Annotated in this window: 210 protein-coding genes, 5 tRNA genes, 1 other RNA gene, 2 pseudogenes and 2 other annotated features (1 of these 220 cut by a window edge); of the genes and pseudogenes, 51 read left to right on the plus strand and 167 right to left on the minus strand. The window is 39.4% G+C overall.

Translation table 11 applies throughout. The features are described 5' to 3' along the window. On the plus strand, positions 1-363 hold a 363-nt coding region (locus BUB71_RS19490), incomplete at its 5' end, for a hypothetical protein (RefSeq protein WP_175552307.1). A gap of 611 nt (positions 364-974) precedes the next feature. Here BUB71_RS19490 and BUB71_RS06880 read toward each other — a convergent pair. After that, the gene (locus BUB71_RS06880) at positions 975-1,649 is read right to left on the minus strand and encodes a cytidylate kinase family protein (protein WP_073154116.1); all 675 of its coding nucleotides are present in this window, start codon (positions 1,647-1,649) and stop codon (positions 975-977) included. 93 nt (positions 1,650-1,742) lie between these two features. Between BUB71_RS06880 and BUB71_RS20300 the strand changes: the two are divergent. Continuing rightward, positions 1,743-1,868: pseudogene (locus BUB71_RS20300) on the plus strand (site-specific integrase); the annotation flags it as partial. A 237-nt stretch (positions 1,869-2,105) separates the two neighbouring features. Here the strand turns inward: BUB71_RS20300 and BUB71_RS06890 are convergent. From BUB71_RS06890 to BUB71_RS06965, 16 genes are all read right to left on the minus strand, one after another. Next, a tRNA-Leu gene (locus BUB71_RS06890) sits at positions 2,106-2,194 on the minus strand. Positions 2,195-2,204: 10 nt separating this feature from the next. After that, positions 2,205-2,279: transfer RNA gene (locus tag BUB71_RS06895), tRNA-Gly, on the minus strand. 10 nt (positions 2,280-2,289) lie between these two features. Further along, positions 2,290-2,365, minus strand: a tRNA-Phe gene (locus BUB71_RS06900). A 71-nt stretch (positions 2,366-2,436) separates the two neighbouring features. Next, positions 2,437-3,858, minus strand: a complete 1,422-nt coding sequence (locus BUB71_RS06905) for a DnaD domain protein (RefSeq protein ID WP_073154117.1) — start codon at positions 3,856-3,858, stop codon at positions 2,437-2,439. 110 nt (positions 3,859-3,968) lie between these two features. Further along, positions 3,969-4,448: a transcriptional regulator NrdR gene (gene nrdR / locus BUB71_RS06910; protein WP_073154118.1), complete on the minus strand. Its 480-nt coding sequence runs from the start codon at positions 4,446-4,448 to the stop codon at positions 3,969-3,971. 416 nt (positions 4,449-4,864) lie between these two features. Continuing rightward, the gene (locus BUB71_RS06915; RefSeq protein WP_073154119.1) at positions 4,865-5,899 is read right to left on the minus strand and encodes a glyceraldehyde-3-phosphate dehydrogenase; all 1,035 of its coding nucleotides are present in this window, start codon (positions 5,897-5,899) and stop codon (positions 4,865-4,867) included. A gap of 109 nt (positions 5,900-6,008) precedes the next feature. Continuing rightward, positions 6,009-6,626 (minus strand): lytic transglycosylase domain-containing protein, encoded by a 618-nt coding sequence (locus tag BUB71_RS06920; protein ID WP_073154120.1) that lies wholly within the window; start codon positions 6,624-6,626, stop codon positions 6,009-6,011. Then, positions 6,596-7,198, minus strand: coding sequence for a dephospho-CoA kinase (gene coaE / locus BUB71_RS06925; RefSeq protein WP_073154121.1), 603 nt, complete (start codon positions 7,196-7,198; stop codon positions 6,596-6,598). Before coaE ends, BUB71_RS06920 begins: the two co-directional genes overlap by 31 nt. A gap of 34 nt (positions 7,199-7,232) precedes the next feature. Then, entirely contained in the window at positions 7,233-7,838 is a 606-nt protein-coding gene (ytaF, locus tag BUB71_RS06930) for a sporulation membrane protein YtaF (protein ID WP_073154122.1), read from the minus strand. Positions 7,839-7,959: 121 nt separating this feature from the next. Continuing rightward, entirely contained in the window at positions 7,960-8,802 is an 843-nt protein-coding gene (mutM, locus tag BUB71_RS06935; protein ID WP_073154123.1) for a DNA-formamidopyrimidine glycosylase, read from the minus strand. A gap of 36 nt (positions 8,803-8,838) precedes the next feature. Then, a complete protein-coding gene (gene polA, locus BUB71_RS06940) occupies positions 8,839-11,502 on the minus strand; it encodes a DNA polymerase I (RefSeq protein ID WP_073154124.1) in 2,664 nt (887 codons plus the stop codon). A 64-nt stretch (positions 11,503-11,566) separates the two neighbouring features. Further along, positions 11,567-13,249 (minus strand): two-component system histidine kinase PnpS, encoded by a 1,683-nt coding sequence (pnpS, locus tag BUB71_RS06945; RefSeq protein ID WP_073154125.1) that lies wholly within the window; start codon positions 13,247-13,249, stop codon positions 11,567-11,569. Next, complete coding sequence (locus BUB71_RS06950; protein ID WP_073154126.1) at positions 13,246-13,968, minus strand: winged helix-turn-helix domain-containing protein; 723 nt, start codon at positions 13,966-13,968, stop codon at positions 13,246-13,248. The genes pnpS and BUB71_RS06950 overlap by 4 nt, the downstream gene beginning before the upstream one ends. A 552-nt stretch (positions 13,969-14,520) precedes the next feature. Next, positions 14,521-15,462, minus strand: a complete 942-nt coding sequence (gene mdh, locus BUB71_RS06955) for a malate dehydrogenase (RefSeq protein WP_073154127.1) — start codon at positions 15,460-15,462, stop codon at positions 14,521-14,523. 53 nt (positions 15,463-15,515) lie between these two features. Beyond that, positions 15,516-16,814 carry an NADP-dependent isocitrate dehydrogenase gene (gene icd / locus BUB71_RS06960; protein ID WP_175552308.1) on the minus strand — a complete coding sequence of 433 codons (1,299 nt, stop codon included), beginning with the start codon at positions 16,812-16,814 and terminating at the stop codon, positions 15,516-15,518. Between the two features lie 25 nt (positions 16,815-16,839). After that, entirely contained in the window at positions 16,840-17,955 is a 1,116-nt protein-coding gene (locus BUB71_RS06965; protein WP_073154128.1) for a citrate synthase, read from the minus strand. Positions 17,956-18,288: 333 nt separating this feature from the next. Between BUB71_RS06965 and ytvI the strand changes: the two genes are divergently transcribed. Continuing rightward, the gene (gene ytvI / locus BUB71_RS06970; protein WP_084731227.1) at positions 18,289-19,431 is read left to right on the plus strand and encodes a sporulation integral membrane protein YtvI; all 1,143 of its coding nucleotides are present in this window, start codon (positions 18,289-18,291) and stop codon (positions 19,429-19,431) included. Positions 19,432-19,533: 102 nt separating this feature from the next. Here the strand turns inward: ytvI and BUB71_RS06975 are convergent, their stop codons facing one another. From BUB71_RS06975 to BUB71_RS07010, 8 genes are all read right to left on the minus strand, one after another. Then, positions 19,534-19,950 (minus strand): acyl-CoA thioesterase, encoded by a 417-nt coding sequence (locus BUB71_RS06975; protein WP_073154129.1) that lies wholly within the window; start codon positions 19,948-19,950, stop codon positions 19,534-19,536. A 146-nt stretch (positions 19,951-20,096) separates the two neighbouring features. Beyond that, positions 20,097-21,200 carry an IS200/IS605 family element RNA-guided endonuclease TnpB gene (gene tnpB, locus BUB71_RS06980; RefSeq protein WP_073154130.1) on the minus strand — a complete coding sequence of 368 codons (1,104 nt, stop codon included), beginning with the start codon at positions 21,198-21,200 and terminating at the stop codon, positions 20,097-20,099. 507 nt (positions 21,201-21,707) lie between these two features. Then, positions 21,708-23,462 carry a pyruvate kinase gene (gene pyk / locus BUB71_RS06985; protein WP_073154131.1) on the minus strand — a complete coding sequence of 585 codons (1,755 nt, stop codon included), beginning with the start codon at positions 23,460-23,462 and terminating at the stop codon, positions 21,708-21,710. A gap of 24 nt (positions 23,463-23,486) precedes the next feature. Next, the gene (gene pfkA, locus BUB71_RS06990; protein WP_073154388.1) at positions 23,487-24,446 is read right to left on the minus strand and encodes a 6-phosphofructokinase; all 960 of its coding nucleotides are present in this window, start codon (positions 24,444-24,446) and stop codon (positions 23,487-23,489) included. A gap of 177 nt (positions 24,447-24,623) precedes the next feature. Next, positions 24,624-25,574, minus strand: a complete 951-nt coding sequence (locus tag BUB71_RS06995) for an acetyl-CoA carboxylase carboxyltransferase subunit alpha (protein ID WP_073154132.1) — start codon at positions 25,572-25,574, stop codon at positions 24,624-24,626. Further along, the gene (gene accD / locus BUB71_RS07000; protein ID WP_073154133.1) at positions 25,571-26,431 is read right to left on the minus strand and encodes an acetyl-CoA carboxylase, carboxyltransferase subunit beta; all 861 of its coding nucleotides are present in this window, start codon (positions 26,429-26,431) and stop codon (positions 25,571-25,573) included. Before accD ends, BUB71_RS06995 begins: the two co-directional genes overlap by 4 nt. 79 nt (positions 26,432-26,510) lie before the next feature. After that, positions 26,511-27,737 (minus strand): NADP-dependent malic enzyme, encoded by a 1,227-nt coding sequence (ystJ, locus tag BUB71_RS07005; RefSeq protein ID WP_073154389.1) that lies wholly within the window; start codon positions 27,735-27,737, stop codon positions 26,511-26,513. A 235-nt stretch (positions 27,738-27,972) separates the two neighbouring features. Further along, positions 27,973-31,326, minus strand: a complete 3,354-nt coding sequence (locus BUB71_RS07010) for a DNA polymerase III subunit alpha (protein ID WP_073154134.1) — start codon at positions 31,324-31,326, stop codon at positions 27,973-27,975. A 124-nt stretch (positions 31,327-31,450) separates the two neighbouring features. Between BUB71_RS07010 and BUB71_RS07015 the strand changes: the two genes are divergently transcribed. Both BUB71_RS07015 and BUB71_RS07020 read left to right on the plus strand, forming a co-directional pair. Next, positions 31,451-31,642, plus strand: coding sequence for a YtzJ family protein (locus BUB71_RS07015; RefSeq protein ID WP_073154135.1), 192 nt, complete (start codon positions 31,451-31,453; stop codon positions 31,640-31,642). A 59-nt stretch (positions 31,643-31,701) separates the two neighbouring features. After that, the gene (locus BUB71_RS07020) at positions 31,702-32,004 is read left to right on the plus strand and encodes a hypothetical protein (RefSeq protein WP_073154136.1); all 303 of its coding nucleotides are present in this window, start codon (positions 31,702-31,704) and stop codon (positions 32,002-32,004) included. A 146-nt stretch (positions 32,005-32,150) separates the two neighbouring features. Here BUB71_RS07020 and BUB71_RS07025 read toward each other — a convergent pair whose 3' ends face one another. The 3 genes from BUB71_RS07025 to BUB71_RS07035 form a co-directional block, all read right to left on the minus strand. Beyond that, complete coding sequence (locus tag BUB71_RS07025) at positions 32,151-33,464, minus strand: DRTGG domain-containing protein (protein WP_073154137.1); 1,314 nt, start codon at positions 33,462-33,464, stop codon at positions 32,151-32,153. Positions 33,465-33,643: 179 nt separating this feature from the next. Beyond that, positions 33,644-34,345 (minus strand): metal-dependent hydrolase, encoded by a 702-nt coding sequence (locus tag BUB71_RS07030; RefSeq protein ID WP_073154138.1) that lies wholly within the window; start codon positions 34,343-34,345, stop codon positions 33,644-33,646. 20 nt (positions 34,346-34,365) lie between these two features. After that, entirely contained in the window at positions 34,366-34,761 is a 396-nt protein-coding gene (locus tag BUB71_RS07035) for a YlbF family regulator (RefSeq protein ID WP_073154139.1), read from the minus strand. Positions 34,762-34,955: 194 nt separating this feature from the next. Here BUB71_RS07035 and BUB71_RS07040 point away from each other — a divergent pair, with 194 nt between their 5' ends. Genes BUB71_RS07040 through BUB71_RS07060 form a run of 5 tightly spaced genes read left to right on the plus strand, consistent with a single transcriptional unit; the run spans position 34,956 to position 40,413 of the window. Then, positions 34,956-36,362 (plus strand): YheC/YheD family endospore coat-associated protein, encoded by a 1,407-nt coding sequence (locus tag BUB71_RS07040; protein WP_073154140.1) that lies wholly within the window; start codon positions 34,956-34,958, stop codon positions 36,360-36,362. Continuing rightward, positions 36,355-37,476 carry a YheC/YheD family endospore coat-associated protein gene (locus BUB71_RS07045; RefSeq protein ID WP_073154141.1) on the plus strand — a complete coding sequence of 374 codons (1,122 nt, stop codon included), beginning with the start codon at positions 36,355-36,357 and terminating at the stop codon, positions 37,474-37,476. Before BUB71_RS07040 ends, BUB71_RS07045 begins: the two co-directional genes overlap by 8 nt. After that, positions 37,473-38,837 carry a YheC/YheD family endospore coat-associated protein gene (locus tag BUB71_RS07050; protein WP_073154142.1) on the plus strand — a complete coding sequence of 455 codons (1,365 nt, stop codon included), beginning with the start codon at positions 37,473-37,475 and terminating at the stop codon, positions 38,835-38,837. The genes BUB71_RS07045 and BUB71_RS07050 overlap by 4 nt, the downstream gene beginning before the upstream one ends. Before the next feature lie 15 nt (positions 38,838-38,852). After that, entirely contained in the window at positions 38,853-39,965 is a 1,113-nt protein-coding gene (locus BUB71_RS07055; RefSeq protein ID WP_073154143.1) for a YheC/YheD family endospore coat-associated protein, read from the plus strand. After that, positions 39,946-40,413, plus strand: coding sequence for a GNAT family N-acetyltransferase (locus tag BUB71_RS07060; protein ID WP_073154144.1), 468 nt, complete (start codon positions 39,946-39,948; stop codon positions 40,411-40,413). Before BUB71_RS07055 ends, BUB71_RS07060 begins: the two co-directional genes overlap by 20 nt. A gap of 56 nt (positions 40,414-40,469) precedes the next feature. On the opposite strand, the gene BUB71_RS07065 is transcribed toward BUB71_RS07060, so the two are convergent. Next, the gene (locus BUB71_RS07065) at positions 40,470-41,021 is read right to left on the minus strand and encodes a C40 family peptidase (RefSeq protein ID WP_073154145.1); all 552 of its coding nucleotides are present in this window, start codon (positions 41,019-41,021) and stop codon (positions 40,470-40,472) included. Positions 41,022-41,601: 580 nt separating this feature from the next. Continuing rightward, complete coding sequence (locus tag BUB71_RS07070) at positions 41,602-42,993, minus strand: SpoVR family protein (protein ID WP_073154146.1); 1,392 nt, start codon at positions 42,991-42,993, stop codon at positions 41,602-41,604. A gap of 700 nt (positions 42,994-43,693) precedes the next feature. Here BUB71_RS07070 and mgtE point away from each other — a divergent pair. The 3 genes from mgtE to BUB71_RS07085 all read left to right on the plus strand — a co-directional run bounded on the left by mgtE (position 43,694) and on the right by BUB71_RS07085 (position 48,363). Continuing rightward, positions 43,694-45,043 (plus strand): magnesium transporter, encoded by a 1,350-nt coding sequence (mgtE, locus tag BUB71_RS07075; protein WP_245815544.1) that lies wholly within the window; start codon positions 43,694-43,696, stop codon positions 45,041-45,043. A gap of 30 nt (positions 45,044-45,073) precedes the next feature. Further along, positions 45,074-46,081 (plus strand): zinc-dependent alcohol dehydrogenase family protein, encoded by a 1,008-nt coding sequence (locus BUB71_RS07080; RefSeq protein ID WP_073154147.1) that lies wholly within the window; start codon positions 45,074-45,076, stop codon positions 46,079-46,081. Positions 46,082-46,431: 350 nt separating this feature from the next. Continuing rightward, positions 46,432-48,363: a transglycosylase domain-containing protein gene (locus BUB71_RS07085; protein WP_073154148.1), complete on the plus strand. Its 1,932-nt coding sequence runs from the start codon at positions 46,432-46,434 to the stop codon at positions 48,361-48,363. Between the two features lie 501 nt (positions 48,364-48,864). Here the strand turns inward: BUB71_RS07085 and sat are convergent. Both sat and BUB71_RS07095 read right to left on the minus strand, forming a co-directional pair. Beyond that, positions 48,865-50,028 carry a sulfate adenylyltransferase gene (sat, locus tag BUB71_RS07090; protein WP_245815545.1) on the minus strand — a complete coding sequence of 388 codons (1,164 nt, stop codon included), beginning with the start codon at positions 50,026-50,028 and terminating at the stop codon, positions 48,865-48,867. Further along, entirely contained in the window at positions 50,025-50,756 is a 732-nt protein-coding gene (locus BUB71_RS07095; protein WP_073154149.1) for a phosphoadenylyl-sulfate reductase, read from the minus strand. The genes sat and BUB71_RS07095 overlap by 4 nt, the downstream gene beginning before the upstream one ends. Positions 50,757-50,930: 174 nt before the next feature. Here BUB71_RS07095 and BUB71_RS07100 point away from each other — a divergent pair, with 174 nt between their 5' ends. After that, positions 50,931-52,514, plus strand: a complete 1,584-nt coding sequence (locus BUB71_RS07100; protein ID WP_073154150.1) for a M4 family metallopeptidase — start codon at positions 50,931-50,933, stop codon at positions 52,512-52,514. 40 nt (positions 52,515-52,554) lie between these two features. Here BUB71_RS07100 and BUB71_RS07105 read toward each other — a convergent pair whose 3' ends face one another. The 5 genes and pseudogenes from BUB71_RS07105 to BUB71_RS07125 form a co-directional block, all read right to left on the minus strand. Then, positions 52,555-54,450 (minus strand): ABC transporter permease, encoded by a 1,896-nt coding sequence (locus BUB71_RS07105; RefSeq protein WP_073154151.1) that lies wholly within the window; start codon positions 54,448-54,450, stop codon positions 52,555-52,557. Beyond that, positions 54,422-55,191: pseudogene (locus BUB71_RS07110) on the minus strand (ABC transporter ATP-binding protein). The gene BUB71_RS07105 and the pseudogene BUB71_RS07110 overlap by 29 nt, the downstream one beginning before the upstream one ends. A gap of 220 nt (positions 55,192-55,411) precedes the next feature. Continuing rightward, on the minus strand, positions 55,412-56,410 hold the full coding sequence (locus BUB71_RS07115) for a sensor histidine kinase (RefSeq protein WP_073154152.1): 999 nt from the start codon (positions 56,408-56,410) through the stop codon (positions 55,412-55,414). Beyond that, positions 56,407-57,105 (minus strand): response regulator transcription factor, encoded by a 699-nt coding sequence (locus BUB71_RS07120; protein ID WP_073154153.1) that lies wholly within the window; start codon positions 57,103-57,105, stop codon positions 56,407-56,409. The genes BUB71_RS07115 and BUB71_RS07120 overlap by 4 nt, the downstream gene beginning before the upstream one ends. 45 nt (positions 57,106-57,150) lie before the next feature. Then, positions 57,151-57,747 (minus strand): hypothetical protein, encoded by a 597-nt coding sequence (locus tag BUB71_RS07125; protein ID WP_084731234.1) that lies wholly within the window; start codon positions 57,745-57,747, stop codon positions 57,151-57,153. Positions 57,748-57,866: 119 nt separating this feature from the next. Here BUB71_RS07125 and BUB71_RS07130 point away from each other — a divergent pair, with 119 nt between their 5' ends. Together BUB71_RS07130 and BUB71_RS07135 are read left to right on the plus strand one after the other, a co-directional pair. Beyond that, on the plus strand, positions 57,867-59,462 hold the full coding sequence (locus BUB71_RS07130) for an FMN-binding glutamate synthase family protein (RefSeq protein ID WP_073154154.1): 1,596 nt from the start codon (positions 57,867-57,869) through the stop codon (positions 59,460-59,462). A gap of 157 nt (positions 59,463-59,619) precedes the next feature. Continuing rightward, complete coding sequence (locus BUB71_RS07135; RefSeq protein ID WP_073154155.1) at positions 59,620-60,492, plus strand: EamA family transporter; 873 nt, start codon at positions 59,620-59,622, stop codon at positions 60,490-60,492. Positions 60,493-60,714: 222 nt separating this feature from the next. Here the strand turns inward: BUB71_RS07135 and BUB71_RS07140 are convergent, their stop codons facing one another. Both BUB71_RS07140 and BUB71_RS19495 read right to left on the minus strand, forming a co-directional pair. Then, complete coding sequence (locus BUB71_RS07140; RefSeq protein WP_073154156.1) at positions 60,715-61,275, minus strand: FAD-dependent oxidoreductase; 561 nt, start codon at positions 61,273-61,275, stop codon at positions 60,715-60,717. Positions 61,276-61,961: 686 nt separating this feature from the next. Next, on the minus strand, positions 61,962-62,126 hold the full coding sequence (locus BUB71_RS19495) for a hypothetical protein (protein WP_175552309.1): 165 nt from the start codon (positions 62,124-62,126) through the stop codon (positions 61,962-61,964). 274 nt (positions 62,127-62,400) lie between these two features. Here BUB71_RS19495 and BUB71_RS20195 point away from each other — a divergent pair, with 274 nt between their 5' ends. Beyond that, entirely contained in the window at positions 62,401-62,523 is a 123-nt protein-coding gene (locus tag BUB71_RS20195; RefSeq protein ID WP_281248182.1) for a hypothetical protein, read from the plus strand. Between the two features lie 313 nt (positions 62,524-62,836). Here the strand turns inward: BUB71_RS20195 and BUB71_RS07150 are convergent, their stop codons facing one another. Together BUB71_RS07150 and BUB71_RS07155 are read right to left on the minus strand one after the other, a co-directional pair. Next, on the minus strand, positions 62,837-63,229 hold the full coding sequence (locus tag BUB71_RS07150; RefSeq protein WP_073154158.1) for a hypothetical protein: 393 nt from the start codon (positions 63,227-63,229) through the stop codon (positions 62,837-62,839). A 396-nt stretch (positions 63,230-63,625) separates the two neighbouring features. After that, a complete protein-coding gene (locus BUB71_RS07155) occupies positions 63,626-63,868 on the minus strand; it encodes a hypothetical protein (protein ID WP_073154159.1) in 243 nt (80 codons plus the stop codon). Positions 63,869-64,540: 672 nt separating this feature from the next. Between BUB71_RS07155 and BUB71_RS07160 the strand changes: the two genes are divergently transcribed. Then, positions 64,541-64,924 carry a hypothetical protein gene (locus BUB71_RS07160; RefSeq protein WP_073154160.1) on the plus strand — a complete coding sequence of 128 codons (384 nt, stop codon included), beginning with the start codon at positions 64,541-64,543 and terminating at the stop codon, positions 64,922-64,924. Positions 64,925-65,185: 261 nt separating this feature from the next. Here the strand turns inward: BUB71_RS07160 and BUB71_RS19045 are convergent, their stop codons facing one another. The 5 genes from BUB71_RS19045 to BUB71_RS07185 form a co-directional block, all read right to left on the minus strand. Continuing rightward, positions 65,186-65,488 carry a hypothetical protein gene (locus BUB71_RS19045; RefSeq protein WP_139279019.1) on the minus strand — a complete coding sequence of 101 codons (303 nt, stop codon included), beginning with the start codon at positions 65,486-65,488 and terminating at the stop codon, positions 65,186-65,188. Positions 65,489-65,654: 166 nt separating this feature from the next. Continuing rightward, entirely contained in the window at positions 65,655-66,236 is a 582-nt protein-coding gene (gene pdxT, locus BUB71_RS07170) for a pyridoxal 5'-phosphate synthase glutaminase subunit PdxT (protein ID WP_073154162.1), read from the minus strand. Between the two features lie 2 nt (positions 66,237-66,238). Further along, entirely contained in the window at positions 66,239-67,129 is an 891-nt protein-coding gene (pdxS, locus tag BUB71_RS07175) for a pyridoxal 5'-phosphate synthase lyase subunit PdxS (protein WP_073154163.1), read from the minus strand. A gap of 150 nt (positions 67,130-67,279) precedes the next feature. Beyond that, positions 67,280-69,184 carry a S9 family peptidase gene (locus BUB71_RS07180; RefSeq protein WP_073154164.1) on the minus strand — a complete coding sequence of 635 codons (1,905 nt, stop codon included), beginning with the start codon at positions 69,182-69,184 and terminating at the stop codon, positions 67,280-67,282. 15 nt (positions 69,185-69,199) lie between these two features. Continuing rightward, positions 69,200-69,856, minus strand: a complete 657-nt coding sequence (locus tag BUB71_RS07185; protein ID WP_073154165.1) for a TetR/AcrR family transcriptional regulator — start codon at positions 69,854-69,856, stop codon at positions 69,200-69,202. A 156-nt stretch (positions 69,857-70,012) separates the two neighbouring features. On the opposite strand from BUB71_RS07185, the gene BUB71_RS07190 reads away from it, so the two are divergent. From BUB71_RS07190 to BUB71_RS07210, 5 genes are all read left to right on the plus strand, one after another. Continuing rightward, positions 70,013-70,657, plus strand: a complete 645-nt coding sequence (locus tag BUB71_RS07190; protein ID WP_073154166.1) for a spore coat protein — start codon at positions 70,013-70,015, stop codon at positions 70,655-70,657. A gap of 104 nt (positions 70,658-70,761) precedes the next feature. After that, positions 70,762-70,968, plus strand: a complete 207-nt coding sequence (locus tag BUB71_RS07195) for a YwbE family protein (protein ID WP_073154167.1) — start codon at positions 70,762-70,764, stop codon at positions 70,966-70,968. A gap of 113 nt (positions 70,969-71,081) precedes the next feature. Next, positions 71,082-71,315, plus strand: coding sequence for a hypothetical protein (locus tag BUB71_RS07200; RefSeq protein WP_073154168.1), 234 nt, complete (start codon positions 71,082-71,084; stop codon positions 71,313-71,315). A 54-nt stretch (positions 71,316-71,369) separates the two neighbouring features. After that, positions 71,370-72,467 carry a M1 family metallopeptidase gene (locus tag BUB71_RS07205; protein WP_073154169.1) on the plus strand — a complete coding sequence of 366 codons (1,098 nt, stop codon included), beginning with the start codon at positions 71,370-71,372 and terminating at the stop codon, positions 72,465-72,467. Between the two features lie 174 nt (positions 72,468-72,641). Next, positions 72,642-73,841 carry an ornithine--oxo-acid transaminase gene (locus BUB71_RS07210; RefSeq protein ID WP_073154170.1) on the plus strand — a complete coding sequence of 400 codons (1,200 nt, stop codon included), beginning with the start codon at positions 72,642-72,644 and terminating at the stop codon, positions 73,839-73,841. Positions 73,842-73,889: 48 nt separating this feature from the next. On the opposite strand, the gene BUB71_RS07215 is transcribed toward BUB71_RS07210, so the two are convergent. The 9 genes from BUB71_RS07215 to BUB71_RS07250 all read right to left on the minus strand — a co-directional run bounded on the left by BUB71_RS07215 (position 73,890) and on the right by BUB71_RS07250 (position 79,940). Then, positions 73,890-74,492: a helix-hairpin-helix domain-containing protein gene (locus BUB71_RS07215; RefSeq protein ID WP_073154171.1), complete on the minus strand. Its 603-nt coding sequence runs from the start codon at positions 74,490-74,492 to the stop codon at positions 73,890-73,892. Between the two features lie 168 nt (positions 74,493-74,660). After that, positions 74,661-74,813 (minus strand): hypothetical protein, encoded by a 153-nt coding sequence (locus BUB71_RS19500; RefSeq protein WP_175552310.1) that lies wholly within the window; start codon positions 74,811-74,813, stop codon positions 74,661-74,663. Positions 74,814-74,882: 69 nt separating this feature from the next. Continuing rightward, positions 74,883-75,812, minus strand: a complete 930-nt coding sequence (gene dnaI, locus BUB71_RS07220) for a primosomal protein DnaI (RefSeq protein ID WP_073154172.1) — start codon at positions 75,810-75,812, stop codon at positions 74,883-74,885. A gap of 146 nt (positions 75,813-75,958) precedes the next feature. Further along, entirely contained in the window at positions 75,959-76,300 is a 342-nt protein-coding gene (gene rsfS, locus BUB71_RS07225; RefSeq protein WP_073154173.1) for a ribosome silencing factor, read from the minus strand. A gap of 3 nt (positions 76,301-76,303) precedes the next feature. Further along, the gene (gene yqeK, locus BUB71_RS07230) at positions 76,304-76,888 is read right to left on the minus strand and encodes a bis(5'-nucleosyl)-tetraphosphatase (symmetrical) YqeK (RefSeq protein ID WP_073154174.1); all 585 of its coding nucleotides are present in this window, start codon (positions 76,886-76,888) and stop codon (positions 76,304-76,306) included. Continuing rightward, a complete protein-coding gene (gene nadD / locus BUB71_RS07235) occupies positions 76,878-77,465 on the minus strand; it encodes a nicotinate-nucleotide adenylyltransferase (RefSeq protein WP_073154175.1) in 588 nt (195 codons plus the stop codon). The genes yqeK and nadD overlap by 11 nt, the downstream gene beginning before the upstream one ends. Positions 77,466-77,472: 7 nt before the next feature. Beyond that, positions 77,473-78,315 (minus strand): shikimate dehydrogenase, encoded by an 843-nt coding sequence (gene aroE / locus BUB71_RS07240; protein ID WP_073154176.1) that lies wholly within the window; start codon positions 78,313-78,315, stop codon positions 77,473-77,475. 18 nt (positions 78,316-78,333) lie between these two features. After that, complete coding sequence (gene yqeH / locus BUB71_RS07245) at positions 78,334-79,422, minus strand: ribosome biogenesis GTPase YqeH (protein WP_073154177.1); 1,089 nt, start codon at positions 79,420-79,422, stop codon at positions 78,334-78,336. Then, the gene (locus BUB71_RS07250; RefSeq protein WP_073154178.1) at positions 79,419-79,940 is read right to left on the minus strand and encodes a YqeG family HAD IIIA-type phosphatase; all 522 of its coding nucleotides are present in this window, start codon (positions 79,938-79,940) and stop codon (positions 79,419-79,421) included. The genes yqeH and BUB71_RS07250 overlap by 4 nt, the downstream gene beginning before the upstream one ends. A gap of 146 nt (positions 79,941-80,086) precedes the next feature. Here BUB71_RS07250 and BUB71_RS07255 point away from each other — a divergent pair, with 146 nt between their 5' ends. Next, positions 80,087-80,596: a hypothetical protein gene (locus tag BUB71_RS07255; protein ID WP_073154179.1), complete on the plus strand. Its 510-nt coding sequence runs from the start codon at positions 80,087-80,089 to the stop codon at positions 80,594-80,596. 28 nt (positions 80,597-80,624) lie between these two features. Here the strand turns inward: BUB71_RS07255 and BUB71_RS07260 are convergent, their stop codons facing one another. Beyond that, positions 80,625-81,212, minus strand: coding sequence for a DedA family protein (locus BUB71_RS07260; protein WP_073154180.1), 588 nt, complete (start codon positions 81,210-81,212; stop codon positions 80,625-80,627). 173 nt (positions 81,213-81,385) lie between these two features. Here BUB71_RS07260 and BUB71_RS19505 point away from each other — a divergent pair, with 173 nt between their 5' ends. Beyond that, positions 81,386-81,556, plus strand: a complete 171-nt coding sequence (locus BUB71_RS19505; protein ID WP_175552311.1) for a hypothetical protein — start codon at positions 81,386-81,388, stop codon at positions 81,554-81,556. A gap of 27 nt (positions 81,557-81,583) precedes the next feature. Here BUB71_RS19505 and BUB71_RS07265 read toward each other — a convergent pair whose 3' ends face one another. The 23 genes from BUB71_RS07265 to BUB71_RS07375 form a co-directional block, all read right to left on the minus strand. Then, positions 81,584-83,065 carry an amidase domain-containing protein gene (locus BUB71_RS07265; protein ID WP_073154181.1) on the minus strand — a complete coding sequence of 494 codons (1,482 nt, stop codon included), beginning with the start codon at positions 83,063-83,065 and terminating at the stop codon, positions 81,584-81,586. A 229-nt stretch (positions 83,066-83,294) separates the two neighbouring features. Then, entirely contained in the window at positions 83,295-84,215 is a 921-nt protein-coding gene (locus BUB71_RS07270) for an AEC family transporter (protein ID WP_175552312.1), read from the minus strand. A gap of 118 nt (positions 84,216-84,333) precedes the next feature. Further along, complete coding sequence (locus BUB71_RS07275; RefSeq protein WP_073154182.1) at positions 84,334-85,593, minus strand: PTS ascorbate transporter subunit IIC; 1,260 nt, start codon at positions 85,591-85,593, stop codon at positions 84,334-84,336. A gap of 4 nt (positions 85,594-85,597) precedes the next feature. Continuing rightward, on the minus strand, positions 85,598-85,885 hold the full coding sequence (locus BUB71_RS07280) for a PTS sugar transporter subunit IIB (RefSeq protein ID WP_073154183.1): 288 nt from the start codon (positions 85,883-85,885) through the stop codon (positions 85,598-85,600). A 30-nt stretch (positions 85,886-85,915) separates the two neighbouring features. Next, on the minus strand, positions 85,916-87,913 hold the full coding sequence (locus BUB71_RS07285; RefSeq protein WP_073154184.1) for a BglG family transcription antiterminator: 1,998 nt from the start codon (positions 87,911-87,913) through the stop codon (positions 85,916-85,918). A gap of 428 nt (positions 87,914-88,341) precedes the next feature. Next, positions 88,342-88,692 (minus strand): PqqD family protein, encoded by a 351-nt coding sequence (locus tag BUB71_RS07290; protein WP_073154185.1) that lies wholly within the window; start codon positions 88,690-88,692, stop codon positions 88,342-88,344. Next, positions 88,682-90,565: an OPT family oligopeptide transporter gene (locus BUB71_RS07295; protein WP_422785136.1), complete on the minus strand. Its 1,884-nt coding sequence runs from the start codon at positions 90,563-90,565 to the stop codon at positions 88,682-88,684. Before BUB71_RS07295 ends, BUB71_RS07290 begins: the two co-directional genes overlap by 11 nt. Before the next feature lie 147 nt (positions 90,566-90,712). After that, positions 90,713-91,684, minus strand: a complete 972-nt coding sequence (locus BUB71_RS07300) for an agmatinase family protein (RefSeq protein ID WP_073154187.1) — start codon at positions 91,682-91,684, stop codon at positions 90,713-90,715. A 75-nt stretch (positions 91,685-91,759) separates the two neighbouring features. Beyond that, positions 91,760-93,040, minus strand: a complete 1,281-nt coding sequence (gene hutI / locus BUB71_RS07305) for an imidazolonepropionase (RefSeq protein ID WP_073154188.1) — start codon at positions 93,038-93,040, stop codon at positions 91,760-91,762. Between the two features lie 5 nt (positions 93,041-93,045). Further along, complete coding sequence (hutU, locus tag BUB71_RS07310) at positions 93,046-94,737, minus strand: urocanate hydratase (RefSeq protein WP_073154189.1); 1,692 nt, start codon at positions 94,735-94,737, stop codon at positions 93,046-93,048. A 3-nt stretch (positions 94,738-94,740) separates the two neighbouring features. Further along, a complete protein-coding gene (locus BUB71_RS07315) occupies positions 94,741-95,445 on the minus strand; it encodes an ABC transporter ATP-binding protein (protein WP_073154190.1) in 705 nt (234 codons plus the stop codon). Further along, positions 95,432-96,217, minus strand: a complete 786-nt coding sequence (locus BUB71_RS07320) for an ABC transporter ATP-binding protein (RefSeq protein WP_073154191.1) — start codon at positions 96,215-96,217, stop codon at positions 95,432-95,434. The genes BUB71_RS07315 and BUB71_RS07320 overlap by 14 nt, the downstream gene beginning before the upstream one ends. Continuing rightward, the gene (locus BUB71_RS07325) at positions 96,217-97,125 is read right to left on the minus strand and encodes a branched-chain amino acid ABC transporter permease (protein WP_073154192.1); all 909 of its coding nucleotides are present in this window, start codon (positions 97,123-97,125) and stop codon (positions 96,217-96,219) included. The genes BUB71_RS07320 and BUB71_RS07325 overlap by 1 nt, the downstream gene beginning before the upstream one ends. 9 nt (positions 97,126-97,134) lie before the next feature. Then, the gene (locus BUB71_RS07330; RefSeq protein ID WP_073154193.1) at positions 97,135-98,016 is read right to left on the minus strand and encodes a branched-chain amino acid ABC transporter permease; all 882 of its coding nucleotides are present in this window, start codon (positions 98,014-98,016) and stop codon (positions 97,135-97,137) included. Positions 98,017-98,079: 63 nt separating this feature from the next. Further along, positions 98,080-99,219 carry an ABC transporter substrate-binding protein gene (locus tag BUB71_RS07335; protein ID WP_073154194.1) on the minus strand — a complete coding sequence of 380 codons (1,140 nt, stop codon included), beginning with the start codon at positions 99,217-99,219 and terminating at the stop codon, positions 98,080-98,082. 91 nt (positions 99,220-99,310) lie between these two features. Continuing rightward, entirely contained in the window at positions 99,311-100,507 is a 1,197-nt protein-coding gene (locus BUB71_RS07340; RefSeq protein ID WP_073154195.1) for a helix-turn-helix domain-containing protein, read from the minus strand. 112 nt (positions 100,508-100,619) lie between these two features. Beyond that, positions 100,620-102,122 carry a histidine ammonia-lyase gene (gene hutH, locus BUB71_RS07345; protein ID WP_073154196.1) on the minus strand — a complete coding sequence of 501 codons (1,503 nt, stop codon included), beginning with the start codon at positions 102,120-102,122 and terminating at the stop codon, positions 100,620-100,622. A gap of 158 nt (positions 102,123-102,280) precedes the next feature. Beyond that, positions 102,281-102,901 (minus strand): YhcN/YlaJ family sporulation lipoprotein, encoded by a 621-nt coding sequence (locus BUB71_RS07350; protein WP_073154197.1) that lies wholly within the window; start codon positions 102,899-102,901, stop codon positions 102,281-102,283. A gap of 489 nt (positions 102,902-103,390) precedes the next feature. Further along, complete coding sequence (locus BUB71_RS07355; RefSeq protein ID WP_073154198.1) at positions 103,391-105,283, minus strand: ATP-binding cassette domain-containing protein; 1,893 nt, start codon at positions 105,281-105,283, stop codon at positions 103,391-103,393. A gap of 177 nt (positions 105,284-105,460) precedes the next feature. Further along, positions 105,461-106,159 carry an RNA polymerase sporulation sigma factor SigK gene (gene sigK, locus BUB71_RS07360; RefSeq protein WP_073154199.1) on the minus strand — a complete coding sequence of 233 codons (699 nt, stop codon included), beginning with the start codon at positions 106,157-106,159 and terminating at the stop codon, positions 105,461-105,463. A 100-nt stretch (positions 106,160-106,259) separates the two neighbouring features. After that, entirely contained in the window at positions 106,260-106,727 is a 468-nt protein-coding gene (locus BUB71_RS07365) for a cysteine dioxygenase (protein WP_073154200.1), read from the minus strand. 197 nt (positions 106,728-106,924) lie between these two features. Continuing rightward, on the minus strand, positions 106,925-107,479 hold the full coding sequence (locus tag BUB71_RS07370; protein ID WP_073154201.1) for a flavodoxin family protein: 555 nt from the start codon (positions 107,477-107,479) through the stop codon (positions 106,925-106,927). Positions 107,480-107,584: 105 nt separating this feature from the next. After that, positions 107,585-107,869, minus strand: a complete 285-nt coding sequence (locus BUB71_RS07375) for a hypothetical protein (protein ID WP_073154202.1) — start codon at positions 107,867-107,869, stop codon at positions 107,585-107,587. A 205-nt stretch (positions 107,870-108,074) separates the two neighbouring features. Here BUB71_RS07375 and BUB71_RS07380 point away from each other — a divergent pair, with 205 nt between their 5' ends. Further along, positions 108,075-108,830, plus strand: a complete 756-nt coding sequence (locus BUB71_RS07380) for a sporulation protein (RefSeq protein ID WP_073154203.1) — start codon at positions 108,075-108,077, stop codon at positions 108,828-108,830. Between the two features lie 56 nt (positions 108,831-108,886). Here BUB71_RS07380 and BUB71_RS07385 read toward each other — a convergent pair whose 3' ends face one another. From BUB71_RS07385 to BUB71_RS07470, 19 genes are all read right to left on the minus strand, one after another. Then, complete coding sequence (locus BUB71_RS07385) at positions 108,887-109,144, minus strand: hypothetical protein (protein ID WP_073154204.1); 258 nt, start codon at positions 109,142-109,144, stop codon at positions 108,887-108,889. A gap of 71 nt (positions 109,145-109,215) precedes the next feature. After that, a complete protein-coding gene (locus BUB71_RS07390) occupies positions 109,216-111,012 on the minus strand; it encodes a peptidoglycan D,D-transpeptidase FtsI family protein (RefSeq protein ID WP_073154205.1) in 1,797 nt (598 codons plus the stop codon). 101 nt (positions 111,013-111,113) lie between these two features. After that, positions 111,114-112,145 (minus strand): endolytic transglycosylase MltG, encoded by a 1,032-nt coding sequence (mltG, locus tag BUB71_RS07395; RefSeq protein ID WP_073154206.1) that lies wholly within the window; start codon positions 112,143-112,145, stop codon positions 111,114-111,116. 121 nt (positions 112,146-112,266) lie between these two features. Continuing rightward, positions 112,267-112,485, minus strand: a complete 219-nt coding sequence (locus BUB71_RS07400) for a DUF1292 domain-containing protein (RefSeq protein WP_073154207.1) — start codon at positions 112,483-112,485, stop codon at positions 112,267-112,269. Continuing rightward, positions 112,466-112,780, minus strand: coding sequence for a DUF1292 domain-containing protein (locus BUB71_RS07405; protein ID WP_073154208.1), 315 nt, complete (start codon positions 112,778-112,780; stop codon positions 112,466-112,468). The genes BUB71_RS07400 and BUB71_RS07405 overlap by 20 nt, the downstream gene beginning before the upstream one ends. Before the next feature lie 2 nt (positions 112,781-112,782). Next, positions 112,783-113,208, minus strand: a complete 426-nt coding sequence (ruvX, locus tag BUB71_RS07410) for a Holliday junction resolvase RuvX (protein WP_073154209.1) — start codon at positions 113,206-113,208, stop codon at positions 112,783-112,785. An 11-nt stretch (positions 113,209-113,219) separates the two neighbouring features. Then, complete coding sequence (locus tag BUB71_RS07415) at positions 113,220-113,489, minus strand: IreB family regulatory phosphoprotein (RefSeq protein ID WP_073154210.1); 270 nt, start codon at positions 113,487-113,489, stop codon at positions 113,220-113,222. A gap of 77 nt (positions 113,490-113,566) precedes the next feature. Further along, on the minus strand, positions 113,567-116,200 hold the full coding sequence (alaS, locus tag BUB71_RS07420; protein WP_073154211.1) for an alanine--tRNA ligase: 2,634 nt from the start codon (positions 116,198-116,200) through the stop codon (positions 113,567-113,569). A gap of 296 nt (positions 116,201-116,496) precedes the next feature. Continuing rightward, positions 116,497-117,561 (minus strand): AI-2E family transporter, encoded by a 1,065-nt coding sequence (locus BUB71_RS07425; RefSeq protein WP_073154212.1) that lies wholly within the window; start codon positions 117,559-117,561, stop codon positions 116,497-116,499. Positions 117,562-117,632: 71 nt separating this feature from the next. Then, the gene (locus tag BUB71_RS07430) at positions 117,633-118,019 is read right to left on the minus strand and encodes a beta/gamma crystallin-related protein (protein ID WP_139279021.1); all 387 of its coding nucleotides are present in this window, start codon (positions 118,017-118,019) and stop codon (positions 117,633-117,635) included. Between the two features lie 25 nt (positions 118,020-118,044). Next, positions 118,045-118,464 (minus strand): peptide-methionine (R)-S-oxide reductase MsrB, encoded by a 420-nt coding sequence (gene msrB, locus BUB71_RS07435; protein ID WP_073154214.1) that lies wholly within the window; start codon positions 118,462-118,464, stop codon positions 118,045-118,047. Positions 118,465-118,548: 84 nt separating this feature from the next. After that, on the minus strand, positions 118,549-118,716 hold the full coding sequence (locus BUB71_RS19510; RefSeq protein ID WP_175552313.1) for a hypothetical protein: 168 nt from the start codon (positions 118,714-118,716) through the stop codon (positions 118,549-118,551). Between the two features lie 22 nt (positions 118,717-118,738). Next, on the minus strand, positions 118,739-118,936 hold the full coding sequence (locus BUB71_RS19980) for a hypothetical protein (protein WP_073154215.1): 198 nt from the start codon (positions 118,934-118,936) through the stop codon (positions 118,739-118,741). 26 nt (positions 118,937-118,962) lie between these two features. After that, a complete protein-coding gene (locus BUB71_RS07445; protein ID WP_073154216.1) occupies positions 118,963-119,451 on the minus strand; it encodes a PRC-barrel domain-containing protein in 489 nt (162 codons plus the stop codon). A gap of 67 nt (positions 119,452-119,518) precedes the next feature. Continuing rightward, positions 119,519-121,777 (minus strand): SF1B family DNA helicase RecD2, encoded by a 2,259-nt coding sequence (recD2, locus tag BUB71_RS07450; RefSeq protein WP_073154217.1) that lies wholly within the window; start codon positions 121,775-121,777, stop codon positions 119,519-119,521. Positions 121,778-121,794: 17 nt separating this feature from the next. After that, complete coding sequence (locus BUB71_RS07455; RefSeq protein WP_073154218.1) at positions 121,795-122,286, minus strand: hypothetical protein; 492 nt, start codon at positions 122,284-122,286, stop codon at positions 121,795-121,797. A 162-nt stretch (positions 122,287-122,448) separates the two neighbouring features. Then, on the minus strand, positions 122,449-123,588 hold the full coding sequence (locus BUB71_RS07460; protein WP_073154219.1) for a cysteine desulfurase family protein: 1,140 nt from the start codon (positions 123,586-123,588) through the stop codon (positions 122,449-122,451). 52 nt (positions 123,589-123,640) lie between these two features. Continuing rightward, on the minus strand, positions 123,641-124,063 hold the full coding sequence (cymR, locus tag BUB71_RS07465; protein WP_073154220.1) for a cysteine metabolism transcriptional regulator CymR: 423 nt from the start codon (positions 124,061-124,063) through the stop codon (positions 123,641-123,643). A 142-nt stretch (positions 124,064-124,205) separates the two neighbouring features. Then, a complete protein-coding gene (locus BUB71_RS07470; protein ID WP_084731252.1) occupies positions 124,206-124,838 on the minus strand; it encodes a YczE/YyaS/YitT family protein in 633 nt (210 codons plus the stop codon). 119 nt (positions 124,839-124,957) lie between these two features. On the opposite strand from BUB71_RS07470, the gene BUB71_RS07475 reads away from it, so the two are divergent. After that, positions 124,958-126,274, plus strand: a complete 1,317-nt coding sequence (locus BUB71_RS07475; protein ID WP_073154221.1) for a replication-associated recombination protein A — start codon at positions 124,958-124,960, stop codon at positions 126,272-126,274. Between the two features lie 418 nt (positions 126,275-126,692). Here the strand turns inward: BUB71_RS07475 and hemC are convergent, their stop codons facing one another. The 5 genes from hemC to hisS all read right to left on the minus strand — a co-directional run bounded on the left by hemC (position 126,693) and on the right by hisS (position 131,914). Continuing rightward, entirely contained in the window at positions 126,693-127,640 is a 948-nt protein-coding gene (gene hemC / locus BUB71_RS07480; protein ID WP_073154222.1) for a hydroxymethylbilane synthase, read from the minus strand. Between the two features lie 93 nt (positions 127,641-127,733). Further along, positions 127,734-128,309 (minus strand): 5' nucleotidase, NT5C type, encoded by a 576-nt coding sequence (locus BUB71_RS07485; protein ID WP_073154223.1) that lies wholly within the window; start codon positions 128,307-128,309, stop codon positions 127,734-127,736. A 264-nt stretch (positions 128,310-128,573) separates the two neighbouring features. After that, positions 128,574-128,752: non-coding RNA, 6S RNA (gene ssrS, locus BUB71_RS07490), on the minus strand. 126 nt (positions 128,753-128,878) lie between these two features. After that, entirely contained in the window at positions 128,879-130,645 is a 1,767-nt protein-coding gene (gene aspS, locus BUB71_RS07495; RefSeq protein ID WP_073154224.1) for an aspartate--tRNA ligase, read from the minus strand. Further along, positions 130,646-131,914 (minus strand): histidine--tRNA ligase, encoded by a 1,269-nt coding sequence (gene hisS, locus BUB71_RS07500; protein ID WP_073154225.1) that lies wholly within the window; start codon positions 131,912-131,914, stop codon positions 130,646-130,648. Between the two features lie 39 nt (positions 131,915-131,953). Then, positions 131,954-132,187 (minus strand) — a binding site (T-box leader). 150 nt (positions 132,188-132,337) lie between these two features. Between hisS and BUB71_RS07505 the strand changes: the two genes are divergently transcribed. Next, positions 132,338-132,715: a DUF423 domain-containing protein gene (locus BUB71_RS07505; protein WP_073154226.1), complete on the plus strand. Its 378-nt coding sequence runs from the start codon at positions 132,338-132,340 to the stop codon at positions 132,713-132,715. Between the two features lie 49 nt (positions 132,716-132,764). Here BUB71_RS07505 and BUB71_RS07510 read toward each other — a convergent pair whose 3' ends face one another. From BUB71_RS07510 to BUB71_RS07520, 3 genes are all read right to left on the minus strand, one after another. After that, a complete protein-coding gene (locus BUB71_RS07510; RefSeq protein ID WP_073154227.1) occupies positions 132,765-135,326 on the minus strand; it encodes a DUF1294 domain-containing protein in 2,562 nt (853 codons plus the stop codon). A gap of 104 nt (positions 135,327-135,430) precedes the next feature. Further along, positions 135,431-137,791 carry a type IV secretory system conjugative DNA transfer family protein gene (locus tag BUB71_RS07515; RefSeq protein ID WP_073154228.1) on the minus strand — a complete coding sequence of 787 codons (2,361 nt, stop codon included), beginning with the start codon at positions 137,789-137,791 and terminating at the stop codon, positions 135,431-135,433. A gap of 227 nt (positions 137,792-138,018) precedes the next feature. After that, on the minus strand, positions 138,019-138,351 hold the full coding sequence (locus BUB71_RS07520; protein ID WP_073154229.1) for a winged helix-turn-helix transcriptional regulator: 333 nt from the start codon (positions 138,349-138,351) through the stop codon (positions 138,019-138,021). A gap of 137 nt (positions 138,352-138,488) precedes the next feature. Here BUB71_RS07520 and BUB71_RS07525 point away from each other — a divergent pair, with 137 nt between their 5' ends. Then, complete coding sequence (locus BUB71_RS07525) at positions 138,489-139,493, plus strand: NADP-dependent oxidoreductase (RefSeq protein ID WP_073154230.1); 1,005 nt, start codon at positions 138,489-138,491, stop codon at positions 139,491-139,493. A gap of 132 nt (positions 139,494-139,625) precedes the next feature. Further along, positions 139,626-140,144 (plus strand): DUF4309 domain-containing protein, encoded by a 519-nt coding sequence (locus tag BUB71_RS07530; protein WP_073154231.1) that lies wholly within the window; start codon positions 139,626-139,628, stop codon positions 140,142-140,144. Positions 140,145-140,228: 84 nt separating this feature from the next. Here BUB71_RS07530 and tkt read toward each other — a convergent pair whose 3' ends face one another. From tkt to greA, 10 genes are all read right to left on the minus strand, one after another. After that, positions 140,229-142,226, minus strand: a complete 1,998-nt coding sequence (gene tkt / locus BUB71_RS07535) for a transketolase (RefSeq protein ID WP_073154232.1) — start codon at positions 142,224-142,226, stop codon at positions 140,229-140,231. A 58-nt stretch (positions 142,227-142,284) separates the two neighbouring features. Next, complete coding sequence (gene dtd, locus BUB71_RS07540) at positions 142,285-142,740, minus strand: D-aminoacyl-tRNA deacylase (protein ID WP_073154233.1); 456 nt, start codon at positions 142,738-142,740, stop codon at positions 142,285-142,287. A 33-nt stretch (positions 142,741-142,773) separates the two neighbouring features. Next, the gene (locus BUB71_RS07545) at positions 142,774-144,960 is read right to left on the minus strand and encodes a RelA/SpoT family protein (protein WP_073154234.1); all 2,187 of its coding nucleotides are present in this window, start codon (positions 144,958-144,960) and stop codon (positions 142,774-142,776) included. A 110-nt stretch (positions 144,961-145,070) separates the two neighbouring features. Next, positions 145,071-145,490: a hypothetical protein gene (locus BUB71_RS07550; RefSeq protein ID WP_073154235.1), complete on the minus strand. Its 420-nt coding sequence runs from the start codon at positions 145,488-145,490 to the stop codon at positions 145,071-145,073. Positions 145,491-145,689: 199 nt separating this feature from the next. Then, positions 145,690-148,368, minus strand: a complete 2,679-nt coding sequence (locus tag BUB71_RS07555) for an ATP-binding protein (RefSeq protein ID WP_073154236.1) — start codon at positions 148,366-148,368, stop codon at positions 145,690-145,692. Continuing rightward, positions 148,365-149,501: a metallophosphoesterase family protein gene (locus tag BUB71_RS07560; protein ID WP_073154237.1), complete on the minus strand. Its 1,137-nt coding sequence runs from the start codon at positions 149,499-149,501 to the stop codon at positions 148,365-148,367. Before BUB71_RS07560 ends, BUB71_RS07555 begins: the two co-directional genes overlap by 4 nt. Before the next feature lie 145 nt (positions 149,502-149,646). Then, the gene (trxA, locus tag BUB71_RS07565; RefSeq protein ID WP_073154238.1) at positions 149,647-149,955 is read right to left on the minus strand and encodes a thioredoxin; all 309 of its coding nucleotides are present in this window, start codon (positions 149,953-149,955) and stop codon (positions 149,647-149,649) included. Then, on the minus strand, positions 149,956-150,300 hold the full coding sequence (locus BUB71_RS07570; protein WP_073154239.1) for an IDEAL domain-containing protein: 345 nt from the start codon (positions 150,298-150,300) through the stop codon (positions 149,956-149,958). It lies immediately after the preceding gene. A gap of 76 nt (positions 150,301-150,376) precedes the next feature. Continuing rightward, positions 150,377-150,793 carry an RrF2 family transcriptional regulator gene (locus tag BUB71_RS07575; protein WP_073154240.1) on the minus strand — a complete coding sequence of 139 codons (417 nt, stop codon included), beginning with the start codon at positions 150,791-150,793 and terminating at the stop codon, positions 150,377-150,379. 115 nt (positions 150,794-150,908) lie between these two features. Beyond that, a complete protein-coding gene (gene greA / locus BUB71_RS07580; protein WP_073154241.1) occupies positions 150,909-151,391 on the minus strand; it encodes a transcription elongation factor GreA in 483 nt (160 codons plus the stop codon). A gap of 527 nt (positions 151,392-151,918) precedes the next feature. Here greA and BUB71_RS07585 point away from each other — a divergent pair. After that, a complete protein-coding gene (locus BUB71_RS07585) occupies positions 151,919-152,755 on the plus strand; it encodes a sulfurtransferase (protein WP_073154242.1) in 837 nt (278 codons plus the stop codon). Here BUB71_RS07585 and BUB71_RS07590 read toward each other — a convergent pair whose 3' ends face one another. The 5 genes from BUB71_RS07590 to BUB71_RS07610 all read right to left on the minus strand — a co-directional run bounded on the left by BUB71_RS07590 (position 152,756) and on the right by BUB71_RS07610 (position 157,002). Further along, entirely contained in the window at positions 152,756-153,502 is a 747-nt protein-coding gene (locus BUB71_RS07590; protein ID WP_073154243.1) for an NUDIX hydrolase, read from the minus strand. A 25-nt stretch (positions 153,503-153,527) separates the two neighbouring features. Beyond that, positions 153,528-154,745 (minus strand): MFS transporter, encoded by a 1,218-nt coding sequence (locus BUB71_RS07595; RefSeq protein ID WP_073154244.1) that lies wholly within the window; start codon positions 154,743-154,745, stop codon positions 153,528-153,530. A gap of 69 nt (positions 154,746-154,814) precedes the next feature. Further along, positions 154,815-155,447, minus strand: coding sequence for a rhomboid family intramembrane serine protease (locus tag BUB71_RS07600; protein ID WP_073154245.1), 633 nt, complete (start codon positions 155,445-155,447; stop codon positions 154,815-154,817). Between the two features lie 58 nt (positions 155,448-155,505). Then, the gene (gene asd / locus BUB71_RS07605; protein WP_073154246.1) at positions 155,506-156,336 is read right to left on the minus strand and encodes an archaetidylserine decarboxylase; all 831 of its coding nucleotides are present in this window, start codon (positions 156,334-156,336) and stop codon (positions 155,506-155,508) included. Between the two features lie 78 nt (positions 156,337-156,414). Then, positions 156,415-157,002 (minus strand): DUF502 domain-containing protein, encoded by a 588-nt coding sequence (locus BUB71_RS07610; protein WP_084731256.1) that lies wholly within the window; start codon positions 157,000-157,002, stop codon positions 156,415-156,417. 122 nt (positions 157,003-157,124) lie between these two features. On the opposite strand from BUB71_RS07610, the gene BUB71_RS07615 reads away from it, so the two are divergent. After that, a complete protein-coding gene (locus BUB71_RS07615) occupies positions 157,125-158,411 on the plus strand; it encodes a S8 family peptidase (RefSeq protein ID WP_073154247.1) in 1,287 nt (428 codons plus the stop codon). Between the two features lie 45 nt (positions 158,412-158,456). Here the strand turns inward: BUB71_RS07615 and BUB71_RS07620 are convergent, their stop codons facing one another. The 14 genes from BUB71_RS07620 to BUB71_RS07685 all read right to left on the minus strand — a co-directional run bounded on the left by BUB71_RS07620 (position 158,457) and on the right by BUB71_RS07685 (position 169,620). Further along, on the minus strand, positions 158,457-159,587 hold the full coding sequence (locus BUB71_RS07620) for a S8 family peptidase (protein ID WP_073154248.1): 1,131 nt from the start codon (positions 159,585-159,587) through the stop codon (positions 158,457-158,459). Positions 159,588-159,635: 48 nt separating this feature from the next. Then, the gene (locus BUB71_RS07625; protein ID WP_073154249.1) at positions 159,636-159,905 is read right to left on the minus strand and encodes a hypothetical protein; all 270 of its coding nucleotides are present in this window, start codon (positions 159,903-159,905) and stop codon (positions 159,636-159,638) included. 162 nt (positions 159,906-160,067) lie between these two features. Then, positions 160,068-160,607, minus strand: a complete 540-nt coding sequence (locus BUB71_RS07630; RefSeq protein WP_073154250.1) for a hypothetical protein — start codon at positions 160,605-160,607, stop codon at positions 160,068-160,070. 133 nt (positions 160,608-160,740) lie between these two features. Then, positions 160,741-160,962, minus strand: coding sequence for an alpha/beta-type small acid-soluble spore protein (locus tag BUB71_RS07635; protein WP_073154251.1), 222 nt, complete (start codon positions 160,960-160,962; stop codon positions 160,741-160,743). Positions 160,963-161,070: 108 nt separating this feature from the next. Beyond that, positions 161,071-161,409 carry a bh protein gene (locus tag BUB71_RS07640; RefSeq protein ID WP_073154252.1) on the minus strand — a complete coding sequence of 113 codons (339 nt, stop codon included), beginning with the start codon at positions 161,407-161,409 and terminating at the stop codon, positions 161,071-161,073. Between the two features lie 71 nt (positions 161,410-161,480). Further along, on the minus strand, positions 161,481-162,761 hold the full coding sequence (locus BUB71_RS07645; protein WP_073154253.1) for an NAD(P)H-dependent oxidoreductase: 1,281 nt from the start codon (positions 162,759-162,761) through the stop codon (positions 161,481-161,483). A gap of 25 nt (positions 162,762-162,786) precedes the next feature. Beyond that, entirely contained in the window at positions 162,787-163,161 is a 375-nt protein-coding gene (locus tag BUB71_RS07650; protein WP_073154254.1) for a PTS glucitol/sorbitol transporter subunit IIA, read from the minus strand. Positions 163,162-163,179: 18 nt separating this feature from the next. Next, positions 163,180-164,178: a PTS glucitol/sorbitol transporter subunit IIB gene (srlE, locus tag BUB71_RS07655; RefSeq protein ID WP_073154255.1), complete on the minus strand. Its 999-nt coding sequence runs from the start codon at positions 164,176-164,178 to the stop codon at positions 163,180-163,182. Positions 164,179-164,196: 18 nt separating this feature from the next. After that, positions 164,197-164,733, minus strand: a complete 537-nt coding sequence (gene srlA / locus BUB71_RS07660) for a PTS glucitol/sorbitol transporter subunit IIC (RefSeq protein WP_073154256.1) — start codon at positions 164,731-164,733, stop codon at positions 164,197-164,199. Positions 164,734-164,840: 107 nt separating this feature from the next. Beyond that, positions 164,841-165,242, minus strand: coding sequence for a transcriptional regulator GutM (locus BUB71_RS07665; RefSeq protein WP_073154257.1), 402 nt, complete (start codon positions 165,240-165,242; stop codon positions 164,841-164,843). Between the two features lie 75 nt (positions 165,243-165,317). After that, entirely contained in the window at positions 165,318-166,265 is a 948-nt protein-coding gene (locus tag BUB71_RS07670; RefSeq protein ID WP_073154258.1) for a sugar-binding transcriptional regulator, read from the minus strand. A gap of 116 nt (positions 166,266-166,381) precedes the next feature. Next, positions 166,382-167,608, minus strand: a complete 1,227-nt coding sequence (locus BUB71_RS07675) for a dihydrolipoamide acetyltransferase family protein (RefSeq protein WP_073154259.1) — start codon at positions 167,606-167,608, stop codon at positions 166,382-166,384. A gap of 6 nt (positions 167,609-167,614) precedes the next feature. Further along, positions 167,615-168,604: an alpha-ketoacid dehydrogenase subunit beta gene (locus BUB71_RS07680; RefSeq protein WP_073154260.1), complete on the minus strand. Its 990-nt coding sequence runs from the start codon at positions 168,602-168,604 to the stop codon at positions 167,615-167,617. A gap of 29 nt (positions 168,605-168,633) precedes the next feature. After that, entirely contained in the window at positions 168,634-169,620 is a 987-nt protein-coding gene (locus tag BUB71_RS07685; RefSeq protein WP_073154261.1) for a thiamine pyrophosphate-dependent dehydrogenase E1 component subunit alpha, read from the minus strand. A gap of 381 nt (positions 169,621-170,001) precedes the next feature. Here BUB71_RS07685 and BUB71_RS19050 point away from each other — a divergent pair, with 381 nt between their 5' ends. Beyond that, the gene (locus BUB71_RS19050; RefSeq protein ID WP_139279023.1) at positions 170,002-170,472 is read left to right on the plus strand and encodes a hypothetical protein; all 471 of its coding nucleotides are present in this window, start codon (positions 170,002-170,004) and stop codon (positions 170,470-170,472) included. Between the two features lie 227 nt (positions 170,473-170,699). Beyond that, complete coding sequence (locus BUB71_RS07695) at positions 170,700-171,746, plus strand: hypothetical protein (RefSeq protein WP_073154263.1); 1,047 nt, start codon at positions 170,700-170,702, stop codon at positions 171,744-171,746. A gap of 155 nt (positions 171,747-171,901) precedes the next feature. Here BUB71_RS07695 and BUB71_RS07700 read toward each other — a convergent pair whose 3' ends face one another. The 5 genes from BUB71_RS07700 to BUB71_RS07720 form a co-directional block, all read right to left on the minus strand. Further along, positions 171,902-172,951, minus strand: a complete 1,050-nt coding sequence (locus BUB71_RS07700) for a D-alanyl-D-alanine carboxypeptidase family protein (RefSeq protein ID WP_073154264.1) — start codon at positions 172,949-172,951, stop codon at positions 171,902-171,904. Positions 172,952-173,018: 67 nt separating this feature from the next. After that, positions 173,019-173,210 (minus strand): hypothetical protein, encoded by a 192-nt coding sequence (locus BUB71_RS07705; RefSeq protein ID WP_073154265.1) that lies wholly within the window; start codon positions 173,208-173,210, stop codon positions 173,019-173,021. 106 nt (positions 173,211-173,316) lie between these two features. Further along, positions 173,317-175,977, minus strand: coding sequence for a valine--tRNA ligase (locus BUB71_RS07710; RefSeq protein WP_073154266.1), 2,661 nt, complete (start codon positions 175,975-175,977; stop codon positions 173,317-173,319). 38 nt (positions 175,978-176,015) lie between these two features. Continuing rightward, positions 176,016-176,263, minus strand: a binding site (T-box leader). Between the two features lie 175 nt (positions 176,264-176,438). After that, on the minus strand, positions 176,439-178,265 hold the full coding sequence (locus BUB71_RS07715; protein ID WP_073154267.1) for a HEAT repeat domain-containing protein: 1,827 nt from the start codon (positions 178,263-178,265) through the stop codon (positions 176,439-176,441). 9 nt (positions 178,266-178,274) lie between these two features. Next, positions 178,275-179,114: a class I SAM-dependent methyltransferase gene (locus tag BUB71_RS07720; RefSeq protein ID WP_073154268.1), complete on the minus strand. Its 840-nt coding sequence runs from the start codon at positions 179,112-179,114 to the stop codon at positions 178,275-178,277. 201 nt (positions 179,115-179,315) lie between these two features. Here BUB71_RS07720 and BUB71_RS07725 point away from each other — a divergent pair, with 201 nt between their 5' ends. Beyond that, positions 179,316-180,239, plus strand: coding sequence for an ABC transporter ATP-binding protein (locus BUB71_RS07725; protein WP_073154269.1), 924 nt, complete (start codon positions 179,316-179,318; stop codon positions 180,237-180,239). Continuing rightward, complete coding sequence (locus tag BUB71_RS07730; protein WP_073154270.1) at positions 180,236-180,970, plus strand: ABC transporter permease; 735 nt, start codon at positions 180,236-180,238, stop codon at positions 180,968-180,970. The genes BUB71_RS07725 and BUB71_RS07730 overlap by 4 nt, the downstream gene beginning before the upstream one ends. A 107-nt stretch (positions 180,971-181,077) precedes the next feature. Here BUB71_RS07730 and BUB71_RS07735 read toward each other — a convergent pair whose 3' ends face one another. The 10 genes from BUB71_RS07735 to BUB71_RS07775 all read right to left on the minus strand — a co-directional run bounded on the left by BUB71_RS07735 (position 181,078) and on the right by BUB71_RS07775 (position 200,293). Continuing rightward, positions 181,078-182,154: a HAMP domain-containing sensor histidine kinase gene (locus BUB71_RS07735; protein ID WP_175552314.1), complete on the minus strand. Its 1,077-nt coding sequence runs from the start codon at positions 182,152-182,154 to the stop codon at positions 181,078-181,080. A gap of 12 nt (positions 182,155-182,166) precedes the next feature. After that, entirely contained in the window at positions 182,167-182,862 is a 696-nt protein-coding gene (locus BUB71_RS07740; protein WP_084731263.1) for a response regulator transcription factor, read from the minus strand. 220 nt (positions 182,863-183,082) lie between these two features. Continuing rightward, positions 183,083-184,519, minus strand: coding sequence for a proline--tRNA ligase (gene proS, locus BUB71_RS07745; protein WP_073154397.1), 1,437 nt, complete (start codon positions 184,517-184,519; stop codon positions 183,083-183,085). A 136-nt stretch (positions 184,520-184,655) separates the two neighbouring features. After that, a complete protein-coding gene (gene speG / locus BUB71_RS07750) occupies positions 184,656-185,168 on the minus strand; it encodes a spermidine N1-acetyltransferase (RefSeq protein WP_073154272.1) in 513 nt (170 codons plus the stop codon). A gap of 67 nt (positions 185,169-185,235) precedes the next feature. Beyond that, the gene (locus BUB71_RS07755; RefSeq protein WP_175552315.1) at positions 185,236-186,018 is read right to left on the minus strand and encodes a class I SAM-dependent methyltransferase; all 783 of its coding nucleotides are present in this window, start codon (positions 186,016-186,018) and stop codon (positions 185,236-185,238) included. 14 nt (positions 186,019-186,032) lie between these two features. Continuing rightward, complete coding sequence (locus tag BUB71_RS07760) at positions 186,033-195,878, minus strand: non-ribosomal peptide synthetase (protein WP_073154274.1); 9,846 nt, start codon at positions 195,876-195,878, stop codon at positions 186,033-186,035. Positions 195,879-196,131: 253 nt separating this feature from the next. After that, a complete protein-coding gene (locus tag BUB71_RS19515; protein ID WP_175552316.1) occupies positions 196,132-196,305 on the minus strand; it encodes a hypothetical protein in 174 nt (57 codons plus the stop codon). Between the two features lie 135 nt (positions 196,306-196,440). Then, positions 196,441-197,889, minus strand: coding sequence for an N-acetylglucosamine-specific PTS transporter subunit IIBC (gene nagE / locus BUB71_RS07765; protein WP_073154275.1), 1,449 nt, complete (start codon positions 197,887-197,889; stop codon positions 196,441-196,443). A 608-nt stretch (positions 197,890-198,497) separates the two neighbouring features. After that, entirely contained in the window at positions 198,498-199,436 is a 939-nt protein-coding gene (locus BUB71_RS07770) for a class I SAM-dependent methyltransferase (RefSeq protein WP_073154276.1), read from the minus strand. 281 nt (positions 199,437-199,717) lie between these two features. Beyond that, positions 199,718-200,293: a hypothetical protein gene (locus tag BUB71_RS07775; RefSeq protein WP_073154277.1), complete on the minus strand. Its 576-nt coding sequence runs from the start codon at positions 200,291-200,293 to the stop codon at positions 199,718-199,720. Positions 200,294-200,635: 342 nt separating this feature from the next. On the opposite strand from BUB71_RS07775, the gene BUB71_RS07780 reads away from it, so the two are divergent. The 5 genes from BUB71_RS07780 (at position 200,636) to BUB71_RS07805 (ending at position 206,670) form a co-directional block, all read left to right on the plus strand. Continuing rightward, on the plus strand, positions 200,636-201,364 hold the full coding sequence (locus BUB71_RS07780) for a hypothetical protein (RefSeq protein WP_073154278.1): 729 nt from the start codon (positions 200,636-200,638) through the stop codon (positions 201,362-201,364). A gap of 254 nt (positions 201,365-201,618) precedes the next feature. Beyond that, positions 201,619-201,695 (plus strand) — tRNA-Pro (locus tag BUB71_RS07785). Between the two features lie 958 nt (positions 201,696-202,653). After that, positions 202,654-203,139, plus strand: coding sequence for a hypothetical protein (locus BUB71_RS07795; RefSeq protein ID WP_073154280.1), 486 nt, complete (start codon positions 202,654-202,656; stop codon positions 203,137-203,139). A gap of 1,479 nt (positions 203,140-204,618) precedes the next feature. Beyond that, complete coding sequence (locus BUB71_RS07800) at positions 204,619-205,032, plus strand: VOC family protein (protein ID WP_073154281.1); 414 nt, start codon at positions 204,619-204,621, stop codon at positions 205,030-205,032. Between the two features lie 639 nt (positions 205,033-205,671). Then, entirely contained in the window at positions 205,672-206,670 is a 999-nt protein-coding gene (locus BUB71_RS07805) for a hypothetical protein (RefSeq protein WP_073154282.1), read from the plus strand. Positions 206,671-206,976: 306 nt separating this feature from the next. Here BUB71_RS07805 and BUB71_RS07810 read toward each other — a convergent pair whose 3' ends face one another. The 5 genes from BUB71_RS07810 to BUB71_RS07825 form a co-directional block, all read right to left on the minus strand. Next, on the minus strand, positions 206,977-207,558 hold the full coding sequence (locus tag BUB71_RS07810) for a hypothetical protein (protein ID WP_073154283.1): 582 nt from the start codon (positions 207,556-207,558) through the stop codon (positions 206,977-206,979). A gap of 58 nt (positions 207,559-207,616) precedes the next feature. After that, complete coding sequence (locus BUB71_RS19055) at positions 207,617-207,751, minus strand: lasso RiPP family leader peptide-containing protein (protein WP_139279025.1); 135 nt, start codon at positions 207,749-207,751, stop codon at positions 207,617-207,619. 32 nt (positions 207,752-207,783) lie between these two features. Continuing rightward, on the minus strand, positions 207,784-208,782 hold the full coding sequence (locus tag BUB71_RS07815) for a protein-L-isoaspartate O-methyltransferase family protein (RefSeq protein WP_073154284.1): 999 nt from the start codon (positions 208,780-208,782) through the stop codon (positions 207,784-207,786). A gap of 447 nt (positions 208,783-209,229) precedes the next feature. Next, the gene (locus BUB71_RS07820) at positions 209,230-209,568 is read right to left on the minus strand and encodes a hypothetical protein (protein ID WP_139279026.1); all 339 of its coding nucleotides are present in this window, start codon (positions 209,566-209,568) and stop codon (positions 209,230-209,232) included. A 205-nt stretch (positions 209,569-209,773) separates the two neighbouring features. Beyond that, on the minus strand, positions 209,774-210,409 hold the full coding sequence (locus BUB71_RS07825) for a hypothetical protein (RefSeq protein WP_073154286.1): 636 nt from the start codon (positions 210,407-210,409) through the stop codon (positions 209,774-209,776). A gap of 444 nt (positions 210,410-210,853) precedes the next feature. On the opposite strand from BUB71_RS07825, the gene BUB71_RS07830 reads away from it, so the two are divergent. After that, complete coding sequence (locus BUB71_RS07830; RefSeq protein WP_073154287.1) at positions 210,854-211,513, plus strand: FMN-dependent NADH-azoreductase; 660 nt, start codon at positions 210,854-210,856, stop codon at positions 211,511-211,513. Positions 211,514-211,821: 308 nt separating this feature from the next. Here the strand turns inward: BUB71_RS07830 and BUB71_RS07835 are convergent, their stop codons facing one another. Beyond that, positions 211,822-212,553: a glucose 1-dehydrogenase gene (locus tag BUB71_RS07835; protein ID WP_073154288.1), complete on the minus strand. Its 732-nt coding sequence runs from the start codon at positions 212,551-212,553 to the stop codon at positions 211,822-211,824. 330 nt (positions 212,554-212,883) lie between these two features. Here BUB71_RS07835 and BUB71_RS07840 point away from each other — a divergent pair, with 330 nt between their 5' ends. Then, on the plus strand, positions 212,884-213,387 hold the full coding sequence (locus BUB71_RS07840) for a hypothetical protein (protein ID WP_073154289.1): 504 nt from the start codon (positions 212,884-212,886) through the stop codon (positions 213,385-213,387). Between the two features lie 94 nt (positions 213,388-213,481). Here the strand turns inward: BUB71_RS07840 and BUB71_RS07845 are convergent, their stop codons facing one another. Next, entirely contained in the window at positions 213,482-214,423 is a 942-nt protein-coding gene (locus tag BUB71_RS07845; RefSeq protein WP_073154398.1) for a WYL domain-containing protein, read from the minus strand. Between the two features lie 87 nt (positions 214,424-214,510). Between BUB71_RS07845 and BUB71_RS07850 the strand changes: the two genes are divergently transcribed. Next, a complete protein-coding gene (locus BUB71_RS07850) occupies positions 214,511-214,954 on the plus strand; it encodes a VOC family protein (protein WP_073154290.1) in 444 nt (147 codons plus the stop codon). 72 nt (positions 214,955-215,026) lie between these two features. Here the strand turns inward: BUB71_RS07850 and aroA are convergent, their stop codons facing one another. The 3 genes from aroA to BUB71_RS07865 all read right to left on the minus strand — a co-directional run bounded on the left by aroA (position 215,027) and on the right by BUB71_RS07865 (position 217,362). Next, positions 215,027-216,319: a 3-phosphoshikimate 1-carboxyvinyltransferase gene (gene aroA, locus BUB71_RS07855; protein ID WP_073154291.1), complete on the minus strand. Its 1,293-nt coding sequence runs from the start codon at positions 216,317-216,319 to the stop codon at positions 215,027-215,029. A 114-nt stretch (positions 216,320-216,433) separates the two neighbouring features. Further along, positions 216,434-216,634, minus strand: coding sequence for a phage holin (locus tag BUB71_RS07860; RefSeq protein WP_073154292.1), 201 nt, complete (start codon positions 216,632-216,634; stop codon positions 216,434-216,436). A 110-nt stretch (positions 216,635-216,744) separates the two neighbouring features. Beyond that, positions 216,745-217,362, minus strand: coding sequence for a superoxide dismutase (locus BUB71_RS07865; protein ID WP_073154293.1), 618 nt, complete (start codon positions 217,360-217,362; stop codon positions 216,745-216,747). 182 nt (positions 217,363-217,544) lie between these two features. On the opposite strand from BUB71_RS07865, the gene BUB71_RS07870 reads away from it, so the two are divergent. After that, positions 217,545-218,189, plus strand: a complete 645-nt coding sequence (locus BUB71_RS07870) for a helix-turn-helix transcriptional regulator (protein WP_073154294.1) — start codon at positions 217,545-217,547, stop codon at positions 218,187-218,189. Between the two features lie 41 nt (positions 218,190-218,230). Here the strand turns inward: BUB71_RS07870 and BUB71_RS07875 are convergent, their stop codons facing one another. Beyond that, complete coding sequence (locus BUB71_RS07875) at positions 218,231-218,821, minus strand: ankyrin repeat domain-containing protein (protein ID WP_073154295.1); 591 nt, start codon at positions 218,819-218,821, stop codon at positions 218,231-218,233. A gap of 127 nt (positions 218,822-218,948) precedes the next feature. Next, positions 218,949-219,701: a hypothetical protein gene (locus BUB71_RS07880; protein WP_073154296.1), complete on the minus strand. Its 753-nt coding sequence runs from the start codon at positions 219,699-219,701 to the stop codon at positions 218,949-218,951. 188 nt (positions 219,702-219,889) lie between these two features. Here BUB71_RS07880 and BUB71_RS07885 point away from each other — a divergent pair, with 188 nt between their 5' ends. From BUB71_RS07885 to BUB71_RS07895, 3 genes are all read left to right on the plus strand, one after another. Continuing rightward, positions 219,890-220,519: a PadR family transcriptional regulator gene (locus BUB71_RS07885; protein WP_073154297.1), complete on the plus strand. Its 630-nt coding sequence runs from the start codon at positions 219,890-219,892 to the stop codon at positions 220,517-220,519. A 152-nt stretch (positions 220,520-220,671) separates the two neighbouring features. Further along, positions 220,672-221,310 carry a thermonuclease family protein gene (locus BUB71_RS07890; protein WP_073154298.1) on the plus strand — a complete coding sequence of 213 codons (639 nt, stop codon included), beginning with the start codon at positions 220,672-220,674 and terminating at the stop codon, positions 221,308-221,310. Positions 221,311-221,320: 10 nt separating this feature from the next. After that, positions 221,321-221,593 carry a hypothetical protein gene (locus BUB71_RS07895; protein WP_073154299.1) on the plus strand — a complete coding sequence of 91 codons (273 nt, stop codon included), beginning with the start codon at positions 221,321-221,323 and terminating at the stop codon, positions 221,591-221,593. Between the two features lie 259 nt (positions 221,594-221,852). Here the strand turns inward: BUB71_RS07895 and BUB71_RS07900 are convergent, their stop codons facing one another. From BUB71_RS07900 to BUB71_RS07910, 3 genes are all read right to left on the minus strand, one after another. Next, on the minus strand, positions 221,853-222,569 hold the full coding sequence (locus BUB71_RS07900; protein WP_084731276.1) for an ABC transporter permease: 717 nt from the start codon (positions 222,567-222,569) through the stop codon (positions 221,853-221,855). Then, entirely contained in the window at positions 222,566-223,405 is an 840-nt protein-coding gene (locus BUB71_RS07905; RefSeq protein WP_073154301.1) for an ABC transporter ATP-binding protein, read from the minus strand. The genes BUB71_RS07900 and BUB71_RS07905 overlap by 4 nt, the downstream gene beginning before the upstream one ends. Before the next feature lie 179 nt (positions 223,406-223,584). Then, positions 223,585-224,613 carry a LytTR family transcriptional regulator DNA-binding domain-containing protein gene (locus BUB71_RS07910; RefSeq protein ID WP_073154302.1) on the minus strand — a complete coding sequence of 343 codons (1,029 nt, stop codon included), beginning with the start codon at positions 224,611-224,613 and terminating at the stop codon, positions 223,585-223,587. A 310-nt stretch (positions 224,614-224,923) separates the two neighbouring features. On the opposite strand from BUB71_RS07910, the gene BUB71_RS07915 reads away from it, so the two are divergent. Both BUB71_RS07915 and BUB71_RS07925 read left to right on the plus strand, forming a co-directional pair. Beyond that, entirely contained in the window at positions 224,924-225,502 is a 579-nt protein-coding gene (locus BUB71_RS07915; protein WP_073154303.1) for a hypothetical protein, read from the plus strand. Between the two features lie 461 nt (positions 225,503-225,963). Beyond that, positions 225,964-226,593: an NAD(P)-dependent oxidoreductase gene (locus tag BUB71_RS07925; protein WP_073154305.1), complete on the plus strand. Its 630-nt coding sequence runs from the start codon at positions 225,964-225,966 to the stop codon at positions 226,591-226,593. A 332-nt stretch (positions 226,594-226,925) separates the two neighbouring features. On the opposite strand, the gene BUB71_RS19520 is transcribed toward BUB71_RS07925, so the two are convergent. Then, the gene (locus tag BUB71_RS19520) at positions 226,926-227,360 is read right to left on the minus strand and encodes a hypothetical protein (protein WP_175552317.1); all 435 of its coding nucleotides are present in this window, start codon (positions 227,358-227,360) and stop codon (positions 226,926-226,928) included. A 194-nt stretch (positions 227,361-227,554) separates the two neighbouring features. After that, positions 227,555-227,639: transfer RNA gene (locus BUB71_RS07935), tRNA-Leu, on the minus strand. 456 nt (positions 227,640-228,095) lie between these two features. On the opposite strand from BUB71_RS07935, the gene BUB71_RS07940 reads away from it, so the two are divergent. Beyond that, positions 228,096-230,686: the 5' portion of a glutamate synthase-related protein gene (locus tag BUB71_RS07940; RefSeq protein WP_073154306.1), read on the plus strand. The gene runs 1,918 nt beyond the window's last position; only the first 2,591 of its 4,509 coding nucleotides appear in the window; its start codon is at positions 228,096-228,098; its stop codon lies beyond the right edge, outside the window.

A 230,686-nucleotide genomic window follows, 5' to 3' on the forward strand; every position in this document is an offset into this window, starting at 1 on the left:
AAAGTCAATCAACTAGAAACAGAAATCCCCGCAGGGACGTTCATTCGTATCCCCCTTGCTCAACGTCAACCTGGTCAATCCAAGTTATCTATTCCGGGAGAAGATGGGTATATGATGCACCAAGATTTACAATTATCGAAAATTGGATTACCCTTTGATCCACGCACTTTTCATCAATTTAATGTAGAGCAGAGAGACCGCCAAATGAGGACATCACCAATTGCATCAGGAAATAGCAAGAGTGAAACCCATCAAATGAGGACACCGCCAACTCCAACAGGAATGATTAAAAAAATAAAGAATATGGCGTATCGTTTTCGTAAGGACTCATGGACATTTGGTAAAGGTCGAGATCGCAGCTGAAAAATCAATTATCTAACCATATTAACAAAGAATATTTTCTATTATTCACTCCCGACAACTGTAGTGATCCCATATTGATCTTTCACTTGCCCAATCTTAATCCGGATGCAACGGCACGCAATATCAACCTATATGGTTTCCGGGTTGAGAAGCCCTAAATCGCGAACCCCATTTTTCATCAGTTAATGCCTCCAAACATTTCCTCAATAATCGCTAAAACCCTTGATATATCTAGAGCGCGAACCTCTCGGAGTTTGGCCGGAGCAAGAGGTTCGCGTTTTTTACAAATTGATCCAACCATTCTGATTATAGAAATCTTTCTTGACCCTTATTCTATCTTATCCACTCTCCACTGAAAAGCCATCAAACACCTTTCCATCAAAAGGTTTTCAGACCTGATCCACAAAAACAATTAAGGGTTGTTTATTCCCTTACTGGTAAAACTGCTGAGTCGAAATCACACGGTGATCATACAACGATTACAGGAATTGATCATGGATATCCATTTCTGAGTCTAGCAACCACTTGAATATCAAGTACATTTCTCCTCTTATCTCATTAATAAACAGGAGGTTTCGGACGATCTTTTGGCTCTTTTTGCTGTGGATCTGTCAAATGAGCAATGGTCTAAAATAAGCTTCGAGCTTTGTCACCATTTCATCCACCGATTGTGTCCCATCTGTTTCTATAAATGGAAGATATCTGTCGCAAGCTGTTTGCTTATAATAACCAGAGATTAACAAATCGCGTTCTATATGTTTCTGTTGCGCAATTCCAAAATCATCTAAAAAGTCAGCGTAAAAATCGCCTTTTTTACGGCGTTTATGAGACTCTCGTTTAAAGTTCTCACTTGGCGCCATCCAGATGGCTTGATGAGGCGATTGAATAAGTGGCAAAATAACCTCTGGAAAAAAACCGGGTCCTTCAGCGATAATCATTCTGTTTTTGGGTAATTTCAATAAGTCTTCAACAACGAACTCAATACGTTCTGTCCAACTAGCGATCGCACTTTTGGTCATCTCAGCAGGGGTACGTTGAACCCAAAGCCATTCCAATTGCTCTCGTTCGTCGCTGGTTGCAAGAATTTTTTTCAGTTCGAACAATGCAGGTTGAAGGGTTGGATCAGCTCGTCGAATATGATCCATTTCGTATTGATCAAAATGATAGACCTGTATCCCATATTTTTTTGCAAGTAGCCCAGCAATTGTAGTTTTACCACAATCCGGCGATCCTCCAATCCAGAGAACATGCGCCAAGGCTTTCTTTAACCTATCATCCGTTTTCATCTGGTTCCTCCTTCGTTTTAGCACTGCTTATCAAAATCAAATCTTGTATTTTGCAATGAAGATGGAACGCCGTTCGATCCTGATGGAGTTTCGAAAAGTTTTAAGGGGATCGTAGATCAACTAGACATCCCAAAAGTCCGCTTTCACGATTTAAGACATACGCTGCGACTCTCTTATTTCAACAAGGGGAGCATGCAAAAATTATCTCTGAACGGTTAGGTCATTCCACCATCAACATTACCATGGACACTTATTCTCATGTACTTCCAAATATGCAACGAGATATTGCTAGAAAATTCTATCATCTATTATTTGGAAAACAAAATGCAAACGAAGTTGCACTTTAACAAGCTAAAGGTTTGCAATCTCGTTTGCATCTGCCAAAACTATGAATTCCTCTGACCAGCAAAATAAAAAAACGTCCATCTCTCATTTAGAGAAATCAACGTTTGGGTTTGGTGCCGAGGGCCGGGCTCGAACCGGCACGGTAGTCACCTACCGCAGGATTTTAAGTCCTGTGCGTCTGCCTATTCCGCCACCCCGGCATAATAGAAGTGGAGCGAACGAAGGGATTCGAACCCTCGACCCTCGCCTTGGCAAGGCGATGCTCTACCCCTGAGCCACGTTCGCTAATGGCATATGGTGGTTCGGGACGGAATCGAACCGCCGACACGAGGATTTTCAGTCCTCTGCTCTACCGACTGAGCTACCGAACCTCTATGATTACCGACAAGGAGCATTATATCATGTCCTATAAATCATGACAAGCTATTTTTTATATTTATTTTTATCGTAAGCCTGTTCTTTTTTGTTTCTGTTTTTCCCATAATGCGAGTTGTTGATTTATCTGCATCCAATCATCATCTGGTGTAGGATCTGTTTGGATCGTGGCAGCGGTATGTTGTTCAACCTGGTAGCTCAGTGCTTGTGGAACCTTCTCTTTCTTTCCTTTTGGTGCTGCTCTCTTTGTTTTTTGCTTGACCTCCCAATCCTCTTTTCGAGCTTGTTCCAACGCTTGAGCTACTGTCTGAATGCGTAATCGCTTCCAATGACCCGCTATTTTTACAACTAACGCCTTGGGTAACCGATAATCATATTTTAATAAAACATACTCCAATAATACATTGACAACACCTGGAGCCAGTCCATAGTCTCGTAAAAGTGACTCGACAAGTGAAACATCGCTATCTGGAATACGCGAACCTTCTTGATAGTGGGAAAGAAGTTCTAACGGTGTCATTTCTGCTAACTGTTGAAAATGACGTTCTTCTTCACTAATGGTTGATTCAGATGGTAGTGACCGAGGTTTTTCGAGTTCAGTTGAATTGGACAGTGAAGGTAAGGATTGCTGATGCTTGCGAACAACTGGTGACCCACCATAACGCAATTGATATTCATCGCGAACATACTTTTGCAGCCGATCAAAGTGTATCTCACCAAATCTTGTTACTTCTGGATTCTGCAAGGCTTTATACAGCCCCCAATCATCCAATCGATAGAGAAATTGAATCTCTTTTAACTGTTCTACAACGGCAGGTGTCCATTGATCACTGCTAATTCGACCAGATAGCCGTTGTCGAATAAAGGATAAATCGCCCTCTTGCTCAATTTTTGGTTCTTTCCCTTCTAGATATGGCAAATTCTCCTCTTTCATCATCCAAGACATTTCTTGATCAACCTCAGTCACCTTTGCTAACTCGATGGGGGAAAAGCTTCCAAAAACCTCTTGAAATGACTTTGTCACATCTTCCCCCTCAAAAGAAGCGGAAATCACTGTCTCCTTACCAGGTAATAAGGTTTGTTTTAATTGGGTAAAGCGTTCTTTACCTAAAGCGTGGCAGAGTGCCAAGCTTAATACATCGCTTTGGAAAAATTTAATCGCCGTGAGCGGTGCCAGGATCTCATAATCATAATAAATCTGGCTCTGTTCCTTTATTTCATATGTATTGAGTAGCCCAACTGCTTCTAAGTAGTAACGAGCCTCCATCAGCTCCTCATAACGTAAAGCAGTTAACTGCATCAGATATGAATGTGCATACCGCTCTGAGACATGAGCACAACATAGTAAAAGTTGATTATAAAGCGTGATATATAATGAAATTGCTGATGTCCCTACCAGGGGTTGATAAAGGTGCGTTAACCCATGAAGGTCTAATTGACCCAGTGGTTTTACTGAACGGCATCGCCAGCCACTATCCTTCCAAATCATTATCTTTTTGGGCCTCCTCAAAATCGAAATCAGCATATGGTTTGTCCATGTTACACGATCTATAGTCAATATGACAAATCGATTCTATCATCATTAAGATCGTTTTTTCTTCATTTTGATCCGTCTTCCTCTTCTCTGGGACGATTTAATAACTCTTCAAGTTCTTTGATAAAAACATTGATATCCTTGAACTGACGATACACTGAAGCAAAGCGAACATAGGCTACTTCATCAATATCGACCAATCGCTTGATCACCATTTCGCCTATTTCAACAGTAGGTACTTCTGTACGTCCATGTTCCCGTATCTCCCGTTCAATATCATGGACTAGATTTTCTAGACGTTCCAAGGGTACATGACGTTTTTCACAGGCGCGCAAGACTCCGCGTAATAGCTTATCCTGATCAAATTCTTCTCGGCTGTTATCTCTCTTCACCACAATAATTGGTTTCTCTTCCACCATTTCAAAAGTGGTAAATCGTTCCGTACATTCTTCACACTCCCGCCGCCTACGAATCACTCGTCCATCGTGCGCAGGGCGAGAGTCGAGAACACGGCTACCATTGAATCCGCAATATGGGCATTTCATTGTGTGACCTCCTGTACCCTTCGATGATTGTACTAGCTATTATATACATCTTATGCAAAGGACTAAAGCATTATTTTTACACATTATAAAAAGCATGGAAAGTTCCATGCTCCAGCTTAGAGACAAAGTTATGTGATCGGCTCGTGATCGTGGTTCGCGGCGACGCTCCGACCCGGGCTTGCAAAGATGTAGGTCTGTCCGCGTTCTATCAGCTTTCGCGGACGGGCAAAACTCGCCTCCTCCGGCATCCGCCTGCGGAGACTCGAACAGTTTGCCCGAAAGGAAAATGCCGCTTCAGCTGCTATTCCGCTAAGTTGCGCCCGAAATGGAACTTTGCCGATCACACTTCACTCGCTCATTAGGTTTTTAATCAGTTTGAAGCAAAGAAAATTCCACGCTCCCATTCAAAAGTAAAATCAGATGGATAATGTTTCGGGTTGTTTTGAGGTCATACTTTGTTTCATATAGTGCAATAGGTCTACCACACGGCAAGAATATCCCCATTCATTATCGTACCAGATAATTAATTTCAACTGTCTTTTGCCGCTCATCATGGTAGAAGCGAGATCAATAATACTGGAATGACTGTTCCCATTAAAATCACTTGATACAAGCGGCTCATCGCATAATTGTAAAATTCCTTTGAGAGACCCTTTAGCAGCTTTGGCTATTTTTTGATGTACCTCTTCAACTGTCGTATCTTGTTTCAGGTCAACGACTAAATCAACGACTGAAACATTAGGTGTGGGAACGCGTAATGCTAATCCATTCACTCGACCTGCTAAATCGGGAATTACCTTCCCAAGAGCTTTAGCAGCACCTGTCTTTGTTGGAATGATCGATTGACCACACGCACGCGCTCTACGCAAATCACGATGTGGGTTATCTAAATTTAGTTGGTCATTGGTATAAGCATGTACGGTTGTCATTAATCCTTGCTCAATCCCAAAAGCTTTATGTAGCACCTGAACAACTGGCGCTAAGCAGTTTGTCGTACATGAAGCGTTAGATATAATATGATGTTCATCAGAATTGTAATCGCTTTCATTCACACCCATCACGACAGTAATATCTTCATTTTTACCTGGAGCTGTAATTAACACTTTTTTTGCACCTGCAATTAAATGTTTAGAAGCTCCATCACGATCACAGAATTTGCCGGTAGCTTCCACCACTACATCAATTTCATATCTTAACCAAGGAAGATTTAACGGATCACGTTCTGCGATCAATTGTATCTCTTTTCCATTTACAATCAATGAATGGTTAGTTGTTGTAATTTCAGCATCAAATAATCCATGGATGGTATCATATTTTAATAAATGGGCTAATGTTTCAGCAGGATAACTTGCATTAATCGCAACCAATTCAAGTGAAGGATCATTCATTGCTCTACGAAAAACCATCCTTCCAATCCGTCCAAAACCATTAATTGCGATACGGAGTGACATAATAAACCCTCTCCCTTATATTGTTACATACTATTATCAATATAAGAATAACACATTTAACCCTTTTGTACCACAAAAAAAACCTACCGCAAGGGTAGGCGATTCATAATTAGTTCACTTCTTTTTCCAAATCTTCATACAAATCCCGATACTTCTGATATAAATATGTTACACGTTTTACATAATGCCTTGTTTCCCCATATGGAATTTGATTTGAATTTTTGCTTGTCCCATCCCATACGCCTTCCCTTAACCATTGACTCACGGCGGTTGGACCTGCATTATAAGCAGCTATTACAGCTACCTTGTTCCCTTTGAATTTTTTTGTTAAATCAGCTAAGTACCAACTACCTAGCCGAATATTTACAGCTGGATCATTGACATAGTCACGAAAAGCTGGTGAAAAATTTCCTTGTTGAATGATCTCATCCACCGTATAAGGCATTAATTGCATCAATCCTTGCGCCCCAACTCGTGAATTGCGATTGGGATCAAACTTTGTTTCTGTACGAATGATGGCAATGATGAGATAAGGATCAACATGTGTTGACTTCGCGCTATCAATGACATACTCTTCATACTCTAACGGGTAAATCAACCGGTTAAATAAGGGCATTGCTACGAAAATAAAAATTAAGCATAAAATTCCTGTAATCAGCAATGCTTTCTTAGATGGAAGTGCAACTATGGCTGGTTTCACCCATTTCTTAAACTTAGAGACTTCCATAGTTGTTCAACCTGTCTTTCTGTATTTTGATATGAACCTTGATTGTCGATAACAAAATCTGCACGCATTCGTTTCGTCTCAATAGAAAGTTGTGCATCAATTCGACGCTCCGCTTCTTCACGTGATAGTTGATCACGCTCCATCAATCGAAATAGTTGTACTTCTCTTGGTACATATACCACAATAACCTTTTCTACTAAGTGCGTCAAACTCGATTCGAAAAGTAATGGGACATCCCAAATAATCAGCCCATGTTGATCCTTTTTTTGATATTGCGCTGTCTGCCTTTTCATCTCAGCACGAATTAATGGATGCAAGATTTGCTCTAATTTTTTACGAAGAATTTGATCTTGAAAGATTTTTTGCCCCATCGCTTTTCGATTGAGTGATCCATCATCAAAGAAAAATGCTTTACCAAACTGTTCTTGAACGCGTTGATTCCCTGGCCTTCCGGGCTCAACCACTTCACGAGCTATCAGATCTGCATCGACGATATAAGCGCCATATTGTTTAAATAAGTTTGAAACAGTTGTTTTACCAGTTGCGATTCCACCTGTTAATCCAACGACCAATGCAAACCCTCCAAATCTGATCACATCTCCATTATTACCAGAGTCGACTGAGTCCAAGTAAAATAAGTAATACACCTGGTATACATGAAAGGTAGCGTCCCCACCTGCCCTGGGTCATCAACCGAAAACCTAATATCATTCCTAGATGCAAAAATAGCCCTGCGGTTATGGTAATACAAAATGATAACCATAAAACAGGGAAATCAAGCATCGCTGCCCCTAACCCTACACCAAACGCGTCAAGAGCGAGAGCAAAGCCAAGTAGAATGGCTTCCCAACTAGATATCGAGCCTGAACGGTCTACATCTGCTATCGTCGGCTTTCGAAGGATTGTAAACGGATTCCATGTCTCTTCCTTTTCTGTATTTTCTTGATCACCTGTATTACAGATCCCCTGATAGATCGCTATACATCCAAGGCTGATCAAAATAACCATTCCAATTACTTGCATCATAACAATCGGAAACAACTGTTTCAATTGGTTACCGATTGACATTGCTAAAAAGATGACACATCCAGAACAAAAGGCAATGATCAATTTAGATAAGAATGGAATCCGAATGTTTCTCATCCCATAACTACATCCCGCACTTAAACTGTCTAGACTGACGGCAATTGCTAACAACAAGCTATGCATCATGCGAGTACACTCCCCCATAGAAGATATATCATCCTATGAAAGAGGTAGTGAAAATGACATTGATCAGAATTGCCATCATGCAAAAGAATAGTTAGCGATAAAAGACATATGATAAAATTCGCTATTTAACAGAAGGAGCAAGGATCTGCTGACATTTAGGGCAAATATGTGTGCCTCTGCCAGCCACAACCTTGCGCTCAATCGAATGACCACAGCGTTTGCAGGGCTCTCCTTTTCGTCCATAAACTTGCAAATTTACTTGGAAGTGACCCATTTCACCTGCACCGTTTACATAGGAACGAACAGAGGAGCCACCTGCCTCTAATGCGCTTGATAATGTTTGGATGATCGATTGATACAATCTCTTTAACTCATCGAGAGTTAGCGATGCAGCTTGACGCTCTGGATGAATCCCTGCGGAGAATAATGCTTCGTCCACATAAATATTGCCAAGCCCTACGATAAATTCCTGATTTAATAATAAAGATTTACAACGCGTTCTTTTTTGACTCATCTGCTTCGCAAACCAATCAAGAGTAAAACCTGGATCAAATGGCTCGATTCCCAATTTATCTAAAGGAGCGAGTTGATTTTCTTGTCCAGCAGGTATTAAATCCATTGTCCCAAATTGACGCACATCATAATAGCGAAGTTCTTCACCATCGTCAAAATGAAAAAGAATATGAGCATGGCGATCTAATGGTTCTCCCTGTTTGACAACTCGATATTTCCCTTCCATCCGCAAATGAGAAATCAAAACCCAAGGCTCACAAAACAATTTAAGGAATTTCCCTCTCCGATCTACACGGCTGATCGTTTTGCCCATTAAATTTTTGGCAAATAAATCAATAGATGGCTGACGTACGATTCGTGGTAAACGAACTGTTACATCAGAGATTGTTCGTCCAACAATCAGCTTTTCTAATGTACGACGAACAGTTTCTACCTCAGGTAACTCAGGCATTTATTCACCTCCCATCTATTAAGTGATCCAAAAGGATTACTTCGCCTCATACCAATTGGCGCCATCGGAGATATCAACATGTAATCGAATGGAAAAGTCCTCCATTCCAAACGTTTCAAATGGCTTTTCCATTTTTTCACAGAGCAATTCTTTCATCCGTGATAGTTCTTGCTCAGGTACTTCAAAGATTAACTCATCATGAACTTGCAGCAGCATCCGACTCGAAAGCTTCTCTTTTTGCATTTGTTGATGCACAGCGAGCATAGCCGCTTTGATCACATCGGCAGCAGTTCCTTGGATTGGGGTGTTCATAGCAGTCCGTTCCGCAAAGCTACGCAGATTATAATTGCGTGCATGAATATCCGGCAAATAACGACGTCGACCTAAATGAGTGGTAACATAGCCATCCTTGCGCGCCTGTTCAATGATATTATCCATATATTCCTTTACCTGTGGATAAGTTTCAAAGTATCGATCAATGATTTGTTGAGCCTCTTTACGAGAAATGTTTAAATTCTGAGACAAACCATAATCGCTAATTCCATAGATAATACCAAAATTGACTGCCTTTGCTTGTCTACGCATTAATGAAGTGACTTGATCTTCTGTTACAGAAAAGATATCCATTGCTGTCTGTGTATGAATATCTCGATTTTCTTGAAATGCGCGGAGCAAGGTTGGATCTTTTGACAACTGTGCCAATACCCGCAACTCTACCTGTGAATAGTCGGCTGCTAAAATTCGTTGATCGGAAGAGGAAGGTACAAAAATTTTGCGAATTCGTCGACCTTCTTCTAAACGAATGGGGATGTTTTGTAAATTTGGCTCAGAGCTACTTAAACGACCAGTTGCAGCAATGGTTTGATGGAACTGTGTATGAATACGATCATCATCTCCAAGCTCTTTGCGCAATCCTTCAATATAGGTTGAATAGAGTTTTACTACTTGTCGATAGAGCAATATTTTCTCTACAATTTCATGTTGAGGTGCCAACTTTTCTAAAACATCAGCACTTGTTGAATACCCTGTCTTCGTGCGTTTGATAACGGGTAATCCCAATTTATCAAAAAGAATTTCTCCTAGTTGCTTTGGCGAATTCAAGTTAAATGTAGTGCCTGCAATTTCCATTACTTCACTGTACAGTTGATCTACACGTTCTTTTATCTCTGTTCCTAATAGCTCAAGCGCCCCGCGATCCACCTTCACCCCTACAAATTCCATTTCCGCTAACACGCGAGCTAACTTTAATTCTAATTGGTATAGTTCGCTCAAGTCTTTCTCTGCTAATTCAGTCTGAAGTGTCTCAACTAATGCATATTGGGCAGCAGTTTTTCGAGCTAGATGAGCTGCTAACTGATCGCCCTCAAGCTGCTTTCGCTTCGCACCCTTCCCATAAACAGCTTCATCCTGAGGTAATGAAAGATCAGGCCGGTAGTGACTGACCACATCGCTCAGATTCTGTGTTCCTTCAGACGGATTGAGCAAATAAGCAGCTAATAAAATATCTTCTTGAATCCCATTCAATTGGATATCTACTCTCATAAGAGCAATTTCAATCTGTTTGCTATCAAAGAGAATTTTTGGAGAATGGTCATCTGCGATCCACTGTTTTAATACTTGATTATAGTTGATTGCATCCACAGGGAAATAATATTGATGTTCTCCATCAGAAATAGCAATCCCTAGTAAGGTTGCATGGTGCGGGTTTTCGGCCGTTAGCTCTGCATGTAGCGCCCAGGTCTTCTGCTGCTGCAATTGATCTTCCAAAGAATGGTCAAGTTGTGTGACAATTTGATAAGGAATATTTTGCATCTCGATATGCTGATCCTCTTCAATAGAATTGGGTGCCAATTTTTCCAAAAGAGTCTTAAATCCAAGTTGTTGAAAAATCTGACGCAATTTTTCATAGTTGGGCTCTAAGCACTTCAGCTCATCTATGGAACGAGAAAGCGGAACTTGTCGGTAGATGGTGGCCAGTTCTTTGCTCAGTCTCGCTAAATCTTGATGTTCGGTTACTCGTTCTTGTAGTTTTTTCCCTGGCAATTCATCTACATGAGCGATTACTTCTTCGACAGAAGGATATTGTTTCAATAATTTCAATGCTGTTTTCTCACCGACACCTGGGATACCAGGGATATGATCAGAGCTATCACCCATTAGCCCTTTTAAATCAATAATCTGCTCTGGGCGTAATCCATAACGTTCTGCTAGCTTTTCTTCATCATAGCGTTCTACTTCGGTTACCCCACGTTTTGTTAATAATACTTGTGTGTAGGGGCTTACTAATTGGAGTAAATCTTTATCACCAGAGATAACGACAGATTTCATTTGCTGTTTTTCAGCCTCTTTCACAAAAGTACCAATAATGTCATCCGCTTCATATTGATCCACTTCTACATAACAAACTTGGAACGCATCTAAGACTTGTTGCAGATAGGGAATCTGTTCAGATAACTCAGACGGTGTTTTATCACGTTTCCCTTTATAATCTGCATAAGTTTCATGACGAAACGTCATTTTTCCTTTATCCATTGCCACTACAATATGTGAAGGCTGTTCTTCTTCCAAGATTCTGAGTAACATCATCGTAAACCCATAGACAGCATTTGTATGTATTCCTTGTTGATTCGTCAAGGGTGGTAACGCAAAAAAAGCTCGAAACAAAATACTATTTCCATCTATACAGACTAATTTCCCCATAATCGAACCACACCTTTTCTATCGATCCTTTCAGTTTACTTGAATCTATAACGGGTCTCAACTACTACCGATCACTAGATTCTTCCATCGGAAACACGATCCGAAACTTACTGCCTTCGCTGACTTTACTATCTACATAGATATCACCACGATGCAATTCAACTAAATGCTTCACAATGGCAAGGCCAAGTCCCGTTCCTCCAGATTCACGAGATCGATCTTTGTTCACTCGGTAAAAACGTTCAAATATCCGATCCAAGTCTTTTTTGGGAATTCCAATTCCAGAATCAGCAACACATAATTCCCAACCATCATTTATTGGTTTGGCAGTAACGGTAATCGTCCCGCCATCTGGCGTATAAGCTACAGCATTCGACAGCAGGTTAATTAAAATCTGTCTAAACCCATCGACATCAACCTTCGCTGAAAAAGAGTCCACCTGTACCGACAATTTTTGTTTCCTATTTTTCGCTTGCTCCTCCATCGTCTTTACAACTGAGTCGATTAAAGGTTTCATCTGTGTCCATTCTGGATGGATGCTCATCTGTTTTGACTCCAGTTGGGAAAGGTCTAATAAATCCGCTACCAATCGTTGTAAACGGATGCTTTCATCATGAATGATTTGTAAAAACTCGCGAGATGTTGCTTGATCCGACATCGCCCCATCAAGTAAGGTCTCCGAAAAACCTCTAATGGAGGTAATCGGAGTCTTTAATTCATGGGATACATTTGCTACAAAGTCTTTTCTCATTTGCTCCAGTCGTCTGACAGCGGTCATGTTATGAATCATGACCACAACACTAACCCCTTGTGGATCTTCCCACATAGGTGTTACCACTACCTCATAGATTTGCTCTTGGGGTAAATAAAGAGTTACTTCATCGTGAATTTTCTGTTCCCGATTGATACACTGTTCGATTAAATTGAATAGCCCAAAAGGCTGATCCAACACCTGATAGGACTGACCGATCAATGAGCCGGTTGAATACGATAAACTTCTTTCAAAAGACTGGTTTACAAAGCGAATCATCCCAGCCCCATCCACTAATAATAATCCGCTTTCCATTGTCTCCATCACGCTGATCAAACGCTGTTCCGACTGTCTCAACGCATTCATCTGCTTTTGCAAATGATGCGCAACACGATTGATTGCATGTCCCAACCGACCTACTTCATCATTGCCACGACCATGTACACGCCGATAAAATCGTTTCTTTGTTAAATCGATGGCTACTTGGGCCATTTCTTCTATAGGACGAACTACTTGGATCGCAACCCTTGAACTTGCCAAAGCTGCTAAGACAGAGATCAGGATCATTCCACCAATCAATGAATTCCGTAATCGATCCATTTCTACTTCTGCCTGCTCACGATTTAACTCCAAACTCAAAAAGCCAACGATCTGACCTGATCGATGGATCGGAAAAGTTCCTGTCAGCTTTTCATCATAACTTTTAACAATAGGTTTCTTTGCCTGAAAGCTCTTTGCATCTGTTAATTCTGCTTGAAACTTAAACATCTTTTTATATTGATTTCTTTGCTCACGCCAAATGTTGGGATCTTGCCTCATTTGTTCCCAGTCTATATTTTGAGCGATCCATTCACCTTCTCTAAGCAATCGATCGGACAAGAAATCATCATAAACCTCCTGGATTAATAACCAGAAGAAAAGACCCGAAACGAGTACTGTCGAGCCTATTAATACCCAGAGCATTTGGATAATCCGTGATTTCAGCGTATGACTCATAATTCTGGTCCTTCAAATTTATAACCAATCCCGCGAACCGTCTTGATATATTCAGGGTTACGTGAATCGCGTTCAATCTTATCTCGCAAATGACTAACATGAACATCAACAATTCGAGAATCTCCGACAAAATCATAATTCCATACTGTATTCAATAACTGATCACGTGAAAGCACTTTACCACGATGAGTAGCCATGTAGTAAAGGAGTTCAAATTCTTTTGGGGTTAATTCTAGCTTTTTTCCTTCTCTACGAACTTCATAACCTTCCACATCGATTGCTAGTTCACCAATCTGGATTGGAGCGGAATCAGTCTCGTTTTGATTTTGCTTGAGGGCATCAATCCGGCGAAAAATTGCTTTGGCTCTTGCAGTTAATTCACGAGGGCTAAATGGCTTAGTCATGTAATCATCTGCTCCCAATTCAAGACCTAATACTTTATCAAATTCATCTGTTTTTGCTGTTAAGATCAGTATTGGAACATGAATCTTCTCTTGGCGCAGACGACGACAAATCTCAAGGCCATCTACTTTTGGTAACATTAGATCGAGGATTAATAAGTCTGGCAATGATTTTGAAATCGCTTCTAAACCCATCTGACCATCATAGGCTATTTCAACTAAATATCCTGCCTTTTCCAAGTTAAATTGAACCAACTTCACAATCGATGGTTCATCTTCCACTACCAGAATCCGTTTCTGCACAGTCTTAGCCTCCATGCATAGAGTTTAGCTATATTTTATTCCATCATAGCATATTTCAATTATCGAAAACGACTATGATCAATGAGAGATACATTGACGAATCACTATGTCACTCCTTGACAGACCGATTGTTTCAATCCATGATCCGAAACATGCGATTTCATCAAAAAGTAATAATATATATGATAATAGTATATTACAGACTGAAGAAAAACCTAGCGAGCGAGTGGAGAGGTGAACGGCAAAGCTCCATTTAGGGCGCCACTTAGCGGAATGGCAGCTGGAGCGGTATTTTCTATGCGGGCAAACTGTTCGAGTCTCCGCAGGCGGATGCCGAAGGAGGCGAGTTTTGCCCGACCGCGAAAGCTGACAGGAAGCAGGCAGTCACACATCTTTGCAAGCCCGGGTCGGAGCGTGCCGGGAACCACGATCACGAGCCGATCAAGAGACTTTGTCTACAATCTGTAATATATATGATAATAGTATATGATTCGTTTACATGTTTGAAAAAATAAAATGCGAGAGGGCGACTGATCGCCCTCTCGCATTTCTTGCGTTGTTTATCGTTTACTGAGCCAAAACTTTCATCACATTTCTGACAGCATTCGCGGAACGATCTAGGGCTTCCTTCTCATCAGTGGTTAAATCGAGCTCGATCACTCGTTCAATACCGCTACCACCTAAGACGGTTGGAACACCTAGGTATAAGCCCTGATATCCATATTCCCCTTCTAAATAGGCAATCGAAGGAAGGATACGCTTCTTATCTTTTAGAATGGCTTCTGCCATTTGAACCAACGATGCTGCGGGCGCATAGTATGCACTACCATTTCCGAGCAAGTTCACAATCTCTCCGCCACCCTTACGAGTCCGTTCAACAATTGCTGTTAGACGATCCGCATCGATCAATTTTTCCAGTGGAATCCCACCAGCATATGAATAACGAACCAACGGCACCATATCGTCACCATGCCCACCAAGGACAAACCCAGAAACATCTTCTACTGAAATATTAAGCTCTTCAGCTACAAAAGAACGGAAGCGAGCTGTATCTAAGACACCCGATTGTCCGATAACACGCTCTTTTGGAAAGCCTGAAGTCCGAAAAACTTCATATGTCATTGCATCCACTGGATTAGTTAAGACAACGATAATAGTATTTGGTGAGTATTTCACAATCTGCTCTGTTACGGAGCGCATAATCTTAGCATTGGTGCTAACTAAGTCATCGCGGCTCATGCCTGGTTTACGAGGTAAACCTGCTGTAATAATCACAAGATCAGAATTAGCCGTATCTGCATAATCGCTCGTACCCACTACTTTAGCATCAAACCCTTGCACAGGACTTGCTTCATACATATCAAGTGCTTTTCCTTTTGTAGGATTTTCAGCTTGTGGGATGTCAACCAGTACAACATCGCCTAATTCTTTCTGGGCTAGCAGAAATGCTGTGGTCGCTCCTGTAAACCCGCCACCGATGACTGAAATTTTTCTGCGTTGAATCGCCATATTGAAACTTCCTTTCTTTTCTTAAAGATTCAATTCATTTCTCGTTTTCTCTACTATTCCAGGTTATGGATCAATTGATTAGCAAATGCTGAACATTTGACTTCTTTTGCGCCTTCCATTAAGCGAGCAAAATCATAGGTCACTACTTTTTGACTGATTGCTTTTTCCAATGCAGCGTAAATTCGATCTGCTGCTTCTTGCCAACCTAGATATTCTAGCATCAGAACGCCTGATAAGATGACAGAACCAGGGTTAACCTTATCTAATCCAGCATATTTTGGTGCTGTTCCATGGGTTGCCTCAAAGATAGCATGTCCTGTTAAATAGTTAATGTTAGCGCCAGGAGCGATTCCGATCCCGCCTACTTGGGCAGCTAATGCATCTGAGATATAGTCACCGTTTAGATTTAATGTTGCGATGACATCATATTCAGCAGGTCTTGTGAGAATCTGCTGTAAAAATGCATCGGCAATCACATCTTTTACAATGATTTTACCTGCTGCAACAGCCTCATTTTGCGCTTGATTGGCTGCCTCTGTACCTTTTTCTGCCTTGATTCGATCAAATTCAGCCCAAGTAAAGACTTGATCTGCATATTCCCGATCTGCTACTTCGTAACCCCAGTTTTTAAATGAGCCTTCGGTAAATTTCATGATATTGCCTTTATGTACCAGTGTTACACTTTTCCGTTTATGCTCCAAAGCATAGTCGATCGCTGATCTGACTAAACGCTCTGTACCTTCTCTTGAAACAGGTTTCACACCAATACCTGAAGTATCAGGGAAACGAATTTTCTTGACTCCCATCTCGTTTTGGAAGAATTGAATCACCTTTTGCGCCTCAACTGATCCTGATTCCCATTCGATTCCAGCATAGATATCCTCAGAGTTTTCACGGAAAATCACCATATCCACATCTTCCGGACGTTTTACAGGAGAAGGAACACCAGCAAAATGACGAACAGGGCGGAGACAGACATATAAATCTAATTCTTGGCGTAATGCAACATTGAGCGAACGAATTCCTCCGCCAATCGGTGTTGTCAAGGGGCCTTTGATCGCGACAAGATATTCACGAATCAATTCCAAAGTTTCATTAGGTAGCCATTCTCCTTGTTGATTATATGCTTTTTCACCAGCAAAGACTTCAAACCAAGCGATCTTTTTCTCACCAGCATATGCTTTTTCCACTGCGGCATCTAGTACCCGTTTGGCTGCTGCCCAAATATCAGGGCCAATCCCATCTCCTTCAATAAATGGAATTAATGGTTGATTGGGTACTTGTAACTTCCCATCTTGAATTGTAATTTTCTCTCCAGTAGATGGTATCGTTACATGCGAAGTTTTTGTCACAAATCATCCCTCATTTCTCTTTTCCTTATCGGCGATGTTCAATCGCTTCATATCTACGCCCCATTGGGCCAATATATTCAGCGCGTGGTCGGATTAAACGATTGTGCTCTAGTTGTTCTAAGACATGTGCTGTCCATCCAACAACACGACTCATTGCAAAGATTGGTGTAAATAAATCTCCAGATATACCCAGGTAATTATATACAGATGCTGAATAGAAATCTACATTCGGCTTTAAGCCTTTCTTTTGAGTAACCAACTCTTCAATTCTTGTCGACATATCGTAATATAAGGTATCCCCTATTTGGGCTGCTAACTGTCTGGACATTTCGCGAAGATGTTTTGCACGTGGATCGCCATTCTTATATACACGATGACCAAAGCCCATAATTTTTTCTTTATTAGCTAACTTATTTTCAATATAAGCATCGATTTTATCTAAATTTCCAATTTCTCGTAATGTCGCCATCACTTGTTCATTTGCACCACCGTGCAACGGTCCTTTTAAAGTACCAATGGCCGTCGTAATCGCTGAGTACATATCGGAGAGTGTACCAGTCGTTACCCGAGCAGCAAAAGTAGAGGCATTTAACTCATGATCGGCGTGGAGAATCAACGCTTTATCTAAAGCATGAGCAGCAACAAACGTTGGCTCTTCCCCATTTAACATATAGAGAAAATTAGCTGCAAATCCTAATCCTGCTTTTGGAGCAACGGGTTCTTTTCCTGCTCGCAAACGGGCCAACGCAGTGATGATCGTAGGAATCTGCGCAGTCAGTTTAATCGCTGTTTCACGGTTATGTGCTAACGTCTGCTGTTCGGCATCTGGATCATACATCGATAATGCAGAAACAATGGTGCGTAATACTGCCATCGGATGAGCATCTTTTGGATATTCTTCTAATTGCTTCAATAATGTAGGCGTAATCGGAGCATGTTGATCCAATAATTCTTTTAGCTCTGCCAATTGCGACTCATTAGGCAGCTTTCCATTCCAAAGTAGATAGGCCACTTCCTCGAAAGTAGACTGCTCTGCAAGTTCATCAATTTGGTAGCCACGATAGGTCAACACTCCATCAATAATAGAGCTGATCTCAGACTCAACCGCTACAATACCTTCCAAACCTTTTCCCGTGGACATACTGTTCGCTTCCTTTCATTGCTGATAATGTGGGCATTTTGACTAATCATGTATGAAAATCGATACCTTTACCCTATTCTATTTTTAACAGGAGGAGGCAATAACTTGCATCATTTTTGTTTGTTCGATCATGCACAAAATTTAAATTGTTACTATCTTATGTCTTTAGTTGCTATGCATAGTCCAACGATCATAACAATGTTCGGTTAGTCATGCCCAATTGCCTATCTTTTATCATATTATCACAATTTCTCAGAGGTGACATCTCAACTTCTTTTAACAAAGAAGTGTTATAATAATTTTGTTCCATCAAGTTGAAGGAGGACTTTCGATTTGACTTTTAAAAGTAACTGGATGGGAGTAACCGTTCGTGCGCTAATTGTTGTTGCAATTCTCTATCTGGCATATTATTTGATTGGCTTTGCCCTGCCACTGATCTATCCATTTGTAATTGGTTTAATGATTTCAATGTTGATTGAACCCATTATCAAATTTCTAGAGAAAAAAGCAAGAATTCCTCGTGGACTTAGTGTAGCAATCATTCTAATCTTACTACTGGCACTTATTTTTAGCCTGTTAATTTTTGTTATTGCAGAAATTGTGATCGAGTTAACCAATTTAGCTGAATTTCTTCCAAATGCATTTAAAAATGTACAAAATTTCTTCATTGATGCTTTTACAAAAGATGATACACAGATCAAGCGGATTATAGACACACTGCAAAATTACCTAAAGAAAAACCCACAACATCAACAAAAAATTGCAGATAGTTTAAGTGAAAATATCGGCGTAATTGCAAACAAAGGGACACAGCTCATTACCGATTTTCTCGCCTGGCTAGGCAATTTATTAAGCGATTTACCTTTCTTCTTAACAGTACTCGTTTTCATCGTTTTAGCGACACTATTTATTTCGCTTGATTTCCCTCAACTGAAACGGGGATTAATCTCACTCATTCCAAAACGTGTCCATACAACAGGTGGCATCGTTTTAACAGATATCAAAAAGGCATTGGTTGGCTTTATTCGGGCGCAGATGATACTGATTACGATTACAGCCCTGATCGTGCTTATCGGTTTACTCGTGATGAAAGTCCCATATGCTTTAACGATTGCCCTGTTAATCGGATTGGTTGACCTGCTTCCCTATCTGGGCGTCGGGGCTGTCCTAATCCCTTGGTTGATCTATTCCTTTATCACAGGTGACATTCACTTGGGGATTGGACTTAGTATCATCTATGGAATTACACTCGTCGTAAGACAAGTGTTAGAGCCTCGTTTACTCGCTAGCACAGTTGGCTTAAACCCATTGTTAACGCTAATTGCAATCTTTATTGGGCTGCAACTGATTGGTTTCCTAGGCATCATTGTCGGTCCAATCGTTGTCGTGATTCTACTCGCTTTACATCGGGCACACATATTTCGTGACACTTGGCTTTTTATTAAAGGAGATCCGATTAAAGAAAGAGTTGAGTGAGTAGAGATGAAGGAGCAATGATTCGCAGATAAGCGAAAAAGCTTCTTCATCTGCTTCTTTATGGCTCAATTTGACTCCACTGTCCCTTCTTCTATTCCAATGCTACGACTTCTCTTTATAAGACTGAAGAAGTTGGAACACCTCAGGAAATTGCCGCGCTAGATTGATTCTCTTTAAGTTTTGATCTGTCCAAAGATGTTTACTGCGACCTTTCACTAACAGTTTTTCTGTCTCTTTGTGTTTTACTTGATATGTAAAAACAATTTTACTCCCCAAAAGTTCTTCTAGTCCTGTCACAATGACGACTTCATCATCATAACGTGCGGGTGCCAAATATCTTGCTTCGACCTCAACAACAGGTAACAATACTCCCTTATGTTCTAAACGCTGATAAGTAAACCCTCGTTGGCGGATATAGTCTGTTCGTCCAATTTCAAACCAAGTAAGATAGTTGGCATGGTATACAACACCCATTTGATCTGTTTCTTGATAGCGTACTCGAATAATTGATTCTGACATCAAATTTCCTTCCTTCTTCCGTTTAACATATAGATTGAACCTCTCATGGCTAAAGCCACGAGATTCTTGGGTAGTCCGCTCTACTGAGCAGAATTCGTACAGGATATACGACCAAGCTATCCCCGCAGTCCCTGCGGTTCCTGCGATTATGCAGATCGTAGTCTTTTGCCTTCAGCAAGAATATTCAAACTTGCGTTTACATCCCGATCCCATTCACTATGGCAAGAAGGACACTTCCATTGTCGCAAGTTCAGGTTTTTGACATCCTTGTTTTGATATCCACAACACGAACAAAGCTGAGAAGAAGCAAAGGTTTTGCCTACGGCAACAACAGTACGCCCATACCACTTTGCTTTATATTCAAGCATCGTTCTGAATTGATACCATGACACTTCACTAATCGCTTTGGCAAGTTTGTGATTCTTCATCATGTTAGACACTTGCAAGTCTTCAATTGCAATCATGTCGTGGTTATTGACAAGATGCGTTGAAATTTTTTGCAAGTAGTCTGTTCGGGCATTTGTCATACGTTCATGGATTCGTGCAACCTTCATTCGTTGTTTATTCCAGTTTGCAGAACCTTTGACACGTCTGGAAAGAATGCGTTGTTCACGAATGAGTTTTTGTTCCATATTCCGTAGGAATTTCGGATTCTCGAACACTTCTCCATTCGAGAGAATCGCAAAATCTTTCAGTCCAAGGTCAATGCCGACTTCTTTGTTTGTTTCTGGCAATGGTTGTACGTTTGTCTCTATTAACAACGAAACAAAGTATTTGCCAGAAGGATTGCGCCTAATGGTCGCAGACAGAATGCGACCTTCTACTTCTCTTGATTTCGCAAAACGAATCAGCCCAAGTTTAGGAAGTTTGATTTTGTTTCCGTCAATCGCTATATTTCCGTTTGTATGTTTTGTTGTATAGGATTGCACTTTGTTCCTTTTTGACTTGAAGCGTGGTGCATCGTTTTGTTTCTTGAAAAATCGTGCGTACGCATCAGCAAGGTTTTTTACTGACGACTGAATGGCAATGCTGTCTACTTCTTTAAGCCATGGTAATTCTTTTTTTAGATTCGGCAGTTCGGCAGAACATACTCCGTATGATAATCCTTTACCTGTTTCTTTGTATGTTTCATCCCACTTCGCTAAGAAGTGGTTAAATACAAATCGACTGCATCCAATCGTTTTAGCGATGAGGATTTCCTGTTCTTTGCTTGGGTAGATACGGAATTTGTACGCTTTATTTACGAACATTGCTTTTCACCTCACTATGGTATTGGATATAGCGTACACATATCCTCTACCGTGTTTGACTTCTGCCATGTGATCCACCTCAATTAATAGGATAACCGGACAATTGACGTGTCAAAAGACACGCCTTGTCCGAAGTCGATTCATCTCATGATTAAAATCACGAGTGTTCTCGGCTAATTCATAAAACAGAGCTTGACTTCAGAGGATACATATATTTGGGCGATCTCTCACATAATGAGAATAGCCAAATGAGCCAAAACGGGATACAATGTTAGTAATAATCATGAAACGACTTGGTAAATGTTGCTTTGTGAAACCAATTTCACCAGCCAATTAGCGAAAGGGGGGCTTATGATGAGTCGTCGAAAACGCAAACAACGCCGCAAAAAGCTGCGTTGGTGGATTTACCCACCACGCTTAAAATTACGTTTACCCTTGACTGGATAAAAGCTCGTGAAGCATCACGAGCTTTTTTATCTTTTAAAGGCTTATAAGTGTACAGACATGCTAGATCACATTCGCTCTACCTGAATAAACATGTCCTCTTTTGGTATCGACTGTTATTTCCATCTGATCAGTAATTAACTCTGTGGCTCTCTTCACTCCTACAACAACCGGAATACCAAGACTTACACCTACCACAGCAGCATGCGATGTAAGCCCACCTTCTTCTGTAATGACCGCGGAAGCGCGAGAAATGGATGAGATCATCTCTTTATCAGTGCCTCTAGTGACGATGATCGCTCCATCAAACATTTTTTGGTTGATTTCTTCAGCCGTTAACCCGTAGACGACTGTTCCCGTAATGATCTGTTTACCAACCCCTTGACCATGCGCCAATACTCCTCCAATAACATGTACTTTCATAAGATTTGTATTCCCTGGTTTTCCTACTGGTACCCCAGCCGTTAAAATGACCAGTTCACCTTGCGCAACCATACCAGATGCTAAAACGCTATTAATTGCTTGCTGAAACATTTCATCAGTTGAGCTCGCAAATTCACTTACAACTGGATAGACTCCCCAGATCAAGTTTAGTTTACGCAAAATGGATGGCTCTGTTGTTGTTGCAATGATTGGAGCCCGAGGGCGATATTTTGAGACTCGACTTGCCGTTCGGCCACTTACAGTTGGGGTGATAATAGCTGAACAGTCAAGCCCTTGTGCAGTCGACACCACAGCTTGAGAAATTGAATCAGTAATCCCCAAATCAATCTCACGAGCGCGCACTCGAAATAATTCGTCATAATCAAGTTCAGTTTCTGTTCGACGAGCGATTGAAGCCATTGTACTTACTGTTTCGAGTGGATATCTGCCAGCTGCTGTTTCGCCAGAGAGCATAATGGCATCTGTTCCATCAAATATAGCATTTGCCACATCGCTTGCTTCTGCCCGAGTTGGGCGAGGGTTTCGCTGCATTGAGTCAAGCATCTGGGTCGCTGTAATGACAGGTTTCCCAACTTGATTGCATTTGCGTATGATCTCTTTTTGAACAATGGGAACCTCTTCCACAGGAATTTCAACGCCCATATCTCCACGAGCAACCATAATTCCATCTGCCACCTGCAAAATGGAATCTATATTTTCAATCCCTTCCTGGTTCTCGATTTTGGCGATAATCTGCGCATCAGAACCTTGTTCCTCTAAAATCCTGCGAATTTCTAATACATCTTCTGCTTTTCGCACAAAAGAAGCGGCAATAAAATCAACATTCTGTTTGATTCCAAATCGAATGTCAGCCTCATCTTTCTCAGTAATTCCGGGTAACTGAATGCGTACACCAGGGACGTTGACCCCCTTTCGACTCTTTAAAAGACCTCCATTTTGCACACGACAATAAATATCTGTCTCTGTTTTCTTTTCCACAGTAAGCCCGATCAATCCATCGTCAATTAAGATCGTTCCACCTATTTTTACTTCTTTTGGAAGTTGTGAATAGCTGATAGAAACTCGCTCTTGATCTCCAGCCACCGGTTTTGTTGTCAATATAAAAGATGCCCCCACTTCTAGGGAGACCTCAGGCAAAGATAATTCCCCAGTTCTAATCTCTGGGCCTTTTGTATCTAATAAAATAGCGACAACACTTCCTGCATCATCGGCTGCCTGTCGAATCCTTTGAATGCGTAATGCGTGTTCATCATGAGAACCATGCGAAAAATTAAGCCTAGCAACATTCATGCCCCGTGAAATCATTTCCTGTAATACATCAACACTCTCACTTGCTGGCCCAATCGTACATACAATTTTTGTTTTGCGTAACATCCCCATCTTCCCTTCAACTTGTGACTAAATCGACAAAATACCTGCTAACTCATACATAGAAAGATCAGGTTGATGGTCTTGCTCAAATGCTTGGTCAAAATCGATTCCTATCAGCTCATTATTACGGATTGCTACCATTTTATCATGTTCGCCGGCAATCAGTAACTCAACAGCTTTAGCGCCCATTCGACTTGCTAAAACTCGATCTAAAGCTGTTGGTTTTCCACCACGTTGAACATGCCCTAAGACTGTTACTCGTGTTTCAAAACCAGTCTCTTCCTTAATTCGATCTCCAATCTCCATACCTCGTCCGACACCTTCTGCAACAAGAATGATACTATGTTTTTTGCCTCTTTCATAACCCCGTTTTAAACGAGCAATCATTTCCTCCATCCGAAACGAAACTTCTGGAATCAAGATCGATTCTGCACCATCTGCTAATCCAGACCATAGAGCAATATCACCAGCATCTCGCCCCATCACTTCAACAACATAAGTTCGTTCATGAGAAGATGCTGTGTCACGAATACGGTCAATTGCTTCAATCACTGTATTGATTGCTGTATCAAAACCAATTGTAAAATCTGTCCCAGGAATATCATTATCAATTGTCCCTGGAATCCCAATCGTAGGGAAGCCTAGATCCGTTAAACGTTGAGCACCCCGAAACGTTCCGTCTCCTCCTATTACCACAAGGCCATCAATCTGATGTTTCCGTAGCTCTGTTACTGCTTTTCGTTGTCCTGCTTCTTCTAAAAACTCTGGACAACGCGCACTATAAAGAAATGTTCCTCCTCGATGGATAATATCGCCGACTGCCCCTTCATTTAATGGTGTTATATCACCTTGAATTAAACCAGCGTATCCTCGATAAACACCAAATACTTCTAAATTATAATAGATTCCACTGCGGACAACGGCTCTAATTGCTGCATTCATTCCTGGAGCGTCTCCACCACTCGTTAAAACTGCAATTCGTTTCAACATTTCTAGCTCCCCTTTCTTAACAGAATTGGTCATCCAACAGGGACAAAATACGTCCAATAGGGACAAAAGACCGTCCCGGCACTCAAGGACATTTGCATGATAAACATTTATGTTTCATTCAATGTGATTTGAAATTACATCAACATCTATGCTTGAGCGCCGGGAAATAAAATACTAACTCCCAAACTGCCCGATTTGGGCATATTTCTGATAACGATCTTCCAATAACGCCTCTGGCGTCATTTTTTGTAGTTCAGAAAGATGTCGCAGAATAGATTCCTTAATGAGGTTTGCTTGTTCTTCTGGGTTCTTCTGCGCTCCTCCTTTTGGCTCGGCCACAATCTCATCAGCAATGCCAAATCGATATAAATCTTGTGCAGTAATTTTTAAGGCTTCTGCAGCTTCTTGAGCCTTTCCTGCATCACGCCATAAAATAGCGGCTGCACCTTCAGGAGAAATGACAGAATAATAAGCATGCTCTAACATAAGAAGTCGATTACCGATACTAATCGCTAAAGCACCTCCGCTCCCTCCTTCACCCGTATTGATACAGATGATCGGAACGGAAAATCCTGCCATTTCACGTAAGTTACGGGCAATTGCTTCACTTTGTCCCCGTTCTTCTGCTTCGATCCCGGGATGCGCACCCTGGGTGTCAATAAAACAGATGATTGGACGGCGAAACTTATCAGCTTGTTGCATCAACCGCAGAGCTTTCCTATATCCCTCCGGGTGAGGTAAGCCAAAATTACGAGCAATCTTATCTTTCGTATCCGTTCCCCGCTCATGACCGATGACCGTAACTGGAAGACCATCCAATTTGGCGATTCCGCCTACAATCGCGGGGTCATCTCCATACAAACGGTCGCCATGCAACTCAAGAAAATCGGTAAAAATAGAACGTATATAGAATAAAGTAGTAGGGCGACTTTGATCACGCGCTATCTGCACTTTTTGCCATGGTGTTAATTGACCATAAATCTCCTGTTCTAATCGTTCTGCTTTTTTTTCAAGTGTTGCAATCTCTTCGCTTAGATCAATCGATTTTTCTTTTGTAAAAGATTTTAATTCAGCTATCTTTTCTCGAAGTTCAATAAGTGGTTTTTCAAATGGCAACTGACTCAATCTTCGTTCCCCCTATATGCGTGAAATTCAAGCAGTTGCAATAATCGATCACGCAATTCATGACGTGGAACGACTTGATCTAGCTGCCCATGCTTCAGGAGAAATTCGGCTGTTTGAAAATCATCTGGCAGTTTCTGTCGAACTGTTTGTTCGATCACACGTCTTCCAGCAAAGCCAATCAATGCGCCTGGCTCTGCAAGGTTAATATCTCCCAATGAAGAAAAACTAGCCGAAACTCCACCTGTTGTCGGATGAGTAAGTACAGAAATGAAAAGAATTCTCTCCTGATTTAAACGCTCTAATACAGTGCTAGTCTTAGCCATTTGCATCAATGAGAAAACACCTTCTTGCATCCTCGCACCACCGGAAGCTGAAAAAAGCACAAATGGATATTTTTTCTCTAATGCCTGCTTTGCCGCTCTCGCAATCATCTCTCCTACAACAGAACCCATACTACCCATGCGAAAACGTGCATCCATGACTCCTAAAATCAGAGGATATCCGCCAAGTCGTCCTTCACCCGTCACAATCGCTTCATTTAAACCAGTCTTTTTTCGGTCACCTGCGATTTTTTGTAGATAATCAGGAAATTCTAATGGGTCTTCCGTTTGTAATTCAGTATTAAATTTAATAAAAGTCCCTTGATCAATCAATGATTCAACTCGCTCAGGCGCAGACATACGAAAATGATACTGACAGGATTTACATATTTTTAAATTTTTTTCTAATTCTTTTGATATAATAATTGTTCCACACTGTGGACACTTTTCCATGATTCCCTCAGGAACTTCTTTTTTTGCTTGCGTTGAGGGAATGGTGGCATACTTTCGTTTTTTGCGAAACAGATCCTTTAACACAGGTCACACCTCATCCAAGGATACTAGAATTCAATAACGTCCATTTTATTGTTTATATGATGGACAAGTTATACATTAATCATGACGTCAACTGTACGGTTTTCTCTAAAATCGAAGCTGGATCTGTCTGAATTTGAGCGACTCCAGTCTCCATAGCTGCTCTTGCTACTTCACTTGCAACTTTGGGAGCTACCCTCGGATCAAATGGCGCAGGAATCACATAATCGGGCGCAAGTTGATCTTCAGAAATTAAACCAGCTATTGCATATGCTGCTGCAACCTTCATCTCTTCATTAATACAACTTGCCCGTACATCTAATGCACCACGGAAAATACCTGGAAAAGCAAGCACATTATTCACTTGATTTGGAAAATCAGACCGACCGGTGCCAACTACTTTTGCTCCAGCTTGAAATGCAAGCTCTGGCATAATCTCTGGAACAGGATTTGCCATAGCAAAAATAATCGGATCGCGATTCATGGAACGAACCATCTCTTCCGATACAGCATTTGCTACTGAGACACCAATAAAGACGTCTGCTCCCTTTATTACTTCTGCTAAATCACCCGACTTTTTGGAGCGATTGGTTACTTGGGCAATTTTTTCTTTTACTGCATTCATTCCCACAGGGCGACCTTCATAAATAGCTCCTTTACTGTCACACATAATGACATCACGGACGCCCATCTGCTGTAATAATTTTATGATTGCAATACCGGCAGCACCTGCACCATTCGCCACTACTCGGATCTCTTCCATACGCTTCCCAACGACGCGAAGTGCATTGATTAGCCCGGCAAGGGTTACAATGGCTGTTCCATGCTGATCATCATGAAAGACAGGGATATTTAATTCCTTCTGTAACCTTTCTTCAATAATAAAGCAGTTTGGGGCTGCAATATCTTCTAAATTAATCCCCCCAAAAGTAGGAGCAAGCAGCTTTACAGTCTCAACCACTTTATCGATTTCTGTTGAATCAATACATAGCGGAAATGCATCAACACCTGCAAAGGATTTGAATAAAACTGCTTTACCTTCCATCACTGGCATTGCCGCTTGAGGGCCGATATTCCCTAAGCCAAGCACAGCAGTCCCATCAGTAACTACTGCGACCAAATTCCCTTTCATCGTGTAATCATAAGCAGTATCTGGATTCTTATGAATCTCAATACATGGTTCAGCAACTCCAGGAGAGTAGGCTAAACTCAAATCGTCAGAGTTTGTCACGGGAACTTTGGATTGGACTGATAATTTCCCTTTATTTTCTCGATGCATTTGCAATGATCTTTCTCGCAAACTTGCCATTTGGATCGCCCTTTCTACGGCATCTTCCTCATCAGTAGATAACATTCATTATACCAAAAACAGAGAGCGAATTGTATGAAGATACTCCCGTCCCATTAATATCATGAAGTCTAATCGATAGCAATTCATTTTTACAAAAATCAAATGTTGCACAAAATCGTAGTAGAGTCTGTAGATAAAGTCTACGATTCTGATTAGATTTCGTTACACATTCAACCCACTGTTTGCATTCGCCTTACATTCGAAGACTTCCCTCACCTACCAAACGCTCCATCAGTTCCATACATTCAGCGGATAAATCAAGACCATATTTGTCAACAGGGAGCGAGCGGAATTGTTTACTTCGTTCATAATAGAGTGTAACAGGAATTTTCCTTCGAAATTTCTTCAAGTAACCTTTTAATTCTTCCAATTTTTCGGGTTGCTGTTCAAATGCTGGGTGTATTCGAATAAAGATCTTAGTTGGTTTTTCAAATGAACCCATTCGGTCAATAATCAGGCGAACTTGGTCTTCATCCTGTTGAACTGTGCCGCTGATATAGCATGGTTTTCCTTTAAGCGAACGAAGGAGCGAATCAAATTTTCGAAATGCCTTAGGAAAGAGAATCGCTTCGATTTGTCCTGATTGATCTTCGATTTGCACAAATGCCATATTCTCTTTCTTCCTTGTGGTCACCATCTTTATTTCCCGCATCATCACCAGCATGGATACTCGTGTTCTTTCAGCTTGCTTTGTTAGTTGAGCCAATGAATGGAGTCCGAATGGATTCTTGAGATAATCATATGCATCTAGCGGATGTCCTGTAAGATAAAAACCTAAGGCATGATACTCTAATTGGAGTAATTCTTGCTGACTATATGGCTTCATTTGCTCATAACGACCACGAACACGCTCTTCATCTGTAAAAAGGCTTAGTTGATTTTTAGCAATATTTGATGTTTGGGGTTCTGTTAATTCGCCAAGCATTGCTAATTGTTTTGCCCGATGATCTGGTAAACTCTCCATTGCTCCGGCCAATATTAAAGCTTCAATTGCTCTTCGATTACAGAATCTCAAATCAATTCTACGACAAAAATCGGATAAGTCCTGAAAAGTTCCATTTTCTCGTTCTTGCTCAATCACTTCAATTGATTGACGTCCAAGATGTTTAATTGCACCTAACCCAAAGCGAATTTTCCCCTGCTCTATAGTGAAATGATATTGACTTCGATTGATATCTGGTGGTAAGAGAAGAATTCCTGTTCGCCGAACTTCTTCTATATATTCCATCAGCTTATCCTGATTCCCTAATACCGATGATAGTAATGCAGTGAAATAAGCTAGCGGGTAATAGGCTTTCAAATAAGCGGTTTGATAAGACAGTATGGAATAAGCTACTGAATGACTCCGATTAAAACCATAATTTGCGAAGCGAACAATCAAATCATATACTTTTTCCCCAGTCTGTCGATCATATCCACGTGCAAGACAACCTTGAATAAAAATAGATCTTTGTTCTTCCAAAACATCACGTTTCTTCTTTGAGACTGCACGGCGAAGTAGATCAGCTTGTCCTAAACGAAAGCCTGCCATTTTTGCAGCGATTTGCATGATCTGCTCTTGGTAAACAATAATGCCATACGTATTACGTAAAATGGGCTCTAGATCAGGATGTGGATATTGAACCGTTTCCTGACCTTTTTTTGCGGCGATATAATGTGGGATTTGTTCCATTGGACCTGGGCGATAAAGAGCGATAATTGCGACTAAATCTTCAAATGATGAAGGTTGACATTCTCGTAATACTTTCCGCATACCACTCGACTCTAATTGAAATACGCCTGTGGTCTCTCCTCTGCCCAACATCTTTAGTATCTTCTCATCATGATAGTTAAGCTTGCTTAGGTCGATCAGCTTATCCAATAAAGATAAAGTGCGTTCAATTACTGTTAGGTTGCGAAGACCGAGCAGATCAATTTTGATCAAACCCAACGATTCAAGCGATTCCATTGTATATTGTGTCATATAAACATCATCGATCCCCGGTTGCAGGGGAACATGCTCAACTAGAGGAACAGGTGAAATCACAACACCAGCTGCATGCGTGGAAGCATGACGAGGCATTCCTTCAATTTTACAAGCTGTCTGCAAAAGTTCACCCAATTCAGGTTGCCTGTTCCACTTTGCAAATTGTTGATCTTGACGGATCAATTGTTGCAAATGTACTCCTGGGGATGATGGAATCGCTTTCGCAACTTGATCAACCACTCCATAAGGTAAGCCGAGTACTCTCCCAACATCACGCACAGCAGCACGTGGGGCCATAGAACCAAAAGTAATAATATGTGCTACATATTCTTCACCATATCGTTCATGTACATATTGAAGCACTTCACTTCGTCGTTCATCATCAAAATCAAGATCAATATCTGGCCATGTGACACGTTCAGGGTTTAGAAATCTTTCAAATAGTAAACCATATTTTAAAGGATTGATATTGGTAATGCCTAATAAATAAGCAATGAGACTCCCTGCCACAGAGCCCCGTCCAGGGCCTACTGCAATACCCTGTTTTTTGGCAAATTGTACAATGTCCCAGACTACAAGAAAATAATCAGCATAACCTAATTTGTGAATCAGTGAATACTCTTTATTTAATCGTTTCTCCACTTCAACAGTACGCTCTATCTGGCGCTTTGATAATCCTCTTTCACAAAGGCTCCACAAATAAGCTGATGCATTTTGTGACGGTGGGATTGGATAACGAGGCATCATTAGTTGATCAAAAGAAAGCGTAAGATTACATCGGTCTGAAATAGCCAGTGTATTCTCTAACGCCTCTGGTATATCTTGAAACTGCTGTGCCATTTCTTGGGGTGATTTTAAATAATATTGATCAGATGGGAAGCGCATTCGCTCTGGATCATCCAGCTTTTTCCCAGTATGTATACAGAGAAGACAATCGTGCATTTGAGCATCTGCTTGCTCAATATAGTGGACATCATTTGTAGCAACTAAAGAAATCCCCCATTGATTCGCCCATTTGATTAATTGTTGATTGATTTGGCTTTGCGGTTTCATATATTCTCCTTGGATCTCAAAGAAGAAATGTTCTTTGTCAAACATTCCTAAGAAGGTCGAAATCAGATCCTCAGCTCGTTTTAGATCCTGTGACAAGATAGCTTGTGGGATGATTCCACCCATACAAGAACTTGTTGCAATAAGACCTGTTCGATAACGAGCCAACAATTGTAAATCGATACACGGTCGACCTCGAATCATATGTTGATGAGCAATGGTGACAAGTTTCATCAAATTACGATATCCTTGATTCGTTTCAGCCAAAAGTAATTGATGGTAACGAGGCTGTTTTTTTCTATTCTTCAATGAATCGACTAGATACATTTCACATCCAATAATTGGTTTGATTCCATGTTTTCGACATGCTTGATAAAATGGAATTGCACCATACATAACACCATGATCTGTAAGAGCTAAGGCATTCATGCCATGTTTCTTGGCTGCCAACACCAAGTCTTCAATCCGTGCAGCTCCATCTAAAAGGCTATAGACTGAGTGAACATGAAGATGAACAAAATTCTGGCTCATTTACGCTCCCTTCTTTCCAAACAACATAATTTCTGACGATGATGTGGCAATTCAACTTTAGAACTCGTAACAAATTTAATAATAGGATATGATAATAACTAGATCGATAAAAGGGGGCCCAAATATGATTATTAGTCGTCGGAAATTGGCGCAATCGAAAGTCGAAGAGATTAAAAATGGGTACTCTGCCTTTGCTGAAACAGAAGAGGTCGCCCAATTGATCGAAAATGAGTTAAAAACACTTAATATTAAGGTTCATATTGACCGTACAGAAAAGGGATCTTGGTTTATTCCCGAAAAACCTGCAAAAAAATAATGATAATCTCTCACCCATGAACCTTTTCATGGGTGGTTATTATTTAAAGGAGTTATTTTATGATCACGATTCAGTTTTTCTCAGTCGTCCTCATCATCATTACCTTTTTTAGTGTCATCTATCACAGTTGGTTGATGCGATCTCGACGTAAGCATCAACAGGCTTTTCAACAACCTCTTGCCATCATGAATATGAGTATGGGTTTGCTCTTTTTAGCAATTTCAATCTTTTTGATCACCTTTCCAGGCGCTTGGTATCGCTATCTATTGATTGCTTTAATCGCTGGAATCGGCATGATTAATCTCTATTATGGTGTACAACGTTACAGATGGCAAAAACGAACATCACAATCAGAAAAATAATGGTTATGAGTTATTCATGGCCTCAGCTTTGGCGTGATCTGTTCGTGATCGTGGTTCTCGGTGATGCATCTGATCCGGGTTTGCCAGGATGTGGGGCTGTCGCGGTCTGTCAGCCTCCACGGCTGGGCAATGAATCGTCATAACCTTCAATGTTCAATAATATGTGCCGTCAGCAAAGCCTTTGCCATGACTTGATGCTCTTTTAGCACTTCGATCTCTAATTTCCCCTGTTTTCGTCCAGCATCAAGAATATGAGGGATGATGCTAATCTTGCTTTCTAATTGAATCGGCTTTAATAAATAAAGGCTAAAGCTCTGTACAGATGATTCTCCTAACTGCTTTCGTCGCAAAAGCCGAATCCCTGCTTCTGTCATTAGTGAAGTCAGGATACCCACACTTAAATTGCCTAAATGATCAACCATCTGAGGGGTTACACTACCTTGAAAAAGCAGTTTTTGACGGTTTAAGCTAATCTCTTCAAATCCTTCAAAACAGGCTTCTTGAATTGTCTCTTCAATTTGTGGCTGTTTTTGCATATGCTGCAACGATTTGATGACGTCCTGTCTACTTAACACGCCTAATAGATGTTTATGATCATCTACTACAGGCAATAACTCTATCCCTTCCCATGCCATTTCATGGGCTGCTGAAGCAAGTGTACTCATAGGAGAAATGGTGATCGGCTGACGAGTCATGACCTTTTCAATCAGCGTATCACTCTGTATATCGATAACATCCTTTGCAGTAATAATGCCAACTACTTTCTTATGTTTATCAAGCACAGGGTAACGAGCATGTCCTGTTGTACGGACTTTTTCATGAAAATCTGAGATTGTATGATCTATTTCTAAGGAAATTGGTTCTTGATTACGTGCATAAATATCTTCTACCAACAGAATCTCCTTCTTAATCATACGATCATATATTGCACGATTAATCAGAGAGGCGACAGTAAAAGTGTCATAGCTTGTAGAAATAACGGGTAAAGCAAAACGATCTGCTAGCTCTTTTACTTCCTTCGTTGTATCAAAGCCACCCGTTACTAAGACTGCTGCACCATGTTTTAAGGACATGAGATGAGCCTGATCCCGATTTCCCACAATGAGCAAGCTATTCGATTCAACATATCGCATCATCGCCTCTAACTTCATTGCCCCAATCACAAATCTCTGTAATGTTTTATGAAGGCCTGCACTTCCACCCAATACATGTCCATCAACAATATTGACAACCTCAGCAAAAGTTAGCTGTTCAATATTAGAGCGGTTCGTTTGCTGCACACGAACGGTGCCGACTCTTTCAATTGATTGAACCAAACCTTGTGCCTCAGCCTCTTTAATAGCACGATATGCTGTACCTTCACTCACCTTCATGAATCGTGCAACTTGACGAACCGAAATTTTATTGCCTATTTCTAACTTTTTTATATATTGTAGGATCTGCTCATGTTTTGTCGGCACTCAACATGCACTCCTCAAACATTATTTTGCTCAATTATATCACTGTAATTGAGCAAATCCCTAGCTTTAGCTATGCACAAAAAAAAGAGACGGTATGATACCGTCTCGCCGAAGGGGGTTTTCATCTTAACCATATAATAGAAGATATAGGTTACAATTTGATTACACCCATTTTACAACTATTTATCTAAAGGAAAATGTAATCTTTCTTCTGGTTGTAAAGCAATTCCTTTAATATCCTTTTTTTGCAATTGATTGATGAATTGCTTTGCATCTTGCTCAATTGCTGGAAAGGTATCGTAGTGGATTGGGATTACTCGATCAGCATTTAACCACTCAGCGGCAATCACTGCTTCTTCTGGCCCCATCGTAAAATGATCTCCAATCGGGACAAATGCCAAATCAATTGCGTACCGATTACCAATCAATTGCAAATCGGAGAAGAGGGCAGTATCTCCTGCATGAAACAATGTCCATTGATCCATGGTTAATAGAAGCCCTGCTGCCATACCCATATAGATTATTTCTTGTCGCTCATGATCAATATATCCATTTCCATGTAGCGCTGGCGTCATCTTGACCTGACCAAAAGGAAAAGAACAGGTTCCCCCAATCGACATACCTGTTGCCTCGATATCTTGCCAAGTAAGCCAATGAGCAAGCTCATGAGAACCGATTACATGGGCATGATTCTGTTTGGCGATAGAAACGGTATCTCCTAAATGATCATTATGTCCATGTGTTAATAAGATAAAGTCAGGATTTAAATCTTCAGCTTGAATCTTTGCTTGAGGATTTCCTGTTATAAATGGATCAATCAATAGATGATAACCATCTTTTTTTATACTAACACAAGCATGTCCGTGAAAAACAACCTCCATTTACACTAACTCTCCTTAACTCAATCTTGCTCCAGATCACGATACAATTCTAACACAGGTTGCATCACAATTTGTTGGATATCTTGGAATATTTCACCAAATTTCTGTTCTGCTTCTAAATATTGGTTCAATAAAGGGATTCCTTCTATGATTTTAGTTAATTGTGTAACTTTTTTCTCAATATCTTCCCCTGGTTCTCTCCCCTGTAAGTTAAGTGTCTGAATTTCAACTTGAATCGAACGATATGAATTTAACATCTTATATAACGTTTCATTTTTCTCAATCTGATCTTGGATTTGTCGCAATTGCTGATATTCCGGACTTGATTGTAGTGCCTCAACTAATTGTTTTGCTTGCTCATATGGATTGGCCATAAAAAAACCTGTCTGCATTGATTGAATATTTATATTATACAAGCAGACAGTATTCACCTCCTATTCGTTAATATTCTTATACCACAAAAAAACTTACTATCCTGCTATATATTTATAAATTGACCAAGCCTTTTTTTAGCACTTAGGCATACATGCCTACATACCATATTGAAGACTCAAGACATGAACCGTGCAGTTTTGCTCAAGCTCACAACCCACGTGAAGGAGGGGTCAAGATGGGGCAGGCACGAATCCAAATCCAAGTAATGCCAGAAAACCAATTTCCGATTGGTAGCGAGATCGTAATCAGTAGCCATCTAGCAAAACGCCTCGGCATCGGAAGTCAAACCATCAATATCCAGCACGGCTCAGCCAATGTAAGTGCAATGCTCTCTCTCTCTGCCAATCCCAGTTCCCTCGTTCGAATCTGTTCATCTTTAGCAACTGCACTAAAACTGACAGATGCGATTCAATTAAATGTACAGTATCATCCACAACAACTTACACTGTCATTTGGTCCACTTGTCGGAATTATGATCAACTTAGAGAATAACCAACAACATAAACCGGTCTTTGGAGAAATGGCGCGTTTTTTCGATGAATGTTTTAAGGCAGCTCAGCAAGCTGGTATTCGCTTGTTTATCTTTACGCCTGAACAGCTTTCAATGGAACGTAAAACAATTCGAGGATGGTCAAAGTTCCGAGGTCGATGGATTGAAACCAATCATCCTCTACCACATGTTATCTATAATCGCATCACATCACGTCGTATCGAAGAGGACTCTTCTCTTCAAAAACAGCTTGATCAGTTGCGTAAGAAGCATCAAGTTCAAATCTTTAACGAACAATTTTTAAATAAATGGGAGGTTCATCAACTTTTTTCCCAAGACTCCTATATTTCAGAAATTCTTCCAGAAACAAAACCATATGATTGGCGAACTTTGCTTGATATGGCTAAAAGCCATCCCATTCTCTACTTGAAACCTGTAAATGGAAGTTTGGGGCAAGGAATTATTCGTTTGATCCATACTCCCATTCAAATTCGCTATCAATCCGAAACAGCTCAAGGAAATCAAACATTTTACGCACATTCTTGGAAAAAGGTAATCCAGCGACTAAACAGAAGAATCGGCAAACAATCTTATCTTATTCAACAAGGATTACTACTCATTAAGCACCTAGGACGGCCAATTGATTTTCGAATATTATGTCAAAAAAATCATCAAGGAAAGTGGTCTGTTACTTCTGCAGTCGGACGAATTGGAAAAACAGAGCACTTTGTATCAAACTTGGCTCGTGGTGGTATGATCCTAGCAGCATCTAATGTACTCGATAACTTTATTCACTCCTCAAAACCAACAATACAACAGCTGCATGAAATTGCACTCAACATTGCGAATCGATTTGATCAGCTCACCTCAGGGCACTTTGCAGAGCTAGGAATAGATCTAGGGCTTGATCGAAAAGGAAAAGTATGGTTAATCGAAATCAATTCAAAACCGTCAAAAACAGATGATTCGGTTGTTCAAATCACTTCAGGAATTCGCCCTTCTGTTCGGAAATTAACCAGTTATATCTGTTTTTTGACAGGAATCAAACAGACTCGAAGCTTTGCACAGAAAAGGAGGAAAAAAGGTGACTAAGCTGGCCTACATCCTTGGAATTACTGTTTGTTCTGTACCACGTCTTCAAAGACCACATTTTTATGAGCGTCATTATTTTTATCAGTTGACACAAGCAGGAAGAAAAGTTGGGCTTGCTGTGGTCATCTTTGACCCTCGTGATATCAACTGGTTAGAACGCACCGTACATGCTTGGAGTGTAACTTCCTCTAAACAATGGATCAAGCAGAAATTCCGCCTACCATCACTCATTTATGATCGTTGTTACTATGGAAGTGCGCAAGAATATTTACGTTATAAACCTTATGTACAGCGGTTGGCAAAAGACCCACAAATTCGTCTTCTAGGAAAACCACTACAAGGAAAATACCAAACTTATCAAATACTGGCAGCAAATAAAGAGATTGCTGCTTTTTTACCAGAAACAAGGGAATATCAAACAGGTTCTACCTTAGTAGAAATGCTCCAGACATACAAAGCGGTTTGCCTAAAACCAAATGGGGGTAGTCATGGACGTGGAGTGATTGCGATTGAATCAAAGAACCATATTTGGAGAATTCGAGGTAGAACCCTTCAAAATATACCATTTCAAAAACAGTTTTCCGATCTCAATCAAGTACGACTTTTTATCCAACGGCTAATCGGACGCACTCGTTATGTGATTCAACCTTATTTATCACTGACAACATCTGATGGTAGTCCTTTTGATCTACGTGTATTACTTCAAAAAAATGCGCACAAAGAGTGGCAAAAAACTGGCGTAGCCATTCGAATAGGCAATCCCATTTCGATCACATCCAATTTACATGGCGGAGGACGGGCAAAATGTTGGGAAAAGTTTCTTCAAGAGCATCTTCCTTCCTCACTCCATGAATCGATTGTAAATCAACTTCACCAATGTACCACTCTTGTCCCCAAACATTTAGAAGAATATCATGGCTCACTGGTTGAACTAGGTCTTGATCTTGGAATTGATCAACAAGGAAATGTTTGGATATTAGAAGCCAATTCAAAACCAGGACGTTCTGTATTTGTTCGTACTCAACAATTGAAAACACACCAGGACGCAATCAACCAACCGATTTATTATGCAAGAGCCCTTTTACGAGAAACAAAGGAGGTACATGTGGGATGAACTCGCCGATCTGCCAACTGCTTATCTCATTTCAGCTTCCCAATCGAGCGATCTTGTTATCACCTCGATTAATGAATAAATGGGGGCTGCAAAATGATCAACAAATATCACTTACATTTGGTAACAAATCCGTGATTGTAAAAGTAAGAAAACAAAGGCATCCAGGTTTGCGCATCACACTCTCACCAGCTCTTCGACAACAGTTAGCAATTCCTTATGTTAAAAGCACCAGAGCCATTTTTGAAGATAGCTCTCTTAGATTGGGGCCAGTTATTGGCATCTTAACAACAGGTTTCACTGGAAATAGTCAACAGCCTTTTGGAAGTCGTTCTCATTTATTTCGACATTTTATTAAAGAAGGAGCTAGTGAACGACCGTTTATCTATGTTTTTACCCCAGAGATGATCGACTGGAAATCCGAGACCGTACAAGGGTGGTATTATTACAAGAATAATTGGATCTCAAGATCGTCGCCATTACCTGATGTGATTTATGAACGAGTCCCCAATCGAAAAGTAGAATCTCATACCCATGTACAAAATTGTCTTCAACGCCTTCGTACTCGTTCCAATTGTCAAATTTTTAACCAAGGCTTCTTTAATAAATGGTCGATTCATCAACTGCTCGGAAATCATCCCCAAACCTATACATTTTTTCCTGAAACACACCTCTCTCCTTCCATTGAAACAATTGAAAAAATGATTCAAAAGCATCGAGCAGTCTATCTAAAGCCAAGCGGTGGCAGCTTAGGTTTAGGAATTTTCCGTATCACGCACATACCTGGAAAAGGCTACTTTTGTCGGTATCACCAAGGATCGCGAAATGTTTTGAGGCGTTTCAAGTCAATTCGTCGCTTAATATCTTATTACTTCGGCGATCAATCCCGTCGCTTTCATACCTACATTGTTCAACAAGGAATCCAATTAATCAAATATCATGGTAGACCTGTCGATTTTCGACTTCATCTTCACAAAGATGCTACAGGTGATTGGCAAGTAGTAGCGATCGGTTGCAAAATGGCGGGATCAGGCTGTGTTACTACACATGTAAGAACAGGGGGTTCAATCGTTCCAACATCAAAACTACTTCAAGAAATATGTGGTGAGCGCTCTTCATGGGTGGAAAACCAACTAAAATCGGCCGCTGTGGAAATTGCATCCGTTCTGGAGCAACAGGTCGAAGGACCATTAGGTGAACTTGGACTCGATATTGGACTTGATACTGACATGCAAATTTGGCTATTTGAAATCAATGCGAAACCAGGCAGACATATATTTGACCATCCAACCTTACGAGAAGCAGGTCGTCAGTCTGCCAAGTTCATTACAGATTATAGCCTGAAACTAGCTAATTTCGTCTAAAAAGGAGGTTGACTCTTGAAACCATTGATTGGAATCCTAACCGCAGACGGAGGAAACCTTTTTCGAGGGAATCACGCTAACTTTATCGATTTGATTCGAACGGGTAGGAAACGTAAACACAGGATCATTGTGGTTACTCCACGTTCTTTCTCCGCAGATTTTCGTAGCGTAGATGGCTTTCAGTTAAGCGAAAAAACAGGTATACCAACATGGCGACGCATTCATTGTGCTATACCAAGTGTCATTTATAACCGTCTTCCCAATCGCTCAATCGAAAATCAGTCAGCAGTTAAGTATTTGTTAACAAAGCTTAATCAATTACCAGATGTACAACTATTTAACCCTCACTTTTTCAATAAATGGGACTTATTTCAATTCCTAAAACAAGCACCAAGTCTTGCCCATTTATTGCCTGAAACAGTACCCTATACCAACCCAAAATCACTTCAAACGATGCTTCAGAAATATCCGATTCTATTTGCTAAACCTGTAAATGGTAAAGCTGGAGTCGGGATGATCCGAATTCAACGCAATCGGAACAATTTTTTATGTATTCATCAAACAAAGCAGCAGAAGCGACGATACCATGCAACACATCAAGCTACCATTGAAAGGATTGTTCAACGCCTGATCGGAAATCAATCTTACATTTTGCAACAAGCCATTCCACTATCCAAGTATAAAGGTAGGCCCTATGATTTGCGAATATTAGCGCAAAAACAGCTAGATGGCAATTGGGGAATTAGTGGAATCGGTATACGAATAGCTGGAAAGAATGCAATCTCGACCCATGTACCGATGGGCGGGAAATTGGGAAACCGCAAACAGATTATAAACCACTGTTTTGGCAACCGTTCTTCCATTATTGAAAATCGAATCAAGGAAACGGCACTCTCCATAGCAAATGCAATTGAACAAGCATCAGGAGAGACGCTTGGAGAGATGTCTTTAGATTTAGGGATTGAGCAAAATGGTAGGCTTTGGTTCTTCGAGGCAAATGCAAAACCAATGAAATTTGATGAACCTGAGATTCGAAAAAGATCATTAAATCGAATCATCGATTATGCGGAATATTTGAGAGAGGATGCTTTACGAAAGGATGTCGCATATGGAAATATTGAAATGTGATCGGATTCACTTGAAGAAATGGCGTCCTACACTCATTCGATTTATATGGAAGCATGGGGATCAACGTATTACACATCAAGCTATTCGTTGGTTCCGGCGTCTAAACAATGTAGAGCAAGAAGGAACGCTTGTTGCATTAGCGATGGAGGAAAAACGACTCATTGGCTTAACGGCTCTTAGTAATTATGGGTTAGGTGAAGCATTTATCGTTGTTCATCCGCGCTTTCGAAAATCAGGAGTAGGGGAGAAATTGCTGCAATTTACATTGCAAGAACTTCCTAAGGTATACACCCGCGTTGCTTGTGATAATATTGCTAGTTTAAAACTATGCTTCTCATGTGGGCTGATTGCCTACAAATTAATTTCTGGACCCACTGGAAAACCAACACTTTGTTTAACGAATCGGATGGCTGATCATCAACCTCAATCAGCTATGAAGTATTTATGAAAATAATGCGAATAGAAAAGGATGGACTCAAAAGAGTGATCCATCCTTTTCGATCATTACTGGATGACACGCTTGGCAGTTACATAACTCCTCTCTAACCATTTAGTAGAGAGACTATCGTAGCGTACACCCCCCGATCCATAGGTATGTAATATCTTATTATTTCCCGCATAGATTCCTACATGTCCGATTTTCCCACCTGACGAACTGCTGGTGAAAAAGAGTAAATCTCCTTTTTTCAGTTGACTCTTAGAAACAGTTTTACCAATCGTAGCTTGTTGTCGAGATGAGCGAGGAAGCGTAATCCCATTCTGTTTAAATACATATTGAGTAAAGGATGAACAATCAAACGTTCTTGTTTGACCAGCCTTTGCTCCATATTGATAAGGGGTTCCCATATATTTCTCCCCTGTCTGAATGATTCGATCCGCTAATGTGCTTGATGTTTGTGTTGTCGATTGATTTGCCGTCTGATTCGTAGATGGTTGGTTATAATCATTATACCAATTGTAATATGCAGCATCACTAATCTGAGGTAGTAGAATAGCTGTCGAGGCAAGTGAAAAGGTCAACGTCAGGACAAATTTAGTAATCTTCTTGGGTATCATCAAATCCTCCTAAAATGTGTCTAATATTTGTCCAAGGCCTTGGTATAAGTATCCTAACATAAATAAAATCTAGCGAATGAGGTAAAAACTACCATATAAAAATAGATGATATAGACACTAAAATAAAACTTTCCTCCGAATGCAGAAAAATAGCTGTTTTTGGCGGCCTACATGAAAACGCTTTCTTGCAGAATTTAACATATTATGTAATAAAATAGATTGTTAGATTGTGGAAAATCACCTTTTCACTCGATATGAACACAAAAAAACCCACATTGTTTTTGTGGGTTTGCTTGTAGACAAAGTCGCATGATCGGCGACTCGTGCTCGCGGGTCTCGGCGTCGCTCCGACCCGGGCTTGCAAGGAAGTAGGTCTTTCCGTGTTCTGTCAGCTTTCGCGGCCAAGCAAAACTCGCCTCCTCAGGCATACGCCTGCGGAGACTCGAACAGTTTGCCCGGAGAGAAAATGCCGCTTCAGCTGCCATTCCGCTAAGTTGTACCCGAAATGGAGCTTTGCCGATCACCTCTACACTCGCTTATTAGGTTTTTCTTCAGTCTGGAACCTCTCAAGAGGGGGTTTTTATAAAAACTTACGTATGCATTTTTGACCATTATAAGTAAAGAGAACAGGGCGATTTTCTACGATTGTCTGCAAATGAACATTTCGGCCCCATAATGCATAGATATGCGGCATTGTCTTCTCTAAATATTTTATATCTAATTCAATCCCCTCATATCGATGCTCTATATAGAGTTCACCATTCTGCTGATAGTCTCCATCACGCACAATGATATATGGGTGTCCACCATTAATACGGCTTGAGACTAACTGATCACGCACGATTTCCCAACTCTTATCCGTTACTTTCCATTCATTTCCTTTTAATTGAAACAGATATAAATCTAGTTCCTCTACCAATTCCTTGGTGAGATAACTACGTAAGAAAGAAACATCAGAATCAAGCTCGCGCACTTCATAGAGTTTTTCTCTTCCTGTAATACCCCCACCTTGCTCAAATGATTGATCCCATCGTCGTTCTATGTCCTCAAATAACTTTAATCCGAGATAATAGGGATTAATAGATGTGGTCGAAGGTTGAATCACATTCGCATTTAGCTTTGCAAATTCAATCGCTTCTTCTTCGTTTAAATCAAGTTCACGCATAATCCGAATATGCCAGTAAGATGCCCAACCTTCGTTCATAATTTTCGTTTCCAATTGAGGCCAAAAGTAAAGCATCTCATCACGTAGAATGGTCATAATATCCTGTTGCCACTCTTCTAACACACGACTATGATTCATGAGAAACAGTAATAGATCTTTTTCTGATTGTTGGATACCCTTGTTTACAGGCTCTTTTGAAGATGCAAGACGATCTTTATCATCCAAAGACCAAAGATCATCGTAGGGGGTACGTCGTTTAGGAGCTGGTCCCTCTTCTTTTTGAGACCTTTGTCGACGATGGGGATCGAGTAAACTTGGATCAATATGCTCTTGAATGGAAAGAACATGGTCTAGAAATTCTTCCACTCGTTCTTTCCCAAATTGAATTTCATACAACCGGATGCGTTCTGCACTTGCAGCCATACTCTCAACCATATCACGAGAGGTATTCATAAAACGTACGTTATTTTTAAAAAAGTCACTATGTGCTAACACATGGGCAACAATTAATTTATTTTGAATCAATGTATTCCCTTTTAATAAAAAAGCATAGCAAGGATCGGAATTGATGACTAACTCATAGATTTTACTTAAATTCAAATCATACTGTAACTTCATCTTATGAAAAGTCTTCCCAAAACTCCAATGCGAAAAGCGGGTAGGCATGCCATATGCACCAAATGTATAAATCATATCGGCTGGACATATTTCATAACGCATCGAAAAAAAATCAAGCCCAAAACCTGATGCAATCTCAGTAATCTCAGCGATTGCTCGTTCCAACGCTTGCCGTTCATCAGCTGCCACAGCCGCATCATCCCCTTCCTTCTAAGCGATCAAACTCTTAGGATCTTATACATCTACCAACATCATATGAAAATCAATAGAAAAGGATGCAGCAATTGGTGTTATACCTATTATTTTATCAAAAGAACTCAATGGTTTCTAGTAAGTGACATTTGGCTTCAAAGCAAACCATCTATATGAACATTCCTTAGAAAAGGAAGTCTAGAATTGAATAATGAAAGGCATTGCAAAAAGCGGATAGCCCTTGACGGTTGACATTCAGTGTAGAATCGAATATCTTGACGTAAGCATCAAGCGAATTTCCCAATAAAAAAGGGGGGTTTTTTTATGGGTTTTGATGATGACCCGAGGCGAAGCGAACATGTGATAAATCCGATCTGAACATGATGATTGACCATAATTGAAATAAATAATCATTCCTTTCATTGAGCAACCTTTAATTTGAACGACAGTAACGGTCAATCCGTTCAAGATCTGATTGAACTAGAAGCTATTTCAAAAACGTAGTTGCTTTTGCAATAGTTTCTAGGAATAGTCGCGTTCGCTACCCACATGTATCTTGTAGCTGGCGATTTACGTTAATGCCGTTCACTGCAACGTATCAATGAGGGATAGATGACCATGTCATCTTATTCGGCATACCCTCTCGTTCCTTACAGAGCGGGTTTTTTTACATCATATGTAACAAGGAGGGGTGAGCATGCAATATGAAGGAGTTCGTCAACAGATTGTGGCAGCCATGACTGATACTACTCATCCACATCATTTGTATGAACTGATTCAACCTCTGCAACCCTATGATATGTCAGAAGTAATTCGTGAAATGGAACATGATCAAGTACTCACACTCATTATGAAACTTCCCATTGCTTTTGCGGCCGAAAGTCTTGAACATCTGGAGCCGGATTTGCAATATAAAATTATCCACCACTTAGAACAAAAAATGGCACCTGCATTACTCAAGCAGCTTTCGAGTGATACAATTGTTGATATGTTACTAGCAATCCATCCATTACAAGCCGAAAAAGTACTCACTTTGCTTCCAGCAGATTATCGAAAAAAAATTGATGATCTGATGACTTATCCTGAAGAGACTGCAGGTAGTTTGACCACTGTTGACTATATTTCTGCTCGTGCCCATTGGACAGGTGAACAAGCGCTCCGTCATATTCGTAAAGTAGGTCATGAAGCGGAGATTGTCTCCTATATATATGTGACCAATATAAGAGGCGAATTGGTTGGGATTGTCTCCCTTAAAGAAATTATTCTTGCAAGTCCTGATACATCATTAAGCAATCTTACGACAACTGATATTATCTCTGTACCTGCTGAGATGGGACAAGAAGAAGTAGCTCAAATTTTTTCTAATTATGATCTTTACGCACTACCTGTCGTGAATCAACAAAAGCGTCTAATCGGAATTATCACGATTGATGATGTGGTTGATGTGATTCAAGAGGAAGCAACTGAAGATGTTCAAAAATTAGGGGGAAGTCAACCACTTACAGAACCTTATTTTCGCACTTCTGTGTGGAAACTTTATTCAAGCCGAATTATCTGGTTACTTGTCCTATTTGTTGGTGGAGCTTATACTGCTAACGTCTTATCCAGTTATCAAGGGGAAATTCAAAAAGTTATTATCCTATCGGTCTTTATTCCTTTGTTAATCGGTACAGGTGGAAATACTGGTTCACAAATTGTTAGCACCTTGGTTCGGGCAGTAGGGATAGGAGAAGTAGCCTTTGGTGATATGTTGCGTGTTGTAAAAAAAGAATTAATGACTGGATTACTGCTTGGTTTATCATTAGGAATTATCGCTTATTTTCGCGCAATGACGATGAAAGTATCGATTCAAGTGGGTTGTGTTGTCAGCCTATCCGCTATGCTGATTGTGCTTTGGGCAACATTTGTTGCGGCAATTTTACCTCTAATCCTACATCGACTTCGAATCGATCCAGCAGTTGTCTCAGGCCCTTTAATTACAACGCTTGTCGATGGAACTGGGCTCGTGATCTATTTTTCAATTGCAAAAATGATCTTGCATATTTAATCAGGTTAATGAATAAATAGGAGTGATCAAATGCGTACCTTCCTTATCAAAGAATATGGGAAGCCAGAACAATTTTATGAAGCTCAAATCCAAAAGCCTACAGTAGGAAAAGGTCAAGTATTAATCAAGGTAGCTGCTACGAGCGTAAATCCAATTGACTCTAAAATTAGACAAGGGCGAGTTCCAAACGTCACCCCCTCACTCCCTGCTACGTTACATGGTGACGTAGCAGGAATCATTGCAGAAGTCGGCGAAGAAGTCCAGCAATTCCAAACAGGTGATGCAGTTTATGGATGTTTTGGAGGTGTTAAAGGTACATTTGGAGGTGCACTCTCAGATTACTTACTCGTTGATGCAGATGTTATCGCACATAAACCGACTAATCTCTCTTTTGCTGAAGCAGCAGCATTACCACTCGTCTCGATTACAGCATGGGAAGCACTCGTTGATCGGGTGAAACTTTCTTCGGGTCAAAAGATTTTGATCCACGGAGGAACAGGTGGTGTTGGTCATATTGCGATTCAAATCGCAAAGGCACTCGGTGCTATTGTTTACACAACTTGCTCAACAGATGAAAAAGCAGAGATTGCTTCTTCATTAGGCGCTGACCATGTAATCAACTATCGACAGCAAAGTGTGGATGAATATGTTAACAGCTATACGAATGGTCAAGGATTTGACATCGTCTTTGACACTGTAGGCGGTGAAAATATTGATCAATCTTTTGCAGCAGTAAAATTAGGTGGACAAGTCGTAACAATTGCGGCTCGCTCCACACATGACCTATCACCCATGCATAATAAAGCGATCTCCCTTCACGCTGTTTTTATGATTCTTCCGATATTATCGGGTACCATCCCACTACAACATGCCTTTATCTTAGATCAAGTTAGAAAACTGGTAGAACAAGAACAGCTTCGACCTATTATTGGACAAACTTTTTTATTTCATGAGGTTGCACAAGCCCATCAAATGCTAGAAGATGGTGACAAGATAGGTAAGATTGCTTTAATCCACGAAGATTTTTCTTCTATCTAATAATGAATGAAGGTTTCATAGTTCAAGTATCGAGTCGCGTCTGTTTTTACAAAGCGAATTCAATAACCGTGATTAGCTTAATACAGGCGCGGTCTCTAAATACTTTGCATAAAGCTTATGAAAGTCCCATCCCGACCTTTATCAGCATATGAGATATAGACCATTTTAAAAATGCCAATGATTCGTCAAACTTTTCTTAGTCGATTTTTTAGCCATACATCGAATAATGGGATAAGGTATTTTACATAATCGATTGGAATTATCAGCTAGAAAGCGAGGTGAATACCTGCTCACTGACATCAACCATTGTAAACCTTTCTCATCATTGTCATGCAGCAGGTCAATCGTTGATGTATCGAGATAATAGAACCTCTCCAACGCTCAATCAAAAGCTTCCGCCACGATCCCGAACACGCAAACATCAACCACGAATGTTTGATCAAAATAAAATTTGGATATGGACTGGAAGCGCAATGATCCTTTTTTTTCTTACTATTACACTCTCTATTACCTTTATCTCTGCGCAAACCATCCCTTTGGATAAAGTCGGCAAAGTTGACTTTTCATCTGTAATCTATGATCAACAAAACAATGTAATCAGTAAAATCGGGGCGCAGCGTAATGAATACATAAGTATGAAGCAGATCATGAAGCTAAATCCCATGCTACCTAAAGCTTTTGTAAAAGTAGAGGATGAGCGTTTCTACGAGCATTCTGGTGTTGATTACTGGGGATTTTTACGAGCAATTTGGAAAAATATCCTCGCCTTCGGTAAATCCGAGGGTGCTAGTACGATTACGATGCAGGTAGCTCGTAACGTTGTTTTAGAAGATCGACAAAAATCGTATTTTCGTAAACTGAAAGAAATCAAAGTTGCTTCCTCGCTCGAAGAGGAATTTGGTAAAGATAAAATATTAGAAACGTATCTTAACTACATCAGCTTTGGCAATCAAGTAAAAGGAATTCAAATGGCAGCCAAGATATATTTTGGTAAAGACCTTACTAAGAATCGACTTGACCCTCAAGAAATTGCTCTGTTAGCTGGTTTGCCAAAAGCACCATATGGTTATGATCCATATGGAACAGACGAACAGAAACATAAATCTCTTCTTCGTCGAAATGTAGTGCTTGCAAAAATGGCAGAAGATTCAACACTGCCACCTCTGATCTCACAACAAGAGAAAGAACGCTTACAAAAAACATCTTTGGGCGTTAATCCTAAATTTCTAAAGCAATATACACGTACAAGTTCGTTTTCAGCTTATCAAAATCTTGTCCGTAAAGAGATCACAGAAAGATATGATTTAACAGAAACAGAACTAGAAAACGAAGGATATCGGATTATTACTGGAATTAATGCGCCATTACAGTTGAATATAGAGAATACAATGAAAAATAAATCCCTATTCACAACTCCTGAACAGACTGTCATGTTAAATGGCGGAATTATACTCATTCATCCACAATCAGGTTTAATTCGTGCCATTGTAGGGGGCAAAGAATATAAAACAGGTGATATCAATTGGGCTTTAAAAAAAATGCAACCAGGTACCTCACTACGACCATTAACGCTTTATGCACCCACAATTGCATATCGAGGTATGAATGAAAAAACCATACTTTCAAATAAAAAAATGCTTGGAGATGCCATTGTCAATCAAGAAATCGATCCGATCAAAACGCTCATGCTTACAAGTGATCGCCTCTATGATCGAGTCAATCTAACAAATAAAAAACTGGGAATTATATTCCCCAGCGACTCGGAGAAACGAGAATTATGGCTAGGAAATAATATTGTGATGAATGCAAAACAGCTAGCAGAAGCCTATACCGTATTCCCAAATTACGGTAAACGAAGCTCTGTACATGCCGTAATCGCTGTTTATGATAAGGCGGGTAATATCATTCATCCCAAGAAAAATCAGTCTATTAATGCTTCTGGCAATCAGGAAACTGTTTTTAATCCACAAACTTCCATGAATACAACACGTATTCTGCAAAGAACTGCTCAAAAATCGGTACCTTCATTATCTAAAAAACAATGGCTTGCTGGAGTCGCCGGCAAAACATTAGGTGAAGACCCTGGTTGGTTTATTGGTTTTACTCCCAATCTGATTGCAGCAGTTGTGGTTGTAAATGATAGTGACCGTTCCAATCATAGTAAAGTTGAAATCGATGAAAAACTATCTAGTCAACTATTCAAACAGATTATCCAAACATCAATCAAACATATTCGTCCCCCTCGAACCTTTACACCGCCACAAGGGATCTTTATAAAATAAAAATAGTACCTTCCCATTGAGGTACTATTTTTAAATTGTAGACAAAGCATTAGTTCCGTCAATATTTCACACTTCGACTCCATTTCAGGCAACGTAGATGTTTTCAAGACACCGCATCTGCTTGCTCAGAGCAGTATCAACTCGGCTATCGCGTCATAGTCAGACTTGCAGCGTTAGCTGCTTAGCGAAACTTGTGCACGGCGTGTACAGATAGTACTACCGCCTATTTTTCGCTACGCAGATACAGCTTTGTAGCGCCTAGTAAAATGCGGATGAAGGATATTTTTCCGTCCACAACGAGATATTGACTTCACAATTTTTCCTTCTTCTATCCAATTGTACAACCTCTTCTTTGTTCAATTGGGATTTCTTCATTCTGAGTAGTACCTTTATGGGAAGGTACTACTTTCCATTTAACCTCATTTCAAAGTAGGTAAGCTTTATATGAATGATTATACCCAAAAATTTGAAGCCAAGTTGATCATTGAATTCGCGCTGGGCTTAACTACGGTTTCTTTCTTCTTTTAAACCTTCTATCAACACTTTTACAACTTCCGGACGTGAAAATTCTGGTGGTGGTAACTCTCCATTGGAGAGCATTTCGCGGACTTTTGATCCGGAAAGAATCAAATGATCTGCTTTATCATGAGGACAAGTCTTATAAGATGCCATTCCATCACAACGACGGCAGTAGAAACTATGTTCAAAAAAAAGCGGCATAATACCAATTTCTTCACTGGTAAAGTGAGAAAAAATCTTCTGCGCATCATACGTACCGTAAAAATTCCCCACTCCTGCATGATCACGCCCTACAATAAAATGGGTACAACCATAATTTTTACGAGCTAAAGCATGAACAATCGCCTCCCTCGGCCCTGCATAACGCATTGATGCAGGAAAAACAGCCATCAGTACCCGATCTAATGGGTAATAATTTTGTAAAATCGCTTGGTAACTCTTCATCCTAATCTCTGCCGATAGATCATCTGTTTTGGTCGTTCCTACCAATGGATTGATAAAAAGAGCATCAACCATTTCCAGTGCTGCTTTTTGAATATATTCATGGGCACGATGAATTGGGTTTCGCGTTTGAAAACCAACAATACTTTTCCAACCACAATGTTGAAAATAGACCCTCGTCTCAGCCGGATATAAATGATAATCTGCGAAGGAATGTAGAGTTGGTTTTTGTAAGCACCAAATATCCCCACCTAAGTATAGTGATGATTGTTGACTTAGACGCATTACCCCCGGATGTGATGGATCATCTGTCCCAAAGATCGCTATTGCTTCTGCGCGTTGATCGACTCGATAAATCTCTTCTACTTCTACAACTGCTACTCTTTCACCCATTTCAGAGAGTAAAACGATATATTGAGCATGTGCAAATGAACGCTCATATTCTTCAGGGATCGGCAACGAAATCGGTATACTCCAAACCAATCCATTTGCTAACCGCATCTGTTCACAAATCGATTGATAATCTTTTTGCCTCACAAAACCAGTTAGGGGTGAGTAAATTCCTGAGGCAATGCAATCTAAGTCGCTTTGAGTCATCTGTGAAATCATGAAAGTTGGAGCATGACGTGTACGTGCTAACCAATCTGCCCTCTCTTCCATGGATACATACCGATTAATCAATTGTCCACCATGTGCTGCAATCAAGTTCCCACCTCCTCATCAGGATTTGAAGATGAAGTGTGCAAACCGCATTCTGTCTTATTAAAGCCTGACCAACGCCCAGACCGTGGGTCTTCACCTGGCTTTACTTTCCTGGTACATGGCCAGCAACCAATGCTCGGATATCCCTGATCATGTAGAGGGTTATAAGGGATGTCATGTTGGCGGATGTACGCCCATACTTGATCATCAGTCCAATATGTAAGAGGGTTTAGTTTTAATAGCTGAAAAGATTCATCCCACTCTACTACATCTGTTTGAGACCGTGTTGTGGACTGCTGTCGGCGAACGCCTGTAATCCAGCCTTCATAGGGCTCTAAATGCTGACGTAAGGGCTCTACTTTACGAAGCTGACAGCAAAGATTTGGATCAGATGCCCATAATTTCTCACCATACTGTTTAGCCTGTTGGTTCAGTGTAAGAAGCGTTGTCACCCGGTGAAACTTGATTTGGTATTTATCGGAAAGCCTTTGTTGTACCTCTTCAACCTCCTTAAATAATAAACTCGTATCTAAATAAAATATCGGAATAGAAGGGTCAACTTGCTGAACCATTCCAACTAATGCTACATCTTCATATCCAAAACTACACGCTAATGTTAATCTTTGTCGTTCCGTCACTTCGTTTCCCCACCGGATAATCTCGATTGGATGAGCTTTTGATAAACTTTGATTTGCCTGTTTTATCTTTTCTTGATCCCAATGTGATCTCATGATTTTATCCTCCTTATAAATTACAAATAATGTAAATTGTTATGAAATTATATATCTAAAAATTCGTTGAATTTTCATCTCATTTATGTTTCACTATTAAAGGGCAAGGTATTTTTGCCCAACATTTCGCATAGATTAGCAATATTGTAAAAGATTATCCTGAGGAGGAACAAAATGACGGAACGAAGAAATTGGATTCTTTTATTCGTCCTAACGCTTGTTTTTTCAGCAAGTGTTTCGTTTGCACAGCCACTGAAGACCAAAGCCCAACCCACTCATCCAGTGATCGAACGACATAAACAGTACAAAACGCCCATCTATATAAAAGATCAATGGAACAAAGTAGCCACGAAACGCAACCAATCCCAACAGCTTTGGATCTATCTCAACCAGAAAAAAGCAGAATTCAAAATCAAAGATGCACGGCTTCATTTTGCTGTAAAGAAAACGAGTACTGATCGTTTAAAGCAAACGCATTATCGGGTGCAACAAATCTACAATGGCGTAAAGGTCTATGGTGCTGAGCAAACGTTTCATTTTAAACCCTCGGGTGAACTGACTTATCTAGGTCTCTTTATTCCACCAGATCAGTTGAAATCGGTTAATACAAAACCAAAGCTAACAAAACTGCTAGCGACAGAAGTCCTAAAAAATGATCTCAAACTTAGTAAATTAGTAGAACTCCCAAAAGTTGATATGGTTCTCTATCCTGATAAGAAAGATTATCGACTCGCCTATTTTGCGAAGATAACCATTCATCATAATCAACCTGCTTATTGGTACTATTTTATCGATGCACATACAGGAAAGATCCTTGCAAAATACAACGCATTACAACATGTAACAGGACATGGAAAAGGCGTCCTCGGGGATGATAAAAACTTTGATGTCCGCTGTGAGACAAGTGGCTCTCCCTGTTACCTTGACGATGTAAACCGTAAAATCCAGACTTACGATGCAGAAAAGCAAGATCAAAATTTGCCTGGCAAACTGATTAAAAGCTCTAGCACCACGTTTAACGAACCTGCTGGCGTTGACGCACATACATACGCCGAAAAAACTTTTGATTTTTATAAAAAGAAATTTGGTCGGAATAGCTTTGATGACAAAGGCGGAAAGTTGATCTCCTCTGTACATGTCGGTGATAAATGGAACAATGCAGCATGGGATGGTAAGCAGATGCTTTATGGTGATGGTGATGGAAAAGTGTTTACCATGCTATCCGGTTCACTTGATGTTGTTGCCCATGAACTTACACATGCTGTAACAGAAAATACCGCTAACCTACAATACTGGGGTGAATCAGGCGCACTAAATGAATCCATTTCTGACATTATGGGAGCGACTATTGATTCAAAGAATTGGTTACTGGGAGAAGATATATATACACCTGATAAATCAGGCGATGCACTTCGCTCTTTAGCTGATCCTCCAAAGTATAAACAACCTGATCATTACAAAGATCGCTATATTGGGTTTCAAGATAATGGAGGTGTGCACACCAATAGTGGGATTAACAACAAAGCTGCTTATCTGATCGCTGCTGGTGGAACTCATCATCAAGTAAAAGTCCAAGGTATTGGACGTGATAAAATGTCCGCAATCTACTATCGTGCATTAACTCTTTATCTGACTCCTAATGCTGATTTTGCTGAGATGCGCAAAGCTGCCATTGAATCAGCTACCGATCTTTATGGTGCGAATTCTGCTGAAGTAACAGCTGTCAAAAAGGCCTATGACTCCATTGGTGTAAATTAAATCTCCAAAACCCTCGATAACATCGAGGGTTTTGACATGTTCACACCATTACTTTTTGAATATGTTGCAAATAACGCCAACGAATAATCAAAAAATAAATGAATTGTGCAAGAGCAAAGCCACCTATTGCAGTAAAAGCTGATATCATTATACTTCCTACTAAAAAAGACTCCTTTAATGCTTGTAAACCAACAATTGTTTGAATGGCTGCAATAACAATTGGAACAAAAAAGAGAGCAAGCAATTGAATTGTAGCCGCACGTTTCATTTCTTGGATACTTAGACCCATTTTTGATAGCCCTCGATAATATTCTTGATCTTGGGTTAATTCTGAATCGAGTTTGAAATATAAGAAACTGGCAGTAAAAATGGAGAAAATAAACGCAATAAATAACCCAATAAAAATAATGACATCAGTGGATTGCTTTAAATCTATATATTCACCAGCTCTTGAGATTAAGTATCCATCCGATTTCTTGCTTAATGCTTCGCGATTCCAGTGCATGAGTTCGACACCGATCTTTGCTTCAAGCGAATGTGGTGATGGAACGCCTGAGTGCTTCCATGCTGGCACATCATAGATCGCCCACTGAAAATGATCTTTACGATCAGGGTATTGATTTTTGAGCTGTTGGTACATCTGATTTGAAACCACTACTAAATCATTTTTCCCTAGTAAAGTATTATTAAATTGGCTAGTTACATGTAATGAAATCTTCCCTTTTTCAGTAACCAATTGATCCTTTTTCTTTCCAGAGCGTGCCTGAACAAACACAGCTTTCTTATCCTGTAAATTACTTTTTGCTAATCCAGCCAATGAAGCAATTTTTCCAAACTCCTGTTCAGAAGTTACAGCAATATTAGAATCTCCTTGAAAATCCACCAATAATCCATTTACCATGATTTGCTGATATTTTATATTTTGTTTGTCTAATTTCGATTCGATATACTTGAGTCCTGGATGTTGAGACTGCCCAACATCTAAATCATAAGTGAGTGCAAATTTTTCATTTTGATACATTTGCTTGTTTACTTGTTGAACCGATAGGATGGTTCCAGCAGCAGAACAAGCCATTACCGTTACCATCGTAATCATAAAAAACATTCTTGCATTATCTTTAATCTTATAAGCCATTTCTGCAACCCAGAGCAGTCGTGTTCTTTGCCAAAAAAAAGATCGATTTCGTTTTAAAAGACGTATGACAAAGATACTTAACTGAGTAAACAATAAATAAGTTCCAATTAAATCTAAACCAATCATGAGTAAAAAGTTCGTTTGTGCCAACTTCTGATTGACTAGAAAGAAAGCTCCACCTAAACAACAGACTGCGACCAGAACGAGCCATATGGAGTAAGCAGGTTCTGATTTTGGTTTTTTTGCTCCTTGTAACAGTTCAAATGCACGGCGTTGGCGAACAAATATTTGTGTCAAGAGGGAAATGAGTAAAAATAAGATTAAAAATGCTCCAATCGTAATCCCAATTGCTTCCCAAGGAAAATACATCCCTAATTCTTTGATCTCAATGATTCGACTACCAATCATTAAAAATAATTTAGCAAGCACCAATCCACCTAACAATCCTGTCGCAGTAGCTGCCCCACCGATTATCATATTTTCTAATAATATTAACCAATTCAATTGTCGACCTGTAGCACCAAGCAATGTTAAAATGCCAAACTCCTTTAATCGTGCCTTTAGAAATGCGGCAATCGAGTAGAAAATAAATAAAAAAGAAAAGAAATAGGTCACATATGAAGCGCCTTTCATTGCTGAGCGCGTCATCATCCCCATGTCGGATTTGGAAAGATCAGGATGAAAAATAAAGATACAATACGTAAAAAAGACCATGATGGCAAAAGAGCTACTCAAATAATAAGTAAAATATGCTCGTATATTTCGCTTCACATTATGAAAAGCGAACTGTTGAAAGCTCATGTGAATCACCACCTAAATAGGACAGCATATCAATAATTTCTTGGAAAAATGTCTGTCGATTTTCGCCTCGATGTATTTCATTTGTTAATTTACCATCACGAATAAAAATGACGCGATGACAATAACTCGCTGCTAGTGGATCATGGGTTACTAAAAGCGTTGTAGTATGATCGATCTGATTAATTTTTTCAATTATTTCCATCACATTTTTCGACGACTTTGAATCCAATGCACCTGTAGGTTCATCTGCAAGCAATAATGATGGATGGTTGCCCTAGCAATTGCAGCCCTTTGCCTTTGTCCGCCGGATACTTCATAAGTTCTCTTATTTAGCAGGCTGACTATATCTAACGCCTCAGCTACCTGCTGAAGACGGTTTTCCATTTCAGATAAACGAATTTTATCCAAGGTAAGTGGTAATACAATGTTTTCAGCAATCGTTAAAGTATCTAAAAGATTAAAGTCCTGGAAAATAAAACCTAACTCCCGACGACGAAAATAAGCTAATTGATTTCTTTTTAGGGTATGTGGGTTTTTTTGATTAATTAAAATCTCACCAGCAGTTGGTACATCAATGGTGGCGATCAAATTGAGTAAGGTTGTTTTTCCGCTTCCTGAAGACCCCATTACACCAATAAATTCACCTTGTTGAACGGTTAAATCAATATCTGACAAGGCTTGTGTCTGCACACGGCCTGGATAGATTTTACTAACCTTACGAACTTCTAAGGTATTCTTCATCAACAATTCTCCCCTTCATTTAATAGCTTTTCACTTACTCAAATTTAATATGAATGTTCTTCTCTTCCCATTGATTCAACTTAAATCTGAATTACTAAATTGTAAGGAGGACAAGAAAAAAACAGCCCTCATTTAAAAGGACTGAGACAATTGAAATGCAGAGAATTTGATGTACAACTAGAGTATGACATATGTAATGACTGACAACCATTTATTAAACTTACGATCCCCTTACATATGTGTAAGATTGGAATATAATCAAAAAAACAGAACCAATTCCTTCCTCAGACTCCATTTCTACTTGATGACCCAGTTTTTCACAAATTTGCTTGACAAGAAATAAGCCCATTCCGGTTGATTCCCGATGCGTACGACCATGTTTACCTGTAAAAAAAGGTTGGAACACTCTTCGTTGATCTTTTTTTGGAATACCAACCCCTTGATCTTTTACTTCTAAATATAGCTTCCCCCGCTTTGCCTTTACGCAAATATGCACCTTCTCTCCTTTCCCAGTTGAATAACGAACAGCATTTGTTATGAGTTGACTTAAAATAAAGGTCAACCATTTTTCATCAGAGTAAACATGCCAAGACGGTTCGATGTTGATCTCAGGATATATATGACTTCTGATAAATAGACGTTTATTCTCCGAAACTACTTTCGTAACAAGTTGATGTAATGGAATCGACTCAACATGAAAATCATGTTCAAATGATTCCAATCGAGTTGCATATAAGACCATTTCTAATCCTTTTTGAAGCCGTTCGAGCTCTTCTTGAATGCTTTCATTTTCATCATGAACCATATCTTGAGTAATCAAGTGGATCACAGCTAATGGTGTCTTCATTTGATGCACCCACTGCGTAATGAAAAAAAGATGGTTCTTTAATTTTTGGCGATACTGAATCAGCTCACTCTGGTAAACCTGATAGTAACTTGCTAAGAGATGTTGAAGTGCTTCACCCACTGCTGTTGTGTCTGGTTGTTCAACACCTTCGTTCAATTGTTTGATAGGTGTATCGAGTCTCCGATAATACTGATCAAGCCGCATTAGTCGGTAGAGGAGCAATCCTATGAGTGATATTGAGCTTAGTAAAAATCCATAGCCATGAACAGCAAAATTTTCATAGCCATCCAGCCAATATATAAATGGGATCATGACAGTTTGAATGGTAAAAATAAGAATGATTGAAAAATGATCACGCCAAAAGAGCTTCATTCTGTCTCTCTCCAAGTCACACTTAATCGGTACCCAGCTCCACGTACTGTTTCGATCACATCTTTCAACGAGAGCTCCAGTAACTTTTTTCGTACACGAGTAACATAGACATTTAATGTATTATCATCAATGAAATGTTGGTCATCCCATAATTTTTCTAATAAACGGTCACGTCTTACCACTCTTGGATAGAATTCCATTAAAGTTTGTAAAAGAATGGACTCTTTATGGCTTAATTCGACGATTTTTTCTGCTAAAGTGAGTTGCATCCGTTCAGGATAAAGAATCAATCCTGCTACTTCAATTGTTCTTTCACCTTTTTGCGCATATTGACCATATGAGCGTCGGAGATGGCTTTTTATTTTTGCCATTACAATTTCATAATCAAATGGCTTGGTTATGTAATCATCAGCACCATTTTCTAATGCCATTACTTGATCCATCTTACCCTCGCGAGCTGTGATAAATAAAATCGGGCAAATCGATGTCTTACGAATTTGACGACACCAGTAGTAGCCATCAAAATAAGGTAAATTAATATCTAGTAACACAAGATCAGGTAGAAGCGAGTGAAATTCATCAAGTATTTTAGAAAAGTCTTGGACTGGCATCGCACGATATCCATATTTTTCTATATGCGAACAAAGTAGTTGTTCTATTTTAGGATCATCTTCTATAATCATAATCTGAAACATTCAAATCTTTCTGCTCCTTTCATGATCTTGTTATCATTATCACCATTACACTTGTTTTCTAGGCTTTTTTGGAAAGATAAAATAAGATAGTGACCAAATTGTATCGATTATAAATATTTTCATCCAAACTGCATTTATTTGATTATAACTTTCATTTTTATATAGGAATCCTGGTTCACTTAAACCAGAGCTAAAATAGAAAAAAAGTTGTATACAAATAAAAAGTAAAAGATGAATCAACCAACTTTTAAATTGTTTCTTTGCATATGCGATTCCATATAAACGTTTTTGATCATATTCTTTCACAGCTTGAGGAACTTCTTCATTTCGCCATTTTGCTACCAACCGCTGAATATAAATATCTAGTTTCTTCGCGTCATGACGACCCCATGTAAATGTATAGACTAAAATGGCAATCATAACTATGGAGAAAGTAGACAGCTTACCAGTATAACTGTAGTTTATCAAAGCCAAACAGGCTACCCATAATTCATTTAGAACCAGCATCACAAGTGCAACAAAACTGCCCAAGCGGAAGTGCAAAACATAGCGTAAAACAAAAAAGGCAATCAAAGTCACCCAAAATATAATTTCCGATATGATAAAAAAAAGCCATTGATGCTCAATTATAGACAAAACCATCTTGAACCTACTCCCCTTTTATGACCCCATAATAAGTTCAGCTTGCAATATAATATCCAGACCTTCAAAATGATGTTATACATCATAAAAATGCACACAATAATATTGGAGGTTACAACATGAAGACACTGATTTGGGTTACGATCATCTTAGTAGCCCTGATCCTGCTTGCTTTTTTTCTAACTATGTATTATTTCTCTCGAAAAACGAATCAACACTCTATTATTCGATCACATCCATATTTAGGCTGGATGCGTTATCTGTTAGAAAAATTAGGACCAGAATTCCGTCAATATTGGTTTGACGACGATAACGCAGGAAAACCGTTCTCCCGCTATGAGTTTATTGGTTTGGTTTTTGCAGCAAAATATCGAACTGACTTGATCGGATTTGGTTCAAAAAAGGATTTCTCATTGCCTGATTATTATATCGCAAACTCTGTTTTTCCTCTGCTTGAAGATGAATTAAAAGTAGATAATCAACAAGCATCAGCTAAAAAATATGTAATCAAAGAAGAAGGTATTTTTAGTAGGAAAGAAAAAATGATTGACGATCAAACTTCTAAATGGCTTTATTCTGATGAGGATGCCATTATTATCGGCCCAGATCGTCAACATCCGTGGGAAGTTAAGGGAATGTTTGGAGCATCCGCTACTTCATATGGATCAATCGGTGAAAATTATATCCTTTCTACAGGACATGGTGCTGCTATGGCTGGAGGCTCTTGGATTAATACTGGTGAGGGAGGCGTTATCACTGAACACCTTCAGACAGGTGCTGATGTGGTTGCACAAATCGGACCTGGATTGTTTGGCTATCGCACTGAAGCAGGTGACTTCTCGTGGGAAGCATTTGTAGAAAAAGCAAGCGAACCCCATATCCGTGCATTTGAACTAAAGTTTGCTCAAGGGGCAAAAATTCGTGGTGGTCACCTTGAGGGAAACAAAGTAAATGCCAAGATTGCCAAAGTTCGCAATGTTCCCGTTGGTAAAACAATTAATTCACCAAATCGATTTCCATTTTTACGACAACCAGAAGAAGCCCTTCGTTTTATTCAACGCTTACAACAAAGAGGCGGAAAACCTGTAGGGATCAAAATTGTAATCGGTCAACAAAAAAGTTTAGAAGAACTGCTGCAAGCTATGATTCGTCTTAATATATTCCCTGACTTTATTACAGTAGACGGTAGTGAGGGTGGTTCAGGAGCAACGTATAAAGCAATGGCTGATGCGATGGGCATGCCACTGATTCCCGCACTCATCACATTTATTGATACTGTTCATCGATATGGAATCCGTGAGCGCTTCCGTGTCTTTGCATCAGGCAAACTCATCTCCCCAGATAAAGTTGCCATCGCTTTAGCTATTGGTGCTGATGCTGTTAATTCTGCACGTGGATTTATGATGGCAAATGGTTGTATTATGGCACTACAATGCCATACAGGACGCTGTCCGGCTGGGGTCGCTACTACTGATCCAAAATATCAAGATGCACTTGTTCCTGAGGAGAAAAAATGGCGAGTGATGAACTATATTATTAGCATGCGTTATAGCTTATTTGCATTAGCTGCTGCAGCTGGTCTAGAAAGCCCACGCCACTTTACCCGTGAACACATTGTTTATAGCAATCCGAATGGTCAATCCGTTAAATTGAGTGAACTGTTCCCTTTACCATCTAAAGAAGAAAGTGATTTTTCTGGAGAGCATGCCTCATAAAACAACGTCCCATAATAGGGGCGTTGCTTTTTATTTTAAAAACTTGCTTACGCTTAACCTAGGGATTGATTATTCTTACCATTGGTATTTTTATGGAATATTTCTTATTTCGAATGGGAATATTCAATCAAACAAAATCAATCCTTAGGAGAAACGAATGACACAGCTGAGAGCAGGATATTATGTTTTTTTAGGAGCTTGTTGCTATGGTAACCTCTCAACAATTACAAAGTTAGGGTTTGCACAGGGATATTCACCAGCAGATCTATTGAGTAGTTCAACATTGTTAGGATGTCTGTTATTATGGTTATATACTTTACCGAAGATACAAAAAATAAAAGTAATTCCAGCAAGAACTATTGTCTTTCTGATCATAGTTGGCTCTATCTGGGGCCTAACCGACATTTTTTATAGTATCACCATAAAGAATTTACCCGCGTCTTTAGCAGTGATATTACTTTTTCAATTCACTTGGATAAGCCAAATCGTCTATATGATTCAAAAGAGAACGTGGCTTACTATATACCAGTGGATCGCACTAGCCAGTGTTTTATTTGGCACTTTTTTAGCTGCGGATTATCATACAAATCAACTTGCATACATAAATTGGCTTGGTTTCGCCTTTGGAGTTTGTAGTGCAATTTCATATACTGCATCTATTTTTATCAGCGACACAGTTGGGCTAAAAATTCATTCCAGCATCCGAAGTACATTGATCGTAACAGGTCAACTGATGTTGATTTGGATTATATTTCCGCCTACTTTTTTGTTTACTTCAGCATTTGCAAATGGATTATGGATATGGGCAGGACTGCTAGGACTTGTTGGGATTTTTGTCACAACCATCACATACACAAAAGGAATTCCCCATATCGGAACCAGTTTAGCTGGGATACTCGGCTCAATTGAACTTCCAATGGTCTTATTACTCGCTTCTTGGATTTTGCATGAACAAGTCGGAATTTCGCAATGGGTTGGCGTCTTTTTCATCTTAGTGGGTATTTATATCTCTAGTCGCTCTAGTTATTAGCCTCTTAACATAACTTACAAATATGACCTACTTTATTATAGTCCTCTAATTATTGAGACTGTGAAGTTCCTATTTACAAAAATTGATATCATTAAAATATCCAATATAACTTCTGTTGGTATGAGCAATCTCTTACTATTTAAGATGACTAGGTCGAGCAGATCTCAGCACCTATTTCTATAGAACCTAGGATGGGAGGGGTAAACCCATCCTAGGTTCGCTCTATTTCAGCACATCATGATCCACATAGCGAGTACCATTTAATTCACTTACCAAATTAATCGCTACTTTTGCTCCATCTCCGGCTGTAATGATGGTATGAACACTTACACCAGCAGCCGTTCCTGCTGCCCATATTCCAGGAACATTGGTTTTTCCTTGCTCATCAGTAGCAAAAACCGTTTTAATCCTTGGCTCAGTACCTTCCTTGGTTTCAAGACCTAATGATTCAGCTAAATTGGTCAATGCGCCTGTTGCGATAATCACATTTTTGGCTGTTACTTCTCCTTCTTCTAGCACAACGCGAAATCCGTCCTCTTGTTTCTCAATCGAGGTCACTCTTCCATCCACCAAAGTAGTTCCAAATTTTTCAGCTTGTTTCTTTCCGATTTCGACCATCTCGGGACCGGTAATCTCCATCACTCCATAATGATTTTCAATCCAAGCTCTCTTGGTCATACTTTTATCGTTATCAATCAATGCAGTTGTCTTCCCTGCTTTTGCTGTAAACAATGCAGCACTTGCCCCAGCAGGGCCTGCCCCAATAATCGCTACTTCATACATATTGATATCACTCCTTATCTCATCATCCTTTTCATTTTACCCTTTCTCAACATCAAAAACATAAACAAAATAAAAAGTGACTATTAGAGTTCTGTATAGGGGGTATTAACACAAACCTTTTTTGAAGCAGCTAAGCCTGGTGATCCACATAGACTTGATAAAGATAAAGATGGTAAAGCATATGAAAGTAATTAACCCTGGTAATACCCAAGGATTTTAATATGATAAAAAGGCGATAACGCACATTGAAAGAATAGATCACTATGGATTATAAAGAAATATTAAATCAGATCATTGGAGTAGAGGAAGCAGCCTATCTTGTCCCAGTCATTACCCACCCATAATACATGTCTCGTTCTTCCGATCTTCCTTTACATCTAGATAAACACTTATGCTATCAACCACCTCACTAGCGACGTAGAGCCATGATCTACGCAGCCTAAACGCTGGTTTACTACTTGATAACTCAAGCACTCTCAAGATAGTGTTAGCTCTTTGCCAAAGTTGGTAAAAGATGTTTGCTATTCTGATGCCCTATTATTTCCTAAACAAATCTTTCATTCTCGAGCCTTATATTCAAAAAGCATTTGAATTTAAGCCCAATCCAGCACCTTCAATACACTTTATTAGTTCATTAAGTTTTTTAGGGTCATTGTGCTCAATCATTAGAATCGGATATTCTCGTTTTAATTCCCATCCTCTCCCTGTTCATTTCTTTGAGGTGTCTGTGGATCATTATTCTTCTTTTCATTTACATTATCAGGTTCTATTAGTAAGTTTGACTTTTTCTGTCTCTCTTCGAATTCTTTCTTGCCTTTCAAAAAAGATTCTCTAATTGCTTTCAAGTCCATGAAGATTACCCCTTTACCAAAAAGATATTGCTAAATCATTCTATCCTTATATTTGATTCAATATTGCTCTTTGTTAAACAAATTATAAAATTATACACAAAATACAACAAATCTCCAATTTCCAAGCTCAATTGGTTGTAATTGTGGAATATTTGGTTTGAATGATTTTTTCGAAAAAAAACCAGTGGAATTACTCTTATTTGATGTCATTACAGGAAAAAAGCAAAATATTAGATTTAATTTGGGAAAAAATTTTTTTGGAGGTTTTTTATCTATGATATTCTCCCCAAAAAAACCAAAGGAAATTGGTAACTATTTTATTTTAATTGCCTCGACCTTTGTTGGATCATTTAGTGTATTGAAGTCGGCTGGAATTGGTTGGACGTTATTTTTTTGATACCACTCCATATATAGATTCCAATCGGTTCGATATGCTTTTTGTGTGTTGGTTTCCCTAGACGCCTACATATATTTATCTACCTTTTTAGTAGAATCGACTTCGTGTGATTTGCGAATGATAATATCCTTTCTGACATGTTCAACCCACTTTCTAAGTTCCGATAATGTAAGTTATCGGATATAAACGAAACTAAATACAGCTCTTAATATCCGATAAGACAGTAAGCATGGGCTAAAATTCATGTCCGGTAAGGTTTATTCCAGTTTGCTCCCTAAACCCTATCTCAATTTGAAATTTCTTTTGAAATTCACTATTTACTCGTTGATTTCCATGCTCTATATCCTTTCGTTAAAAGATAAGAAATAAAAAGGATCACTGCAACGATTCCATCAGTAAGAAATACAGTTTGAATATCTGGTGTGATTTTATTTATCAACAAAGGAACCGTAACAGCAACTGCTGCTTTGTGAAAAATGGTCAATTCCCAAATCCCAGCATAACGACGGGGAAAAAATGCTAAAAGAAGAAAAAGTCCAGTAAATACAAGGAAACCATAAAGACGCCAGATTTCTCCTACTTTTCTAATCGGTTCGGCTTCTGTCACAGTTGTTAAATTTAAAAAAAACGACGCAAACGCACCAACTGCACATAGCAGCAGCAATACCATAGATAACAAATCTTTCCATTTAGATACAGTTGACATCTAATCCCTTCTTTCAAAAGACATTATAATTATGCTACAAATAAATATAATAATACCTTACCATTTCATTATCTAAGCGTTGTCGAATAAAAATAACCGATAATAACTTTTTTTACCAATTTATGTGTTCATTTACTCTGCTCAATACTTCATCTGGTTCTAAGTCATTTTTATGATGACTTTATCTTTCTTGATTGATGCATTTGTCACTTTCTTACACCACTTAACCATGTTAGTTATAGAATAGGAGCAAGAACGAAACACTGGTAGACTTCCCTCAGGTTCTCCCAGGTCGATCCTGCTCCTATTCTACAATGTTATAAACCGCCTTCTCGATCAACGAAGCACAACAACAAGTCATGTCTATGAAAGTGGCGGTTTTGCAAACATATGCACTCATTTCTTTCGATCCTCTAAATTTTTCGCTTTAGAAACGATTGCATCGACATCAATCTCAGTTCCCGTTTCGATTGCACGCCTTGCAATACTTCTAATTGACATTCCTTTGCTATTCGATTGGCTCCAATCCACTCCCAATTTGTTCCCCGCTTCTCTGATCCTGTTCTCTATTTCCAATTGTGCCCTTTTTTTTGATGAATGTCTTTTTTTCCTTTTAGGTGGTTTTTTATCTTCATCCATGCCCATTCACCTTCTGATTTTAAATTCTTTCATTTTATTATAGATAAAATTTAAATAAATGCTAATATCATTTTGATAATCCTAAATATTTTATTTACCTGCATATGATCGAATCATGTGACATTCATTTATAACATAAAATGAGAAGACATCATAAAGCTTGTTTAACCATTACACGCGATGAAAGATTAAGGTTCATCCATATAGCAAAATTCAAATAAAAATCCCCATTTATGCCTAAACATAAGCGGGGAAATATAAAGACTTATGACTAAATACGATGTCTTCTTCTTCTACGTCTTCTATTAATTTTTATATCAATATCGATTTTAATGTTATTCCTATTTCTCAATGTATTTCTATTTTTGTTTATATTCCTAGTTGATCGTCTCCTTCTCCTTGACATTTATTCCCCTCCTTTTAAAAGCATACTAGATAGATATTCATAAATCTAATATCTATATACAGAGTATTCAGTTTTATAGATAGATGTGCTGGATGCTCACACAGATTATAAAATATAGGGTTCTATCATGTTCATGATATTTTCAGCTAGTATTGAACCTCTCATATGATAGTGAATCAGCAGTCACATTTCCATTTATAGGGATTCATTAAGTTAAAATACGTAGCAAATACTAAAAAACAACCTAAATAAAGGAGTACAAATATATGAATGAACGCAATATATTTGCTTATTTCCATGAATTAGACGAAGCAGAACGCGCAGCATATGAATTACGTAATAGTGGTTTTAAAAAAGTTCAAGTTGATCGTTTTTCAGCAGCACCTGGTGGTGGTAAAGATACTGATTTAGATTCCGAGATTAATGGAATTCTTCGACAACAAAATGAATCCCTTACCACTACAACGCTAGGTATTCCCAATACAAATCCAGATTTAAGAGTGATTGCCGCTACGCATCCTGATGCAAGTGGAATGTCAGATGGAGATGGCTTTCACCATCCTGCTGATATTTGTTTAACAGTGCTTACAACAAATGATCAATACCCAAAAGCAGAAGCCATCTTAAAAAAATATAAGACTCTGTTTTGATAGAGAACAGCAATGTTTGATAATCGGTGCAACAGATCGACTAGATCATCAATAAGACTCTCTATTTGGTCTATAAACCATATATATTTAAATATTCTGTTTATTTAGATTGCAGGTAACCGCCCTTTGGGGTTGCGGTTACTGCGGTCAAAGACCTCAGGAGCTTACGCTCCTGCGAAGATGGGCTTACCCATCTCGATGTTTGCTCTGGCCGTTGTCTGTTTTACTAGAGCGAGTGAACCTCCTTTGGATCAGTTGGATTCAGGCGGAGAGCTTGCAGTTGCGGATCTTGGCGCCGAGCTCGCGGATCTTGTCGCTGAGCTTGCGGTTGCGGATCTTGGCGCCGAGCTCGCGGATCTTGTCGCTGAGCTTGCGGTTGCGGATCTTCTCGCCGAGCATGTCGTACAGAGTGACCGCCTCGTCCGTGGTGAGAACAGCCACACCATCACACTCGGTGGAGGTGATCCTGCCGCTCCCGTCCTCCACCTTCAACGCGGGGCAAGTGTTAGTGGGACCGCAGTACACCTCGAAACCCTGCTCCAACAGCTCTTCCTTGCGGGACATGATCCAACTCCTCTCCGGTTATCCAGACTCTGCGTTCTTTTACGTAGAACAAATCACAGAAACCTTATTACACTCATACCCAGCAGCACAATTGTTAAACATAACACATCTATCCTATTCAATAATACGAATAATGCAATAAATGATGGATAGCTATTATAAAATATTAGATATTCTTATTCACCGATCTGCAATTTTCTACAAACAGTTGATGAAAACGCACATCTGAAGTTAATTCAGGATGAAAAGACAAGCCTATGAGCTGTCCTTGTTTCACTGCCACGATTTGATGATCAACAGTTGCTAATACCTCTACATCTTCTCCAATATCCTCAACTAAGGGAGCGCGAATAAAAACAGCTGGAAATGCTTCTTCCAATCCTTTTACTGTGATCAACTGTTCAAAGCTATCCCGCTGACGACCAAAAGCATTGCGGCTGACTGTCACATTAAGTATCCCCAAATGAACATCAGACTGCTCGTGAATGTGTTGAGCTAAAATAATTAATCCGGCACATGTTCCCATCATTGGCAAGCCTTGTTTCGCTCTTAGTTTTATTGGTTCCATTAGTTGATTCAGATGCATTAATCGAGCAATGGTTGTCGATTCCCCGCCAGGTATGATCAATCCATTTAAACCAGTTAAATCAGACTCATTTTTGACAAGTACTGGATCAACATCCAATTGGTTTAACATTGTAAGATGTTCTGAAACAGCCCCTTGTAAGGCGAGTATTCCGATTTTCATTATTACCAGCCTCTTTCTTGCATCCGATCGTCAGGTTCAATTTGTGAAATTTCAATGCCAGTCATCGGCTGTCCAATTCCTTTAGATAGTTCTACAAGTTTTCCATAATCCTGATAATGGGTCGTAGCTAATACAATTGCGCGAGCAAATTTTTCTGGTTGCTCTGATTTAAAGATACCTGAACCGACAAATACACCATCCGCACCTAAATGCATCATCAAAGCAGCATCGGCAGGTGTTGCCACTCCACCAGCTGCAAAGTTGACGACAGGTAGGTTACCATGTGTATGAACTTCACGAAGTAGCTCATAAGGGGCATTCCATTCCTTGGCTTGGTGCATTAATTCATCACTAGATAGATTCGCAATCTGTCGGATTTGCCGTTGCATCGTTCGCATATGGCGGACTGCCTCTACAATATTACCTGTCCCTGGTTCTCCTTTGGTTCGGATCATGGAGGCACCTTCCCCAATCCTTCGCAAAGCCTCTCCTATATTTCGCGCACCGCAGACAAATGGAACTGTAAAATCTCCTTTTGCGATGTGAAAAGTCTCATCTGCGGGAGTCAAGACCTCACTCTCATCGATATAATCGACCCCCATCGCTTCTAATATCCGCGCTTCTACAACATGTCCTATGCGCGCTTTTGCCATTACCGGAATCGAAACAGCTTGCATCACTTCTTCAACGATTTTAGGGTCTGCCATCCGTGCAACTCCACCATCGGCACGAATATCGGCAGGTACACGCTCTAAAGCCATTACTGCAACGGCTCCTGCAGCTTCAGCAATTTTCGCTTCTTCTGCATTTACTACATCCATAATCACGCCGCCTTTTTGCATCTCTGCCATTCCGCGTTTCACTCGCTGTGTTCCCAAAGCTTTATTATTCATGAGTAAATCCCTCCAAGTGATATTTGAACCTACCCATTCTTTATAACCTGAAATCAGAAAAATGTAACGATAACAGTGTAACGGTTATATCCTTTATGCGAATATGGATCATTCATTACACAAAAAGACCTCCTATATGGAGGTCTTTTATTAGTGAATCTCTACAGGCATAAGTGGTTCAGCCGGTTGAAATTGAAAGATTTTAGAGTAGAAGTAAAGCTCACCCTCCATCGCCTGTTTTAGATGTTCTGCTTTTACAAAGCCATGTCCTTCTCCTGGAAAAACGACGCACGCAACTGGACAATGCCTTTTTCTCAATTTATCGGCCATTTGTTCAGCTTGATTAGGAGGAACGATTCGGTCTAGTTCCCCTTGAAAAAAGATAGTGGGTGTAAAATGTTCTTCAGCATAAATCGGAGAACGTTGATGAAAGAGTTGACGATGCTCAGGATAAGAGCCGATTAATTTTTCTAAGTACCGAGATTCAAACTTATGTGTCTCTAAGTGCAATCTTTCTAAATCACTAACGCCAAAATAACTAGCACCTGCTTGAAAGAAATTATGAAAGGATAGTGCTGCTAATGTTGTATAACCACCTGCGCTACGCCCTCTTATGATCGTTTGTTTTGAATCAACGGCACCTTGCTGAATCAAATATTTTGCTCCGTTGATACTATCTGCAACATCATAAATGCCCCAATTCCCATAAAGCGCCTGCTGGAACGCACGACCATACCCAGTACTTCCACGATAATTCAAATCTAAATAAGCAAAACCACGACTGGTCCAGTACTGGATATCTAAATTAAACAAAGTTGTAGCTGCTGCCGTTGGTCCCCCATGACAATTGACAATTAACGGTGGATATTCTGAATCGATCCCCTTATATTCGCGATGATGTGGCGGATAATAGAAACCATGTGCTACCATTTGATTCGTGGTGGGAAAGGTGATTTCTTGAGGCAAGGATAAATCATCGATTGAAAATGATTGTGCTGTAGATGTATGTAAAACTTCAACAGATTCTGTCTCTAAATCAATTTTCACAATGGAGGAGGGAATGGTAGGTGATCCAGCTATACAGACTATTTCGGTGGTGGTCAATTGGAGATGACTGATATAGGTATAGGGTGTATCAATTGTCTTCCATTGTCCAGTTTCAAGCTGAAGCAAACCAATTCCCCATCGCCCATGTCGATTATATGTACAAACTAGGGATTGATCTGTCAATAACTGATATGATGGAAGCCCCAGTTGAAAGGCTGGACCTGCAAATTCTGCCTCCATCGGACATAAAGGAACAATTTTTCCCTCATTTAATCGATACAAATTCCACCAACCCGATCGATCTGAAATAAAATAAAGCTCATGATTGACAGACCATTCAGGCTGTCGAACTGATTCATTTTCTCCTCCTGCTATGCATCTCTTTTGAGAGATACGCCCATCTTGATTACAAGTTGCTAACCAAAGCTGACTAGAATCCCAAGGCATATGAGGATGATCCCATGTAATCCAAGCGATCTTAGAACCATCTGCACTTAGACTTGGCGATGCATAGAAGTCATGTCCATCATCGATTACCTGTACTTCACCCTGCTTCAGATCAATACTAACCAACTGATTCACCGGTTCTAAACCTTCCTGATGAAGTTCTCTTACAGCTAGCAATCGATTTCTCACCGAATCAAAGACTAACTCCGCATATCGACTTCCATCATCTGGAGTGATCGCAGTTGGTGAGCCTTTTCTTTTGACTGCATAAATTCGCTGATCTTGGAAATTGGTAAAATAAATGACTCCATGGTGAACCACATATGAACCACCACCATATTCATGTACACGATTATGGCTATTCCAAGGTGTTGCAAGCTTTTCTTCACGTTTTCCGGTCGAAGTATGATGTACAATCACAAAGCGACCTGATTCATAAGGACGCTGTTCAATCCAATAAATATCATCACCATCGGTCTGAACTTCAGTAAATGATATACTCTTAGCAACAATTAAGTCAGACGAAATTGGAGAACGCCATGAACCATAAGTAGCTTCCATCTGATTTCATCCTTTCTATCTGTTGTCACTGTTCATTGAATCGAGTAGATGTTTTAAATGATTGACAAAAGAGCTCTCTTGGTCCTTTTTCCCTAACAGATATTGAAAAAGATATGGAAATGAATTTAATTCCTCAGTCGTCTGTAGATAAGCTTGTACCGCTTTTGCGCCCAAAATCCCTTGATGTTTTTTTTGCTTTTTCGTAGCTACTTCCATAATAGATGAACCAATCACATAGTGAAAAATAATCTGCAAGTATTCAACTGCTTTCTGTTCATGAAAACCACCTTCCTGTAATGCACAATAAAGCTGATCTAGATAACACAAGGAATGTGGGCCAATCGGGGAAAAACTACCAAATAGCTGTACAATCCAAGGGTGACGCAAAATCACCTGATGATACTCTAAGCATAGAGAGACGATCTTATCTAACCAATCTTGCGCCTCTCCTGAATAGGTGATCTCCCCCAAAATCTCATCAGCAGCATGTTCTAATACCTCATCCTTACTAGAAATATACCAGTATAGTGTAGTTGTTCCCACTCCTAAGTGTCCCGATAACCTGCGCATCGTAAAACCTTGGTACCCAGCTTGATCTAATAAATAGATAGCAGCTTGTACAATCTGTTCCCGGCTCAATGTCTCTTGTGGAGTTTGTTGTTTCTTTCTCATCTTGTACAATCCTCCTGTTGAATACATTTTACCATATTCGGTTATTTTCCAATATTCCCAACGTAATCCTTGAGACGAGAATGACTCTTTTCGTTTGCATGAAAAGAGTAACTAATGGACATCCTACGAAGGAAACTATTCGGGAGGCGATCATTCATGCAAATAGAATCAACTGGACAACAAACAGGTATGCAAAGTGGTTCAATTAATATGAACCATGGTGGTCATGAACTAAACGATGTGCAAGAAGTCTTAAAAAGCACGATTGGTTTACTTGAACAATATGTGCTTTTTCGCGATCATATCCAAGATCAAGAATTGTCCCAAATACTCGACCGTCAATATCAATTTATCTTAGATGAGTATAATATGTTGGTACAATCGTTTTCCACTGGACAAGACCCGACACATGGCACGAAAAAATATGAAATGATTGAAAACAATGATACGATTACGTATGGATTAACACCTGGACAGCCAAAAACGCCAAAAATGTCTACGAATGAAATTAACTGCGCATGTATTTCAGGATTTATGTTAGGACTCTTGAAAACTATGGCTAGCGCAAAAACAATGGCATCTTTAGAAGTAACAAATCCAGTTGTTCGTCGTGTATTGCAAGATAGTATCCCAAATTGCATTGAAATGGCTTATGAGCTATCACTCTGGCAAAATCGCAAAGGTCACTATCAAATCGCTCAGTATAGCCCTTCTGATATGCAAACCATCTTACATGGGTTTGCTACAGCACAAGGCAGCCCTCAGTCTTCTACTACTTATGGTAGCCCAACTAGTCATTAATTTTCACAATCAACTCTAAAGAAAGCCTCTGTTATCTTAATAGAGGCTTTTTTCTTTTAACAAATGATATACTATGATTGTGACAACCAGAAGGAGGGCATAGCATGGATGGTCGGCAAAGAAATGATCTTCGTCCTGGAATGATGGTGCAAATTGTATTGAAAAAAGATCAACCAACAGGTAAGCGCACAACTGGGATCATCAAAGATATTCTCACCAAATCTCCTACGCATCCACGAGGAATTAAGGTACGATTAACAGATGGTCAAATAGGACGTGTACAAGAAATTGTCAATCCTGGAGTCAACTAATTTCAGTTGGCTCTTTTATTGACAGGTATAAGGAAATGAACTTATAATTTTAAATATTTATATTTTCTCAGGAGTCTGATTTTTCTGCTCACTCCTGATTTAAGGAGGCTTCAATGAAACAAATTAAAATTAATTATCTTCTCCTTTTGACACTAGTGATTGGGATGATCGTAAGTCCAACAAGTCTCTATGCCGAACCGAAAAATGATATCAGAGGTCCTAATAATCCTTTTTATCAAATAAAAGCTGAATACGATGAAAAACATCATCGAGTCAGTGGTAAGATCAATCTCTCATTTACACAGAATTTGTCCTATGAGTTAAAACAGTTGGCATTCCATTTATGACCAAATGCAAAAGAATATCAACAAAAAGGTGGGAAATTAACCATCCATCATGTAATGGTAGATGGCAAATCGGTTACACCTACTATAAAAACAACCGCAATGGTGATCCCGAATCTGCAACTTCGCCCTCACTCAAATCATCGTGTTACTATGAATTTTGAACTCTCCATCCCAAATGTAGAAGATCGACTCGGCTGGTCGAAAACGACTGTATCGTTAGGAAACTGGTTCCCCATCCTTGCCGTATACGATCAAGAAGGTTGGAACTTAGATCCCTATGTCTCGATGGGTGAGAGTTTTTATTCCCTTACTGGTCGTTTTCTAGTAACCTTCACAACTTCTCCAAAGCAAGTAATTGCAACTACTGGTACAGAAGTAGGTCAACCGATAATCCGACAAGGTAAAGCGATTCATACTTATCAAGCCAATCAGGTGCGTGATTTTGCAATGGAACTCGACTCAACTTACCGCAAAATCAGCCAAAAAGTTGGATCGATTAACGTTCAAACTTTTTATCAACCGGCTTATAGCAAGTTCGCAACCGATATGCAACGTGCTGCAATCCAAAGCCTACAACTATTCCAACAAAAAATTGGTCCCTACCCTTGGCCAGAATTAGATGTAGTCACCATGAAAGGGTCATTTGGGGGAATGGAATATCCTCAGCTTGTCATGATCTCAATGCGTAAAAAAAGTACAGTAGCTCGAATTAGGACTGTTGTCGCCCATGAAGTTGCCCACCAATGGTTTTACGGACAGATTGGCAATAATCAATATGATGATCCTTGGTTAGATGAATCGTTTGCTTCTTACTATGAAAGTATGTTTGATCAAAAATTAAACGAACTGAATGCCAAACCTGTTGCTGACTCTCGCTTTCATCTTTCTTCTCCAATGTCAGTCTTTACCCAGAACGGAAAGCAATTAGATCGCATCTATGTACAGATGATCTATAAGTATGGTCCACGAACATTACACGATCTAGAGAAAAAAATTGGTTCGGAGACCTTTGAAAAAGGGATCAAAACCTATTTTCAACAAAAACAATTTGACATCACAACAACTTCTGATTTCATTCAGATAATGGAACAAATCAGCCATCAAAACTTAGACACTTTTTTTAGACAACATCGTGTTTTTATCGAATCGTAACCTTTTATTTATCAGCCCCACACTATTTGTCCAGTGTGGGGTTATTGAAATGTCTGCTTAAAGTACAGAATATGCACAGATAAAGTCTCTCACTTCTGTGTATAATGGAAACAAAGACAATGATTAAAACAAATCTAAAGATGACCATAGAAAACTGAAAAGGAAGGTTTCTATATGTCTAACTCACCATCAAATAGGTCGATTATTGAACAAACTGATCAATATGGGGCAAACAATTATCATCCTTTGCCGATTGTGATCTCACATGCTGAGGGTGTTTGGGTAACAGATACAGATGGCAATCGATACTTGGACATGCTGAGTGCTTACTCTGCTCTCAATCATGGACATCGTCATCCCCGAATTCTCGATGCTCTGTTACATCAATTAAATCAAGTTACGCTAACATCTCGCGCCTTCTATAATGATCAATTAGGCCGATTCTATCAAAAGCTAGTAAACTTAACAGATAAACAAATGGTTCTACCAATGAATACAGGAGCAGAAGCTGTTGAAACAGCGATCAAAGCAGCGCGCCGTTGGGCATATGATAAAAAAGAAGTGCCAGCGGGACAAGCCGAAATCATTGTCTGCGAAAATAACTTTCATGGGCGAACTGTAACTGCAATTTCACTTTCTTCAAATCCAGAGTACCAACGTGGATTCGAACCCCTAACACCCGGCTTTCGTGTGATACCTTTCGGTGATTTAGAGGCATTGAAACAAGCCATTACACCCAATACTGCTGCCTTCTTAGTCGAACCAATACAAGGAGAAGCAGGCGTGATTGTGCCACCTGAACATTATTTACATTCTGCCTACCAGCTATGTAAAGAGAACAACGTTCTTATGATAGCCGACGAAATTCAAACAGGATTGGGTCGAACAGGACAAATGTTTGCTTGCGACTGGGAAGAGTTCCGTCCTGATGTCTATCTATTAGGAAAAGCGTTAGGCGGAGGTATGTTGCCTGTATCGGCAGTAGTGGCTGATGCTGAAGTTTTAGAAGTGTTTGAGCCAGGCTCACATGGTTCGACATTTGGCGGAAACCCGCTTGCTTGTGCTGTGGCGATTGCAGCGATTGATACATTGATCGACGAACAATTAGCTGAGCGTTCCCGCAAGTTAGGAGAACAGTTTAAAACTGCTTTGAAAGAGTTAGAAAATCCCGATATCAAAGAAGTACGAGGAAAAGGACTTTTTATTGGTGTAGAGTTGTCAAAGCCAGCACGACCATATTGCGAAGAGCTGATGAAGCATGGATTACTCTGTAAAGAAACTCACACTCATACTATTCGTTTTGCTCCTCCACTTACAATTAGTGAAAATGAGTTGGCACTAGCGTTAGAAAAAGTACGTAGTGTTCTAGGTTAATTGGTTTATGTAGAAACAAGCGGATGAATGCATATTCGCTTGTTTCTTTTAATTAACTGTCAATTGATCTGCAAACTTCGCTAAAGTTTTTTCCCCAATCCCTGGAATCTCTTTTAACTGATCTACTGACTGAAAAATTCCATGTTCCTCTCGATAACGAACGATTGCTTTTGCCTTAGCTGGACCTAAACCATCTAGTTGATCCAGTTCTTCCTCTGTGGCTTGATTTAAATTCAGTTTTTCATTTCCTGATAAAGTTCCAGCTAACATCGCTTGTTGTTCACCTATCCTGGGAATATAGATCATCATCCCATCTTGTATCTTTGCAGCTAAATTTACCTGTCTCGCATCTGCGGTTGTTTTCAAACCGCCTGCTTGTTCAATTACTTGATAAAGTCGCGCATCTTTTGATACTTGAAAAACACCTGGTCGATTTACTTCACCTTTCACATCAACCATGATTGCAGATATTTTTTGACCTATTTTAGCTTCTGGCTTTACTGCCCGTTTTTCAATTTCATCAGCTGAAAAAGAAGCTTGCTTCGATTCTGGCTCAGCTTTATGAAAGAATAAATAACATAAAAAAACAGCTAGTACAATCAATAACAGAATGATCAGTATTTTCTCTCGACGACCCCATGTATAGATCATTATGAAACACCCCCATCTCTATCCAACGGGCTAAACATGCTATACTTTGACGAATCAGTAATGTCTCAATCAAAAGAAAGATTTTGTCATACATTTCCCAAAACTTCTTCATTTCAATATACCAATTTTTGGTGAAATCGACAATATTGGTTCTTTTTCGATTTCCGTCTAAGTTGCAGGGCGATTTTCTCCACTTCGTTTGTTTTGTCTATTCTCGTCTACCGCTTCCCCAAGAGGTTTCCCTTCTTTAGCAAGCTGTTGATCACGTTCTTTTGCTTCTTTTCTCCACCTGGTCACATTGTCATCATGTTGTTTATTCACTGCTCCACGCCTCCTTTTGATTAGTATGCTAAAAAATAAGAAGAACCATACAATCATGGTTCTCTCATTTTATGAATAACGTCTATTTTTTCCTTTTAGATAAATTGGGGTCACAAAAGGGCGAATCCGTTCCATAATTCTAGCACCCTTCACTGATTCTGTGCCGCCTTTCTGCGTATAGGAAAAGTAATCATGCAATTCATCAAGAGAAAGGTTTGAGGTATAAATGGTGGGGAGCTGGTTCGTCATTCTTTGGTGAAAGATTATACTTAAAATATCATCACGTAACCAAGGAGAAATATTTTCCGAACCAATATCATCTAACACCAATACTGGCACTTCACTTAACGCCGTAATTTTGCTACTCACATTCTGTTCTGAAATCGATTCCTTCATCTCAACCGACAGAGCCGACATATGCATCATTACAGAAGAAATCCCATTTTCGGCTAATTCGTTTACAATAGCACCTGCAATATAGCTCTTCCCAACCCCAAAAGAGCCATAAAAATAAAGTCCTTTTGGCTTCTCCCCGTTTGTAATTTGCATGCAAAATGCTAAAGCGGCACGAATTGCTTGCCCTCTGGTCTGACTCTGTTCGATCGAACGAAATGTAGCTTGCTGAATGTCTGGTGGAATCTGATGACAGCGGATCAGCATTGCCCTTTGCCTTGCTTCACGCTCTTGCCTGCGATAATCACATTCTGTCATTTGAAGTGAGAAGTAACTTCCGTAAAACTGTATTTGTGGATAATGTCCTTTTACTAAATTCGGGCATTTCTCTAATCCTGGGCATTGCTGACAATTGGTTCGTTCCTCTATATACTGAGTTAATTGTGAATATGAAGCATGAATTTGTTTTCTATGTAAAGAAGGGTGTTTTCGTTTTATATCTGCAATCAAGGGATGATTCTCAAGTTGATCAATCTGTTGATGAATCTTTTGTTGGTCTATTCGCTCTTTCCATTTTGGTGATACGACTTGGGCTATCTTTTTCATCTTTCACCCTCTCCTAGACCGTTCATAAAGATATAAAACCCCCCACCCTCAGCATTCATTTGCTAGGGATGAGAGGTCGGTAAACTAGCTAACTTGCTTTCGATTATATGAACTTTATTCTTCGTTGTCAACTTTTTTCTTGCTGCTTACTGGACATGGAGGCTTTCTGCATCTCCCCAGAGTCGTTCCAAATCATAATAATCCCGTTCCTCTTTGTGGAAAACATGCACAACCACATCACCAAGGTCGATTAGAACCCATCTTGCTTCACGGATTCCTTCGATTCCTAGACAAGGAATATTTGCCTCCTGAATTTTCCCCCTGATATTCTTCACAATCGCTTGTACTTGCCGCTCTGTCGTCCCATGACAAATCACAAAATAATCAGCGATGGTCGAGATGCCTCGAATATCCAAGATTGTTACATTATGTGCCTTTTTCTCCTCGGCAGCGGTGGCTGCTAAATAAGCGATTTCCACTAAGCTCAAACATTATTCCTCCTTTTTGTCCTTTACAAGAGTATCCAACAAAGCATTTCTTGTTTCCAAAGTTAATGGATAAATCTTTTTCCCTTTATCAAGCAAAAAGCGAATGGTATGATTCAAAGAAGTTAGGATCGCCTGATTCAGATTTGAATTTGCTAAACTTCTCAGTTCATCTACCCCAGGAAAACTACGCCCAGGTTCAACGACATCGGCAATAAAGATAACTTTCTCTAAAATTGACATATTAGGACGACCTGTTGTGTGAAAGCGAATCGCATTTAAAATATCTTCATCTTCAACCCCAAACCTAGATCGTACTACTTCTGCGCCAACAGGCGCATGCCACAACTCTTTGTCATAAAGAAGTAAATCTAAATTGTTGAGTTCATGTTCTATCCATTGTGAGAGCTTGATCGTCGGCCAGCATTTGCAAAAATCATGTAAAACAGCAGCTACAGCAACTTTTTCAGTCTCTAATCCATTGATCTGCTTAGCCAATTGAATTGCAGTTTCCATTACACGCAATGTATGCTCATATCTAGCGGGAAAAAGTTCTTCCTTAGTAGCTTGTAATAAATCATCAATCTTCATACAGGGAATACTCCTTCATATATTGGTAAACCCGCTCTGAGACGACATAGCGTAAAACCCTTGAATTATGAATATGTTTACGAATAAAGCTAGATGATATATTGATCTCAATCCCCTGCTCAACCCAACGAATAGCTGGTGCTACAGAAGGGGAAATTTTGCTAAGATCTACACCAGGGCGATGGATTCCAATTACTTGCGTCATCTGAAGGATTTTCTCTATTTTATACCAATTTGGCAAATCTATCACTGTATCTGCCCCGATTATTAGAAAAAAATCATTTTCTGAATAGATACTATGTAAATTTTCTATGGTTTCCACGGTATAAGAAGGGCCTGGACGATGGTACTCAAGCTCATTCACCCGAAATTGAGGATGCTCAAGAACCGCCAGACGAACCATTTCCAATCGATGATGCGCGGCTGTAATCGACCTCCCGATTTTATGTGGAGGAGTAGCGGCTGGAATAAACCAAACTTCATTGAGTTGATAGGCTTGAAGTGCTTGCTCCGCCATTAACAAATGCCCAATATGAATGGGGTCAAAAGTACCTCCAAGAATTCCAATACGCATCATTTTCCACTCACTTTTGTAATGTTTGACGCATAATCTCAATGGGCGCTATCTGATTTGTCCATTGTTCATATGCAATTGCAGCCTGAAACAATAACATTCCTAAGCCATTTTGTATTCTTGCACCTTTCGCTTTTGCAGCTTTCAATAAAGCTGTTTTAACCGGCGCATAAATCAAATCACTTACAATACAATGACTTGGAATCCAATCCGCTTCTATTGGCATTTCATGAATGCGGGGATGCATACCAACAGATGTTGTATTAATAATACATGTTGCATTTTCTAAGATTTTCTTGCCATCTTTAAGCGTACCCACCTGGATCGATGGCAGCCATTGACTTAAATGAGTCGCTAAATACTCTGCTTTTTCATTTGTTCGATTTAAGATTGTTAACTGTTTTACACCATGGCTCACTAAAGCATGACCAACCGCGCGAGCTGCTCCTCCAGCTCCGATCATCACTACCGATTCTTGATCGACAGATATTCCCATCTCCACTTCTAATGAGCGAAGATATCCCTTACCATCTGTATTGGTTCCAATCAACCTTCCATTTCGCTCGATTACTGTATTAACAGCACCAATTGCATCTGCAACTGAATCAATTTCATCCAAATAATCCATGATGGAGATCTTGTGTGGAATGGTTACATTAAATCCTTGGAAACGAAGCAATTTTATTCCTGCAACTGCCTCCTTTAATTGATCTGGAGCAATATCGAATGCAAGGTAAACATATGGTAGTCGATGATAGCTAAAAGCAGCATTCAACATCTGTGGTGACTTTGAATGAGATACAGGATGACCTAATAATCCCAATGCTTTCGTCTCCGACGTCAGTTGTATCATTGATTTCCCCCTAGCTAATTAGATAATCGAAGGTCGTAGATTTAATTGCACTTGTTCAGGAACAGTAATCGCCACTTCTGCTTTTTTCTTTCCGCTTGATATAAAACCAAATCCAGATATCGCAATATCTACTTTATCCGAAGGTAAATATAGATGCTCTTTTCGCCATTTGATACCATGCTCAGAATTCATCGGCGGTTTTAATAACCCACCAATATGTTTTTTGGCAAATTGATCTGCATGAGCCAATTTCGTTCGGTGAATCAGTAGGCGATTAGACGTATAACATACAAAGGATTGAGGATCTCCTGCAATAAAGTCAAAGCGAACGAGTCCACCTAAAAATAAAGTTTGTTTTGCCTGTAATTGATAGACCTTTGGTTTAATGCGTGATGATGGGACAACCAATTTTAATTCTGCTGGATTTAACCATTCAGTCATTCGATCCTTTCTTAACAATCCAGGTGTATCGACTAAATATCTTCCATCATCAAGTGGAATTTGAATAAAATCTAACGTTGTACCAGGATATGGAGAAGTGGTTAAATCGCTTCCATCCACTGAAGCAGCCTGTAACATACGGTTGATTAAGGTTGATTTACCGACATTGGCGGTTCCTACCATGTAGACATCTCGGCCTTGACGATAATATTCAATCGCTTCCATCGTCTCACGTACTTGAAAACCTTTTTCTGCACTTGTTAGTAATATCGCTTCCGGAAATAGCTGTTCTTGACGATAAGCATCCCGAATCCAATCTGTAACTCGCTGCCAATTTGTAGAACGTGGAAATAGATCGATCTTATTTACAATCAGGATGAGCCGATTTTTACCGATATATCGATGCAATTCAGGAATGAAGCTTCCCCCAAAATCAAACAAATCAACAATCTGCACAACGAGAGCTTCCTGGTTCCTGATCATAGATAATTTTACTTGATATGTTTCAGCATCTTGCACGATTTCTGTCATATCATTATAATGTCGAATTCGAAAGCAACGTTGACACCAAATCATATTATGATTATCAGGTATATAGCCGATTTGCGTTTCATCATCACTTTGTAAGCGAACACCACAACCCATACATACTTTCTCATCTTTCATCGTCGTTCCCCCCATTTCAGATAACCGCGTCTTCGTAACCACCAGAAAATCATTCTCTCTAATTTTCTGTTGACACGTGTCATCCAACCTTCATGTTCAGAGACTGGAACGACTAATATCGTATAAATACCTAATCGGTTTCCTCCTAGAACATCTGTTAATAACTGATCTCCAACTACAACTGTTTGATTCAATTCTGACTCCATGATTCGCATAGCTTTATGAAAAGCGATGGCAAGTGGCTTTCTCGCTGCATAAATATAAGGTATATCAAGCGAGCGTGCAAATTGTGATACGCGATCCTTTGAGTTGTTTGATACAATTGTAATCTTAAATTGGTTTTCTTGTAATGCTTTTAACCAATTACGTAATTGTGGTGGCACATGCATTTGACTAGATTCAACTAGTGTATTATCCAAATCAATAATTATAGAGTTAATGCTTTTTTGTTTCAATTGCTCAAAGTTAATCTGGTAGATTGATGGAACATACATACTTGGGATAAACAACTTCAGCAAATTTGTGTTCACCTCTATCTCTTACTCAAGCGAAATAGATTTCGTCAAAACTAATATACATTGTAACCAAAAACTTACGACTTTTGCCTTGTCTTATCAATTATTCAATCCTAAAATAAGAATATCTGCACAAAGGAGGCACACTGTTGGAAAGCTTTTTTGAAATAGACCAAACAGATAATACCTCTGGTCAAGGTTCCGGAGCCTATGTTCCGCCTGAAGCAAAAAAATGGAACTGGGGCGCTTTTTTATTGACTTGGATTTGGGGCATCGGAAATCGTGTCTGGATTTCACTATTCTGGTTTGTACCTATTATAGGTTGGTTTGGGATGCCTTTTGTGCTTGGTTATAAGGGAAGTTCTTGGGCTTGGCAACATAAACGTTGGAAACATATATATCATTTCCAAAAAGCACAAAATACATGGGCTGCTGTTGGGTTACTCGCTTGGCTACTGGCGATTGTCCTTGGAATTGTCCTCTTGGTCGTAACGATATTATGGCTAACCCCTCTTGTCATTAACTTTTTATCAAACTTGGCACAAACATTTACAGGTTTGGGACCGTTGCTCCAATACATTTTATATTTTCTGGGATTCAATACAAATATCATAAATACTCCCCAACCTCAAATGCAATTTGATCCTTATTCTTTTTAAAAAAGAGCTGCTCACAAACAGCTCTTTTTTAACCTTTCTCAGATCTCTGCTTTTGTTTATTTCGGTAAATAAAATACCAAACTGCCAGTCCAACAACGACTAAGCTCATAATCACATAACCAAATTTGGTCATAAAGTCTAGCACATGTTGAATACTACTTAACGATCCTGAGTGCCCGAGAAAAAGCAACAAGGTATTCCAAGGGAAAGTTCCAAGAAAAGTAAATAATAAAAAACGCCAAGGTTTTATTTTACTGATTCCAGACATATATGAAATATAGTTCCCTATACTTAATGGTCTAGAAAGTGCAATACTCCATTCACCATATTTTCGGAACCATCGTTGTGCTTTTTCAATTTTATCCGCGTCAAACTTCTTCTTAGAAAACTTCTCAAGGCGATAACCAATTCCATATGGGATTAATGTGAAAACCGTATAAACGATACCATTAGCGGCTCCTAATAATACGAGTTGCCATCCCTCATAATGCATGAGGTAACCGTACACCAACACAAATAAAGCTCCCGGAAAAGGTAGCGAGGAAGCCTCTATTGCAGTTGCTATAAACAACCCATATATACCACACAATTCTAAAAAATCCAATGCAAGTCGCATGAAGCCACTCCTTGAACTAGTATATATATATTATAAAGCATACAAAAAAGCATTTCATTGCATTTTTATCCCAAGGATAAATTATTCCATTCATAAAAAAATGTTTAGTTTGTGAATACACGTGGAAAAGTATGAAAACTAGTCAAACGTCTAAAAAAAGAGGGCGAATCAAGATGAATGCAAAACATGGCTATCGATGTGAAAACTGTGGACGTTTTGATGCCAAGTATGAAGCGCGAATCGCTTTTGAAGGAAGAAACCTCTTACTTTGCTTTACCTGCTTAAAAAAAATCAAACAATCCATACAAAGAGAAAATAATACTGACAAAGCGAGCCTTGGGTAGCTCGCTTGTCAGTATCAATGATTTGAATTAATGACCAATGTTTGCTGTTTTCATTTTCCAGCCATAAATATCATATCCTGCATTAAACCAGTTAATGAGTGGAGAGTCCTTTTTATCTGTGGTATGTTGGGTCACATATACACCAGAATGATCCACACGGGTTACGATTGCAGAATGATCAATATCTCCATCATGGTCAAAGTCGGCATTGATCACATCGCCAATTTCTAACATGCCATACTGCCGAGTTTGTTGTGCCCGCCCTTTAAAATAATTAAAGAAGCTGTTTGCAACACTCCATGAATAGGAAGGTTTCTTATCTGAGTAGTACCAGTATGATCCACCAGTGCGTTGTTCTTTGATGCCACCGACTTGAATCGCTTGAGATACAAAGTTGGTGCAGTCATACCAGCAGTCATAACAGCCACCACTTACCTTACTGAAGTAACCATACTTCTCATTATTGCGCTTATTCCACCATTGGTATGCATAATCTTTGGCTTTATTTGCATCATAGCCATTGACAACTGTTCCTGTTGATGGATTATCCTCTCCACCTTCATTTTGGTTTCCACCATTGCTTTGGTTACCTGGTGTTTGGTTTCCGTTATCGTTTCCACCATTGCTTTGGTTGCCTGGTGTTTGGTGTCCACCATTATTTTGGTTACCTGGTGTTTGATGACCGTCATTGTTTCCACCATTATTTTGGTTGCCTGGTGTTTGATGACCACCATTGTTCCCACCATTATTTTGGTTGCCTGGTGTTTGATGACCACCATTGTTTCCACCATTACTTTGGTTGCCCGGTTGGTTATTTTGATCTCCATTTCCACCGAAGGCTGCTCCTCCGACAATCACTTCACCAGGTTTCTTTGGATTTGGAGATTTTTCAGAGGATTGCTCTTTTCCTTTTTCATCTTTTTTTGAGGATTCCTCTTTTTTATTTGGCATCTTTGTCAACTCTAGTTTTGCGGCACCCATTGCAGCCGGGAGAAGGCTTTGCAATTCAGCTCGTTCAGCAGGTGATAACTTTTTACCAGACTTCATTTTTGCAACTAATTTCGTAATCAACTTGTTTTTCTCATCATTTTCAAAGCTATCTACATATTTGGCGTAATCACCAACAGCTTTCATTTCCTCTTTGGTCAAACCGTCCAGATTGGTAGCTAACCCAAGCACGATTTCCCGTTGATGCTTGTCCTTTAAATTTATCTTCGATACTTTTATTTTGTTTTTCTTAGCAATTTTGATAATCAATTGCTCGCCTTTTTTCTCATTTGCTGGCTTTGGTTTTCCTGTTTTATAATATGAAACTTTTTCTAGTACTTTCTCATTTGATTCTGTTTTTACTGAATCAACAGCCACTTCCTCTGTTGAATTTGATTTTTGTACAAGCTCAGGAGTCTCATCGGTTTTATTCTTTTGACTTGTAGCATCTGTTTGGATACCCGCACATCCTGAAAAAACCAAGGCTGTAGAAGCCAACAGCAATAACGCAATTCTCTTCAACCCTCATCCACTCTTTCTTTTTAAAATAAATAATATGTAGCAACCGAAAAAGACAACAATGACACGAATAAATATAAGTGATTTCATTTTCTTTCCTCATCACTTATACCCTATGATTCGTACAAGTAAAAAATTTTCGTGTCAAAATGGGGGGAAATTTTTAAATGAGCAAAAGATTATTCACATTATATCCTGTTTGACAAGTGGTGCAATTATCCTCTATTCATAGTCAACCACTCAAGAGGAATAATACAGGAATTGTAAATAATGATAATAATGTAGCAAAGACGGTTGCTGAAGCGCCGAATTCAACGTTACGTCGAAATTGCGCAAATACAATTGGTACCATTGATCCTGTGGGCATAGCCGATAACATTAGAATGATTAATTTCATTTGTGGGTCCATTTGAAAAAAAGATAGAAGTAATGCAGTAATGAGTGGCAATAGAACAAGTTTAACACTGATTGCTGTACTTAAATAGTATAAAGAGATGAATCTCCATGTTTGCAACAGCTTGGGAATCATCAATCCGATAAAAATTAGCGCCAACGGTGTTGCTAATGATCCTAAATTTGTAAATATTTGTATCATCGGCTCTGGTAATGAGATATGTAAAACTGAGATGATCATACCCACGACAAAAGTAATGATTGGAAAATTCAAGAGCGGCTTTAAATTCAACTTTGCGACCATCGAATTTGGTTGTAGTAAAAAGACGCCCACAGTCCAAAGAGAGACACCCAAACCTATATCGAATGCTGCTGCTAACAATGTTCCTTTTGTGCCAAATAATGCCGTACAAAGCGGAATCCCAATAAAGCCCGTATTTCCATTTGCCCCAATTACCGCCATCTCACGAACTTGATTTGTTTGAGCGCCGCTCCATTTTGCAATGAAGTAACCAATCATAATAGCAATCATATATAAAACTAACGAAAAAATAAATACAATAAATAGTTGAAAATAAAATTGATTATCTTTTGGGAAATGTAAGAAACTGACGAAAATCATAGCTGGCATAGCCACATTTACAATTAAAGTAATCATCAATTTTCGTTGTTCTTGTTGGAAAGAACTTCGATAACTAATTATAGCACCAATTCCAATCATACAAATCATCATCAATATGGTTTCAATAATCTTAAACAATTTACAAAACTTCCTTCGCATAAAAATAGAGGCGAATGTTCGAGTGATCCTCGTCACACTGCCTCTACATATTCTAAATAATTTTATACTGAGATTCTACTCCATAAAAATTGGAAACTTAAAACTGATGCAGGAGCCATCCAATAATAGGTCCATAAAAGGTATAATCGGGTTCACTTAACACACGCATAACAGTCTCATAATTTCCGACAAACGGCAAAAGAAATGCTTGACCAAAAATAAGAATAAAACCATTTAACGTGGCACCCATTACCGCTCCCCTACGTCCTCCAGTAGCATTCCCAAAAATCGCTGCCGCTGCACCTGTAAAAAAGGTAGGGATCAATGCTGGAAAAACAACAACAGGATACTGTATGATTCCCAGTACGATCATGCCAATAACACTTGCGACTAAACTACAGAAAAATCCCACAATAACAGATGTCGGATGTTGAGGAAATAACAGAGGTAAGTCAAACCCTGGAGTCGAATTGGGAACGACTTTCTCAGCAATTCCATGAAAAGCAGGGATTACTTCTGTTAAAAGCATTCGAACACCTGTTGTCAAAATTGTGATTCCTACACCAAACTTTAATCCTTGCAGCAGGGCATAAAGCAACCAATCTTTATGGGCACTGACCTGTAACTCTACAAAATCCTTTCCTGCAAACAACGTTACCATGATAAAAAATAACATCATGATGAGTGTTAATGCTGGGATTGTTTCACGTAAAAAGCCTAATCGAGCTGGCAACTCGATTTTTTCCAAATCCTTCTCTTTATTGCCGACTAATTTGCCGAGTAATCCTGAAACAACACAAATGATCGAACTTGAATGTCCGAGTGTAAATGAATGGTCACCGGGAATATACTTCATAAAAGGAGCAACCATCGCTGAAGATAAAGTTAAATAAATACCCAACATTAGTGAACCAATCCAAATAATATGCGTTGTTGAAAGGTCTGTTCCGACAGTCAGCAATGCAGCGATCAATCCAGCATAAAAAAATGATACATGTGCTGATAAGTGTATATATTTAAAAGGGGTAAAGCGGGCCAATAATACATTGACCAGAAAACCGAAAGCAAAGATTAAGGTAGCTGAAGTACCATAAGCTAATAAACTCGCGTTGACCAATTGATCAACTGAATGAACCGTTATGGTCTGCATACCAAATATCTTTCGAAGCATGGTTTCTAAAGGAAGCAAGCTATCTGCCAAAAACTCAACTCCCGCTAAAACCAATAAAAAGCCGACAACGGCTTTAATCGTACCAGATATCATTTGATTGATTGTTTTTCGTTGAACCAATAAACCAATCATTACGACACAGCCCATTAAGATTGCCGGCTCACTAAGAAATTGCCAAAGATTCAATCACTCACTCCCCTTCTCTTATCTCTTTTATTACCTCCAAAAGTTTATTTTGTAACGTGGTTTTATCTGTCAAATTAACCAATTCTATCAATTTCGCATCTGTATTTCGAATTAATTTTGATAAATCAGGAGTTGTGATGATGATATCGACATTTGTCGTTCCCATAGACCCAATGTCGACAGATTGAACTTCGGCATGAATTCCTTCAGCTTGTAATATTTGCTCTGTATATACTTTTAATAAAATACTACTTCCTACTCCCGCGCCGCAAACAGTTAATATTTGTAACATAAGTAATCTCTAGCTCCTTTTTCAGCATCGTTATTGATTTGAATAGTGTGCAATGATTTGTAATATCTGTGGTAAATTGCCTGTCATTAAACAATCAACTGCTGTTGGATCATCAAGAATCTGGACAAGTTGTGATATGATCTTTAAGTGTGATTCATGATCAATTCCACCTAATGCGAAAATCAGTTTAACTGGATCATTATCCGGATTACCAAACTCAACGGCTTTTTTCAAGCGCACTAAGCTCATACAGACTCGATGAACTCCTTCTTCAGGTCTTGCATGTGGCAAGGCAACACCTGGAGCAATCACTACATAAGGCCCAAGTTGTTCAATATTCCGGACCATCTCTGTTACATAGCGCTCTTCTACCGCTTCGTTTTGTACTAGAATTTCACCCGCAATTCTTGTCGCTTCTCTCCAATCCTTAGCTTCTAGATCGAGACGAATCGTCGATGAATATAACACATCCTGTAACACGGGCAGTTTCCCTCCATCTACTCCTAAGGCCGAGTCAGCATATATTTTCTCTATGTATAGCAATTGTTTTTCAATTGCATCTAGTTCATCCTTTGTTAGGATTGGAGAAACTTTTAAAGTTGGTTTTTGTACATTTGGTAGATGGATCGTTGTAATAATAAAATCGATTCTATCTAATTCTTGTTGATTTAAGGAAGAGCTGGTATAGACATTTACAATCTCCAACTGCGGAAAGTGGGATTGGAGAGTCGCCATGAGTAATCCTGACGTTCCAATCCCACTTCCACAAACAATTGCAACCCGTTTCCACTCTCTTCGACGCTGTTTTTTTCTCTCTATAGCCGCCCCAACATGAATGGTTAAGAAACCAACTTCCTCTTCAGGAATGTGTTTCCGCAATATTTGCTCTAGATATTGACTTGCATTTCTAGTAACATCATATATATGTGGATATTGTTTTTTAATATCAGATAATAAGGGGTTACGCAAGACCATCTCATATTTCAATCGATAGAGAGATGACTTCATATGGAGTACGAGTGAGGAGAGCAATTCTTCATCCTCTAATTTCATTCCGAGCCGCGCTTCAACATAGAGGATGAATTCGGAGGCGATTTGCATGGCGAGTTCCCAATCATCCCCACTCGGTACACCCATATTTGCAAAGTGCCGAAACTTTGCACCCAATAGTTGTACAGTCAAATAAACCCATTCCGCATCTGGTAATGTAATCTCAAAGGTATTGTTTATATACTCTCGCAACTCTTGCATAGAAGCGTAGTATCGATGTTCTCGAATTGGTTCTAATTCTCGAGATATAGTTTCCATCACATTACCTTCCCTACAACGATAGAGCATGATTCCAATATAGATGAGCAAATGATTTAATGCATGTTCATATAGGTAGATATGATGCTTTTGCCCTATTCTCATCAGTATGCGAGCAATTGGTTCAAATTGCTGAAGTACATTTTCTGTGAAAAACTGATAGAGAATCGTGTATGGAAAGTCTTCTTGTGAATGGACAAAGTACGTTAGCGTTCCGACTCGATTGATAAATCGAGTAAACATCTCTACAGAAGCATTCCGTTTCTTGGCCTCTTCTCCCTCAATCCAGTATCCAATCCCACGCTTGGAACACAAACTTAGCTGATAAACAGTTGCTTCTTTCTGTACGGAACGCAGATCTTCAAACAACGTAGATTCGCTTACATCAAGTGTATTTGATAGTTCAGGTATTGTAAGAGGATGATCATGATTAAGTAATAGAAACAAAATTATCTCTTTTCTCTCTTGCTGCGAATAAACATATTCTTGTGCGGTAACTGGTAGTAAATCGGTTTCGATTCTTTCGACCCATATTCCTACACCTGGTCTTTTTTGTAGTAGATATCCTTCTTGTTTGAGTGCATCTTCTACGAACTGAAGATCATAACGTACGACTCGTTCATTTGTACCTAGTTTCTCGGAAAGTTGACTAGCTGTTAGGGGTTCGCCTTGACTTAACAACAATTCTTTGAGGCGAACTCTTCTCTCTGTCAATGCCATAGCTTATAACCCCTTGCTATTAGAATAGATTGAATCGTTATGAATATCAATTTGAAACATTGTCATTATCTTATGAGAAAAACTACAATAAGTCCATAAGTCGATCTAAACATGATAAGAAGACCCCTTAGTTATGCTGAGGGGTCAGTTAGTAGACAAATGGTTCCGTCAATATTTCACGCATCGACTCCATTTCAGGCTACGAAGATGTCTTCAAGGCGCCATGACTGCTCGCTCAGGGCGGTATCAACTCGGCTATCGCCTCAGACAGCACTACCGCCTATTCTTCGCTCCACAGTCGTGGCTTTGTAGCTCCTGAAAGTCGCTCCGCCGCGAAATATTGACTCCACAATTTCTCCTTCTTCTATCCAATTGTACAACCCCTTCTCTTAATCAATTAGGTTTTTTCTTCAATCTACACACTTCAGTTATACTGAGAGGTTTAAATCAATCCATCCATATGCTTCAAGTTGTTGTAAAAATGTTAGGAGACGAGGAATTGTAGGTTTGACTTGTTCACCAAATCTATTCTCTAGCTCTGTGGCAATCTGTTCAACTGTTTTTTGTCCATCACAGTGTTCCACAACAAAACTTCCTAGCTCATCTAGCTCTATTATTCGGACCGCTGGTTGCTTGAGCCAACGAATCAAAAATCGTTCTAGTAAGTTGGTTCTAGGAATGACTAGATACTTTTGCATCGCTATCCCATCGATGGATTCCAATCGAAATCGATGGTTTAAGACTGGTGATAAATGCAAAAAATTAACCCTATCCTTCATGTTTGACTCTCTTGGTCGCTCGAACAGCAACCCACCAAAGTAATCCAGCTAGACCCATAAACAATAGGAAAGGAATCCATGTTTGAGACCATCGTACAGGAGCATCTGGATGAAGGATACCACTCACGATAAACAGAGCAATAATGACACTGACCAATGCTTCACCAGCTATTAACCCAGAGGCAAAAAGCGTTCCTGTTTCCTCTCGTTCCCTTTTCACCTGTTTATTGGCACGAAGTTCTGACAACCAACGAATTGCTCCACCTACCATAATCGGTGCACTCACAGCTAGTGGAAGATAAAATCCGACAGCAACTGTAAGTGAATTTAGTCCAAGAAATTCAAAGGTGATCGCTAGGGCGACTCCGATTAATACCAAGTCCCAAGGCAAGTTAGCAGACATAATGCCTTCCACAACAATTTTCATCAAAGCTGCTTTCGGTGCTGGTAATAGCTGACTGCCCAGTCCATAGGCTCGATTAAATAAAACCAATACAAAACCGATAATCAGGCTGCTCGCCACTACTCCTATCATCATCGCGATTTGCTGCTTCCAAGGTGTACTTCCAACTAAATAACCCGTTTTTAAGTCTTGTGAAATATCTCCCGCAACAGCAATGGCAACACATACAATGGCGGCCACCATCAAAGAGATGATCATGCCTGGCATTCCTGCCATACCCGTCCCTTTAAAAATAAATGTAACAATTAATAATGTAGCAATGGTCATCCCCGAAACAGGCATCGAAGTACTCCCTACAATTCCAACAATTCTCGAAGCAACAGTTACGAATAAAAATCCAAACAATGCAATCGCAATTGCACCTATCATCCCAATATCGGTAAATGGCGTAAAACCTATTACTAAAATTAAAAGAAAGATTCCACCTATAATCCATCCTGTTGAGATATCATGATCTGTACGTTCAATTGTCATCACTCTCTTTTTGCGTCTCTTAAAACTTGAAATTGTATCTACCATTGAGCGAACAAGAAGAGGTAATGTTTTGCAAAGTGTGATCAGCCCCCCAGCAGCAACTGCCCCTGCACCCATATAGCGAATATAATTCGTATAAATTTCTAACGCTGAAAGATGGCTAAGCGAGATCGAGGAGGGAAAAATCACCTGATTGCTTCCAGTGCCAAAAAAACTAATCGCAGGGACAAAGACAATCGAGGCGAGCAATCCCCCTGCAATCATCTGCCCACCGATTCTAGGGCCTATGATATAGCCAACACCAAGTAATGCTGGCATCGTATCCATTCCTAGCATTGCATTCTTAAAATTCCAAAGTTTTGCCTCAATCGTAGTTTGAAACCATCTCAATCCATCACCCAACGCTTTAAATAGCCCACCAACAGCAAATCCATAGAAAATCAAACGTGCGCTACGTCCACCTGTTTCACCTGATTTTAATACCTCTGCACAAGCAGTTCCTTCTGGATATGGGAGAATCTCATGTTCATTTACAATTAACAATCTTCTTAAAGGTACCATCATGAGAACGCCAAGTAATCCACCTGTTAATACAATAAAGATAATAACTAGTTGACTCGGTGTTGCTTTCCACATATAGAGCGCTGGAATCGTAAAGATTGTCCCCGCCGCAATCGCCTGTCCAGCCGTAGTCATCGTCTGAACAATATTATTTTCTAAAATCGATTGGCGACGCATGATTCCCCGCAAGATCGCCATTGAAATGACAGCCGCTGGAATGGAGGCTGACACAGTTAAACCTGTTTTTAATCCAAGATAAGCATTTGCTGCACCAAATACAATGGCTAATACAACCCCTAAGATGAGTGCAAAAAAAGTGAGTTCTGGTAATGTCCGTGAAGCAGGAACATAGGGAACAAAATCTTTACTCTTCAAAATTGATTCCCCCTATTCAGAATAATATAGTTATATTATAGCATAATATATACCTATTCATGTCACATTTAGGAAAAAGGTTGAAGATAAAGGATCAAACTTACTATATAAAATAAAAAGCCCTACTCGTATGAGTAGAGCTTTTTTCTACATTTTTCTTCTGTAAAATCCTGATAAAAAGTGTAAAAAGATATGCAATGATACTCTAGTGGAAGCATCTCGAAAGTCAACCGATGGATCAACACAAACAAAATCGATTGCTTGTACTTTTTCCCACTTGCCCAAGATATAGGCGCTTTCGAACAATTCGACAGGTAGTAATCCCTGGGGACCGATTGCGGGAACACCTGGAACAACTGACTGATCTAATACATCGATATCAAAAGTTACATAAATTTGATCACATTTTTGATCAAGTATTGCCATTGCTTGAGCAATGATCGTTTCAATCCCAGCTTGTTGCACTTCCCGCTGTGAAACCAAGTTCATTCCATGCTGCTCTGCGTAATCGCGGTATTGACGTGAATTGGCGAAATTTCGCAGTCCAATCGTCACGATATCTTCACCACGAATCGTATTTGATTCAATTAAGTTGCGCATGGGCGTACCGTTGGAAGCTCCACCATAACTTAAATCACGCACATCAAGATGTGCATCAAATTGAATAATCCCAATCCGAGCTCCTGTTGCCTCCACTATCGCTTTCACAAGTGGTGCTGTAATGGAATGATCGCCACCTACTGCAATTGATACGGCTTCTGGATAGGCTCGCTGTACGGAAAGATTTGCTTCATAAATATTTTGATGACATTGTGCAATATCAGTAATATGCATTTCAATGTCACCTAAGTCAGCAATGCGTAGTGGTTTTAGATCGATATCTTGTTCCCAATTATAAGTTGTAAATGATGTCCAACATTTGCGGAATTGTTGAGGATGTAAATGCGCTCCTGAGAAGCTGATCGAACTCTTCGATAACGGAACACCCATCAGACAAAGATCGTATTCTTGATCCTGTTTAACAGGTCGAATCCATTCCGCTAAATTCGTAGAAAAAGGATCAGCCGATCCGCCAGACAGACGGATCGATGGCGCATGTAATTTCGATAATTTGAGCATTGACTGATACCTGCCTTCTTCAATCATTAACAAACAGTGCAGTATTCATACGAAAATTTTGCATGTATGATTGCTTCATCTATTTCCTAATAATTGACCTCGTTGAACGACAATATCACCTTTTTTCAATACCGTATCCACATGGTTAATGCCAAAATGATAAGGAATATAGGCTAAATTCGTTGTATCAAAAATTACTAGATCAGCCTGTTTGCCAATTTCAATACTCCCTACTTGTTTACCGCGATTAATAGCATAGGCAGCATTGATCGTCATTGCTGTTAATACTTCCTCAGGTGTCATTTTGAGTTGTAAGCAACCAAGCGTCATAACCATTTGTGGCGATTCTGTTGGTGAACTACCTGGGTTATAATCGGTTGATAAAGCAACGGCCAAATTAAGTTCAATCATGCGTCTGACGCGTGCAGGTGATACTCCTAGATTAAACGATGTAGCTGGTAAGCAGACTGCGATGACACCATGATCCGCCATTGCCTGCAAGCCTTTATCACTAGCTGCCAGTAGATGCTCTGCTGAAATACAATTTAATTCTCCTGCTAATTCAGCTCCACCTAGCGATTCGATCTCGTCTGCATGAATTTTCAATCCAAAACCAAGCTTCTGTGCAGCGGTTAAAATCCGCCTAGATTCCTCAACGGTAAAAACGCCTTTTTCACAGAAAACATCACAAAACTCTGCCAATCCTCGTGCTTTGACCTCTGGTAGCATTTCCTCTATCACTATTTGTACAAAAGCTTCCGAATCCCCTTTATACTCTTCAGGAATCGCATGCGCTCCCATAAAAGTCGAAACAAGTTCAATCGGATGTCTTTCATTTAGCATTTTCGCTACGCGCAGTTGTTTTAACTCATTTGTTAATGTGAGTCCATAACCACTTTTTGCCTCCACTGTAGTAGCCCCCAAAATAAGCATCCGATCTAAACTTTTCTTCGCTTGTCTATATAATTCTTCTTCTGTAGCTTGGCGAGTTGATCGCACGGTGCTTAAAATCCCACCGCCTTGAGCTAAAATATCCAGATAAGATACGCCTTGTAACTTTAAGCTAAGTTCATGTTCACGGGAGCCACCATGTACTAAGTGTGTATGAGGATCGACAAAGCCTGGGGTCACGATCCGCCCCTTTGCATTTAACTCCTCGACAATTGTTGTATCTTTTAGTTGTTGACGTACCTCTTCTTCTTTACCTACAGCAACAATCTGTCCTTGGGCAATGGCAATGGCAGCATTTTCAATCACAGAAACCTCTTGCATCTCTGACCCACTGCGCGGTCTTGCTGGACCGCGCAGTGTATATAATTTTCCAATCTCATAAATTAAACGATCAATCGTTTTCAATTCCGTCACTTCCTATTTTTTGCATCTAACATAGGGACATGAATTCCATGTTTCTTTGCTGTCTCGATGGCAATCTCATACCCAGCATCCGCGTGTCGAATCACACCCATTCCTGGATCAGTAACAAGCACACGGCTCAATCTCTTTTCTGCTTCATCTGTTCCATCGGCTACAACAACCATTCCTGCATGGAGAGAGTATCCCATTCCAACGCCACCACCATGATGGAATGAAACCCAGCTAGCACCTGAAGCAGTATTTACAAGCGCGTTTAAAACTGCCCAATCACCAATCACATCACTACCATCTTTCATGGCTTCGGTTTCGCGATTCGGAGAAGCAACAGATCCACAGTCAAGATGATCGCGACCAATTACAATCGGCGCAGATATCTTTCCTTGACGAACCCATTCATTGATCGCTAAGCCCATTTTTACACGCTCACCATAGCCCAACCAGCAGATACGAGCTGGTAAACCTTGGAACTCAATTCGATCTTGTGCTAATTCAATCCAGCGGCGCAAATGTTCATTTTCTGGGAAGAGCTCTAAGACTAGCTCGTCTGTACGATAAATATCTTCTGGGTCACCAGAAAGTGCTGCCCAGCGGAATGGACCTTTTCCTTCACAGAAAAGCGGACGAATATACGCTGGTACAAATCCAGGGAAATCAAAGGCATCTTCTACTCCTTCATCCAGAGCAACCTGTCTAATATTATTCCCATAATCAAATACAACAGCACCCATTTTTTGCAAATCAAGCATCGCTTGAACATGTGTTGCCATTGATTGGCGAGAAAGGGCAACATATTTTTCTGGGTTTGAACGTCGAAGTTCAGCCGCTGCTTCAAGTGAATAACCAACAGGTACATATCCATTTAATGGATCATGGGCGGAGGTTTGATCTGTTACAAAGTCAGGTACGATATTGCGTTTCACAAACTCAGGATATAGTTCAGCCGCATTACCAACAAGACCAATTGATAATGGTTTTCCTTCACTTTGTGCCTCACGGGCCAATTTGAGCGCTTCATCTAAGTCCGTTACCTGCACATCACAATAACGCGTTTCGATCCGCCGTTGAATTCTTGAAGGATCGACATCAATACATATCGCTACCCCACCATTCATCGTTACAGCTAATGGTTGAGCACCACCCATGCCTCCAAGTCCTGCAGTCAGTGTTAGTGTTCCTTTAAGACTCCCTCCACTATGCTGTCTTGCTGCCTCAGCAAATGTCTCATAAGTCCCTTGTAAGATCCCTTGACTACCAATATAGATCCAACTTCCGGCTGTCATCTGTCCATACATGATCAGACCTTTTTGATCTAGTTCATGGAACTGATCCCAATTGGCATATGCAGGCACGATAACCGAGTTAGAAAGGAGAACGCGTGGAGCTAGCTCATGTGTTTGAAAACGACCCACTGGCTTCCCTGATTGAATTAATAAGGTTTCATCCGATTTTAAATCACGGAGTTGTTCGACAATCACCTGATAACTTTCCCAATTACGAGCTGCTTTACCAATACCACCATAAACCACTAAATCTTCAGGACGTTCGGCCACCTCAGGGTCTAGATTGTTCATTAACATCCGCAAAGCAGCTTCTTGTTGCCATCCTCTGGCTGAGAGTTGAGTCCCTCTAGCTGCACGAATCTCTTGTCCAGCCATTATAATCTCCCCTTTTTCCTTCATCTTTTATTTTCCTAAATAAGCCTTTTTCACAACATCTTGATCTCGTAGGTTTTCGACGTGATCAGAAAAGACGATTTCCCCATGTTCTAATCCATACCCACGATCAGCTACAGAAAGTGCCATCATCGCATTTTGTTCGATCAAGAGCATCGTCAAACCTTCTTGCTTAATCTGCCGAATGGTATCAAAGATATCTTTTACCACGATTGGAGCAAGCCCCATCGAGGGTTCATCTAAGATCAGCAACTTTGGTTTTGCCATTAAAGCCCGCCCGATCGCAAGCATTTGTTGTTCTCCTCCACTCATCGTTCCAGCAAGCTGAGTCTTCCTTTCAGCTAGACGTGGAAAGAGCTGAAAAACGCGTTCCATCTCTTGATCTCGCTCTGCTGAACCCATTTTGCTGGCATATGCACCCATATATAGGTTTTCTTCTACATTTAAGCGAGGAAAAACGCGTCTTCCTTCAGGTACCAAAACAATACCTTCTCGAACAATTTGATGAGCTGACAAACCGCATAATTCCTTGCCTTCGTATCGAATGGAGCCTTGTGCAGGAATAACACCTGTAATAGCATGAACGGTCGTTGTTTTACCAGCACCATTTGAACCAATGAGCGTAACCACTTCACCTGATTCAACTTTTAAAGAGATATTGCGCACTGCCTGTATTCGTCCATAAGAGACACTTAATTGTTCAATCTCCAACAACTTCCGTCACCTCCTGACCACCGATATACGCCTCGATGACTGCTGGATTCGCAACAACTTGATTAGGATCACCATCGGCAATTTTCACACCATGATCAAGGACAACAAGACGGTCACAAAGTTCCACAACCATTCCCACATTATGTTCAATTAAAATAACTGTAGTACCTTGTTGACGAATTTGGCGTACCAATGCGGAAAGCGATTCAACTTCTTCAGAATTCATTCCAGCTGCTGGCTCATCTAACAAAATCATTTCAGGGTGGGATACTAGTGCTCTAGCGATCTCTACCCGTCTTTGGTTCCCATAAGATAGATTCCCTGCTGCTTCATTTGCTAAATCAGTAAGACCTAAGCGTTCAAGCAATGCCCAGCTTTCTTCTGCAACCTTTTTCTCTTCTTCACGCGATCGCCGAAGACCAAAGATCGATGACCATGCACCTGCCTTTGTTTGTCGAAATAAACCGAGTTTAATATTGTCTAGAACACTGTAGTCCTTGAGCAGTCGTATATTTTGAAAGGTACGAAATATCCCTTGGTTAGCAATTTGATAGGGTTTAAAACCTGTAATATCTGTTCCATTAAATTGAATATTACCTTGATCTGGTCGATAAATGCCTGTCAAGATATTAAAAAATGTCGTTTTTCCTGCTCCATTAGGACCTATTAAACCTAGGATTTCACCCTTCTTGACTATCAGATCAACCTGATCGACAGCTGTCAATCCACCAAATCGTTTTGTAATTCCTTTCATCTCAAGCAAGGCGTCCATTAATCTTTCACCGCCCTTTTTTGATGCCGGATTTTCCTACCAAAGACTCCTTTGGGGCGATATCGCATCATGATGACCATGAGTAAACCATATAAAATCATCTTATAAGTATCGATATAGTTTGGGTCAATAATCTTAATATCAAATATCCGAAAAACTTCGGGTAATAGATAGAGAACACTTACACCGAATAATGTACCGCGAATCGTTCCCAGACCACCGATCACAACCATACTAAGGAGCGTGGCAGATAAGGTAAATCCAAAGGTATCAGAGCTGATAAAGGAAACTTTATGTGCAAATAAAGCACCTGCAACTCCTGCAAAAGCTCCGCCAATCGCAAAAGCCAACACTTTATAGTAAAGTGTATTGATCCCCATCGACTGAGCTACGACCTCATCTTCTTGAATAGCCGTCCACGCTTGCCCCAACTTCGAACGTGATAATCGATGTAAAACGTAAATAAGCACGAGCAATACGATAAATACCAACAGCAAATACTCAACATCTGTTAATTCATGACCAAAAATCGATGGCATCGGAATCCCGTCAATCCCATATGCACCACCTGTTATTTTTGCATTTTTAAAAAAAGACTGTGCAATTAAACCAAGTCCTAATGTGGTAATTGCTAGAAAATCCTCGCGAACGCGAAGACTTGGCAATCCTAAAATAGCACTTAACAGAAAGGTGATGATAACGGCTAATAAGATTGAAAGCCAAGGATTTAATCCAATTTTTACAGAGAAAATAGCTGTGGAGTATGCACCAATTCCATAAAAAGCAGCATGTCCTAGTGAGACTTGACCAGCATAACCTGTAATTAGATTTAAGCCTAATCCCAAGATAATATTTATAAAGAGAAAAACAATAATATCAAGATAATATGGATTTATCCATCCCTCCATCCTGCTCACCTACACTTTCTCTACCTGTTTGCCAAATAATCCAGAAGGTTTCAATAGGAGAATCAAGATGAGAATGACAAACGCAATCGCATCCTTATCAATAACCATTCCAGTCAAATATCCTTCACTGAGCGACTCGACGATCCCTAAAATCAATCCTCCAATAATGGTTCCAGGAATTGATCCCAATCCACCAAGTACAACAACACAGAATGCTTTGAGCCCTGGAATAGAACCCATCGTTGGGAAGAGAGAGTTAAAATCATAAGCTACAAATGCACCCGCTAATGCTGCAAGCGCAGAGCCAATGAAAAAGGTAACGGCAACGACTTGATTCACATTTACACCCATTAGCGAAGCTGCTCGCATATCCTGTGAAACTGCCTGAATGGCAACGCCCATCTTCGTCCATTTCAAGAAAGCATAGAGTAATAGCAAGCAGACTAGACCGACAATAATAATATAGAGTTTACTATTGGTAAGGCTAATGGAGCTCGTAATATGGATCGGCTCGACTTTCATTCCTGTTGCTGGAAACCCTCTTGGATCTGATGTAAAGATCGCCTGAAATAAACTCTCAACAAAAATCGCAATTCCAACACCACTAATTAAAGTTGTGATGGGATGTGTTCCACGCAAAGGTCGATATGCCAGACGCTCGACTAGCACACCTGCGATTCCTGCAATGATCATCCCAAAAAGAATGGCAACGATGAAGTTCATATTTAGATAGAGGATGCCAATCATAGCCGAAAAAGCACCTACGGTATAAATGACTCCATGTGCAAAATGCAGCAATTTCAATACACCATAGATCATCGTTAGACCAACTGCTATGAGAATATAGGTAAAACCGAGTGCGATTCCATTTAATAATTGTTGCGCTAGCATGGATGTCACCTCCAATCAAGAGGGAGCGATTAGAAACGAAGCTTCTAATCGCTATCTCCCTTGTTACTTATAGATTTTCGATTTTACAAACTGGAATTTCCCATCATGAACGGTCATAAAGATAACCGGTTTGATAACTTCATGATCAGGACCAAATGTAATCTTTCCAGAGGTACCTTCCAAGTCTTTTGTTTCATTGATCGCTTTTGCCAATGCTTTTGAATCTGGACCTGTTTTCTTCAATGCCTCGATAATTACTTTTGCCGCATCATAACTTTGTGAAGATAACATATCAGGTTCTGATTGATGTTTAGCCTTCCATTCTTTCACAAATTGCTGCACAACCTCACGAGGATCACTTCCGTAGAAGGAAGTTGTAAATGTCGATCCCTCCGTATTTTGTTGCCCTAACTCTAGATATTTTGGTGAATCAAATCCGTCAACACCAAGAAATTGCACATTTAATCCTGTTTCTTTTGCCTGCTTCACAATGGCTGATGCCTCGTTGTAATATCCAACTACATAAAGCGCATCTGGGTTTTTCGCTTTTACTGCCGTCAACAATGAGCTAAAGTTTTTATCACCCATGTTGAATGGACGATCAATTGCGATTTTACTACCTAGCTTTTGCACTTCTTCTTTAAATGCTCCGTAGATGGATTTACCATAGTCAATGTCCACATATAGAACTGCAATATTTTTCTTCTTTAAGTCGTTCACTGCATAATCTGCCATGGCTTTACCTTGTACAGGTCCTGTGTAGATTACTCGATTGACATAATCTCCGCCCTTGGTTACATCTGGATGAACAACATACGCTGCAACCATTGGAATCTTTGCTTTTTGCACTTTTGGCGCTACCGTTTTAGAAGGACCACTATATGCACCATCGATCAAGGCAACAACTCGATCGTTATTAATCAATTTTTGTACAGCTTTTAATGCTTCTTCTGGTTTACCTTGATCATCTTCAGCAACCAATTCAAGTTTTTTACCCTTGACCCCACCTTGTTTATTGACTTGATCGATCGCCAATTGTGCCGCATCGCGACTATGGATTCCATCGGTAGAAGTGGGGCCCGTTAATGGACCAAACCAACCGATTTTAATCGTATCGCCACCGCCTCCTTGTCCTGAGCTACAGCCCACAACCATCAGAGAAGCCATTAACACTAAAATAATTGCCGTGGTAAACTTTCTCACCTTTTGACCTCCTCATTTCGACAATAATGTTAACTTTTATTACATATTAATTGAAAGCGGCTTCAATGAACCTAGCTGAATTTGTGTGATCTTAGTACAATTTTGCTCTGCGATACTCGGTTGGGGTTTGTTTTTGGTAACGCTTAAAAAGACGAGAAAAGTAATTTGCGTCATCAAATCCTATTGCTTCTGCAATTTGTTGAATCGTCCAATCTGTCTGTTCTAAGTAATAAAACGCCTTTTTAATACGTAGTTGATTCAAGTACTCTATAAAACTAATACCTAGTTCCTCTTTAAATTTTCGACTAAAATAATAGTGACTCATCGAACAATATTGTGCGACCTCGACAAGAGTAATTTTTTGATGAAGATTGGCACGCATATAATCAAGCGCCTTACGAATCCAAGTACTCACTTTTCCTAAGTGTCCCATATCAATTTGAGCCACCAGTTGACGAGCATAGGTTGAAACCTTTTTCACAAAATGATCATAGCGAATCGTATGGTATAAATCTTGAATTAAAGCGGCATTTCGCGATAAAATATCGATCATATTTCCGCCATTTTCTAACGCAACGCGTGTCATCAGCATAATCAAATCTGTTACTTCTGATTTAAAAACTTCTACATCTTGATAATGTGCGACAGCCAATTTCTTGAGCATTAATTGTAAAAGTGAGATCACACCTTCTTCATCTGCGATTCGAACAAGCGCTTGTAGCTCTGTGCGCTCCTCATTTGTGAGTGGACTTTTTCCTGCAATTTCTCTTTTTTCTTCTTCTTGATAATGAAATATCAATTGATTCCCTTGGAAAAAACGATGAATCATTGATTTCCTTGCTTCTTGATAAGATAGATGTAATAAATAGGGATTACTATAAAATCCGCCAATCCCAATGGAGACAGAGACGCCTTGATCTGCCATTCCTTTTATAACCTGTTCAGCCAGTGGGTGAGTGAAAGAATAAAGTTGCTCTGGATGTTCATAGGATGGCTTGGGCAACTCCAACAAGAGTGCCATCACTCCCTCCTCTACCCAGATAGTCAGATATGGAATTGAAACAACTTTTTGAATCACCTGGGATAATTGAATGGCAATTTCTCGTCTCCATAGAAATGGACGACCGATACAAATCTCAAAGTATCGATCAATAGAGATCAGCATGATCAACTGGGGATGGACACTCACTTGATACTGCTCCTGCATGGTTTCAAAGTGAGCATGATGGACAATCGTTCCTGTTAACAACCAGTGCGAAAAAGCTACTTTTGCTGGATGATCACTCACTACATGATTCCCCCATCCAAACCAATGATTGATATGAAATAAACTGAACGTGTTTCAGTCTATAGACAAATGATCATGATCTTTTGACCCTCATTTTTCTACAGTCTACAACTCATACTTTACTATTTTCTTTATTTGCTTTTTTTAACCAAGCAGTGAGTCTTTCCACATCATTTGCCAAAACTCGATCACCTGTTAAAGGTGGCACCCATTTGCGAATTTGTCGATATAAAGATTTTGAATGGGGTGAACATTTTTCAATCTCCCGAAATTCTAATGCTTGTGCGGCACAGATTGCCTCAATCGCTACAACTCGTCTACTATTTTTTAATACTTGATAAGCATGTCGAGCCGCAGTCATCCCCATACTCACATGATCCTCTTGATTCGCTGAAGAAGGAATCGAGTCAACACTAGCTGGATGCGCTAAGGTTTTATTTTCGGAGACAAGTGCTGCTGCTACATACTGCATAATCATAAATCCAGATTCCAAGCCTGGATTGACGCTTAGAAAAGGTGGCAATCCACTCAACTGAGGATTAACGAGTCGTTCAATTCGCCGTTCAGCAATATTTGCCAACTCCGCAAGCGCAATTTTTAAAAAATCCATTGCAAAGGCGATAGGTTGTCCATGAAAGTTACCACCAGAAATGACTTCACCATGATCAGAAAAGATCAATGGATTATCTGTGGCCGAATTCATTTCGATTTCTAATTTTTCCTTTACATAATTTAAAACTTGTCGAATAGCTCCATGAACTTGAGGAATACACCTTAATGAATAAGCATCTTGAACTCGCAAATCACCTTGGTGCGTTGTTAACTGACTGCCTTCCAAGTAGCCGCGCATATTCTGAGCGACTTCAATCTGCTCAGGATATGCACGTACTTGATGAATTTGGTCATCAAATGCATCTATGACCCCATTTAAAGCTTCAAAAGTTAGCGAAGCAAATTGTTCAGCCCAGTTAGCTAAATCGCTCGCATCCAGATAAGTTACAACGCCAACCGCAGTCATCGCTTGCGTTCCGTTGATTAAAGCGAGGCCTTCTTTCGCCTTTAGGCGAATCGGATTAAGCCCTTTTCTTTCTAATGCATCTAATCCAGTTAACCGCTCTCCCTTTACCATTGCTTCTCCTTCACCCATTAGTACAAGCGCCAAATGAGCAAGTGGAGCCAAGTCACCACTAGCACCTAAAGATCCTTGACTAGGAACTACTGGATGGATTCCAGCATTCAGGCAATCAACCAATAATTGAAGTGTCTCTTTGCAAATACCTGAATAACCCTTCGCTAAAGCATTTACTCGTAGTAAAATCATCGCTCGAACAATTCGTTCCGATAGCGGTTTACCTACACCAACAGCGTGACTACGGATTAAATTCATTTGTAATTGTTCTACCTGATTTTGTGGTATGATCACATCGCTTAGTTTTCCAAAACCTGTTGTTACACCATACACCACCAAATCTTCTTGTATCAATTTTTCGATTGTTTGACGACTTGTCTCTATTCGTTTCCATGCTTCCTTGTGGATTTCTATTTCTTCCTCATAATCGAGTACCTTTTTAATTTGTTTAAATGTTAAATGATGTCCATCTAGATAAATCGTCATTGCCAAACCCCTTTTCCCATAATAAAAAAGCTATACCAAGAACTAACTCAGTATAGCTTTGACTGATCAAGAATGTATTTACTCATTATGTTTTAGTTTTATATGCAAAATTTTATTATGAATGAAATTAAATCGTCAACTAACAGAAGGATTCGCTTTTAACCAGGAGGTGTAGAATCTCCCATTTGACGTAATAATTGATTCAAATCCCCATGAATTCCTTCAATATCACCATTTCTCTGCATTCTCATCCCAACACGGTTAATCTGTTGCTCTAATTTTTGTCGGTCTGTTACATGTACTTTAAAATAACGAGGGGTAACACTTTGTGCAACCCGTCTTGCTTCGTAGACTGCCTTCTTTTTACCAGAGGCAGATACTTGAGGTGAGCGATATTGCAGACCAATAAATACATGATCATCTGTCACAAGTGTTGTTGCCGTTTTTACATGTGGCAGACGAGTTACAAGTTGAGCGATATGTTTTGCTAATAGCGAACGATCCATATAAACTTCCGCCGTACTGTTATGATCATAATTAACAGGGTTTACATGATAATAGCCAATCTCATTTTGACCAGAATTACGGATTGTCTCATTACGAGTCGTCTCTGGTGGTCTTCCCTTATATCCGTATTCTGTACGACTGCTTTCGTCTTGATAGAGAGCTGTCCCACCTCTGCCCACTTCTTGCCGAGCTTCCTGTCTTTGTTGGTTACAACCAACCACACATATCATGAAGACTAAAAACATGTATATCATGAAAGAGCTTTTTTTCATTTGAACCGCCCCCTTCATCCTTTCATCTAGGGATAGCATGCCCAGATGCCACACAATCCATGCTTATTTGTAAAACAACCTAATTCACACACGTATTTAATGGCTATCAGTCTGCACTTGGTTCATTTATCATTTTTCGAATATACAGACAATTATCTGCCTTACACAACGGTAAGCCAATCACTGGTTGCCGCATCTAATTAGAGACGAACATTTCATGTCCCTCTTCCTTCGTACCATCGGTGTAATTCTCTTATCATTAGCAACAATTGATAACTGCCTTCTGAACTATCTGACACAAAAGCAAATTTATTTAAATAATCGTTAATCATCCTTGTTTTTAGAAATTCAATTTCGCTTGACTGTTTAGATCGGCACATATATTACATAATATTAAGACATTTCAGAATGAACCCTCCAACGCCTCAATCAGCGCTCAAGTCGTGAAGGGTCCTGCGGACAAACTGACTTTTCGTCAGGCCCAGGCTTTCAGCTACGCCCAAAGTGTCGGCTGTATGCCGAGTTGGGGTCGCTTTCCAAGCCACTCTTCCATCCCTGTTCGACGATCCCCATGCCGTTCGGTCCGAGGACGATCACATAGGAATCCTTGTGGATGGCGTACTTACTGTGAGCGATCGAGATGACCGTGTCCCCATACGGAGTTGCACACTCCTCAACCGCTTTCAGCACGAAGACCGCTGTCTCTTGATCCAGCTGAGACATGGCCTCATCGAGCATGATCGCCACGGGATGTGCGGGTCGAACCGCCAATGCAGCAGCGATCTGGGTCCGCTTCCGCTGACCCCCGGACTGCTCTTGACAGAGCTGCTCCAAGCTGTCTGTCGGCAGCAGCATCTTTTCACTCAGTTGGCGAATGATGAGCTGCCTTTGTTCTGCCGGGAGCTTCTCCACAGCCAGTCCGATGTTCCGTGCCACGGATTCGGCCATCAGGACTTCTGTTTCCTGCGGAACCGGCACCACATTCCACGGGTAGTCCTCCAGCCGAGTCTGGGCGATTGAGTGCAACTGACCCATGCTCCGAATCAGGCACTCTCCAGACCATCCTGTGCTGCTGCCCTTGATGTTTTCCAGATGGCGTGACAGCATCTCCATCATGGAGGATTTGCCGCACCCTGAGGGGCCGACAACGGCGACCCAGTGAGGCTTCCCCGGTTGACCTGATCCGATTTCCAGATCCAGCCCCTCGGGAAACAGGGTCTTGTCCCCGTAGTGGATGCGCAGGTCACGGAGTACGAACCCCTCGAACCCACGCAGGGCAATCTCCCCGTTAGGCCGGTCAGGCAGCGTGAGCAGTTTGCCGAGCTTCAGGAGCCCACCGCGGATGTCCGCCAGCCGAAGTGTGAAGTCAATCGACGAGACGAACGCCATGATTCCCGCAGTGAAGTACGAAGTCAGCAGGATCACGTCGATTGCCGTCCGGTGCTGCACATAGACCGCATAAATGAGCAGCAGAACCAGCAGCACAAAGGTCCAGAGGGTACGAGGACCGGCTACCAGCCACGTTCGGCGACGAGAGTTCTTCTGGTAGAGTTCTACCTCCTGTTCTGATAGTTCTCCCAGCTTCTGTTCCATTGACTCACTGATCCCACGGTCACTGATGAGACGCGGCATCTGCGACCAGGGGTCCAAGGTGGTCTGAAGACTCGACGACAGCTTCTCCCCCTCTTTGCTGATCTCCTGATTCTTCAGAATGGCGGGCTTCGCCAACCTGATCATCAGAGCAGAACCGATCAGCAGCGCAGCGGCATATTCCCACGAGAGGACCCACCACAGCGCGACAAGGTTGAACAGCCAGATGAAGGGGTCTTTCACCACCACGATCAAGTCGTTCCCGATCGAATCCGAGATCGACTTCACCGTCGCCCACGGAGTTCCATTGTCATTGATGTACTGACGCAGGGACTCCCTGTGCACGACCTTCAGCTTCTGCGCAATCCGCTTGACCAAGCTTTCCACGGTGCGCGTACTGAGAACATCACCTTCGTAGAAGGTGCGCATGAAGAGGTATCCCCTACCGCCGACCGCGTTTACGAAAGCCGCAGCAACGAACAAGGTCGCCCCGAGTTTTGAACGGTCGGCCTCCAGCGCGACCTTCAGCAGGTAGAAGCCGACGATCCCTGAAACCGATGTCACCATCGACCAGACGAAGATCTTGGCACACAGCTTCTGGTTTTGCTTCAGCGTCTTGCTGAGGAGCTGGAGCGACTGGAAAACCTGGACGTCGTCTTCCAGGTTTCCTTCGCTCTTGGCCAGCCTCCAGAGCAGCCGATCGGCAAGCGTTTGTTTTTCGCCCGCCCTTTTGCCACACAAGATGGCAAGCCAATCGTGGGTTGCCTTCAATTGAAGGCGAAATGATTTCATAGCCCTTCCTTTTTCCACACCGTACGTGTAGTTCACCTGTTACTACTTTAGCTACAGATGATAGCTCCCTTCAGGATCGCTCTGACGAAGCAAAGCGCAACTACTACTTTAAATGTATTTAATCATATTTATTTTTACGGATTCAACATTCTTCTGAATGATATAGATGATTATTTTTTAATCTGTTTCTCGATAAAACTCATGAAACAACTTAATTAACGCTCGTTTCTCAATTCTAGAGACATAAGATCGTGAAATTCCTAGCTCCTTAGCGATCTCCCGCTGTGTCTTTTCTTCACCCATTCCTAATCCAAACCGATTACAGATTACTTCTTTTTCTCGATCGTCTAATATATGAATGTATTGATATATCTTTTTCCGTTCAATCTTCATCTCAACAGCATCTTCGACTTCTGCCGGATCTGTTCCTAATATGTCTTGAAGCGAAATTTGATTCCCTTCTTTATCTGTACCGATTGGTTCATGCAGTGAAACATCTTTTTTTGCCTTTTTTAATGAGCGTAAAAACATAAGAATTTCATTCTCTATACATCTGGCAGCATATGTAGCAAGTTTTGTCCCCTTATTCGCTTTATAGGATTCAATCGCTTTGATTAAACCAATCGTGCCAATTGAAATCAAATCTTCTGTCTCTTCTGTAGAGTTATCAAACTTTTTCACAATATGTGCGACCAAACGAAGATTATGCTCAATGAGTCGATTTCTTGCCTCTAAGTCCCCAGCAGCCATTTGTTGTAGACTCTTTCGCTCTTCCTCTTCTGATAATGGTTGGGGGAATGCATTGTTCTTCATATGGGCAACTAACAAAATGACTTGTTTAAACATCCAAGTCAAAGTGGTAAATAGACCGGGCATCCTAAAACCCCTCCCATTTTACTGTTCGTAATACCTTATGTGTGGATGCCTGGCAATGTGCCCATTAAAGAAATATCTATTTCAACCTGAAATTTATAATTTATATGGAATATATTTTTGTATCCTGCTGAGGTGGTGCATACACATTGAGGGTGATCAAATTTTCTTCAACAGGATTATACGTTGCATGAATCATTCCTTTTTTGTGAAAAATAAATTCTCCTGTATGTACTTCTTCAACATGATCAATGATTAGTTTTGAATCCGCTTGAAATTGATAAAAGCGATTCAAGAGACACCCTTGTACAACATACGTAAAACCAATCGAACGCCCATGATCATGTATAGGGGTTTCAACATGTGGAGGATAGTTTGTTAAAATCGCCTCCAGTATCTCAGTCTTAGCGATTCGATATCTTCCATATTCCAAAGGAGGTTGAGGAGATGGAACGACTGAAGTAAGATATTGAAAGCAGATATTGAACTCCTTCATCATCGATATGATGCTATTTTCATCATACTCAATTTGCTCTTTGAGAAAAGAACGGAATAAATGAATAAAATCCATATAGACCTCCCAGTTGTCTACATCATTGTACAAACCCTGCTGGATCATTCTAGATCAGACGCCCATTTGATATGATGAATTATATAATCAGTTCAATTTATGAATACATAGCATCTTTTATTACAAAATCAATAAAAATACCTAATCCTGTATCGAAAGGATTAGGTAACAAAAGAAATATCTCGTTGCTCTACCATTTAATTCTCATCTGCCCACAATTGAAATTTCTCTCTCCAAACCCCAAGTTCTGCAAGCCCTCGATGATCCAATTTAACCTCGCCTGGTTTACTTCCTTGACCAATCAGATATCCTTTAAAATCTATTTTCATAAATTCAAAAATCAGTTGAAATTGCTGCACAAGGGGAAGAGCTTTTAAATGAACTTGATTTCCACCTACAATTAATAGAAAACAGCGCTTTCCCTCCATTGCCTGTCGAAAATCGAATGTGGTATCGCGCAAGCTTTGTGACCATCGATCAATAAAGTTTTTCATCAGCCCAGACATTCCATACCAATAAAGGGGGGTTGCAAAGACAATCAAATCACTATTTACTACTTGCTTGATGAGTGTATCATAATCATCGTCAACTAGAGTAAATCCACCAGGAGTATGGCGTTGATCAACAATGGGATGAATCTTGTATTCCCGCAATTTCAACCAATCTACTTCATGTCCTTCGATAAGGCGATTAGCTAGCCATTCTGAATTGCTATTTTCCCTTGTGCTTCCTGAAACAACAGTAATCTTCATATAAAAAACACCCTCCAATGTTCTTCCCATAAATTTTATTCGCAACTTCATGATCTAATCATTGAAACAAAAAAGACCCTTTCTTTTTTTCGGGTCTCTGATGTATTAATATTCACCAAGGTCAATAATCTCTTCTAACTCTGAGAATTGCCGATCAACAACCTGTCGAAGTTCCATTCCAGAGTGGCGCGATATAAACTTTACTGCTACCTCTATATCTTTAATCATAATCTGCTCGCCATTGAATCGTATAACCCAGGCTTCATCTAAACCCTTAAAAATTCGATCAACCTCAATTTGCTTTTCCGCTTCCTTTGTCGAGAAGAGGAACGGCTCTCCTACATGCATTTTCTGCAGAATTTGACTAATCTCACGCTCTTTCAGTTTCATCCCGTTTGACTCTCCCTTTTTTAGTCACACCCTGACCCTCATTCTCTCTCCAAAGACTATTCATCTCTCTCATTGTAATTTTTTCATATCCAAATGACAACTAAGCGTTACAGAAACGATACAAAGAAAAGAACGAACCCCGTTCTATCTCAACTATACTATATGATAAAATGGATTTATTAGCAGTTAAGACAGGAGGAAGCATATGTTTGAAACGCTACTTGCAGGAGCGGGAATTGGCTCAGCAAGGATTGATCTTATTTTGGATAAAGCCTATGTAAAAATAGGCCAAACTGTTACTGGAAAGATTTTGGTCACAGGTGGTAAATCTGAACAAAAAATAACAGGTCTTTCCGTGCTTTTTTGTATGGAATCTGCACATGCCAAAACCTTAGCTCAAATTGAAGAAATGATTGCAAAGATTACCGTAACAAAGGAAAAATTCTTAATCAAACCAGGCGAGGAAAAAGTCTTCCCTTTCTCCTTTCTCTGCCCCGAATCTTTGCCAGTCTCTTCCCCAACAACAAAATACTTTTTTGATAGCAACTTAGAGATAGATTGGGGACGAGATTCGCATGACCGAGATTACATCGATGTTTGGCCGATTGATCCATTAAAAACCTTCCTCGAGAGTTTTACATTACTTGGTTTAAAAAGGACTTGGGAAGGACTTACAAATGATGGCGATAACTGGCTACAATGGAAAACATACTGCCCTAGCTCTCATTTTTCTGGTCATTTCGAAGAATTGATATTCTGTATTGAATCTCATAATAGTGAAGAAATTACTGGCTATTATCAAGTTGATCTCCAAAATGGTGAAGGACAAACGTTAATTGATACATTTCATCTAGATGAAAAAGTAGATCGCTTTCACTTTACCAAAGCAGATTTGGCATCACCTGAATTAGCGAAAAAACGGCTTACAGAATTGATTAAAAGTAGCCTTAATCTTCTGTAGTCAACATAGCCATACCAAGGGACAAGCATATGCTTGTTCCTTTTGATTTATCTTATTTACCTTGAGAAAGGGTATTGATTAGTTGATGGAAAGCGATTCGTAGTCGCCGCTGTCTGCTCATGGGCTGTTTCATTATCTTTTAGCTCTGATAAATCCTCCATCCCAAACTCTTCGAAAACACGTTGGCAAAGGCTTAACTCATATTTTACTACTTCATCCACAGATTCAGACTTTAACAGTAAATTCTGATACTGGATCAATGCTTCTTCAACAAGATCAAGTTCTGCTTTTGATAAATGAACTGTTATTTTCATTTTTGATTAATCCCTTCTTCATTCTATTGATTAAATGATAATCGGCAAAACACCTTAACACAAGTAAACGATTACTTTTGTCTTTTTTCTTCTAGCTTTTTTAATAAATCCATCGTTTGTGCAAATAACAATTTGGCACGTCGATCTTCGGACTCTTTTACACCTCGTAGGAGGATGGCTACACTATATCTTGGATTCTCTACTGGGCCATAACCGATCATCCATTTATTATAGCGTTTCTTATCAATCCCTACCTGTGCAGTGCCAGTCTTTCCAGCCAATTTCCACTGATGATTCCGCAATATACGGGCTGTTCCTTCCTCTACGACCTCTTCCATCGATTGTTTTAACCATTGGCAAGTTGTAAGTCGAAGTGGCTTAGCACGTTCTATATATTGATTATGAAAATAAAAATACGGTTTACCATTCGGTTTTTGTATTTCTGTAACCAATCGAGGCTGTAGTGCTTTTCCTTGATGAAATAAAGACGTTACTAGATTGGCTGCTTGGATGGGCGTAATCTTCACATCCCGTTGTCCGATTGCTGTTTGCATTACAGCACCTACGTCTTTTTTTAATTCTTTTGAAGCAAAAATCATCCCATGTTGTTCATTTGGTTCTTGAGCAAATTGCTTTTGATTTCGCAAGGCACCATGCCATAAAATTTTTTGTCCGAATCCAAACCGTCGTGCATACTCTTCAATTTTTTCCCCGCCCACTAATTTCGCAACTTTAGCCATGATCACATTACACGACTGGGCATAAGCACCGATCAATGTAGTCTCACCATGACCACTCGTCCGTTCATCTCTCATATGGTAATGATCAAGTTTGCCTTTACAAATAAAGTGACGATATGGACTTACTCGTCCTTCTTCTAATGCCGCAATCGCCACGATTGTTTTAAAGATTGATCCAGGAGTAGCCTCCATTAATGCACGATTGTCCCAAGGATGCGATTGTTCCTCATTCCCTGAACCGATAAAAGGTGCACTTCCCATCGCTAGAATATCCCCTGATTGAATCTCCTGCACTACGATTGCTCCATCTTGAACTCGATCTCTCTTCATCAATCTTTCTATCCCCTGTTGCAGCTTCGCATCTAGGGTTGTTCGTAATTGATAAGGTTGGCTTTTTACTCGCTCTCGATGATCAATCATTTTATATTTAGCGCCAGTCAATGGTTCACCTTTTCTTGTTTGTAAATAACCTAGTATCTTTTCTCCAGAACCATGCAGATACTTTTCAAATGACGCTTCTAGACCTGAAAAACCAATTCGCGATTGCCCTGAATATAGTCCCAATTTATACTCCTTAGGAAAGTTTTCTCTGACTAAAAAAGGATTTCTGATGATCCTCCCTAAAATTTGTTGTCCTATTCTGGGTGATACAGTCGTTCGGTTATCTGTTTGTGCTACGATAACACCTGGTAAACGCAATGATTGAATCTCTTTTTGTTGCCTTTGACTGACGATGAGTTCCCCACCTGACCGAGCAGGAATGATGATGGGATGTTTACTTGTGGTAAGTAATCGATTTAATACAGATTCTTGGTAGCCAATCAATTGAGCCAGACGAGTATATCGAGCTCTTTTTCTGACCCACTGATCCTCTGTTTGAGGAAAAAGTAATAAACGATCCTTTTCTACACCAACAAAAGGTCGTCCAAAACGATCCAATATTTTCCCTCGTCCGCTGTTTAACAATATTTCTTGACTCTGCGCTTCAAATGCACGGGTCACGATATTCTCTCGCTCTTTGGAAAACGTTGGACTTGATGCGATCTGAAGTTGATATAATCGTGCAGCAACACAAAGTAACAACATCATCAGCAGTAAACTAACTACCATTGCTCTATGTTTCTTCATTTGCCCACCCCGCTTCTATCTATCTTCAAGGATGGACATCAAATAAAGCAGACATACTCGAAATATAAAAAGAGAGCCCTCTTTTGGCTCCCTTATGCTCTTTATTTTTTTTGTTTCTTCTGATTTTGATTGCTTAATTGGATATTATGTAGATGCTCCGCAGCCGTTTTGGCAAAGTAATGTTCTCCTGAGCCATCACTTTTCGTAACATAGAATAAGTAGTCATTTTGCTCAGGGTATAAAACAGCCTTTAGTGCATTTTCACTTGGTGCGGCAATTGGCCCTGGAGGTAAGCCATTTACAAGATATGTATTATAAGGGCTGGGGTATCGTGTATCAATTTTACCTTTTTTTTCATCCATTTTCATTGCAAATACAATCGTTGCATCAACTTCTAGCTTCATTTTTTTATCTAACCGATTAAAAATGACACCTGCAATCTTAGGTAATTCTTGTTTAGCCCGACCCTCTCTTTCTACAATGGAGGCGATGGTTACCCACTGATCAACCGTTAAATTCCTGTCCTTTAAACGATCTCGCACTCTCAATTTTGTCATTCTTTCAGCAAATTGATCCAACATACTTTTTGCAATTTTATCTACGTATTCACCTTTTTTAAATTCATATGTACTTGGAAAAAGATAGCCCTCGTAGCGATACTTGCGATCTGCTCGAGTTGGAATATCTTGTTCAAAAATATAGTTGCTCAGTTTTGTATTTGCTTTTTTCTTAAACTCTTCTCCATTAAAGCCCGCTTTACTGATAATGGCGGCAACTTCTTCAATATTTTTCCCTTCTGGAACTGTAATCTTTACTGTATTTTGTTTTCCACCATGTAAGCGTTCTATAATTTGATCAAGATTTTCGTCTGGTTTTATTTGATAATAACCTGGTTTTAAATTCGTTAACCTTGTATACCATGCATAGTACCTAAAAAAGGTTGCATCTCGAATAAGACCCTGCTTTTTTAGAGTTGCTCCAATATCTTTCAAAGTTGCATTAGCTGGAATCATGATTTCAACTTCTGATGTTCGTTTTGGAGACTCTAAAGTAAAGTTGATATATGAGTACACAAGCAGTGCCCATCCTGTGATGAGTAAAAAGGTAAAGAATATTCGCCAAAACCATTTCATTATGTGTTTTCCCCTCTTACTTCTGTACATATTCTTATATCTTAGCATAAATTATCAAAAAGAAAACGAGAAACCCCAAAAGAGACGATTACACATAACCGCCACCTTGGAAGATTCTCGTTCATTGCTGATTGTACAAATATTCATCTACATATTCGGTAACTTGTTCCCACTCTTCTTCATCATCAATATGAACCAACTGCTGATTTTGCTGCCTAAGTAAGTGAGCTTCTTCAGGCTCTTCTTCATGCTCTGACCAAATCACATATTGGACACCTTGATACTCAAAAGAGTGAAGAATTTTCCCCTCAATCGTAGAATTATTTGTCCTCAGATCCATAAACTTCCTCCTGAAATTCGTCAGAAACCAATGTTTGAAAAGTTTCCTGAACCATGTTCCATTCCTCATCATCTTCGATCAACTCAATTACCATATTATCCCGATCTCCCGAATAACGAAAAGCAAAAACTTCTTGTTCTTCTGGCTCATTGTTATCCTCATTAACTGGAAGCACTAACATATACTTCTGTCCAGTATCATCTCGTTCAAATTCGTATAAAATCTCAAATTTTTCCTCTGTACCATCATCGTTGGGAATAAATAAATATTCTTCTACATGTTCTTGTTCTGTCATTGTTACTGCCTCCTCTGTGCATCAAGAAATCCTTGGAGAACCCATGATGCAGCCATTTTATCGATTACTTTTTTTCGACCTTTTCGACTTGTATCAGCTTCAAGCAATGTGCGCTCGACGGCTGCTGTAGAGAGACGTTCATCCCAAAGATGTACAGGGAGATGATAACGCTGCTCTATTTTTTGAGCGATCTGCTTAGCCCGATTGCCAGCTTCACCTATACTACCGTCCATATTACGTGGTAGACCAACCACAAATGTGGTCGCCTGATAAACTGAAACCAGGCGATCCAACTCTAACAGCCACTTCTCATCTGAATATCCTTTGATAACTTGTAAGCCTTGTGCTGTCCACCCTAGCTCATCACTAATGGCTACTCCTGTTCGCTTTTCCCCTAAATCTAAACAGATTACACGCTGTAACTCCATTATCTACTCCTTTATGGCTGTTCCTCATCATCCTCTTGTTCAATGGAGAGATATGCCTTCACCAATTCTTCAACCAATTCATCCCGTTCAATTTTCCGGATTAGTGCGCGTGCATTGTTATGTCGAGGGATATATGCAGGATCACCGGAGATGAGGTAACCGACGATCTGGTTAATCGGGTTATACCCTTGTTCTTTTAATGCTTCAAAAACCAAAAACAAAACCGCTCGTGGACTTTGCTCAATCTCACCTTTAAAATGAAACTTTCTTGTTTCATCCATGGAGTATCCCACCTTCTCGAATTGGATGACGCGACTTTAGAATTTTGGAATTTCAGTTCGACACAGCTTATTCCATATTATTTCACTTGTTTCTGTACCCATTCCTTCACAAATTGAAGAGCTGTCATTAACTTTTCAGGATTTTTACCGCCAGCCTGGGCACGATTTGGACGACCTCCGCCTCCGCCACCACAAATTTGAGCAACTTCTTTTATTAATTTACCCGCATGGAAACCCAGTTTAACATAATCCGCCGAAACTGTTGCCACAAACTGTACTTTGCCTTCATCTTTCATGCCAAGCACAATAATGCCTGAAGTGATCTTTGCCTGTAACTCATCCATGATCTGCTGTAGTTCTTCGCTACTTTGTGCATCGACTGGAGTGCTTAATACAGGAACACCTGAAACTTCGACTCTTTGATCCACTAATTGTTTGGAGACATCCTGACGGACCTTATTCCGCAGTTCTTGTTTTTCCTGTTGTAACTCTTTCACTTGCAAAAGCAATTGATCAATACGTCTTAACGGTGATTGACCTGGTTTTACTTTTAGTAATTGGGCCGCTTCTTGTAGCTGTGAGAGTTGTTCATGCACATATTCATATGCATAACGCCCTGTAACGGCCTCGATTCTTCGAATCCCAGAGCCAATACCACCCTCATGAATAATATGAAAATTGCCGATCTCAGCTGTGGCTGTTACATGAGTACCACCGCATAATTCCAGGCTAAAATCTCCAATTCTGACAACCCGTACCTCTTTGCCATACTTTTCACCAAACAGAGCCATTGCACCCATTGCTCTTGCTTCGGAAAGGGAACGAATCGAAGTCTCTACTTTAGTATTCTCCCATATTTGTTCGTTTACTCTTCGTTCCACTTCCTTTAATTCTTCCGCTGTCATGGAACCAATATGTGAAAAGTCAAACCTAAGTCTTTTTGCCTCTACCAAAGAACCCGCTTGTGCTACATGATCACCAAGTACATCACGCAATGCTCGATGAAGTAGATGGGTAGCAGTGTGATTTTTGATAATATCTTGTCTAAGTTTTGTATCTACTTCAGCAGTCACTTGTTCTCCTTGACGGACAATCCCTTTCTCAACGACAACCGTATGAATGTGTTCTCCATGAGGTCCTTTTTGCACCTCTATCACACGTAGCTTCGCTCCTTGCTTACTTATCATATAGCCATGATCGCCAACTTGACCGCCACTTTCCGCATAGAAAGGTGTTTCTTCCAATAGCACAAATCCTTGATTTCCGGCACCGAGCATGTCAACACGTTGATCTTCAAATAGAATCGCGATAATTTGTGTCTCATTCGTTAGCTTTTCATAACCACAAAAACGGCTCTCTAGGTTTAATTCAGCAAAAATACCTCCTTGCACTTTCATGCTATCAATATTTTCACGAGCTTCACGCGCTCTCGTACGCTGTCTCTCCATCTCTTGCTCAAAACCAACCCGATCCACACTTAATTGGTGCTCACGTGCAAAATCCTCTGTTAAATCAAAAGGAAAACCATAAGTATCATACAATTTAAATGCATCTCTTCCTGAAATCTCATTGCCACCACTTTTCTGCAAATCGGATACCCATTGTTCAAGGATTTGCAGACCTTCACCTAAGGTTTCTAGGAAACGTTCCTCTTCACCACGAATCACACGTTCAATAAACTCTTTCTTTTCCAACGGCTCAGGATAGTAGTCGTTCATAATCTTGCCAACAACTTCTGTCAACTGATAGAGAAATGGACGGCGCATCCCCAATTTACGACCATATCGAACCGCTCGACGTAATAAACGTCTAAGCACGTACCCACGACCTTCATTAGAAGGTAAAACTCCATCTCCAACAGCAAATACAATGGTACGTATATGGTCAGCAATTACTTTAAAGGCAATATCTCTTTCTTGATCCTCACCATATGCTTTACCTACTTGTTCTGCGATTTGTCCAATGATTGGTTGAAATAAATCTGTATCATAGTTGGTGGTCACATTTTGCAAAACAGATGCCATTCTTTCCAATCCCATACCTGTATCTATATTTTTCTTAGGTAGGGGTGTATATGAACCATCTGGATTATGATTAAATTGTGAGAAAACAAGGTTCCATATTTCAAGAAAACGTTCATTTTCACCGCCCGGATAGCATTCCGGGTCTGTGAGGTCACCAAATTCTTCTCCACGATCATAGAAGATTTCTGTATTCGGTCCACAAGGTCCCTCTCCAATATCCCAGAAATTCTCTTTCAGCTTAACAATTCTTTCTCTAGGTAATCCAGCGATTTCTTGCCAGTATTGAAATGCTTCCTCGTCATCTGGATAAATGGTGACCGATAAACGATCAGGATCAAAACCAATCCATTTAGGACTCGTTAAAAATTCCCATGCCCAAGTTATAGCTTCTTTTTTAAAATACTCTCCTATTGAAAAATTCCCTAACATTTCAAAAAAAGTATGATGGCGCGCTGTATAACCTACATTCTCAATATCATTTGTTCGAATTGATTTCTGTGCATTAACAATACGTGGATTATCAGGGATAATACGACCATCAAAATATTTTTTTAATGTAGCTACGCCACTATTTATCCAAAGTAAGCTCGGATCATCTACTGGAACTAATGACGCACTCGGTTCTATCTGATGGTTCTTTTCTTTAAAAAACTCTAGATATTTCTTTCGAATTTCACTCGCTTTCATTCAAATCACCTTCGTTTCACATTCATTAAAATAAAAAAAACCTTCCATCCCTCATCAAAGGGACGAGAAGTTTTCCCGCGGTACCACCCTTATTACCATGCACAACATGGTCACTTACTTTGTCGTTAACGGGACAAAACCGGCACTCGTCCATTTAAAGCAAGAATTAGCATGACTTATCTTTGATCGAGAAGGTTTTTCAGCCTTGAACCTTCATCTCTGACGACCGACACGATAAATCTAGATTCTTTTAGCCGATTGCATACAAGCCTATTATAGCGATTTTCGGTTGGTATTCAAACCTTTATCCGAACATAATGCGCTAAAATATGTTGACCGATTACCTTCCCGATTGCAAAAATCGGAACGGCTAGAATAAGCCCCCAAACACCCCCAACCTCTCCACCTACTAAAAGTGCAAATATAATCGTTAATGGATGCATATGTAGTGTTTTTCCTACGATCTGTGGAGAGAGAACATTTCCTTCGATGATTTGTACAATTAAATTTACAATCAGCACGGAGATGAGCAGTTTGGTTGAAACAGTAAACGCGACAAAAGCTGCCGGAAGAGCCCCAAGGAAAGGGCCAAGATACGGAATTACATTGCAGATCGCCACAACCAAAGCTAAGATCATCGGATAAGGTAAACCGATAAAAAGATATCCAAAATAAACAAATAAACCAACAACGATACTAACTAATAACTGACCGCGGATATAATTTCCCAAGGCTCGGTCAATATCGCGACATAATCGAGTAATCTCTTTTCTCTTTTGCTGGGGTAATAAATTAATTAATCCGCGTTCAAGCTGATTACTATCGCGCATCATATAAAAAGCTAAAAAAGGGATGATGATAATAAAGAAAAGATGATTGATGGTATTCCCAATTCCCTCCATCATATGATCTACCCAATGTCCAATTCCCCCTTCCATTTTCGTAAGGGAACGTTGAACAGCATTTTGGATACTATCAGGTAAAATATCTCGACTATGATGGTTATACTCATGAATCATGTATTGTATTTGTTGATTCCATCGCGGTAGATGTTCAATTAACTCATTCAATTGCTGTTCAAAAAGTGGCAGCATATTGATGATGACGACCATGACAGATGTAATAAACAAAGAGTAGATTGCTAAAACTGCAATCCAACGTGGAATTCCTTTTTGACTGAGTAAATTTACGATAGGATTTAGTAAATAGGAGATGATTAAAGCGATTAGAAACGGACTGATCACAGCTTCCAGAAAACGAAAAATACTTGTTAAGTAGGGACTCATTTTAAATAATAAATAAAGAATTGCTAAGGTACTTAATGTGATCAGGGCAATGATTAATAAACGCCACTCCTTCATCTCCTATCCCTCCTCCTTCATATGATGGACTACCCTTAACATACGGAAAAAGAGGGGGATTTATTACCACCTTATCGTTGAATCTTTACTGAAGAGATTAATTCATTAAATGGATCATCATCGGTAAAAATAACTTGACTACAACCACTTAAGGTAATCGATTTTCCTTCATAATCCCTGTGTTCAAACAGCGTAAATTTTTTCACTCCACAATCAGCTTTAGCTGCTGAGGTTAGATCATTCATCTCATCACCAATATAAACAGTATCTTGACAAAATTTCATTGTTTTCCCTGTGAAATTGGGGTTTTCATAAAGTGTTACACAGTGCGCTGAAGAATTCTTTATTGTTTGCTTTTTCAACTTACTAACAGTTGGGCTTTCTTTACTACTACAAGCAGAGCCCACTATACCGATTAAAAGAATCACGATAAAAGAAAGATATCTGAATCTCTTCAAATGGATAGCCCTCGCTTTCACTTTTTTATTTTTTAAACAAAGCTAAATACTCGCCATAACCTTCTTGCTCTAACTGATCCACAGGAATAAAACGCAACGCAGCTGAGTTAATACAATATCGTAAACCAGTTGGGGCTGGGCCATCGTCAAAAACATGCCCTAAATGCGAATCGGCTTCCTGACTCCTCACTTCTGTTCGAATCATGCCGATACTTGTATCCACTTTTTCCGCTAACTTTTTCCCAGTAATTGGCTTTGTAAAGCTAGGCCAACCACATCCAGCGTCAAACTTATCCAATGAACTAAATAAAGGCTCACCTGATACCACGTCAACATAGATCCCATCTTCTTTATGATCCCAATATTCATTTTGAAAAGGTGGCTCTGTGCCATTCTCTTGTGTCACGTGATATTGCATGGGTGATAATTTTTTTTTATTTTTCATGTGTATATCTCCTTTTATTTAAATTAATTATATCACGATGGATCATGATAAAAGAGCTAGAGGCATGCCCCTAGCTCTTTTACATTATGCCATCCACAGACGGCGAATCATTCTGCGACCCATCATTGCTTTTCCGGCCATTTTGCCATAACGCCTCAGTAAACGTAGCGTATCACTACGATTACGACGCATCATAGCACGACCGGCCATCAATGCAGCCCCACCGATCAGCAGTGTAGTGATTAGTCTCATGATTCTCCCCCTCTGTTTTGGCCTACATCGAAATCGTACCGTCATCATGCAAAAACAGATCGTTTAATGAGCTAAGACTGCCATCCTCTTCAATTTGGTAAATTGAAGAAATACGATTTTGCTGGTCAGTAGTTAATTCGATAAAACAATGCCAACAATAAAGTTGATTTGTTCCAACTTTCCCCAGGTCGTGAGAGTGGCAATTTGGACAGCGTAACAAGCCTTTGTTCCCTTCTTTCACAACATCTAAGATTGGACACTATCGTTAGGAGCGACGAGTACTTCTTTGCCCCATCTCAAAGGGGACGAAGTTCGATACAACGTACGTCCGGTTGTCAAATCGCTGATCAACCCTTCCGATAGTTCATACCCTACTATCGTGCCCATCTCCTCCTGGAAATAGACATTTTTCACCCGACCTAATTCAGAGCCATTCTCTGAAATCAAAAGTCGATCTTGAAATGAATACATACCAGTACGAACTGAAGTCCAGTCTAGATGTTCATCGGGAACGTTTTGAACCTGTTTTTGACTTACCACTATAACTGCGTCCGCTCCAATGGTAAAATCCTCTTTTGCCACATATCGTTTGCGACGTAACCAGCTATTTTCTTCCAGCAAAATCCCTTGTAAGTGAGCCTGTTTATCAAACAGAAGATCACTCACCAGCCCAAGCTCAGTACCTGTTTCCGCATCAATCACGGTCAGACCGACCACTTCCTGGGAGTTGCGCAAAAGGAATCTCCTCCTTTCGCTACCCATAGTATAAGCAGATAAGGATCATGCATATGCAGGGAGATGATTACCAATCCGCCAAGATCAGCTCAGTTAATTGACTATTTCTCTGTTGACTCATACCCTTCTTCACTCCATGTGCAAAAGCTAATTGTTCCCCACATAAAATAAGATAGGAGGTACTGCGTGTAATACCCGTGTAAATCAAATTACGTTTTAACATATGTCGATATGTATGTAACACAGGTAAGATAACAATCGCAAATTCCGAACCCTGCGCCTTATGGACAGAACACGCATAAGCTAGCTGGATCTGATTCAACTGTGTCCTACGATATGGAACTTCTAGTTGATCATATCGTACCCAACAAACAGGCTCATCGGCTGAAGCATCTTCTTGAATGGAGATAATTAAGCCCATATCCCCGTTATATACAGGGTGGTCAGTATGATTCACAAGCTGTAATACCTTATCGCCAAGACGAAATGTGGTCTCACCAAATTGAATCTCTCTTTTCATTTCATCGGCAGGATTGACAACTGCTTGAATCTCTTGATTTAATCGATTAACTCCTGCGGGGCCTTTATAGACAGGGGCTAATACTTGTACATCTTGAAGTGTATAGCCACGTTGGATCGCATTATGATACGTTTGTACAACGACTCGCACTGCTTGATTTGAGTTACATGAAAAAAACCTTCGATCTGTTAACGGAGTTAATAAATCATCTGGCACTATGCCTTCTTTTACTGCGTGCGCCAACTGGATAATAGAAGAACCTTCAGCTTGCCGATAAATTTCGTTTAATTCCATCCGTGGTATTTGCTCAACTTCAAGCAAATGTTGCAGTACCTGTCCAGGTCCAACTGAAGGTAATTGATTTTGATCTCCGACAAGAATGACTTTCATACCATCAGGGATCGAACGAAACAATTGATTTGCTAACCAGATATCCAACATAGATACTTCATCTACGATTAATAGTTCACCTGCAATAGGTGCTTGACTATGATGTTCAAAACCAGCTCCATCATAACCAAGTAACCGATGAATAGTCATAGCGGGTAAACCTGTAGCTTCAGCCATCCGTTTTGCTGCACGCCCTGTGGGGGCAGCCAGACGAATCGGGAAAGATCGATCTTCTCCATAGTCATCTGGATCGAGCGAACACTCATTAAGACGAGCATATAACTGACAGATTCCTTTGATTACAGTTGTTTTCCCTGTTCCAGGACCACCTGTCAAGATCATTAAAGAGGACGAAAGCGCCATTTGCAATGCATCTCGCTGTTTGTCTGCATATGAAATCCCGCTTTCTTCCTCCCAATCGCCAATTTCTCGATAAATCTCTGCAGTCGAAAAATTTTGCTCTGTCTCCTGCTCAAGTAATTCCTTCACGCGTTTTGCTAGCCCAAATTCGGCATAGTAGAGACTTGGAAGATAAATTCGATTCTCTTCAATCATTACTTCCTGTTCTATAATTAACTCCTCGATACTCGCAGATCGTACTTCAGAAGAAAAAAGCTCCAAACTATTTTCACCCAATAAACCATCCAGTTGCTGATCAATTTCTTCCTGTGTCAAAAAAACATGACCTGCATTCATTGCTGACTCTTGCAATAAATACAAAACAGCCGCTTGATAGCGACGTGGTGAGTTTTCTGCAATCCCCTGTTTTCTTGCAATCTCATCTGCTCGATGAAAACCGATTCCTTCAATATCTCCAATCAGTTGATATGGGTCTTCTTCAATGATTTGAATTGTTTCTTGTTTATATGTTTGCACGATTTTTAATGCCATAATGGGTCCAAACCCATATTCATATAAAAAGACAAGTGTTCTCTCTAATGCAATATGCTCTTCTAAACCAGAGCGCACAATCGCAATCTGCCCCTCAGTTAATCCTGGTACGCCTTCTAACAATTCAGGTTTTACTGCTAAACGCTCCAGCGTCTGCTCACCAATCGAATCAACAATCTTTTTTGCTGTTTTCTGGCCGACACCTGGAAAAAGATCACCAGAAAGGTACTTAATAACAGCTTCTCTTCGTTTTGGAAGCTCCTTTTCGATCCGTTCCACTTGAAATTGTTCACCAAATTTGGGATGAGTACGCCATGTTCCATAACAGCGATAATTTTCTTCTTCATGTAAACGTAGAAAATATCCCACGATCATGGTATGATCTTTATCCCATTCACCCTCAGCCTGATGAATTCGAAATAGATAGACACCATAATGATTCTCTTCGTTATAGTAGATTTGACGCACAACTGACCCAGTGATCGAGAATGTGCCTGTATTCGACTCAAGTTGGCTACGCTCCATGCCATCCCAACCTTATATTATTCCTCTTTTATTTCACCCAGGATTGACTCCATTGCGCATTCTGTCGAGCAATAATCGCTATGATTGATATCTGGCTGTCGCTCTTGTAGTTCAATCGGGTCATATTCATGTTCACAAAATTTGCATCGATTCATCTGAACAACTTTGGACAATCCTTCTTCTAGTTGCTTACTTCCTACTTGATCCAACTGTAAAAATTGGATAATGAACTCCTTTAGTGATTGATCATCTCCAAAATAAGTGGGATCTTCATTTGCATAGCGACGAGGGTTCCACCAAGCCCAACGACCATCAGAAAGATGAGTAATATAAAAATCATCTACGACCAACTCAGAAGCTCTTTCCAAGCGATCAAAGTCAGGAAAACCTAATTCAGCAGCCAGATTTTCTATGAGTGCTCGGTCGACTTCATCGCGCATCAAACGCCAATCAATATTATCAACTGCTGCTTCCCACTTTTCCATTTTATTCATTGAATGTAGGTTCACCGTTCCCCTGCCCTTTCCTTACTTTCAAGAATATCGCAAATATTATTCAGCTTTTTTGACAGAGTATCATTTACCTTTATAAAAAGTCGCTTTATCTCAAAACAATTTTTCTTGGTAAATCCATCTGTCACTACATTTATATCTGTCTGTATTAATTGTATTTTAGCAAACATTTGTGATCAGACGTTGGTAAATTTTCGAAATCTCTTTTGCTGTTATCAAAAGTTGTTCTTGTGTTGTTCCCCAACCAAAACTAAAGCGAATGGCCGTCTGAATCCGTTCTTCATCAAGCTTCATCGCCTTTAATACATGTGAAACTTCTAATGTACCTGATGTACAAGCAGAACCACTTGCACAAGCAATTCCTGCTAAATCGAGATTCATGAGCATCACTTCGGTTTGCATACCAGGAAAACTTAGATTCAAAATATGTGATAATGATTGATTCAAGTCACCATTCACTTCATATGGAACTTCTAGTTGATCTAGAAAGGCATCTCTTAATCGAGACATTTGTTTGATATGATCGGCTCGAAATTGGCTTGCCAGTTCTATTGCTTTTCCAAAACCTACAATCCCTGATACATTTTCTGTTCCTGGTCTTCTGCGCCTTTCCTGAGTACCACCAAACTGCCTCGGTGACCAATTTAGATTGTCTTTTAAATAAAGTGCACCTACTCCTTTGGGGCCATTGATTTTATGTGCAGAAATGGTTAATAGATCAACATGCATGGAGGCTAGATCAAGTTCTACCATACCTATCGCCTGTACTGCATCACTATGAAAAGGAATTTGATGCTGGCTTGCAATCTGACCGATTTCTGCGATGGGTTGTAACACGCCAGTTTCATTATTTGCCCACATGATAGAGATCAGTGCTGTATCTGAAGTGATCGCTTGTTCTATATGAAATGGATCAACTTTACCTGTATGATCCACAGGTATATATGTTACCTTAAAGCCTATCTTTTCTAAATGATGGCAAGCATCTAGTACAGCATGATGCTCAATGGTTGAGGTAATGATATGTTTTTTTCCAATTGCTGCCTGTGCTTGAGCCATCCCTATAATAGCCAAATTATCCGCTTCTGTTCCTCCACTGGTAAAAATAATCTGTTGCGGTTTTACCTGCAATGCTTCAGCTACCAAACGCCTAGATTGTTCAATACCCGCACGAGCTTCCCTACCAAATTGATGAAGACTAGAAGGGTTGCCAAATTGTTGATCAAAGTAGGGTAACATAGCTTGTTTTACCTCTGGATGAAGTGGCGTTGTGGCAGCATGATCCAGATAGATAAACACCTTATCACCTCCTGGCTTTATGATCAGAAAGAATGTATTTATTTAGATTCTACTATATGTAAAACATATATTTATCATCTTCTTGACCGTTGGATGAAAAGTTAATGAGATGAGCCAAGGTTGTTGTGTCTAGTTCTTGTCGGATTGCATCTCGCAATCGCTTCCACAAGTCACGGCGAGCTGCATTCTCTTCTTCTTCAAAATCGACGGGTCGCAAAGGTCCTTCTAATACACGTATAATATCACCTGCTGTAATCTCTTCAGGCGATTTCGCTAACTTATACCCGCCATATGCACCACGTACACTCCTTACCAAACCTGCATTACGAAGCGGTGCAATCAGTTGTTCAAGATAGTGTTCCGAAAGATCATGCCGTTCAGCAACACTTTTTAACGGAACTGGTCCATTTCCATAATTGCTTGCAAGATCCATCATAATTGTAAGGCCATAGCGACCTTTCGTCGATATTTTCATTACATTCAACCTCTTTCGTAAAATGGGCTCTTCTTTTCATATCAAGTAGCTTGTTGTACTCATACATCCCTTAACATTGATCGAAATGAAAAGCATTTAAGCAACCTGGATAGATTGATAACTTATTTCTATTATATGTATATCACCTATCTTGTAACAACTGTTGCAACCATAGGTTACACTTATGCAGAAAAAATTGTACGCAAGGGCCAATGGTACAGGCAATGACTAGGGTTCCAATAAAAACTTTTCCACCTAAAAGCCAGCCAATCGTAACAACAATTATTTCCATAATCGTGCGTACGGAGCGAATCGACAGATTGAATCGCTTGGAAAATTCTAACATCAAGCCATCTCGAGGGCCTGATCCATAACTTGGCGATAAGTACAGTGCTGCGCCAAAAGCAATGGTGATAATTCCTAGAAACAGCCAAATAATCTGTAACCATAATGTATGGGCAACAGGAATCCAATCACTTCTCAAGAAGAGATCCATGAGTAGACCAATCAAAAGTAGATTGAAAATCGTTCCCCATTTTAGTAGACTGCGATTTAGAAAAAGCAATCCGATAGTAGCTACAAGACTGACCAGAAAATTGGCTGTACCAATCGAGAGAGATGTGACATTACTGAGACCTGTATTTAAAACATCCCATGATCCTACACCTAACTTCGCTTGGATTGTAAAGGTAACACCCAATGATACCAAAGATAGTCCTACAAAGAAAAAAAGACTGCGCCAAAAATGTTTGCGAACGGAACACCTAATTTGCACCGCTCTCCCTCACTCTCAAACACTTGCACGATCCGTTTTATTATAGCGAAGAGATCATCTATTTTCCATAAAAAATAATAATCTTTCGTATTTAAGCGAAGAATGGAGTCTAATATATAATGGATTTATTTTCATATCAATATCATAAAAAAAATCAATCTGATCAACCTTTAGCAATTCGAATGAGACCCAAACATATTGATCAATTAGTTGGACAACAACATATCATCGGCTCCGGAAAATTACTGAAGCGAATGATCGAAGCAGATCGACTATCATCCATGATTTTTTATGGACCACCTGGGACTGGAAAAACAACTTTAGCACAATTGATTGCCAATGAATCAAAAGCAACTTTTATTTCTTTACATGCTGTCACTACCAGTGTGAAAGAAGTTCGTCAAGTTACAGAGGCTGCGCGAGAGCGATTACACTTCAATCAAGAACGTACCATTCTCTTTATCGATGAAATTCATCGTTTTAATCGAGCCCAACAAGATTCTCTACTAAAAGATATAGAAGAAGGCTCTATCCTATTTATAGGTGCAACAACTGAAAATCCATTTGTGACGATTAACTCTGCATTACTTTCACGAGTGCGACTTTTTGAGCTAGCCCCACTCACTCCAATAGAACTACAAACGATCTTAGAACGAGCTATAACAGATGAGGAGCAAGGCATTGGTCATCTTCATGTATCCCTGACTGACGAAGCATGGGAACACATTTTGTTACATTCTGGTGGAGATAGTCGCCGAGCCTTGCAAACATTAGAACTAGCAGCGTTAACCACACCTGCCGACCAGGAAGGAAAACGCTTGCTCAATCTAGAGATAATCGAAGATTCCATGCAACAAAAGGCGGTTCGTTATGATCGAGCAGGTGATCAGCACTATGATACCATTTCAGCCTTTATCAAGAGCATGCGTGGTTCTGATCCTGATGCTGCTCTCTACTATCTTGCGAAAATGTTAAAGGCTGGTGAAGATCCTCTCTTTATCGCAAGAAGAATTGTGATTCAAGCTGCTGAAGATGTTGGAATGGCTGATCCTCGAGCCCTATTAATCGCAACTGCTGCCGCGCAAGCTGTGCAATTTGTCGGATTGCCTGAAGCACAAATTCCCATGGCAGAAGCTGTTGTCTATTTGGCCACAGCTCCCAAAAGTAACTCAGTATATGAAGGAATCAATAAAGCTATGCAAACCGTTGCCGAAGAAAACTTAGGAATGGTTCCTCATCATTTGCGTGACACTCACTTCAAAGGGAAAAGCGAGCAAGCCAAAAAAGAAGAATATCAATATCCACACAACTATCCACGTGCCTATGTTCAGCAGCAATATCTCCCGGATGAACACATAGATAAGACTTTTTACCATCCCTCAGATCATGGCTATGAACAACGAATCCAACAGTTTCTAAGCTGGATGAGGGAATAAATAACCCACCCCGCTGAGTCACCGATGGAGACTCAGCGGGGTGGGATTACTCTAATTGTTATTCATTCAATCGAATTAGGAAAACAAGGTTGACTTAGTTGTCACAACAAGCTAGAAGGCGATCCTCACTATTAGCAAGGGCAGCAACTGATGCACTTACCGTGGGTACTACACCACCGGTCAGCGGGAACTGATGTTGAACACCCCTGACAGTTAAAGGACTTGTAGTGAATCACGATTCCAAGGAGTACTCTGAACACAATCCATCCTATTCTGTGCACCCCAACTATAGGGGTTCCAACACAAATGCTGTGTTGGAGATTGGCAAACTTACTTCTATTCTACTTATTTCGAAATAAAATGCAATCGAATGTATGTCCTGATACAAACGAGTATCCGAACATGCAACGAAATCAGTTTAACGATTTTGGACTGCTTTTTGAATTGTCTCTTTGACCGAATCTATTACTATTCCCGCCCCTTGATCAAGTAACTGTACCGCCAATTCGCGGCCCACTTGTACAGGGTCGTCCCCTTCTATGACTCCTTGAAATGTCTTGGAGCCATCAGGCTCAGCTACCATGCCTGTCAAACGAACACGTCCTTCTATTACTTGTCCATGTGCAGCAATTGGCAAATGACAACCACCTTGAAAGAGTTGTTGAAAAGACCGTTCTGCTGCTATCACCTTCGCCGTCTCCGCATGATGAAGCAAGGAGAGGATTTGTCCTAATTCATCATCTTGTTCCCGACATTCGATCATTAATGCTCCTTGACCAATTGCCGGTGTCATGATATCGACAGAAATCCGTTCTGAAATCTTTTCCGTCCAACCCAGTCGCTTTAACCCTGCTGTTGCTAACACTGTCGCGTCAAAAGAACCTTCATTCATTTTACGAATCCGTGTATCAATATTTCCCCGAATGGATTCAACAATCAAATCAGATCGGTATGCTAAAATCTGCGCTTGTCTGCGAAGGCTACTCGTGCCAATAACGGCCCCGGATGGTAGCGAATCTAAACTTTGATTTCCCTTAGAGATCAAACAATCACGTGCATCCTCTCGAATCGGTATGCAGCCAATCTTCAATCCTGGTGGAAGTTCTGCTGGCACATCCTTCATACTATGTACAGCAAAATCGATCTCTCCATCCAGTAATGCTCGTTCGATCTCCTTTAGAAAAAGACCTTTACCACCTATTTTCGACAAGGGGATATTCGATTTCTGCATTAGGTCTCCTTTTGTAACAATCACCTTTGTCTTGATCTCAAGGTGAGGAACTACTTCCTTCAATTGATTGATCACCCAGTTTGTTTGTGTGACGGCTAATTCACTGCCTCTTGTTCCTACGGTCAATGACCTCATTATGTCAACCCCGTTCATGCAAATATTGAGGCTCATTATATCATAGGTTTGGAAACAGTTTAAATTTGTTTCGTGACAAAATGTTAACGCTGCTTAACCCATCATCTTATTAATGATGGATGGTACCTGATTCCAGTTACGAATTCGATCCATCTGATAAGGAAGATCGCGGTTATAAGTTGCATCTATAATCACAGCCGGAATACCATCTCGGTCATAGCGTTCTAAATGATCAGGAGCATCTTCAAAACAAAGATCAAGTTGTAGTTTTGTTGCAACTTTTGACTTATTTCTGGCATCCATGATCAGCCGATGATCATGGTAAGGAAAATGATAGTGCTGTAACCACCACTTTGTTACTTTTTTCACTTCTGGTAATGAAGGTCTCGCTGTAACATAATAAATCTGATGACCCTTTTCTTGCAGTTGATTGAGTACCTCTGCTGCATCAGGGAATGGCTTTCCTTGCTCATATATCTGCCCCTCCAGCTGTCTCCACATCACCTTACCCTCAGAAGGTGTCATTTCATAAGCTTGATCTAAATAAAATTCAACAACTTCTTCTGCCCGTACATTTTTATCTAATTTTTTATTAAAAAGCTCTACTGCAATCCGATGTGTATCGACAATCGTTCCATCGATATCGACACCTAAACGTAAAACGCTCATACCATCACCTCTTTTTTCAACGCAATGTTTATATTTTTTACATGTCAACAAAGCCTATTCCTTATTTACAGCAACTTTGAAATTCATGATTGTAGCAATCTATATTTTTATAAAACCTTTACATATAGAGTAAGAAGCATAGAATCTTCTACTTCTATTCTCATTCTCGCTTGGTTTTTTGATATCCAATTGAGTAAAAAGATCATTATTTTGCCTATTAATCGTTTACCCAAAGTGAACCCTCACATTGGTACACATAAAAAAAGAGCCCCCGGGAATGCCGTGGACTCCTTCGTTTTGAACCTGCTCTCAAGCAGGTGGGTGTCCTACATCTGCTGTCCGCGATTCCAAGAATGGCTTCAACTCCAGACAGATGACCCGAACTCCCGTTAAAAAGGTGTTGGCTCAAAACGTAAAGGATAAAACGTACATCTCAGGGTCTCTTTTATTGCCCTTATTTTACCATGATCAACAAAGATTCGCAAGATCAAGCATCATGTTCACGATAGGGTAGCCGAAATCCTATCCAGAATGGAGATTCTTGTACTTACTCTTAGGCTTTCCTCACATTATTTCCGAAGTCGAATGTGTAACTCTTTTAATTGGTCAGCATCGACAGCAGCAGGGGCCTCCGTTAATGGATCATATGCTTGTGCTGTTTTTGGAAAGGCAATGGTTTCTCGCAAATTTTGTTGTCCTGTCAAGATCATCATAATCCGATCAAAACCAAAGGCTACACCCCCGTGTGGTGGCGCTCCATATTCAAAAGCCTCTAGTAAGAAACCAAACTTCTCAGATGCTTCTGTTTCAGAGATTTGCAGTACCTGAAAGATCTTTTCTTGAATCTCACGTTGGTAAATTCGCTGACTTCCGCTCGATAACTCATACCCATTGAGCACGAGATCATCGCATTCCGCACGAACCAATCCAGGATCAGTACCCAATAAGGGAATATCTTCTTTTCTTGGCATCGTAAAAGGATGATGCATGGAATCATATCGATTTGTCTCTTCATTCCATTCAAATAATGGAAAATCAGTAATCCAGACAAACTGAAACTGCTTTTCATCGATTAAGTTAAGCGTTCTGCCCAGTCGTAGGCGGATTTCACCTAGCATACGTGCTACGTTTTGTTTCGAGTCAGCTGCAAAAAAGAGTAAATCACCTGCCTCTACATCGGCAACTTGCTGAATTGCTTGTAATTCTTCAGGTGTGAGAAATTTAACGATGGGTCCCTTGGGTTGCCCATCTTTAAAGGTTATCCACGCTAATCCTTTTGCACCTAAAGACTGCGCTATCTCTCCCCACGCATCGATTTCTTTACGAGTAAAATTGGCTCCTCCCTTCACATTTATTGTTTTCACTTGACCGCCTTTTTCAATGGCAGAGGCGAATACCTTAAATGAAGTACCTTGCAAAGTTTCCGTTAAATCGATTAACTCAAGTCCAAATCTTAAATCAGGTTTATCAGAACCAAAACGCTCCATCGCCTCATGATACGTAAGTCTAGGGAAAGGAGCTTGAACCGTCACGCCGATTGTCTCTTGAAAGAGAACCTGAAACATCTTTTCCATAATCCCTTGTAACTCTGTCCGTTCCATAAAGGATGTTTCAATATCAATCTGTGTAAACTCCGGCTGACGATCCGCTCGTAAATCCTCATCACGGAAACAGCGTGTAATCTGAAAATAGCGCTCAAACCCAGCAACCATCAGTAATTGTTTAAACAATTGAGGCGACTGTGGCAGTGCATAAAATGTTCCTTCATGCAATCGACTGGGTACAAGATAATCTCTTGCGCCTTCTGGTGTGCTTTTGGTCAACATTGGTGTTTCAATCTCTAAAAATCCATGCTGGTCTAAGAATTGTCGTACCACTTGTAATGCCCGATGACGAATCTTGATATTTTTTTGCATCTGAGGACGACGGAGATCTAGATAACGATGTTTCATTCGTAGCGTCTCGTCAACATCTGTTCCATCCTCGATAAGAAAAGGAGGTGTTTTCGACGGATTAAAAAGATATACTTGCTCACCCTGAATTTCAATTTCTCCTGTTGTTAACTTTGGGTTTACAGTATCTGGCGAACGCTTGACTACCGTTCCTGTAACGGATAACACATATTCATTACGAGCTTGACTTGCTAATTCTATCGCTTCAGTAGAAATATCTGGATTAAAAACAACTTGAACAAGACCTGTGTGATCACGGAGATCTAGAAAAATTAAGCCTCCAAAATCACGTCGTCTTTGTACCCAACCATTAACCGTAACCTGTGTTCCTACTGTTTCAGTAGTTAACTGTTTTGTAAAATGTGATCGAAAATGATGTCCCACTTATATAACACTCCTTTGTTCTTTGACATAATGAATGACTTGTTCAAGTCCGATCATGATTTGTTGACCATCTTGAAGGTTTTTCACTGCAACCTTTTCAGCTGCAAGTTCTTCTTCGCCTATAATGAGCGCAAATTTAGCCTGTAAGCGATCAGCAGCTTTTAATTGCGCTTTCATCTTACGACCTAGGTAATCTACTTCCGCAGTCAATCCAGCTTGCCGCAGACGTTGTAATAAAGAGACTGCTGCCTTTTTTGTCTGATGATCAAATGTGATCAAGTAACAATCGATTCCTGCGTGATCAGTTGGGCCACAAGATTGTTTTTCACAAGCTAACATGACGCGTTCTAATCCAAGAGCAAATCCAATTCCTGGCATATCAGGGCCACCAATCTCGCCAACCAATTGATTATAGCGTCCCCCTCCGCCAATTGTTCCAGCTTGTGCCCCCTCGATTTCGGTATAAAACTCAAAGGCCGTCAAGGTATAGTAATCAAGCCCTCTCACTAGTAGGGGATCGACTACATACTGAATACTGAGATCAGATAAATATTGTTGTAGCAGCTCAAAATGCTCTGCTGCTTCTTTGCTAAGGCTATTCAAAATGGATGGAACTTCTGTTAACAGCTCACGGGTCGCTGGGTCTTTACTATCCAAAATGCGTAATGGATTACGATGTAATCGAGAACGATCGATTGCTGATAACTGCTGCTCATATGGGGTGAAATAATCGATGAGCCTTTGGCGATACCTTGGACGTGATTCGGCATCACCTACACTATTAATTTGAACGACAACATTTTGTAAACCAAGTGAAGCGAAGAAGCTCATTCCTAAAGAAATCACTTCCGCATCTAATGCTGGATCAAGACTACCAAATGCTTCGGCTCCAAATTGATGAAACTGCCTTGTTCTTCCTGCTTGAGGATTCTCATAGCGAAACATCGGCCCCAGATAATAAAGTTTAGTAGGTTGCGGATCAGCATATAACTTATGCTCTACATAACTACGAACGATCCCAGCCGTTCCTTCAGGTCTCAGCGAGAGGGATCTTTTTCCTCGATCCGTAAATGTATACATTTCTTTCTCTACAATATCGGTGGTTTCCCCCACACTACGGGCAAACAATTCACTATGTTCAAAGATTGGTGTCCTCATTTCCCTATAGTTAAAAGTACGTGTGATCTCACGAACTTTTTCTTCCATCCAGTGCCATTTCTCAATATTTGCTCCAAAGATATCAGATGTTCCCCGTGGTAAACGGTACATGGTCAACACTCCCTTCAAAATAATAAAAACCCTCGTCCGCAAAGGGACGAGAGTTGAATTCCCGTGGTTCCACCCTGATTGAAAACTACATACAGTCTTCCACTCAAGCCTGTTAACGCCAGTCTACGTTCTAGCCTACTGATGTAAGATTACATGTTCAGCAAGAAAATCTCCGGGTGTCTTTCCTTACGTCAGTTCAAAGAGCTGCTTTCAGCCAAGGCAACTCCTCTCTGCTAGAGCTAAACGTAATTACTTTCCCATCATCGAATCATATTCAAATTCAATACATCATACTGTACTGATTCGCCATAGTCTTGTCAAGGGATGGTTCCCACAAATTTCATATTTTTTGCCTACATCCATTTAAAAAAAGGCTATCCTAAATAAAACAAATCGTAAATGAATATGAAAGGAGATTGTTTCATGAAAACAATGATTATCCTAGGTAGTATCAACATGGCTTTTGCTATCGCCCTTGGAGCATTTGGAGCTCACGGTCTTGAAGGTCGTGTTTCTGAACGAATGATCGCAAATTGGCAAACAGGGGCACATTATCATCTCATTCATGCCTTAGCAATTGTTGTTGTAGGTTTACTCTTTTTAAAGGCAGGTATACATACTTCTTGGCTTTCGCTCGCAGGGTGGACATTTTTCGCAGGTATCCTTTTCTTTTCTGGAAGCTTATATCTAATGGCTTTAACTGGTGTAACAAAGTTAGGCATGATCACTCCGATTGGCGGAGTTGCTTTTATTGTTGGATGGATCTTTGTGACCATCTTCGCTTCAAAGTATGTTAGCTAGTTCAAAGGTATTCCTTTTAAAATAGGTATTCCTTTTAAAATAGGATTACCTATTTTTTTAGTGGTGGTGAATACATATTGCTTTCATCTATATCTCCTAAATTGGGTAATAAAATAGGATTTAGCTTGACTGGCTGTTCTGTCTTTGGCCAAGAGCGGTCAAAGTGAAATTTGCCCCAACGCGCTTTTTCTTGCTCATATAGTGCACGGACGATAAAAGGATCTTTTTGCTCACTATCAGCTTTCAACCAAAGACAAGCATAATGATGTTTAAAATGTAAAAAATCATCAGCATCCAAAAGATCAAGCCAATTACTCCAATGTTCAGCATCTTCTTGATGGTGACTGCGAAATATCATTTTATTTGGAAAAACAATATTTAAAAATATCCGCATCCCTTCGGGCAGATCAAACCAAGAATGGACAGCTAATGCCGCTTTCACATTAATTTTCCAGGCTCGTACCATTAACATCATCATGACACGAGTTGCATATCCTCCAGCATCATCCAAGATTAAATTTATATTGACTCTATCCTCTGGCTCTAATTCACGTTGATGGAGAATGGAATGATAAAGAAGCGTGATTAGCATATTTCCCGCAAACTCACTTACATCAATGCCATAATCCCATCGACCACATTGAAAAGCGACAACTGCTTTCTCTTCCAACAGTGCTTTTTTTAGATGAATGGTCCTTGGATGGCAGAGTGTCTTCGCTACTCGGTCCACAGTGAGTAAACGATCAAAAACGTTAATAATGGGTGCAATATTGGTCACATAGTAACGTGGATTCCGCATTAACTGGATTCGTTCAATCCAAAAACGACGAATCGGAGAATCTTTGGGCAATGCTTGAATTAGATGAAGGCGATATTTTTCATTTGATAATACTTCTTTAATATGCCTTAAATCGATAGCTGGAACCGCTTTTTTCCATGAAGGTGATACTTCTCTAACTTTCCGTAAGCCTAGTAAAGCTTGTTGTAGAAAATCCATATTCTTAATCTTACCAGCGAAAGGTGGATCGAAAATCGAAATAAAATCTTCGATCATCATTTCGGCTGGATGCTCATCATTTGCTAAAAAATTAATCCCATATTCACCAGGGTGATCCATATCAATGATATATACTTTTTTATAGTCAGGAACAAATTGTAAAATGTTCATTAGATCATGAGCTTGACTACTAATAATCAAAGCGCCTTCATCTTCCCGTGCAAGCCAATGAGAAGCATGTTGCCCCAACGTTGTTGTTTTACCTGTCCCATTTGTGCCGACCACAAGCAGATTTTGCCCCCACATTGCATCATTCAAACCTACCCTCACTCCTTCTTCGGTTACGGCAATGGGTGAATTGACTTCATCACCAGTCGGCAAACCTTGGGGAATAGGTAGTCTTCTATGCTGAAATCGACTTATTCCTCTCACTCTTAGGTTTGAAGTTGGAAACTGAAGCAGTAGTGCGAGCTGATATGATGCAAACCGTAATTTAGGACCTAGTAAAAAGGATGGGGCCTGAAGTTTTACCAAACTCCACCAAATATTTCTAAACCATTCGCGGATTTTAAAGCGAAGTAACTTTTCAGAGATAATCTTATTATTGGCTACATCAACCTCTCCAAAAGTAGCAATCATCCCTTGTAATAAACTTGCATTTGAAGCAAATAGACGAATCTCAACATCATAGATGGAGCCACCGATTTTCGATAAACGATTTCTTGTCTGTTGATCAAGTTGTTTATCAGGACTGAGTGGATGTAAGATAAACTGAATCCCACCTTCTCCCTCTAACTCATCAAGTATTTGCAGCAATGAATCAGCTAGATTTTTTTTATGTTCCAGCTTCCCATCTTTTACTTCAATGGTACGCAGTGAATATGACCAATGACGTTCAAACTGTAATTGGCGAAACTGATTGGGTAGTCTTTCATCCACAGCATCTTCCACTGATTCAAAACGAGCATGGATATAGACTGTTCGAAGGTTTTTCATAATCAAGTCCATTAAATCTGAAGGCGCACTAAGATAAATCTCCTTTGCTCCATTCTGGTCCATCCTGATTTCCCAGCTAAAAAATCGTGCTCCAAATACATAGTATTGCCATGAGAAAGTGGGTAACAAAATGTTATTTAAAAAATCAAAGAAATGGATGATCTCAGCCGAAGTCTCTTCTTTTGTCCGTGGAAGCACAACACGAACCCGCTTCATATTCCTTGAGGCTTGCATAAAAAAATAGAGTCGTAAACAGTAGGAAAGGATGTGAATAGTAAGATAAACAAATATTGGTATCAATATCCATAAATAATGAATCCAATCTAGTTTCTTTCCAACGAATTGTTGAGAAAACAAGTAATAAGAAATCGCACCTGTTACCAAACTTGTGAGCAAAATTTTGATGACAAAATGTATTTGCTGAATCCGATGTCGCGTTAGAGCGATTCCAATAATCGTCCCAATACCACCACCTAATAATGATGTGATCAGTAAGGCACTCTCTGAAATTCTCCAACTCTCTTTCTCTGCTTGTCTCTTATCAAGGATGATCAAGCTAAACCCCAGCAAGCTCATCACAATATAATAGATCAATAGGAAATTTTCCGATGTTAACATAGACTGACACATCCCTCCAAGATGAGCAAACAATGAAAAAACGAGGAACCGGACGTTGGACAATGTTCCAATCCTTCCCTCAGGATATCAGACATTTATGCTATTTAAATCGCTTGCTCACCTTTTCCCACTTGTGGCATCACAATATCATGTAGTTTTAGATTTCGATTCTCTTCCGGCCAAGGATGCATATCGCGATATTTCATTTCATGGTCATACAAAATCGGCTTGGCAATAAATGGTTCCTGTCGTTCATTATTAATCATAAACCAAACAGCAGCATGATACGGGGTTAGGTGCATAAAATCGTCATATTCTAAACGATCCATTAATCCACTCCACCGCTTTGCATCATCAGGTGTATAGGAACGAAAAATGATTTTATTACCAATGATACTATCTAAGAAGTTTTGAACAGAACCATTAATATCTTCAATTGTGTTTGAACTTGCGGCAATCCGAACACCAATTCTTCTTCCTCTTGTGCAAAGCATCATCATCATGCGACCAGTAAATCCTGCAAAATCGTCAAGAAATAGGTTTGTCATTAAGCGTTCCTTAGGCAATGGAATGTAAAACTGTTCTAACAAAGTATGGTAGACATGAGCTAAAAACATAGAGGAAGAAAATGCGTTCATATCAAAGCCAAAATCCCACTTCCCACCATGCATCAATACAACAGCTTTTTCTTCATACAAAATTCGTTTTAAATCAATTGTATTTGGATGACATAGCGTCTTTGTTAAACGTTCTGTTGATAAAATCCGCCCAAATACTGTTAAGATCGGAGCAATATATGTGACAAAATAACGGGGATTGCGGATCAACTGTGTACGTTCAATCCAATATCTTCTCAGCGTAGAGTCAGGCGGCAATGCTTGGATGAGTCGCAAACGATATTTTTCATTTGCTAACACTTCCTTAATATGACGAAGATCAATCGCCGGAACAGCTTCTTTCCATGCGGGGGATAGCTCCCTAGCTGCACGTAATGCTAAATAAGCCTGTCCAATAAAATCCATGTTTTTAATTTTGCTTCCAAACACCGCTTGGAAGATACCGACTAGATTTTCTGCCATAATATCAGCTGGAGTTTCATCATTTGACATAAAATTGACGCCCCACTCTCCTGGGGTATCCATATCGATGATATATACCTTTCGATCTGAAGGGACTAAGCTGAGGAAATCTTTTGCTTCGTTTGGATTACTAGAAATAATGATTGAAGGTTGATCTCTATTGCTGATATATGAAATCATATGGCTGGTAAGGGTCATTGTCTTCCCAGAAGCACCTCCCCCTAAAACCAACAGATGTCTCCCAAACATTTCCTCTGTCAAAGTTACCTTCACTCCATCTTCTGTTTCTAACAATGGAAATTCAGCACCATCATTTACTGGTATTCCTGCTGGCACTGGTAGACGGCGATTTGTAAAGCGCTTCATCCCACCTACTCTAAGTCGAGGTGAAGGTAATTGCATTAATGTCGCTAAATGATAGGAAGCAAAGGTCATTTTTGGACCAAAGAAAAGAGAAGGCATTTTATTGCTCACTAGAAAGTTCCACCAATATTGTTGGAAGTATTTCCGTAGTTCGTATCTCATAATACTTTCCGGCACAATACTGTTATTGGTATTTACCTCCCCAATTGTCCCGATCAAACCTTTGAGGATTTGATTATTGTCAGCATAGACACGAACTTCACATTCAAAAAGCGCTCCACCAACTTTAGCTAAACGATACTTTAAGCGATTTCTCTTCTGTTTATTTAAAGAATATGGAGCTACTACAAATTGAACACCTGCATTTCCATCCACTTCATCCATGGCAGCCAATAATGAATCAGTCAAAGACTTATCATATTTGATTGCTCCAAAATCACTGTCTAATTCTACTGTTTCCAGTGATTTAAACCACTTTCGTTCCAATTGTAACTGCATAAATTCCTTTGGAACAGGCTCTTTTGCTTGTTCTACTTTTTCAAAGCGAACATGTGGATAGATCGATTGTAAGTTTCGCAAAATGGTGCTTAATAAATCGCCAGTAGCTGATATATAAATCTCTTTCTGCCCTTGCATTGATTTAATCTCCCAGCTAAAATAATTGGAGCCTTGATAGTAATATTGAACAGAAAAAGCGGGTAGCAACACGCCGTTTAAGAAGTCAAAAAAATTAATCATATCGATCCGATTTTGTTCATCTACCTTACTAATAACCAAACGCACTGTTTCAAGCTGTTTCGAACGTTGAAAATATTGATAGATCCTAGAAATCCAGGGAAGCGAAAGCAAGATTGCGATGGGTAAAACGACAAATAATAGGGTGGCGATAATACTAGCGATACTGAGTGAACTAACCAGTATAAAAAGCTCTTTATGATAAAACCATAGTGAAGCCAGTCCCACTAAAATAAGCAAAATGAATAAAGTTCGTAGATTACCTGCATTTTTTCCTCCGTTTGCCATATAGTTCCCTCCCAACTTGCAATTTACTAAAGAAAAGCCCATTTGCTTATATTAAACATATTATACTGCTTTGTATGTTTCTGAAAAATATTTATAAAAAAATCCCACAATAAAATGTAGGTTTTCTACTTGTAGCAACAGCCACATAGTCGACTTGTGATCGTGGTTCACGGCTTCGCTCCGATCTGGACTTGCCAGGATGTGGGGTTGTCTTGTTGTAGACAAGGTCATTTTTTCATATCTCTCCACTTTAATACCCACTGGTTCATCTCTGCCAGTACCTGCTGAAAATCCTTTCCCTTTTCCGTTAACGAATATTCAACCGTAGTTGGGACAGTGGGGATTACTTTACGATGAATAAGACCAAATTGCTCCAAACCCCGCAAAGCATTGGTCAAAGACTGAGTTCTTACCACTGCTAAGCTACGTTGCAGTTGTTTAAATCGCTTTGTACCTTTGTACAGTTCATTGATGATCTCATTTGCCCACTTGATCTGAAAAATTTGAACCACTTCACAGATTGGTTGCTTTAATAAATCCGTGTTTGTCGGTGTATGCATATGAAATAACCCCTTACTAAAAGTAAGTTGGTACATTTGCTTGGACTCTGTCCATTTATTTTGCTTTCTACCATTATTATACCAATCTCCATATAATTCAACTATATACAACATAATAACAAAGAGGTGTGACTAAAATGCTCTTAAATAAACAAGTTATTCTAAGCAAAAGACCCCAAGGTCTACCAAATGAATCACATTTTCAAATTGTAAACACAGAAACAGGTGAACTCAAACAGAATGAAATCCAGGTGCAAACACGCTTTTTATCCATTGATCCATTTTTAAGAAACACAATGAATGAAACCAAATTTGTAGAGGAGCCTGCTAAACTAGGACATGTGTTTGGGAGTTTTGCTGTTGGAGAAGTAATTGCATCAAAAAGCGATCAGATCCATATGGGCGATATTGTTTCTGGTGTATGGGGATGGCAAACGCTCCCCACACTTCCAGATCAAGAGGTAACAAAATTAGATAAACATATTTCACCTATCTCTACAGCACTAGGAGTATATGGAATTTCAGGACTGACTGCTTATTTTGGTATGCTCGAAATCGGAAAACCCCAACCAGGTGAAACTGTAGTGATCTCAGGAGCTGGTGGTTCAGTAGGAATGATCGCGGGGCAAATCGCTAAGATCAAAGGAGCAAAGGTGATTGGAATCTCTGGTTCAGACCAAAAAAATGAGTACCTTCGAGACGAATTAGGCTTTGATATAACGATCAATTATCGAACATCAACCAAATTATCTAAAAGTATAAAAGAAGCAGCAAAGCAAGGGATAGATATCTATTTTGACAACGTTGGCGGCGCTGTTTCGGATGCCGTGATGCAACATATCAATCCAAATGCACGAATCCCGATCAGTGGTCAAATATCTCAATATAACCTTCAAAAGACTGAAATCGGTCCAAGAGTGGGAATGTTGTTAGTTAAAAATGCCGCACTAATGCAGGGTTTTAGCTTTGCTCAGTTTGCATCTCATTTCCCACAAGCGATTAAAACTTTAGCAGACTGGATTCATTCTGATCAGTTAAAGTACAAGGAGCATATTATTGAAGGTTTTGAAAATACACCATTAGCATTTATTGGGCTATTTAAAGGCGACAATTTTGGAAAAACGCTAATAAAAGTATACTAATATTTGACCTGTTCAATTATGCTCTTTCAATTGATTCCTTTTATAATATTCGAATCTTATAGAAGAAATATACTCTTTATACTGATATAATTATATTAGAATATTACTTTTTACAGAATAAGGAGCATAGTTATGTTAAAAAAATTAGGTATCTTTATATTGGCGTTTACTTTTGCACTTTCGCTTACACCTATTGTCAACCTTCCATCCGTTACTGCTGCTCAAAATAAAGTCAAACCTGCTAGTCTCATTGCCTTGACCCAAAAAGCTGCTACAAAGGGGCAGTCCATTCATGCTCCATTTATAGTGAATGAATCGACAAGACCTATCATTCGCACTCAATGGGGAGAACCTGAAACTGCATATGAAAGTGCACGTGTAGATTTTTACACTTCACGTCATTTTACATTCTCCTATCAATATGACAATCAATGGACGCTCGCTACCATACGAGATGAAGATCCACAATATCAGACGATCACCATTAAGACATTACTCAATACATTAGGTAATTCACAGTCTATTGAGTCATCAGGTGATGAAAAATGGTATATCTACCATGCAGGTAATTATGATATTGCCTATGTTTTTCCTTCATCAACCAAAAACACAACAAAAGCGAAAGCTGTTGTAATTTCACCAGCTCAATAAATAAAAAAGCACTTCTGAAGATTTCCAGAAGTGCTTTTTTTACAGTCTGAAATTCTATGTCATTATATAGGACTTCATATCCACCTATTTGCCTAGCTTCTCTTTCACTTGATTGACTACATTTTCGACTGAGAAACCAAACTCTTTCATCACGCGATCCCCAGGAGCAGAAGCACCAAAATGATCAATTCCGATTACCTCTCCTTGTGCGCCCACATATGGCTCCCAGCCTGTCGGATACGCAGCTTCAATGGCAATGCGAACCGGGACTTCATCAGGTAATATCTGTTGTTGATACGCTACCGATTGATCTGCAAACAATTCTCTACAAGGCATGCTGACAACTCGCGTAGAGATGCCTTCTTGCTCCAATTGCTCCTTCGCAGATACGGCAAGACTTACCTCTGACCCAGTCGCTAATAGAATCACATCTGGCTTATCAGCTGTATCTGAAACGATATAAGCCCCTTTTGCTAAATCATTCGCTCGGAAATTATGGCTTCCTTCAAGAATGGGCAAATTTTGGCGAGAGAGAATCAAAGCAACTGGATGTTCTGTTTGCTCCAAAGCATATTCCCAAGCAGCTACCGTTTCGTTAGCATCTGCCGGTCGAATCACTCGTAATCCAGGAACCAAACGTAAAGAAGGGATTTGCTCAATTGGTTCGTGTGTAGGGCCATCCTCACCCACTGCAATACTATCATGTGTAAAGACATATGTGACAGGTAACTTCGATAAAGCTGCTAAACGGATCGATGGGCGAAGGTAATCGGAAAATACCAAGAAAGTGGCTCCAAAGGGACGTACTCCTCCGTGTAACATCATTCCATTTAAAATCGCACCCATGCCATGTTCGCGAACACCAAACCAAATATTTCTACCCCGATAATCTTCTTTATGAAAAACACCTGCCTCTTTCATCTCTGTATTGTTTGAAGAAGCAAGATCAGCAGAGCCTCCGATTAATTCTGGTACACGATCTGCCAATTTCTGTAATACCGCACCAGATGCAGCACGAGTTGCCATTGGTTTATCTTCAGGTGTATACTGCGGCAGTATCTCTTTCCATTGGTTAGGGAGCTTACCAACACTAATCCGCATTAGTTCTTCGTATTGAGAGGGGTACGTTTGTTTATATTCTTCTAACATCCGATTCCATTTTTGCTCTTCTGATGCTAAACGGTTTAGAATTTGTGCAAAATGCTCACGTACTTCTTCTGGAACATGGAAAGACTCTTCTTTTTCCCATTGATATGCTTTTCTAACCTCGACCACTTCATCTTTTCCTAATGGCTTGCCATGCGCTTCAGATGTACCAGCACGATTTGGACTTCCATAACCAATGATCGTTCGAACTTCAATTAATGTGGGGCGATTTTGCTCACGTTGCCCTGCCTCAATCGCGCGTCCAATCTCATGCAAGTCATTTCCATCTTCAACATGAAGAACTTGCCATCCAAGCGCTTCCATCCGACTTGCTGTATGTTCCGTAAAGGCTTGTTCTAAATCTCCATCTAGCGAAATATCATTTGAATCATAAAGAACAATTAACTTACCCAATCCAAGATGCCCTGCAAGAGAACAAGCTTCAGCCGCTACGCCTTCCATTAAGTCACCATCACTACATAATACATATGTAAAATGATCAATGATTGGTAGACCAGGTTGATTAAATCGGGCTCCAAGATGAGCTTCTGCCATCGCCATTCCTACAGCGCTTGATATACCTTGACCAAGTGGACCTGTCGTCATTTCTACACCAGGTGTATGCCCTACTTCAGGATGACCTGGTGTCTTACTACCCCATTGTCGAAACTGTTTTAAATCCTCTAAGGAAACATCATAACCAAATAAGTGCAATAAGCTATAAAGCAAAGCGGAACCATGTCCAGCAGATAGAACAAAACGATCCCGGTTAAACCAATTCGGGTTTTTGGGGTTGTGTTTCATATAATTTGCCCAACAATAGTATGCCATTGGGGCCGCACCCATTGGCATGCCAGGATGACCAGAATTTGCTTGCTCGATAGCATCAATTGATAACATTCGAACCGTATTAATAGATAATTGATTGATCGACATTTTTTCGCGCTCCTCTACGATTACTGATACATTTCCAGTTTATTATATAGCATTTGTTTCAAATGAGAACGCCATTCTCTGTTTCTAACATCATTGTAACAGGGCCATCATTCGTTAAACAAACCTCCATCATCGCACCAAAAATACCTGTTTCAACACGTACATCATATGATCTTAATCTATCATTTAGATAATTATACAGAGATTTTGCCTGATCAGGTGAAGCTGCTGCCATAAAATTAGGTCGCCGCCCTTTCCGCGTATCCCCATATAACGTAAATTGAGACACAGAAAGAATCGCTCCTCCCACTTCTAGCAAGGAGCGATTCATTTTTCCCTGTTCATCTTCAAAGATCCGAAGATTGACAAGTTTACGTGCTATCTCATCAGCATCTTGCTGAGTATCCCCATGCTTGATGCCAACCAACAAAACGAAGCCGGAATCAATTGCACCTGTGACCTGTTCCTCCACAGTTACCTTCGCCTGTTTGGCACGCTGTAATAATACACGCAAAAAAACCCCTCCTAATCACGATAACCTAATCCTTTACTGCATAATTCTCCGCACTGTATAAATGTCTGGAATCTGCTTCACTTTTTCAACAAGCGAATTTAAATGTTGGTGATTTTGAATATTGACCGTGATTAAGATATGCGCGAGCCCCCGTTTTCGATCTCCTCTCGCGCTGACAGCGGAATAATCCGTCTTTGCATCAGCAATCGCTTGAAGGACTTCGGAAAGAAGACCTCCTCTTTCTAATCCAGATACTTCAAGATCAACTTGATACGCACGAGCTGACTCTCCAACCCATTCGACCGGAACTTGTCGTTTTTCCGTCATATACTTCAGATTTGGACAATCACTTCGATGAACCGAAACACCTCGTCCCTGTGTGACAAAACCAATAATTTCATCACCTGGCACAGGACTACAACATCGGGATAACCTGATCAACAGATTATCGACACCTTTTACTCGAACACCATGATCACGATATGTTCTCGGTAATGAGCGGACTTTTGGTAAGGAAACTGCATGTTCAACTTCTTGTTCAATTGTCAAATTCGAAGGGGATGCCGGAATACTTTCAACAATTCGTCCGACTACCTGTGAAGTTGAGATACCACCATAACCAACTGCTGCAAACATATCCTCTTCATCTTGGAAATGTAGCTTCTTTACTGTTGCATTTAACTGATCAGCAACAAGCAGCTCGGAAAGGTTGAGGTCGTATTTTTTCAATAAACTTCCTACCATTTCACGACCTTTGGCAATACTTTCTTCTCGCTGTTCTTTCTTAAACCAACTACGAATTTTATTTCGTGCATGGGATGATTTCACCATTTTGAGCCAATCACGACTTGGACCAAAGCTTTGTTTGGACGTAATAATTTCTACAATATCTCCTGTCCTTAGCTTATAATCAAAGTCGACTATTTTCCCATTCACTTTTGCTTGGACACAACGATTACCGATTTCAGTATGAATCCGATAAGCGAAATCAAGTGGAACGGAACCTGCTGGTAGCTCGATCACATCCCCAGTAGGTGTAAAAACATAGACTGCATCTGAAAACCAGTCCATTTTTAGGCTTTCTACAAATTCCTGGGCATTGCGAGATTCATTTTGCAGCTCCATCATCTGACGAAACCATTTTAATTTCTCATTAAACATGCTCTTTTCAACTGCTGCATTCTCTTTATATGCCCAATGAGCCGCAATCCCATATTCAGCCGTACGATGCATATCCTGCGTTCGAATCTGAATTTCAATGGGCTCCCCTTTTGTACCAATTACAGTCGTATGCAACGATTGATACATATTCGTTTTAGGAGAAGCAATATAATCTTTAAAGCGACCTGGCATTGGCTTCCAAACCGTGTGAATAATTCCCAGCACTGCATAACAATCACGAACTGATTCAACAATTAAACGAACAGCCATCAAGTCGTAAATTTGACTAAATTCCTTATCTTGATTAATCATTTTACGATAGATGCTATATATATGCTTTGGTCGACCTGATACATCAATCAAGTGAATGCCAGAACCTGTTTCTTTAATCCGTTCTTTGATCAATTCGATAATCTCTGCCAGATATGATTCACGCTCAGCTCTTTTTGTTTTCATTAATTGCACGATCCGATAATACTGTTTTGGTGCGATATACCGAAGAGCAATATCTTCAAGCTCCCATTTAATCGTAGAAATCCCTAGACGATGTGCAAGCGGAGCAAAAATTTCTAAGGTCTCCTTTGAAATCGACCGTTGTTTCTCTTCTGATTTGTATTTTAAGGTTCGCATATTATGCAAACGATCCGCTAGCTTTATCATGATCACACGTACATCTTTTGCCATAGCGACAAACATTTTACGATAATTTTCTGCTTGATGCTCTTCTTTTGACTTAAACTTAATTCGTTTTGTTAACTTGGTGACGCCGTCAACGAGTAAGGCGACTGTCTCTCCAAAGCGTTCCTCGATCTGATCAAGCGTCACTCCTGTATCTTCTACCACATCATGTAAAAGCGCAGCGACCAGCGTCGTTACATCCATCTCAAGGTCGAGTAAGATTTCAGCCACCGCTACCGGATGATAGATATAAGGTTCACCCGACTTACGATACTGTCCCTCGTGAGCCTGTTCAGCAAATTCATATGACTCCTTGAGACGATTAATCTCCTCCGCTGTAAGATATTGTGCTGCCTTTTTAAGCAACTGCTCAATCGGCATAAGTAAACCATCACCCGTGAAAATATTTTTCCCTCTATTATCCATGAACCAATATCAAATGTAAAGGACAAGCACATAAGCAACATAATAAAAGCACCTCTATGGGTGCTTTACTTCCAGTTTGATCGCTTACGCAAATCTGACGATTTGGTGATCTTTGGAGGGCGAGTGCTTTTCTCTTTTTTTGATTTTAATGTTTCATAGAATGTGGTACGAAAACGGAGGTAGAGAAAGCCAATCGCAAGCAGAATTGCGGCAACTAATTTCATAGAAGAATCAAGTTTTTCATCAGCGTTATAGATAATGAAGGGGAGAATGACAACGCCTGCATATGCAACACCTTCAAAGGAGTATACAAGAATCCGCCAAACTTTAGTAAAATATTGACGAAAATTAATATCACCAGGTTGAAACAATTCCATAAATAAAATGACAATCAAACTAACCATCCAGATTCCAATCGAAATGAGAAATAAGGTAGATATACCCGATATGAAGGCATTAAAACCACTTTTGATTACTTCCAACATTATTGCTGTCACTTACAATATAGAGGAGATTACTCACATTTGAAATAAATGAACTCAAATATGTGAGCGCTTCTATATTCTTCCGATGTAAGTAACAAACATTCACCTCACTCTAGTTCTCTCGGAAGTCCACAATCTCTATGGACATCTTACCTTCTTTCGCTATTTGTTTCAATTTTCTCTAAGCATTTTGATTGAATTAAGAACTGATTGAACTCTTGGCTCTCTTTAAAGATAGCGTCTGAAAGGGGATACCCGTAACCTCCATTAATTTCCGTTCACGAGGATGACAAGTACATAAGAAAATTTGATGCTTCTTTGAGAATTGATGTAAAATTTGAAGCGTCTGCAATAAACGGTTCTCATCAAAATGAACAAAACTATCATCCAGAAACAGAGGCAAATGAATCGCTGGCGATGTTTGTTCTGAATAAAACTGTACAAATGCTAAACGCAAAGCAAAATAGATTTGATCAATTGTACCACGGCTTAACCTCTCTACCGGATAGTACTTCCCTGTCATAGGTTCACGAAATCTCAGGGAAAAACCGTTCTTTGGTGATAACTTACACTCTTGATAACGGTCATTTGTAATAGCAGTGATCCAGCGCATTGCAATCGGAGCGATTCTAGGTGCAATATTTCGATGAACTTGCTCTCTAGCCTGTTCAAAAACCTCTACTGCAAGCTGATAACTTGCTCGTTCTTTCTCCAAACGCTTTTTTTGCTCTTTTGCCTGCCTCCACACCACTTCAATTTGCCTGTTTTGTTTCAATTGCTTCACATGAGCATCTAGACTCCCTCTTAAAGTTGCCACTCGATCTTTTTGTTCCTGCCATACTAGAAGTTTCTGTTGATATTCCTGTTTTCGTTTTTCATAATAAACTTCCCCATCTCCCTCAGGATAAAGGTAACAACTAGCACCCTGTAATGTATGGTAAATTTTCTCCATTTTGAGTCGTATGTGATGAATTTGTCTCTTCCAGCCTTCGATTTGGGCAATCTCTTCACGAGAACGTATTTCTTTTTCTAATTCAGATAAATGCACCACTTGTTTTTGCTCTCGCTGCCACTCTTTACGCCAATCCCTCCAATGCATCTCTTCAATTCCTAAGCGACTTCGCAGTTCAAGACATGTCTTATCAACGGCATTCCATTCAGATTGTAATCTCTTTTCTTGTAATTGCAGATATGACAATTCAACCGATTGCCGATTAAAATCCTTTTGCTGTTGAAGTAAATCGTGTCGAAGCGATTCTACTTCTTGTTGCCAATGTAAGGGGTCAAAAGGAGGGATTGAAGAGAGAAAACGAGCTAACCATTTTCGAACCTGCTGCCGGATACGCTCCATTCTCTTCTCACAATCGCGCGGACTCAGTGATTCTACAATCTCCTCTTCATCAAACTGCATGAGCAAAAGTTCTTCCCAAGAGGATACTTTCCAACGGTCAAAAATCTCTTTTCTATCTTGGTACTTTTGTAAGTAAACCCATCCAAAGGATCCAAAGGCAAGCAAGGCAAACAATCCGACAGAACATCCAATCCATAAATTGAACCAGCCTGTAATCGTAGAAGCGAAAGTAAGGATAATGCCCACTGCCAATAAATAGTCTTCTTGATGTCGCTTCCAATGGGTACCATTTTGTTCTCTAAGATAAGCAACATCTTGTTCCCATTCTTTTCTTCGCTCCGTTTCGTCTACCTCTTGTTCCAACTTTTCTTGCACAATCTGCTCTAATTGGAAATATTCCTTTAATTCAATGAGCATCTCATCTGCTTCATGAATCAATTGATGAATGGTTCTTTCATCTTTTGTCTCTAATTGCCGTTCTAATTCCTTCTTCTCAACACGTAATTCAGTCAATTGCGTCTGTAGATTTTCTACCTTTTGTGCTAAATAGAAAAAATGATCGACTTCTTCATTATCCATGGTCTGCCACTCCGGAAACTTTACTTTTTTCTGTAATTGAGCCTTTCTTAACTTTAAAGCGGTTAAATCATCTACTCTTCTTTGTAACTTATCGAGTTCAAGCTGATACTTTTCCCATTGATAAATTTGCTCTGACTGGCGATCTTCTAATTGTTTTGTTTGTTCATAATGAGCGATCTCTCGCTCAAGCTTCTTTAACTCTTCAGCTTTTTTTTCTACTTTTTTCTGCTCTAACTGCCATTGTTGTTCTTGGTGCTGAATTTGCTCTTTTTGCTTTTGCCACTCTTTCCATTTTTTTTCATAACTTTCGATCTGTCTACAAACTTGTCCATATGGAGTCGATCCGGCTGAAGCAAGGGTTCCAATTTGATCAATCTCTTGTTTTAAATCTTGTAAAACTCCTTGTATATCCCATTCCTCTCCCTGCTCTAGCAATTGAATAAAGCGCTCTACCAATTCTCGATCATGATTTCGAGCGCGAGATGAAGTTGTTTTTTGCCCTGAAAATGTAAGTGAATTGATAAAACTTATTCGCTTTAATAACTCCCCTGAAAGACCAATTTGTTGCTCTAGAAATCGTCGTTCCTTTTTCTGATCCAGCACAAATTGATCTGTTATATCCTCACCTGTCCGGCATAATATCAGTTGTTGATCATCATCAATAAAAGAACGCATCAGTTCGTAACTTTCAAGCCCGATTTGATATTGGATACTTCCACCATAGCGACTATTGGTTCCCCAAGGAGAAAAATGCTCAAACCATTCCGCTTTTGTCTTTTTACGATAGCCTTCACGATTTCGACCAAACAAAAGTGCAAAAATCCCTTGTATTAACGTAGATTTACCTGATTCGTTTGGTGCTTCAATTAAGTTAATTCCTTCAGAAAAATGAAACTCCTCTTCAGACCATAAGCCAAAACCTTGGATTTTGAGTTGTTTCAGTTTCATCCAATCCTCTCCTTGCGAACAAATGCTTCAAGCCCTTTCAATAGAGCAAGCTCTAATATTTCACAATCTTCACCCGTCACTTTTTGCTTTTTTTGCTCAAGTAATTCAATATAGGTTGCTATAATCTGCGACTTCTTTTTCAATTCGTCCAAATCAAAATGAGGGAGGGTTTGGTTCTCTATGAAGAAAGTGCTTTGTTTATGATTAGGTAATTCTTCATATAGCCAAGGAATTAGTTGATTCATCTCTAACTCGGGTGAAACCATACCCGTTAGCTCTAACATGGTATAACTAGGTGAATGATTGTCATGTAATGCTAGGAAACGTTTTAAGACTTGTTCTTTGGTCAATAAACCATGCATTGGAAGCTGAATTTGCATATAGATAGCAGTCTGAATGGGAATTTCTTCTATGATCCAACCATTCGATGACTCTTGAACGATACTGATCGTTCTTATGCCTGTTTCCTTCCAATTTAGTGCTTCAGGTGAACCTGGGTAACGAATCAGTGTTTCAATATCATTTTTCAGTTGATAAGTTTGTGGTTTATGTATATGCCCTAATGCAATATATTGAAAGTTTAATTGTTCTAATTTTGAGATCAGCAGTGGAAAATATTGACTCTGTTTTTGATCATCAAAGATCAACTCTCCATGTGCGATTAAAATCTGCTTTCCACGATTCGGGAATGAGTGAGGTAGACTGCCTATTTGTTCGTAGAAATCAGAAAACCCCTTCCCTATAAATTGCACATCATACTCAGGATCATAAAATTCTCCCCACTCATCGGTGAAGATATGGACATGATCAGGCCATTTCTCTTGCACATAAATAGAATCGGCTCGATAAGGATCATGATTACCTGGCGTAATAAAAACGGTTGAATCTGTTAGTCGACATAACTGTTCTTGAATAAATTCCCATAATGAACGATCCACATACCCATGTTCAACAAAATCGCCCGCGATCAATAGAAAGGGAACTTGTTGATCAATGGTTTGGTCGATGATACGTTTGAAAGTCTGTCGATATTCTTTTTCTCTTCTGCGATAGACGGATTCAGTAGCGCTTAAATGATGAAGTGGCTTTCCCAGATGAAGGTCAGCAGTATGAATAAAACGGAGTGGCTTCATATGGATTCCTCCGAAACATTGAAATGGAATATATGTCCTATTCGACTTTTCTTGTCTGTAACCTCCAAAAATCACCAATTTATCTATTGTTATATATCATAAAAAAGCCTTCTCCTGTTAAAGGAGAAGGCTGTAACGCTATTCTTTATTCAGATACCCAGCTTTTTAAATCCTCATATGAACGGAGTCCAATTAATGTTTTAACCTCTTTGCCATTTTCAAAGAGTTTTAGTGTAGGGATACTCATCACAGAAAACTTCTCAGCTAACTGTTGGTTCTCATCTACGTTTAATTTAGCAACAGTTAATCCCTCTACTTCTTCACCTAGTTGTTCAACAATTGGTCCAATTACCCGGCAGGGTCCACACCATTCTGCCCAAAAGTCAACAAGAACTCGATTATTCTCTTTCAAAGCTTGATCAAAGTTTTTTTCGTCTACAGTAATGGTTGCCATTTATACCACCCCTAATTGAATATTCTTTGTATCATTTTGTTCTTTTTGCTGTATGTGTATTAATCTTAAACTTAAATCATCAAACCATTCTTTATCTCTTGTTGCAAGGGCTAGATCGATTAAGTCCATAAGCTCTCCAACGGATTGTGCAGATTCAACAGGCAATTTTTTCAATTGACGAAGTCGACTACGTACAATCTCTCCAACTGCCTCTTGTCGATCCGACTCAATCACTCTTATTGTTGCTTGATCTATGGAAGCTTCAATTTCTTCAATATAGCCTCGGATGCGTTCATCCTCCATCGAAGTTCCTGAAACCCATTCGCCAACTTGAAAACTGATCATCTCACGCACCTCACTTTAACTGTACTTTTATATATTACAGTTATTCGGTAAAAAAAGAGCCTTCCTATTATTTCTTCTAGTTCTGCTCCTGTTTGATTAATTTCAGTACATCTGCAATATTATATCCGTTTAAAAATTTTACAACCTGCTTTTCCGCTTCGCTAAAAATTCCTTCTAAAACATGTTCAATATTTGACCCGATTAAACAATCGTCATTTCGCTTGGGGCATTTTGGCTTGAGTGAACCAGTAGAAATTAATTGATATAGCTCATCCAACCAAATATCTGTTGCATGCTTTGCTAGAAAAAAACCCCCACCTGCTCCTTCTTTCGAGCAAATGTAGTGATTCTTGCAAAGTAAGCTTAAAATTTTACGTGCCCGCACAGGGTGTACACAAGCACTTGCTGCAATCACATCACTAGTGATCATTTGCTCAGAATGATGGGCTAATAGGAGTAAGCTATGAACGGCTAAGGAAAAATCACTGTTCATATTGCTGCCTCCCCTCTGCTTAATGTAATAATAAATATTACAGTTAAAGATGTCAACACTTTTTTCATCATCCAATAATAAAAGGCTGAGTATATCTACTCAACCCTTTTATTCACTACTCAATCTTCATAATTTGGAATTGAATTGTACCTGAAGGTGCTGGTACATCAGCGATTTCATCCACCTTTTTTCCAATCAACTCAGAACCGAGTGGTGATTCGTTCGAAATTCGACCTAAATCTGGATCCGCTTCTGCGCTACCAACGATGGTATATACTTCAATATCACCATCTGGGATTTCTTTTACAGTAACTTTTGCACCTACATTCACTATATTTTTATCCTGAATATCATCTGGACTAATAATTTTAGCATTACGAATCATATTTTCCAAAGATACAATCCTAGACTCGATAAAGGCTTGTTCATCTTTGGCAGCATCATATTCCGAATTTTCGCTAAGATCACCCTGAGCGATCGCTTCTTTTAAACGTTCCGCTACTTCATGACGCTTAACAGTCTTTAATTCTTCTAACTCCTTCTTTAAATTTTCTAAGCCCTCTTCCGTTATAAGCACCTCTTTATTATTTTGAACCACTACAATTCCTCCTTTTTCTCCATCAACATCACTTGTATATGGGGCTTTCAATTTATTTATGTTTGGTTACTTATGCCTTTGTGGTGTCGCTGGTCTACATATTTCATTTCATGATCACAATCGAATGATAGATCACATGCTTAATCCATATGAATGCAAATGAGTTGTTGATTATGACTCTGTCTTTCTCTAACATCTCATGGATTCCCTAAAAGTATGTTTTTAAAACGGAAACATTCCCAAGAATAAAGAAAAATTTACAAATAAAGCGATTGCACAACAAGAATATTCCATCTACAATGTGAGTGAAGATTCATCCTTTCCAACCGCTCAAAAATTGGATTGCTGAATATATTAGCACATTTATATTCATCATCCAAGAGAACGGATTCACATTTTCTTGGTATTGATATACAATATCATCCAATTTTCCATTTTTTGTGATCTCTATGCGTCATTCTATTCTACAATGACTTTTCGTGAAAAGCTAGACATTATCTAAAAGAATATAGAGGAGGCATCACCTATTGTTCGTACAATCTGATTGGCTTAATCAACATCTTACTGATGAATCAATCCGTATTTTAGACTGTCGTTTTTACTTATATGACCCTTCAGCAGGAAAAAAAGCGTATGAAGAAAATCATATACCAGGAGCGCAATTTATTGACATTGAAAAAGACTTATCTTCGCCAGTGTCGACCCATGGCGGACGGCATCCACTTCCTGACCCCAACAAATTAGCGAACTTGCTCGGTCATCTTGGAATCAATGAAAAACATCATATCATTGTCTATGATGATCAAAAAGGAGCAATGGCTGGAAGATGTTGGTGGGTGCTTACTTATATCGGTCATCCTCATGTACAAATACTTGATGGGGGATATTCCGATTGGAAAAAACAGAATTATCCGATCAATAATCAAAAGCCGATCTATCCACATACTTCATTCATTCCTAAACTCCAACAAGATATGCTTGTCGATAAAGCTGAGGTACAACAAAAAAGACATACGCCGAACACGCTTTTGATCGACTCGCGAGAACCTGCTCGATATCGAGGTGAAGAAGAACCGATCGATCCTGTAGCTGGACATATACCTGGAGCGATTAATTTTCCTTGGTTTGAAGTTCTTAATGACGATGGAAAGTGGCGCACTGTTAACGAATTACAACAACATTTCCAAAAAGTCGATCCTGATCAAGAAATCATTGTTTACTGTGGGTCAGGGATTACCGCTACACCAAATTTTATCGCTCTGCAACAAGCGGGTTATAAAAAAGTAAAGCTTTATGCAGGAAGTTGGAGCGACTGGATCACAGACCCAAACGCTCCAATCGCAAAAGGTGAAGAGCCAAAATAATCAGTTTCTCATTAATTCTAGTTCGATCAAGCGTTTAATGTTTTCATTCCATTGATTTTGGTGAGTTGCTAACATTTGCTCGGCTTTCTGGTGATTTGCTGGAACAAAGATCAACCGATCAAATTCAGGCAACTCCCCTCTTTCTTTTAATTGTATCTTATATTTTTGGTAATATTGATCTACTTCCTTTGCATTCATATTTAACTCGACTCTGTAAATAAATCCATAATTATCCTTTTTTCCTTTTGTCTTTAAATAAGCTAGTGACCATGTACGAACCATTTTTTGGTCATTGATGGAAAAGCCCATCTCTTCTTCCCATTCTCGTTTCATTCCATGCTCGAGGGAAAGTTGACCATCTAATAAATCTTGCTCATCAAGCGCTCCACCTACACACTGGATCATGGCAGGGCGAATCGCCCCATCCCCCATAACCCCAAATAAAAATTGCCGATCTTTCGTTTGTGTAATGGCACTTGTGTACGCAATATTGGTTGGTTTTTTTAGAACTTGTCCTCTGTACACAAATTGGGCATAACGGGTCGGAGCTACTTGAAATGTTAGTAATTGATCACGTTCCTGAAATCCCAACACTTGATAAACAATCCCATCAAAAATATATGGGTTACTTTTTTTTAGTTGATCCCAATATCCATATACTTGCTTTTCATCTGCCTGATATCCACTAACGCTCGTTTCTAAATTTACTTGTATGGGGTGGTCCACATGATGAATCTCAACAACCATCGATTTGACCTCCCTTTATAATTTTCTACATTCTATCAAATTTTGAGCGAAATCGACGAGCAAATAAAATAACAGGTAACTGGACAAAAGCAACAGCTAATAAATACCATCTCATATGATTTAATGCAACTGAAAAATGAATCCAACCAATGAATAGAAAAACTGTCACAATACGTCCAAGGTAGAGTACAGTATCTTTAATCGCAACATGTTCGACACGCCAAGCCACATTATGTTCATTCTCTCCTAAAACGTCAAAAATTGTAGAAGTAAGAGGACCGTAATAAAATGGGTAGAAAAAAGCGACTCCTATTCCTAAAATGAAAATCGTCCAGATGTTGGGATAGAAAAAGAATGGTAATATCACAACTCCTAACATCACCGTTCCAACTGTCATACTCATCTCCCGGCTCTTTTCTGTAATCATTCGGCTGATGATATAATTAGCAATCAGAGCAACAAATGATGTTGCAGTCAAGAATCCTCCCAAAATCATCTCTTTTTGGACTACCATAAAAAGCAAAAGACCCACTAAATAAACTAACACGCCCTCACGAATACCTTGTAAAAACATTGCGGCGCATACCCAATACCATTTACTATCTCTATGCTTTAATCCTTTTGCTACTTCAAATAGGTAATAATCTCCTTGAAGAAGACGAGGACGAAAGGCAAAACTAACAGCAACAGCGATCAAAAAGAGCACCAGGGAAACGGTAAAGATCATTTGATAGCCAAATAGCCCATGATCGATTCGGCTAATGACAAATCCTGAGATCAAGGGACTAATCATACCTGCAAGTGCGCCAAACAAACCATTGACTCCATTAAATCGATCTCGATTGGGTCGTTCCGTAATTTCAAAATAAAGAACAGAAAAGGCAATCCAAAAAAAACCACTACCAATTCCTAATAATGCTCCAAGTATCCATACATATTGAATCGCTGTTGTCCCAAGAAAAAGAACAGTCGTATAAAAAATGGATAAGATCCCTACACCTAATCGTATATTGATTACACGATCTAGTTTTTTGGTTAGCCAGCCGGCAAATAGTGTAGCGATTAACATTCCTATGTAACTAGAAAATTGAAACCATGAGATTGTAATCAAATCATGATTCATTTTCCAGAGGTAAATATTTACAAAAGTATTAGAAAGTGCATTTGCAATTGCAAAAAGCCCATTGATTGTGATTAACAACCAAGCCTCTCGATCCAGTTTTCGCGCTTCTTTTTGTATCATTGAATTCACCTATATCTAGCTTAACCAAAACAAAGAAAAAGACTCATCCATCTCCTCGATGGTGAGTCTTTATTGGGAGTTTGATTGATCATCATCTTCTTTTGATTTTTCAACTTGCGCTTGTAACCTCTTCCACTCCACAATCAGACTAGCTAGTAAAAAACCAGCAATCAGGGCGAGTAGATGGGCAAAAAAAGTATGCCAACTCAGCGCCAAATTAATAAACGCTAAGAGTATTAAACCCTTACCACTATTCGGATCAATCAATCTCCGCACATATAAGTATATATAGAATCCAAACATCCCATAAAAAGCTGACGTAGCTCCCAATTGGATTCCTGAGATTTCAAATAAGACATAGCCGTAGTTACCAATTAAAGTTGTGAACAGATAAAAAAAGAGAAAGGTAATACGTCCGATCAACCACTCTAACTGAGGGGCAAAGACATAATGAAAAAAAAAGGATAGAATGAGCGATAAAAAACTGGTATTGACAAAAGCAGAAGTGATCAATCGCCACCATTCACCTTGACCAAATCGCCAATCAACATATGCACCATACTGTACCCATGTTGTCGGATCAGCTGGATGACCACTCCAGAGCATCATCACAAACACAACGAGCTGGATCAAAAGAATACTAGTTGTAACCGGAAAAACCATGGGAAATCGCTGTAATGGAATTAAAGTATGACCAAACATCAAAAACCGCTCCGATCTAAAAATAAAATAGATATGACTCCAGCCCGATGATACTGGGTCACTTGCGCCTAGCTAAGGCCTGTCCCATTTGAACTACTGTTCCTGGAATTGGAGAAATCACCCAATCGACTTGGTTTGGTTCAAAGAGCAGAATAATGGTTGAGCCAAACTCAAAACGTCCCAGTTCTTCTCCTTTATGCAATTTATGAGGATTGGAATAACATTTATGAGTGATTCCGATTCCTTTTTTATTCGTAGAGATTTGATCATCATATTCAACACGAATACTACCTACGTTTGTCGCACCTACCTTTATCAGTGCGACTTCTCCACCATTATCTGTTCTGATATAAGTAATCAGCCTCTCATTACGTGCAAAAAGCCCAGGAATAAACTGTACCCCCCACTCATTGACTGGATAAAGTTCTCCTGGAATATAAGTAAATTCTTCTATCGCACCCGTGATCGGCATATGTATTCGATGATAATCACGAGGACTTAAATAGATTGTAATAAATTTCCCGCCTATGTATCGCTCAATATGTTCCATGCGATTCGCTAATAGTTCCATCAAAGAATAGTTTACACCTTTTGCCTGAAGTAACATATCTTTTTCAATCGATCCTGCTTGGGAAATTTTTCCGTCTACGGGTGATACAATGATTTGTGGATCTGCAACAAGCGGTCTAGCCTCCGGCTTATACTCACGAATAAAAAAATCCAATAAATTTTCAAATTGATCGACAGATTTTTTTATGGGTTCCAAATCAATCCGATATGCTTTTATATAAAGAGGAATTAAACCTCGACTCCAAGAATGTCTTGCAAATTTCCCCACTAAACGAGATAAATGTTTTTTAGGGGTGATTTTCCACAATAACTTCTTCAACGGATCAACCAACCTTTCTTCAAATTACACAGTAGAAAGAGTAATTTCAACTCGCTAACATGATTGGCTTTTTCTGATTCATTTTTGACCAGCTATACCAGCCGATAATATAAGTTGTAATGCCTCATCTACTGGCATATCTAATATTTCTACCTTTCCCCGTTCACACCAATACAAATCACCTGAAACTTGTAAACTTTGCGGAAAATAGACACCAACATACTCCTTCCCATCTTGAGAGAGAAACATCGCTTTTTTCACTGTTAAAAAACCCATTCTTTTTCCATTGCCGTGTTCCACTAAAACAACCGTGTCAAAAGAGCGCTTCTCTCCTAAAAACGATTGCATGGTGTCACGAAGAACTCCATATAAACCTTTCACAAGCGGAATTTTTTTGATGAATCCTTCAAACCATTCTAATAAAATTTTAGTAATCCAAAGACGAGCAAAAAACCCGATTAAACAAACGAGGATCAGGATAAATAAAAGTCCACTTCCTGGAAATTGCCATGTTTTAGGTAAAAAAGCAATCAACCATTTTAGACCTAAGTCATTTAATAACTGATAAGCATAATTAAGCAAGTAAATCGTTCCTACAATTGGAAGGGAAACAAGTAAACCATTAAAAAAACAAATACTAATTTGTCTACCAATCGTTCGCAACAATCTGTCTTCCTCCTTATTTCATACTAGTTTATTATATTGGACAGGTCAAACAACGTTCCTCTACTTGATAAAATGCATACTCTATTATAAGACAAAATGACGAAGCTAGGGGGAGAATTGGAGTGACGACCTCTCAACTCACGCATTGGATTGAAATCAATAAAAAAAGATTGGACCCATCTTTGATCAAAGTACTCAAAAGATACTTATATCTATTCCAATATGCTTACACAATGACAAACACTCTCTCCTTTTCTCGATACAAAATCCCTGTATTAATCCAGTGGGAGAAAAAAAATCAACCCTTTTCGCGCTGGGAGCATATACTTTACTCATTAGGAATCAAGTACTACGATCTTTTTGATCACATTCGTACCTGTTCTCTTTCGCTAACTGTTGATCAAATGATTCAACTTTTATCGTTTCGTTCCGTCCAAAAGATATATTTAGATCGCCGTGCTCAAACCTGTCTTCATATTGCTACGCCTACTATTCAAGCCCCACAAGTATGGCAACAGCAAAACCAAGGCGAAGGGGTAACCATTGCCATTTTAGATACAGGAATCGCCCCTCATTCTGATCTAGGATCACGCTTAATTGCCTTTCAGGATTTTATCAATGGAAAAGAAGAGCCTTATGATGATAATGGTCATGGCACACATTGTGCTGGTACGGCAGCAGGCAATGGCACCCTTTCACAAGGTAAGTATTGTGGCGTCGCGCCGAAAGCAAAACTCGTTGGGATCAAAGTACTTGGTAAGTATGGCGAAAGTAATATCTCGGACATTATAAAAGGAATTTACTGGTGCATTCTCAATAAAAAGCGATACAATATACGAGTGATTTCGCTTTCCTTGGGAAGTATTAGTGAGATTTCATACCGTGAAGACCCACTCTGCCTAATGGCAGAATTAGCTTGGCAAGCAGGGATCGTTGTGGTTGCTGCTGCAGGAAATGCTGGACCGAATTTACAAACCATTATGAGTCCAGGAAACCACCCTAGGATTATTACGGTTGGGGCCTCCGATGATCAACGAACCATATATCCTCATGATGATCAAATTGCCTCTTTTTCCAGCCGAGGACCTACACTTGATGGATATAATAAACCAGAATTATTTGCCCCTGGTACTCGAATTGTCTCTCTGCGTAATCCAGGTTCTTATCTTGATCTTACTATGCAAGAAAATTGTGTCGACGAAAATTATTTCTTTTTATCTGGTACATCTATGGCAACACCGATTACTGCTGGAGCGGTTGCTTTAATCTTAACAAAGCATCCAAAGCTGACACCAGATCAAGTGAAAACTCTTCTACTCAAGTCGGCCTTTCGACTTAGACAAAAATCAACTGCAAAACCATTTCTACAAATCAATGCCTGGCGTGCGATCAACGCGATATCCAAATAAAAAAGACCACAATTAACTTCGATTGTGGTCACTAGGCAGTTTTTTTTAATAGCGATTATTTCGTTGTAATAATTGCATGGCTCTTAACGCATTGACCATCCCAATCTTCTCCATACCCTCAATTCGTTCTGTTGCATGTAGTAAGAGATAACGAATTTGTTCTGGATTTAAATTCTTTTGAAATTGTAGCATTAAAGCAATGGTGCCAACTACATGTGGTACTGCCATCGATGTTCCACTCATCACTCGAGTCGTTTGATTTAGCCAAGCAGATTGAATTTTTTCACCAGGTGCAGCGATATCAACACCATTACCTAAATTACCAAATGAGGAGAGAGAGCCATTTTCAGATACTGAACAAACAGCAATGGTCTCAGGGTATTGTGCTGGGAAGTCAATTTGATCTTTTTGGCTTCTATTTCCCGTTGCTGCTACCATCGTAATCCCTCGTTGATGCGCTTTTTGAACTGCATATCGCAGCAGTTCACTCACTTGCCCCATCCCAAAACTCATATTAATCACATCTACTTTTTGCTCAATACACCAGTCTATGGCAGAAAGTAAGTCAGATAAGTTCGCAACCCCGCGACGATCAAATGCTTTTACGGCATAGATTGAAACACGAGGGGCTACACCTAGTATATTCATCTTTTCGGCTCTACCAGCAATTATTCCTGCCACATGTGTACCATGCCCATTATAATCATCAGGGGCAAAACGAGGAGATAAAATATTCACTCCACCACGGTAATTGGCCCAGATCGCAGGATGTTTACTTGAAATTCCTGTGTCCACTATTGCAACACGCACACCCTGTCCTCTGCTCCAAGGCCATACTTCAGGTGCTTTAATCCGCTGCACTCCCCAAGGAACTTGTTGAACCTTTCGATTTGGCAAATTTTCAACTAATGGCTTTGTAATTTTAATACGAATATCAGACTCTTTATAAATAATTTGAGGATAATTTTTAAGCTGTATGGATTCATTGGGATTATCGGCTACGATCATACCTAACTGTCGAAGGTATCGAATGGGGCGAATTCCTTCACTTTGCATTTTGATTGAACAGTTTTTCCACTCTTTGCGATCAGATAGAAAATAAATCACACGTGATTGAGCAGATTCATTTCCTCGATATCTCGAATATTCTAGAATCTCACTCACTCCTTTCTTCACACACCCCTTAAATGAAAAGAAGTATGCTATTTGCTATCCCTCGAAACATCATTGTTTTTTTAAACGATTTACCTGCTCCATCCACTGCGTTGAGTGTTCTGGACTTTGCATTTGTTTCCATATCGTTGTTAAAACCTGATCACTTATTGGAACTTTTAACAATTTGCGCATATAGAGAAACAGACCCTCTGGACCTTTATGTTGATATGCCTCTCTTGCTTGGATCATAATCGTATCTAGTTTTTCTTCATTCAAAGTAGGTTTTCCGATCAACTGGTTGAGTAAATCAACCATCTCTTTTTTTGACGGTTTTGGCATTCTTTCGCCTCCCTTATCCTCAAAACGAGGTATATCCTAGAAATATGCCTTGGGGTAAATGATGTACACGTTATCCACCTAGTAACTTTAAAAAAGGGCATAAAAAAAAGCCCCTTTTCAGGGGTTTCAAAGTGTAGCAAGGAGTTATCGGTACATTCTGATTTAGTTAACAGAAGAATCCCGTTCTGCTCGCAGCTTACGATTTAAATCAAAAGCACTACATCCAGAAATTGCAAAGTCGATATCACGTCCAATTGCTTCAGTAACACGCCAAAACTCTGCTACATAGGCGAGTGGTTCAGAAACTGGCTGTGTGGCTGCAAGAAAATATGTCTCTTCTTCCTCACTATGCTCAAAGGTAAAATAAACAGCTTGGTAACGTACTGATTGTTCATTTTCAATCACATCAAAGACCGCTTCATGACTGATTTGAAAATGATCAAGCAAATATGTAAGCACCTGCTTCTCACCTGTTTCTGGAAGTTGATAAACAAAGCGAAATTGCTCTGCTTGCTCATCGATGTCCATCGCCACTGCATGCCCATATACTCGAATTTCTTCTCTTTCAAGGGAGATGGTGCCAAATAGATTAGCCTGAGCATCAAAGGAAAAGCTATGAATGTAACGAGCTAGGTCTGGTAGTAACATTTCCCTAGCTGATTCTTGAAAATTAACATTGCTACCATGAGTAAAAACTCTCATCTTTACGTTAGCCCCTTCGCTGATGGTAAAATCCGATCATTCATTCGATATGCTAACTATTATAGCGAAGGGATCATCCAAAAACAAGCAGCGACGTGGGCCGCTGCTTGTGTGTTACCAGCTATTTATTTTACTATTGGTTAAAACCTTGAACATGACCACCAAGCTGCCCTTGAGCTTGAGCAACCAAGCGTTTTGTAATTTCTCCACCAACAGAACCGTTAGCGCGAGAAGTAGTATCAGGACCTAATTGAACTCCAAACTCTGTAGCAATTTCGTATTTCATTTGCTCAAGAGCTTGTGCAGCACCTGGAACAACCAAGTTGTTGCTGCTTCTGTTACGACCTTCAGCCATGTCTGTTCACCTCCTCCTGTCTGTGTACCTATATCATGTGCGATTTCGACAAATAAATTCGTAGGAAATAATGGAACAAAAAAACCAGCACAACTTGATGTGCTGGTTTTACTTTTTTGAGCTACTGTATTTTGTTAACAACTGCTTCATCTCTTTTACCTCTTTATACAAACGAAAAGGTTTCTTTACCACTCTTCTCGGAAACTTTTGTAAGAATCGTGATAAATTTTCCTTGTACTCCTTCGTAATCCGCGCTGGTTTTGTGCGTACACGGTCTAGCAATTCATGATAAAGCTCATGCTTTACATCAATTTGTAAATCATAACTTCGAGAACATCGTGTACACTCAATATGGGAGATCTGACCATTTAAATATGTGATGTTATGAGGTGTATCACTTAGGCAACGAATGCAATAGAGTTCAGTCGCCATTTGGCTCTCTTTCATGTTCCATTCCCCCCAACATTCGACCTTATAGATAAGTATATATCTATTTTACACCTCAATGCTATCATTTGTCAGCGCTCCATAAGATTACGCAGTTGCCAGATTGTTAAATCCTTTGTCTGTTCTACTGCATCAAATGTAATCGGCTCTCCTTGTTTAACTGGTTTTGTCATAACCAATGAAGAATCAGTTAACCCAATGGGTAGAGCATTGCTTTCTTTTGCTTCTGTAGCTGTCATAATTTGTCCATATGCTGTAAAACCGCCTAAACCATCAAGAGAATCGCCTGGTTGCAAGTCTTTTTTAGCAATCGCGACAGTTTCAGCAACGAGTCCATGATAAGGTACAATTGACTCTTCGTGAGCAAGATAAGCCTTTGCTACTGAGATTGGTGTTTCAAGACTGGTGAGATGATAAGGTCGATATAAAACATAGTTTGGACCTGAACCCATTTTTAGATATTTAAGCTCGCGATGCACTTCTGGTTGATCCGAAGTTACAATAACAAAGACTCCCGGTGCAATCCCATTTATATATTCTACAACATGATATCGATTTAAAATTCCGCCCTCTTCTTTCAGTCGGAGAATCTCTGTTAATTGTTTGACTGTTGACTCTGGACCATGCATTCCTGGTATATCTGGAAGAAAACCTGTTGCATTGGCAACAGCGGTCATTTCGATCATGGTCTTCGTACCATCTTGAAATGAAGCCAATACCTTTGGATTCATATTTTCAAGTTCGGCTTGCTTGCGAGCTGTATCTGGGTTGGCATGCAGATTAAGAGGATTATTTTTTCCCTTTCCAGCAACCAACACTTCAAAACCAACTGACTGGGCAAAATGATATAATTCCATAATTGCAGCAGGCTCATCGCCAGCAGCACCTGTATAGACCACATTTGCTGCTTTTGCCATATTGTGAAGCAATGGGCCGACTGTTACATCGGTTTCTACATTTAACATCACAATATGTTTTTTAGCGAGAATTGATTTCCAAGCAATTTCGGCCCCTAGATTGGGAATACCTGTTGCATCAACAATTACATCGACAGAAGAAAGGGCAAGTACCAATGGGAAATGAGGAGTAACCACAACATCGCCATTTTCAATCGCTCGCTCCGCTGCTTCAAGCTCTTCTGTCACGATAATGTTATTGTTGTCAATACCTGCATTTTGATACGCTTTTATCGCTTCTTCTGTGCGAATGTCAGCCGTTGCAACTACATTCATTCCATTCATTGCTGCAATCTGGGAAATCATGCCTCGGCCCATCTGTCCCGCACCAATAAGACCTACACGAATCGATTGACCCATTTTTTCAAGTTCAGCCAATTTATGATTGATAATCATTGTAATCTCTCCAACTCTAATAAAATTATTTTCCCTCGTTCTCTCTAATGATTTGAATGAGTAATCCTTCCTCAACAGTTGGAACTGGCTTATCCTCTACACAAATCGTTCCAGGCAAATCAGGCTGATCACCAATAAATTTAAAAGTAACATGCCCTAGCTCATGCAAAGTGTTATTGGCTTGCTCACCGACTCGGGTAATTTGAAAGGATTGATTGCCAATCACCAATTGATCACCAGGCTTGACTTGATCATGGTTTTTTCGCTCTTCATGCAACACAGTTATATCATGTAACTCTTTCGGCGCATGATGATCAAAAATGATCAGCATCTTTTCCTTGGCAAATTGTTCCACAAGTGCACCAATCTGTTTTACTCGTGCTTCAAATATGACAGCCACAAAATCTCCTCCAACTTATTAACTATAAAGTCCGATGCTAAATAGATAAGCAACAACAACAGCAATGGGTCCTGTAAATTGACGAGATAGTAAGACAGCAGGAACTCCGACCTCGATCGTTTCTGGTTTTGCTTCGCCCAGAGTTAAGCCAACAGGTACAAAGTCACAACCAACTTGTGGGTTAATGGCAAAAAGAGCTGGTAACGCCATAGCTGGTGGGATATTTCCTTTCCCAATCTCCACCCCAACAAATACACCTACAACCTGTGCAATAACTGCCCCAGGGCCAAGCAATGGCGACAAAATTGGAATCGCACAGATAATGGAGAGAATCAAAAGTCCAAATATATTACCTGCTAATGGCGTAACGCCTTTGGCGATCCAGTTCCCAATCCCTGAATAAGTGATAATCCCAATAATCGTACTCACAAAAGCCATAAAGGGTAAAATATTTCGGATTACCATATCAATCGTTTCACGACCAGCTTGATAAAAAACATTCACAACATTACCCATTGCCCGCCCAATGCGAACAAGTATATTTGATTTTTGTGGATAAGCTTCTGCCGCTTTCTGTTTCGCTTCAGCCTTAATCTCTTTTGCACTTTTCGTTGGGATTGAATCAGCAGGTTCTTCAGCCGACTCATCAGTTAAAGTAATATTTTGCTCATTAACGCCTGAGACAAAATTGTTCTCTTTGATAAATCCTGCCAACGGTCCTGAAGGAGATACAGGCGGCAGGTCAATGGTTAAGACACCCATTTTTGGATAGACACCGCAACGTGCGGTTCCGCCACAATCAATAATCACACATGCCATTTGTTCTGTCTCAACTGAATTGGAAAAACCATCAACCGCTTCTGCCCCCGTCATATCGGCAATTTTTTGAGCGATTGGGTGTATGCCTCCACCCGTAACGGAGACAACATAAGGTTTTTTCTCTGATGGATGAATAACAAGAGGTCCACCCCATCCACCATTTCCTCTTGATACTTTCACTGCTCGATAGTTTGCCATTCTTACGTCCCTCCTTGATTAGCTATTTGCTGCTTCGGCAGCTTTCCGTTTCATCATCATGTTTGTAATCCATTCTGTAACAAGACCACGAATTAAGATCACCACAATCCCAGCTAATAGGAAACGAACAGCTAACGGCCCAAGAGGTAGGTTTAGCTTTGTAATTCCATTTGCTATCCCTAAGTAAACAAAAAGCTCTGCTGAGTTCGCATGAGGAAATAATCCTGTAATGGGATGCACAAAGGAGACTGCTGAATCATAGAAAGCCGGTTTTTGTTTTTCAGGCAAAAATTTACCAAATGTATAACACATGGGATTGGTTAAGAAAAATACGGCGAGAATTGGAAAAATTGTATAACGCAATACCGCATATTTTGTCGTCTTTTGTGCCAAGCGAAAAATCCGCTCTTCTCCAACAAATTGAATTAAAGCGTTTACAATAACAATCAAACAAATAAGTGTAGGTAATATTCCTTTAGCAAGTCCTAAGAAAGTCTTGCCACCCTCTTGAAACATGCCAATAAAACCTTCAGCGAGATGGATCAAAAAATCCATATCCATGACCTCCAATCGTATGTTAAATTCCCTATCCTGACCATGTAATAGTAGAGCACAAAAGAAGGTGACGCATGTCTAGATCATTTCGATTGATATTTCTTCTCTTATTCATCTTCTTGCTCATTCTCTTCTTTCTCACGCTGTTGACGAATACGCTCAGCAGCCATCGAAATAGCCTGACTACGATGATCTTTTTGCTCAAGGTGGACTAACTGATCCACTTCTTTTCCTATAAGATCATCGGCTGGTTGAAAACGAGCAAAAACGGTAACACCCGTTAGCTCTTTTGCGCTCACCACCTTTCCAGCAAGATTAGAGACGAGTATAACGACGGAGCCGATGCCTAGGCGCTTTTTAATCACACCTACACCCAAATAACCTGAGTCATGTTCTGAACTCATCTCACGTACAGTCTGGCTATAATGTTGATTTTGATAATAAGTAAGTATAATTTGTAGCACCCAAGCACCAACAAAAATGGCGATAAAAAACGCCCATGTCTCCATCGATTTCATTCCTTACAATTGTTCTTTTCTATTACATTTGTAAAAGATTATATGGAAATGACATAAACTTGTCAACTAATTCTCAAGTAGATTCTTTGCTGTCTGGTCATCTGTGATTAAAATATCAAGGTAACCACCACGCAATGCAGCCTTAATCCCTGGTACTTTATGATGTCCAGCGGCTACTCCGATCACTTTTGGTATATTCTTCAAACCTTCTAGCTCAATTCCAATCACACGACGATTTAAAGAAAGATCATCAGCACGTTGACCATTCGCTAAGATATAATGTGACCCAATATCTCCCATTACATTTGCCTGTTTTAATGATTGTAAATCTTCCTCTGACAGATAGCCTAATTCATATAAAGTCGATTGTTCATATGGATTCCCGATCCCAACTATGGCGACATCTGCTGATTTTCCTTGTTCTATAACGCTTGCAATATTAGCCTGACGAATCAAGTCTTCTTTCAGTTCCTCGCTCTCTACAAAAGCGGGGGCATAAAGAGATTCACATTGTGCGTTCATTTTCTTTGCCCATTCATAAGCTATCTGATTAGAGTGAAGCTCTACTTTTCTAGAACCGATCCCACCTACTAAGGGAATAACTTTGATTTGATCTCTTCGTTCGATTGGATATTCTAAAATCATTTCATGCAAAGACTTGCCCCAAGAAACACCAATTACCTCTGCCCCGCGAATTGCTTTTGAAACAAATTGCGCAGCAGCTCTGCCAAGTGTTGTTAATGCAGCTTCCGCATTCATATCCTCGGTTGAAACGATCACGACATCCCTTAAATGATAGTAACTTGCAATTTGTTGTTCCCATTCCGTTAAGTCGAAACCATCATCATGTATGGTAATTTCAACTATTCCTTCATCTTTTGCACGCTGTAGCATTTTAGAAATCACTGGTCTTGACACTCCAACCTTCTTCGCAATTGCAGCCTGAGTTAATTCTTCTAAATAATACATTTTGGCGATTTTAATCAGTTGTTTTTTATCTTCATGATTTAACATTCAAACACCCTCGACTTAAAATTCTAGCATTGCTCATTCAGATGATACCATAAGCTGAATCACTAGAATCATATATCAGTCTTTTCAATGGCACCATTAGAGGTTGATAAAAATAGCTACATTAATAATTGGAACGGATTCTCCAGGATTTCTACTAATTCTGTTAGAAAAGCAGCCGCAGGTGCCCCGTCCATCAATCGATGGTCAAAAGAGAGAGACAATGCCATCCGTGGACGTAAGACGATCTCCCCCCTCCAAGCTGCTGGTTTCTCAGTAATCGTGCCAACTCCTAAGATAGCTGCTTGTGGTTGGTTAATGATTGGAGTAAATCGATCCACTCGATACATGCCCAAGTTACTAACCGTAAAGAGACCACCTGTCATTGCATCTGGAGTTAATCGACCCTCGCGAACCTCTTTAGCCTTTGATTTCGTTTCTTTGGTTAACTCTGCTAATCCTAATTGATCAACGTTGCGTATAACAGGCACCATCAAACCTTTGCTATCACTTACAGCTAAAGCAATATGAATCGCTTCATGCGTGGTAATTTGGCTGCCATCGAGCGTTGATCTGATATCAGGGTGATGACGCATGGCAATCGCTGCTGCTTTCATAATAATTTCGGTGTAAGAAAGCCGATAGCCCGTTTTCTCTTCAATTTTAGGCAATAGCGCTTTTCTTAGTTGCATCGATTCTCCCATATCCACTTCGCTATGCAACGTAACATGAGGAATTTGTTGAACACTCTCTAACATCCGGCGACCTATTGTTTGTCGAATGCCAGACATTTTGGTAACTGTTGGTGATTCGGATGCTTCAACCGCTATAGCTTTTGGCTGTTTCTGCTGTAAGGATTCCAAATGCTTGCGTACATCTTCTACATGTATTCTTCCAAGACGACCACTGCCCTCAACATCACTTAGCTGAAGGTTATGTTCACGAGCCCATTTTCGAGCAGCAGGAGTTGCTCTCGGTTTATTGAGCTGTGGTGTATTTGTTTGTTCAATTTCTACTGGTGTCAATGATTCAACTGTCCCGGTTTGATCACTTACATCTGCAGCTTCGCTTCCATCCAATGAAGGAGGCTGATCTGGAACTTTTTCCTCTGCTTCACCAATATAAGCAATTACTTGGTTGACAGGTACTTCTGTACCCTCTTCATAATACACTTTGAGTAATGTTCCACTTTCATATGCTTCAACTTCAATATTGATTTTATCAGTCATGACTTCCAATAGGAGATCACCCACTTCAACTTGATCACCTTCATGGGCAATCCACTGAATGATCGTACCCGTTTCCATCGTCATTCCCAGCTTGGGCATCAACACCTCTTTCGCCATTTTCCGCTACGCCCCTTCTCGATTCAATGTCGCATGAACTGCCTGAATGATATCTTCCACTTGTGGAACAGCATGTTTTTCTAGTTCTGGATTATAGGGAATCGGTACAGCTTTCCCACCTAAACGTTGTATCGGTGCATCAAGATAATCAAATGCTTCACTTTCGGCAATCATACTTGCAATCTCCGCTCCATAACCTGCTCTTTTCACAGATTCATGAACCACAACAAGTCGACCTGTTTTACTAACCGAGGAGATAATCGTCTGTTCATCTAGTGGTACTAAAGTTCGTGGGTCGATCACTTCGACTTGAATTCCTTCTTTTGCTAGAGTTTCTGCTGCTTGCAGTGCTTTTGGCACCATAATCGCAGTTGCCACTACTGTTACATCTTTTCCCTCACGTTTGATATCAGCTTGTCCAATCGGCACTCGATAGAGCCCTTCCGGAACCTCTGCTTTCATTCCATACAACAATTTATGTTCATAGAAAATGACTGGATTATCATCTTCAATTGCTGAGATTAACAAACCTTTCGCATCATAGGCATTAGAAGGCTGAATTACCTTTAAACCAGGTATATGGGCCATCCATACTTCAAGGCTTTGCGAATGTTGAGCCGCCGCTCCTGTACCTGACCCAGCAGGCGTACGCAGTACCATAGGCACTTTGCCTTTCCCACCATACATATATCGAATCTTTGCCGCCTGGTTAATGATTTGGTCAGTCGCAATGGTAATAAAGTCGGAAAACTGCAACTCTAAAATGGGTCTCATTCCAGTCAGCGCAGAACCTACTGCTGCCCCAGCAATTCCCGACTCAGAAATAGGTGTATTTCGTACTCGTTCTGGACCAAACTCTTCAATCATGCCACGAGTTACTCCAAACGCTCCACCATATACACCAATATCTTCACCAAGAATAAACACATCTTGATCTTCTCTCATCTTTTCGGACATTGCTTCTCGCACAGCTTCGGCATAAGTAATTTCTCGCATCGTCTTATCTCCAATCTAAAAATCTTTTCTTATGCATAAACATCTGTTTCTAAACTATCTAATGAAGGCTGTGGACTTGCTTCTGCATAGCGGACAGCAGCTTCAATCTCCTCTTTGGCTTGAAGACGAATGTTTTCCCATTCTTGTTCATCCGTCAGTCCAGCTTCAATTAAACGATTTGCCATAAATACAAGTGGATCTTTTTCCGTTCTCCAAAATCTCTCTTCTTCTTTTGTCCGATACTTTTTCGCATCACTCTTAGAGTGACCTTTCCATCGGTATGTTTTTGCTTCGATCAAAGTAGGGCCGCCACCATTTCGTGCTCGTTCTAAAGCTTCTTGAGTCGCTTCAATAACGGCAAATAAATCATTTCCCTCTACAACGATACCTGGTATTCCATAAGCAGCCGCACGATCACCGATATTTTCAATGTTGGTCATTTCTTTTACTGAGCCTGACATGCCATATTGATTATTTTCACAGAAGAAGATGACTGGTAGATTCCATACAGAGGCTAGATTGATTCCTTCATGAAAACTTCCTTCATTTGAAGCCCCATCTCCAAAAAAGCAAAGAGTTACATAATCTAAGTTCTTCATTTTAGCAGTTAGTGCAGAACCGACTGCAATGGGAATGCCACCGCCTACAATGCCGTTAGCCCCTAAGTTACCACGGTCTACATCAGCGATATGCATAGAGCCGCCTTTTCCTTTGCAATAACCGGTTTCACGAGCAAATAATTCGGCCATCATACGATTTACATCTGCACCCTTTGCGATGCAGTGACCATGACCACGGTGAGTGCTTGTGATCTTATCTTGCTCATTTAACACTGCACAAGCACCCGCTGCTGTTGCTTCTTGTCCAACACATAGATGCGTCGTGCCGTGGATTAGACCTCGAGCAAAAAACTCATCTACTTTCTCATCAAAATAGCGAATCAACCACATTTGATGCGCTAACTCTAACAATCTTTCCTTGCTGAATGCTTTTGGAAGTTCTACTTGCTTATTCATCCAACAAACCTCCTATCATAATCTCAGCCAATTACATTTGTTCTTTTATATTACATTTGTAAATGATCATACGATAAATTACTTTTATCGTCAAATAAAAAACTCATCAATTGTATCGTTTCCATTCAGCGAGTCAATATGTAGGAGGAATCACACATTCGAAAAATAATCAAGATTACCAATTATTTGATGAACTTGAGGTGCAAAAAACAATCAGATTTTTGAGGGAAAAAGCATTTCTCTAGTTCAGCTACACAATCAAGAGCTGAATGATGCCATGCTCAATCACCCAGCAGTAGCGAAGATCAACACTTTTAGCAACAGCAGTCTTCTCACTCAAGTATGTTAAATTATTTTCAAAGGATAATGATTCGCTATGATATGAGGTGGATTTCGAAAGTAGACAACGAAGCAACCAATGGTGATCCCATTGGAGATCAACGATATGAAAACAGATGGAAACCGCATCATTTTTGGAAGGAAATGTTGTTGCGCTTTTTGGAACGGATACTGGGAGTAGAAGGCTTTCCTCGTTCTGTCACAATCAGTATCTTGGTAAGCAGTCTGGTGCTGGTCAACATGAATATGCTGACCAATACCCTGCCATTGGTACTAAATCTCCAACACATCCAGCAGGGTACTGGGATTGTGATGGCCGCTTTTGCCTTCTCCTCCATCTTGGGAAGCTTCTTAGCAGCGGCTCAAGTGCGACATTATGGTTCTGCCAGAAGATCGAAAAGGGCTGGCTGCTTCTGCTTGGTTTACTTCGATCAACATCGCCAATGCGGGCGGTTTCTTGATCGGTGGATCCATTGGAGCGGCTACGGACTATTCCGGCTGGATTTGGCTTAGCGTGCTTCCTATTGTGATATTTTCTACTTATGTGCCTGTTCTCCCATGGCTCCGTCAGTTGATCACAGCGATCAAAGTCAAAAAGAGAACATAAACGCTGAAAAGGAAAAGGGTTCATCTGTAAATCTACAAGCAAAGCCTCTCTCCTTGATGGAGAGAGGCTTTTGGTATAATGAATATAAATAATTTTTATTTTGAATAAATATATTGAAAGGTGTGAATAGAAAGTGGATCATGATTATTTAAAGCCTAGTACTGGGATGGAATATCTATTTGACTTGGTGAAAGTGAAAGAAGGGTATTTTGTGCCAAAAGATGATCAAAACAAGATTATCGATTCCATTGACTCATTTTATAACGAAGCATCAATAGCTCTCCAAGCAGATGATGTAGAAACGCATCCTCAACAAGTTTTTCAAATTCTGAAGCATCTGAACGACACCCAGATGGAAATACAAAAAGGAGAAATTGTTTTTAAATCTAATAAAGGACATCAAGCAGCAGATTTGTCAAGAGCAGATCAAGAGTTTCACCCAAAGATCATTTCTTCAGTCACAAAGCTACTGCATCTCCATCATGTACTTCTTCAGAAGCTAGATTCTGTTCAAAATACAAATCATTCATTCCTCGAAGAGTTAAATTCATGTATAACGAGCAATCAAGTAAACACAAATGAAAGATCTCTGTTACAGGCATTACTAACACCCAGTGGTATCCAAAGGCTAGAGCTATTTCGCTTACATCTAATTGATACATATGGACTTGAATTTTCAAAAAGAATCAACCAAACAAAGGAATTAAGCGATGAAGAGAAAGCTCAACTCACTTTAGGGAGAATTGAAAAAGAAAGCTGGGGACTCATAACGGATGAAGATATATTGATCACAGATCAATATATCATGAACCTACTTAACAAAGCACCTATAGAGCATTTAAACTTACTGGAGACGGAACCATATCATATCAATGCGGCAATCTTCAAACAGATGATGTCTCACTTTGATCGTGTTGAATCAAAAGCACAACTTAACCCAGCAACTCTCAAAAACTTTCATGAACATATCAATCAATTATATAACCAACTATATGATCAACATAATTCCCAAACACCTTATGATATGGCTCAACGAGATATTTGGCAATTGATTACTTGTACTAGTATGATCAAAAGTCATGTAGACCGCGAACTTCGAAACATTCAAACGACAAAAGAATGGCACAAAACAACTCCATTCGATCCAATCATTACAAAATCGCCTGAACGAGAACCATAAGAGCACAGTTTGAAGATTTCTATCTGCTCCAGCACACTTTCTCCCCTTCTTCCCAATTTATAGCAGAGCATACTTTTTTCATAAGCAGGAACTGGGGATATAGCCCGGGGTGCTCGTAGTAATCTGCCATTTTACAGGATGTGGTCGATCAATAGCTAACTTGCCTTTCTCTTTTCTATATGTTTCCTTTTTGTTTTTGCTAATTGTTGAAATCCATAATCATATAATTTTTTTGTTTCTGTAAACCGTTTCGCAACAGTAGGAGCACCCATAACGACTGAGAAGAGCCGTTGATGATCACGTTCTACAGTACCCGTAAAGCAATATCCCGCTGCACTGGTAGAGCCTGTTTTGATACCGTCGACACCCTGATATTCATATTCTAACCCTGGTAACATCCGATTCCAATTTGTCACTTTTTGTTCTCGATCTGTGCCTGGATGAAAGGTATAGTGAGCAATCGTGCTAAATTTAAAAATTCCTGGATGAACTTTTACTAAACTGCGCCCCAACTGAACTGTATCAGCAGCCGACATCACATGATTGCCCGGCGATTTTGGGGGGTCAGGGTAATCTTTATGGTCTAAACCGGATGCATTGTTAAAGTGTGTATGACGCAAGCCTAGTTGCTTAGCTTTATGGTTCATCATTTCTACAAACTTCTCCTCTGTACCCCCTGCATACTCAGCCAACGCAACAGCAGCATCATTACCTGATTGAACCATTACCCCTTTCATCAGCTCTTTTACAGTAATACGTTCATTTTCAACAAGAAATATTTGTGCCTCATCGATTGCAGCAGCTCTTTTGCTTACGACCACCTCATCATCCCAATGAATCCGTTTTTGTTGAATTTGATCTAAAACAAGATAAGCGGTCATCATTTTCGTCATACTTGCTGGGGGACGTGGTTCATTTTGATCTTTCTGAGCCATCACTTTTCCGGTTTGATCATTGATCAGTACATAAGATGCTGCTTCAATCTGAGGCCCTGAAGAGTCTTTCGATGAATCTGACTTTTTAAGTGATTGGACTGGTTCATTTTCGTTAGAATCTTCGTAAATTCGGGGTTGGTGTAATTGCTTTCTTTCTTCATCTGATAGAGAAGGTGTCAAGTTGGGATTGGGCTCCGCCTTTATTGCAACAGGACTAAAAAGAAGTTGAATGAACAAAAGAATAATGAGAGAAGAAATATATTTATTCATAAAAAACTCCTTTAATCAATATATGTAAAAGTTGGAATAATCGATCTATTTGGTAGACAATAAACCTTTAGTGAAGCCTTTTTCCTCCATATAAAAGCTTCTGTCCACTGTTTAATTGGGTTGGTGAATCAATTTTGCGAATTAATTGCTCAATTTGAAAATCCAGACGATCTAACTTAACCTCTACAGCATCTAACTTCGCATGTGTCAACTCGCTTCGTTCAAGGAGTTTTAGTAGTAAATTTTTTATTTCCTCCATCAGCGTCCTCCTTTTCCATTATGCTCCCATTATATCGAATAAACAGTAAAACACAACAGAATTTTCCGTCTCTTCCAAAACAAAAAGAGCGCTATTTCTAGCACTCTTACTCTGATTGCAATTGGGCTAAACGTGCTTTTACCTTAGCTTGTTTTTCCAGATAATCCTGCTCTTTGGCCCGTTCTGCTTCCACAATCTGAGCCGGGGCTTTCTCAATAAAGCGCTGATTGGCTAATTTTTTTTGTACGCGCTCCACCTCAGTGTTCCACTTTTTCAGCTCTTTGGTGAGACGTTCAATCTCCAAATCCAGGTCAACCAATCCAGCTAAAGGAACAAAGATTTCCGCACCACTTACCACAGCACTCATGGTTTTCTCTGGTGTTGGCAAATTTAAGGCAATCTCTAATTTGTCCAAGTTACAGAATCGCTGTAGGTATGTTTCCCCCTGCTTGATATATGCGTATGTTGTCTGATCACTCGGTCGTATGAGCAATGTGATCTTTTTGCTGCCCAACACTTCAGCCTCAGCACGAATACTGCGCACTTGACGAACGATATCAATCAAAAGATGTACTTGAGCAACTGCTTGAGGGTAATCAAACTGCGCTCCTGATGGCCAATCAGCCACAACAATACTTTCACCCTGATGGGGCAAGTGTTGCCAAATCTCTTCTGTTACAAATGGCATAAAAGGATGCAGGAGACGAAGTGTCTGATCTAAAACATAACAAAGAACTGATTTTGTTTTCTGCTTTGCTTGGTCATCATCACCATATAGATAAAACTTAGCCAATTCAATATACCAATCACAAAACTCATCCCAAACAAAATCATATAATTTTCGACCTGCTTCACCAAAATTGTATTCTTCAAGATGCCGTGTTACTTCTTCAGCCGTTTCACGCAATCGATGTAAAACCCATTGATCGGCAACGCCTAATTCGCCAGATAGATCAATTTCTTCATATTGAAATCCATCTAGGTTCATCAGTACAAAACGAGAAGCATTCCAAATTTTATTAATAAAATTCCTTGCTGATTCTACTCTCTCCCATCGGAACCGTTGATCTTGACCTGGTGTACTACCGGTCGAAATCATATAACGAAGTGAATCTGCTCCATACTGATCAATCACCTCAAGCGGATCAATTCCGTTGCCAAGGGATTTAGACATCTTCTGCCCATTTTCATCACGTACAATTCCATGCATTAGAACATCCTGAAACGGTCTTTCGTCTGTATATTCCAGTCCCGAAAAAATCATCCGAGCCACCCAAAAGTAAATAATATCGTAGCCAGTTACCAATACATTGGTTGGGTAATAACGCTTCAAGTCTGCGGTTTCATCAGGCCAACCTAATGTAGAAAATGGCCATAACGCTGAGCTAAACCAAGTATCTAGCACATCTTCATCTTGTTTTAATTGACTGCTTCCACAATGACTGCATTTTGTTGGTTCCTCCATCGCAACTGTCAACTCTTGACAATCCGTGCAATGCCAAGCAGGAATACGATGTCCCCACCACAATTGACGTGAGATACACCAATCACGAACATTTTCAATCCACTGTAAATATACCTTTTCAAATCGTTCAGGAACAAAGCGAATTGCTTGATCACTTTTTTGCCATTCTATCGCTTGATCAGCAAGTGGTTGCATTTTTACAAACCATTGTGTCGACAAATAGGGTTCTACTACTGCCCCACTCCGTTCGCTATGTCCTACTGAATGGACATGTTCTTCTGTTTTAAGCAAATTCCCATCTTGTTTAAGCTCTTTGATAATCTGTTTTCGGCATTCAAAGCGATCCATACCTTGAAAATGTGCAGCATTTTGATTCATTACGCCACGCTCATCGATAACAAGAACTTGAGCCAAGTGGTGTCGCTGTCCTACTTCAAAATCATTTGGATCATGGGCAGGTGTTATTTTCACTGCGCCACTACCAAAGGTAGGATCAACATAATCATCAGCGATAATTGGGATTTCGCGATTTACAATCGGCAAGCGAACACGCTTTCCTATTAAGTGCTGATATCTTTCATCATCTGGATGAACCGCTACGGCTGTATCCCCCATAATTGTTTCTGGACGTGTTGTTGCGACAACTATTTCTCCACTTGCATCTACTAGCGGATAGCGAAGATGATAGATTTTCCCTGTTACTTCTTTGTGGATGACTTCAATGTCAGAAAGTGCAGTCTGCGCAACGGGGTCCCAGTTGATAATGTATTTCCCTCGATAAATCAATCCTTTGTTATATAAATCGACAAATACCTTTCGAACTGCTTTTGATAAACCTTCATCCATTGTAAAACGCTCACGAGAATAATCGAGAGAAAAGCCCATCTTCCCCCATTGTTCGCGAATGACAGAAGCATACTCCTCTTTCCATTCCCATACCAGTTCCAAAAACTTTTCCCGCCCGAGATCGTGGCGACTTTTATTTTGTTCACGTAGTTTTTCCTCTACCTTGGTCTGTGTTGCAATGCCCGCATGATCCATTCCTGGCAACCAGAGGGTATCGTAACCCTGCATTCTCTTCATTCTGATCAAAATATCCTGCAATGTAAAATCAAGAGCATGACCAATATGCAACATCCCTGTTACATTCGGAGGGGGGATTACGATACTAAATTTTTCCCTTGTTTGATTACCAGGGGGTTTAAACAACTCACGATCCAGCCAAAATTGATATTGTTTTGCTTCTACAGACTTTGGATCATATTTTGTAGACATTTCGATCTCTTTGATTGACTTTGACATCTTACGTCCTCCTTATATCAAAATAAAAAATCCTCCGTCTAAAGGACGAGGATTCGCGGTACCACCTTTATTAACGCCACAGCCAAAGAAAGACTGGTTCGTTCACTTCACATCTGTAACGTAGATCATCGGCTTCAACTACTACTCAAAGCTGAGGTTCGCTAAAGCAGCTCCAGGGCTACCTTCAACTGCTACCACCCAGAGAATCTCACAGCAAATGGTGATTACCAAATGATCCCCCTCTCTGTGGGTTTCACAATCTACTCTTCCCTATCATCGCTTCAATTTACTTTGCCTCATTTTACTTAACATATAAGCGAAATGCAACTAATTGAGTGTAAACGATAGATTATACAACAATTGATTGGATGAGATGAACAAAGATATGGTTCTGTCAATATTTTATCATTTGACTCCACTTTGTCTCCTTCTGCTACCCAAATGTTTTTTATTTCCTTTTCTCATCCATCTATCCGACGTAAACAGAAGATATGTGGTGTTAATCCACCCATCTCTACCTTGTGATCCAGTTCAATCATCAACTGTTGAAGGTATGGTTTTAAGACATCATGCATGAGCTTACTTTCTTGAGTAAGTAAAACAGCCCGACCGCCCACTTGTAATAGTCGAACAATCTCTTTCACCAATTGTGGATATAGCCTTAAATTCGCCTCATGATCCCCTACACGTCTGCCAAAAGGTAAGTTGGCTAAAATCGTGGATACACATTGCTCGTCAATCGATATTGATCTAGCGTCCCATTGCTGAATCGTAACATCATGAAATGGGCGGAGATTCTGTTTTGCCAAGCAGACTGATGATTCATCTTGGTCGCCTCCTAATAGTCTTTCATACAAGCCAAATGCAGCTCGATCCATTAAAAGTGTGCCACTTCCACAGGTAGGATCAACTACTACATCGCGTGGAGTTGGCTTAGAGATCAGTACCATTGCTCGCGCCACTCGCCAGTCTAATGATGTTGCATGCAAAGTCCGTCTCGGACGAAGCATCTGCTTTTCTTGAAACAATGTAATCACTTCAAAAACTTGCCCGTCAATCGTGATTCTTTCAAAAGGATTTATCGCTTCTTTTAATGATTCAATATTTTCATGCTTCCTCCAGACCTTATCAATCCCACAAATTCTTGAGATCGTATGGAGTTTTCGTAATTCATCCAAGCTGACAGTTGTTTCCCATTCGATCTCAAGCCATCCATTACCCATTGTTTTCACATTGAATGGAATCTTCTTGAGGATTGCTTCTTCTTGCACAAATGACTCTAAGCCTGGTAGCGTCTCAAGAAGGAAATGTCCTTGATCTATTTTTTGTTGTTTGAGCTGTTGTAATTGATCTGCATGTCGCAGGTAGGCTTGAGCCTGATGACGAATTTTCGGTGATAGGTGCGTCGTCGCCACGTTTTGGAATTGTTTACGTACAATTGAATCAGTCAACATGGTCTTCAATTGCTCTAATGACTGTAAAACCAATCGATTACTGGGATCGTTTAAAGAATTTAGTAAAAAGGCTTTCTTGATCGCGATAGGCAATGCAGAGGTTCCAATCGAATGAAAAACAGCTAATCGTAGTGGCTCATAAGTCTGCTGTAGCAATTGGTGATACTCATGCTCATAAAAGGTGGTATATGGCAGTATTTGAACAAGTGCTTGTGTAACTTCTTGATCTTTTTCATTTTTGGCCATTCGAAGCAAAACAGCTCGCATCTTTTGATTGGATTGTGTCATATTTCGAAGTGCTGTTTGTACGGAATGATATTGACAATCAAGCGCTAAAATAATTTCCCGAAAACTTGTATATCCAAGTTTCAAACCGCTTACTAAAATCCCTTCAACCTGCCTCACATTGGCATCAATCAGTAAATCACATAAGATTGGGGTTACTTCAATATCTTTCAATTCTCCTAATGTCCATATGATTGTCTTTATCACTTTAAAACCAAACTTACGTCTAATCAGCCCTGTCAGTTTCGGTAAGGCTTTGTGCCACTTACATTTCCCTACAGCCCAAACTGCCATTTGGACTACACTTGCTTTTGCATCATCTAACCCATGACATAAATGGTCAGCAAATCGTAAATTACCCCATTCGCCAATCACAGCATATGCCGTTCGTCGTAGTTGCGCATCTCGCGACTGGACAGCCCGCTTTATTACATCATCCTGCACAGCACTTGGAGCTGCTGATAATTGTCTTACATACTTTGCACGTGAGTGTCCTTCGTTTTTAGCCAATTTGACAAAAATTTGGAAGAGTTGCTCCGCTTGCTGCAAATGATTCACCTACCCATGTTTACTCGCGACTATTAATAAAACTTCACCTGGTAATGAAAGTTTTGCTGATGTTTCATATTGTTGATATATTTCAATCAATTTTTTGAGAGCATTTTGTTGTTCTTGGTCATTTAACTCAGCCCAAGCAACTGCAGTGGGGCCTGATGATGTTTGAATATGGTTAAGTACATACGACTCTGCTGATGAATATTCTTGCGTGATTGATAGTTTCTGAATTTGAATTTCTTCCCAGCCAGCAAGTTGAAACTGGCGCTGGACATGGTCAGGCTCTGAAAGGGAAAAGAGACCTGGTCTACCTAAAGGATCAAGGACGGCTTCAGGTCTTAATACTTGCATGATCGGAGCAATCCATGGATTGGCTTCAGCTTTTGACCAAACAAGCGCCGATAATGTCCTCCCTCCCTTTAAGATTTGATACAGTTTTGTTAACGTTTCCTCCAGTTCATCGACAAACATAAGGCTCATCCGTGCAATCATGGCATCAAATGTTTCCTCTGGTACATCTAGCTTAGCTACATCGATTACCATTGTTTCTACATTTGATACATTTTCTGATTTCATGACTTGATTAACAACTGAAATCATGCTTTGCGATATATCAATTGCTGTTACTTTCCCTTGAGCTCCTACGCTCTTTGCAGCAAGTAAAGTCTGATCACCAGTGCCTGCCCCGATATCTAGAACATGATCATCCAGCCGAAGTTTGGCTTGTTCAATCATGTGCATCGTTACTGTACCTAGTAATCGATCACGTTCATTTTTCTTCTGTACCCACTTTTCTGCCGCCTCCTGTGTATCCCAAACATAAATGTTTTGATTTTTGTTCAATTTACGTCCCCCTGTCATCATTTTCAATTTCTATCTAGAAATGCTTGCAATCTAGATTTTAAATGCATCCTTATAGCACACTTACATGGACTTTTCATCGTTTTTAGAGCGATTCCTTCAAACTTCAGTTTTATTTAAGAATCTATTTAGGACAGTTTAGGAAATTTTCGGTATGTTGATCAAGAGAGGGAGGAATTGATGATGAAAAGTGAATTACCCATTTTAAAATTGACCAATCTTGGAAAAAAGTACGCGAATCATTGGGCTGTTCGAAACCTTAATCTAAATCTATATCAAGGTGAAATATATGGATTTCTGGGTCGAAATGGTGCTGGTAAGACAACGACGATCCGAATGATTATGGATTTAATCAAACCAACAACAGGCACCATCCAACTATTTGGTCAAACAGATATCGTTCGAAAAGAGATGCGTCTTCGTCAGATTGGCGCAACAATTGAATACCCAGGATTTTATCCAAATTTAACAGCAAGAGAGAATCTTTACTATAATGCAAAGATGTTTGAAGTGGATGTGGCAAGGATTGATGAAACTTTAGAATTTATGGGTTTACAAAAAGCAGCCAATCGGGTAGTCAAAGGGTATTCACTTGGCATGAAACAGCGACTTGGATTAGCAAGAGCATTATTACATCAGCCAAAATTATTGATCCTTGATGAACCAACAAATGGTCTTGACCCATCTGGAATTAAAGAAATCCGAGAATTGATTCAACAACTCAGAACAGAGTTTCATATTACTGTCTTGGTATCTAGTCATATTTTATCAGAGATTGAGCAATTAGCAGATCGTGTTGGAATGATACATCAAGGAATGCTAACAAAAGAGATTGTACTAGCCGATCTACAGCAACATGGAAAACAGTATATCGAAATAAAGGTAAACAATCCTCAATCAGCTATTCAGACTCTTGCCCATTCGTATCGGCTTCATGACACAAAAATAATAGATGAGCAAACGGTTCATTTATTTGGGACATTTCATCAACCAGCAGAGATCAATCGCCACCTTCATCAAGCTGGTTTCGATGTTTCACATTTTACTCTTCGCCGTGAGTCACTTGAAGATCATTTTCTGCGGATTACAGGAGGTTTTGAATCATGATCACAACGATACGATTAGAACTGTTAAAATGGAAACGCTCCAAAATTATACTTTCAGCAATCATTGCGACTCTGATGACGCCACTGATCACACTACTATCCACATTTATGAAAACAACCAATTTGGGTGTATCAGCAAAGTGGGTCGACTTGGTTGGTCTTGCTTTCCAGGTTAATCATTTATTTATTTTCCCATTACTTTTTGGTTCCTTAACAGCATTTATCTTTGTTCATGAATTCCAAACAAAATCAATCATCAACCTGTATACATTACCAAAAAGCCGTACAACCATTCTTTTAGCAAAGACTATCGTTATATTCCTGATGATCATCATTCTTACCATTCTCTCACATATTCTGATCATTCTAACTGGTACACTCTTTATTCAATCAGGCGCTTGGAATGCGTTTTTATATTATTTTCCATTGGCGCTAAAAACGGGATTGATGCAGTTCCTAATGATACCCATTTACATTTGTATTAGCTTGTGGACACAACATTTTATTCCACCGATTGTCACTGCTGGATTATTTATTATGACAGCCTTTATTTCCTTAGCCATGCCTTCGATTGGGCCACTTCTCTTTCCCGCATTACCTTACTATGTAATTCTACAATCAATTGGTTGGTACAATCAGACCATCCCTCTCATCTGGGATATGCTGATCCCGATCTTTTTGATCACAATGGTCATCGCGATGATGATTACGGAAAAACGAGATATTCATTGATAAAAGATAAGAAAAGCGTTTCTTCTAGTTGGTACACTTTTCATTGTATGAGTAGGAATACTGATTTCCACTAAAACATGCTTTAAGATGAAAGCTGATGATAAGCTTCAGTCACTTGGAGTGTCCATAACTAATGGAAGGTGAATATGAAAATCAATCATTTCACCTTCTTGATCTGCCCATATTCTGCCTTGATGTAATTGAATCATCTGTTTGGCAATCGCAAGACCTAAGCCTGATCCGTCCTCTTCTGGCGACCGCGCCTGATCAAGCCGATAGAGGCGATCAAAAAGTTGAGCTAGTTCATGCTCAGGGATGGTTTTCGCTCGATTGCGAAATGTAATCTGTGCAGAATCATGACCTTGTTGGAGCTTAACCCAAATTTCTCCTGGCTTTTTACTATATTTGAGTGCATTGGATAACAGATTTTCAAAAACACGGATCATATGCTCTGGATCAGCCTCAATCATGATTGGATCGGTAGAAAAATCAGCTTTAATCGATAGTTGACTCTCCTCGATTATCTGTAATGACTCATGAAGAAACTGAACCAGCATCTTTCTTATGTCGAGTACTTGGGGCTGAAACTGGATTTCATTGTTACTTAATTTTGTATATGTAAATAAATCTTCTAATCGATGTTCTAACTGTTCTGCCTTTTTATACGCTGTTTCAACATACTCAGACAACTGACTCTGTCGTTCATATCTCTGTTCCCGAATTAAACTTAGAAAACCAATAACGGTCGTTAATGGTGTTCGTAAATCATGAGAAAGATTGGCAATCAACTCATTTTTTAACCTTTCTTTTTCGCGTTCAGCTTCTACTTTCTTTTTCAATTTTTTAGACATTGTATTAATACTCTTAGCAAGCTCTGCAAGCTCATCTTTACCCTGAATGGAAATGGTTGCACCTAATGCATCTCCAGCCATCTCTTTTACTCCGCTTTGCATATACTTGATATATGTGATTTTTCGACGAATGATAAGTAAAAAAACGACAATAAAGCTCACCGAGGCAACGATGAATACAGAGAGTGTTAACAAGTTAAAGCCTGAAACCGATTTGACACGCCCTGGGATCAAATAATTTACCAAAACCCATTGGTAGACAAGCACAAAAGTGAGCAATGAGACAGCAAACGAAACAAGTACTGCCAAGAGTAACTTTACACTTAGTTTCATTATCATAAAACCTCATTCACTCTGAAATTTATATCCGACTCCCCAGATTGTATGTATATACTTTGGCTTTTTGGGTTGGTCTTCTAATTTGGCGCGTATATTTCGAATATGAACCATTACTGTGTTCTCATTATTGATAAAGGTTTCTTTCCATACCTTTTCATAGATCTCTTCTATACTGAATACAATGCCATGATTTCGAGCCAGTAGTTCCAGAATCGCGAACTCTCGACGTGTGAGTTCTATCTTCTGCCCCATTCGTTCCACTTGATGTGTTTTACGATTGATTACCAAATTATCGAACACTAACTCCTCACTGGAAGTCTTGGTGGTAGAACCTTGTAAAGAATGATACCTACGAAGTTGTGACTTCACCCGTGCTACCAATTCTAATGGTTGAAAAGGCTTCGTCATATAATCGTCCGCTCCAATGGTTAAACCTTGGATCACATCCAGATTTTCACTTTTGGCAGTCAGGAAAATAATCGGCATATTGCGGATTTCTCTTATTTTCATGCAGGCAGTGTAACCATCCATCTTAGGCATCATGGTATCTAAAATGACTAAGTCCACTTCTTCCTTTTGAATCACTTGCATAGCTTCTTCACCATGAAATGCACTCAAAACTTGGAAACCTTCATTTTCTAAATAAATACTTAATAATTGATGGATGTTTGGGTCATCATCGGTGATGAGGATCGTAGTCATCAGATCACCTTCTTTCATGATGTAAAAAAGCCGTTAAAGAACGGCTTCCAGCTTGTAGATAAAATCACGTGATCCGCTCATGATCGTGGCTTACGGCGAAGCTCTGGTTGCCATTCCACTATGTTACGCCCGAAATGGAGCATTGCCGATCACCCCTCGACTCGCGCTCATTAGGGTTTCTTATCAATCTAAAAACAGTTAATGAGCGCGGCTTCAACTATTAATAAGAGCGAGCAAACCAAACTGTATGTTTAGCCTGTTGACCACAATGGATACAAACCTCTTTTTCTACTGGTGATTGAAATGGAATATTACGCGTAGTAAAGCGTGTCTCTTGCTTGATCTTCGCTTCACACTCATCATCACCACACCAGCCTGCTAAAACCCACCCAGGTACTTGATTCTCCTGTTCGGATATTTCCAGATGTTGATGTAACTGTTCGAGTGTATTTATTTGTAAGTGCATGTGTTCAGATTGAAACTGTAAGGCACGCTGAAAGAGATCTTTTTGGATGGCTTCGAGTTGCTCTTTTACTTGTGCGGCTAATTGCTCAATGGAAACAGGAAGCTTTTCTCCGGTATCTCTCCGCGCCAAAATAGCTTGATTTTGCTCAAGGTCGCGCGGCCCTAGCTCAATACGGATCGGAACTCCACGCATTTCCCATTCATTAAATTTCCAGCCAGGTGTCTCATCTCTTAAATCCATGCGTACTCGAATATCACTCGCTTTTAATTGTTCATAGAGGTGATGCATCTTTTCTACCACAAGATCACGAGTTTTACTTGGCCCAACAGGGATCATCACTACTTGTGTTGGAGCCACACGAGGTGGTAAAACCAACCCATGATCATCACCATGTACCATAATCATCGACCCAATGAGACGTGTTGAAGTCCCCCAAGATGTGGTATGTACATACTGTAATTGGTTTTCTTTATCTAAATACTTAATTTCAAAGCCTTTTGCAAAATTGGTTCCCATATAATGAGAGGTACCTGCTTGAACTGATTTCCCATCTTTCATCATCGCTTCGACGGAATAGGTATCGATCGCACCAGCGAATTTTTCGCTAGGCGTCTTCTGTCCGACAAAAAGCGGAATTGCTAATTCTTCTTCTATCACTTCTCGATAAATTTCTAACATTTGTAATGTCTCTTCACGTGCTTCCTCTTCAGTTGCATGAGCAGTATGCCCCTCTTGCCATAAGAATTCAGAAGTACGTAAAAAAGGTAAGGTACGCTTCTCCCAACGAAAGACATTTGCCCACTGGTTAATTAAAACCGGCAGATCACGATAGCTTTGAATCCACTGGCTATACATATGACCAATCATTGTTTCTGAAGTTGGGCGCAAGGCTAACCGTTCTTCAAGTTTTTCGCCAGCAGCTTCTGTTACCCAAGGTAACTCAGGGCTAAATCCTTCAATATGTTCTTTCTCTTTTTCAAAAAAAGTTTCAGGAATCAGCATTGGAAAATAGGCATTCCGATGACCTGTCTCTTTAAAACGACGATCCATCGCCTGCTGTATCCGTTCCCATAACTCATATCCGTCCGGTTTAAAAACAATGCAACCGCGGACAGGTGTATAGTCCATTAAATCTGCTTTTTTAATCGTATCAATATACCAACGTGAAAAATCAACTGATTGTGGAGTTATCTCCTTTGAGATGCCACCTTTCTTTCCCACCACAAACACTCCTTTAAATCTACTGACAAACCATTATATACGAGATTTGGTGGAAAAGAAATCATCAGGATTCGATTCAAACTGCTATGCCATGTTTTTCTTACCCCTATTTATTCAAATATTCATGTTGAAACATACACATTCTCAATGCATCATGATATCTTCCCGCAGCAAAAAATTCATCTCTTAATTTACCTTCTGTTTGAAAACCTACTTTTTCATAGATATGAATCGCTCTTTGATTTTCAATATCAACGATTAAATAGAGTTTATGTAGATTCAAAACGGTAAAAGCATAGTGAATTGCTAATTTAGTAGCGATGGTGGCATATCCATGACCTTGATTAGAGGGATCTATGATGATCTGAAATTCAGCACGTCGATGAATATAATCAATCTCTACTAATTCAACTAATCCAAGCCGTATCTCTTCTTTTTCGACAATAAATCGACGTTCACTCTGATCATGAATGTGTTTATCATATAAATCACATAATTCTACAAATGATTCATAAGGTTCTTCAAACCAATAAGTCATGATTTCTGCATTATTATTAAGCCGATGAACATAAAGCAAATCTTCCCGTTCTAATGGTCTTAAACGAACTGTGTCATCCATATTCTTCATCCTTTGAGAAAAAATAAAAGCAGAGGCTATACAATACCTCTACTTTAGCCTTTCCACATCAATACAGATATTTAACTTCACTTTTTTCAGCATATACTCTTAATGCTACATAGTCGATGTGCCATTGATTTTTCTCTAGACAATAGAGTTCTGGTCTTAAACGATCTTCAACTGCTTGATACAAATTCTCTTTCTCTTCATTTGAAAAGCCTTCAAAGAAATGATCCATGGTTATTTGGATCCAGTTTCGAAATCCATCTGCTCCACCAACTAAGTTTGTAGGTTGTTTAAAATGAAGTGCTTTTCGCACAATAAATCCTTCTTCTTCTAACAATGAGGTGTATTCACCCATACTAGGAAAATAGAGGTGATTTCGATCTTGTAAGGAGACTCCCGTCTCTTTTAACACTTCTTCGACTACTTGAAAAACTCGCTGTACATTTCCCTTAGCTGCAAACTGTGCGACAAATCGCCCATTCGCTAACAAGTTTTGATAGATCTGGCGTGCCACTGTCCGCGCATCGGAAATCCAGTGAAGTACTGCACAAGAAAAGATTGCATCATAACGGGTAGCGCCCTTATAATAACGAGCATCTGCCACCTGAAATGGAATTTCTTGATATCTTGATTTTGCTTCTTCAATCATCTCTATAGAACTATCAATACCTTCTACCCAAGCTCCAGCTTGCGCGATCTGATTTGTGAGATCGCCGGTGCCACAACCTAAATCTAGAATTTTCTCTCCTGCTTTTGGTTGTAACCAAGCAAAAACTTCCTGCTCAGTGGAGTAAGTATGGATATCTGAATAACTCTTCGGTTTCCATTTTTTGGTGTTTTCCATTTTCATAATCCCCTTTATTCTCTATTGCTGCTTTCACACATCGCTACGATTTGACGAAGATTTTCATAATACTGATCTGCTACATGTTGAATAGTCGCTCGATGAAACTCTTTTGCATGATAATGGATTGAAAAAGTTAATCTACCTTCTTGAATCACAATGCCTCGGACAATCAAGCTTTGCACCATATCTCTAACTGCGCTAACTTCAGGTCCGATCGGCATTGTTTTCTCACTATACGATTTTAATAAACCATGATAGTTAAAATGTATTTCTGGTTCTTTTGCAAAAGATAATCCGTTTTTCTTGTCAGCAACAGTTAAATAGCGCAAAAGCATATGCCCCATGCCATGATTGGGAATTTGACGCAGAGAGTCTTTCACATGAAGTATGGTCTGCTCAAAAGAGTGAGTCATTTGCTCAAAGACAACTGGATACTGTGTGACAAACCAACCCATAGTCCGAGTCACATCAACGCCTTCGATTATATCTTCACGTCCATGCCCCAAGAGCGATACAGCAACTCGATTTTGTGTTGTCCAGGTTCTAATTGTGGATACTAAGGCGGCGAGTAATACCTCTGTAATCTCTGTTCCCCATTTGCGATGTGCTTTTGTCAATAATGTATGCGTCTCTTCTTTTGTTAACTGAAACCAAATCGCATCAAAATCTTTAAATAATCGACGGGGAAGCTCTGCTTTATCTTTAGGTAAAGATGGTACTACTTCTAGTGATGACTCTACTGATTTCCAATAAGGAATCTCTTTTAGCAACATGTTACTATTCGCAAATTCATAAATTTTTTCATTCCAAGTTTGGAAGGAAGTCGTTTTCTTGGGTAAGCGAATCTCCTGCTGTTCGATCGCTTGCTTATATCCTTGCTGAAAATCTTCCATTAACACGCGCAAAGATACACTATCAATAACCAGATGATTGACAGCAGTTAAAAGATAGTCCCCTTCGTCTGTTTGGAACAGACCCATACGGATCAAAGGAGTCTCCAAAATTCCATACTGACCATGCAGACGGGCTGATTCTTCCTTCATTCGCTCTCGGACATCATTTTCACCATGCAAATCAAATACTTCTAATGTATAAAATTCACCAGCTAGACCACGATTGTGTTGAATCACCCTTTCGCCATCAACAACATATTCCATTCGAAAGGCATCATGATGTCGAACAAGCACATCAAACGTTTTTCGAACAGACTGTTCATTCCACCCCTCTTCATGAAAGAGCAGCATCTCTACATTCCAAAACTCTTTCCCTTTTGAAATTGCATATTGCTGAATGGGCGATAGTCTTACTTCACCTGTGATGATCCCTTGCTCCATTTCGAGTTGCTCGGACTTAATATGTGGGATCAGCTCAGCAATCGTTGGAGATTGACGAAGTTCCTTCATCCGAAAATGTAAGTTTTCTTGCTGAAGTTTAGCCATTACCTGCATCGCTTTGATGGAGTCACCACCAAGCTCAAAAAAGTTATCATGAATTCCTATTTTTTCAATGCCGAGTATCTGCTCCCAGACACGAGCAATCGTAATCTCCATCGCATGAACGGGTGCGTGAAAAGTATGCTCAGCATCTCTGTGTCCAACTGGCTTTGGTAGCCTTTTTTTATCTAGCTTTCCATTAGCAGTTAGTGGAATCTCATCTACCTGAAGATAATAGGTGGGCAGCATATAATCAGGTAAATGCTTTGAGAGATAGCTTCGCAATGCTCCTACTGACCAAGATTCATCAATAACGAGGTACGCAACAAGACTCAACTGACCATTTGACTCGGTATGCAGAGATACAACACTATCCTTCATCGCTGGATACTGGCGTATAACAGTCTCAATCTCACCCATTTCAATCCGATGTCCACGGATTTTTACCTGTTCATCCATACGACCTAGATATTCAATTGATCCATCTGCTAAAAAGCGCGCTAAATCTCCTGTTTTATATATTCTCCCTGGATGGAATGGATTGGAAATAAATTTCTCTGTGGTTAACTCTGGACGATTCAGATAACCACGTGCTAGTCCTACTCCACCTACACAAAGCTCTCCGGGTAAACCAATTGGCTGTAATTGCTCGTCTTGATTCATAATAAAGACTTCTTTGTTATGAATAGGTCGCCCAATTGTGATTTGTTCCATCGTCTGATCACATTCTTGGTAAGTAACACAAACTGTCGCCTCTGATGGTCCATATGCATTGATAAAACGACGTCCCGTGCCCCACTCCCGCGCTAATTCCACAGGACACGCTTCCCCTGCACTTACAACTGTTATTAGGTGTGGTAGACGAGAGCTTGACAAGACTTTTAGTACTGTTGGAGTTAAAGTAACAGTTGTAATCTTTTGTTTTGATAATATTTTTTCTAAGTTTGAAGTTAGACTTTCTTTGTCTTCAATGTATAAGCGAGCCCCAGCGATCAAGGTAGGGTAAATTTCCCAAACGGATGCATCAAAACTTAATGACGCAAATTGAAGCACCCGACTCTGCTCATTTAAATTTAGATCACGTGCAATCATAGAGAGATTACATACACCTTGATGTTCAATCATGACACCTTTGGGTTTACCTGTTGATCCAGAGGTATAAATCACATAGGCAAGGTCATTTGGTTTATTGATACATGGCAAATTCTCACGCGGTAACTGATCTAAACTTGGTTCATCAACGCAAATTACTTGACCATGATAATGATCAGGAATCGATATCGATTCTTGAGTAAGCAGCATCGAAACCCCACTATCAGAAAGCATATAGCCAATTCGCTCCACTGGATAATCAGGATCAAGTGGCAGATAGGCACCACCTGCTTTTAAAACAGCTATCATCCCTACGATCATCTCGACAGAACGATCAACCATCAACCCTACTAACTGCTCCTGCTGAAGTCCATATTCTTTTAAACGATGTGCCAATTGATTTGCTTTTTGATTGAGTTGATGATAAGTAAATGGCTGCTCTTTATAAACAACTGCGATCTGATCAGGTTGCCATTTTACTCTTTGTTCAAACAATTCATGAATACAACAAGAATCGGGATATGCAAGCTCTGATTGATTAAAATCTACTATCAGTTTCTCTTTTTCTTCCTCTGTCACAAGAAAGTATTCTCTTAATGATTTTGTTGGATTTTCGATTACTTGTTGGAATAAATTTAAAAAATGCCTTTCCATTCGAGAGATTGTTTCTTCTTTAAATAGGTCGGTACAATATTCAATCTCAAAGAGCAGCTTATCTTTTTGCTCTGTTACGATCCAAGAAAGGTCAAATTTTGACGAATGCCACTGAAAGGGAAAAGCCTTAATTTCACAATTGCTAATAGATAACTTCGTTTTACTGTTTTGCAAGACAAATACCGTATCAAAGAGTCGCTCTCGATAACCTGATTGTGAAAGAAGGTCAATGACAGAGCAATCGCTATGTTCAAAAGCTGCTAACATTTCACTACGCAACTTTGTTATGAACTGGTGAAATCGATCATCCTTATTCACTTTCATACATACAGGTAAAGTGTTGACAAACATTCCCACCATCTCTTGCACATCCATATGTGATCTTCCCGCAACTGGACAACCGATCACTATTTCTTCTCGATTGGCATATTTAGTCAGCATTAAGTAATAAACTGCTAGCAAAGTTGTATAGATGGTGCTTTCTTGTTTTTTCACCCATTCTTGATATCTTTCAAACAATGATCCCGACAGTGTAAAGGAATGAATCGCTCCTGACCACTGACAGTTTCGATTGCTTGGGTAATCAATGGGTAAATCAAGAGATTTTTGCACATCTGGCAGTTTTTCTTTCCAATATTGCTGTTGCCTTTCCATCTTTGCGGAAGTAAGCTGTTCTTGTTGCCAAACAGCAAAATCAGTAAATTGGATGCGTGGCTGCTCTAATTCCTCTCCTTGATATATTTGGCTGATCTCTTTCATCAGCACATCAATCGATATGCCATCAACAATTAAATGATGAAAATCAAAGCAAAGGATTGCTTGATGGGTTGCCCACTGAATCAGCTTGCAACGCATTAAAGGTGCTTTACTGATATCAAAAGGCTGCACGAAAATATCGACATAACAAACCGCTTCATCTCGATCCTGAACCTGCAACCGCTCTAATGAAACATGGATGCCAGATGATACCTTCTGCACACATTCCCCATCTACGAAATGGAAAGAAGTCCGCAATGCATTGTGCCGATCCACAACTTTTTGAATGCTCGCTTGAAGGCGCTCTACATCGATGTTACCCCGAATCTCCCAAATAGAGGGAACATGATAAGCAGTACCTGACTCTTCGTATATAGCATAAAGGCTTTTTTGAACAGTGGTAGTCGGATACTCATTTTGAACTGGAACCGACTCAATTGGACGCCATTCATCACCTTTTGCTTGCTCGATACATGTACTCAGTTGGCGAATAGTGGGATGGGCAAATAACTGTGCAAGTGTGATTTCCACCGAAAGCGCACGATGGATACGGGCAATCATTTTCATAGCCGTTAATGAATGTCCACCTAGATCAAAAAAGTGATCATCTATCCCAACACGCTCTAATTGAAATGCTTCCGCCCATATATAGGCTAATTTCTCTTCTAGCATATTTGAGGGTGCTTGGTACCGAACCGTTCGCGCAATATTAGATGATGGTTTGGGTAAACTTTTTTTATCCACTTTTCCATTTGGTGTAAGTGGTAAGGCATCTAACCCTACAAAATACGTAGGAATCATATATTTTGGTAAAACTGTTAAAAGAGATGTTCGCAATTCTTGAACAGTCCAATCTTCTTTTGCTACGATATATGCTGTTAATGTCAATTCATCTGCATGAACAAACTGTGGTACAACTACAGCCTCTATAATAGTAGGATACTCAGCAAGTTTTGCTTCAATTTCTCCCAGTTCAATCCGATGCCCTCTTATCTTTACTTGATCATCGATTCGACCTAAATATTCAATTGTCCCATCAGGCAACCAGCGAGCCATATCACCTGTTTTATACATTTTTTCTCCATCGAGAAATGGGTTGGGCACAAATTTTTCAGCGGTTAAGGCAGGCTGATTCAAATATCCTTCAGCTAATCCACTTCCACTCACGCATAGCTCACCGGGTACACCAATAGGTTGTAGTTGACCTCCATGATTTACAATATAAATTTTTGTATTATGGATAGGTTGACCGATTGTTACTTCACCAAGCGATGAATTCCATTCGAGTAAAGAAGCACAAACAGTTGTCTCTGTCGGCCCATAGGCATTGATAAATTTTCTACCTTTTCCCCACTTGGTGGCTAATTCCAAAGAACAAGCTTCACCAGCACTTACCACTGTTTTCAGTTTGGGTAGTGCAGCTGGCTCCCATGCACCTAAAACCGTTGGTGGCAAAGTAACCGTCGAAATTTCATTCTTATTCAAATAATCCAATAATTTTGTAGATAGAATTTCTTTATCTTCCACATAAAGAGTAGCTCCTGATACAAGCGTCGGGATCATCTCCCAAATGGATGCATCAAAGCCTGCTGAAGCAAATTGAAGCACACGACTTCTTGCATCGATTTGCAATGTTTCCGCGATTAAGGTCAGATTTACAACCGAATGATGTTGAATCATGACACCTTTCGGTTGACCTGTTGATCCGGAGGTATAGATCACATAAGCGATATCGTCAGGTTGATTGATAGTAGGTAGATTTCCGATCGATTCTTCTAGCCAGCCATCATCATCCAGATGGACGACTTGACCTGTATACGATATCTCTTTAGGTAAAGTTCCTTTTGTTAATAAATATTTTGAACCAGAATCATGGAGTAGATATTGAATTCGCTCTGTAGGATACTCAGGATCAATCGGTACATAAACTCCCCCAGCTTTCATAACGGCTAATAATCCAATCACCAACTCAAGTGAGCGGTCTACCATCAATCCAACTGTTTGACCTTTTTGGAGCCTCAGTTGTTGCAATCGTCTAGCTAGTTGATTTACTTTTTGTTGTAATTCTTGATAAGTGAGTGAATGACTTTGATAAACAATCGCTGTTTGGTTTGGCGTTTTTTGAACTTGTTTTTCAAATAGTTGATCGATTGTCTGATCTTTTGGAAATTCCTTTTCTGTATCATTAAAACCAAACAGAATTTGCTGCTTTTCTTCTTTTGTCACCAATTCAAAATCCGCTAAAGCTTGCTTAGGTCTTGCAATGATCTGCTCTAATATATGGGTAAAATGCTGTAACATTCTTTTTACGCTTGCCTCTTGAAATAGACTGGTACGGAAATCAAGCGCAATGGTTAATTCTTCCGCTCCTGTAATTGACCAAACAAGATCAAACATCGCATGATTCCATTGATGTTGAATCAAACTGGTCGTAACTTCTGATAAATTAAAGTTGGTTTCTTCTGTATTTTGGAGAATAAACAAAGTATCAAACAAGGGATTCCTGCTAGGATCAAATGAATAACCCAATTTTTCAATTAACTGTTCAAATGAATAATCTGCGTATTGATAAGCTTGGAGTAACCGTTCTTTTACTTGTGTTAAAAATGCCTCAAAAGTAAGCTCTTTCTTGGGTTGATTGCGTAATGCTAATGTATTGACAAACATGCCAACTACTTTTTCAGCCTGTAAAGTAGATCGACCAGAAGCTAATGAACCAACAACCAAATCTTCCTGATCTGTATACTTTGCTAGAAGAAGATTATATGCAGCAAGTAACAACATATAAAGCGTTACTTCATGCGTTTGTGCCATTTCTTTTAGCTTTAGTGTTAAATCCTTACTAATATTCCAGTAAATTCGTTGCCCCTCAAATATTTGCATGGCTGGTCGGGGATAATCCGTCGGCAGATTCAGGACAGGCAGGTCACCTGTAAATTGGTTTAACCAATACTGTTCCTGAGCCATTTTTTCTGTAGAATCAATCAGTTGTCGTTGCCATAGGAATACATCTTTATATGCAACAGGCTCTATCTCAATTGATTTACCATTATAAAATGCTGAAATTTCATTACAAAGAATATGAACAGTCGTTCCATCTGAAACAATATGATGAAAGTCAAATAATAACCAATGCTTATCCGGAGCAAATCGGATCAAGCTAGCTCGAAACAGAGGTGCCTTTGCTAGGTCAAAAGGTAAAATAAGCGCTTCTAAGCACTCTGCTTCTGTTTTGTTATGCCCCTCCACTATTGCTAGTTTTATCTCAACATGAGGATGAATTTTTTGCATCAATTCCCCTTCGATCAAATGAAAAGAAGTCCTTAATGATTCATGTCGCTTTACCACATGTTGAATAGCATCATATAGGCGCTTTTCATCAAGTCTTCCTCTTAATTCAAATAGCAATGGTGTGTTATAAGTGCAGCCAATCCCTGTAAGCTGAGCCGCGGTAAACATCCGTTTTTGAACTGAGGTTGCAGGATAATATACTTGCTGATTTTCTGATGTAGAAGCAAGTGCACTTACTTGTACTTTCTCTTTTGTTTTTAGATAGGTTGCTAGCTGCCGAATGGTCAAACGATCAAAAACCTCCTGCACGGAGAGCTTCATTTGAAAATGATGATAGATTCGTGAAATTAACATAGTTAATTTTAACGAATGTCCACCCTGTTCAAAAAAGTGGTCATCTATGCCTATTGGTTCTGTTTCTAACACTTCTTCCCATATTGCCTGTAAAGCTTTTTCCCATTCGTTAGTAGGTTCACTAACAGATTCTCTTTCCCATTCAATTGCATCGGGCTCAGGTAGAGCGCGGCGATCTACTTTGCGATTGGCATTTAACGGAATTTGCTGTAGTGGGATCAAAAATTTTGGAATCATATATTCGGGTAGCCGAGTTTGCAATTGCTTACGCAACCTATGACGATCCCAACCTTCCCCGACAATATATGCACAAAGATATACTTGGCCAGCTTGATCCTCTTTTGCCAATACCACACAATCAGTAATTTCAGAGGCTTGAAGAATTTGCGTTCGAACTTCTCCTAACTCCACACGAATTCCACGAATCTGTACTTGGTCATCCATTCTCCCGACATATTCCAGACGACCATCTGGTAGCCAACGTCCAAAATCACCCGTCTTTAAAAGTCGACCTCCCGGTATATCTGAATGGTCAATAAATTTCTCCATTGTCAAAGCTTCTTGATTGAGATAACCACGTGCTAAACCCACATCTCCTACGCAAATCTCACCCATGATCCCGATGGGTTGCAACTGCATATTTTGATTCATGATATAGGCAGATCGGTTTTCCAATAGATGACCAATCGAATTATTTTTAGCCCTTGGGTCATATTTTCCTACAGAAAGATTAATCGAAATTTCCGAGCATCCATATGATTGCATCAAGGTTATATCTGGATCTAACGGCTCTATAATGTCAGCTGTTAATCGTTCCCCACTCGAAACAATTGTTTGTAAAGAAGGGAGTGAGTGTTTTGCCAATAGTTTGATAACAGATGGTGTTAATTGCGCATGGGTAATTTTATGCTTGTTTAGCCACTCGACTAGATATTCCAAATTTAAGCGAGCTTCATTAGAAGCAATATAGAGTGTACTTCCGTTAAATAGAGAAGTATAAACCTCCCAAGCAAAAACAGCAAAGCCGATTGAAGCAAATTGCAAGACCCGACTCTGTTCATCGATCTGAAAACGTGCGCCATTTGCTCGTAAATGTGTGAGCCCCTGATGTTCAATCATCACACCTTTTGGCCCCCCCGTTGAGCCAGAAGTATAAATCACATAAGCAAGATCATGTGGATGTCCTTTACGATTTAAATTTGTATCATCTAAGTGTTCCCACTCCACTTGATCAATAACGATAGCTTTCGATTGATCCGTATTGATTATTGGTAAAATCGAATGTTGAAGAATATAGTGGACACCACTTTCATTGACCATATAATGTAAGCGCTCTAGGGGTAGGTTTGGGTCCATTGGCAAATATGCAGCACCCAATTTTAATACAGCTAGTAATGAAATAATCGTTTCTATTGATCGATTCAGATAGAGTCCGACAATTTGATGCTCAGAAACGCCAGCTTTACGCAACATTCGAGCCAACTGATTTGCTTTCTTATTTAACTGATCATAAGTTAACTGTTTATGCTCATAGACGACTGCTAACTGATGAGGTGTTTTCTGAACTTGTTCTTCCAACAACTGATCAATCGTCATTTCTAGCGAAATATCTTCCCTCTTCTTTTGAAATCTATAAATAATCTCATTTCTCTCGTGTGGTGTAACAATTTCAATATTATGTAAAGAACAATTTGGTTTTTCAATAAGTTGTTGTAATATATGAACAAAATGACTCGCCATGCGTTCGATAAAGGAACGATCAAACTGAGCTGGATGATAATCGAAAGAAATTTGAAAATCTGGTTCTGCTTGAATCGATAAATAAAAGCTGTATTCGTTCATCCTTAAAAAGTCTACTTTTTTATGATGGTACACAACAAGATGATCAATCATTTGTTGGTTAAAATATGAATCGTCCATTAACTCTGATTGCATTTCTTGCAAGTTGGTTAGCACGGGTATTGTTGATACATTTGGTATCCTTACCTTATACTTGGAACGAGAGTCTTTCGTTAAATCGGTATAACAAACAGATATATCATTAGAATAGTTATATGATTGCATTAAAATGATCCAAGCACCTAACACAATTTTCTCAACTTCCATTCCCTGTTGCACATTAGCTAACTGTGCAAAATCAATTGGAATGAGCATATTATGAAAAGCAAAATGTTTAGGCTGATCACTCATTCGTTTTCCTAGTAATCGTGCAAATCCTCCTTCGCTGTATTCTTGATCCATCAATGATATTCCTTGATCATGTTGAGAAAATTCCATTCAAATGCCCCCTGTTTCTTTTGCTACATAAACCATCCATAGTCACAATGAGTATATATATACCCTCTTCGGTCTTAATATTACGATTTATTTGTCTATTTAATTTTCTTATGCTTCTATGAATAAATACCCATAAGTATATTTTATATGTTTCTATCTATTCTGTCAATTAAGTATATTTAGGGAGCAAAACAATTCCGTATAGGGATCATTTCACTACCCTAAATCAAACGAACGATGATGATAGAGCCGCTCAGAACTGCTTTTCCAGCTCGGCGATCACTTCATCAATTCGATCCTTTTCCATCTCCGTGATCACCTCATCCACCCGTAGCCTCTCAAACCGGCGGTCAAAAATCTGCTGAAGAGTGAGTTGGATCGCCTCGCAATTGTCGCTGCAAGGGGAGAAACCACAGTATTCACACATAAGCTCTCCTCGTATGAGTGAGTCGCTCCAAAACGACTGTCTTGGATTCTCTTAGCGCTTGGCTTTTTGAGAAAATGGCTATTACTATACCAATTTAACACAGGAATAATCCAGATTTACATACAAATCTTGGATTTAATCCTTTCGCAATTGCTCTATTTCATCAGCAACAAACTGAACATTTGTACCCACGATAACATGTAGATGTTGTTTATCGATTACTTTTAACCCAGGAACACCAGTAGCTTTGATCTTCGCTTGGTCAACACGATCCATTTCTTTTACCCGCACACGCAACCGAGTCACACAATTTTCAAATGATGTAATGTTTTCTTTGCCACCAAGTGCTTGATAAATTTGACTTGCCATATATGCAAATTTCGTTTCTTTTGGTTGTTGTGTATGATCAGCATCTATGAAACGATCATCATCTTCCCGACCAGGCGTTTTTAGTTGAAAACGGATAATCAGGTAACGGAACAATACATAGTAGATGACTGCAAAGACGAGGCCTTGAACAATCAACATATAGGGATGACTAGCCAATGGTAATCTTGAACTGAGTAAGAAATCTATTAATCCTGCACTAAATCCAAATCCAGCAGTCCAATGAAACCATGAAGCAATCATCATAGAAATGCCAGTTAATACTGCATGGGTCAGATAGAGAGCAGGAGCTAAAAACATAAACGAAAATTCAAGCGGTTCAGTCACACCTGTTAGAAATGCAGCAAAACCAGCAGCTAGTAACAGTGCTGCCGATTGTTTTTTTCGACCAGTCTTTGCAGTATGATACATAGCCAGTGCGGCAGCGGGTAGACCAAACATCATCACTGGGAAAAAACCAGCTTGGTACATCCCCGTTACTCCTTTGACACCTTTCCCAGACCAGAAGTTACCAATGTCATTAATCCCTGCTACATCGAACCAAAAGACAGAATTTAATGCATGATGTAGCCCTGTGGGGATAAGTAGTCGATTGAAGAAACCATAAAGCCCTGCACCAACTGTGCTTAATTTACTAATTCCTTCTGCAAATAGAACCAAACCAGAATAAACCACTGGCCAAACAAAGAATAACAGTACTGATACACCCAGCATCAGAAAAGCAGTTATAATCGGAACAAGCCTTTTTCCACTAAAAAATGCAAGTGCATCAGGCAGTTTGACTTTGCTAAAACGATTATACATACTTGACGCGATCAATCCTGAGATAATCCCGATAAATGCATTACTCACTTTAGAAAATGCAGGATTTACGTGATTTGTTGTAACTCCTTTCAATAGAGCGACTGATTCTGGGGATAGGAGTGTCGTTACGACAAGAAATGCGACGAGTCCGCTTAATGCAGCAGAACCATCCCTTTCCTTTGCCATTCCAAGTGCTACACCTACTGCAAACAGAATCGCTAAATTCTCAATAATGGAGCCACCAGCTTTTATGAGAAATGCAGCAATGATACTTTTTTTACCCATTCCAAAAGGATCAATCCAGTACCCAATTCCCATTAATATTGCCGCAGCAGGCAAAACTGCAACTGGTAACATCAATGAATGACCGATCCGTTGAAGATATTTCATCAACACCCCTGCCTCTCAATCTTAAAATGTATCCGCTTACATTCTATTCGACTCTAATCTAACGAATTTGAACATCTTGAATCTCCTACTTTCTATTTCCATACCCTGTAATATTGGTAATTAATTCCAATTACTTTAAAAAAGTTTCCTTCAGTATATTAAATTCATTCAAAATAGATGAATTCTTTCGAAATGGTTTCCATCCGCAGCTCTGTTTCGATCTAATTTAGAAACCCCTACAAATGCTCCTTTATCATGTACACGATATATCACCTTCATTTACAAGCAATGTTTCAGCATTTCTTGCTGCCATATGCAATACGCCAAATTTCAGATTTATCTCTTATTTTCTCATCAACTTCATAGATTCTTTCTAAAATCTGTTCACGAATGCTTTGAGCAATTTGAAGGTAAATAGGTGTCGAATTGGCTCAAATATTCATAAAAAGCCCCCTCACTGTCAATTTGTATACACGTATATAATGAATCCCAATCAAAACACAATGAAGAACCGTATCCGAAAATTTGCCTATACGGTTCTGCCTCATTTGATTCGTATAAAGGATTCATCAACTTATTTTTTTATAGAATAGTAATAGAAGTGACCTTGATTAATTAGTCTGTAGAAGGGAATCATCTGAAACTCCCGAATCGGTTTCAGTTGGATTTATCACTGCTTTTCGTTTGGTGAAAAATAGAAATTCACCATTCAAAAGTCGAGCTTTCTTCTTTTGTGGATAAGAAAGCAATAATTGATCTCTTGTATCATTTGTTTCCGTTTCTAACCAATGGTGTTGCTTAAAAAATTGACCGATCTGTTCCGAACCAATTCCCCAAAGAAAGGGTTCATGAAAACGATTGGGGTTGAGCCAGGACGATTCAGCGAATGCTAATTTTCCACCTTTCAGAGGTCGCATAGCTGTTCCAAGTAGAATTAGCTCTTGGTTTGAGCTCTTACTGATTTGATCTAAAAGCTCGTTAATCTGTTCTTCCGAAAGATACATCAATAAACCTTCAGCTATAAAAATAGTCGGTTTCTCTTCTAATTCTTTTAGAAATGGAAGTAAACGATCCTTTGTAAAATCGATGCTCTTAAAAGAAAGATTTGAGTGAATGGTGCCATGTTTCATAAATGCTTCTTTTTTTAATTGCTGCGTAGCAGGATGATCGATCTCTATCCATTCAATATCAGGATGCTCTGTGTGCATTCGATAAGCTAGGGTATCATAGCCTGCCCCTAAAATCACAACACGCTTCATACCATTTTGAATCGCTTCTACCGTTCGGCGCTCAAACCATTGCTTCCGTAGTCCTAGATGTAATGAAGTTCCTGGCAGAATCACTCGTTCTGCTGCACGCATATATGCTCGTAGCCATCGAGACTTCATCCATTGCAACGCTTTGGCACCAAGAGGAGTTGAACCCAAGCACCAACGCATTGGGTCAATCGCCTCTTTGGGCACAAGATCTTTCCATTTTTTATCTTCTGCTAACATCAAAAGATGTTTTATAACGGATAATGCTGTCATACTTGGTTCATTTTCTTTCATTACCTCGTCCCCCTATTTTCAAATTAGTTATAATTATATACATTGTTCATGAATTTAGACAACTAAATAAACTAGGTTGATTACAAAATTTTCTGTATCCAAATCGTGGAAAGTAACCATTCATCTTTACTGTAGTTAGTGTATAAATTCAGCTTGTAGACAACACCGTGAACTGCTTAATTGTGGTTTACGGCGATGCTCCAATCCGAGCTTGCCAAGATGCGTGATTGAAAGCAAAAGAGACTTCATTTGTTTTACACAAATCAAGTCTCTTATCTCGACTAGCGACCACGATCTTCTTTTGGCTTCGTCAAACCAAGCTTATCTATTCCATAACCTTTGGCTTTATTTAATCTATCTCGAAATCCTTTGGTTAACGTATGATTTGATGGTGTTGATCGACCATTCTTCAAACGAGTCTTGTTTGGTTGGGCCACAATTGATTGCAGTTCCGGGAAAATTTCTTCCCATAGATACTGATCAAATAAAGCAGGATTGCCCTCTTCTTTCGCTTTCTCATATAGAGCTAACGTCTCTGCAAATTCCTCCTCAACTTCTGACATCGCTTTCATTTCTTCACGCTTTGACCATTCACCCACTAATCCCTTTAAATCGTTTGGCAAGTAAGCTTCCATCTCACGCTCATAACGTTCTATGGTCGCTTCAAGGTTATCGACATTTGACCATTTACCCACTAATCCCTTTAAATCGTCTGGCAAGTAAGCTTCCATCTCAAGCTCATAACGTTCTATGATCGCTTCAAGGTTATCGACAGCAGATTGTCTCTCATTCGACTCAATTGAAGGGGACAATTGCCCATCTAAACGCGTTTGTAGCTTTCCATCAGATGGTTTCATAGATCATAACCTCTTCTTTGAATTCGCCTTTACCTGAGGTCGCCTAAGTTTGATATTTTTTTGCTATGGGTTCGATGTATTTGTGAAAATTTTTTATGAGATATTATTTTCTCCATTATATATGAAATTGCAAGAAATATCAGTTGATGATACTAATATATTATTATTATTTCGATTGTTTTCTATTAGTTAAAAAATATTATCATGCTCATCTCTTTTACACCGTTATTCCAAAATTAAAAAAAGCCGAATAATCTATACACAAAAAATATGAACTAGTCCGTATTATATTAGGAAAAGTCATTTTTCATCAAATTACATAGTACAAAGGAGAGTTTTGTTTTGAATAACCTCAAGAAAGTTGTCTCAACATTAGCATTAACAACTGCACTATCCTTTCCGCTCAGCGCATTTGCACAAGATATAAAAGTACCTGTCGAAAAATCAATCACTGCTGTTCAATCTCATGCTAATTTAAACTACCAATTGCAAGCGAATACAAAAATAAAGGGAACTAATGTGGAAGTTTCTATTCAATTAAAAGGTGGATCAGCTCTTGCTAGTCACCTAATCAATACGAAAAATTGGGAAATTGTAGACCAACATGGATCCGTATTACCAGCAATAAAAAGTGTCCATGTTAAAAATAAAACAATGGTCATCTTGATTGCGAAGGTAGAAAATCTAAAACCTAGCATTCAATATTGCTTTAATATCCGCTTGAAAGGAAAATTAGAAGAGAGTCTTGCCAAAGCAAAAATCAAACTAACAGGTCAAAAAGGTCTAGTCTGTGCAACAACAGGTAAGCCAACTCCAGATCAAAATAATCCAAAACCTGACACGCCAAAAAACCCTGATCAAGACAATCCCAAACAACCTACTCCAAAGGATCCAAAAGGTAACGATCAACCAAAACAACCAAATGATAAAAATGACCAACCTAAGAATCCAAAAGAAGATCAAAAAACAGATACACCTTCAGATAAGAACCCAAAAAAGAAAGAGTCTGATACATCAGCAGAATCAAAAACAGGAAATGGCTGGCTTGATTGGTTGCTCAGTATCTTCTAATTGAGAAAAGAGGGCAACAACGCCTTATTAGATATAGTGAAACACCTCTGAAATCACTTCAGAGGTGTTTTCTTATAGATATTTACTATCCTGATAAATCCGATATAATGAAAAGACAAAGTCCTTGGAAAGGTGTAAAGGACCCCTTCACGATGGTTTGAAATCGTATTTTAATTTACAAAAATAAAATGAATAAAAATCATTGACATTTAGAATCCTATATGATAGATTATTAAATGTCGCCAAAACAATAACGGGATGTGGCTCAGCTTGGTAGAGCACCTGGTTTGGGACCAGGGGGTCGCAGGTTCGAATCCTGTCATCCCGACCATACAGCTAGACAGAAGTCGCTTATGCGGCTTTTTTTGATGTTTACAAACCAAATGTATAACTTTTATTAAATACAGTGTTTGCTTTTTTGTTTTGTAAGTAAGTTTCATTGAAGAAACATCAATTTGTCAAGGAGCACAAAATAGGAGTGAAACATATGAATTGGGATACCATTACTTTTTCTGAAGCTCTACTTTTCATAAATAACTCGATCAAGATTATTGTGTACTTAGCAATACCAATCTTTATTAGTTTAACAATTGCCTTCACGATATCAAAACACGAGACTACACGAAAGAAACTTAATATAAGTTTATGGCTAGTTGCAATTATTACGCTCATTAGTATTATTTGTAATTTATCAATTAATATATATCTTTAGTCCCTGCAATCTTAAATCTAATACCTTTAACACAAACGCTTGTCTGAATTCAAATAATTCCGAATTACCTTGGGTTCTACATCATTTTTTTTGATGGTTGAGCACCTCTTTTCACCACTTTTTTTCTGTTTTCTACCTAAAAACCTGAATCGCCACTAGTTGATAAACTCATCACCAAAAGATTGTAAATAATCGCCTCTAAGCATTACAAGCACCACTTATTTCAAGGTTATAACCATTAAAAACTCCGGATGTAGTCGTTGCCAAAACTATGCTTTTGCTACTTGACATCGACAATTCCTTCTTCATCCGCGGTGATGTCAGATCAATATGATGTATGAATATTATATCTGCCATATATTTTGCTTGTTCATGTGTTATATCTATTTCTAATACGTCAGATAGATGTTCTTGAGTTTAGGACTCTTAATAGGGCAGAACCAGCAACTGAGCTGCAAAGTGCAATTCGCCCAATAATTGGATATGAAGAAGCATAGTTCTACGATAAAAATCGATTTATTTATAGATTACAATGTTATTCATCGGAAATATATTGTTAAAAGAGGAGTGTACTTAGTTGAAACCAGAATTCATCATGGAATCAGGTATTGGGACAATTATTAGAAATCTACTGACGTGTCTGTTTTATTTCTTCATTCCATTTATCAGTTTTATGGCTTTTTATACGCGTGGCTCTGATAATCCTGTTTATTACTTTTTCAGTATTCTTCCTGCTTTAGCAGGTATCTTGTTCATTAGTTTATTTTTAATAGAGTTGTACTGGTTGATCACTAGGCGCCCAGTTGCGGAAGTAACCAATGAAGGAATTTGGATTTATAAGTGGAATAATCGAGAATTTCATAGTTGGGAAGGTGTAAAGAAATTTCGATTTAAGATTAATAAGTTTGCACGTGGAGCTGGCCTTGTTGAATTTTATGATAAACCAGGTAATCTTTTGTTTGATTTGGATACATCCCGCGCTAAATGGCATCGTACAGAGGTAAGAGAAAAACTTAGTCATTATGCCAAGTGTATCAATAATAATAATCAACCCTGGACTTAAAGCCTTTTTATCGGTCTCTGTCCTGATCTTCTAGCGTTTATTACCTAGTGCTTGTTGGTTCTGTCTCCCTTGCCCTACAACAATTTCTATTACTTCCTCCTCTGTAGTTCGGATTTAGTCCATAATAATTATTTTCCCATTTATTAGGAAAATTGCATATCAAGCTCTTTAGAACTTTGAGTAACCGAAGTGAACCCGCTATGCATAACAAACAAATGAAAAAAATACAGACAAAATTTCTCATCTATTATCACCTCTTATATTCGAAACACCATAGAGATTCATTGGAAATATGGCTAATAAAATTTAAAATTCACCAAAAACACTTCTTCATTTATATATTCCCGCTGATTTTCTTGTACTAGCTTAGCTTATTCAACCTCTCCTTTTTAGTGAGCAAAATTAACTAAGGTAATAATTTTATAGGTAATTTATGAAAACGATCCATTATATTAAATCCAACTTAGTCACTTCCATTTTTCTGTCACATACCTAACTCGGTAAATAAATTCAGAGTATTTCGCTGAATACAAATTTAATTGGTAAACTTGATAATTAAGTGTCTAGTGAGGTATAGACGATAGGTTCAAAGGAACCCATGGATCTTTTTGTAAATCAACTACTTTTGAGATAATCTTCATATCTCTAGTTGATTTTATCTTTTGTCCTTTTTCATAAAGGCTACCTTCTCCTCTAATTTCAGCTTCATTTGGTTCAAAAGCTTTTATTTTTCAACAGGATGAGTAGCTAAGAAGGTCGTATCTTGAGAAGGTTCCTTTATCTTCTGTTCAATAGCGAGTCGTGAATAAAAATCTTGAATCGATTTGATTAGATTTTCATGATCTATTAATAATTCCATGAATTCCGTTTGGAAACGAGCTATCAATTCTATCGCATCTACTGAACTTGAATCATTGATTGACTTTGTTTAATGGTCTCCATCTTTTTCTACATCACAAATCAAGAATATTCTCCCCTCTTCTTAAAAGGAACTTTTGCCTCATAGATGCCATCTGAAATGTAGTGTCAATAGTCTGTTTAGATAAGGAGGTTGTTCTCAAAGCATCTCCAAGAGCTTTGATTCTATTATTCCAAGTCATAAATGACATGGCGAAAGCGTTCAGATGGTTGCGTGTTTCTCGATCCACTTTACAAGAGGTCACAAGGCTAGTCATTCTTTAAAATCGTCAAATGCTTGGAAACCACAGTGCAACCTATTGAAAAATATTCCGTCAGCCAATTGAGCTGCTGTTCATCAGTCTATAAATCCTATTTGATATGAACTAGAAGAAACCACATCTCCCAGTGAAAGCAGTCTATTTTTATAAATCTGGGATATGGAACATGCCCATTCAAGCTAAATATATTAAGAGGAATACTCAATATACCTTGACAAGAATATTCCCCATTTGGTATATTTGGACTATGCAGTTGAGACTCGTTCGGCTGCAATCAAAATTTATGATGAGGTGACTAACGATGGTTTACAAATCGAACTATATGTACGTAAACTTGCCTGTGAAAGATTTGAATAAGACGAGGGAATTTTTCAGCAACATCGGCTTCGAGTTCAATCCCCAATTCTCCGACGATAAAGCAGCCTGCTTGATTATCAACGACAATACATTCGTTCAGTTGCTCGTAGAGTCGTATTTTCAGGAGTTCATCAACAAGCCGATTGCAGATGTCACCAGTACTGCTGGAGGGATAATCGCACTCTCTGCAGACAGTCGGGAGCATGTGGACGAACTGGCAGACAAGGCGTTGGCCGCCGGTGGCAAGCAGTCCAAAGAACCTAAGGACCATGGCTTCATGTACGTCAGAAGTTTCGAGGATCTTAACGGGCATCTGTGGGAAATTGCCTATATGAACACTATGCCTCCACAGGAGTAAGATTGCGCTCACATCGGTGTTGCACACAACCGGAACAACCAGCGCAAAGCGTCAGCAAGAGATTTAACACCTACCAATAAATAATTAGTGCACATCACGAGGCATTATCAAAATAAGCGAATATAAAACAAATTCATTTATGGAAACAATCAAAAACAGATATTCAAAGGAACACAAACAGCCCACTGTCGTATCGAATTGACATGCGGGCTTATTTTTCCCATTATATGGCCTGGTTGCCCTTAATCTCTCAATTGCTGGTTCTATGTAAAAATTCATGTTTAATCTAGAAAAATATCCTTTACTCCTCATTACAACAATACTACAAGTATTTGGTTGCAGTAGGTGAAGTTCAAATTGTCACGATTACCGGTGGAGCCAGGTGGTTGAGCGTAACTGCCTACGATCAGTCATTTAAGACGTAAACTTGAATCTACTGACCATCTTGTTATAAAAGTTAGTAGCGAGAGTGTACGAGAGAAACGAATCACAATTAGACCGAAAGGAGTAGAAGCATTGACCCTTGTAAATCCAAAATTGGAAGACATGTTTGCATAGCAAGAATCCCCTTGCCAGAACGAGAGCAATTTATGAAAACGATAGATAAGTTACAAATTAAGCTGAAAAGGAGAGTGAAACATGCTAAACAGCAAAAGTAAACATTACTTGTATGCGGTTTTTGGTTATATAGTCATATCTGCGGTTAGCTACATCTTATTAAATCAATTCGGGGCGCCTTTTGTCGCACATCAACCTCTTGTCAAAGACGCTTCGGCTACTGATCGATTTTGGGATCTACAGGCGGCTGCCCTTTGGGGGCTAATCCTCATTGGTATAATTGTAATAATTACACGTAGTTATCGAAACAAACAGCTGAATTCGCCTGATAGAGTATCATCAAAAAAAGAGATTTTCCTATTATTGGGCTATATGGTGTTTGCCCAGTTATTAGGACTTGGAATAGGCAAATTATTCGATTTTCATGCAATCAGTTTCCATTTAGCGGGAAGTATTTATGGGAATCATGGGAAAATTATGCTATCTGAAATGCTCGTTTGGTCATGTTATAACTTCATCATGTATGTTGTTCTGCCTCTCGTATATTTTATTTCAAAAAAAGGTTATACACTCTCGCAATTGAATATCATATCGAACAAAAATATACTTCGCGATATGACTGTGATCATCATTATTTTAATCATAGAATCCATTGTACAATTAGAAGGTCTATCCGACGCATTACTCAATCTGTCGCCAAGACAAATCATTTTCGGAGGTTTTATGGCCTTTATCTTTAACTTATTCGGAACCGCGATCCCTACCGCAGTTTTTTTATTCGCCATTTTATACCCACGATTTAAGGCGGTCACAAATAGCGCCGTTACCCCAATCATACTCGGAGGGCTCACCTATACAGCGTTACATTTCTTTGATAGTTGGATGGTCTTTAGTAGTTCCGGGGCCTTTTTAGCATCACTAAGCGCTTTATTCATGCAATATTTCATGCCTGGTGTTGTAAAGTCAGTCCTTACGGATCGAACCGGAAACCCTTGGGTGCATATGTGGGCATATCATGTATTCGTCCCACATGTTATAATTGATACCCCTCATTTCGTAGATTCATTTAATATTCAGTAATTGAATTTATTTTCATAATATACTTATCTACAAGACTGGATAATAAGATCTGAGGATGCAGCAAAGGTTCGCAAAAAATTGAAAATAATTCATATATAAGATGCAATTGAAACCCAAAGCATATAAAAAAAGAGAGTTGGATCATCCGTCCAACTCTCTTTTTTTATAAATAGTAGAGAGAATGAGTTTTTCATTTGATTTCTATCTATTCAACCAATCTCTATCATCTGAGATTAGTTGAATAGATAGAGGAAGAACAAAATTCATTGGCACGAGCGTTATAGATATATTTGATGTCATCCACTTTTATTTCGCAAATGTTTCGACACGGATAGAGGAGATATAATTATTAAAATTAAAGTCCTTTAACTTGGGTATCTTGTATCCACATTTGGCTTCGAAATAATTACCCTTGTGATTAGGGAGATCAAAAAGTGTAAGTAGTGAAGATGGATCAGTATCCTTAGAACAGATTGATTGTTGGAATAGCTGCATAAGAGGTAATTGATTGGAACTATATATATGATAATTCTCAGTCTCTACAAAAAAGAGCGGACGTAAGGATGCCATATCGGTAAACAAGAAAAGACAACCTTGGTCAAAAATGATTAAATTATAATCTCCAGGAATTTCTGTAAGCGTTGCATATCTTTGATTCTTTATTGCTTGTCTCAACCATTTTTCAATGTCTTTATCGTCTAAAAAGCAATCACCAACAATCAGCAATTCAGCTCCATTCGCTTTAAATCTTCGTATCTCGCCTAATCGCCATTTCCCACACAAATAAAATAAATGTCTTTCTCCTAAATCTAGTTTCTTACTATTCGTAGGAACAGGAAAAAATTGTTCTGGATTCCGTTTTTGGTAAATTCCACAAAAATACTTCACTGAACCTCACCTCAGATTAGATGGAAAAGGTATGTCGCTAATAGCGACACACCTATATTTAATTGTAGTATTGCTTTAGATCAGCAGTATCTTCAAATTTACTACCTAAAGTGCTTTTAACAAAAGACCCTAATACAAATAACTTAGGAGATTGATAAACTTTTTTGGTCGTTTTTTTCGTTGGTTTTGGCATGAGTAATTCCTCTTTCTAGTGCTTTTTTTACCTCAATCAATCTTAAAAGCTGCTTGAACTACCGAAACGGAATTGATTTGTCTGACAATTGGTTTCAAATTATCCATTCCTGGATGCCCTATCGAACGCCATTCCTCCAAATAATCATTTAAAGTAAGAGTACCATTTTGTAAGCATGTTCGTTCTTCAGAAAGTAAGGCGTAGCTAGTTGATGTACTAACACCAATCATCCCCATTGGAGCAAAATAAATCGTTGTTAATTCGGTTGGTTGTTTTACGAGGAGAAAGGCACGAAAAGCATCGTAATTCTCACCCCCCTTCAGTGGACATTTGAGGATAGCACTATTCTGAAGTTGCATCATCCACTGTCTCCGTTGATCCAAGGGAACCTGTTTCATCCATTGGCTACTAGCCCAAGCACCCACTTTCTGTTTTTCATGTAAAACAACATCTGCTCGTAATTCAGGACCAAGCGAAGCGTAATCAGGTGTTTCGTTCATGCAAATATAAGCTCCTTGGATTAACTGCTCACCTACTATCTTTTTGTCGTACTTTCTCAAACGAGCAATTGCCATTGATTGTGCTAATGGAACAAGCATAAAAGGGGCAACTATAATCCCACTGTTCTTCAACTGATCAATCCATTGCTTGGGCAAATGATCCGCCGTTGCCCAAGCAATGATTCGATCAAATGGGGCAGTTTCTGTGTGTCCTTCCCGCCCATCCCGCGTGATAAGTGTAGCGTTTTCTATGTTATCCTCCATCAGTCGTTGCTGTGCCCTTTCAGTAATTATCGGATCGATATCAAGAGATACTACATGTCCTTTTTCGCCCACTAATTGTGCAATCAGCGCAGTACTATATCCTGAGCCTGTTCCGATTTCTAAAACACGATCTCCAGGTTTTACCTCTAATAACTGAAGTGACTTTAAAATGGCACGCGTCGCCGTACTCTGCGTTAGTGGATTACCATCCTCTGTTAGAACATAATGATCACGGTCAACCATTCGAATTATCATTTCTAAATTCATTTTCACCTTTTCCTTTCTCATAATAAACTGAGGGATTTCCCCAAAAACTGAAACTAATTTTCTCTAAAAGCAGTTTCAATGCTTGTCCGAGAATCCTTTTTTAAAGCGTCAATGCTGAGTCTTTTGCTCGAAACTATCTGTCCTAATCCCCCAAATCATAAGAAAATAGGCTCTTTTTTTGTCTAATTAGCACATTTATCCACATTTAATTTATTTTCTATTTTAAATTTTTGTAAAATAACTTATTTGCTGATATTCCAGTAACTAGAAAAAAAGCATGATTATGAACCCATTTATTGAAAAGTGGATTAAAGAATAGGTTTTCTAAAAGAAATGCGACAAGAAAATAGCATCACATTTACGAAATCGCGATTAAATTGAACCCCGAAGTGCAATTCACCCAAACAATAGAAGTTGACTTATGGCTATTGATCCTCTGCTTAGTAGCTATTTGCTCCTATCTAGTGATCTGTTCATAATGATATTTGCTCCCCATTTTGCTGCCTTTCTTGCAGCCTCTCTTTCACGTTCTGTTAGTCTTGGGTCAGTTGCACTTTGTAAAGCTTTCAAAAATTCGAGTTTAGTTAGCCTATCTTCTTCCGCTGGATCTAGAGGTTTATCATCTGACCAAGGATTTATGTTTTCGCTCATGTTTTTCTCCTCCTTATACTTCATTCCGACTTTACTCATAACCCTGTAGAATGCTGGTTTTTTGGTTATTTCCTTTGCACATATACGATTTAATCCTAGCAATTCGAAACCAAAACCGACTACCGGCTGCCTCATTAGCAAATCCTAGTCTCCAGTATGGACGCTCCCTCCAAAAGGCTAATTCCTCCTGATTATTAGATTTGGAAACACGTAAACTAACAAACAATCATTGAAACACTATTAATTAAATCCTAATCCTTCGCTTATTAGGAAAAGCAAATAAATAATTCGATCTATTCTTCGATCCACTTCTATATTTATCTACATTTTATCTCTAGACTTATTGAGGCAACAATGAGCTTGATTTCGGCAATTCATAAAAACGATCCATCGAAGAAAAACGAACATACTCTTTGTTGTTCATTTTCACATATGGTATAAAACGATAGAAAATAGGATGCTTTTTAGAATAGTAACGCAGTGTATATGATCTATAATTTATTTGGTGACCCGATTCATTTAGATGTAATGAAATCCATTTACTGTTTTTTAAATTGAATATTGTAGATATTATTTTTTGATCTTCAATTTTTTTTAGAATTTGGCCTCCATCATAAGCATAACCATCTCTGATTTCCATTTTATAAGGCTGAAATTCTTTTTCTGTCATATTGTGATCACCTGTGTCTATTTTAATTGAAATGGTCCAATATACCCTTGCAATAGACAGATCCCCATCTTGAACTGCCACCCATTGCTTTAGATTATATCCTTCGATCTCCATAATTTTAATTTCCACTGTATTAACATCAATCCGACCCAATTTTCTTCCTAGATGCTTTGAATCGACAGACACTCCCGCAGCATAATACTTTTTCCCTCCATATTCCAACCAACCATTACCTGAATCATAGTTGCCAAAAAAAGAACAACTTGTACATAGAATTAATAAAAGTAGTACACTAATCTTTTTCATTTCTCTCTCCTATTTCTATTCATTTATTTCAAGTATTTTAATCTCATTTTTGATATAAACAGTCTTTTCGACACAAACAGTGCACATACCGTCTTTTAAACTTATACAATTTAATTTTCGTCATTTACATATTTTTAACTTGAAAATTTTTAATTTAGAAAAAGAAATGTTAAGGTCAATATTTGATAGCAGAGTGGAAAATGCTACTTAACCTTCATTTATCTGAGTAATGCGCATCTATAAAACAAACTCCGCCCAGTATCCCCTGGATCAGATTTACCCATGTACTTATAAAAAGTAAGTAGGTTTATTTAATGAAATAATATATAAAAACATTGCCTACTTTCATTTATATCCTTCTCAAAATACAATAACAACGTGATCATTATCCTACGCTAATGAAATAAATCAAATTGTTATTTGTATATTTTAGGAGGTTTTACCATGTCTACAGTATTATTTATCAAAGCGAATAATCGGTCAGTTAAAGAATCAATTAGTCTAAAACTATACCATTCATTTTTGGAAAGTTATCAGGAAACACATCCCCATGATCGTATTATTGAGCTCGACCTATTCAAGCAAGAATTACCTTATTTGGATGCGAATTTGGCGGATGGTTTAACCAAAGTCAAATTTGGTATCGAACTTAATGAAGATGAACTAAAGGCCATTCGGATTGCTGATCAATATCTAGATCAATTTTTGGAGGCAGATAAAGTAGTGATTGCTTTTCCTTTATGGAATATGACCATACCTGCTGTGCTACACACGTATCTTGATTATTTGAACCGAGCTGGTAAAACATTTCAATATCAATCACCAAAAGCGATAAAAGATAAAAATGATCCCTTTGCAGCTGCAACGGGACTGATACCAGATAAAAAAATTGCTTTACTGAATGCAAGGGGAGGCTGCTATTCCAAAGAACCATTTGCTAAATTAGAAATGGGCGTGAATTATGTAAAAAATAACCTTGGATTTTATGGCGTGAAAAACATAGAAACAGTCATTATAGAAGGTCATCATCAATTTCCTGATCAAGCTGAAGAAATTATTAAAACAGGACTAGAAAAAGCAAAAATAGTAGCTAAAAGCTTCTAAAGAATCTTTTAGACTGATGAAAACCCGAACGAGCGGGTGGAGAGGTAATCGACAAAGAGCCACTTCCGGCGAAACTTAGCGGAATGGCAGCAGAAGCGGGATTTTCTCTTCGAGGGTCGAAGGAGGCGAATTTTGCCCGACCGCGATGACTGACAGAACGCGATTCCACATCTTAGCAAGCAAAAAACCCCAATAAACATGCTGATTATGGCTGAAAATTGGGGTTTTGACTATTTTTGATCCCTTAGTGTCGTAAAACTGGTTATTTCTATTGGGAATCTCAATGAGATGATTATATTTCAACTCGATTATTGTGCACCTAATCCCCCATCGATTACAAATTCTGCTCCTGTGGAATAACTCGATTCATCAGAAGCTAAAAATAGGACTAAGTTTGTCACTTCCTCAGGTTCACCTGCTTTTTTTAGCGGGAACATATTTTCTAACTCCTCGTTGATTTGACCTTCAGTCATTGAAGTTTTAATAAACCCAGGATGAACGGAGTTCACACGAATTCCATATTCACCAAGCTCTAAAGCTGCTGCTTTGGTCATCCCTCTCACGGCAAATTTTGAAGTAGTATAAGCAATCTTTTTATAAGCGCCAATGATCCCAGCCAGCGAAGAGATATTGACAATCGATCCACCACCAGCGTTACGCATCGATTTGACTACAGCACGCATTCCGAGAAATACTGAGTTTTGATTCACGTCAATGACCCTACGATACAATTCGAGTGGTGTCTCCTCCAAATCAACAGCAGGCACATCTATACCAGCGTTATTTACTAAGATATTGATTGGCCCAAAGGTTTGTTCCGTACTTTTTACAACACGTTTCCAGTCACTCGCATTCGAAACATCGTGTTTGATGAAGCGTGCATTCTCTCCTAATGTTGCAGCTAATGCTATCCCTTCTTCTTCTAAAATATCTGTAAAAACAACTTTCGCTCCTTCTTCCAAAAATCTGTGTACATGAGCAGCCCCCATTCCTCGTGCTCCTCCTGTTATGATGGACACTTTCCCATCTAATCGACCCATTTTCATCCATCCTTTAGTATTTGAAGTAATCATTCTAAAACTGTAATAATTAAATTTTAAAATAAAATTATACAATGTCGCAACCTATTCTAGTAAATCGGATCATTTTTACTTTTTGTAAGTATAAGTTCCAAAATAAAAGGATTTTTCCTAAGCAAAATAATTGTTATAATTATGATCGATATTTATTTATAATATAAGAGTCTAAATCCATACCAAATTGGAAATCCCATGGCGCCTATTATTTAATCCATGTTAGACATTATTAGAAATAACCACCCCAAAAAAGGTGATTACATAAATATTTATTAAACAGAAAGAGGATTAAATATGATTAGACTATTTTCCATCTTTAGGAATATAAAAAATGTAGAAACGGTTTTGCGTTTCTATGTAAATCATGTCTTCCCCGTCTTACATCAATTTCCAGGAGTGATTGGAACCGAATTACATAGTGTTTCTGAAGTAAGTCAAGACTTTCCACAAGAGTTAGAAAATGTACAATTGATCTTTGAAACTCACTTTGAAAGTTATGAAGTCTTTACTCAGTTGCTATTATCTCCTGCAGGCAACGAAATCATGAAACTAATGGACGAAAATGATATCGGTGACTACTACATTTATTGGACGAAAGTAAAACGATTTGCAGGAGTCAACCCGAGCTCATATTCAGAAAGTCCCACTACTATGAATACGGATGATGTATACCAAGCGTTAGCGTCAGTGGAAAAATCGGCAAAAACATTAACGGAAAAAGAGCAAATAGGAGCTTTAAAAATACTGGAGGAGCTACGCACTGAGTTGAATTTCATGGGATTCAAAAAATTAAACTAAAGATCGCGAATCATTTAACTCGAAAACTGTAGAACAATATCGTACAAATTTTTGATCTGATCATTGCGTAGTTACATAGCGGTGCAATTTCGCTTCATTCAATATGATCGATTAAAGCCTGATAATACTTCTTTAATTTCTCTTTCAACTGGATGGGTTCGATTACTTGTAAACTCTTCCCAAAGCTAGCAAAGTAAGAAACAATAAAGTCAAGCTCATGCGGCTCATACCAACCGAGTAGATATGTTTTTCCTAACTCATGCTTAATCTTTATGGAAGGAAAAGATTCAAGTTGAGCTCGTTCTATCCCATGATCAGTAATTAAGCATTTGAATGAAACAGCTTTTTGCGATGGAGTCCAAAGTTCTTGTGGATCATGAATGGTATCCTCATTTAATAACTTAGTTGGTTTCAAGTTGGTGCTTTCTGCTGTCTGAATACGATCACAACGAAAGACGCGATATGCCTCTTTGGTCATATCATATGCCTGACAATACCAAAATCCCTTTTTAAAACGAATTCTGATTGGTTGAATATCCCGTTTACTCACTTGTTTTCCGCGTTGATAAGTGATTCTTAGAACTTGATTCTCAATTGATGCCAATAATAAAACATCTAAATATCTACTATCTCTAATTTGGACTGTATGTTGGAATGAGACTTTATTTTGCATTTTTTCTATATCTTCTTTTTGACGATCTGATACCTTATCCATAAATTTCTCATGAATCGATTGAAAAGATGCCTGAAAAGGTAAGTTTGAGAAGCTTCGAAGTGCTTGGATAGCAAAATATAACGCATAAACCTCTTGGCTATTAAAAGAGATAGGGGGAAGTTGAACTTCATTTAATAAGCGATAACCACCATACCGTCCATACTCAACATAAATAGGTGCTCCCATCTCTTCTAGTGATTCAACATCACGCAGCGCTGTTCGTTTAGAAATCTGAAACTCTTGCATGAGATCTTTTAGTGTAAAATGTTGTTTTTGATTAATAAATCGTAGCATTTGATGAAGTCGCTCTGATTTTTTCAGCAAAAACGCCTCCTAAGGTGACATGGTTTGGCACCTTTACTCTTTATACTTAAAAGTGTAATCAATCATGATCGAGGAGGCAATCAAATGAGTTTTGAAGCAATCACTTTTCTTTCAATGAACGGTCAAGGCAAAGAAGCTATCGCATTTTATCAAAAATATTTTCAGGCCAATATTCTATTTAAGAAAACTTATAAAGAAATGACAGCTATGGATGCGGAGTTTACCTATCCTGAGGGTCAGGATGAATATATAACACACTCTGTCCTAACAATTGGGGAAAATAAGATCATGATTTCTGATGAAGAGATCGATCCGTCACAATCTTTATCAGTCGGCAATAACTTCGCAATATGTATCCAATCAAAGGATCATGCTTTAATCGAACAATTTTATCACTCACTTGCCCAACGTGAAGAGGTAACAATCTTAAAACCTTTTGAAGCAGTCACTTTTAGCCCAGGATATGCTATTATTCGAGATCCATTTGGCATCGTCTTCCAGCTCTTTGTAACAAAACATAACTTTTAATGCATCACCCCCTTATCATAAGGGGGCTTTTATATTCTAGCTAGCTATACGGTTATAGTAATAGCTTGAACCCTATCCATATAATCGATTTAAATCTTGCCAAAAATGAGGGTATGTTTTATTGACACAATCAGGCTCTAATATTTGCAAATGATCAAGTTTCGTCCCTAAAACTGCAAAGCTCATTGCAATCCGATGATCATCAAATGTTTCAATTTCAACTTCTTGACGAAAGTCAGAAATGGGTAATGAATCAATTTCGATCCAATCCGGTCCTTCTGTTACCTGTACACCCAGTTTATGCAGTTGTGCAGCAGGCACAGCAATGCGATCACATTCTTTAATACGCAATGTTGAGAGTCCTGTTATTTTGGTTTTACCTGGAATAAAAGGAGCCATCGCCATTAATGTTGGGGCTACATCAGGCATATTTTCCATATCAATTTCATTAGTTAAAGCAGGTAATTCTCCAACTTTCGGACCTTGGATGGTTACTCGATTTTCCTGATAAGTAATCTTTGCTCCTAATTTTTCACATACTTCCAGAAAACGGATATCACCTTGCTTGGTTGAAGTTCCTAAATTCTTAAATGTTACTGTCCCGCCATGTATAGTGGCTAAAGCACTAAAGTAAGAGCTAGCAGAAGCGTCTCCTTCTACTGTAAGGTTTGTTCCGCGGTAACTTTGCGGAGCAACATAGAAATGCTGATAGCGATCATTTTCAACCTTGACGCCAAATTTCTCCATTTCCTGAATTGTAATATCGACATAAGGTTTACTGACTAACTCACCATCCACATACAGATGCAAACCATTTGGTAATAGCGGTGCGATAATCAGCAATGCCGAAAAGTATTGACTAGATCGATCACCACGCATGGTAACTTTTTGCTTTAATGCTGACGAACCTTGTACAGTAAGTGGCATAAAGCCATCCTGAGTCGAACTTACGTCAGCGCCTAGCTCTACAAGTGCATCAAGTAGGTATTTATTAGGGCGTGCCCGCAACGGAGCTTCTCCATCAAGGCTTGTTTTCTCTGAGCGCAAAGCTGCTAAAGCGATTAAAAGTCTTGTTGATGCTGCACTTAAACCAAGCTCTAATCCAATTTCTCCCTCGGCAAAGTGTCCATTCTGCCCTTGAATGATCTTCTCTCCATTAACTGTATCGATCTTAACTCCTAGTCTCTGTAGGGAGTCTTCCATCCGATCCGTATCATCACACAAACCTGGGGCTGATATATAGCTTGTTCCATCTGCAAGCGCAGCCAAAAGATAATTTCTTAACGTAACCGATTTACTTCCGGGTAAATTCATTGAGATTTGAAAAGGCTTCTCTATTTTTTGTACGATTTCACGTTGACTCATTTCGTTCAACTCCATTATAAAAATGATGCTTCTATCCATCCTATTGTTTTCTAAATCAATTGGCAAGAATAAAGACGAAAAGCCGATCAAAGAGCGATTTGATCGGCTTTTCTATCAATCATCACTATAATATCGATTTTTCGTTGTCGGATTATTTATAATTCCCATAAAGACTAATACTTGAGCAATTAGTTCTATAAGCAAGCCTAAGTCCCCACCGACTACACAGATGTTAAATGATAGTAGTAATAGATATAGAAAACTTATCAACGATGCCCAAAAACCAACATTGCCCGCACGGGCTTTTAGATTCACTATTGAACCACCCCTCTTTTAAATGTCAAACCTAATAAAGATAATATGCAGACTTTTCTGTACTATTCACACAAAAAAAAGAGGGAGAATGTCCCTCTTGATCTTACTTATTAAGAAATAGCTTGCTTATAATTTTCATTGACAACATCCCAGTTGACAACCTTAAAGAAGGCGGCTACATAATCTGGGCGTTTATTTTGATAACGAAGATAATATGCATGTTCCCATACATCGACACCTAGAATTGCTTTTTTCCCTTCGGAAATTGGGTTATCTTGGTTTGGTGTACTAACAATCTCCAATTCATTTTGTTCATTTACTACAAGCCATGCCCAACCTGATCCAAAACGAGCAATTGCAGCATTGGTGAATTCTGTTTTTAGATTATCAAAGCTCCCAAACTTATCTTCAATCGCCTTAGCGACTTCGCCAACAGGTTGGCTAGCACCACCAGGCGTAAGTATTTGCCAAAAGAAGCTATGGTTATAATGGCCACCAGCATTATTTCTTACTGCTGCGTATATAGAGGCGGGAACTTGATCTAGATTTTCCAACAAATCTTCCAATGCTTGTTCTTGAAGCTGTGCATTGCTAGCAATTGCTTCATTTAATTTATCAACATAAGTTTGATGATGTCTTCCATAATGAATTTCCATTGTTTGTTGATCAATATGAGGTTCTAAAGCATCAAATGCAAAGGGTAATTTCGGTAATTGATGGGTTGACATTTTCATTCCTCCTTTTTATACTTTTTATACCTTTAAGTATAAAAAGTTGACACTTTTATTAAACACCTCTGACCCTAAAAAAGCAAGTATTAATTTTTATTTTAAATATTCAGTCCATTATTGAACGTCGTTTTACTTTTCTCATGCTGTCCGTTAAAATGATAGAAGGGTAGGTGATTTGAATGAATCAACCAACATCAACTCGAGATGAGATATTATCACAACTCAAAAAGCAAAAAAAACTTTCAGTCAATCACTTAAAAAAACACTTAAATATTTCAGATATGGCTGTTCGCAAACATTTAAATAAATTAGAGAGCGATCAATTAATCCACTCCTTTCAAGAAAAGCAAGCAATGGGTCGCCCCGCTACTCTCTACTCGCTAACAGCAAAAGGGGAAAATATCTTTCCTACCAATTATGGGACAATGACTGTTGAATTTCTGAGCGATATTGAAAAAATATCTGGTACTGAGCTGGTCGACCAACTCTTTGAAAAAAGGGAGCAGCGACTGCATAAGAAATATAACAAACAGATCGAACAGCACAAACCATTAATCGATAAAGTAAATGAATTGTCAAAAATTCAAAATAAAAATGGCTATATGGCCGAAGTGCAACAAATAGATGATCATGCCATTGAATTTACAGAATATAATTGTCCAATCTTTCAGGTGGCAAACAAATACAAAAAAGCATGTAACTGTGAACTCTCTCTCTTTAAAAGGGTACTAGGTGTGGAGCAGATAAAACGAACAGCTTGTATGTCAGATGGAGATCACTACTGTCGATATCTGATCCAAAAACCGGTCGAAGGAAAAAAATAAAGCCATCATCCGCTATATTCAATTGGATGATGGCTTTTCATTTATATAGATATCGAACCACGAGAATGGTTGTACCATTGCTCCACACGTTTGATCTGTTTTTCAGAGCCAATTCCTAATGATCGGAATTGTTCTGCGTAAGATGCTTTTTGCTTTTGAAAAACGAGATGAATCGGTTGATCCAATAACTCGTTTTCTATATTTGATAACGCTTTCTTTTCCTGGCATAGCAGAAGGGCAATACGAAGCGTTAACGCCCATTGAAAGGGAAACTCCCCTATATGATTACGAACGGATGGGTTCGCTTGCGAAGCTAATAAAAACTGCACGAGATTATGGTTACCGCGAAGAGCGGCAAAATGTAGCGGTGTATTCCCATCACAATCGCGTGCATTCGGATCAAGCCCTAAATGTAGTAACATCTGTGCCACTGCTCCTGATCCTGCCAAGTGGAGCAAAGTTAGTCCTGAATAACCTCTGCGTCGATCATCGACTCGCATAAACAGATGCTCAGGATGGTCGATCAAACGTTGGATGAGGGGGTACCTTCTTGCACTTGGCTCCATAACCATTTGACATGTATCCCACTGAGAACGATCCTCGCGGCTGATATCAAAAAACGATTGGAGCATCTTTTTCACTCCCCTTTGTAAAAAACATACTCCTATCATGGCACAAACCGTGTTAACTGAAAAGTACAAAATGGTGAAATGAACAGGGCCGATATTCTTTTCATCCATTTTATGTTTTCTGGCTTGTTTAGCGAACCCTACTATTGACCACATTCGCCATCATAATCTCTTTTGCTCTATCTGGATCTTGACTCAGAGCACTCATTCTCTCTTTTAGAGTTTTCACTTTAACCCGTTTTTTACTTTCTTCATTTACTTGATCGATATGATAAAGACTCATATTTGCAACTCTTCTACCATGTTCAACCCCCGCAGCATATTCAATCGCTTTTTTAGAATCCCCTGCCATCAATCGATCCATTAACACTCTTTGATCCTGTCTCGTATTTTCTTGGTCCCCATACATATACTCCTGTGCCGTATAATAGCCACTTAAAAATCCCTTCAGACCATCAAAATCTTTGTTCTCAAGCGACTTCTGTAAAAAACGAAAGGTAAGATCTAAATATGATTTATTTTCTTTTCCTGCCTGATCATCTACTTGCTTATAATTCGTTTCCTCGCTCTTTTGCACAGGAACATCCTGTTCTATTATCGTATTGACTGATTCCTCATTGATTTTGGTCTGTGAAAGTGGGTCTTGAATCTGAAATCCTGCATCAAAATAGGGCATCAAATCCTCATTTTCAGCTAATAAAGCAGAATGAGACATAGCATAATTCAGATTTTTATTCTCTTGATACATTGGATTTTGTCTGGCAAAAAGTGCACCTTCAGCAAAAACGATAATCGCAGCAAAATTCTTTTGTTCCAAAGCATGTGCCAACAGGCGTAATGCAGGTGGTAGATTTGGCTTTACTCGTTCTTCGATCGTGATCACTCCCTAAAATCATTTTGTATCTACTATTATATCTAATAATTTTAAACAAAACTCTGTTTTAAAATTTGTCTAACAAATTATTCTCCAATTCTAGCATAAACGACTTGTAATTTAACGATATATCGTTTATATTATTTATAGCGATATATCGTATTGATATGTCGACTCTACATCTAGGAGTGAATGCAATGTTCCATCAACATCCTTTTCACCATCAGCCACCTTTCTCTTTTGACGATGCGCATCATTTCTCCCAAATTCATAACCTACGGAAACGCTATTTTCAATTGCGCCATTATGATCCTCGTCATATGATGATGCATGCACCTTTTTCTCCAAATCGTCCTGGAAAGCGATTTTTCAAGCGTGGGGAATTTAAATTTGCAGTACTTGAATTTCTAAATGAAGCTCCAATGCATGGATACGAACTGATTAAGAAATTTGAAGAAAAAACAAAAGGTCTCTATGTTCCAAGCGCTGGTTCCATTTATCCAACCCTCCAGTTGCTTGAGGACCAAGGATATGTTCTTTCAGAAAAAGTAGCTGGTAAAAGCCAATACTCGATCACTGAAGATGGAAAAGCGTATCTAAAAGAATATCAAGAAAAAAACCATACAGATCATGCTATCCCACATCCAGTCGAAAACCAGCAAATGATAGCTGAAATTCATCATGAAACTTCAGAACTAACCCATCTCATCTGGCATAAAGCACGGCTTGCCGTCACAGATCCCAAAGCAAAAGAAGAGTTACTCTCTTTTATTCATGATATGAAAGATAAAATTCAGGATATCGGTTTAGAACCAGATGAGGATTAAGATTTGTTTAAGAGGGGTTAAAAAATACCCCTTTTTCTCACTTTCTGATTCTATAAACGACAGGATTTTATCAAAATGTGATATATTGTTTTCGAAGAACCACTATAGAGTGAATGGTTGTACGTTATACCAGTTTGATTAGGAGTAATGCTATGCATAATAAGTATAAAAGAAGTCGAGGATTCTTTTTACTTCATTACTTCAGAAAATATGGTTTCCTTTTGTTGATCATTAGCATTTTATTATCCAACTTGGTAACGATCTATCGGGACAAACAACAGCGCAATAATGAAATTACTTCATTCGCGCTAGATCATAGTGATTTTTTTGCAAACAAACACCCTATCACATCAATCAATCACAAAATGAAAGCTAGTGTTCTTCGTATCATCGATGGAGATACATTTGAGGCGAATCTACACGGAAGAGTCGAAATGGTACGAATGCTTCTAATTGATACACCTGAAACAGTTCATCCCCATATACGACCCCAACCATATGGAAAAGAGGCAAGCAAATATACATATCAGTTACTTCGAGGAAAGATAGTTGAACTAGAACAGGATCAACAGAAAAGAGACCTCAACGGTCGGTTGCTTATGTATGTCTATTTAAAAGGAAAATCTGTTCAAAAGGCATTGTTAGCAAAAGGTCTGGCTAGAGTTGCTGTTTATCCCCCCAATCAAAAATATGAAATGGCATACAAAGAAGTAGAATCACATGCTAGAAAACAACTTCTTGGCATTTGGTCCATTCAAAATCATGAATTAAAAGCTGGTTCCCATCCTTAGAAAGTAGATAGTGAAATGCATTTTCTATCTAAGTGATGATCCTACTATAAATGCTTATCCAAATAAGTATCATTATGAAGAGGTGAGCATCATCGGTAGTAGAAAAGATACGATCAATAAATTAAAAGCCAAAATGATCGCAGCAGCTGCAGAGACACAAGGCTACGGCAGTAAGACAGTAGGTTTTAACCCTAAAGGTGCCGATATGAAAGAACAAGACGCGGAATTAGAGCGAATTAAGAACTTATCTGATGAGGAACTAGACAAAGAATTAGGGATCTAGGATCCAATCTCTCTATCACAGCATTTTAAAGCTACAGACCTCAACACAAGAATGATGAAAAACCCTAACCTGCAAGTAGAGGTGATCAGCAATGCTCTATTTCAGGCGCAACATAGCGAAATGGCAACTGAAGCGACATTTTTCCTTAGGCAAAACTCGCCTCCGCAGACGTAATGCTGGAGAGACGAGTTTTACCCGGTCGCGAAGGCTGACAGAACGCGACTGCCCTTATATCCTGGCAAGCCTAGGTATGATGATACTAGTCCTCTATACGATTCCTTTTAAATACAAATAAACAGATGATTACCGCTAATATGAGCCAAATGGTAATATTTAACCAATGGCTTCCAACTATAAATGTTTTCCCTTTCATCAATAGCTCAGTTGCTTGTAAATAATGAGCAGTTGGTAAAAATGAAACGATTTTTGTTAACCATGCTTTATTGATCAATGGAGCAAATATAGGGCTTAAACCCATTAAAAACATAATTGGCATTCCCAAATAAGCTGTCTCTGTTAAAGATTTTGACATTAAGCCAACAATTGTACCTACTGTTATAAAAAACAATATACATAAGAGAGTAATGCACCAAAAAAGAAGAGAAATACCCATCGAAAGACCTGTCACTAACATAGTTAGAAATATAGTAAGGAGTGTGAGAAAAAAAGATAGAAAGCTTTTCCCGATCATTACCTCAATGGCGGTTGCAGGAGAAAGCATCAATGCACGCAAGGTATGCTTTTCTTTCTCTTCAGCAATAATCATGGATTGAACAATCGTACCAGTCATTCCAAAGCTCATGAGAATTGGAAAAATTAAAATCAGCTGGTTCCCTTCGAGACTTTGCATATTTTGATAGAGTAAAGCCATTCCAATTGGAACGACTACCATCATTAATACCTGATAATTGCGAAGTGCGTCTTTAAGCTCTTTCCTGATGATTACCTGAATTCGTCTCCATGAAATACTCATCATAACCCTCTCCCAGTCAGTTTGATAAAAATATCCCCTAGTGTCGGTTCATTGGAATGAATGGTTTGCATTTGTCCCTGCTTCAGATAGTGATAAATTTGTGCAGCTCCTTGCTCATCACATGCAACAAGTTTTTTGTCTCCATTCATCAAACGAACAGTAATCGTTTGATTTCCATGTTGAATCCGAAGATTCTCAGGAGTATCTAACGCAACGATCTTCCCTCCATTTAGAAAGGCAATTCGATCACATAATCCCTCTGCCTCAAGCATATCGTGTGTGGTTAAGAATATCGTTGTGCCAGCTCTATTTAATTCTTTTAAAGCCTGATGAATATATTTCTGGTTACTAGGGTCCAAAGACGAAGTAGGTTCATCTAAAAAGAGCAATTCAGGCTGATGAAGTAACACTCTGGCGATTAAAACTCTTTGTTTCATTCCCTTGGATAAATGTTTAATTGCTTTCTTTTTTTCATCCTTTAAATTGACATCAATCAATACTTGCTCAACTCGAGTTCTGGAAACCTCATAAAGACCCGCAAACAATAGTAAGTTATCTTCGATCGAAAGCCGCTCATATAGTCCTGAATGATCAGTTAGTACACCCATTCGTTTCATATATTCTGATGAAGGTGCGGGTTCTTTCCCAAATACAGCAACGCTACCTGTAGTAGGTCTAATTTGTGCTGTTAGAATCTTAATTGTTGTCGTTTTTCCTGAGCCACTAGGCCCCAAAAAGCCAAAAATTTCACCTTTCTTGACTTCAAAGGAGACACCTCGAATTGCTTGTACTTCTTGATAAGTCTTGGTGACATCTTTCACATTGATCACAGTTTTCATGATCAATCCCTCCTTGTTGTTTGATGTCTCCAATGTACAGCGATCGATATATATCCGCATCATAAACGAGCTGAAAAGAACGCTACATAAGCTAATCGGCGTAAAATCACATCTAAAAGGAGTATATCAGGCAGTCAGTGGAGCAAAAAAAAGGGGCTTACTTTACCACTGAAGCTCAGCTAGATTCCGATCAGTCGCTTCAATTCCTCCATATTTCCTTTAGAAAGAGGGACTTCGCTCCGGTTTGGATCATCCAAAATCAAACTATAACTATTTCTCGTCCATTTGATAATTTCGCGTACCCTTTGCAAATTTACAATATAAGAACGATGGCAACGGAAAAAACCAAACGTTTTTAACTGCCCTTCTAATTCGTTTAGCCTGAGATCACATAAAAACTTATCTGATTTTACATGGAGATAGACTTTCCCTTCTATACTCTCCACATAATTAATTTCTAATGGATCAAATAATAAAATTTTATCTTTTACTTTTGCTGGGATTTTAACAAATGAGCCAACAGGAAAATGTATATCTACATTTTCTTCATCAGAATCTTGCGTATCTGTTTCATTTTCAATGTTTAACTTTTTAAATTGCTGTTCATCCAAAAGATATACATCGTCAGTAATAGCTAATGCATCCTCTACCAATGATGTAGTTACCAAAAGAGCTTTTCCTTCTTTAAGTAGCTGATCAAACATCTTTCGAATGATGTGACGAGTCTCTAAATCAACCTTATATTCTGGATCTTCCAACACTAGCAATATTGGGTCATTGACCAAACACCGCGCTAGATGAACTCTTCTCTTCTCCGAATTATTTAGTTTTCTAATTATTTTATGCTGCAGGGATTCTAAGCCCATTAATTGCATTAATGAATAGATTTCTCTTCCATTCGTATATAATCCTCGAAAAAAATGCAAATACTCACTAACCGTTAATCGGCTATATAATTGATCTGTTAAAAGAAAACGTCCTATTTGATGCCACTTTTTCATATCAGGGTGCAACCGCTCTCCTTGGAAAAAAACCTCGCCTTCAGATGCCCGATTTAAGCCGAGGACAATCTGCAAAAATAAGGTTCCTAAATCCCCTCTTGTCCGTATCATGACACATTGAGAAGGTTCTACCTGCAAATGCACGGGTGATAGCAAAGTGGCGTTTCGATCCTGTTTGATAATACCGCTGATTTCCAGAAGTGCCATTCGATCGCCTCTTTAATTATTTTCAATCTCATCATACAGTAAATGAAATGCAAAATAAAAAAGCATAATCATATAAATTTCATTAATAAACAACTTTTAAGCCATCTCAATTGCTATTGGAAACTCAAAAACAAAATACTTTATAAGATATTAGCAAGAAAAGCAATCTGATAGAAGTGATTATGAATGATGGGCATTCAGAAGGGTATATGATCTGAAACCGGCATCCATCAACATTGATCCATAACAACCACTAAGAGAGAATATAGATATAGTTGATTTACAAAATGTCTAAAAGGTGGTTTTCTGTATGAATACTAAAGAAACGATAGCAACGGCTGGGTTTATAGTAGCAGGAGACCTTAATTTTAGCGTAAGAGAAATTAATGCAGTGAACAAATGGTTAAAAAGCGCATTCAAGCAATTAGATGACTTGCGTACAAAAAAAGAGGTTGGAAAGATTTCTGACGAGGAACAACAGGCGATTCGACAAAAAATAAATGAACAAGCAAAACAAGTCATGTTTTACTGCGATAGACGTAAAAATGATAAAGAATTGATAAATGAGCTGGATATGAACCAACTAGCAGCATATGAGCAATTATTCAAAGATTTAGAATCAAACACAGAAAACGCTGACTTGAGCAGAGATGTCTCGGATCTACGAGATGTGATAAAAGGAATAAAAAAAGTACTCACAAAACCTATCGAACAGTATAAACAGCAAACCCGCGAAGATCTCTATCTAAAGCTCCTAGCTTCTAGACAAAACCCCAAAAAAGAAAAATGGATCAATTTGTTCTTCGAAAGAGCAAAAGATGGGGCCAGCAGAGTGCTAGAAAGAATTGTCGATATCAGTAAACGAAAAGCGAAAAGATCTCCCGAATAAAGCTGTACCCCATATCTTAAGGTATGGGGTACGCTTCTAGTATCGATTCAATAATTGAATTCAAATCTGTTTCGCCCATTCATGTTTATGTCCCAGGTTCTCCAAACAGATTCTGCCCATACAAGCCTGTGTTGGGTAAATCCGAGATAATCACGAAAACGGTCATACAGAAAGAAAAAAATGTAAATGATGCGGATATAAACGAATTCAAAGGGACTTCATACTCTTTGATTATGGACATGTATGGGGACCCCAATATCTTGGTTTCCCTATTGAAAACCTTGTTAGAAAATCGGGATCATGTGATTGAGGATGTTGTGTTCTCAATAGTTGGAGAAGAGACGTTACGAGATTTGCTAAAGGAATTAACCCAAAGGAAAGAAGTATACCATGAAAAGGTTTACTACAGAATCTCATTGCATTTTGTGCCTTGAACAATGCTAAAAGGAATGAGTGTTACGATGAATATTGTAATTTTCGGCGCATCAGGTGCTACTGGACATGAACTGGTCAAGCAGGCGTTAGCACAGGGACATAATGTGACCGCATTCGTGCGCAATCCGTCGAAGCTGCAACTTCAACACGATCAGTTAAATTTCATTCAAGGAAATGTGACCGACTACGCCTCGATCGAACGTGCCATACAGGGGCAGGATGCGGTATTTTGCGCACTTGGCGCTTCTTCTCCTTTGAGAAGAGATCCAGCTCTGATTAAAGGTGTTGGCAATATTACGGTAGCGATGAAGAGGCACCGCGTAAACCGGTTCATTTATTTGTCTTTCCTAGGTGTGAAGGAAGGACGTAAGGGATTAGGTTTTTTTGTTAAATACATCGTTGTTCAATTGCTCCGCAATGTCGTTGCTGACCATGAGGATAAGGAACGAATTGTAAAGAACAGCAATCTAGACTGGACGATCGTTCGTCCTCCCAGATTGACAAATGGCCCCCATACAGGCGGATACAGAAGTGGGGAAACAATTGATCAGCGATCCTTCATCCTAACGATTTCACGTGCGGATCTAGCCGATTTCATGCTTAAGCAGTTGTCTGACACGAGCAATGTAGGCAAGGCGCCGCGTGTCATGTATTGAAATTTTCAAACCATGTAGGAAATTCATCTCTGCAAGAGTTAGTTGGAGCGTAAGCTATGTAGAATTATTCAAAAAATGCACAGCCCGAATAGGGTAGTGACACATGCCCATCAAGCTAAAAACAAAATCGTCCCCCAAAACGGGAAAAACAACCTATTCTTTCTTTAGATCGTAAAAAGGAAGGTTGGCTTGTTTTTTGTGAATGTATCCATCAAAGACGGGTAATAACTAAATATATAAATCGCAATAAACGATTTTATTTTCCAATAATCAAAAAAGTGAGCTTTTGCTCACTACAAAAGAAACAGATATCGTATCTTCCCTCTATTATCTTAACTATCCCAAGATGACCAATCTTGCTGTTGTTGCTGATAATCAGCTTGTTGCTGTTGCTGTTGTTGCTGCTCTGCTTGTTGTCGCTGATACTCAGCTTGTTGTTGCTGCTGTTGTTGTTGCTCCGCTTGTTGTCGCTGATATTCAGCTTGTTGTTGCTGCTGTTGCTGCTCCGCTTGTTGTCGCTGATATTCAGCTTGTTGTTGCTGCTGTTGTTGCTCCGCTTGTTGTCGCTGATATTCAGCTTGTTGTTGCTGCTGTTGTTGCTCCGCTTGTTGTCGCTGATACTCAGTTTGTTGCTGCTGCTGTTGTTGCTGATACCCGGCTTGTTGTCGCTCATACTCAGCTTGTTGCTTTTGTTGTTGCTCCGCTTTCCGACGTTTTTCTTCCTCTTGCTGCTGACGACGTCTCCGTTTTTCATCCCGCGTTGCCATGAAGATATCCTCTCCTTTGATTGAGATATATCATTTGTCAGTTCTATTCGATTATAACATGTATTCATATAATTTACCCTAGACTGGACAATGCGGATTTATAAAGGAAACTTTCTAATTTGTAAGTTCATATAAAGATGAGTGAAACAAAAAAGAGCCTCCCTAGTTGAGAGACTCTTTTCACTATAAATCTTTGGTGCCGAAGGTGGGAGTCGAACCCACACACCCAAAGGTACACGATTTTGAGTCGTGCGCGTCTGCCAATTCCGCCACTTCGGCATGACGACAAGTAATAATCTATCATATATAGTCAGAGTTGTCAATCCATTTTTTCATGAATATTTATGCATAATCTTGTTTGTAAATTGTAAGCGTTTTCTAGCTTGCATTCATTAGATTCCTTTATTTATATAGATTATTCAAAAATAGCATCATGTACCAATATGAATAAAAATAGTCCTAAAGACTTGTCTAAATAGATATTACATGGTATTTTTGTTATACTGCATATTTTTACCCTCTGAAAGCTTTTGTATATCCTCTACTTATTTTGTTCTTTTTCTATTCATCGTGTCACATGAATCTTCGGATTGTAAGGGTTTAACCCTCAATCGAATGAGCGTTCGTTCTATTTCATTTCACTTATCTTTTTGCTCACGATGCGATCACCACATAGAGAAGGAAGAGGGTTCATTTCAATTCTATATAATTTTATACGGAGGTGAAGGTCGACAGATGACCCTTTCATTAAAGCGTAGAAAAGAAATTGGGCGTTTTCGTAACTTAACCGCTGAAGAACATGATAGCTGTGGAATCATCGCCATCATTGAGAAAGATGGACAGGCAAAACGGCAAAATATGCTAGATACGATTGAAGCTTTAATCAGCCTTGAACATCGTTCTGGTTTTATCAATGGTGAAGGTGATGGCTGCGGGATTCTTACTGACATTCCTCGAGATATCTGGGAAAAACGTCTAGAAAGCGCTGGATATGAAGCAGGAATTGCTAGTGATCCTCGCTTTGCTGTCGCCCACATCTTCGTACCCAAACACGAACATACATCAGTGTCAACCATTCAATCAGATTTACGTGCCTACCTGATTTCAGAAGGTGTCCAAATTCTTGATGAGCAACTAGATCAGGTAAACCATCATGCATTAGGTAAAAACGGGCGTAAAGATGAGCCACATTTTTGGCAGATTGCTTGCCTTGGAAAGCATGCAAATGCGCAATTAGAGGCACAATTGTTCAAATGGACAGTTACAATGGAAAAACTTCATCCGGTGCATGTGGCTTCCTTTAGTACTCAGACCGCTGTTTACAAACTGATGGGTGCTGCAAGTGTACTGCCAAAGTATTACCACGATCTTGCCGATGAATCCTTTCAATCCTTGGCTACTATCGGTCATAACCGATACTCGACCAACACACTTTCAAATTTCTACCGCGTTCAACCCTTCTCATTACTCGGTCATAATGGCGAAATCAATACAATTTCTAAGTTGCGTGAAGAAGCAACAATGGTCGGTGTCGAGTTACCCGAAGGCGGTAGCGACTCCCAAGATGTAAACCGTCTACTTGAAACACTCATTCACCAATATCAATTTTCATTATTTGAAGCATTAGAGCTCGTCTTTCCACCTATTATTAACGAGATTAAGCACCTTCCAGAACATTTACGAGACCTTTATATGTATTATCGACAAACATGGGGTCCATTTGCCCAAGGTCCTGCTGGGATCATCTCTCGCTACGGAAACGAATGTGCTTTTCGAGTCGATGCACTAGGTTTACGTCCACTTTGGAAAGTAGAGACACAGCGATCTTTATATTTCAGTTCTGAACAAGGCGTAATCCCCGTTCATGAAATGATCGCAGAGCCAAAACCACTTGCTCCAGGTGAATCGGTTGGCGTCCGTTTAGTACCTCAAGCGAAGGTTTTGACTCACGACCAATTTCAACAAACCGTATATGACCGTACCAAAAAGCGAGCAACTTTTCAAGATTTTAAACAATTTATTTTAACAGATAGAGGATTTGGAAGTATTCAAGAGGTAACCCCAGCATCTGAAGCCTATTATGCTGCTTTTGGCTGGGATCGCGAACAAGTACAAATGGTCGAAGATATGGCAAGCAATGGAGTCGACCCTATTCGCTCGCTTGGACATGATGCCCCACTTGCTGCCCTAGCAAAAGTAAGACAAAATGTAGCTGATTATATCAAAGAGAGTGTAGCTGTCGTAACCAATCCAGCAATTGACCGTGAACGGGAAATGGAGCATTTCTCAACCCGTGTCGTACTGGGTGCCCGTCCTTCACTTGATGGTTCACCTGCTATCAAACTAAGACTCGAGCTCCCTTCTCCAATTATTGTCGAAGGAAAACAGGCACAAGAAGTCTGTGCTGATCATAGCACGCTCTCATATGAGGAGTTAATTGGACGTTTTGAAGTACATCAACAAATTGTCACTTTCCCCCTTTCTTATACACGGGGAACTTCCTATCAAAAGCGACTAGAAGAACTAGCCAATGAAGCAATCGAAGCAGTACGTTCTGGCAAAGTATTATTAATTTTGGATGATGAATCTTTCCTAGAAGAAGATCAACTCTATCTTGATCCACATCTAGCGATTGCGGCAGTTGATCAAGCTTTAAAAAATGCAGACGTACATGGTGGGGAGCAAAACCTTCGTCGTCAGGCAAACTTACTGATTCGCTCCAACGCGCTTCGAAACTTACATGATATTGCGCTAGCGATTGGTTTAGGTGCTGATGTGATCTCGCCTCATCTAATGTTTCGTACCATTTTAGGCAAAGAAGGAAAATCTGCATCCAACCTTTTTGATGCTATTCGAAAAGGACTGGAGAAAATTATCTCCACAATAGGCATTCATGAATTACGGGGATATGCCCGTTTATTCTCCTCCATTGGGCTTTCAGAAGAGGTTGCCAATTTACTAGGGATTGTGAATTATGCTGGTTCAAAAGATAAAGGCTTAACCTGGCAAAAACTCGAAACAGATGCAGAAGCGAGAAAAGCAGACTTTATTAATGAAAAAGCTCGCTCAGCACGGCTTTTCCACCTTTGGCCACGAATTTGGAAGCCAATTGGGCAAGTGGCTAATGGCACATTATCTTATGAAGAATTTGCTGAGAAAATCGAGAAATTTGAGCAAGAAAATCCGACCAGCCTACGTCATCTAGCCGATCTGCGCTTTGCAAACGATTCATCGATTGACCCTACTGAAGTAGACCTTTCTGTCGGTGATCATGATCTTCCCATGGTGATCAGCTCGATGTCCTTTGGTTCACAAGGCGAAGTCGC

It is taken from the genome of Seinonella peptonophila (assembly GCF_900129355.1).
Classification (GTDB): Bacteria; Bacillota; Bacilli; order Thermoactinomycetales; family Thermoactinomycetaceae; genus Seinonella; species Seinonella peptonophila.

Coding starts and splice junctions, on each gene's coding strand:
- BUB71_RS06965 (WP_073154128.1), bottom strand. CDS start 17,955: ATGTCCACGGGAAAAGGTTTGGAAGGTATTGTAGCGGTTGAGTCTGAG.
- pdxT (WP_073154162.1), bottom strand. CDS start 66,236: ATGAAAATCGGAATACTCGCCTTACAAGGGGCTGTTTCAGAACATCTT.
- alaS (WP_073154211.1), bottom strand. CDS start 116,200: ATGAAAGCGAGTGAAATTCGAAAGAAATATCTAGAGTTTTTTAAAGAA.
- BUB71_RS07805 (WP_073154282.1), top strand. CDS start 205,672: ATGCTAAACAGCAAAAGTAAACATTACTTGTATGCGGTTTTTGGTTAT.
- BUB71_RS07630 (WP_073154250.1), bottom strand. CDS start 160,607: ATGAGAGTTTTTACTCATGGTAGCAATGTTAATTTTCAAGAATCAGCT.
- BUB71_RS07100 (WP_073154150.1), top strand. CDS start 50,931: ATGACGGAACGAAGAAATTGGATTCTTTTATTCGTCCTAACGCTTGTT.
- BUB71_RS07830 (WP_073154287.1), top strand. CDS start 210,854: ATGTCTACAGTATTATTTATCAAAGCGAATAATCGGTCAGTTAAAGAA.
- yqeK (WP_073154174.1), bottom strand. CDS start 76,888: ATGAAGATTGATGATTTATTACAAGCTACTAAGGAAGAACTTTTTCCC.
- BUB71_RS07215 (WP_073154171.1), bottom strand. CDS start 74,492: ATGATCTATACATGGGGTCGTCGAGAGAAAATACTGATCATTCTGTTA.
- BUB71_RS07890 (WP_073154298.1), top strand. CDS start 220,672: ATGCATAATAAGTATAAAAGAAGTCGAGGATTCTTTTTACTTCATTAC.
- hutH (WP_073154196.1), bottom strand. CDS start 102,122: ATGACGATTTATCTAGATGGACATCATTTAACATTTAAACAAATTAAA.
- BUB71_RS07560 (WP_073154237.1), bottom strand. CDS start 149,501: ATGAAGCCACTCCGTTTTATTCATACTGCTGACCTTCATCTGGGAAAG.
- BUB71_RS07550 (WP_073154235.1), bottom strand. CDS start 145,490: ATGTTGGAAGTAATCAAAAGTGGTTTTAATGCCTTCATATCGGGTATA.
- ruvX (WP_073154209.1), bottom strand. CDS start 113,208: ATGGAGTTACAGCGTGTAATCTGTTTAGATTTAGGGGAAAAGCGAACA.
- nadD (WP_073154175.1), bottom strand. CDS start 77,465: ATGATGCGTATTGGAATTCTTGGAGGTACTTTTGACCCCATTCATATT.
- BUB71_RS07140 (WP_073154156.1), bottom strand. CDS start 61,275: ATGTATGAAGTAGCGATTATTGGGGCAGGCCCTGCTGGGGCAAGTGCT.
- BUB71_RS07710 (WP_073154266.1), bottom strand. CDS start 175,977: ATGTCAAAGTCAATCAAAGAGATCGAAATGTCTACAAAATATGATCCA.
- mutM (WP_073154123.1), bottom strand. CDS start 8,802: ATGCCTGAGTTACCTGAGGTAGAAACTGTTCGTCGTACATTAGAAAAG.
- BUB71_RS07600 (WP_073154245.1), bottom strand. CDS start 155,447: ATGTTTGGTCATACTTTAATTCCATTACAGCGATTTCCCATGGTTTTT.
- BUB71_RS07180 (WP_073154164.1), bottom strand. CDS start 69,184: ATGGAAGCTACTTATGGTTCATGGCGTTCTCCAATTTCGTCTGACTTA.
- BUB71_RS07010 (WP_073154134.1), bottom strand. CDS start 31,326: ATGAGCCAGAATTTTGTTCATCTTCATGTTCACTCAGTCTATAGCCTT.
- BUB71_RS07260 (WP_073154180.1), bottom strand. CDS start 81,212: ATGCGACTTGCATTGGATTTTTTAGAATTGTGTGGTATATATGGGTTG.
- BUB71_RS07735 (WP_175552314.1), bottom strand. CDS start 182,154: ATGAAACTAAGTGTAAAGTTACTCTTGGCAGTACTTGTTTCGTTTGCT.
- BUB71_RS07020 (WP_073154136.1), top strand. CDS start 31,702: ATGATCACGATTCAGTTTTTCTCAGTCGTCCTCATCATCATTACCTTT.
- BUB71_RS07675 (WP_073154259.1), bottom strand. CDS start 167,608: ATGGCGAAAGAGGTGTTGATGCCCAAGCTGGGAATGACGATGGAAACG.
- BUB71_RS07405 (WP_073154208.1), bottom strand. CDS start 112,780: ATGACAGAACAAGAACATGTAGAAGAATATTTATTTATTCCCAACGAT.
- tkt (WP_073154232.1), bottom strand. CDS start 142,226: ATGTCGATCAATCAATTATCTATTAATACGGTTCGAATGTTATCAATT.
- hutU (WP_073154189.1), bottom strand. CDS start 94,737: ATGAAGGAAAAAGGGGAGATTATAATGGCTGGACAAGAGATTCGTGCA.
- BUB71_RS07555 (WP_073154236.1), bottom strand. CDS start 148,368: ATGAAACTGAAACAACTCAAAATCCAAGGTTTTGGCTTATGGTCTGAA.
- BUB71_RS07800 (WP_073154281.1), top strand. CDS start 204,619: ATGGTTTACAAATCGAACTATATGTACGTAAACTTGCCTGTGAAAGAT.
- BUB71_RS07065 (WP_073154145.1), bottom strand. CDS start 41,021: ATGATACCCAAGAAGATTACTAAATTTGTCCTGACGTTGACCTTTTCA.
- BUB71_RS07150 (WP_073154158.1), bottom strand. CDS start 63,229: ATGTCAACTGTATCTAAATGGAAAGATTTGTTATCTATGGTATTGCTG.
- BUB71_RS07015 (WP_073154135.1), top strand. CDS start 31,451: ATGATTATTAGTCGTCGGAAATTGGCGCAATCGAAAGTCGAAGAGATT.
- BUB71_RS07200 (WP_073154168.1), top strand. CDS start 71,082: ATGAAACAAATTAAAATTAATTATCTTCTCCTTTTGACACTAGTGATT.
- BUB71_RS19055 (WP_139279025.1), bottom strand. CDS start 207,751: ATGCCAAAACCAACGAAAAAAACGACCAAAAAAGTTTATCAATCTCCT.
- BUB71_RS07060 (WP_073154144.1), top strand. CDS start 39,946: ATGGAAATATTGAAATGTGATCGGATTCACTTGAAGAAATGGCGTCCT.
- BUB71_RS07700 (WP_073154264.1), bottom strand. CDS start 172,951: ATGAATAAATATATTTCTTCTCTCATTATTCTTTTGTTCATTCAACTT.
- BUB71_RS07320 (WP_073154191.1), bottom strand. CDS start 96,217: ATGGACGCCTTGCTTGAGATGAAAGGAATTACAAAACGATTTGGTGGA.
- BUB71_RS07300 (WP_073154187.1), bottom strand. CDS start 91,684: ATGCTCAAATTATCGAAATTACATGCGCCATCGATCCGTCTGTCTGGC.
- BUB71_RS07520 (WP_073154229.1), bottom strand. CDS start 138,351: ATGCATACACCGACAAACACGGATTTATTAAAGCAACCAATCTGTGAA.
- BUB71_RS07815 (WP_073154284.1), bottom strand. CDS start 208,782: ATGAATTTAGAAATGATAATTCGAATGGTTGACCGTGATCATTATGTT.
- msrB (WP_073154214.1), bottom strand. CDS start 118,464: ATGAAAAATAAAAAAAAATTATCACCCATGCAATATCACGTGACACAA.
- BUB71_RS07850 (WP_073154290.1), top strand. CDS start 214,511: ATGAGTTTTGAAGCAATCACTTTTCTTTCAATGAACGGTCAAGGCAAA.
- BUB71_RS07635 (WP_073154251.1), bottom strand. CDS start 160,962: ATGGCTGAAGGTCGTAACAGAAGCAGCAACAACTTGGTTGTTCCAGGT.
- BUB71_RS19505 (WP_175552311.1), top strand. CDS start 81,386: ATGAATGCAAAACATGGCTATCGATGTGAAAACTGTGGACGTTTTGAT.
- BUB71_RS06905 (WP_073154117.1), bottom strand. CDS start 3,858: ATGATTTGGAAGGATAGTGGCTGGCGATGCCGTTCAGTAAAACCACTG.
- BUB71_RS07670 (WP_073154258.1), bottom strand. CDS start 166,265: ATGTTAAATCATGAAGATAAAAAACAACTGATTAAAATCGCCAAAATG.
- BUB71_RS07545 (WP_073154234.1), bottom strand. CDS start 144,960: ATGCCGATTGAGCAGTTGCTTAAAAAGGCAGCACAATATCTTACAGCG.
- BUB71_RS07135 (WP_073154155.1), top strand. CDS start 59,620: ATGACACAGCTGAGAGCAGGATATTATGTTTTTTTAGGAGCTTGTTGC.
- BUB71_RS07595 (WP_073154244.1), bottom strand. CDS start 154,745: ATGATACAAAAAGAAGCGCGAAAACTGGATCGAGAGGCTTGGTTGTTA.
- BUB71_RS20195 (WP_281248182.1), top strand. CDS start 62,401: ATGATATTCTCCCCAAAAAAACCAAAGGAAATTGGTAACTATTTTATT.
- BUB71_RS07280 (WP_073154183.1), bottom strand. CDS start 85,885: ATGTTACAAATATTAACTGTTTGCGGCGCGGGAGTAGGAAGTAGTATT.
- BUB71_RS19045 (WP_139279019.1), bottom strand. CDS start 65,488: ATGTCCCGCAAGGAAGAGCTGTTGGAGCAGGGTTTCGAGGTGTACTGC.
- BUB71_RS07525 (WP_073154230.1), top strand. CDS start 138,489: ATGCTCTTAAATAAACAAGTTATTCTAAGCAAAAGACCCCAAGGTCTA.
- srlA (WP_073154256.1), bottom strand. CDS start 164,733: ATGGATTTTTTGATCCATCTCGCTGAAGGTTTTATTGGCATGTTTCAA.
- BUB71_RS06975 (WP_073154129.1), bottom strand. CDS start 19,950: ATGTCAGAATCAATTATTCGAGTACGCTATCAAGAAACAGATCAAATG.
- BUB71_RS19520 (WP_175552317.1), bottom strand. CDS start 227,360: ATGGCAACGCGGGATGAAAAACGGAGACGTCGTCAGCAGCAAGAGGAA.
- dnaI (WP_073154172.1), bottom strand. CDS start 75,812: ATGAAAAAGATAGCCCAAGTCGTATCACCAAAATGGAAAGAGCGAATA.
- BUB71_RS07705 (WP_073154265.1), bottom strand. CDS start 173,210: ATGGAGGAAATAAAAAATTTACTACTAAAACTCCTTGAACGAAGCGAG.
- BUB71_RS07915 (WP_073154303.1), top strand. CDS start 224,924: ATGAATACTAAAGAAACGATAGCAACGGCTGGGTTTATAGTAGCAGGA.
- trxA (WP_073154238.1), bottom strand. CDS start 149,955: ATGGCAACCATTACTGTAGACGAAAAAAACTTTGATCAAGCTTTGAAA.
- BUB71_RS07835 (WP_073154288.1), bottom strand. CDS start 212,553: ATGGGTCGATTAGATGGGAAAGTGTCCATCATAACAGGAGGAGCACGA.
- BUB71_RS06950 (WP_073154126.1), bottom strand. CDS start 13,968: ATGGAGGCTAAGACTGTGCAGAAACGGATTCTGGTAGTGGAAGATGAA.
- BUB71_RS07840 (WP_073154289.1), top strand. CDS start 212,884: ATGATTAGACTATTTTCCATCTTTAGGAATATAAAAAATGTAGAAACG.
- aroA (WP_073154291.1), bottom strand. CDS start 216,319: ATGAGTCAACGTGAAATCGTACAAAAAATAGAGAAGCCTTTTCAAATC.
- BUB71_RS07325 (WP_073154192.1), bottom strand. CDS start 97,125: ATGGAGGGATGGATAAATCCATATTATCTTGATATTATTGTTTTTCTC.
- BUB71_RS07105 (WP_073154151.1), bottom strand. CDS start 54,450: ATGAGCTTTCAACAGTTCGCTTTTCATAATGTGAAGCGAAATATACGA.
- pyk (WP_073154131.1), bottom strand. CDS start 23,462: ATGTTACGCAAAACAAAAATTGTATGTACGATTGGGCCAGCAAGTGAG.
- BUB71_RS07755 (WP_175552315.1), bottom strand. CDS start 186,018: ATGGAAAACACCAAAAAATGGAAACCGAAGAGTTATTCAGATATCCAT.
- BUB71_RS07130 (WP_073154154.1), top strand. CDS start 57,867: ATGAAGACACTGATTTGGGTTACGATCATCTTAGTAGCCCTGATCCTG.
- BUB71_RS07190 (WP_073154166.1), top strand. CDS start 70,013: ATGCAAATAGAATCAACTGGACAACAAACAGGTATGCAAAGTGGTTCA.
- BUB71_RS07900 (WP_084731276.1), bottom strand. CDS start 222,569: ATGATGAGTATTTCATGGAGACGAATTCAGGTAATCATCAGGAAAGAG.
- BUB71_RS07285 (WP_073154184.1), bottom strand. CDS start 87,913: ATGGCATTGACAGAGAGAAGAGTTCGCCTCAAAGAATTGTTGTTAAGT.
- BUB71_RS07160 (WP_073154160.1), top strand. CDS start 64,541: ATGAATGAACGCAATATATTTGCTTATTTCCATGAATTAGACGAAGCA.
- BUB71_RS07875 (WP_073154295.1), bottom strand. CDS start 218,821: ATGCTCCAATCGTTTTTTGATATCAGCCGCGAGGATCGTTCTCAGTGG.
- BUB71_RS07425 (WP_073154212.1), bottom strand. CDS start 117,561: ATGAAGGAGTGGCGTTTATTAATCATTGCCCTGATCACATTAAGTACC.
- BUB71_RS07485 (WP_073154223.1), bottom strand. CDS start 128,309: ATGAGCGTTTTACGTTTAGGTGTCGATATCGATGGAACGATTGTCGAT.
- sigK (WP_073154199.1), bottom strand. CDS start 106,159: ATGCCCGGTCTATTTACCACTTTGACTTGGATGTTTAAACAAGTCATT.
- BUB71_RS06880 (WP_073154116.1), bottom strand. CDS start 1,649: ATGAAAACGGATGATAGGTTAAAGAAAGCCTTGGCGCATGTTCTCTGG.
- aroE (WP_073154176.1), bottom strand. CDS start 78,315: ATGATACAACTGACGTCGGAGACGAAAGCATTGGGATTATTAGGTCAT.
- BUB71_RS07505 (WP_073154226.1), top strand. CDS start 132,338: ATGAAAACAATGATTATCCTAGGTAGTATCAACATGGCTTTTGCTATC.
- BUB71_RS07645 (WP_073154253.1), bottom strand. CDS start 162,761: ATGATTATCAATCATAAATTGGCTGAACTTGAAAAAATGGGTCAATCG.
- BUB71_RS07210 (WP_073154170.1), top strand. CDS start 72,642: ATGTCTAACTCACCATCAAATAGGTCGATTATTGAACAAACTGATCAA.
- BUB71_RS07040 (WP_073154140.1), top strand. CDS start 34,956: ATGGGGCAGGCACGAATCCAAATCCAAGTAATGCCAGAAAACCAATTT.
- BUB71_RS07050 (WP_073154142.1), top strand. CDS start 37,473: ATGAACTCGCCGATCTGCCAACTGCTTATCTCATTTCAGCTTCCCAAT.
- BUB71_RS07760 (WP_073154274.1), bottom strand. CDS start 195,878: ATGGAATTTTCTCAACATGATCAAGGAATATCATTGATGGATCAAGAA.
- mdh (WP_073154127.1), bottom strand. CDS start 15,462: ATGGCGATTCAACGCAGAAAAATTTCAGTCATCGGTGGCGGGTTTACA.
- BUB71_RS07380 (WP_073154203.1), top strand. CDS start 108,075: ATGTTTGAAACGCTACTTGCAGGAGCGGGAATTGGCTCAGCAAGGATT.
- BUB71_RS07925 (WP_073154305.1), top strand. CDS start 225,964: ATGAATATTGTAATTTTCGGCGCATCAGGTGCTACTGGACATGAACTG.
- BUB71_RS07185 (WP_073154165.1), bottom strand. CDS start 69,856: ATGAGAAAGAAACAACAAACTCCACAAGAGACATTGAGCCGGGAACAG.
- BUB71_RS19495 (WP_175552309.1), bottom strand. CDS start 62,126: ATGGACTTGAAAGCAATTAGAGAATCTTTTTTGAAAGGCAAGAAAGAA.
- mgtE (WP_245815544.1), top strand. CDS start 43,694: ATGCAATATGAAGGAGTTCGTCAACAGATTGTGGCAGCCATGACTGAT.
- BUB71_RS07910 (WP_073154302.1), bottom strand. CDS start 224,613: ATGGCACTTCTGGAAATCAGCGGTATTATCAAACAGGATCGAAACGCC.
- BUB71_RS07475 (WP_073154221.1), top strand. CDS start 124,958: ATGGATTTATTTTCATATCAATATCATAAAAAAAATCAATCTGATCAA.
- BUB71_RS07330 (WP_073154193.1), bottom strand. CDS start 98,016: ATGCTAGCGCAACAATTATTAAATGGAATCGCACTCGGTTTTACCTAT.
- BUB71_RS07350 (WP_073154197.1), bottom strand. CDS start 102,901: ATGAAAAAAAGCTCTTTCATGATATACATGTTTTTAGTCTTCATGATA.
- BUB71_RS19510 (WP_175552313.1), bottom strand. CDS start 118,716: ATGAGACTAATCACTACACTGCTGATCGGTGGGGCTGCATTGATGGCC.
- BUB71_RS06920 (WP_073154120.1), bottom strand. CDS start 6,626: ATGGAAGTCTCTAAGTTTAAGAAATGGGTGAAACCAGCCATAGTTGCA.
- srlE (WP_073154255.1), bottom strand. CDS start 164,178: ATGGCAAACTATCGAGCAGTGAAAGTATCAAGAGGAAATGGTGGATGG.
- BUB71_RS07125 (WP_084731234.1), bottom strand. CDS start 57,747: ATGGTTTTGTCTATAATTGAGCATCAATGGCTTTTTTTTATCATATCG.
- BUB71_RS07415 (WP_073154210.1), bottom strand. CDS start 113,489: ATGGATGAAACAAGAAAGTTTCATTTTAAAGGTGAGATTGAGCAAAGT.
- BUB71_RS07685 (WP_073154261.1), bottom strand. CDS start 169,620: ATGAATAAGCAAGTAGAACTTCCAAAAGCATTCAGCAAGGAAAGATTG.
- tnpB (WP_073154130.1), bottom strand. CDS start 21,200: ATGTTCGTAAATAAAGCGTACAAATTCCGTATCTACCCAAGCAAAGAA.
- hisS (WP_073154225.1), bottom strand. CDS start 131,914: ATGTACCGTTTACCACGGGGAACATCTGATATCTTTGGAGCAAATATT.
- BUB71_RS07590 (WP_073154243.1), bottom strand. CDS start 153,502: ATGGTTGTTGAGATTCATCATGTGGACCACCCCATACAAGTAAATTTA.
- BUB71_RS07290 (WP_073154185.1), bottom strand. CDS start 88,692: ATGAAGGATAGGGTTAATTTTTTGCATTTATCACCAGTCTTAAACCAT.
- cymR (WP_073154220.1), bottom strand. CDS start 124,063: ATGAAAATATCGACGAAAGGTCGCTATGGCCTTACAATTATGATGGAT.
- BUB71_RS07740 (WP_084731263.1), bottom strand. CDS start 182,862: ATGACTACGATCCTCATCACCGATGATGACCCAAACATCCATCAATTA.
- BUB71_RS07885 (WP_073154297.1), top strand. CDS start 219,890: ATGTTCCATCAACATCCTTTTCACCATCAGCCACCTTTCTCTTTTGAC.
- BUB71_RS07725 (WP_073154269.1), top strand. CDS start 179,316: ATGAAAAGTGAATTACCCATTTTAAAATTGACCAATCTTGGAAAAAAG.
- mltG (WP_073154206.1), bottom strand. CDS start 112,145: ATGAAATGGTTTTGGCGAATATTCTTTACCTTTTTACTCATCACAGGA.
- BUB71_RS07625 (WP_073154249.1), bottom strand. CDS start 159,905: ATGCCAAAACCGTCAAAAAAAGAGATGGTTGATTTACTCAACCAGTTG.
- BUB71_RS07640 (WP_073154252.1), bottom strand. CDS start 161,409: ATGAAAGAGAGCCAAATGGCGACTGAACTCTATTGCATTCGTTGCCTA.
- BUB71_RS19050 (WP_139279023.1), top strand. CDS start 170,002: ATGAGGTGGATTTCGAAAGTAGACAACGAAGCAACCAATGGTGATCCC.
- BUB71_RS07370 (WP_073154201.1), bottom strand. CDS start 107,479: ATGAAGATTACTGTTGTTTCAGGAAGCACAAGGGAAAATAGCAATTCA.
- BUB71_RS07080 (WP_073154147.1), top strand. CDS start 45,074: ATGCGTACCTTCCTTATCAAAGAATATGGGAAGCCAGAACAATTTTAT.
- BUB71_RS07095 (WP_073154149.1), bottom strand. CDS start 50,756: ATGAGATCACATTGGGATCAAGAAAAGATAAAACAGGCAAATCAAAGT.
- BUB71_RS07865 (WP_073154293.1), bottom strand. CDS start 217,362: ATGTCAACCCATCAATTACCGAAATTACCCTTTGCATTTGATGCTTTA.
- BUB71_RS07530 (WP_073154231.1), top strand. CDS start 139,626: ATGTTAAAAAAATTAGGTATCTTTATATTGGCGTTTACTTTTGCACTT.
- ystJ (WP_073154389.1), bottom strand. CDS start 27,737: ATGGCAAGTTTGCGAGAAAGATCATTGCAAATGCATCGAGAAAATAAA.
- BUB71_RS07825 (WP_073154286.1), bottom strand. CDS start 210,409: ATGAAAAAGATTAGTGTACTACTTTTATTAATTCTATGTACAAGTTGT.
- pdxS (WP_073154163.1), bottom strand. CDS start 67,129: ATGAATAATAAAGCTTTGGGAACACAGCGAGTGAAACGCGGAATGGCA.
- recD2 (WP_073154217.1), bottom strand. CDS start 121,777: ATGGAGCGTAGCCAACTTGAGTCGAATACAGGCACATTCTCGATCACT.
- ytaF (WP_073154122.1), bottom strand. CDS start 7,838: ATGATGCATAGCTTGTTGTTAGCAATTGCCGTCAGTCTAGACAGTTTA.
- BUB71_RS07870 (WP_073154294.1), top strand. CDS start 217,545: ATGAATCAACCAACATCAACTCGAGATGAGATATTATCACAACTCAAA.
- BUB71_RS07355 (WP_073154198.1), bottom strand. CDS start 105,283: ATGAAATCATTTCGCCTTCAATTGAAGGCAACCCACGATTGGCTTGCC.
- BUB71_RS07385 (WP_073154204.1), bottom strand. CDS start 109,144: ATGAAAATAACAGTTCATTTATCAAAAGCAGAACTTGATCTTGTTGAA.
- BUB71_RS07085 (WP_073154148.1), top strand. CDS start 46,432: ATGTATCGAGATAATAGAACCTCTCCAACGCTCAATCAAAAGCTTCCG.
- BUB71_RS07030 (WP_073154138.1), bottom strand. CDS start 34,345: ATGGAGGTTGTTTTTCACGGACATGCTTGTGTTAGTATAAAAAAAGAT.
- BUB71_RS19515 (WP_175552316.1), bottom strand. CDS start 196,305: ATGTGTGAATACTGTGGTTTCTCCCCTTGCAGCGACAATTGCGAGGCG.
- yqeH (WP_073154177.1), bottom strand. CDS start 79,422: ATGAAAGATGAGAAAGTATGTATGGGTTGTGGTGTTCGCTTACAAAGT.
- BUB71_RS07375 (WP_073154202.1), bottom strand. CDS start 107,869: ATGAAACTGAAAGAGCGTGAGATTAGTCAAATTCTGCAGAAAATGCAT.
- BUB71_RS07510 (WP_073154227.1), bottom strand. CDS start 135,326: ATGTTAACATCGGAAAATTTCCTATTGATCTATTATATTGTGATGAGC.
- BUB71_RS07120 (WP_073154153.1), bottom strand. CDS start 57,105: ATGTTTCAGATTATGATTATAGAAGATGATCCTAAAATAGAACAACTA.
- BUB71_RS07570 (WP_073154239.1), bottom strand. CDS start 150,300: ATGATCAGTTTTCAAGTTGGCGAATGGGTTTCAGGAACTTCGATGGAG.
- pnpS (WP_073154125.1), bottom strand. CDS start 13,249: ATGAGTCATACGCTGAAATCACGGATTATCCAAATGCTCTGGGTATTA.
- BUB71_RS07730 (WP_073154270.1), top strand. CDS start 180,236: ATGATCACAACGATACGATTAGAACTGTTAAAATGGAAACGCTCCAAA.
- BUB71_RS07905 (WP_073154301.1), bottom strand. CDS start 223,405: ATGAAAACTGTGATCAATGTGAAAGATGTCACCAAGACTTATCAAGAA.
- speG (WP_073154272.1), bottom strand. CDS start 185,168: ATGGATGACACAGTTCGTTTAAGACCATTAGAACGGGAAGATTTGCTT.
- BUB71_RS07400 (WP_073154207.1), bottom strand. CDS start 112,485: ATGGATCTGAGGACAAATAATTCTACGATTGAGGGGAAAATTCTTCAC.
- polA (WP_073154124.1), bottom strand. CDS start 11,502: ATGGGGAAATTAGTCTGTATAGATGGAAATAGTATTTTGTTTCGAGCT.
- BUB71_RS07515 (WP_073154228.1), bottom strand. CDS start 137,791: ATGGCAAACGGAGGAAAAAATGCAGGTAATCTACGAACTTTATTCATT.
- hemC (WP_073154222.1), bottom strand. CDS start 127,640: ATGAGGTCATTGACCGTAGGAACAAGAGGCAGTGAATTAGCCGTCACA.
- BUB71_RS07115 (WP_073154152.1), bottom strand. CDS start 56,410: ATGAAGCTCTTTTGGCGTGATCATTTTTCAATCATTCTTATTTTTACC.
- BUB71_RS07665 (WP_073154257.1), bottom strand. CDS start 165,242: ATGGAGACATGGGCGTTTTTTATCGCCATTTTTGTTGGTGCTTGGGTG.
- BUB71_RS07205 (WP_073154169.1), top strand. CDS start 71,370: ATGGTAGATGGCAAATCGGTTACACCTACTATAAAAACAACCGCAATG.
- BUB71_RS07195 (WP_073154167.1), top strand. CDS start 70,762: ATGGATGGTCGGCAAAGAAATGATCTTCGTCCTGGAATGATGGTGCAA.
- BUB71_RS07155 (WP_073154159.1), bottom strand. CDS start 63,868: ATGGATGAAGATAAAAAACCACCTAAAAGGAAAAAAAGACATTCATCA.
- BUB71_RS07770 (WP_073154276.1), bottom strand. CDS start 199,436: ATGAAAGAAAATGAACCAAGTATGACAGCATTATCCGTTATAAAACAT.
- BUB71_RS06915 (WP_073154119.1), bottom strand. CDS start 5,899: ATGTCACTCCGTATCGCAATTAATGGTTTTGGACGGATTGGAAGGATG.
- BUB71_RS07365 (WP_073154200.1), bottom strand. CDS start 106,727: ATGGATTTTATTCATTTATTCCGTTCTTTTCTCAAAGAGCAAATTGAG.
- BUB71_RS07575 (WP_073154240.1), bottom strand. CDS start 150,793: ATGAACAGTGATTTTTCCTTAGCCGTTCATAGCTTACTCCTATTAGCC.
- BUB71_RS07680 (WP_073154260.1), bottom strand. CDS start 168,604: ATGCGAGAAATTACTTATGCCGAAGCTGTGCGAGAAGCAATGTCCGAA.
- BUB71_RS07390 (WP_073154205.1), bottom strand. CDS start 111,012: ATGAAGAAACATAGAGCAATGGTAGTTAGTTTACTGCTGATGATGTTG.
- nrdR (WP_073154118.1), bottom strand. CDS start 4,448: ATGAAATGCCCATATTGCGGATTCAATGGTAGCCGTGTTCTCGACTCT.
- BUB71_RS07820 (WP_139279026.1), bottom strand. CDS start 209,568: ATGAGGCAGCCGGTAGTCGGTTTTGGTTTCGAATTGCTAGGATTAAAT.
- BUB71_RS07775 (WP_073154277.1), bottom strand. CDS start 200,293: ATGAAACCATCTGATGGAAAGCTACAAACGCGTTTAGATGGGCAATTG.